Genomic DNA, 223,254 nt, shown 5'->3' with positions numbered 1-223,254 from the left:
TCTGCCGGGATAACCTCCAGGCGGTTGCTCAGCGTGGTGCCTTCCCCCGGACTGCCGTGCTGCGCCTGCGGCTGCCGGCCCTCCAGGAGACTGCCGGTGACCTGCCATTCCCGGTTCAGGGGAGAAGACGGGTGACCGGTCAGGGTGAACCGTCTGCCGGGCCACAGTACCGGGGAGTTACTTCTGCAGGTGGCGGTCTCTGCATCCTGGCGGTATCCCTCCGCCTGATAACGGGCAAAATCCCGCCCGTGCTGTTCGTCCTTGAAGCGCCCGGGGTAGTCAAAGATTTCGTAGTACGCGCGCTGGCCGTTGAGTTCACGGGGATGATGGCTGAAGGTGCCCTGCCAACTGGGGGCTTTGAAAGTGTAATCCTGCGTCTGCACCGAGGAGGGGCGTATCTGCGCCCGGTAACGGAATTCGCTGATGCAGTCCGTCAGGACCCCGGTGCGGGTGTTGGGGTTAAAGGGCAGGTCACCCACGGTGGCGACCCCCGCGACATCATCGGTGAGCACCAGTTTCTGCTCCGCGCCCCCGGAGGCGCAGCTGTCATAGAAGAAGATACCCTCTTCGGCCCACAGGCGGCTCAGAAAACCGAGGTCGGTCTCGCCGTACTGGACGCAGAATTCGCGGGCCGGATGGGCCTCATAAAAGCGGGACACCCGGCCGGTGACGCCGTGTTCCGTGAGCAGGGTGGCGGTGATGTCCGCAATGTTCTGCTGCTGGAAGAGGCGGAAATTCTGTCGCAGACCGCAGCGCCAGAGGGGAGGCGAGAGCGTCAGGGCATAGCCCATCTGACCGTGCGCGTTCTGCGCGAGGTCGAAGCCGGTCACGATGCCGGTGAGGACGCGCCGGGGAGTGTCGCCCTGCCAGACGGTGAAGGTGGCGTTTTTTTCGAGGAAATGGGCCGGGGTATAGCCGGACAGCCTGCTGGTGACCTCTGCGTGGAGGCAAAAGGGGGTGGAGAGGGACTGGAGAAGGGAAAAGGTGACAACGGCGGTGGCACGCGGGGGAAGCCCCTCCACGTCAAGCGTAAAACGCAGGCCTTCTTGTGACATAACCTTCTCCCGAAACAGATAGTAAATTATGGAACCACGACTACTCGCGGTTGTGCTTATAGAGGTAACGGAGGTTTCAGGCACGCTACCGCCGGAGTCTCCGGCGTCTGCCATCTCCCGTATGTTAAATATAATGCTGAGGCGGTATGGCCTGGGCATTCCGTCTCTGGTACAAAAAATGCCACTCTGCCTGCAGTCGGAGTGGCATGGATGGAAACTTAAGCTTCCAGCGGTGCGCGCCAGTCGTCAGCCCCTGAGGTACCCGCGGAGACGTGTTCCCACTCGATCTTACGGTAAGCCAGTGAGACCTTAACCAGTTGAGTGAATTCACGTTTTTCCGCATCCTGGCAGTGCGGCATATGGCAGTCGATATCCACGATCGTCGAGTCGGTAAGGCGAGTCGTGAAGAAATGTTCCTGTTTACCTTCTACAGAGGTGCGATACCAGTGCAGTTCGGTGGTCGGTAGCATTTCGCCTGAGGCCAGCGCGTTATACAGCAGCGGAACGGCTTTGTTCAGGGCAACAGTGAAGATGAAAGGCTTATGCGCGCGTTGCCCCGCGGGTTGACCTGATTGAGGATCGGTGGGGACCGTGACGTTATGACTGAATTCCTGTACCAGCATTTCGTCTTCATGGCCCTGAACATAAATGTTGCCGACAGACTCCGCCGTAAAAGCACGATCGGTGATCAGCCCTTGGGTTTGCCCTTTAATTGAGATGTAACACGGTGTTGGCATGGGTAGTAACTCCTTTTAGGTCATCGTAGTGATTCAGTTGCGTTCCCTTATCATCATCGGAATAATGACTTGAGCTGATGGTTTATTTATGACGCCCCGGGTTACGTTGGTTTTGCTTTTATTTTTGCAATCCATGGGCTAGTCAAGAATAATATTATTTATTCCGTTTTATGCTATTTCATGTAAATTCCAGGTTGGTGGTATCTTAGTGGATATTAATGGCGTTCATTTATTCATCCTTTGAATAACTAGCGTTTGTATTATGCGACATTATTTGTTTATACAGTTTCAGATTTAGTTATGATTATTGTTGATGAAATAGTAATAGCATGTGTTTTTACATGATTTATGTGCGGATTGCCACAATTTAATACGTTTGTTGTTTTTTTTCAAAAAATGGTTTTAAAAGTGAGATGATTAGAGGTATATGTAATAGCGTCATTTTTGTGTTCGGTTTTATATCATCGCGGCGGCTTTGTGAGTATTTTCTTAATAATTAAGGAAAGCCTTCTCCATGCCGTGATTAATAAGAGTTATATAATCTGACGGAATATCTCCATGAGCAATAATAAAGACGGCAGTATAGCTCCTAAAGAGCGCATCAATATCCGCTACGTTCCCAAGACTGATGGGCAGATGGCTGAGGTCGAACTGCCTCTCAATCTTTTGGTTACTGGCGATTTAGCGGGAAAACCAGACCAAACGCCGCTGGATGAACGCCAGCCCGTTGCCATCGACAAAAATAATTTTAATGCGGTTATCGCTCAATCAGATGTGGGGCGTCATTTCACTGTCTCATCCGCCCTGGGAGGAAACGATGGTGCACGGCTGGATATCAACCTGAAAGTGAACTCGATGGCCGATCTCTCTCCCGACAGCATCGCCAGCCAGGTGCCAGAATTGAAAAAGTTGCTGGAGTTAAGGGAAGCACTTGTTGCTCTGAAAGGTCCGATGGGAAATATCCCCGCGTTTCGCGCCCAATTGCAGGCGCTGATGGATAACGAAGATACCCGCGAACAACTGATTCAGGAACTCGGACTCGACAGCCAGAAATAACTGAGTAAAAGGATTTCATTATGTCTTTACAGGAAGAAATTGTGCCCGTCAGTGCCACCATTGAAGCACCATCTTCATTGCTCGATAATATTATGGCGCAAAGCCGTTTTCAGCCCGACTCTGAAAGCTATGATATTGCGCGTCAAGGGGTAACCGCCTTTATTGCCGCACTATTACAGAATGAAGCAGACTCCGTCGATATTCTCGCGGTGAATGCGATGATCGCAGATATAGATGCACGTACTGGTCAACAGATGGATCTTATTCTTCATGCACCGGAGTTTCAGGAAATTGAAGCACTGCTTCGTTCACTCAAATTGCTGGTCGATCGTACTGACCCACGTGAAAATATTAAAATTCATCTGTTACATGTCACGAAAGAGGAAATGCTTGACGATTTTGAGTTTGCACCAGAAATCACCCAGTCGGGCTATTACAAACACGTTTACTCCAGCGGATATGGTCAATTTGGCGGCGAGCCCGTCGCTGCCGTAATCGGAAATTACGCCTTTAAAAACACCGCTGCTGATTTGAAGTTGCTGAAGTATGTCAGTGCGGCCAGCGCGATGGCCCATGCGCCTTTCCTGTCTTCCGTTGCGCCAGAGTTCCTCGGTCTGACTTCCTGGACGGAATTGCCCGGTATCAAGGATATAGCGGCAATTTTTGAAGGTCCGGCCTATACCAAGTGGCGATCGCTGCGTGAATCAGAAGATGCTCGCTATCTGGGGCTCACCGCACCACGCTTTCTGCTGCGTCAGCCGTATGCACCTGGCGAGAATCCAGTAAAAAGTTTTAACTACCGAGAGAATGTTAGCCGCAGCCATGACGATTATTTATGGGGGAATACGGCATTCCTGCTGGCCTCAAATATGGCGGAAAGCTTTGCGAAGTATCGTTGGTGCCCGAATATCATTGGTCCACAAAACGGCGGGGCGGTAAAAGATCTCCCGGTCCATCTCTATGAGGCGATGGGGCAGTTGCAAGCCAAAATCCCAACCGAAGTGCTGATAACCGATCGTCGCGAATTTGAACTCGCGGAGGAAGGTTTTATCACCCTGACCATGAGAAAAGGGAGCGATAACGCAGCGTTCTTTTCCGCAAACTCTGTCCAGAAACCCAAAGTCTTCCCCAGCACGCCCGAAGGAAAAGAAGCAGAGACCAATTATAAGTTGGGGACACAATTGCCTTATCTCTTTGTCATCAGTCGACTGGCACATTACATCAAGGTGTTGCAGCGCGAACAGATCGGCTCATGGAAAGAGCGGGGTGACCTGGAACGTGAGCTCAACAACTGGATCCGCCAGTATGTTGCCGATCAGGAAAACCCACCTGCTGAAGTGCGCAGCCGTAAACCGCTACGTCAGGCCAAAATTGAGGTGCTCGATGTTGCAGGTGAACCTGGCTGGTATCAGGTCTCGCTTTCAGTGCGTCCACATTTCAAATACATGGGAGCGAGTTTCGATCTTTCCCTGGTCGGGCGTCTGGATAAAGATTGATCATGATGACGGAGCGGGAGATTGGGGTGAAGGGTAGTTTATTTGAGCGTGTCAGTGATGCGGCAATGCCGTTACGTTATTCTTGTTCGCACAGTCAATTATTACAATCCATTAACCGTAATCTGGAAAATATTCTCAATACCCGTTCCGGTAGTTGCTTCGGCTCGCCGGCATTAGGCATACCAGATTTAAATGATGATGTGTTGATTTCAAGTGATTTTCGCGAAGAGATTTGCCGTGGGATTAAGGATTGTATTTTACATTATGAACCCCGGCTTTGTGAGATTGTGGTAACTGCCGGCTTTCCAGAGGAAACTGCTCGCCTCGAATTAGGGTTTCATATTGTTGCGCAAATGAATATTTACAATATAAACGATTTCCTTGAGTTTGATATTCTGCTGGATAACCGCCAGCGCTATCGGGTGAGATGAACAATATGGCTTTTGAAGAGCGTTATTATCGGGAGGAACTGGATTACCTGCGTCAGCTAGGGAAATTATTGGCTAAGGAGAAACCCTATTTAGCCCGCTTTCTTAGTGAAAAGCAGGGAGACCCGGATGTAGAGCGCTTGATGGAATCTTTTGCTTTCTTATCGGGTGGGCTTAGACAAAAGCTGGAAGATGAGTTTCCTGAGTTTACACATGGCATCATCCGTATGCTGTGGCCTAATTACCTGCGTCCGGTTCCGGCTATGACAATAATTAAATACGAACCAGAAAATACGCTAAAAGTACCCGTGCAGGTTTTACGTAACGAATTGGTGAGCACAGGTAATTTGCAGTTTAATATTTCGGAAGGGAACGTTCTGGGAAACGATACGACGAAATCCCCACCGGCTTGTAATTTTACGCTGGCACGCAATGTCTGGCTGCAACCTTTAAAAATAAAAGATGTTCGAAACGCAAGTACTCTTGATGAAGGTATTATTGATATTGAATTTTATACTGAAAAAGGTGTGTCTGCCGACTCGCTGGATTTAAATAAAATCAGTTTCTGGTTGGCTAATCACGATGATTACACCCGCTATCAGCTCTATTTATGGTTTAGTGAACGTTTGATGAATGCAGAGCTCATTCTGGAAGAGGGCCACATACCTTTGCCAACTCTGTGGCTCGATTCCGCAGGATTTGAACGAGATGATGCATTACTGCCATGGCCTAAAAATGTGCACAATGGTTACCGGGTACTGCAAGAATATTTTTGCTACCCCGAAAGTTTCTTCTTCTTTAATCTGCGGGATGCCGCGTCGTTAACAGATGATTTTCGTGGCGGCGTGTTCACCCTACGTCTACGTTTTAATCAACCTCTGCCTGAAGATATAAAGTTGCGTCAGGATTCATTACAACTGTGTTGTACACCCGCGGTGAACCTTTTTTTACACCACGCTGAGCCAATTAGTCCGGATGGTCATCTGCCGCAATATCCGTTACGGGCCAGCCATCATCACCCGGATGCTTACGATATTTTCTGTGTGGAGTCCGTCACTAATAAAGACATGACTGTGCATGATGGGTCTGAAAAGCGATCCCGCTCAGTCTGTAACTGGCCTGAATTCGAAAGTTTTAATCATCAACTTGAATACACGGGCCAACGTGAGGTGATTTACTGGCACCATCGTACTAAAACATCGTTATTCCATCGCGGCCTTGATCACAGTATTGCGCTTGTGCATGCCGATGGGGATGTACCGAATCCCGCGCGACTAAAGGGGGAAGTGATTACCCCCTTGCTGGTTTGCACAAACCGGATGCTTCCTGGTGAGCTTCATACCAGAGATATCAATGTTGCGGTTGGCAAAAATCCAGCTGTTGCCTCATTCAGCAATATTACGCGCCCGACTCGTCCGCTCTATCCGGTGATGGATGGGGATATGCACTGGTCGCTTATTTCTAGTATGAATTTGAATTATCTCTCTTTATTAGATCGGGACGCGTTGGTGCAGATTCTGCGCACATTTGATATTCCCGGTATCCACCATCCTCAACAGGCTCGCTTATCACAGCAAAAACTGGATGCGATGGAGAAGATGGAAACTCGCCCAGTGGATCGGCTTTTTAAGGGGGTGCCGGTAAGAGGACTTGCCACGACGTTGTGGATCAATCCCACCCCCTTTATCTGTGAGGGAGAAATTTATCTGTTGGGTACGGTGCTGTCTCATTTTTTTGCGTTGTACGCCAGTATCAATTCTTTCCACCGACTGAAAATTATCAACACGGAAAGCCAGGAGGTCTGGGAATGGAAGAGTTCCGGCCAGCACGCGCTGATGTGACCTTTTCGCAAGATGTCAGTGATATCAATTTTTATGTGCTACTGGAGTCGCTATATCGCCGTTACGGTGAAGCTAACCGTGAGCCTTCGCTACGCACTGAGCCTGAAGATGAAGTGCTGCTGTTTAAATCTGACGCCAGCATCGCTTTTCCCACAAGTGATCTGACATCGCTCATGCGCAGTCAGAGCGGCCAGTTTACGTTGACCGCCAGATTTATTGGTTTCTCGGGCAGTCAGTCGCCGTTACCGGGCTATTACCTGGACAGGATGGCACTGGAGTCAGCACAAAATGAAGAGGGGCTGAAAGCGTTCCTCGACTTATTTAGTCACCGCTGGACACAGTTTGCTTATCACGCCTGGCGTAAGTATCGCTACTACATCTGTTTTCGCAACGGTGGAACGGACCGATTCTCACAGCGCATGTATTCGCTAGTTGGGCTGGGTAATCAGAGCGTGCGCGACAAGCTCTGTATCAACCACAGCAAGATGCTGGCTTATGCAGGGGTACTGGCTACGCCTGGCCGCTCGCCGGATGTAGTAAGCAATTTGGTTTCACACTGTTTTGCATTGCCTGACGTCACTATCGAAAACTGGCAATTGCGCAGAGTTGTGATCGAAGAGGCTGAACGAAATTCACTGGGCGAGCGTTACCCAAAAACTCGAACCGCCGGGCACGTTGTTGGTCGTTCCGTTCTGGGCGTCAATTTTACCCTTGGCGCGCGGATACCCGATCGCAGCGGTAAATTTCTGCTGCGGATAGGCAGCCTTTCAATGGAGCGATATTTGTCTTTTTTGCCACAGGGTGAGTACCACGAGGCATTACAGATGTTTGTCTCATTTCTGCTGCGTGACCAGTTAGCCTGGGATTTGCAGTTATGCCTGGCACCTGAGCAGGCGAAGGGAATGCGCTTAAGGGAAATGTCCAGTAGCTGTCTTGGACGCACTGCTTTTATTGGCTCACCGAAAGTACCGCCTTACGTCACTCTCCACATCAGGGAGTAATTTTATGGAGAAAAATGTGGTTGAGGAAAAACAACATAGCGGATTATCACTGACGTTACAGGTGATGAACGGCAATGAGCTGGAAAGCGGCCGTGCAGCGAAATGCCTGTTTTCTGTGGACGGTGGCGAGATAGGTCACGGCGAAGGATGTCACTGGTCAGTGCAGGACAGGGCCGGTTCGATTGCAGGGCGTGCCTGTGTCATTGTGCAACACGATGGCGCTTTTTGCTTACGTAGCCTGATACAGGGTCTGATGATCAATCTGGCACCGATCTCGACGGCAACGGGTTTGGTTCAGTTGCGCCAGGGCGATGAAATTAGTCTGGGGGCACTTACACTCAAAGCTTATCTCCACGAAGGCCAACGTATCAGTTATGACCAGCAAATGGCGACGCCGGAAAGCATTGTAAGTCAACGTGCGGGGCGGGTTGACCCGTTGCTTTCGACCGACGGACAACCGGAGTACCCAGGAATGCCTCTGCGCCAGGCGCTCTCATCCACCGTAGTGAACAGCTTTTCCTCGGATCCCTTACAAGTGCTACAGAGTGAAAGCCTGACTACGGTACAGCAAAGGGTTTTGTACGGTCAGCAACCTGTGCCAGTTCCTGAAAGTCAGCTTAGTGATGGAATTGACACCGCTTTTATGGATTTACCGCCTGTCTATACCGAGCTCCGGGATGAAGATGATTTCACTCAGGCTGAGATGGCACAGAAACATCTGGCGGTCACACCGCTGATGCGAGGATTGGGAAGTTCGCTCCATATCACTAATTCGCAAGACGCAGATGCTTTCCTTGAGGAGACGGGGCGAGCTCTTCAGGCGGCCATTAAGGGATTGCTGGATTTACAACACAGCCAGAATAGCCTCTCTGACAAGCATCTTCGTCCGCTGGAAGACAATCCCCTACGTCTGAATCTGGACTACACCTCTGCGCTGGAGGTTATGTTTGCTGAAGGCAAAAGCCCGGTGCATCTTGCAGCACCTGCCGCCATAGGCGAAAGCTTGCGCAATGTCTGCCACCACGAAGAGGCCAACCGGGCAGCTATCGCCGAAGCACTCAGGGTGATGCTTGAGGCATTCTCACCGCAGAGTCTACTCCGCCGATTCGTGCAGTATCGCCGGAGCCATGAACTACGCCGGGATCTGGACGATGCGGGCGCATGGGCTATGTACCGACACTATTACGCTGAACTTGCGTCGGATCGTCAGCAAGGTTTTGCCATGCTTTTTAACGAAGTCTATGCCCAGGTCTACGATCGTGTGCTACGTGAAAAACAGCGGGAATGCGAAGCATGAGGTTCGCTTTCGTGGTGGTGTTGCTGATGTTGAGTGGATGCACCCTGACCAAAAAGATCGGCCGGGTGATTGCCGACCCTGGTATCCAGGTTGGTGAGCTAAAGCAGCAACCTTCCGAGGTGACGATTACGTTCTTGACCGAGCCGGATTCTAACTTAAATAGCGAGGATGAACCTGCTCCGGTTGACGTACAGATGGTGTGGCTGAGTGACGACTCAAAATTTCTGGCAGCGGATTACGACCTGTTGGCTACCACTCCGCTGCCTGATGCGCTGGGTAAAAACTATCTCGACCACCAGGATTTCACCTTGCTGCCGGACATACTTAAAACCTCGCCTGCCATAAAACTTGAGGCGCAGACCAACTTTATCGGCATTGTTGTCTACTTCTCAGACGACCAGACCAGTGAATGGAAGCAGATTGTACCTGTCGTGGATACCGGTCATCGCTACCGTCTCCTGGTACATGTGCGTCGAAACAGTATCGAAATAAAGACAGAGGACTACTAACGATGGCCACGATGAGAAACCGGGTGCTCTGGCGTGAAGGAATGTTTGTTCTGCCACAGCATTTCCAGCAACAGCAGCGCCATAACGATGCAATGTTGCGCGAGCGACTGGACGCGCTCGGCGACTTCGCCTGGGGATTTACGCAGCTTTCTCTCAACATTGAATTGCTGGTGCAGGGCAAGGTTATGATCGACAGGGCTGCAGGTTGTTTGCCGGATGGCACGGTATTTCGTATTCCTGATGAAGACAGGTTGCCACTGCCGTTTCAGCCGCAGGATCTTAGCACGCCGGAGAGTCGCACTATTTATATGGCGATGCCGGTTATTGGCCACAATATTGGTGAAGTTCAGGGGGCGCGCAGTGGAGGACAAAGTTCGGAGCGCTATCACGAAACCCACACTGACGTGCGCGATGTGCATAGCGAGGAGGGTGATGTACAGTCTCTCACGCTCGGCCAACTGGCACCGAAAATTGTCAGTGGTGCGGAGGATCTTAGCGCGATGGTCGTACTTCCTCTCTGCCGTATCCGCAGTCATCAGCCGGGCGGAGCCCTGGTGCTTGATGAGGATTTTATCCCCACTTGCCAGACGTTGCGGGTCAGTATGGTACTGAATCGGTTTGCCGGTGATGTACAAGGATTAATTGCCACCCGAGCAACAGATTTGGCCAGGCGCATTGGTTCGCCGGAGCAAAGCGGCATTGCTGATGTGGCGGAATTTATGATGCTACAGATGCTAAACCGTTGGCAGATGCACTTCTCGCATCGTACACGTTTGCACACGTTGCATCCTGAAAGCTTTTATCTGGATTTGGTCAGCCTGCTGGGGGAGTTGACGACCTTTACTGAGAACAGCCGTCTGCCCGGTGTCATTGAACCTTACGATCATCGGGATCTCACAAAATCCTTTAACACGGTAATCCCTGAACTGCGTCGGGCACTGAATATCGTGCTGCAGCCACGTGCGCAAAATCTGCCGCTGATATTTACCGAAGGTGTCTATCTGACGACAGTCAACGATCCGGGGTTGTTGCAGTCCGGCGTTTTTGTCCTCGCTGTCCGCGCACGGATGCCGCATAACCAACTTATTCTTCAGTTTACCCAACAGTCGAAAATTGCCTCCACGGACAAAATTCGCAATATGGTCAGCGTGCAGGTCCCAGGTATTCCCATTCGTCCTCTTCCTGCCGCCCCGCGTCAGCTTCCGTACCATGATGGTTATGTCTACTTTGAACTTGAAAAAGGTAGCTCGGCATGGCAGGACGTGGTGAAGGCAGGGGCGCTTGCCTTGCATATTTCGGGCAATTTTCTCGATCTGGATATGCAATTGTGGGCGATAAGGGGCTAAGGCAATGAGTGAGCTAAGTCTCCATTCAGAAGCAGAGACTGGTCGTCAGTATCGCCTGGCGCTGCGCGGCAAGAGCCTTAACCCCATGATAGATGCTGCAACACCGCTGCTGGGGATGGTGATGCGTTTGTCAGGTATGCAAAATCAGAGCATGCCTGATCATCTGTTTGCCCTGGTGGTAACGGATGTACAAGCGGTTGAACAGTTACTGCAGGAGCGTGGCTATGAACCGGGTGTCATCGTGTCGTTTCGCTACATACTCTGCACCTTTATTGATGAAGCCGCGCTGGGTAACGGCTGGTCAAATAAAAACGAGTGGATAAAACAGTCTCTGCTGGTGCGCTTCCACAGTGAAGCATGGGGTGGCGAGAAGGTTTTTATTTTGTTGGAACGTCTGATGCGCGAGCCCGGACGGTATCAGGATCTGCTGGAATTTTTGTTTATTTGTTTTTCTCTGGGATTCCGCGGCCGTTATAAGGTCGCGCAACAGGGCCGGGACGAATTTGAACAGATATACCAGCGGTTGTATCACCTGTTGCACAGCCTACGTGGTGACGCGCCGCTTCCCCTGTTACATCAGAATCAGGAGATGAAAAGAGGGCGCTATCAACTGATAAAACGAGTGACCATCGGGCATCTTTTGACAGGAGGTCTGCTCACACTCTCTCTGGTGTACTTGTGTTATCTCCTGCGCCTGGACGGTCAGACCCAGGACATTCTCCATCAATTAAATCGTCTGCTTGCAAGGTAAGGATACCGCATGATTCAAATTGACATCTCTACGCTGGTAAAGCGACTGAACCCTTTTTCACGACAGGCTTTGGAGATGGCCGCGACGGCCTGTATGAGCTTGCACGCGACTGAAATTACCGTAGGCCATGTGCTGATACAGATGCTGGCCATCCCGTGCAATGATCTGCGCATTATTTTGGAAAAGGCGGAGATAGACGTAGAGGAAGTGGGGCAGGCGCTGGCTGTAGAGCACTACGCCACCCTGAGTCATACGGAGAGTTATCCGGCCTTTTCTCCTTTATTGGTGGAATGGTTACGCGATGGCTGGTTGTTAGCCTCGGCAGAAATGCAGTCAAGGGAGCTGCGCGGCGGTGTGTTGCTGCTGGCGCTGCTGCATTCAGCATCGCGCTACGTGACGCCCGCCGCCGCAAGACTACTGACGGGTATCAACCGTGACAGGTTACAGCAGGATTTTGATGACTGGGTTAAGGCGTCGGCGGAGTCGGTCAATTTGAATGGCAGCAAGGATGACTCTGTCAGGGTGAGGGCAGGCGAGGGTCTTCTTGCACGCTATGCCAAAAACATGACCGAAGACGCCCGAAGCGGCAGACTCGATCCGGTACTGTGCCGGGATAATGAAATTGACCTGATGATCGATATTCTCTGCCGTCGTCGCAAGAACAATCCGGTGATCGTGGGCGAGGCTGGGGTTGGTAAAAGTGCGTTGGTTGAGGGGTTGGCGCTGCGTATTATTGCCGGGCAGGTACCGGACAAGCTGAAAAATACTGACATCATGACGCTGGATATCGGCGCTTTACAGGCCGGCGCGTCGGTCAAGGGCGAGTTCGAAAAGCGCTTCAAAGGCGTAATGGCGGAAGTTAACCAGTCGCCGGTGCCGGTTATCCTGTTTATCGATGAAGCGCATACGTTGATAGGCGCGGGGAACCAGCAGGGGGGGCTTGATATTTCGAACCTGCTGAAACCAGCGCTGGCGCGTGGCGAGCTAAAAACTATCGCGGCAACCACCTGGAGTGAATATAAAAAATATTTCGAAAAAGATGCCGCACTGGCGCGTCGCTTCCAGATAGTCAAAGTGAATGAACCCACGGCAGCAGAGGCGACGGTGATATTGCGTGGTCTGGCGGCGGTGTATGAACTGACGCACGGTGTGCTGATTGATGATGATGCGTTGCAAGCCGCTGCAATCATGAGCGAACGCTATCTCTCTGGTCGCCAGTTGCCGGATAAAGCCATTGATGTGTTGGATACCGCCTGCGCCCGTGTGGCGATTAACCTCTCCTCTCCACCGAGACAGATTTCGGCACTTACTACCCATTGTCATCAATACAGTGCGGAGATCCGTCAACTTGAGCGACAAATGCGTATTGGCCTGCGTGTCGAAAGCGGGCGGCTTGAGGCACTTAATGAGCACTATGCCTCGACACAAGTGGAGCTTCATACCCTTAATGCCGCCTGGCATCAGCAGCGGGCATTGGTAAATGAGATTATTTCCTTGCGTCAGGCGTTGCTGGCACCTGATGGCGAGTCGGGTGAAGACGTTAACGATGCGGCAAATGACAGTATGCTGCCGCCCGATGCTTTGTCGGAAGAGAAAAAGGCTGTTGAGCGGCTTGCCGTGCTCAGCACCCAACTTGAGACTCTTCACTCTGAGCAGAGATTAGTTTCTCCCCATGTGGACAAATCGCAGATTGCTGCGGTGATCGCAGAATGGACCGGCGTGCCGCTCAATCGCTTGTCAGTGAGTGAGATGTCCGTGATTACCAACCTACCTCAGTGGCTGGGTGACGCCATTAAGGGCCAACAACTGGCAATTGAGCACCTTCATAAACATCTGCTCACCGCGCGAGCCGATTTGCGCCGTTCTGGTCGCCCGCTCGGTGCATTTTTGCTGGTGGGACCAAGTGGGGTGGGTAAAACGGAAACGGTTCTGCAACTGGCAGAACTGCTCTACGGTGGTCGACAATATCTGACCACCATTAATATGTCGGAGTTTCAGGAAAAGCATACCCTTTCACGCCTGATTGGTTCTCCGCCGGGCTACGTAGGTTATGGCGAAGGCGGTGTACTGACCGAAGCCATTCGTCAGAAACCTTATTCTGTCGTGTTGCTGGATGAAGTGGAAAAAGCCCATCCTGATGTGCTCAATCTTTTCTATCAGGCCTTCGACAAAGGCGAAATGGCGGATGGAGAAGGTCGGCTAATTGACTGCAAAAATATCCTTTTTTTCCTGACGTCGAACCTCGGTTATCAGGTAATTGTTAAGCAAGCGGACAAACCGGAAGCGATGCAGGATGCACTCTACCCGGTGCTGGCCGACTTCTTCAAACCCGCACTGTTGGCACGCATGGAAGTGATACCGTACCTGCCGCTGTCACGGGCTACGCTGGCAATGATTATTTCAAGCAAGCTCAGCCATCTTGAGAATGTCCTGCATGCCCGGTTTAGTGCGGAGGTGGTGATCACATCTGAGGTCAACGATGAAATCATGCGCCGTGTTACGCGTGCGGACAATGGCGCAAGGATGCTCGAGTCTGTGATCGATGGCGATATGCTGCCGCCGCTCTCGCTGTTGCTGTTGCAGAAAATGGCCGCAAATACTCTTATCGCCCGCATTACGCTTGATGTGCAGGAGTGTGCGTTTACTGCTGTGGTTGAAGACGTGATGACCACGGAAGAAGGTGCGATATGAGCGCTTCCGTCCGCTGGATAGTGTTTCTGATAGTGACGGTTTCGCCGGTGTTCGCCAGCGAGACGAAGGATATGCAGGCCATGATTGGTGCGATGTCGGCCTGTCGAAAAGAGCCTGCCGCGCTGGAACGTCTTACCTGCTATGACCGCATTCTGACACCTGAACCCGACGCCGGTTTTGCCGGAGCACTGGTGAAAGCAAAGTATGCAGGCGAGGCACACGGGCGGGCCTTTGAGCAGGAGAAACAGCGGCGCAGTGACTCTACACAATTACTGATTAACCACAACGACGGTGAGCACCCCACAGTTATCATCACTACGCCCGCCATCGGTAGTCTGCCACCGCGCCCGGTACTAATGCTTAGCTGTGTTGACAATATCACCCGGATGCAGGTGGCGTTAACGCATTCAATACAGGAGAGCGATATAGCGGTCACTCTGAGAACTGAAAAAGGGCAGTTCCGTTCACACTGGTTCGTGCGTGAAAACGGGTTGTTGCTGGAGACCAGTCGTGGGCTTGCAGGCATTGAAGATATTAAACAACTGTTTGGTGCAAAAACGCTGAAGTTGGATACCGATCTGGCGAGCGGGACCGGGGCGCTAACTTTTAATATTGAAGGGCTCGAGCAGGTCATCATGCCGCTGCGTGAAGTCTGCCACTGGGCTGGGGAATAGCACAATGGACAGACACAACCCGGAAGCCTGGTTCGCACAGTTATTGCAAGTGCTATCGGAGGAGAAGCAGGCCAGTAAGCTAAGCGATGATAACCCGCGGTGGGAATATATCGATGGCGAAATTGTCAAGCTGGGATCATTGAACCATGCCCAACTTGATATTGCCGAGCTTCAGCGTCAGGGGTTAACGCTGCTTGCTTCTGAGAGCAAAGATTTCCGGCTGGTATCACATTTGTTGCGCACGCTACAACATGAGGGAAATCTTTTACTCGCTATCAGAATACTCACACAATATGTGGCGCATTACTGGACCATTGCCTGGCCGCAGGCTATGGCAAACAAACAGCGCTTCGCCGACCAGGTTCTCAAACGTTTCGAACCTGGGATTATCAGTTTTGCCGCTGCCTCAACGCTGGAGCAGCGCGATCTTATGCTTGATGAACTGACTGTACTGGCGCAGTACTGGCGAACACACGACATGCCAGCACTGGCTTCTGCCACGGATGGTTTATTTACCCTTTTTCAACGCGCATTCGGAGATTATCCCCTTTCGGAACCTTCGCCCGGGCAGTCTAAGAAAGACGTTGTCATCCCCCCAGTCGTAGTGGCCGCAGGCACAAAGGCTGGTGTCATCGGCACGCCAGGGATGAATATCGACGCTTCCGATGATAAGAGCTGGCGCGACACGTTACTGAGGGTCGCTTCTCTTCTCTGTGAACAGCAACCAGCATCTCCACAGGGTTATCGCCTGCGTCGTCATGCCCTTTGGCACAGCATCACAATTGCGCCACCGGCCGAAAATGACGGGCGTACGCCGCTGGCCGCTGTCTCCGCAGACAGGGTGGCCGATTATCAGACTCGACTTTCCCACGTCGATATGACGCTCTGGCAGCAGGTAGAACAAAGTTTGTTATTAGCCCCTTACTGGCTGGATGGCCACCACCTTTCAGCCGTTATCGCGCGACAATTGGGGCATGATGAGGTCGCACAGGCAATACGCGATGAGGTGCGTCGTTTTGTGGCCCGACTCCCCCAACTGACCATGTTTAGTTTTAACGACCGTTCACCGTTTATCAGTAACGACACTGCCCGTTGGCTGGCAGATGAACCACAAAAAGCCGTTGTCTCGCTGGATAGCAGCAATGAAATGATACAGCAGGTATGGCAGTGCAATAAGGAGCATGGGCTGGAAGCAGCGCTTGTGCTTCTTGAACAGCAACCTGCCGAAATGCCACGCGCGCATTTTTACCGACAGTACCTTATGGCTCAACTGTTGGAAGCATCAGGCCTTAAGCAGCTTGCTCATCATCACTATCAAACACTATATGAAACCGGTATGCGAATGTCGCTCCTCGACTGGGAGCCCGTGTTGTTGCAACAACTGAAAGAGAAACTCACGGTGGAGCTGTGAGCGATAAAAACAGGAGTGTTTTGTGTTGAAAATACCCACCCCTCGCATGTTAAGCCGACTGGCTTCTGTACTCAGGCCCGCCATGCCCCGTTTTAACGTGTCAGTCATCTGGTTACTGGCGCTGGCGTGGATAGTGCTGCTGGTATGGATCTGGTGGAAGGGTCCCTCGTGGAGGTTAAACGACACCTATTGGCTCAAACCACTGGCAAACCGCTGGCTGGTCACTGCTGTCTGGGGAATGTTAGCGCTTTTATGGCTCATTGTCAGAGTGATGAAACGTTTGCAACTGATGGAAAAGCAGCAAAGGCAGCAGCGTCAGGAAGAGCAAGACCCTCTCTCTCTCGCTATTAATCAACAGCAGCGTTATCTCGACCACTGGCTGCTGCGGTTGCAGCGTCATCTGGCCAGCCGTCGATACCTGTGGCAATTGCCCTGGTATGTGATGACAGGACCGAGTGAAAGCGGTAAGACAGCGCTGTTAAGGGAAGGATACCCTGCAGACATTATCTATGCCCCTGATTCCAGACGGCTAAGCCATCAGCAGTTATCAGTTACACCTTGGGTCGGCAAACAGGCGGTGATTTTCGATACGCACCGCATGTTGAATGAACCTGATGACGGTAACGTATTACATCGTCGCCTCCGGGAGCATTGGTTAGGGTGGTTACTGCAAAAGCGCTCCCGCCAGCCGCTTAATGGCCTGATCTTGACGCTTGATCTCCCCGATTTGTTGACCGCGGACAAACGACGCCAGGAACACCTTATCCGAACTCTGCGCGACCAGTTGCAGGCCTTTCGCCAGTCTTTGCATGCCCGTCTGCCGGTCTATGTCGTGTTGACGAAGCTGGATTTGCTAACTGGGTTTGCCGCCTGGTTTACGACGGTGGAAAGAAATGTGCGTGACCGTGTTTTGGGGGTGACCTTCTCGCATCATGCGCATCAAAGTGAAACCTGGCGTAATGAACTGCGTGCATTCTGGGATAACTGGGGAACGCAGATGAACCATGCCCTGATAAGCCAGATGATAACGCAGTCCACGCCAGCAGCTCGCAGCGCAGTTTTCAGTTTCTATCGCCAGATGCAAGGGGTGGGGGAGTGTGTGACAAGCATGTTGGATGCACTGCTGGATGGAGTGGAGCAGGATATCCTGCTGCGTGGCGTTTATCTCACTTCCTCGCTGCAACGTGGTCAGGTGGATGACATCTTTACACAATCCGCCGCCCGTCAGTACGGGATGGAATTTGCTTCCCTGTCAGCCTGGCCGCTGGTGGAGAGCGCACCCTATTTTACCCGCACGCTTTTTACGGAAGTGCTCCTGGCAGAACCCAACATAGCAGGGGAAAATCGCCAGTGGCTCGCCCGGTCTCGTCATCGGATGATGCTTTTCGCGGGATGTGCGGCAATCACAGGGCTGCTGCTTATTACCGGCTGGCATCATTGGTACAACCAAAACTACCGTGCCGGGCTGAAGGTACTTGCGCAAGCGAAATCTTTTATGGCGGTGCCACCGCCCCAAGGCATTGATGAGTCTGGTCGGCTGCAGTTGCCGCTGTTGAATCCTGTGCGTGATGCGACTCTGGCTTACGGTGACTGGGGCGGCAGAAGCTGGCTCGCAGAGATGGGTCTTTATCAGGGGACGAGGGTGGGGCCGTATGTCGAACGGACTTACCTCCATCTTCTTGAACAGCGTTATCTTCCCGCTCTGCTGAACGGATTGATAAAACAGATGAAAAGCATGCCGCCTGGCTCTGAAGAAAAACTGGCAGTACTGCGCGTCATTCGAATGCTAGATGACAAGAGTGGACGCAATGATAAGGTTGTTAAACAGTTTATGGCCCGCCGCTGGAGCGAACAGTTCCACGGTCAGCGCGACATTCAAGCGCAATTGATGTCTCACCTTGACTATGCGCTGGCGCATACTGACTGGCGTGGAGAGCGACAACAAGGTGATGCTGATGCTATTAGCCTTTGGACGCCTTATGCCCAGACCGTTACGGCGGCGCAAAAAGAGTTGAGTAAACTGCCGGTTTATCAACGCGTTTACCAGAGCCTAAAAACACGCGGGCTGGGGGTATTGCCCGCCGATCTCAACCTGCGTGATTATACTGGCCCTTCCTTCAATCAGGTCTTCACCGCTGCCGATGATAAACGGCTGATCATTCCCCAGTTTCTGACTCGATATGGTCTTCAGAGCTATTTCGTAAAACAACATGACGAACTGGTGACACTCACCGCGATGGACTCATGGGTGTTGGCTCTGATGCGTAACGTTACCTATAGCGATGCCGATCGAACGGAGATCCAGCGCCAACTGACTGAGCAGTATCTCAATGACTACACTGCTACCTGGCGTGCTGCTATGGATAATTTGACCATTCGCGACTATGACTCGTTGACGCTGCTTAACAGCGCACTGGAACAAATAATCAGTGGCGATCAACCCTTCCAGAGAGTGTTGACTGCTCTACGAGACAATACCCGACCTTCTCTCCTTTCTGAAAAGCTTGACGATAAGGCCCGATATGCAGCGCAAGCGGAGCCACAATGGCGGCTGCTAAACCGACTGGGGCATGAGTTTGAGCTGGAGGACCGCGTGCTGGAAGAGCAGAAGGATAAGGGTAGTGTGCTTCAGGCCGTCTATTCACAGCTGACAGAACTGCATCGTTACTTGCTGGCCATTCAAAATGCGCCTTCACCTGGAAAATCGGCGTTAAAAGCCGTCCAGCTTCGGTTAGATCATAACAGCACCGATCCGATTTTTGCCACTCGACAAATGGCAAAAACGTTGCCATCGCCACTCAATCGCTGGGTTGATAAATTGGCGGATCAGGCCTGGCATGTGGTGATGATCGAGGCGGTTCACTATATGGAACTGGACTGGCGCGACACTATCGTAAACACCTTTAACAGCCAGTTGGCAAACAAATACCCGTTTAATCCACGTTCAAAAGAGGATGTCTCGCTGGATGCATTTGAACGCTTCTTCAAAACGGGCGGTTTACTGGATACGTTTTATCAGCAGAACCTGAAACTGTTTGTGGATAATAGCCAGGGATTGAATGAAGAGGGTAATGTAATTATCCGCGAAGATGTCCTCATTCAGCTCCATAGTGCGCAAAAAATCCGCGACATTTTCTTTAGTTCGCAAAATGGAATGGGAACGCAGTTTGCCGTAGAGACGGTGGGATTGTCAGGCAATAAACGGCGCAGCGTGCTGAACCTTGATGGGCAACTGGTCGATTACGCACAGGGGCGCAACTATACCGCACACCTGGTCTGGCCAAACAATATGCGTGAAGGTAATGAGAGCAAGTTGACGTTGGTTGGTATAAACAGTACCTCGCGCAGTATTACTTTCAGCGGCCCGTGGGCACAATTTCGTCTTTTTGACGCAGGCCAGCTGACCAACGTTCAGGATGGTTCTTTTACCGCTCGCTTCACCGTGGATGGTGGCACGATGACCTACCGTATCTATACCGATACGCTGGATAACCCGTTCGCGGGTGGGCTGTTCAGCCATTTCAGGCTACCGGATACCCTGTATTAAGGAGACACAAATGAGTATGGAGACTCAAACAATAATGACCGGTCGTGACCCGCGTGACCTGCCTGAGTACATCGCTCTGCGAGAGGAGATCAATAAAGCCAGCCATCCCGCTCAGCCGGAAATGAACTGGAAGCTTGTGGAATCACTGGCGCTGACGGTCCTCAAATCAAATGGTGTGGATCTGCACACCGCAAGTTACTACACGCTGGCTCGTACACGTACTCAAGGGCTGGCAGGGTTCTGCGAGGGTGTAGAACTGATAGCGGCACTGATAAGTCGTGAGTGGGATAAATTCTGGCCGCAGAATGGTACCGCAAGAGTGGAAATGTTGGACTGGTTCAATGCCCGAACCGGCAATATACTGCGTCAGCAGATAGCCTTTACTGATGACGATCTGCCGCTTCTCTATAGGGTAGAGTGCGCGCTGCAGATTATTTGCGCTACCCTTGAGCAGGTGAGTCTGGGACGTATTCCCAGGGTGGAAAATCTGCTCTATTTTGTGCAGAACACACGCAGGCGACTTGAACCTAAAAACGATCCCGCAGGCGTTAAAACGGCTGTCTGCACACTCGTCTATATGCCTGAAAGTACGGAAAGGTTAACAGCGGCAATTCCGACTCAACCCGATTCAACGGAGATGAAAGTAGCGGTTCATGCGACAACAGAACCTCCGTCGCGGAGTAAAAAAGCGAATCATAAAAATGGTGTGAAAGGTTTTATGGCTGGTGTGCTTTTTAGCATCGTCGTAGCAGCCGCGCTTTGGGGATGGAAGGTTTATCCTTTGCAACAAAATGTCATGGCAGCACGTGATACGGCACAGGGCGCTGCTGCGGTTTGGTTGGCATCACCTCAGTTGAGCGATTATCCGCAACGGCTACAGCAACTGAGCGCTTATTCTCCATTGCTAATGCTTGAAACCGGTCAGCAGATGACCCGAATGGCTGATATGCGCTGGCCTGCAAGTTTGCTACAGCAGCAAGCCACTTCTCGCTGGAACTCGACGTTAAAAAACCAGGCCGCGAGTAGCCCGCAAATGTTGGGGTGGCAGAAGACGCGAATCGAATTACGGTCATTTGCCGAACTGCTGGTTCGGCGAGAGCAGGCAAAGGAAGGCTTAACGCTCTCTTCTATTAAAACCATTGTTTACCAGGCAGAGCGTGAACTTAGCCTTGAGACGCCGCTGGAATATTTGTTAACGGAATTCCAGCAGGCGAGATCTGAGGGAAAGAACATCGATATGCTGCAAAAGCAAATCAATGAACGGCTTCACGGAGTGTTAAGCCGCTGGCTATTGTTATCGCAGAGTGGGGCGCTGGAAACGCTGACCAGGAATCCAGATAAATAATTTTTATTTTAAAGGAGTATCATCATGGCAAATCTCGTCTATTTGAAACTACAGGGACAATTACAAGGATTAATTTCGGCAGGGTGTTCTTCACTGGATTCAATCGGGAATAGAGCCCAGATTGCGCATCTGGATCAAATTATGGTAACAGAACTCAATCACGGTATGAGTCGGGTGCAGAACGTAAATCATCAGGAATTGACCATCCAGAAACCGATAGACAAATCTTCACCTTTATTAAGTAAGGCCATAAACGAAAATGAATGCCTGACATGCGATTTTGAGTATTATCGGACTAATCGTTTTGGTATTAATGAATTGTACTACCGGGTAAAACTGATCAAGGCAAGGATATCAAGTATACATATTTGCGTTCCACATGCTATCACTGAGAGTTCTGCTCAGCCTGAAGAGTCAGTATCGTTCACCTATGAAAGTATTAACTGGGAACACTGTATTGCCGGAACCAGTGCTTATAGTCTGTGGGAAGAGCGCGTGTTCTGACGGCGGTGCGATAATAATCCAAAAGAGTTGAATAGTATTGACGACGCCTGTGCAAATATCATTAATTTAACCTCATATAATATGGGATGAATTTGCTGATAAACAGAGATATTGTTGAACACGTCTGCGCCTGTTTCTCATCGCTGGCTGCCGCCACTGATTATTGGCGGCAGGCGAATAGACAGTAATAATCATTTGTTACTGATATCGACTGTTCAAGTCTTTAACCACTGCGGCGATAGTTCTTTGTTTTAGTTGACTGATTTTTGGCTGGGGAATCGGCTCCTTTTCGTTGAATTGTGAAGAGATATTATCCTCGTAGTTAATCGGAGACCAGGTCGCCCATGCGCCTGTTGCCACATCTACCAGAGCAAAACGTATCAGATAACGTAGCGAACCGGGACTGGGTACTGATTCATTTTGATAATCTGTCCATAAGGTTGTTTTTGTGACATTATCGTATTTCCCTGTTTGCAGCGTATCCCAATAAACTATCACCGTTTTTTGCTGTCCTTTTGCTGCGATGTAGCGCAGTGACTGCATATAATTCATATTTTCGCTGATGACGGTTTGCCCTTCTTCATCCTTCACTTTATTGCAGGACAGTTTTTTTTGTCTGTCCGGGACGCCCGAGAATGTTGTTACTTTGTAATATTTACTCAGTTCCTGCTGCATAACCGTATCTGGAGCCTGGTTCCCTGATTGAATAAGAATAACTGCGGAATCTGATGGGACACTGAGTTTATCGCTCTCAAGCGCGGCCTGAATATCTTCTTCTGAAACTGACAGGGTCGTCTCATTCCCAAAGATATCTTTATCTGTAAGTTGAGGCAGGGTATTTTTATTACTCCTGGATGGTGATTCAGATACCAATTTTTTTCTGGCGTCAATTGAAGATTGAGTGCAGCCATTCAACAAAAAAGCTGCGGCGGATAAGACTATCAATAAGCGTGTTCTCATGAGCGTTCTCTTGCAAGGAGGGATGAGTTATTTTACACAGGGAAGGGGAGGTGTCTTTGTTTTATTTTGGCTTTCTTAACGTTTTATTTTTATATTTTTTGCGTCAATGAATAAGATGATTCAATAATTTTCAGGGTTGTAAATTGATTGCGATTAAAAAATTGAGCAGCGCATGATGTATCAGATAAAAATAATGCGAAAAAGTCTGGGCTTTCGTACAGTCTCTTATCTGAAATAAGAGCGGTTAGGGGGATTGACTCGCTTCGCTCGCCGTTACTCGGCCCATCCCTGGGCCTCGCCCCTCCGGGGCCAGCGAAAATGCTGTTCAAAATTGCTCCTGGCAATTTTGTGCGGGCAGCTTCCTCGCAGGCTCGTCATCTGTCCACCCGGCTGACGCCGGTTGTCGACCCCCGGTCGGGGCTTCTCATCCCCCCGGTTGAAATGCAATATGCGAAAAAAAAGCCCGCATTTGCATGCGAGCTCTTTTTAAAATAATGGCGGTGAGGGGGGGATTCGAACCCCCGATACGTTGCCGTATACACACTTTCCAGGCGTGCTCCTTCAGCCACTCGGACACCTCACCACATTTTTTACCGTCACTCCACTGGGGGGCAACGGGGCGCTACTATAGGGAGTTGCGCGAAAACGGTCAAGCATATTTTCGGGAATGATGATTGTTCGCTTAAGCTGTGACCAGAGGGCGTTATATAGAGGAAATTAATACCGTGAAGCGTAAACGTCACAAACTTTCTTTTTTATGTCTATTAAAGAAGGAAGGCAAAATCCGCGCTTTGCAGAGACGAAAAAAAAGCCCGCATTTGCATGCGAGCTCTTCTTAAAATATGGCGGTGAGAGAGGGGTTCGAACCCTCGATACGTTGCCGTATACACACTTTCCAGGCGTGCTCCTTCAGCCACTCGGACACCTCACCGTATTGTCATCCCGATGCTGCCAGGACGGGCGCTAATGTAGGGAAAACTGGCACTTCCGTCAATCATCTTTTTCAATTAATTAGCGTATTTAGCCAAACTTCAAACAACCTGCTTCTTAATCACTCTGAAATTGATTTTTTTCTCAGCAACGCCGTTTTTTCGCGGTGATATCAATGATATTTGCTATGTTGTTGAGCTAACTGATGGCCCTTTCACGCCCGCAACCCATCGGTAAAAATATCGGAAACAACAATGCATAACGGGAGCAGCGATGGACATTATCTTTTACCACCCCTCATTTGACGGCGAGTTCTGGATGCGCGAACTCGGTAAAGCACTACCGGAGGCAAAGGTTCGGGCCTGGACTCCGGGTGATGAAGCATCCGCTGATTATGCTCTGGTGTGGCACCCGCCTATTGAAATGCTCCGCGGACGTGAATTAAAAGGCGTCTTCAGCCTCGGTGCAGGCGTCGACGCCATTCTTACGAAGCTAAAAGCGCACCCTGAGATGCTGGCGGCGCACATCCCGCTGTTTCGTCTTGAAGATACGGGGATGGCGATGCAAATGCAGGAGTATGCCGTCAGCCAGGTGCTGCACTGGTTCCGCCGTTTTGACGACTATCAGTTGCTAAAGCGACAGGCCACGTGGCAGGAGCTGGACGAATATCGTCGCGAGGACTTTACTATCGGTATTCTGGGGGCTGGCGTCCTTGGCTCGCAGGTTGCCCAAAGCTTGAGGGGCTGGGGGTTCCCGCTGCGCTGCTGGAGCCGTTCACGTAAAGAGATACCGGGTGTGACAAGTTATGCTGGTGATCAGGAGATGCGCGATTTTTTACAGGGCACCCGTGTGCTGATCAATCTGCTGCCTAACACGCCGGAGACAGCGGGCATCATTAACCAGTCATTGCTGGCTCAGCTTGCTGATAACAGCTACGTCATGAACATCGCGCGTGGGGCGCATGTGGTAGAAGCCGATTTGCTGGCCGCGCTGGATAGCGGCAAAGTCAAAGCGGCGATGCTGGATGTCTTCCATCAGGAGCCACTTCCCGCTGACAACCCGCTCTGGGCACATCTGCGCGTGGCAATCACTCCGCATGTGGCTGCTGTCACTCGCCCGGAGGAAGCCATTGCTTACATTGCCAAAACCATTGGCCAGGTGGAGCGGGGCGAAAGGGCTAACGGGCTGGTTGACAGAGCAAGAGGCTACTGATGACACCCAAAGGTTCACGGGGTTTTCATTAAAAATGGCGGCGATAACTGCTATCCTTGCAAAAACAACTACAGGAGAGTTTCATGTATCCCGTTGACCTGCATATGCATACCGTCGCCAGTACCCACGCCTATAGCACCCTCCAGGACTATATTGCTGAAGCAAAGCGTAAAGGAATCAAGCTTTTTGCGATTACCGATCACGGCCCCGATATGGCGGATGCACCGCACTACTGGCATTTTGTGAATATGCGTATCTGGCCCCGTCTGGTTGATGGCGTAGGTATTTTGCGTGGTATTGAAGCGAATATTAAAAATACCGACGGCGAGATTGATTGCAGTGGGCCGATGCTGCCGTCGCTTGACCTGATCATTGCGGGTTTCCATGAGCCGGTGTTTGCGCCGCAGGACGAAGCGACCAACACTCAGGCGATGATTGCTACCATTGCGGGCGGCATCGCCCATATTATCAGCCACCCCGGCAATCCTAAATATCCCATCAATATCAAGGCGGTTGCTGAAGCCGCCGCAAAATATGATGTGGCGCTGGAAATTAATAACTCCTCTTTCCTGCATTCCCGTAAAGGTAGCGAAGCCAATTGCCGTGCCATTGCGGCTGCCGTGCGTGATGCAGGAGGGTGGGTAGCGCTGGGATCCGACTCCCATACCGCTTTTACCCTCGGCGATTTTGACGAATGCCGTAAAGTCCTTGATGATGTGGGCTTCCCGGAAGAAAAGATTCTTAATGTCTCACCACGTCGGTTACTCTCTTTCCTTGAATCCCGCGGGATGGAACCCATTAGCGAATTCGCTGAACTTTAATCTGTCATTTACTGGAACCTTGCATGAACGAATTTTCCATCCTCTGCCGCGTACTCGGCTCACTTTTTTATCGCCAGCCGCAGGACCCGCTACTGGTACCGCTCTACACGCTGATTCGCGAGGGCAAACTGGCACAAAACTGGCCGCTTGAGCAGGATGAGTTGCTCACACGATTGCAGAAAAATTGCGATGCCCAAAGCCTGGCGGCAGATTACAACGCGTTGTTTGTCGGCGATGAGTGCCGGGTCTCGCCGTACCGTAGCGCATGGGTGGAAGAGGGGACGGAAGCGGAAGTGCACGCGTTTCTTGCCTCGCGCGGGATGCCGTTAACCCAGACGCCGGCAGATCATTTTGGCACCTTATTACTGGCTGCCTCCTGGCTGGAAGATCAGTCAGCAGAAGACGAAAGCGAGGCGCTGGAAACCCTGTTTTCTGACTATCTCCTGCCGTGGTGTGGCACCTTCCTCGGAAAAGTAGAAGCCCATGCGACCACCCCGTTCTGGCGTACGCTGGCGCTGCTGACCCGCGAAGCGCTCTCCGCCATGTGGGACGAGTTGCAGGAGACGGAAGAGGAATAAATGTGACGGTAATCACATTTGAAATGTAACGGTTGTTTTTGCGTTGCATTATTTGTGGTGTAAATCACATCTGATAGGTGCGTATCTGGTAAGATGCGCACCATGAACTTACTTCTCTCTCTCGCATTAACAACAGGGCTGCTGTCCGGTCTTTGGGGCTGGGTTGCTGTCTCACTTGGCCTTATCAGCTGGGCGGGTTTTCTCGGTTGTACCGCTTATTTCGCCTGCCCACAGGGTGGCGTAAAAGGGCTGCTCATTTCGCTGTGTACGTTACTGAGCGGCGCGGCATGGGCGCAGGTGATCATTCACGGCAGCGCGCTGGCCCCTCATCTGGAAATAGTGGGCTATGTGGTCACCGGGCTGGTGGCATTTTTGATGTGCGTACAGGCAAAAAGTTTGCTGCTTTCATTTGTGCCAGGCACCTTTATTGGCGCCTGCGCCACCTTTGCCGGACAGGGCGACTGGCGACTGGTCGTGCCCTCGCTGGTGGTGGGGTTACTGTTTGGTTTTGCAATGAAAAACAGCGGCATCTGGCTTGCCTCCCGACGCACCACATCCCTGTCTGAACAACAAAAAAAAGCGTGACGGTGTAAGCCGACACGCTTTTACTTTTCATCGCCATCAGGATTCAGGTGGTACAGCCATTTCCCTGTATTTCACCAGCACCTCGTTTTTATTCTCTGCTTTATTTTGCAGATCCCACAATCCGCGATCGATGCCGTCGTTAATCAGCAAAATAACCCCGGTTTCAATGGCTGACATTAAACAGAGCATAACCGGTTCATTGGCGGTGTAACCTACTTCCGCCTCAAGCAGCCGTTGGTAATCAATAAAGCGGAACACCCCGGCCTGCACTTCATAAGACAGAATCGTTTTGCTGGTATTCACCGAGGAGAGAATTTCCCCTGTACTCACATTGACCACGCGTAGATTGACGGCGATCTGGTCGAGCTGATATTGCGTATCCGCCCCAATACCAAAGTATCGTGCACCCGCACCGCCCGATTTCACATTGCTTTCATAGCCAATGATCGACCCCTCCACCATGACATTCGCCGCCGTTAAGGACTGTAACGGGAAGCGATTGTTGACCGCTACCGTGCCATTTTCCTGGGCTGCACGGATGATCTTGCGTTCGTTAAGCAGGTTTTGCAGCCCCTGACGTTCCAGGGGGACAAACCAACGTGAGTCTTTTAGCGCAGTAACCAGCATGGCCGTCGCACTTTGCGGCACCGCCGTTGAGAAGTTACTGGCTGGATAGGGTTTAAACTGCCCGGTTTCATCCTGAATGTTATATACCGACACGAAAATCTTACCTGTCGGTAGCGGCAGGTGGGTTAAATCCTGATAACTCTGAGCCCGAGGTAATAAAGTAGGTTTAGCGGCCTGTTTCGGCGGCGCGGTTAAGCATCCGCTTAATAAACACACGGCCAGAATAAGTAATAAGCGCTGCATGATTGTCGTCCTGTAAAGGCGATGCCTTAGAAATCAGTTGAACCGCTTTGCAGACCTGAAACTTCGATGGTTGAGGTTCTGCCTGTCTTTCTGTCAGTTACATTTAATTGCAGTTGCCCATCCCGGTTGGCGATATCGACGATATAGTCACTGGTCACCATTCTTCCCGGTTTGCCACTATTAATATTGGTCAACAATCCACCCAATATTTGTGACTGAATGGATTGGGTAAAATTATCTAATGCTGACGGCGTTTCTATTCCGTAGTCGTCCTTATAGCTTGGATCTTTATAGGAGTTTTGCGCCTGGGCGCTGTTTAATAAAAATGCCCCATTATTTGGGTTACCGCCAAAATTGGGATTACGGAATTGGAACGTCATATTACCGGCCCAGCTTAGCGGTGCTACAAGCATGAACAAGGTTAGGGCAGATGCGATACGCATGTTTGCCTCCGGAAAGAGTAATCGTGTTTTAGAACTCGTCTTTCGCCAAATCACCCGTGCTGAGTAATGCCTGGTTAATTTGAAGATGATCAAGTGCTTCCTGTGTTTGTGCTAACGCGGAATCGATGTTTTTTTCGAAGTCACGTTTCGTGGGAAAGAGAAATGTCTGATAAACGACATTCTGGTTAACCGCAATGGTTATCCAGCTTCCCCAGCGCGCACTGGGCCGTTCATTAATGGTTAAATTCCCTGTCCAGGTACTTTCCCATTTATCACTAAATGCACGATAAAAATCATGACCGATTGAAGAGACCGTATGATCGGTTAACAAACCGGGTATCTCCACTTCGACAGCGCGAAGATCCCCCGCAGCAAAGAAAAAGCCGGCTGCCGCAAGATAATTCAGATAGCGTTTCATGGCGTTAACGCCTGAGGTTGTCGTTAGCCCAGGAGACAGCCTGAGTACGATTTTTAACGGATATCTTCTTGAAAAGATTATAAAGATGCGTTTTAACCGTATTTTCGCTGATGAATAGCGAACGGGCGATTTCAATGTTCGATGCGCCAATGCGCAGCTTATTTAAAATCTCTTTTTCCCGATGCGTCAGCAACGCCGATTCAGAACTGCTGTAACGATAATTACCCGAATGAGTAATCAAATAGCTGGCCAGTTTTTGTGAGAAGTAACACTCACCGCGCTGGATTCCTTGTAACCCTTCCACCATGCAGGATTCGTCTTCCGACACGTAAAATACGCCGTTGATATGTGGCCAGTTTTCAATTTCGCGGAAGGGATATTCATCTGGCGTATTCATCAACAATAATTTTAAATTATTGTTTCTGCGGGATAAAATATCCTGCCAATAATGAATCATTTTCTTATCAGCCTCCATCATATCAAACAACACTACGCTGCCACTTGAAATATCATCCAGCGAGCGTTGAATATTATGGAGTTTTCCCGTCAATGACAAAGACTGCTTAAGATGTTGCAACAAAGCTGTTGCCTGTAAAGAAGGTTTGGTAATTAACAATAACGCTTGATTTTGAACACCTTGGACTTCACTAAACATGATGAAACCCCGCTTTAAGCACATCCGCAGCTTTCCCCGCACAAAGCGGGGAAACCAGAAGTACTGACAGATGCTGTTTGCTGTGTGTAGTAATAAACGCTCAACCCACTAAGGGGAAATTAATAAAATTACATGAGTGCTGCTGATTTCAATCTAGCTTCAGCCAACCTTAAATCAAGTGTTAAACATGTAACCGAATGTAAAAATCAATATTAATTTGTTAATTAATCTTTTTGAAAGGTTTTTGATTGATACATAAGTTGTACATCTAACGAAAGTTGCATAAATTTTAAAAATCATACAAACATATTTAATATATTGAAATATAAATAAAATTTAAAAATCTAAAAGTTGTACCTTCTCTACATTATAGAAAATACCCGGTGGTGGAATGCGGTTTAATTCTGACTGAAAAAAAGTCGCGTGGTGACGACAGATTGGCGGAAATTTGCAAACGCGCTCTCATAAGTCGTTCCTGGATAACCTGAAGTGCGCTATTTGTTATAAGTAAATGCGTAACACCGGAATGCTAAAGTTCCTTCTTTATATGTTTTTAAAAAAATCTGCTTTTATCATACTTTGGTGTGAATATTATTTTTCAAAATACAACTCGTGGATTAGATATTAAAGTTATTTGTCTGCGCATACTGACTTTCGTAACGCAGCGTTAACAAATATTTCGAGAGTTAACTACTGCGCAGCAGGCGAAACAATTTAATAAAAGAATTGTTTCGTGAAGCACCTAACCAGGCCAGGGTGACAACATGAAAAACAAGTTGTTATTTATGATGTTAGCAATGCTGGGTACGCCTGGGTTTGCAACCGCAGCAAGTTATGATTTGGCAAGTTCAGAATATAACCTGGCGGTAAATGAATTAAGCGCAGCCTCTTATAACAAGGCCGCAATTATCGGTCAAACCGGTTCTAATAATAATGCACAGATTAACCAGGGTGGTTCTAAGTTATTGTCGGCGATTTCCCAGGACGGTGCCCGGAATTCCGCAAGAATAGACCAGTCAGGTTCATACAACCTTGCTTATATCGATCAGTCGGGAAACTCGAATGATGCGAGCATTACGCAAGGGGCATATGGCAATACTGCGATGATTATCCAGAAAGGGTCGGGTAACAAAGCGAGCATTGCGCAGTACGGTACACAGAAGACAGCAGTTGTAGTGCAAAGACAGTCGCAAATGTCGATTCGCGTTATACAACGTTGAACGCAGAGTGACGTTTATTCAATCCGATGGGGGTTTACCATGAAACTTTTCAAAGTGGCAGTTGTAGCAGCTCTCGTAGTTTCAGCCAGTGCTTTTGCAGGCGTTGTTCCTCAGTATGGTCATGGCGGTAATGGTGGCAACAGCGGTCCTAATTCAGAGCTGAACATCTACCAGAGCGGTGCAAGTAACTCTGCCCTCGCACTGCAATCTGATGCGCGCAATTCTGAAACCACAATTAGCCAGCATGGCTCCAGTAACGGTGCCGATGTAGGTCAGGGTTCTGATAACAGCGAAATCAGCCTGTCACAAAGCGGTTCTCGTAACAGTGCAACTATCGACCAGTGGAACAGCCGTAACTCTGACATTACCGTCAGCCAGTTCGGTAGCCGCAACGGTGCGCTGGTTAACCAGACGGCTTCTGATTCCAGTGTTGTTGTTCGTCAGGTTGGTTTTGGCAACAACGCCACGGCTAATCAGTACTAAGCAACGCGTTGTAAAAAGAGACAGGGCTCAGGCCCTGTTTCTTTTTATGGAGGTTCCATGCATACCTTATTGCTGCTTGCCGCACTGTCTAATCAGATAACGTTTGACGCCGTTCAACAGGGGGAGGTTTACACCATCACGCCGCAGGTGGTGCTGAGTGAGGACTGCCTTTGTCAGGTGCAAATTCTGGCAACCCGGCAGGGCGAAGCCGGTGAAAGCAGAACACAACAGCGAAAAACCCTCTCGTTGCGGGCGAATCAACCTACCGCTTTAATGAGAATGAGCATGACTATTTCGCCACAGGACCATGTCAGTATTACGGTCACGGTCACGGACGGAAATAATCTGCATCTCTCGCAGCAATGGTCTCCGCAAAAACAAAGCTAAGTCATTCATTTAATGAATGAATGGCGCTAAATAAGTGCGGTTAATATTCTGTTAAATTTGTTGAAATGATGTATATATAAAGCTGACACTCTGATTACCAGAGGTCGGGAGAAAGACTGACCGTCTTACCTCCCTAACAACATATTCCTGAGGTCAATATGTCAGCTTCACGAAAACGTTTTATCTCCAGTATGTTGCTACTGGTCGGGAGTATCAGTAGTGTTGCCGGAGCGGCAACGGGGGGAGTTATTCATTTCGAAGGAATGATTGTTGAATCACCTTGTGAAGTAAACGTTAAAGCACGCAATGTGCAAATGGCCTGTGACAGGGATGGGCAAGTAAAAACACGCACGATTTCGTTTAATCAACTGTCGCAGGCACCGCAGGGCGTGCAGAACGTAGCGACAATGAAAATGAATTACATCAATCCGGAACGGACGCTCGCTATTCTCGATATCGTTTACAACTGATCTTTGCCGGGCGGTGTGCGCATCGGGCACCGCTTCATTTTTCATACTCCCGCCTCTTGCCTGCGATACACTGTTTAAAGATAAGTTTGAAAAGAGGTATCAATATGCAACCACGATTACAGGTTTGGCAGGGGGACATCACCACGCTGCAGGTTGATGTCATAGTGAATGCCGCGAATACATCTTTACTGGGTGGCGGCGGTGTGGACGGCGCAATCCACCGTGCGGCAGGTCCTGCACTATTGGAAGCCTGTAAAAAAGTACGGCAGCAGCAGGGGGAGTGTTCTCCAGGACATGCTGTCATTACCACCGCAGGCGATTTACCCATTAAAGCCGTGATCCATGCCGTGGGGCCCGTGTGGCGTGGCGGCGACGATCACGAAGCGCGGGTGCTGGAAGACGCTTACCGCAACAGCCTTAAACTTGCAGAAGCGAATGGTTATGAAACCATTGCTTTTCCTGCGATAAGTACGGGCATTTATGGTTATCCCAAGCCTGCCGCTGCCGAGATCGCTGTCAATAGCGTGTGGGGTTATCTGGCAACCCACTCCCACATCAAACAGGCGATTTTCGTCTGCTTTGATGACGAAAATACAGCGCTGTATCAGCGTCTGCTAATGCAACATGGTTTTTTGCCTGAGGCGTGATGCTAAAACGTCGCCTGTGGGCATCTCCTCAGGCGATGCGTTGTCCCTGGTTTGCTTTCTCGTCGCCTGCGATGACTGTTTCGGATTAACACACCAACCTAACGGTGGAAGGGCAGATATACTTTGCTCTTATGAGACGAAACATACCCGGAAACGCTCCCTTGCTTCCTGAAACCACCCCTGCCCAGCCTGACACCCGGCTGGGGCGAGCTGTCATACCCCTTTGCGCAAAACACGAAGGGTTATGTGGTCTGGTCGCGCTGGACGACAGCATGGATGCCTTTGTGGCTCGTCATCGCCTGGCGGAGATGGCGCAGTCCAGACTGGATGTGCAGTATTACATTTGGGATGACGACATGTCCGGGCGCCTGCTGTTTCTGGCCCTGCTGGCGGCGGCGGACAGGGGGGTAACGGTGCGCATTCTGCTCGACGATAACAACACCTCTGGCATGGATGATGCGCTGCGCCAGCTTAATGCACACCCGCGCATTGAGGTTCGTCTTTTCAATCCTTTCTCATTTCGCACCCTCAGAGCGCTGGGGTATCTCACCGACTTTGCCCGGCTCAATCGGCGGATGCATAACAAGGGCTTTACGGCTGACGGCGTGGTCACCATTGTCGGCGGGCGCAACATTGGTGATGCCTATTTTGGCGTAGGCGAAGAGCCGCTTTTTACCGATTTAGATGTGATGGCCATTGGCCCGGTGGTTTCAGACGTTGAACGGGATTTCGAGCGTTACTGGCGTTCAGCCTGCGTCTCGCCGTTACAGCATGTGCTGGATATTGAGACAGAGGCTATCGGCGAGCAAATTCGCATGCCAGATGCATGGTATCAGGATCCTACCGCGGCCCGTTATCTTCGCACTCTGGAGAAGACACATTTTGCCAGCCAGCTGGAACAGGGGGAGTTGCCGCTGATTTGGGCGAAAACGCGCCTGCTCAGTGACGATCCGCGAAAAGGCGAGGGCAAAGCCCATCTGCGCACGCTGTTACCGCAACGTTTGCTCAATGTTATGGGCAAGCCGGAAAGACAAATCGATATCATCTCCGCCTATTTTGTACCGGGCCGAGCCGGCGTGGCGCAGCTTTTACAAATGGTCCGTAAAGGCGTCCGCGTCGCTATTCTGACGAACTCACTGGCCGCGAATGATGTTAGCGTGGTACATGCGGGGTATGCGCGCTGGCGTAAGAAATTATTGCGTCATGGGATTGAGCTTTATGAACTCAAGCCGACCCATGATGGTCCACACCCGCTGCACGACCGCGGTATTACAGGCAACTCTGGCTCCAGCCTGCACGCCAAAACCTTCAGTGTTGATGGCAAGAAAGTCTTTATTGGTTCCTTCAATTTCGATCCGCGTTCGGCGATGCTTAATACCGAAATGGGGTTTGTCATTGAGAGCGAGACGCTGGCACAGCAAATTCACCATCGATTTATTCGTAGCCAAAAAGCGGCCGCCTGGCAGTTACGGCTCGATAAGTGGGGCAGGATTAACTGGCTGGAAGAGCGAGAGGGTAAAGAGGTTCTTCTGACTAAGGAGCCGCAAACCCGTTTCTGGCAGCGCGTACTGGTAAAACTGGCGTACTGGCTGCCGGTGGAGTGGCTGCTCTGAGGAAATGAGCAGCCCTCATGGCGTTAGCGTGCTGCTGTCGGTGCATGACTCTCTTTACGCTGCGGTTTACCGGAGAACAGGAATTTGAGTACCGGAATACGTAAGTGGGCTTCATAAAGCAGCAACGCGCAGCCGTTCACGAACACCAGCCCGGTTAAAAATCCCAGCAGATTGGAATGAATCATTGGCGTTATCCAGGCACCAAAGAACAGCGTCAGCGGATGGTGCACAAGATAGATAAACAACGAAGCATTCACGAAATAGCTCACGCGAGCCGACTGGAAATTGAGCAGACGGTAGCCCAGTGAGAAGACCACATTCACCATCCACACCCCTAAAAGCATGGTAATCACTGACTCCGTTTCGTACATCCAGGCGTCGCCGCTGCCGTATTTTTGATTCAGCAGGTAGGCGGCAAACGCCACTATCGAGCCTAAAATGCAGGCAGGGGAGGGCGTGAGGAACAGTGATTTCAGCCGTGGATTGATAAAGGCCAGTGCCCCGAGCAGGAAGAAGGGGATGTAGAACAGCGATTGCATAACGGTAAAGTTAAACAGGCCGTCTCGCAAAATATCGGGATAGACCATAAAAATCAGTCGACGCAGTGCGGCATAAAGCACGCCAAAAATCAAAAAGGCAACCGAGATTTTTGCCCAGTTAATGTCATTCAGGAAGCGGTCGGCGTTATTTTTTATCTTTCTGAATAGCCACATACTGATTGTAGTCAGGACCACCAGCACCAGCAGGAACCACAAATGTGAGATCAGCTCCCACACAAGCGTATTGAATTTGTCATACGTTGACAGAGTGTGCCAGGTGTCAGTGCGCGCATTGACATACTGCAGCATAAGGAATTGCGGTAGCGTCAAAAGCGGAATAGCGGTGAGCATAGGGATCCCGACGCGTTCTACACGCACAGTCCACCAGCGCTTGACGGGATAACGCAGATAAAGCATGTAAGAGAAGTAACCCGAGATGACGAAAAATACCTGCATGCGAAAAGCATGAATCGCATCATTAAACAGCGTTAACCACCAGGAAGGATGGGCACTGTTAACATGCCACATATGGCTGGAGTAAATGAGTGAAATGTGAAAGGGGATCCCCAGCAACATGAGCCATGCGCGGATGGAATCAAGAAAATATTCACGTTGTACAGGTACATTGCTCACATATAACTCCATTGATTCTCAGACTTTTCGTCTTATCCATAAGACAAATAATGATTACATTCGCAAGTAACCCTACACTATGTCCCGCAGACAGTCTCCAGGATAAGCACCTAAATCCCTAAAGGGTTAGTTTTAATTGTTTATTGACTGAGCCGGCATAGAGAACAAAGAGGGGATTCAGTTGTCGGATTGCTTGTATTTCCATTAAAATGGATCGGATCGATTTAAGCACACAAAGGGGGAAGTGCTTAGTTATTATGAAACCTAAATTACGAATGATGAAAATGCGTTGGCTGGGTGCCGCGGTTCTGCTGTCTCTTTATACGTCATCAGGCTGGGCTTTTTCTATTGACGATGTCGCAAAACAGGCACAATCCCTGGCAGGCAAAGGCTATGAAGCGCCTAAGAGCAACCTGCCTTCCGCGTTCCGTGATATGAAATACGCGGATTATCAACAAATTCAGTTCAACCACGATAAGGCCTGGTGGAACGCCACAAAAACCCCATTCAAGCTTGAATTTTATCATCAGGGCATGTACTTCGACACGCCAGTGACCCTCAACGAAGTGACCGCCACTGCTGTTCGCAAAATTAAATACAATCCGGATTATTTCAACTTTGGTAACGTGCAGCACGACAAAGACACGGTGAAAGATCTTGGATACGCCGGTTTCAAAGTCCTTTACCCCATTAATAATAAAGATAAAAACGACGAAATCGTCAGCATGCTGGGTGCCAGCTACTTCCGCGTGATTGGTGCCGGTCAGGTTTACGGCCTCTCTGCACGTGGTCTGGCTATCGATACCGCACTGCCGTCCGGCGAAGAGTTCCCGCACTTTAAAGAGTTCTGGATTGAACGTCCGAAGCCGACCGACAAGCGCCTGACGATTTACGCACTGCTGGACTCGCCACGTGCGACTGGCGCTTACCGTTTTGTGATCATTCCTGGTCGCGATACGGTTATCGACGTGCAGTCGAAAGTCTATTTGCGTGACAAAGTCGGCAAGCTTGGCGTTGCGCCTCTGACCAGTATGTTCCTGTTTGGCCCTTCTCAGCCGTCACCGGCCACCAACTACCGCCCTGAATTGCATGACTCTAACGGTCTGTCGATGCATGCCGGTAACGGAGAGTGGATCTGGCGTCCGCTGAATAACCCGAAACATCTCGCCGTTAGCAGCTACGCAATGGAAAACCCGCAGGGCTTTGGCTTGCTCCAGCGTGGCCGTGAGTTCTCTCGCTTTGAGGATATTGACGATCGTTATGATCTGCGACCGAGCGCCTGGGTGACTCCGCAAGGCGAGTGGGGCAAAGGTAAAATCGAGTTGGTAGAAATCCCGACGAACGATGAAACTAACGATAACATCGTGGCGTACTGGACACCGGATCAGCTGCCGGAAGCCGGTAAAGAGATGAACTTCAAGTACACCATCACCTTTAGCCGTGACGAAGATAAGCTGCACGCGCCGGACAACGCCTGGGTTACGCAGACCCGTCGTTCTACGGGCGATGTGAAGCAGTCGAACCTTATCCGTCAACCGGATGGCACCCTCGCTTTCGTGGTCGACTTTACGGGTCAGGACATGAAACAGCTGCCGCAGGATACCCCGGTCACCGCCCAGGCGAGCATTGGTGACAACGGCGAAATTGTGGAAAACAGCGTTCGCTATAATCCTGTGACGCAAGGTTGGCGTTTGATGCTGCGCGTTAAGGTGAAAGATCCGAAGAAAACCACGGATATGCGTGCCGCGCTCGTCAATGCCGATCAGACCCTGAGTGAAACCTGGAGCTATCAGCTACCTGCCAATGAATAAGATAACTGAGTATATCGACGCGCTGCCGCTATCCACGACGGAGAAGGCAGTGTTGCCGACAGACAGTCTGGCTGACGTGCATAACGCGCTGAATGGTGGACGTTCAGCGTGGGCGCGCGAAGACGACACGCCGCTGGGTTCCGTGAAAGCGCGTCTTGAACACAGCTGGCCGGATTCGCTTGCTGAAGGTCAGTTGATCAAAGATGATGAAGGCCGCGATCAGCTACAGGCCATGCCGAAGGCTACGCGCTCTTCCATGTTCCCCGATCCCTGGCGTACCAATCCCATTGGTCGCTTCTGGGACAGATTGCGTGGTCGCAATGTGCAGCCACGTTATATGTCGCGCTTGACCAAAGATCAGCAGGCCAGTGAGCAGAAGTGGCGTATGGTCGGTTCGATCCGCCGCTATATTTTGCTGCTCCTGACGTTGGCACAAACCGTTGTCGCAACCTGGTACATGAAGACCATCCTCCCTTACCAGGGGTGGGCACTGATTAATCCAACCGATATGGCGGGGCAGGATCTTTGGGTCTCCTTTATGCAACTCCTGCCTTATGTGTTGCAAACGGGCATTCTCATTCTGTTTGCGATTCTGTTTTGTTGGGTGTCTGCCGGGTTCTGGACCGCGTTGATGGGCTTCCTGCAGCTACTGATTGGGCGAGATAAGTACAGTATCTCTGCCTCAACGGTGGGTGACGAGCCGCTCAACCCTGAGCACCGTACTGCGCTGATCATGCCTATCTGTAACGAAGACGTGGATCGTGTCTTCGCCGGGCTGCGGGCGACCTGGGAATCGGTCAAAGCCACTGGAAACGGAGCGCACTTTGACGTTTACATTCTCAGTGACAGCTACAACCCGGATATCTGCGTTGCGGAACAGAAAGCGTGGATGGAGCTGATTGCCGAGGTGCAAGGTGAAGGACAGATCTTCTATCGTCGCCGTCGCCGCCGCGTAAAACGCAAAAGCGGTAACATTGATGACTTCTGCCGTCGCTGGGGTAACCAGTACAGCTATATGGTGGTTCTGGATGCTGACTCCGTGATGACAGGCGAGTGTCTCTCAGGGCTGGTGCGTCTGATGGAAGCCAACCCGAACGCCGGTATCATCCAGTCTTCGCCAAAAGCCTCCGGCATGGACACGCTGTATGCGCGTTGCCAGCAGTTCGCGACCCGTGTTTACGGTCCACTCTTTACTGCCGGGCTCCATTTCTGGCAGTTGGGGGAATCCCACTACTGGGGCCATAACGCGATTATCCGTGTTCAGCCCTTTATTGAGCACTGCGCGTTAGCGCCGCTGCCGGGTGAAGGGTCGTTCGCTGGTTCAATCCTCTCGCACGACTTTGTCGAAGCGGCCTTGATGCGCCGTGCGGGTTGGGGCGTGTGGATTGCTTACGATCTGCCAGGCTCTTATGAAGAACTGCCGCCAAACTTGCTGGATGAACTGAAACGCGACCGTCGCTGGTGTCACGGTAACCTGATGAACTTCCGTCTGTTCCTGGTTAAAGGGATGCATCCGGTTCACCGCGCCGTCTTCCTGACAGGGGTCATGTCGTATCTGTCAGCGCCGCTGTGGTTTATGTTCCTGGTCCTGTCGACGGCGCTGCAGGTCGTGCATGCGCTTACTGAACCGCAGTACTTCCTGCAACCGCGCCAGCTCTTCCCGGTGTGGCCACAGTGGCGTCCGGAACTGGCCATTGCGCTCTTTGCCTCGACGATGGTGCTGCTGTTCCTGCCGAAACTGCTGAGTATTATCCTGGTCTGGTGTAAAGGGCCCAAAGAGTACGGCGGTTTCTTCCGGGTAACGGCTTCTCTGTTGCTTGAAGTGCTGTTCTCTGTACTGCTGGCGCCGGTCCGTATGCTGTTCCACACCGTATTCGTGGTCAGTGCGTTCCTGGGTTGGGAGGTGGTCTGGAATTCGCCGCAGCGTGATGATGACTCCACGCCATGGGGAGAAGCCTTTATGCGCCACGGCTCGCAGCTATTGCTGGGGCTGGTCTGGGCGGTTGGGATGGCCTGGCTGGACTTACGTTTCCTGTTCTGGCTGGCGCCGATTGTCTTCTCGCTTATCCTCTCGCCGTTCGTGTCGGTCATCTCCAGCCGCTCGACGATGGGGATGCGTACCAAGCGCTGGAAACTGTTCCTGATCCCGGAAGAGTATTCTCCGCCACAGGTCCTGGTCGATACCGACAGGTATCTGGAGCTGAACCGTAGCCGTTCTCTGGAGCAGGGCTTCATGCACGCGGTGTTCAATCCGTCGTTTAATGCGCTGGCAACCGCCATGGCAACGGCGCGCCACCGTGCAAGTGATATCCTGGAAATCGCCCGCGATCGACATGTTGAACAGGCGCTCAATGAGACACCTGACAAACTGAATCGCGATCGTCGACTGGTATTGCTTAGCGACCCTGTTACGCTGTCGCGCCTGCATTATCGCGTCTGGGCAGCACCGGAGAAGTATCTTTCCTGGGTGAATTACTATCAGGATTTGAAACTCAATCCGCAGGCACTCAAGGCGAAGTAAGCCGCCATAATGGAAAATACCGGCCAGTGTGCCGGTATTTTTTTATCACGAAAAGTGAGGTCTTAGTGAGAATACTTGTTGTGGCACTGGTAGCGTGCCTGCTTAGCGGATGCGGCAGTATTATCAGCCGGACGATTCCAGGCCAGGGGCACGGTAATCAGTACTACCCTGGCGTAAAATGGGATGTCCGTGATTCTGCGTGGCGCTACGTGACGGTGCTGGATTTGCCCTTCTCGCTGGTGTTCGACACGCTACTGTTACCCATTGATGCCAATCATGGGCCCTACGAGTAATTAGCGCTCGTCCCACTCGTCAGCGGCGGCGCGGCCTTCTTCGGTGTCGAGGGGCGGCTCAAGTTGAAATTCACCTTCGTCCCACTCGTGCAGCGTATTCTCTTCCAGCCACTCCTGACGTATCTCGATTTCATCGAAATTGTCGTCAAACACGCTCTGCGCTGCTTCACCACTCAACATAGGCAGGCATTCACCGTCATCCCCTTCATCGGCGAAGAATTCAGCCTGCCACATGATGTCGCCATCCTGCAGTACGTATTTCTGAATATTGAACTGCTGTACGTTTGCCTCTTCTTCGCTAACTCCTGGATTGTTAGCCAGAAATTCTTCGCGCGCGGCATCAATGGCTTCTTCAAGCGTGGCGTACATGGTCATAGGTTTCTCCCTGTAATTTGACGAAGTGTTCAGGGAAAGAATAGTTGATTATGGGATTTTGCAAATCAGCAGGGTAAAAAATCAGTCATCAGTGTTAAGTGACCGCTGCGGATTAACCGCGGAGGCAGTGACAGCCACCCGCGCGGGTTTATTTTGCCAGCTCAGCCACGAATAAATGGCGTTGAAGAGAACCACCCCGGCGGTGACCAGAAAGACGGTACGAAAACCGTAGCTGGCGGAGACGGCCGCGCCCAGTAAAGGGCCGGTGACGTTACCTATATCGCGGAAAGACTGGTTATAACTGAATATACGGCCAGCGACCTGGTTGGTGGAGTTATACACCAGCAGCGTTTGCACTGCCGGCAGCAGTGCGCCGTCCGCAGCACCCAGCAAAAAGCGCAGTAAGCCGAGCTGCCAGGGCGCCTGAACCCAGGCCATGGGTATCAGCAGCAGGACAGAGATAACCAGTGCAACAACCAGAATTTTCTCGGGGCCGATTCGATCGCCAAGCCGGCCCAGCCGCGGTGCGCTCATTAACGCTGCGACACCCGGCACCGAGGCGATCATGCCGCTGATAAAGGCAATATTGCCGACATTGCCCGCCAGCTCGCGAACATACAGCGTGAGGATGGGCGCAATGGAACCGGTGGCGACCTGGATAATCATGGTGGTAATAAACAGACCCAGTACCAGACGCGGATTTTTCAGCGAGGCAAAAACCTCCCTGGCGTGGAGCATCTCTTTCTTTGGCACCGGGACAAAATTTTCTCTGATACAGACCAGCGTCAGTAAAAAGCAGAGGAACAGGACAATAGCGGTAATGAAAAAGACCATCCGTAAGCCGTAGGTATCGGCAAGCAGTCCGCCTGCAAGAGGGCCAAGCAGCGCCCCTGCCACGCCGCCCGTTGACAGCGTACCCATGGCCCAGCCACTGCGATTACGCGGCATCTGGGTAGCAATCAAGGCGTTCGCATTGGGAATAAATCCCCCCAGCAGACCGAGCAGGGCTCGCAGAACCAGCAACTGCCAGATGTTTTGCGCAAAGCCCATCAATGCCATCACGCAAGCCATGCCCAGCGCTGAGCGTAAGAGCATAATTTTACGCCCTTTACGGTCGGCAAGCCCACCCCAGAAGGGCGAAGCCATCGCGGAAAACAAAAACGTAATGCTGAAGACCAGGCCAGACCACATGTTGAGGGCGCCATGGCCGGTTACGCCGAGTTGTTCGACGTAGAGGGGCAGAAAAGGCATCACCAGGCTAAAGGCAGCACCGGTTAAGAAACAGCCTATCCAGGCAACGGTGAGATTACGTTTCCAGTTTATGGGAGCAGAAGATGACATGACGTTTCGCATTAAGCGCCCGAGCGCGAATTATTGGCAATTGGAATTGATAAGCAGGCTAATTATGCGCCAGCGTGATGATCCCTGCAACGTATATGGGTTTTAAACATGGACAAAAAGGGCGATCCTTTGGGATCGCCCGTAAATTAATAGCGAGAAGGGACGCCCTCAGGGCGCGTTTTGAAGCGACGGTGCATCCACATATACTGTTCGGGCGCCATCAGGATGCAGCGCTCAATCACCTTATTCATCCATGCCGCCGTCTCTTCCGCGCTGTCCAGCGGCGGAGACGTTTCGCCTTCGAGCATGATCAGTTCGTAACCTTTACCGTCAGGCTTACGTCGTGGCACAAAAGGGACCAGGCACGCTTTAGACATACGTGCCAGCATCCAGGTACCGGTTGTAGTGGCGGCCTGCTCAACAGCAAAGAGAGGGACAAAGGCGCTGGCGCGAGGGCCATAATCATGGTCGGGTGCATACCAGACGACATCGCCATTTTTTAACGCCCGTACCATGCCTTTCAGATCTTTGCGATCGATCATGGTTTTATTGGAGCGTAAACGTCCCCAAGTCTGCAACCAGTCGAGAACGGGGTTATCGTTAGGACGGTAGACGCCAATGCCGGGGATGTTCATACCGAATACGCGCGCGCCTAACTCCAGCGTCAGAAAATGGATACCAATGAGCAAAATGCCTTTGCCCTGCTGAAAGTGCATCCGCGTATTGTCCATACCGGTCACCTCCACCCAACGCTGTATCCTTTTGTCTGACCAGAACCAGGCCATGCCGGTTTCCATTACGCCCATGCCGACTGACTCGAAGTTCTTATCAACCATCTGCTGGCGTTCAGCATCGCTCATCTGCGGAAAGCAGAGTTCGAGATTGCGCTGCGCAATGTGAACGCGGCGCTTCATCACCTTTTGTCCCAGATGGCCCAGCGCACAACCCAGGCGGTAAATAACCGGGTAGGGGAGTTGAACGACTAACCATAACAACCCAATACCAGCCCAGAGAAACCAAAAACGTGGGTGCAGTAATGAAGCGGAAAATTTGGGTAAATGCGTCATGTCTATCCTGTATTACGTAACTATTCCCTAAAGTGTCGCATTTTTTGGTCCTTAACCAAAATAAACGACGCATTGCTCTCTCTTTGAACTATTTATATCCCTGATAAGTGCGATGCTAAAATGTAGCGCAAATTGTGTGGATGTAAATTGTCAGTAATTGCTTTATGATGCGCCGGTTTTTTATTCACTACTGTTTCGCAGGAAAACGTACACCATGCCAGTGTTACACAACCGCATCTCTAACGATGAACTCAAAGCCCGCATGCTTGCAGAAACGGAGCCACGTACCACGGTCTCTTTCTACAAGTACTTCACCATTGTGAACCCGCAAAGCACCCGCGATGCACTCTACCAGGCATTCACCAAACTGAATGTCTTTGGACGCGTGTATTTAGCACACGAAGGTATCAATGCGCAAATCAGCGTACCTGAAAGCCAGTTGTCCGCTCTGCGTGACTGTTTAGATGCCTTCGATCCTGCCTTAAGGGGTTTACGACTTAACATCGCGATTGACGATGATGGTAAATCATTCTGGGTACTGCGCATGAAAGTGCGCGATCGTATCGTGGCCGATGGTATTAAGGATGAAACCTTTGACGCCAGCAATGTTGGTGATTATCTGCAGGCCGCAGACGTCAATGCGATGCTGGATGATCCCGATGCCGTGTTTATCGACATGCGTAACCACTATGAATATGAAGTGGGCCACTTCGAAGGCGCGCTGGAAATTCCTGCGGACACCTTCCGCGAGCAATTGCCGAAAGCCGTCGAAATGATGCAGGAGCATAAAGACAAAAACATTGTCATGTACTGCACCGGGGGTATTCGCTGCGAGAAGGCCAGCGCATGGATGAAGCACAACGGTTTTAACAAAGTCTCGCACATTGAGGGCGGTATTATTGAGTATGCTCGCCGCGCCCGCGAACAGGGCCTGCCGGTGAGGTTTGTGGGCAAAAACTTTGTCTTCGACGAGCGTATGGGTGAGCGTATTTCCGATGATGTTATCGCGCACTGTCACCAGTGTGGTGCATCCTGTGACAGTCATACCAACTGCCGTAACGATGGCTGTCATCTGCTGTTTATTCAATGTCCGGCCTGCGCTGAAAAATATCACGGTTGCTGCAGTGAGCAGTGTTGTGAAGAGAGTCAGTTACCGGAAGATGAACAGCGTCGCCGCCGCGCCGGGCGGGAGAATGGCAATAAAATCTTTAATAAATCCCGGGGTCGCCTGAATACGAAACTGGGTATTCCTGACCTGGATTAAGTTTGAGAACTGGCCCGCAAGCGGGCCAGTTTGCACTTATTTTTGCTGTACGCCTTCAACCGAGATAATCAGTTCAACATCTTGTGATGCCGGGCCGAGATCGGTGGTGATACCAAAATCTTTAAGCTTGATCTTGCCACTGGCTTCAAAGCCCGCGCGTTTTCCACCCCATGGGTCGTCTCCCTGACCAATCAGTTTCGCGTCCAGGGTGACCGGTTTGGTCACGCCATTCAGCGTCAGATTGCCGGTAATATCCAGTCCATCTCCGTCTTTCTTCACTTCCGTTGAGGTAAATGTCGCCTGCGGGAATTTCGCCACATTCAGGAATTCGCCACTACGCAGATGTTTATCACGCTCAGCATGGTTGGTGTCCAGGCTATTGGTGTTAATGGTGACATTGACTTTGTCGGATGCCGGATTTGCTTCATCGAAGCTAAAGGTACCGTCGAAATCTTTGAAGGTACCGTACAGCCAGCTGTAACCGAGATGCTGGATACGGAAATTAACGAAGGCGTGTTGCCCCTCTTTATCAATTTTGTAGTCCGCAGCGACCGCGGAACCGGTGGTGAACAGTAATGCAGAGAGGGTCAATCCCAGCAGGCTTTTCTTCATTTTACGCTCCAGAGTCAGGCGACGATTTTCCCAGCATGCGCTTGAGTGTGTCGTCTTTATCGATGAAATGGTGTTTAAACGCGGCAAGGCCATGTAGCACCGACAGAATGACGACGCTCCAGGCCAACCAAAGATGAATATCGCCCGCGAGATCCGCCTGTGCCCCGGCGTCCGCAAGCGTCGCGGGAACCTCAAACAGACCAAAGACGCTGATGGGTTTTCCATCCGCCGTGGAAATCAGATAGCCGCTAAAAAGAATGCCGAACAGCAGCAAATAGAGGGCGATATGCGCAACGACGGCGCTGATACGGGTTAGCCGTGAGTAGCTTTTTAAGGCGCCTGGCGGCGGAGAGAGGCGACGCCAGACGAGGCGTATTACCAGCCCCAGCATAAGCAGAATGCCAATGCTCTTGTGTATTTCAGGTGCCTGATGGTACCAGCCATCATAATAACTGAGTGTGACCATCCACAGGCCCAGCGCAAACATACCGTATACCGTCAGGGCCACCAGCCAGTGCAGGGCAACAGAAATAGCGCCATAACGAGATGGAGAATTACGCAATTGCATTTTGCTAACCACGAGAAGAGTAATTGTTAATTCAAAATGGCGTGAGGGAATCAATAAATCAACTTAAAAATAACATTCAATGATAATATTTATCATTGGTCATTTTTTTTGAATTAGAATTGGAAGATATGTTCAGATGATTCGAGTGTATAGGGTGCTAATTGTCTCATAACGCATTGTTTATGGTGGTTTTCTGCGGGTTGACTTGTTCAAAAAATCTGTGTCTAAATTAACCTTCTTTAAAGTAGTGTCAGTAATTGTCAATATTTCATTCTGCCCAAATCACATATATTAAGTCAATTACCGCAATAACAGACCACAGGACGATATACACCATCAGGTGCTCTCGCACGTTATTTACCACAAACTGCAATAATCGACGCATCGCTTCTCCGGCCCCAGAAAAAATAAAGGCGACCATCAGGCCGCCTCGGGATTATCCAGCAAAACGCGCAAGCGAGAAGGGCGTCAAATCAAAATTACTGCGTTCACCCTGGGCAAACTGCGAAGCAATTTCGCCGAGCACGGGCGCAAATTTGAAGCCATGACCGCTCAGACCGGTGACCACCAACATGTCAGGCTGGCCTGGTACGGTGTCGATGATAAAATCCTCATCCGGGGAGTTGTCGTAAGTGCAGGCTGCGCCGTACAGGCAGCCGCCAACACCCGGTAAAAACTGGCGTAAAAAGCCAAAGCACTCCGAACCGTCCGAGGCAATCTTGCCAAAGGGCACGCGTTCGCTGGCATCGGTTATCAACTGCCCGCCGTTGTGCTTACCAATCTTGAGCTCATTCTCGTCAGCAGGAAATCCATAATATTGCGATCCGTCAGGCATTTCGCCGGTGAACGCCGGGAAGTTGTTTTTCTTACTGTAACGACCATCGGCCTGGAACCAGGCAAAGACTTTACGTACCGGCTGAATCGGCAGGCCTGGCACCAGTGTTGATACCCAGGTGCCAGCGCTTACCAATAATTTGCTGCCGCTGAAGGTGCCTTCCGGTGTCTCAACGGTAACGCCATCATCGACTGAGTGGATGGCCGTGACCGGGCAGTTAAACAGTTGCGCGCAACCTGCTTCCTGTGCCAGACGGATCCAGGTTTTGATGGCCAGTTCACTGCGCACAAAACCGGAGTCCGCTTCAAACAAGCCAATGTAATCATCCGGAACCGTAATTTCAGGCCAGCGTGCCATCAGTGAGGCGGCATCAAGTTTCTCGACCGCGAGGTTCCACTGTTGTGCGCTCTTTGCAACGTTGTTCAGAAATTCGGAGTGGGCGGGGCCAAGATTGATAACCCCGGAGCGCTCAAAAACCGGTTCGCCGCTTTCTGTCGCTAATTGATCCCAGAGTGCCTGTGCGCGAAGCACCAGCGGCACGTAGCGTTCACCTTCACCGTAAGCGTGGCGGATCAATCGTGTATCGCCGTGGTGGCTTCCTTCCTGATGAGGCGGTAAATGCGCATCGGTCATCAGCACCTTTAGCCCGGCGCGCGTCGCATAATAACCGGCAGCAGCCCCAACGGAACCGCTCCCGACGATAATCAGATCGTATTTCATGTTGTTCTCCAGCGAATGCGTAATCAGGAGGGTAAATAACCGGGAGGCGTTATACAAGGCGAGAAATAAATAAGGCACCCGGAGGGTGCCTTTGAGTGAATATTGCGCACTATCGCTAATGCCTGCGATACTCATTTTCCTGGTACTCGCCAGATTCTATTTTGGCGATGCCCGCTTCTAATATAGAGATGAACTGACGGGCAACATCAGTCGTTAACCACAACGTCTGCCCAACTTCAGCGTCCTCGGAAGCGGGTCTGTTTGGGGTCTGGTAATGCAAGCGCAGCATCAGTGCGTCATAGCTGTCCACTGTGCTGATATCCCATCCTACTAAGGGATGGGTCTGGATGACTTCATTATTCTTTTCCATCATAACCCCCGCATGGCGTGTTTAATGACAACGACTTCTGAGGTTCAATGCATGTTTTGTGAAGCCTTTTTAGTATACCTATATTTAACCTGTTAGATCGAATAAATAACACTCTGCAACATTATTTTCAGTAACGTGGATTTTTTTGAATGAAAAGGCGGGGAGTTAACCGTGATTTTTAAGCAGGATACGAAAACAGTAAGAATTTAGCGCAAAAAGAAAACAAAAAAAGCCGGGGCGACCCGGCAAACACAACACAATGAGAATCATTTAATCGCGAATGAACCAGTCATCCGCACTCTCCCAGGTTTCCTGCAAGATTTCACTGATACGATCTTTATCGTCTTTTGCGCCACCCAAAACGGAGAGATTATTAGCGGCGGCATAACGCACCGTAATGGTATTGTCGGTTTCGGGGAAATGGGTATTTAAACGGCGAGATAACTCCCCGGCTAAGGCATCGATAGCGCCTGGCGGAAGTGGTGATGTTTTAGCGATAGTGACTTCAATGCGCATGGCAGCCCCCTGTTGCGATGACTGTATATATATACAGTTAACTTTATCTTTTTACAACAGGGAGCAATAAAAAATTACTGTTTAACCGTCCAGTGTACGGTTTCACCGGCAAGGAAAGGAATCAGCGTATCATCAGTAAGGGTGATGGATTCCATTACCGTCGACGCCTCACGCACCAGCTCAACGTAGCCTTCGTTCACCGGCAGGCCATAGAATCGCGGGCCGTTCAGGGAACAGAAACCTTCAAAATGCTCAAGGGCATTCATCTCATCAAAGACGGTGGCGTAGCTGGCAAGCGCCGTCGGTGCGTTAAAGCAGCCTGCACAACCGCAGCTCGTCTCTTTGCGGTGGCGGGCGTGAGGCGCTGAGTCCGTTCCAAGGAATGCCCGCTCAAAACCACTGGCGACCAGTTCTCGCAGCGCTTGCTGATGAATGTTGCGCTTAAGAATGGGCAGGCAGTAGAGGTGCGGGCGCACGCCGCCAACCAGCATATGGTTGCGGTTAAACATCAGATGCTGAGGCGTGATGGTCGCAGCCAGCAGCGCGTTGCCTTCACGCACGTAATCGGCCGCATCTTTGGTGGTGATATGCTCAAACACCACTTTCAGTCCCTGCAAGCGCTGACGCAGCGGCTCCATGACGGTTTCAATAAAGCGGGCTTCGCGATCGAAGATATCGATGTCAGCGTGAGTGACTTCACCGTGAACGAGCAGGGGCATCCCCAGCTTTTCCATACGCTCCAGTACCGGCATGATCGCATCAATGCTGGTAACGCCGTGGCTGGAGTTGGTGGTCGCATTTGCCGGGTACAGTTTTGCTGCCGTGAAGACGTTTTCACGATAACCGCGCTCAATTTCATCGGCGTTCAGGGTATCGGTCAAATAGCAGGTCATCAGAGGGGTGAAATCATGCCCGGCGGGGACGGCGTCCAGAATGCGCTGACGATAGGCGATAGCCGCATCGACGGTAGTCACCGGCGGCGCAAGGTTGGGCATCACAATGGCGCGGGCATAGGTTTCGCTGGTCCAGGGCACCACGGTTTTTAGCATATCGCCGTCGCGTAAATGGACGTGCCAGTCATCTGGTCGGCGGATTTTCAAAACCTGGGTCTGTGCTGTCATGATAGTGCTCCGGCTGGGTGAGAATCAGTCATTATTGGCTGGTTTTTGCCGGGCACTAAGCATAAGCGTAATCGTTTCCGTTTGCATCCTTTTCCTGAAGAAGGATCGCACGTCAGTCGGTGAGAGGAATAACGATTTCACCAGGTTTGACTTCAATACCTTTGGCATATTTCTTCGCCAGCGCTTCCCCTTTGCTGCTGTCTTCACGCAGCACATAGGCCGGGCGTTGGTTAAAATAGTTACTCAGGGACTGATTCAGGTAAGGCATTAACGTTTGCAGCACGGTCTGCATTTTTTGCGGTTCGACCGTGGCATCGACCACTTCCATCTCATGAAGATAAATGGCACCTTTCTCTTTATCAAAGACGGGCAGGGCTTTCATTTTCAGTTTCATGGTCGCTTTTTGATTGCCGAAGAGTGACGTCATATCGAGATTCGCATCACCGGTCAGCGTAATTTTATTCGGCTCTTCCCGACCAATTGCGCTGGCGAGATTGCGCAGAACGATATGGGCATCGGCAACGCCGGGCAGGCCGATATCTTTAGAAAAGTCATTACGCTTCTGTAGCGCCTGATTAATCTCCTGCTCGCTGATGCTGTACTGTGTAAGTTGATTACATCCCACCAGAACGCCGCTCAAAATGAGTGCTGCGGCAAAAATAACTTTCTTCATTGTGATCCTCAAAAGATACCGGGCTGCTGTCCCTGACTGTAGCATCGGCGCATCACCCGGCCGACTCCAGCAGATAAAACTGAAAGCGGAAGCCGCAGCTTCCGCGAAAGGGCATTATATCGCCATTGATGAGAGCAGGTTGATTTGCGTTTGTTTCGCCATATTATCGCGATAATCGGCCACGCGGGTTGGCCAGACGACGCCTGCCACCAGCGTCAGATTACGCAGCAGTGGGAAAAGATGAATATCATCTTCCGACAGTTCGCCATTGAGCGCATTGGGTTGCACGATAAGTTTATCCAGTGCGCGTAAGTCATCGCTGATGTTTTTAATCAGACCCGGCGAGTGTGCAAGATGGTCGGCAAAATCCCCCAACGCTGCCTCTTTCTTGTTGACGAAGTAAGCCCGCGCCTCAGGGGTCGCAAATTCATCAAACCGGGACCTGGCAAAACGTGGAATAAGCAAGCGGTTCACATAGCCGTTCACCTTGCGTAGCCAGGTTTCCAGCGCAGGGTTGGGCTTCCCGGTGAGCAGCGGTTTCCCGTCGAGGTTATCGACATAATGCACAATGTCCATGCTTTCTGGCAGATAGCGGCTGTCATCTTTTTGCAGAATCGGCGCCATTTTCTGACCAATCATCCGGGTGGGTGTGGCTTCGTCATCGCTCAGGAGGACATTGAGCTCAACAGGGATGTTTTTGAGACCGAAAATCATGCGGGCTTTAACGCAATACGGGCAGTGATCGTAAATATAAAGTTTCACGCTTCTCCTCCATAGTGGTGGGTCATCACCAAAAAGTATGGAGGAGAATAAAAGTGCTGGCAAATCAGGCCTCGGGTTCGAGGAGTGCCGGGTGTGCGCGCCGATAGCCAAATTGCCAGAGCAGGGCAAAGAAAGTGATAAGCCCGATAAGTGCGAGCATCATCCACGGCAGCTCGGGTTGATTAAAGGCTTTTCCTGCGTCAAACAGCCAGCCACCGCCGGCATAGCCGAGGGCTCCGCCCAGCGCGAGACCTAAACGACTAAAGCCCATATAGCTGCCTCGTGCCCGGGCATCTGCGAGGGCGGCGCTCAGGGTTTCACGTGCAGGTTCCGCAATGATCGACCCGATATAAAACGTGCAGATTAGAGTAAAGATTTGTTGCAGGTTACTGACCAACCCCATCGGCAACAGGCTGAACGTCATAAACAGTAATCCGGCCATGAGCCGATGCTCAAGGCGAAAACGTTTTTCACTCCAGCGTGCGATGGGATAAAGCAGCGTCAACGATAAACAGGCCTCAATGGCGTACATCCATTTCACCGGCGCCGGGGAACCGGCGATATCATTGACCATAATCGGCAGCATTAACATCACCTGCACCGCCAGCATGTAATAGCCGGTCAGCGTTAATACATAGGTGACGAACTTTTTATCACGCCATACGCGGTTTAACCCTTCACGCATCGGGGTTTTTACCGTCGACAGCTTCCATGCAGGAAGTAACCAGGCGTTAAAAGCGGCACAGAGCACAAAGACAGCGGCACCGACTGCGCACACCAGACGAAAATCATATTGCAGCAACCAACTGCCAATCAGCGCACCGATAACGGCTCCCGCGCTGTCCTGCATCATCAAAAGCGAGAAAAACCGCCCGCGTTGAGAAGGGCGAATCAGTTTCACCACCAGCGCGGAGCGGGGAGGATCGAACAGGGTGCCCCCCAGGCCGGAGAGAATACAGGAGCACCATAAAACCCAGGGCTCATGAGCGACACCCATAGTGGCAAACCCGGCGGCTCGCATGAGCATCCCGGTAACAATCAGCGGCTTGGCACCAAAGCGGTCAGCAATGGCACCGCCAAATACCCCCAGGCCTTGCTGAATGAACTGGCGCAGGCCAAGGGCAATGCCCACCATCAAAGCGGCCCAGCCAAGTTGATCGACAAAGCGAATGGAAATCAGCGGGAAAACGACGAAAAAGCCCAGTACAACCAGCATATTATCGACAAGCAGGAAATATTTACCCAGGCTCCTGGCCTGTGAGACGCGCGCCATTTCCCCTCCCGGGAAATTAACCGATAAATTCCCTTCCATTCTGCCGCTGCGCCGAGCCTTTTCCCATCGCAAAGATGACAATATTTTTTTATCAAAATCGGGCTTTCATTCAGACTTCTCATCGAAAACAACTATGACGCGTGAAAATGCAGGTTGTTGTTTTCACAGAGTCTCTGCGCAAAGGTATAGTAATGGGAAAGGGTATAGAGACGTAAACCAAAAGAGAGGGAATACATGTTTGGCTATCGCAGTAATGTGCCCAAAGTACGGCTGGTGACAGACCGGATGGTCGTTCGGCTGGTTCACGAACGTGATGCCTGGCGGCTGGCGGATTATTACGCGGAAAATCGCCAGTTTTTAAAACCCTGGGAACCGGTTCGCGACGAAAGCCATTGTTACCCTTCAGGCTGGCAAGCTCGCCTCGGAATGATCAACGAATTTCATAAGCAGGGGACCGCATTTTACTTTGCGTTGCTTGACCCCGAAGAAAAAGAAATCATCGGCGTGGCGAACTTCTCTAACGTGGTCCGTGGGTCTTTTCATGCCTGCTATCTCGGCTATTCGATTGGGCAAAAATGGCAGGGGCAAGGGCTGATGTTCGAAGCCCTGACCAGCGCGATCCGCTATATGCAACGTACGCAACACATACACCGTATTATGGCCAACTATATGCCGCACAATAAACGTAGCGGGGGGCTTTTGGCGCGCCTGGGATTTGAAAAAGAGGGCTATGCGAAAGCGTATTTGCTGATTGATGGGCAGTGGCGTGACCATGTGTTAACGGCGCTGACGACGGAAAACTGGACCGCAGGTCGTTAAGGAGAAACCATGAAATATCAACTCAGTGCGCCGGAAGCGCGCGTGATCGGCTGTTTGTTGGAAAAACAGGTGACGACGCCAGAGCAGTACCCGCTGTCGGTGAATGCGGTCGTGACCGCCTGCAACCAAAAAACCAACCGTGAACCGGTGATGAACCTCAGCGAACACGAGGTGCAGGATCTGCTCGATACCCTCGTCAAACGTCATTATTTACGCACCGTTAGCGGATTTGGCAATCGGGTGACCAAATATGAGCAGCGTTTTTGTAATTCCGAATTTGGCGACCTCAAACTGACATCGGCCGAAGTGGCGCTGGTAACGACGCTGTTGCTACGTGGTCCACAAACGCCGGGTGAATTGCGCGGGCGTGCGGAGCGGATGCACAAGTTCACTGATATGGCTGAAGTCGAAAGCGCCCTGGAAAACCTTGCACAACGTGAAGACGGTCCCTACGTGGTGCGTTTGCCACGCGAAGCGGGCAAGCGTGAGAGCCGCTATATGCACCGCTTCAGCGGTGATGTCGAAACACTTATCAACGTAGTGGAGGCCGTCAGCCCCTCTTCTGAGGATCTCGGTGCGCGCGTTGAGGCACTGGAAATGGAAGTGGCGGAGCTGAAGCAGCGTTTAAACTCACTGCTCGAACATTTGGGAGAGTAAGCGTGACAAAATTACGAATTGGGGTGGTTGGATTAGGTGGCATTGCACAAAAGGCGTGGCTGCCGGTGCTTGGCGCGGCCAGTGACTGGACGCTGACCGGAGCCTGGTCGCCGACGCGTGAGAAAGCGCAACCGGTATGTGACACCTGGCGTATTCCTTATGCCGGATCATTAACGGAGTTGGCGGCACAGTGTGATGCGGTTTTCGTTCACACCTCTACGGCCTCGCATTATGCCGTCGTCAGCGAACTGTTAAACGCAGGGGTGAACGTCTGTGTGGATAAACCGCTGGCTGACAACCTCGCTGATGCTGAAAAACTGGTCGAACTCGCCGCGAAGAAAAAACGGACGTTGATGGTGGGCTTTAACCGCCGTTTTGCCCCCCTGTATCAGGATCTTAAATCCCGTTTAACGACGGCGGCGTCGGTGCGTATGGATAAGCATCGCACAAACAGCGTGGGTCCTCATGATTTGCGCTTCACGCTGCTGGACGATTACCTGCATGTCGTGGATACCGCGCTCTGGCTGGGCGGCGGCAACGCGCAGCTGACCAGCGGCACCCTGCTGACCAATGACGATGGCGAGATGGTGTATGCCGAGCACCACTTTACAGCTTCAGGTTTGCAGATAACGACCAGCATGCATCGCCGTGCGGGAAGCCAGCGCGAGTGGGTACAGGCCGTGACCGACGGCGCGTTGTACGATGTGACGGATATGCGTCAATGGCGAGAAGAGGCCGGGCAGGGAGTGATTGAGCGGCCGGTTGCCGGCTGGCAGACCACGCTTGAGCAGCGGGGCTTTGCGGGATGCGCCCGCCATTTCATTGAATGCGTGCAAAATCAGACAGTTCCGGAAACCGCCGGAGAGCAGGCGATTCTCGCGCAACGAGTGATAGACAAGCTTTGGCGCGATGCCATACGTGAATAATTCCCGGTAACATATGCCGGTAGTAATTCGTGCTATTCCCGGTAGACTAAGCGCTTCGCTATACCAACGCCTGCTTTGCAGGCGTTGTGCCTTATGGAATCCTAAATGAACTTATTAAAATCACTGGCTGCGGTCAGTTCAATGACCATGTTTTCTCGCGTGCTCGGCTTTGCGCGTGACGCCATTGTGGCGAGGGTGTTTGGTGCGGGTGTGGCGACCGATGCCTTTTTTGTGGCCTTCAAATTGCCTAACCTGTTGCGCCGTATTTTTGCCGAAGGCGCGTTTTCCCAGGCTTTTGTACCCATTCTTGCTGAATACAAAAGCAAGCAGGGCGAAGATGCCACACGCGTCTTTGTCTCGTATGTTTCGGGATTACTGACCCTGGCGCTGGCGGTGGTGACCGTCGTCGGGATGCTGGCTGCCCCGTGGGTGATTCTGGTCACCGCACCCGGCTTTGCCAATACGGCGGATAAGTTCGCGCTGACTTCTCAACTGCTGCAAATCACCTTTCCTTATATTTTGCTGATTTCGCTCGCCTCGCTGGCCGGCGCTATTCTCAATACCTGGAATCGGTTCTCCGTACCGGCATTTGCCCCAACGTTCCTTAACATCAGCATGATCGGGTTCGCCCTTTTCGGCGCACCCTATTTTAATCCACCGGTGCTGGCACTGGCCTGGGCGGTAACCGTTGGCGGCGTATTACAGCTGGTGTATCAACTGCCGCACCTGAAAAAAATTGGCATGCTGGTCCTGCCGAGGGTTAATTTTCGCGACGCGGGTGCTATGCGGGTGGTGAAACAGATGGGGCCGGCCATTTTAGGCGTGTCGGTTAGCCAGATTTCACTCATCATTAATACCATTTTTGCCTCTTTCCTGGTCTCCGGTTCAGTCTCGTGGATGTACTACGCCGATCGTCTGATGGAGTTTCCTTCAGGCGTGCTGGGCGTGGCGTTAGGGACTATTTTGCTGCCGTCGTTGTCGCGCAGCTTTGCCAGCGGAAATCACGACGAGTATTGCCGCCTGATGGACTGGGGGTTACGCCTCTGCTTCCTGCTGGCGCTACCGAGTGCCGTGGCATTAGGCATTCTTGCCAAACCGCTAACCGTATCCCTTTTCCAGTACGGCAAGTTCTCTGCCTTTGACGCCCAAATGACCCAGCAAGCATTAGTGGCGTATTCGGTCGGGTTAATGGGCATTATTGTGGTGAAGGTCCTGGCACCGGGGTTTTACTCTCGTCAGGACATCAAAACGCCGGTGAAGATTGCCATTGTCACCCTAATTATGACGCAGCTTATGAACTTGGCATTTATCGGACCGCTTAAGCATGCCGGGCTGTCACTATCGATAGGTCTTGCTGCCTGCCTGAACGCCGGTCTGCTTTACTGGCAGTTACGCAAACAGGATATCTTTACGCCGCAAGCCGGATGGGCCAGCTTCCTGATACGCCTGCTTGTGGCGGTGTGTGTGATGTCGGCAGCGTTGGTGGGGATGATGTATATCATGCCTGAATGGGCGGACGGGAACATGGCGCATCGCCTGATGCGTTTATTTGCCGTGGTGATCGTGGGTGTAGTGGCCTACTTCGCAACGCTGGCTCTGCTCGGGTTCAGACTCAAAGAGTTTGCCCGCCGGGTAGCGTAAACACAAAAGGGAGTCAGCCATGTTGGCGACTCCCGCTATGTGTGCTGAAGGTGTGATTAGATGGAAATCTTTTTGCCGCCACGGCTGCCGGAGAAGGTCTGGCCATTTGCTCCGTAAAGACCCGGCTCCTGATGCGGCTTCAGCACCTCAAGCGCTTTCTGATTCAGCGCTATTTGCCCTTCAAGCAACCACCCATTGTGTTGATTCAGATCGCGTAAGTGCTGTGTTTTTTTTGTAATAAGTTCCCAGCGACCTGCAACATCATCGTTCGCGCTGTTCTGCGGATTTTGGGCGGCACGGCGTTGCTGCTCAAGATAATCCAGGGTGGCGAGCAAAGAGCTTTTCTCTTCCGTAATACGCTGTAACGTACTGCCATTCACATGGCCTACGGAAAGCTGTTTTTGCTCAGCATCCATCACGTCTTTCAACGCATTCAGGATAACTGTCATTTGATCAAGGATTTCTGACAGTCCATTCATACTGTTATTTACTCTGTAAGTAGCTCTGTGCGTCGCTGATCAGGGCATCGGCAATTTTGCCGGTATCCATTTTCAGTTCGCCATTACGGATCGCGGTTTTGAGTTTTTCAACGCGTTCCATATTGATATCGTTTGTACCCGGCTTCATCAGTTTTGCCTGCGCGTCACTGAGAGTGACATTGGTGCTGTTAGCCGTCGCTGATTTTTCCTGACGTACTTTTTGTGCCTGCGTTTCGCTGGCTTCACGCGGTTGGACAGTGCTAACCGGCTTTAAGGGCGATGTACGATCAATGCTCATAGTGTTTCCTCATTGAGGTTCCCGGCGTTTGGGATCTGCCAATCTTCAGTCGTTGCTTAATTATCGGCAGTGGCCGCAAATTCTTTAAAAAGATTATAGATTAATAAGAATATTCCCATCAGACCCCACCGTACCGCTGACAATCTGACCTGATGCCATCCTGACCCGGGCATTCTGCGCGACCGCTGCATTGTTCAAAGCCTGACCTTCACCATTTACACTAAAGCCATCACCGTTGGCAATCACCTGAACGCGTTGCCCGGCTTTGATTCGCCAGGCCTGACGGAGTAAAGAGAGCTGCACGGGCTGGCCTGGCGCCAAATCGCGCAGGCTGATGGCGTCCTGCGCCTGGGCGATATCCAGCATGGTTTTAGGCGGTAATTGATCGAGTCGCCCTCGGGCGAGCTTGACGCTACCGGGCTCAAGCGCACTGCCACGGGTTATGGCCTGCGCGGCGACAACGTAGTTCCCCGTCGCCTGGACGTTGACCTGTAAATAGCGTTTTTCATTACCGCATATTGCCAATACGTTGACGTTCCCCCACAGCTTTGCATTCCCCGTCACGCTTAGTGCCGGTTGTTCACATGCCGGGAGAAGGTTATTCGGCGTACGCACCTTGACCACCACGTCATCACTAAAACCCGCCAGGCGGGTGGCAAAGAATGAGGTCAACTGCGCGTTAAGATCCTGCGCCAACCCATTCTGGCTTAAAAACAGTAAGACTGCGGCTAAACCGATTTTCAGAAAATTCATCGCAGACTCCTGCCTGTAGAAGGGATGACAGAATTCTAACCGGGGAGCAAATCTATCAACGCAATAAATAGCGACGCATTTTGCTCTTATTCTGACGATAACGCGCCCGTAATGAGATTTAAGCTATTGACTAAATAATTCTCATCAGCGGGGACGTCATGCTCGACAAACTTGATGCCGCGTTACGGTTTCAGCAAGAAGCGCTGAATCTGAGCGCAAAGCGCCAGGAAATCCTGGCCGCGAACATCGCCAACGCCGATACCCCAGGGTATCAGGCACGCGATCTGGACTTTTCCAGTGAGCTGAAAAAAGTCATGGAGCGTGGCCGTCCTGAGACCAACGGCGTCGCGCTGGCATTGACTTCAAGCCGCCACATTCCGGCGCAGGCTATCGCACCTGCGTCTACCGAATTGTTATATCGCATCCCCGACCAGCCTTCACTGGATGGCAATACCGTCGATATGGACCGCGAGCGTACGCAGTTTGCCGACAATGGCGTGAAGTATCAGACGGGTCTGACCGTGTTGGGCGGACAGATTAAGAGCATGCAAAGCGTGCTACAGGGGAATTAACAGATGGCTTTACTGAATATCTTTGATGTCGCCGGATCGGCACTGACGGCGCAGTCTAAGCGCCTGAACGTGGCGGCCAGTAATCTGGCAAACGCCGACAGCGTCACCGGGCCTGATGGCCAACCCTACCGTGCCAAGCAGGTCGTTTTTCAGGTTGATGCGGCACCGGGTCAGGCAACAGGCGGCGTCAAAGTGGCCGACGTGGTGGAAAGCCAGGCCCCTGATAAATTGGTTTACCAGCCGGGTAACCCGCTGGCGGACAACAATGGCTACGTCAAAATGCCTAACGTGGATGTGGTCGGGGAGATGGTCAACACCATGTCCGCTTCGCGCAGCTACCAGGCAAACGTAGAAGTGCTTAATACCGTTAAGAGCATGATGCTCAAGACGCTCACTCTCGGCCAGTAAAGGAGACGCTTATGTCTATCGCCGTAAATGTGAATGACACAACGAACAGCGGTGTCAGTTCCACCAGTAGCAGTAGCGGCTCTTCTTCGCTGACGACGAGCAGCGCGTCGGATCTGCAAAGCAGCTTCCTGACCCTGTTAGTTGCCCAGTTGAAAAACCAGGATCCGACTAACCCGCTGGAAAACAATGAACTGACGTCGCAGCTGGCGCAGATCAGCACCCTGAACGGTATTGAAAAACTGAATACCACCCTGGGTTCCATTTCCGGGCAGATCAACAACAACGAATCCGTTCAGGCCAGTACGCTGATTGGTCATGGTGTAATGATTCCGGGCACCACCGTGCTGGCGGGTAATTCCACTACCACGCCGTTTGGTGTTGAGCTGGAACAGCCGGCCGATAAAGTCACTGCCACTATCACCAATAAAGATGGCACCGTGGTGCAAACCATCGAACTGGGTGCCCTGAAAGCGGGCGTACACACCTTCAGTTGGGACGGTAAGCTGACTGACGGGACCACGGCGACCGATGGTTCATACAAAGTTTCTATTGCCGCAAGCTCTGGCGCAACGCAACTGGTGGCACAACCGTTGCAGTACGCGCTGGTGCAGGCGGTAACGCGTACATCTGATGGCAGTACCCTGGATCTGGGTACTTACGGTAATACCACGCTCGACGAAGTTCGGCAGATTATTTAAGCCTTAACACTTATCAGGAGTAAGTCATGGCCTTTTCACAAGCGGTCAGCGGTTTGAATGCTGCGGCCACTAACCTCGATCTTATTGGTAACAACATCGCCAACTCCGCCACGTATGGCTTTAAATCCAGTACTGCATCCTTCGCCGACATGTTCGCGGGATCGAAAGTCGGTCTGGGTGTTAAAGTTGCGGGTATTACTCAGGACTTCAACGATGGCACCACCACCAACACCGGTCGTGGCCTGGACGTCGCAATCAGCCAGAACGGTTTCTTCCGCCTGACCGATACTAATGGTTCTGTTTACTACAGCCGTAATGGTCAGTTCACCCTCGATGCCAACCGTAACCTGGTGAACATGCAGGGTCTGGCTGTCACAGGCTATGCTGCTGTCGGTTCTCCGCCGGAGATTCAGACCGGGGGCAACCCGACCGGAATCAATATTCCGAACGATCTGATGTCCGCGAAAACCACCACCACCGCTGCGATGCAGATGAACCTGAACTCCACGGACGCCGTACCGACGGTGGCCGTTTTCGATCCATCGAACGCCAGCAGCTACAACAAAAAAGGCCCGGTCACCGTTTATGACACCCAGGGTAACGCTCATGACATGAACGTGTACTACGTCAAAACGGCAGACAACAAGTGGGATATCTACACCCAGGATACCAGCGTAGCCGGTTCTACCGCGACCAAATCTGCGCAAATGAACTTTGATGCTAACGGTAATCTGGCCGGTGTTTACAACTACACCCTGAATACCGCGACCAATACCTATACCCTGGCGACCACCCCGAATGCCACGCCATCCATCAACGTGACTACCGGTGCGTTGAGCGGGGCGACGCCGTCCTCCTTCTCACTGAGCTTCCAGGGCTCCATGCAGCAGAACGTGGGCACCAGCGCCATTGTTTCTACGTCGCAGAACGGCTATAAGCCGGGCAGCATGGTGAGCTACACCATCAATGATGACGGTACCGTGGTCGGGACTTACTCCAACGAACAGACGCAGCTGCTGGGTCAAATCGTGCTGGCAAACTTTGCCAACAACGAAGGGCTGAAATCTGAAGGTGATAACGTCTGGTCTGCAACCAACGCCTCTGGTGTTGCGCTGCTGGGCACCGCAGGTACCGGTAACTTCGGTACCCTGACCAACGGTGCGCTGGAAGCTTCCAACGTCGATCTGAGTAAAGAACTGGTGAATATGATTGTCGCACAGCGTAACTATCAGTCGAACGCGCAGACCATCAAAACCCAGGACCAGATCCTTAACACGCTGGTTAACCTGCGTTAATCGCCTGACGGGATGGCCTAATGGATCACGCAATATATACCGCGATGGGTGCCGCCAGCCAGACGCTGAACCAGCAGGCTGTCACTGCCAGCAACCTCGCAAACGCATCAACACCCGGGTTCCGCGCTCAGCTCAACGCGCTGCGTGCGGTACCGGTACAAGGGATGTCCGTGCCGACCCGTACGCTGGTGGTCGAATCGACGCCGGGCGCCGATATGACGCCCGGTCAGATGGACTACACCTCACGCCCGCTGGACGTAGCATTGCAGCAGGACGGTTGGCTTGTCGTACAGAGTAAAGATGGCAGTGAAGGATATACCCGTAACGGTAACATCCAGGTAAGTCCTACCGGACAGTTGACCATCGGTGGTCAGCCGGTCATCGGTGAAGCGGGCCCCATTGCGGTGCCGGAAGGTTCTCAGGTGACCATTGCGGCTGACGGTACGATTTCTGCACTGACCGCGGGTGATGCGCCGAACACGGTCTCACCGGTCGGAAAGTTGAAACTGGTGAAAGCGCAGGGAAATGAAGTGGTGCGTGGGGATGACGGTCTCTTCCGTCTGAGCCAGGCGGCACAAGCGACCCGAGGCCCGGTTTTACAAGCAGATCCGACAATTACTGTCATGTCGGGCGTGCTTGAAGGCAGTAACGTTAAAGCGGTGGAGGCGATGACCGATATGATAGCCAGCGCACGCCGATTTGAGATGCAGATGAAAGTGATTGGCAGCGTTGATGAAAATGCGCAGCGCGCCAACCAGTTGCTGTCTCTGAGCTAATAAACAGGATTTCCTATGATCAGTTCATTATGGATCGCTAAAACCGGCCTTGATGCACAGCAAACCAATATGGACGTTATTGCCAACAACCTGGCAAACGTCAGCACCAACGGTTTCAAACGTCAACGCGCGGTATTTGAAGATTTGCTTTACCAGACCATTCGTCAACCCGGTGCGCAGTCTTCTGAACAGACCACGCTGCCTTCCGGTCTGCAAATTGGTACGGGTGTGCGCCCGGTTGCGACCGAGCGTCTGCATAGCCAGGGTAACCTGTCGCAGACCAATAACAGCAAAGATGTCGCCATCAAAGGCCAGGGCTTCTTCCAGGTCCTTTTGCCGGATGGCACCTCGGCTTATACCCGTGACGGTTCATTCCAGGTCGATCAGAATGGTCAACTGGTGACCGCCGGCGGTTTCCAGGTTCAGCCTGCCATCACGATTCCGGCAAATACCCTGAGCATTACCATCGGTCGTGATGGCGTGGTCAGTGCGACACAGCAGGGGGCCGCAGCACCGGTACAGGTAGGCCAGTTAAACCTGACGACCTTTATGAACGATACCGGTCTCGAAAGTATTGGTGAAAACCTGTACATCGAAACCCAATCTTCAGGTGCGCCGAACGATACGACGCCGGGCCTTAACGGTGCGGGTCTGTTGTATCAAGGCTATGTGGAAACCTCGAACGTCAACGTTGCTGAAGAGCTGGTCAATATGATCCAGGTTCAGCGCGCGTATGAAATCAACAGCAAAGCGGTCTCCACAACCGATCAGATGCTGCAGAAACTGTCGCAACTCTAAGGCGTATTCCGGTGTGGTCATAACAGGCCACACCGGAACCCTGATTTTGAAGATGAATGTAATGCAAAAAATCACCACCGGCCGTTACCCTGTTTTGGCTTTACTGGCTGTAACCCTTAGCGGGTGTGCATGGGTTCCTTCAACTCCGCTGGTGCAGGGCGCCACCACCGCCCAACCAATGCCAGGCCCCGTTCCTGTGGTCAATGGTTCTATTTATCAAACTGCGCAGCCGATCAACTATGGTTATCAGCCGCTGTTTGAAGACAGACGTCCGCGTAATGTGGGCGACACGCTGACGTTAGTTTTGACTGAAAACGTTAGCGCCAGTAAAAGCTCATCCGCCAACGCCAGCCGTGAAGGCAAAAGCAGTTTCGGCATGGATACCACCCCTCGCTACCTTGAGGGACTGTTTGGTAATGCCCGCGCGGATCTCTCGAGCTCTGGTAGCAACTCCTTTAATGGTAAAGGCGGCGCAAATGCCAGCAATACCTTTAGCGGCACCTTGACCGTCACCGTCGATCAGGTACTGATCAATGGCAACTTACATGTCGTGGGTGAAAAACAGATTGCCATCAACCAGGGCACTGAATTCATCCGCTTCTCGGGTGTCGTGAATCCACGCACCATTAGCGGCAGCAACACGGTTCCGTCCACCCAGGTGGCGGATGCGCGTATCGAATATGTGGGCAATGGCTACATCAACGAAGCGCAGAACATGGGCTGGCTGCAACGTTTCTTCCTCAACTTATCGCCGATGTAACCGGGGTGAATTATGTTTAGATATCTGACTGGACTGGCGTTAATCCTGCTGGCGACTGTTGCCCAGGCTGAGCGTATCCGGGACCTCACCAGTGTACAGGGCGTACGTGAAAACTCACTGATTGGCTATGGCCTGGTGGTTGGCCTGGATGGGACCGGTGACCAGACGACCCAGACGCCGTTTACCACCCAAAGTATTAACAACATGCTCTCGCAGATGGGCATCACCGTGCCTGCCGGCACCAACATGCAGTTAAAGAACGTGGCCTCGGTCATGGTGACCGCGCAGTTGCCTGCATTTGGCCGTCAGGGGCAGACGATCGATGTTGTCGTCTCCTCGATGGGTAACGCCAAAAGCCTTCGCGGCGGTACGTTGCTGATGACGCCGCTGAAAGGGGTCGATAGTCAGGTGTACGCGCTGGCGCAGGGTAACATCCTGGTCGGCGGCGCAGGCGCTTCCGCAGGCGGTAGCAGCGTGGCGGTGAACCAGCTCAACGGGGGGCGTATCACCGGCGGTGCCGTGATCGAACGTGAGTTGCCTTCGCAGTTCGGCAATGGCAATACCCTCAACCTGCAGCTTAATCAGGACGATTTCACCATGGCGCAGCAAATTGCTGACACCATTAACCGTCGTGGCATGGGCGGCGCAACCGCATTAGATGCGCGTACCGTTCAGGTGCGTGTGCCTCAGGGCGGCAGCTCTCAGGTGCGCATGCTGGCTGATATCCAGAACCTCGAAGTTGGGGCCGCGCCGCAGGATGCCAAAATTGTGATTAACTCCCGTACCGGCTCGGTGGTCATGAACCGCGAAGTCACGCTGGATAATTGTGCGGTTGCGCAGGGTAATCTCTCGGTGACGGTGAACCAGTCTGCAAACGTGAGCCAACCGAACACGCCATTCGGTGGTGGTCAGACGGTGGTCACCCCACAAACGCAGATCGATCTGCGTCAGAGCGGCGGGTCGCTGCAAAGCATTCGTTCCAGCGCCAACCTGAACAACGTCGTGCGTGCGCTTAATGCGCTGGGTGCAACACCGATTGATCTGATGTCTATTCTGCAGTCGATGCAAACGGCAGGCTGCCTGCGTGCCAAGCTGGAGATCATCTGATGCTGACTGACAGCCGTCTGAATGCAAGTGCTGCATGGGATGCACAATCCCTGAATGAACTGAAGGTGAAAGCCGGACAGGATCCGCAGGCCAACATCCGGCCTGTTGCCCGTCAGGTTGAAGGGATGTTCGTGCAAATGATGCTGAAAAGCATGCGTGAAGCCTTGCCGAAAGACGGTTTGTTCAGCAGTGATTCAACGCGGCTGTATACCAGCATGTATGACCAACAAATTGCTCAGCAGATGACGGCCGGGAAAGGGCTGGGACTGGCTGAAATGATGGTCAAACAGATGACGGGCGGCCAGGCACCCGTTGAAGCGGGTGACCAGATGCAGCAGGTACCGATGAAGTTCGACCTGGAAACCGTCAATACCTGGCAAAATCAGACCATCGCGCAGATGGTGCGTAAGGCGCTGCCAAAAGCGCCGGAAAACAGTGATGAGCCAATGAGCGGCGACAGCAAAGACTTCCTCGCTCAGCTTTCCCTGCCGGCCCGTCTGGCGAGCCAGCAGAGCGGGGTACCGCACCACCTGATCCTGGCCCAGGCGGCACTGGAGTCGGGTTGGGGCCAACGGCAGATTAAACGCGAGAACGGCGAACCGAGCTTTAACCTGTTTGGCGTGAAAGCGACCTCAAGCTGGAAGGGGCCGGTCACTGAGATTACGACTACGGAATTCGAAAACGGCGAAGCGAAGAAAGTGAAAGCGAAATTCCGTGTGTACAGCTCCTATCTTGAAGCCTTGTCCGATTATGTCGGCATGCTGACCCGTAATCCACGTTATGCCGCCGTGACCACCGCAGCCACCGCTGAGCAGGGCGCTCAGGCCCTGCAGAGCGCCGGATATGCTACCGATCCTAAGTATGCGCAGAAATTAACCTCCATGATTCAGCAGCTTAAATCCATGGGGGAGAAGGTCAGCAAAGCGTACAGCAATGATATTGAAAATCTGTTCTGAAACGGCTCAAGTTCAGCTCAAGGTTGCCGATAATCGTTAACAGGACTTATGTCTTAAAAGTTAATAAGGAATCTTCATGTCCAGCTTGATTAACAGCGCCATGAGCGGCCTGAGTGCGGCCCAGGCAGCACTCAGTACCACCAGTAATAACATCGCCAGTTATAACGTGGCGGGTTATACCCGTCAGACGACCATTATTTCTGCTGCCAACAGTACCCTTGGCGCAGGGGGTTGGGTGGGTAATGGTGCCTTTATCTCCGGCGTGCAGCGCGAATATGATTCGTTTATCACCAACCAGCTTCGCGGTGCCGAAACGCAGAGCAGCGGTCTGACGGCTCGCTATCAGCAGATGTCTAAAATCAACGACATGGTTTCAAGTACTACCAACTCGTTGTCGACGTCCCTGCAGGGCTTCTTCTCCAGCCTGCAAACGCTGGTGAGTAATGCCGAGGATCCGGCTTCTCGTCAAAGCTTACTCGGCAAAGCCGATGCGTTAGTCAACCAGTTCCAGGTGACCGACCAGTACCTGCGCGATCAGGACAAACAGATCAATATTTCGGTCTCGTCGAGCGTCGACCAGATCAACAGCTACACCAAGCAGATCGCCAACTTAAACGACCAGATTTCTCGCCTGACCGGCGTAGGCGCGGGTGCGTCTCCAAACAATCTGCTCGATCAGCGCGACCAGTTGGTCAGTGAGCTGAACAAAATTGTCGGCGTCGAAGTCAGCGTTCAGGACAGCAATACCTTTAACGTGACCATGGCCAATGGCTACACGCTGGTGCAGGGGAGTACCGCACGTCAACTGGCGGCCGTTGCCTCCAGTGACGATCCGTCCCGTACCACCGTGGCCTATGTGGACAATACTGCGGGCAATGTTGAAATCCCGGAAAAACTGCTCACCACGGGTTCACTCGGTGGTCTGTTAACGTTCCGCTCGCAGGATTTGGATCAGACACGTAATACTCTCGGGCAGTTGGCGCTCTCATTTGCTGATGCGTTTAACACCCAGCACAAGGCTGGTTATGACGTTGATGGCACGAAAGGGACCGATTTCTTCAACATTGGTAGCCCGAGCACGCTAAGTAATGCAAATAACACGGGCACGGCGATATTGTCAGCCGAAGTGACCAACAGCGCGAGCGTAAAAGCCACTGATTATAAATTGACCAAAACGGATGCTGGCTGGAGCGTTACGCGTCTTGCTGATAACACGACCTTTGCCGCGACGCCAGGCTCCGATGGAAAGCTGGCCTTTGATGGCCTGAAAGTTTCGGTTTCCGGCACCGCCGCGAAGAACGACAGTTTTACTGTTAAGCCGGTTGCTAACGCCATCATCAATATGGATGTGGCGATTACCGATGAGTCAAAAATTGCCATGGCCGCTGATGCGGACTCTGGCGTGAGTGACAATAAAAACGGGCAGAAGATGCTCGATCTGCAAAAAGAGAAAGTTGTAGGAGGCGCAAAAACCTTCAACGACGCTTATGCCTCACTCATCAGCACCATCGGTACAACGACGTCAACGCTCAAAACCAGCAGTTCAACGCAGGAGAATGTGGTGACGCAGCTGAGTAATCAGCAGCAGTCTATCTCCGGCGTTAACCTGGATGAAGAGTACGGTAATCTGCAACGCTACCAGCAGTATTATCTCGCCAACGCACAAGTTCTGCAGACGGCAAACAGTCTGTTTGATGCGTTACTGAACATACGCTAAGTAAGAGGTGAATGATGCGTATCAGTACACAGATGATGTATGAACAAAACATGCGTGGTATCACCAACTCACAAAGTAAGTGGTTGGCATACGGCGAGCAAATGTCTACCGGGCTGCGCGTAAACCGCCCTTCAGACGATCCGATTGCCGCTTCTCAGGCGGTCGTGGTCTCTCAGGCGCAGGAGCAGAACGCACAATTTAAAACAGCGCGTACCTTCGCTAATCAGAAGATCTCGCTGGAAGAAAACGTATTAAGTCAGGTGACCACCACGGTGACCGCTGCCCAGACCAGCATCGTTAAAGCTGGAAATGGCTCAATGAGCGACGATGACCGTGCGTCCATGGCCACTGAGCTGCAGGGGATCCGCGATCAGCTGATGAACCTGGCCAACAGTACTGACGGTAACGGCCGGTATATCTTTGGCGGTTACAAAACCAGCGAGCCGCCCTTTGATAAGACAACGGGTGCCTACAGCGGCGGGTCTGAAGCCATTACTCAGCAGGTTGATTCCGCGCGCACCATGGTGATTGCCCATACCGGTACGCAGGTTTTCGACAGCATCAGCAGTAATGCGGTGAAAGAGCCTAACAACGGTACATCACAGACTAACGTCTTTGAGATGCTCGACGACGCCATTGCCGCGCTGAAAGTTCCGGTCGGTGATGACGAAACGGCGAAAGAGACCTCCCAGGCTGCGCTGGACAAAGCGAACCGTGGTTTACGCAACTCGCTGAACAATGTATTGACCGTCCGTGCAGAGTTGGGGACCCAACTCGATGAACTGGATAAACTTGACGCGTTGGGAGATGACCGTTCACTGGGGCTGACGCAGCAAATGAGTGATTTGGTGAACGTGGACTGGAGCTCTGCCATTTCTTCATACACCATGCAGCAGGCTGCGTTACAGGCTTCCTATAAAGCATTTAGCGACATGCAGGGCATGTCGCTGTTCCAGCTTAATAAGTGATTTTGCTTTGACCCTGTCTTGAAACTGAACAGGGTCTGTATGCCCGCCCCGGCTCCGGTGCGGGCTTTTTTTTATCCCACATTCCTTGCCGCAGCCTGCATACGGCGATTGTCGATGAGGCGAATCACCAGGGCGATAACACCCGTCACCGTCGCCAGCGCCACAACCCCTGACCAGCCCGCAACCATATAGAGTTTACTGCCCAGCACCGAGCCCAGCGCCATACCGATAAACACAACGGTGAACAATAAGGCGTTCAGTCTGCCGCGCGCCTGAGGCTCCAGGCCGTAAACCAGGTTCTGGTGAGCCACCAGACTGGACTGCAGGCCCAGGTCAAAACCAATCGCCGCCAGGGCAATGATCACCAGTTGAGTGTGTGCAGAGACCAGCGGCAGGACAAACATCATCGCAAACGAGAGCGAGACAAGCGCGGCCCCGAGTTGAGTAACCTTTTCTGCGCCGACTTTATCGGCAAGGCCGCCTGCCAACGGCGCGGCAAGTGCACCGGCGGCACCGGCGATACCAAAGGTGCCCGCGACTGCGCTGCCTAACTGATATTTTTCCAGCAGCATGACCGCCAGGGTTGACCAGAAGGCGCTAAAAGCGATGGATAAAAAGCCCTGCGCAAACGCAGCACGGCGTAGGGCAGGGTAGCGCTGCCACAGGTGCGCCATCGATTTCATCAACTGAGGGTAACTCAGGGTAGAATGGATAGCGAAACGCGGCAGCACAAACCACATCAGCGTGCCGATGAACGCGATGCTCACCGCCGCTAACTGAAACATCACGCGCCAGCCAAAGGCGGCACCAACAAAACCACTCACGGTACGTGAGAGCAGGATCCCCAGTAACAAACCGGTCATCACGGTACCAACCGTTTTACCCTGTTTCCCTTCAGTCGCCAGGATGGCTGCGGCAGGCACAATATCCTGCGCCATGGTGGCCGCCATTCCGAGCAGCAGACTCACTACCAGCAACGTTGACAGCGTCGTGGTAAAGCTACAGGCCAGCAGCAGGAGAGCGAGAGCGGCACATTTTGCCAGAATTAACCGACGGCGATCGTAGCGGTCGCCCAGCGGCAATAAAAAGAGAATGCCCAGTGCATAGCCTGCCTGAGTGAGCGTGGGCACCAGCCCCATCCCGTCGATGGTTAAATGCAAGTCACTGCCCATCAGGGGCAACAGCGGCTGGGCATAATAGATGGCTGCCACACTAAACCCTGCTCCCATTGCCAGCACGAAGATTATCCAGCGTGCGGCATTTAACGGCTGAGAATGACGGTTCATAAGGTTTTCCTCAAAATTGGTGTGTGGGCATTTTTAATGATTTTGGGATGGCGCGGTAGACGGCGTGATGATAAAACGGTTATACGTCAAACGTATTACCATGGTGAATGAATTGCGAGCAGAGCGTATAGATAGAGTGGACTTGATGCGCACCCTTGTGCGCATCGTAGAAACAGGGTCGCTTTCCGCAGCGGCACGGCAACTCGATACCACACAGGCAACCATCAGCCGCCGCCTGCAATCACTGGAGACCCTGCTGGGGGTAAAGCTGCTGTTGCGCACCACGCATGCGATGAAACTCACCGATGACGGTGAACGCTGTTATCAACATGCAAAGCGGGTTATCGATGCCTGGATAACGCTGGAAGATGAATTACGTCAGACGGAGGATGAACCCGTCGGCATGCTGCGGGTCCGGGCGCCTCACGCCTTTGGGCAGGAACAGCTGTTAACACCCCTCACGCAGTTCCTGACGCGCTACCCGCAGCTCAGCGTAGAGTGGATGCTTAATGATAAAACCGTAAATTTTCTCAGCGACAACATTGACTGCGCGATTCGCGTCGGGGCAGAAGTGGACCCTTCTACCGTGTCCGTTCTGCTGGCGGAGGTTCCTCGTTGCCTGGTGGCCTCACCCGATCTGTTGGCGCATTTTGCGCCGCTGACGATCCCCTCACAGCTTGCTGATTTACCCTGGGTAGCGCTGAACACGTTCTATCAGCATGACATTATCCTCACGCATGCCGTAAGCGGAGAAAGGGAAAGGATCGCGCTGGCGCCGCGTTTGTACACCGACAGCCTGTATGTGGCGCGTAATACGGCGCTGGCAGGACTCGGGGTGGCTGCTGTTTCCAGCTGGACGGTAGAGCAGGAGATTCGTGACGGAAAACTGATAGCCGTGTTGCCGGAATGGCAGCCCGCACCGTTACCGGTGCATCTGGTTTACCCCTGGGCGCGCTATTACCCGGCAAGATTGCGAATGTTTTTACAGCTCATGCGGGAAGTCATGCCAGGACTCAGTGGTATGCGCCAGCCTGTCGGGCAGGCATAAAAAAGCCGACCCGAAGGTCGGCTTTTACGGCAGCGGGAAGTTACTCCGAAGCCTGCGGGCGTGTAGCCGGTGCCGTCGCCGTGTGCGTGGCGCTGTGACCACCGGCGGAACCTTTACCTTCAAAGTCGAACTGCGGACGTACCCAGTCACTTTGACGCGGCGCTTCCGGCACATAGGCAGGTGCTGGTGCTTTGGTCATTGGCGCAGTCGCATGGCTCACGACGCTATCAGCAGCAGCCAGCGGCGCGGCAGCCGGTTCGTCGGCAACAACAGGCGCAGCCACAACGGCAGCCGGGGCTTCAGTCAGCGGAGCGTTCTGGGCTGGCTCAACAGACACCGGCTCTTCTGCAACAGTGGATTCGGCAACAATCTCTGCAACCGGTGCCTCTGTTTCGCTTTCAGTTACCGCAGTTTCTGCGGCAGGCGTCGCTTCTTTCGCGATGGTTTCGGCAACAACCACATCGTCTTCAGCAATGATTTGCGGCTGCTCAACAACCGGCGCTTCAATCACTTCAGGATGCGTTGTCTCAACGGCGACGGGCTGAGGTTCAACAACGGATGCTTCGGGTTCAACCACAATCGGTGCCGGCGCTTCAACAACCTCAACAGGTTGTTGTGCGGCTTCGGCGGTAACCAGTGCCGCTTCTGCCACCAGCGGGGAAACGTCCTGGGTAGCGCGCACGTCAGTATCAGCGTGTTGCTCAACCACTTGTGTCTCCGCTACTTCTTCCTGCGCACGGGCTACCGGGTAGCTAATCCACACTTTACCAGAGGCCATTTCCGGTGATGCACAGGCGGTCGCCAGTGGCATTGCGGATTGGACCGGGTAACGCTCATCACGGTAACGACGACGACGTTGACCGCTGACACGCAGATGACGCGGAGAGCGGCGTGAACGGCGCGGCATACCGGCGTTGTCACGTGCTTCGGTAGGCTCTTCCTGTTCAGTAACATTGTCGACCACGGCAGGCAGATCGCGCTTAGCGAGGTCAGTACGTTGCGCTGGCGCTTCTTCAGCCACCACCGATTCAACAATCGGTTCGCTTGTCTGCGTTTCGCCGACGCGCACTTTCTGCGCTAACTGGCGTTGCTTACGACGCGGCATGACCTGAACGCGTTCTTCCTGGGCTGCTTCCTGCTCAGGTTGCTCTTCGCGTTCCTGAACTTTAACGTCCTGTGGTGCCTGGCGTTTGTCTTCATTGTTACGACGACGGTTGCGGTCACGACGTGGCTGCTGCTCATCACGCGATTTCGATTTTTCGCCTTCTTCAGCCGCAACGGGCTGGCGAATTTCGCGATCTTCGCTATGTTGCTGCGGTTTCTCACGACGATTGCGACGGTTATCCTCACGCCCTTCACGCGCTTCATTACCTTCAGCACGATTATCACGACGTTCGTTACGCTCGCCACGCTCATTACGATCGCCACGTTCATTGCGATCGCCACGATCGTTGCGGTCACGACGATTGTTTTGACGAGGCTTACGGCGTTCCTGAGAACGCTCCTGTTTCTCTTCCTTCTTCTCTTCTTTCACTTCAGCAGGGGCAGCAGGCTCGTTGCCTGCGAACAAGCTCTTCAGTGCTGAGAAAAGACGGCTCAGGAAACCAGGGGCAGCGGGTGCCGCTGCTTTTTGCGGCGCGGCAGTTTGCTGCGGTTGGACCGCTGGCGCTGCAGGAGCCTGAGGTGCTGGCGGAATTTCCGGCATCACGAAGGCGGCGAGCGCAGGTTGTTCAGGACGTTTACGTTCAGCGGCTTCTTCTTCAGACGGCAGGGCCATCTCTTCTTCATGCAGCTTAGGCAGCATGTAGCTGAGGGTTGGCGTCTCTTCGCCTTTGCGCACACGCAGTACGGAGTAGTGCGGTGTCTCCATCTGATCGTTTGGCACAATCACACAACGCACACCGTTCTGGCGGGTTTCAATTGCGCTCACCGCAGAACGTTTTTCGTTCAGCAGGTAAGAGGCAATGGGTACCGGCACAATGGCATGCACTTCCTGAGTATTCTCTTTCAGCGCTTCTTCTTCAATGAGACGCAGAATGGAGAGTGACAGCGATTCATTATCACGAATCGTACCGGTCCCCGTACAGCGTGGGCAGACGTGGTGGCTGGATTCGCCCAATGACGGACTCAGGCGCTGGCGAGACATCTCCAGCAGGCCGAAACGAGAGATATGGCTGATTTGAATACGCGCTCTGTCCTGACGGACGGCTTCACGCAGACGGTTTTCCACCGCACGCTGGTGGCGCACAGGCGTCATATCGATAAAGTCGATAACGATCAAGCCACCCAGGTCACGCAGACGAAGCTGGCGGGCAATTTCATCGGCGGCTTCAAGGTTGGTGTTGAAGGCGGTCTCTTCGATATCGCCACCACGGGTTGCACGCGCGGAGTTGATGTCGATAGCGGTCAGCGCTTCGGTACTGTCGATAACGATGGAGCCGCCGGAAGGCAGACGCACTTCACGCTGGAAAGCGGATTCAATTTGCGACTCAATCTGATAATGGCTGAACAGCGGAATTTCACCGGTGTACAGTTTAATTTTGCTGCTGAAATCAGGACGACCCAGTGCGGCGATGTGCTGGCGAGCCAGCTCAAGCACTTTCGGGTTATCAATCAGAATTTCGCCAATGTCCTGACGCAGGTAATCGCGGAAGGCACGCACGATGACGTTGCTTTCCTGATGGATCAGGAACGGAGCAGGGCGACTGTCGGCAGCTTTCTGGATAGCTTCCCAGTGCTTAAGACGGAAACTCAGGTCCCATTGCAGGGCTTCAGCAGATTTGCCAACGCCTGCGGTACGCACGATTAAGCCCATGCCGTCCGGGAGTTCCAGACTGGCCAGCGCTTCTTTTAACTCGGTACGGTCATCGCCTTCAATGCGGCGAGAGATACCACCCGCACGCGGGTTGTTCGGCATCAGCACCAGGTAACTGCCGGCGAGGCTGATAAAGGTTGTCAGCGCCGCACCTTTGTTACCACGCTCTTCTTTATCAATTTGAACAATCACTTCCTGGCCTTCGCGCAGCACATCTTTGATGTTCGGGCGGCCATGAGAATTGTAATTGGCAGGGAAGTATTCGCGGGCGATTTCTTTGAGGGGCAGGAAACCGTGTCGTTCAGCGCCGTAATCAACAAATGCGGCTTCCAGACTCGGTTCAATACGGGTGATTTTACCTTTGTAGATGTTTGCTTTTTTCTGCTCGTGTCCAGGACTTTCGATATCCAGATCGTACAGACGCTGCCCATCCACAAGGGCAACACGCAACTCTTCTTGCTGAGTTGCGTTGATTAACATTCTTTTCATCGTAACTTACTCATTATTCTTACATTGACGACTAAGCTGCGGGCATAGTAACGCCTTTCCGGGGGAGAACCGATGGCCTCGTGTCTGTTCACGTCGCCAACCTCACGGTTGTCGCTCGCTTAAGAGGCGCAGTGTGTCGGTTGCCTGTATTTCCTGTGGAAAACACAGCGCAATTATCAGGGGAACAGCCTGGGAAAAACTCTCCAGAGAAGATTCCATCTACCGGTAAGGACTGCAACCCGCAGCCCGCTAAGTGCCTGAAAGTCCAATACGTCTTACGCCATTGCTGCGTGTATGGTCGGACAGGCAAAACTGGTCATTCCGCACAATTGCTTGTATTCACAAGATTCAACGCGGAAAACTGCAACATTATTCCTTGCGAACCCTGTTATAGCAAGCTGACTTTTACCATTTATCACCCGGTTACTCACAGTTTTTTCACTTTTGACTGACGATTGATTTAATAACCGTCAAATCATCTGTGTAGAACGTAGTCTTCCAGGATCAAGAGTAAATATAAGCATAGAAAAATGAGTGGCGCTAATCATCTGCGATAATTAGAATCGCCTCCCATGAAAACTGAGAACCCATCCGTAAAATTTGTTGTTATCGCTGATGACGAAGCGGGGCAACGTATCGATAATTTTTTGCGCACCCAGCTCAAAGGTGTGCCGAAAAGCATGATTTACCGCATCATTCGTAAGGGTGAAGTGCGGGTAAATAAAGGTCGCACCAAACCTGAATATAAGCTGGAAGCCGGGGATGAAATCCGTATCCCGCCGGTGCGCGTCTCTGAAAAAGAAGAGGAAGCGGTTTCTCCGCACTTGCAGAAAGTGGCTGCCCTCAACGACGTTATTCTCTATGAGGATGACCACATTCTGGTGCTCAACAAACCGTCCGGTACCGCCGTGCATGGTGGCAGTGGTTTGAGCTTCGGGGTTATTGAAGGTTTGCGCGCATTACGCCCTGAGGCGCGTTTTCTCGAACTGGTACACCGTCTGGATCGCGATACGTCTGGGGTGCTGCTGGTGGCGAAAAAGCGTTCTGCGCTGCGTTCACTGCATGAGCAGTTACGTGATAAAGGCATGCAGAAGGATTACCTCGCGCTGGTGCGCGGCCAGTGGCAGTCTCACGTCAAAGTGGTGCAGGCACCGCTGCTGAAAAACATTCTGCAAAGCGGTGAGCGCATTGTGCGTGTCAATCAGGAAGGGAAGCCGTCTGAAACCCGCTTCAAAGTGGAAGAACGCTATGAGGTCGCCACCCTGATGCGTTGCAGCCCGGTCACCGGCCGCACTCACCAGATCCGCGTACACACTCTGCACGCCGGTCATCCGATTGCGTTTGACGACCGTTATGGCGATAGAGAGTTTGACCGTCAGCTTGCGGGCACGGGGTTATCTCGCCTGTTCCTTCATGCGGCGGCACTGAAGTTTACCCATCCGAACACTGGCGAGACGATCCGCATCGAAGCGCCGCTCGACAATGCGCTGAAGCACTGCCTCCAGGTTTTACGTCAGCAGAAGTAATAAAAAGGGTAGTCGTGATGACTACCCTTTTTTATGCATTACCGGCGGGTTAATCATTTTTCAGCTGAGTAATGGGTTGCGATGCTCCCGACGCAGCATCTGGCACAGTGCAATAAGTGGCAACCCTACAAGCGTATTAGGATCGCGCCCCTCGAGGCGGTCGAACAAGGTAATGCCTAACCCCTCGCTCTTAAAACTCCCCGCGCACTGTAATGGATGTTCTTTGCGAATGTAGTCGTCAATTTCCTGATCGCTTAAATGACGAAAATGGACGTCAAAAGGTTCGCATTCGGTCTGTAGGTGACCCGTTGCTGAATTAAACAGCGCCAGTCCGGTATAGAAGGTCACAATATTGCCACTGGCTTTACGCAGCTGCGCGCGCGCATTTTCTTCGGTATGCGGCTTACCGGTGATTTCTCCTTCAAGGACACAAACCTGATCGGAGCCGATAATAAGATGTTGTGGGTAAAGATGGGCGAGCGACTGGGCTTTATTTTGTGCCAGACGCAGGACCAGATGGCGAGGTGATTCGCCCGCCAGCGGGGTTTCATCGGTGATGGGGGCGGCACACTCAAAACGCATGCCCAGCTTTTCCAGCAGCGCACGCCGCCAGGGTGATGTTGAGGCAAGAATAATATCTGACATATTTTTTTCACCAAATATGGCTTAACCATGACAGGCATTTTAAACTGTAGGCCGCAATGTGTGCGAATTATTGGCAAAAGGCAACCTGAGGCTGCCTTTTTCTTTGACTCTATGACGTTACAAAGTTAATATGCGCGCCCTATGCAAAAGGTAAAATTACCCCTGACTCTCGACCCGGTCCGCACGGCTCAAAAGCGCCTTGATTACCAGGGTGTCTATCTGCCCGATCAGGTCAGCCGTGTCGTCGAGTCTGTAGTCAGTGTGGACAGTGATGTGGAATGCTCCATCTCCTTTGCCATCGATAACCAACGCCTTGCGGTCATTACCGGCGATGCGAAGGTCACGGTGTCTCTGGAATGCCAGCGTTGCGGTAAGCCGTTTACCCATCAGGTTCACACAACATATTGTTTCAGCCCTGTCCGTTCTGACGAGCAGGCCGAAGCACTGCCGGAAGCGTATGAACCGATTGAGGTTGACGAATTCGGTGAAATCGATCTGCGGGCATTAGTCGAGGATGAAATCATTCTCTCTTTGCCTGTAGTTCCGGTGCATGATTCTGAACACTGTGAAGTGTCCGAGGCGGACATGGTCTTTGGTGAATTGCCTGATGAAGCGCAAAAGCCAAACCCATTTGCCGTATTAGCCAGCTTAAAGCGTAAGTAATAGGTTTTCCCCGCTCAAACGGGGTTAATCGTAATTGAGGAGTAAGGTCCATGGCCGTACAACAGAATAAACCAACCCGTTCCAAACGTGGCATGCGTCGTTCCCATGACGCGCTGACCGCAGTCACCAGCCTGTCTGTAGACAAAACTTCTGGTGAAAAACACCTGCGTCACCACATCACTGCCGACGGTTTCTACCGTGGCCGCAAGGTAATCACTAAGTAATCACGCGCAAGCGTGATCAAACTTAGTGAGGATTTCCCCGTGAAAGCGGGGATATACCGATACCTTGACACGTCTAACCCTGGCGTTAGATGTCATGGGAGGGGATTTTGGTCCTTCCGTGACAGTGCCTGCAGCATTGCAGGCACTGGATTCTAATTCGCACCTCAATCTCCTTTTAGTCGGCGATCCCGACACAATCACACCATTGCTCGCAAAAGCTGATTTTGAGCAACGCTCACGCCTGCTTATTGTCCCGGCGCAGTCAGTTATTGCCAGTGATGCTCGCCCGTCGCACGCTATCCGCAACAGTCGGGGTAGTTCAATGCGTATGGCGTTGGAATTGGTAAAGGAAGGGCGGGCCGAGGCGTGTGTCAGTGCCGGTAACACCGGTGCACTGATGGGGCTGGCGAAAATGCTGCTTAAACCGATACAAGGGATTGAGCGACCTGCGCTGGTCACCGTGTTACCCCATCAGCAAAAAGGCAAGACGGTGGTGCTGGATCTCGGGGCCAACGTCGATTGTGATGGCAAAATGCTCGCCCAATTTGCGGTTATGGGCGCTGTGATGGCAGAAGAAGTCATAGGGGTTACCAACCCTCGCGTGGCATTACTGAATATTGGTGAAGAAGAAACCAAAGGTCACGAGAGCATTCATGACGCTGCTGCCATACTAAAAGCGGTTCCGACAATTAACTATATTGGTTATCTGGAAGCGAACGAATTACTCACCGGCAAGACGGATGTGCTGGTTTGTGACGGTTTTACAGGAAACGTCACATTAAAAACCATGGAAGGTGTTGTCAGAATGTTCCTTTCACTGCTGAAATCTCAGGGTGAAGGTAAAAAACGGTCGTGGTGGCTGATTTTATTAAAGCGTTGGTTACAAAAAAGCCTGACAAGGCGATTCAGTCACCTCAACCCCGACCAGTATAATGGCGCCTGTCTGTTAGGATTGCGCGGCACGGTGATTAAGAGTCATGGTGCGGCCAATCAGCGAGCCTTCAGTGTCGCCATTGAACAGGCAGTGCAGGCGGTGCAGCGGCAGGTTCCTCAGCGAATTGCCGCTCGCCTGGAATCTGTGTTACCGGAAAAAGACTGAGCGTACATGTATACGAAGATTATGGGTACCGGCAGCTATCTGCCTGAACAAGTGCGAACGAATGCCGATCTGGAAAAAATGGTGGATACGTCTGACGAGTGGATTGTCACCCGCACAGGTATCCGTGAACGCCGTATCGCCGCGCCTGAAGAAACCGTTTCAACCATGGGCTTCGAAGCGGCCAAACGTGCAATGGACATGGCAGGCGTTAGCGCTGAAGAGATTGGTCTGATCATCGTTGCGACCACCTCAGCTACGCATGCTTTCCCAAGCGCCGCGTGCCAGGTTCAAAGCATGCTGGGCGTTAAAGGTTGCCCGGCGTTTGATGTTGCAGCGGCATGTGCAGGTTTCACTTATGCATTAAGCATTGCCGATCAGTATGTGAAATCCGGTGCGGTCAAAAATGCATTGGTTATCGGTTCTGACGTCCTTGCCCGTACCTGTAATCCGGAAGATCGCGGCACGATCATCATCTTTGGTGATGGCGCGGGCGCGGTAGTGCTGGGTGCATCTGAAGAGCCAGGTATCATTTCTACACATCTGCATGCTGATGGCAGCTATGGCGAGCTATTGACGTTGCCTAATGCAGATCGTGTACACCCGGACAGTCCTATTTTCCTGACTATGGCCGGGAATGAAGTCTTCAAAGTGGCGGTGACTGAGCTCTCTCGCATCGTCGACGAAACCCTGGAAGCGAATAATCTTGAGCGCAGCGAACTGGACTGGCTGGTGCCGCATCAGGCGAACCTGCGCATTATCAGCGCAACGGCGAAAAAGCTGGGCATGTCGATGGATAACGTTGTGGTGACCCTTGATCGTCACGGCAATACTTCCGCAGCATCTGTCCCCTGTGCGCTTGATGAAGCCGTTCGTGATGGGCGAATTCAGCGTGGGCAGTTAGTTCTGCTGGAAGCGTTTGGCGGTGGTTTCACCTGGGGTTCTGCGCTGGTCCGTTTCTAGTATTAAGGATAAAAAACATGACGCAATTTGCTTTTGTGTTCCCGGGACAAGGTTCCCAGACCGTGGGCATGCTATCTGAGATGGCAGCCGCTCATCCGGTGGTTGAAGAGACGTTTCATGAAGCGTCTGCTGCACTGGGTTATGATCTGTGGGCATTGGTTCAACAAGGTCCGGCAGAAGAATTAAACAAAACCTGGCAGACCCAGCCGGCATTACTGACGGCTTCCGTTGCGCTTTATCGTGTCTGGCAACAGCAGGGCGGAAAAGCGCCTGCGCTGATGGCCGGTCATAGCCTGGGTGAATATTCTGCACTGGTTTGTGCTGGCGTGATTCCTTTTGCGGACGCCGTGCGTCTGGTTGAGCTGCGTGGCAAGTTCATGCAGGAAGCGGTCCCGGAAGGAACGGGCGCGATGTCTGCCATTATCGGTCTTGATGATGCATCTATCGCCAAAGCGTGCGAAGAAGCGGCTGAAGGGCAGGTTGTTTCTCCGGTGAACTACAATTCTCCGGGCCAGGTGGTGATTGCCGGTCATAAAGAAGCCGTTGAACGTGCAGGTGCCGCCTGTAAAGCCGCGGGCGCGAAACGCGCACTGCCTCTGCCGGTCAGCGTTCCGTCACACTGTGCATTGATGAAGCCCGCTGCCGAGAAACTGGCTGCAGAACTTGAGAAAATCGTCTTTAGCGCGCCACAAATTCCGGTTGTTAACAATGTCGACGTGCAGTGTGAAACCTCTCCTGAGGCTATTCGTCATGCGCTTGTTCGCCAGCTGTTTAGCCCGGTACAATGGACCAAAAGCGTTGAGTTCATTGCATCGCAGGGCGTTGAGCACCTGTATGAAGTGGGCCCGGGTAAAGTATTGACCGGTCTGACTAAACGCATTGTAGATACCCTGACGGCATCGGCGCTGAATGAGCCGGTTGCCCTGTCAGAGGCACTGGCGCAATAAAAGAGGAACACCATGAGTTTTGAAGGAAAAATCGCACTGGTTACCGGTGCGAGCCGTGGCATTGGCCGCGCAATTGCGGAGACCCTTGTCGCTCGTGGGGCGAAAGTGATTGGTACGGCGACCAGCGAAAGCGGGGCGCAAGCCATTAGCGATTATTTGGGTGCGAACGGTAAAGGTCTGATGTTGAACGTGACCGACCCGGCATCTATTGAATCTGTTCTGGAAAACATTCGCACTGAGTTTGGCGAAGTCGATATTCTGGTGAATAATGCCGGTATCACACGCGACAATCTGCTGATGCGTATGAAAGATGATGAGTGGAACGATATTCTCGAAACCAACTTATCATCTGTTTTCCGTCTGTCAAAAGCGGTGATGCGCGCTATGATGAAAAAGCGTCATGGGCGTATCATCACTATCGGTTCTGTGGTTGGTACCATGGGAAATGCTGGTCAGGCCAACTACGCTGCGGCGAAAGCCGGTCTGATTGGTTTCAGTAAATCACTGGCACGAGAAATCGCGTCACGTGGGATTACTGTAAACGTTGTTGCTCCGGGCTTTATTGAAACGGACATGACGCGTGCGCTGTCTGATGATCAGCGTGCGGGTATTCTGGCGCAGGTCCCGGCTGGGCGTCTTGGCGGTGCTGAAGAAATCGCCAGTGCGGTTGCATTTTTAGCCTCTGACGAGGCGGGTTACATCACTGGTGAGACCCTGCACGTCAATGGCGGAATGTACATGGTTTAATCACGATTAAAATTATTTGCGTTATTAGGGTGAAAGGCCTCAAAATAGCGTAAAATCGTGGTACGAACTGCCGGGATTTAGTTGCAAATTTTTCAACATTTTATACACTACGAAAACCATCGCGAAAGCGAGTTTTGATAGGAAATTTAAGAGTATGAGCACTATCGAAGAACGCGTTAAGAAAATTATCGGCGAACAGCTGGGCGTTAAGCAGGAAGAAGTTACCAACAATGCTTCCTTCGTTGAAGACCTGGGCGCTGATTCTCTTGACACCGTTGAGCTGGTAATGGCTCTGGAAGAAGAGTTTGATACTGAGATTCCGGACGAAGAAGCTGAGAAAATCACCACCGTTCAGGCTGCCATTGATTACATCAACGGTCACCAGGCGTAAGTGAACATCTCCAGGCGGTCATTCGACCGCCTGAGTTTTATCTTTTATCCCACGAATCCCAATTTATCCCTCCCTGGAGGACCAACTTGTCTAAGCGTCGTGTAGTTGTGACCGGACTGGGCATGTTGTCTCCTGTCGGCAATACCGTAGAGTCTACATGGACCTCTCTCCTTGCCGGTCAGAGTGGCATCAGCCTGATCGACCATTTCGATACTAGCGCCTACGCAACGAAATTTGCTGGCTTAGTAAAGGATTTTAACTGTGATGACATCATCTCGCGCAAAGAACAGCGCAAGATGGATGACTTCATTCAATATGGAATTGTCGCTGGCGCACAGGCCATGCTTGATTCTGGCCTGGAAGTGACGGAAGAAAACGCAACCCGCATCGGTGCCGCTATTGGCTCTGGTATTGGCGGTTTGGGTTTGATCGAAGACAACCACACGTCGTTAGTGAACGGTGGTCCGCGCAAAATTAGCCCGTTCTTCGTACCGTCGACAATTGTTAATATGGTGGCCGGTCACCTGACCATCATGTTTGGCCTTCAGGGGCCAAGTATCTCAATCGCAACAGCCTGTACCTCAGGCGTACACAACATTGGCCATGCAGCGCGTATTATCGCGTATGGCGATGCTGATGCGATGCTTGCGGGCGGCGCAGAAAAAGCCAGCACCCCTCTGGGTGTGGGTGGTTTTGGTGCCGCACGTGCGCTTTCGACCCGTAATGAAAACCCGCAGGCCGCAAGCCGCCCCTGGGATAAAGACCGTGATGGTTTTGTTCTGGGCGATGGCGCAGGCATTATCATGCTCGAAGAGTATGAACACGCGAAGAAACGCGGTGCGAAAATTTATGCTGAAATCATCGGTTTTGGTATGAGTAGCGACGCCTACCACATGACCTCTCCGCCTGAAAATGGTGCGGGTGCAGCAGCAGCAATGGCAAACGCTTTGCGTGATGCAGGTCTTGAGGCGAGCAAGATTGGCTATATCAACGCGCATGGCACCTCGACGCCAGCAGGCGATAAAGCTGAAACACAGGCCGTTAAATCGATCTTCGGTGATGCCGCAAGCCGTGTGCTGGTCAGCTCCACCAAGTCTATGACCGGTCACTTACTGGGTGCTGCCGGCGCGGTAGAGTCCATCTTCTCTATCCTGGCGCTGCGCGATCAGGTCGTTCCGCCAACCATCAACCTGGACAACCCGGATGAAGGTTGTGACCTCGACTTTGTACCGCATGAAGCGCGTCAGGTCAGTGGACTGGAGTACGCTCTGTGTAACTCCTTCGGTTTCGGCGGGACTAACGGCTCTTTGATCTTTAAAAAGGTCTGAGCCGCGGTAATCGCGCTGTCACGTAATGAAAGGCCCGCATGTCGGGCCTTTTTTAATTCGGCTTTCTCCCCTTGTCGTGCACATTGTCTCCTGCGAAACTACCTGCCCATGCAAAAGGAGCCGCTATGTTCTTGATTAATGGCCTCGAACAGAATTTTCTTCCGGCAAACGATCGGGCGGTACAGTTTGGCGATGGCTGCTTTACCACGGCCCGTATCCTGAACGGTAATATTCATTTCATGCCCCAGCATCTCACCCGGTTGAAGCGAGCCTGTGAAGCCCTTTTCATTCCGTTTACCCAATGGTCCGCGCTGGAAACGGAGATGCGTCAACTGGCAGAACACCAGACGACTGGAGTGTTGAAGGTCATTATCAGCCGTGGAGCAGGCGGGCGGGGTTATTCGGGTGCGACCTGTCAGGCGCCTGCCCGTATCGTGAGCATTTCGCCTTATCCGGCCCATTACGCCCAATGGCGGGAAGAGGGCATTACGCTCGCGTTAAGCCCGGTTCGGTTGGGAAGGAATCCGTTGCTGGCAGGCATTAAGCATTTGAATCGTCTGGAGCAGGTGATGATCCGTCGCTATCTTGAGCAAACTGACGCTGACGAGGCGCTGGTTCTTGACAGTGAAGGGTGGGTTACGGAATGCTGTGCCGCTAATATTTTCTGGCGTCAGGGCCGCGATGTCTTTACCCCGCGGGTTGACCAGGCAGGGGTGAACGGCATCATGCGTCAGTTTTGTCTGGATCGGCTGGCTGCATCTGAGTACCGCGTTATCGAAGTGAATGCCATGGCGCAGGCACTGCACGCCGCAGATGAAGTTGTCGTCTGTAACGCCCTGATGCCCCTAATCCCGGTCCGTCAATGGGATGATAAGCACTGGTCATCCCGCGAGATGTACCACTATTTAGCCCCTCTTTGTGAGCATCCGATATCGTCATGAAAAAAATGCTACGCGTTATATTCATTCTGCTGCTGGTGATGGGCATCGCCGCAGGAGCAGGACTCTGGAAGGTCCGCCAGTTAGCAAACAGTCAACTCTTGATTAAAGAAGAGACGATTTTTGCACTGGAAGCTGGCACCGGGCGCACTGCCTTAGGCGAACAGCTTTACAGTGAAAAAATTATCAATCGGCCACGTGTATTCCAGTGGTTGTTACGTGTTGAGCCGAATTTGTCCCATTTTAAAGCGGGCACCTATCGATTGACGCCGGACATGACCGTGCGCGAGATGCTTGAATTGCTGGAAAGTGGCAAAGAAGCCCAATTCCCGCTGCGTTTTGTTGAAGGTATGCGTCTAAGCGATTATCTGACACAGCTACGTACTGCCCCCTGGATCAAACATACGCTTAAAGACGACGACTACGCCACCGTTGCCGCCGCACTCAATTTCGAACACCCCGACTGGGTTGAAGGCTGGTTCTGGCCTGACACCTGGATGTATACCGCCAATACCACGGATATTGCTCTGCTCAAGCGTGCCCATCAGAAAATGGTACGGGCCGTTGATCGGGCATGGGAAGGGCGGATTGACGGATTGCCCTATAAAGATAAAAACCAGATGCTCACCATGGCCTCAATCATTGAAAAAGAGACCGCCGTCGCCAGCGAACGCGATCAGGTTGCCTCGGTATTTATCAACCGTCTGCGTATTGGCATGCGCCTGCAAACGGATCCTACGGTGATCTACGGCATGGGGTCGCGTTATAATGGAAAGCTGACGCGTAATGACCTCGAAAGTCCGACAGACTACAACACCTATGTGATTAGCGGATTACCGCCGGGTCCTATTGCCACGCCCGGCGAGGCGTCGCTTAATGCGGCTGCACACCCGGCGAAGACACCGTATCTCTATTTCGTGGCAGATGGTAAAGGAGGACACACCTTCAATACCAATCTCACCAGCCATAACAAATCAGTACAGGACTACCTGAAAGTGCTTAAGGAAAAAAATGGGCAGTAAATACATTGTCATTGAAGGTCTGGAAGGTGCAGGCAAAACGACCGCGCGTGATGTGGTGGTTGAAACACTGCGCGAGCTCGGCGTAGAGGATATTGCCTTCACCCGTGAACCGGGTGGCACGCAACTGGCCGAGAAACTCCGCAGCCTGGTACTGGATATTCGCGCCGTTGGCGATGAAATTATTACCGATAAAGCCGAAGTGCTGATGTTTTATGCGGCACGTGTTCAACTGGTGGAGACCGTTATTAAACCAGCGCTGGCTCGCGGTTGCTGGGTGATTGGCGATCGACACGATCTTTCAACGCAGGCTTATCAGGGTGGGGGACGTGGTATTGATAAAACGATGCTTGCTACCCTACGTGATGCCGTATTGGGCGACTTCCGACCGGATTTAACCCTCTACCTGGACGTGACGCCGGAAGTGGGCCTGAAGCGCGCGCGTGCCCGCGGCGAGCTCGATCGTATTGAGCAGGAGTCCCTCGACTTCTTCAACCGCACGCGTGCCCGCTACCGCGAACTGGCCTCCCAGGACGCGCGCATTCGCACCATTGATGCGACGCAATCGCTGGACGATGTTATCGCGTCAATTCGCCAGACGGTCACGACATGGGTGCAGGAGCAGGGCGCATGAAATGGTATCCATGGTTGCGCCCTGACTATGAACAACTGGTTGCCAGTTATCAGGTTGGACGTGGGCACCATGCGTTACTGGTCCATGCTTTAGCGGGGATGGGCGATGATGCGCTCATCTATGCACTCTGCCGTTTCCTGCTATGCCAGCAGCCGGAACAGCAAAAAAGCTGCGGTCACTGTAAAGGCTGCCAGTTGATGCAGGCGGGCACTCATCCGGATTATTACCTCCTCTCCCCGGAAAAAGGCAAAGCTACGCTGGGTATTGATGCGGTACGTGAAGTCAGTGAAAAGCTCTATGAGCGCTCCCGACTGGGGGGCGCGAAGGTTGTGTGGATCCCGGATGCCACCTTGCTGACGGATGCGGCAGCCAATGCGCTCCTTAAAACGCTGGAAGAGCCGCCCGTGGAGACCTGGTTTTTCCTCGGCTGCCGTGAACCCGCGCGCCTGCTGGCGACATTACGCAGTCGATGCCGTTTGCATCATCTGTCGCCGCCTGCTGAGAATTATGCCAGCGCATGGTTGGGGCGAGAGGTGTCAGCCTCCCACGACAGTATCATCACGGCACTGCGCCTTTGTGGCGGAGCCCCTGGCGCTGCGCTGGCGCTACTGCAGTCAGAACATCAGACCTATCGCCAGACGCTTTGCCAGGCATTTGAGCAGAGCCTGAAAAGCGGTGACTGGCTTTCACTGCTTGCGGTGCTGAATCACGAGCAGGTTGCCGAACGTCTACACTGGTTGGGATCATTGCTGCTTGATGCATTAAAAGTGCAGCAGCGGACGACGCTGTTGACCAACATGGATGCAACGGGTCTCGTTCACCAACTGGCGAATCAGCTGTCCTCAGGCCGTCTGCATGCCTTATTGAACGCACTGGTGGCCTGCCGCGAGCAGTTGCTCACGGTTGTAGGGGTTAACCGTGAACTGCTTTTGACGGATCTGTTACTGCGCGTTGAGCGTTACCTGCAACCTGGTGCCACGCTACCTTCATCGCATCTTTAAGAAAGAGAGATTATGTTTTTAGTTGATTCACACTGCCATCTTGATGGGCTTGATTATCAGACCTTGCACACTGATGTTAACGACGCGCTGAGTAAAGCGGCTGCCCGCGATGTAAAATTTTTCCTCGCCGTGGCAACGACGCTGCCGGGTTATCGTGGCATGCGCGAGCTGGTGGGCGAGCGTAACGATGTGGTTTTTTCCTGCGGTGTGCATCCGCTTAATCAGGATGAAACATATGATGTAGAAGATTTACGGCGTATGGCTGCTGAACCCGGTGTCGTTGCGATGGGCGAAACCGGTCTGGATTACTTCTACACACCGGAAACCAAAGTCCGTCAGCAGGACTCTTTTCGCCACCACATTCGTATTGGTCGCGAATTAAGTAAGCCAGTGATCGTGCATACCCGTGATGCGCGTGTTGATACGCTCGCGATATTACGTGAGGAGAAGGTCTCAGAATGCGGTGGCGTACTACACTGTTTTACTGAGGACAGAGAAACGGCAAAAGCGCTGCTCGATATGGGCTTCTATATCTCCTTTTCGGGCATCGTCACGTTTCGTAATGCGGAACAGCTGCGCGATGCTGCGCGCTATGTTCCTCTGGATCGTCTGTTAGTGGAAACGGATTCGCCCTATCTGGCTCCGGTTCCTCATCGTGGAAAAGAGAACCAGCCCGCTTACGTCAGAGATGTGGCTGAATACATGGCGGTTTTAAAAGGCGTTTCGGTCGAACAACTGGCGCAACAAACCACTGAAAACTTTGCGACCTTGTTCCATATCGACCCCATCCGCCTGCAATCTGCCTGAATTCCCAGCTTATTTTAGTCCTCGTAATTAATAGACATTCAGAGTAAAGTTCACCGCCATAAAAAGGGCGGTGAATGCTCTTATTGACATATTCAGTAATGATTTTTGTAAATCTATGAAAGTTTTAAGACGGACGCTAGCTGAAACGTGATACCCGTCAAACAAACAAAAGCTTATTTATTTTACTCTGTGTAATAAATAAAGGGCACTTAGATGTCCTGTCCACGGCACGGTTCTCCCCCCGTGCCAATGCGCAAAAAGCGTAAAAAAAGCACAAATACTCAGGAGCACTCTCAATTATGTTTAAGAATGCATTTGCTAACCTGCAGAAGGTCGGTAAATCGCTGATGCTGCCAGTATCCGTACTCCCGATCGCAGGTATCCTGCTGGGCGTCGGTTCTGCAAACTTCAGCTGGCTGCCAGAAGTGGTTTCTCATGTTATGGCCGAAGCGGGCGGTTCCGTTTTTGCCAACATGCCACTGATTTTCGCTATCGGTGTTGCACTGGGCTTCACCAATAACGACGGCGTTTCCGGTCTTGCTGCTGTCGTAGCCTACGGCATCATGGTGAAAACCATGGCTGTGGTTGCACCGCTGGTGCTGCATTTACCTGCTGAAGAAATCGCGGCGAAACACCTGGCGGATACCGGTGTTCTCGGCGGTATCATCGCGGGTGCGATTGCAGCCTACATGTTCAACCGTTTCTACCGTATTAAGCTGCCTGAGTATCTGGGCTTCTTCGCTGGCAAGCGCTTCGTACCGATCATTTCCGGTATGACGGCTATCATCTTCGGCGTGGTTCTGTCCTTTATCTGGCCTCCAATCGGTACGGCTATCCAGACCTTCTCTCAGTGGGCTGCATACCAGAACCCGGTTGTCGCGTTCGGTATCTATGGCTTCATTGAACGCTGCCTGGTACCGTTCGGTCTGCACCATATCTGGAACGTTCCTTTCCAGATGCAGATTGGTGAATTCACCAACGCAGCAGGTCAGGTCTTCCACGGCGATATCCCACGTTATATGGCGGGTGACCCGACTGCAGGCAAATTGTCTGGTGGCTTCCTGTTCAAAATGTACGGCCTGCCGGCTGCAGCGATTGCAATCTGGCACTCTGCTAAACCAGAGAACCGTGCGAAAGTGGGCGGCATCATGATCTCCGCAGCGTTGACCTCGTTCCTGACCGGTATTACCGAGCCGATCGAGTTCTCCTTCATGTTCGTTGCGCCGATTCTGTATGCAATCCATGCGGTACTGGCTGGTCTGGCCTTCCCGATCTGTATCCTGCTGGGTATGCGTGACGGTACGTCCTTCTCTCACGGTCTGATCGACTTTGTGGTCCTGAGCGGTAACGCCAGCAAAATCTGGCTGTTCCCGATTGTCGGTCTGTGCTACGCCGCGGTCTACTACACCGTGTTCCGTGTGCTGATTAAAGCGCTGGATCTGAAAACACCGGGTCGTGAAGACGCGTCAGAAGATGCGAAAGCAACGGCAACAAGCGAAATGGCACCGGCTCTGGTTGCTGCTTTCGGTGGCAAAGAGAACATCACCAACCTCGATGCTTGTATCACTCGTCTGCGTGTGAGCGTGGCCGATGTGGCTAAAGTAGACCAGCCGGGCCTGAAAAAATTGGGCGCGGCAGGGGTGGTGGTTGCTGGTTCTGGTGTTCAGGCAATCTTCGGTACCAAATCCGATAACCTGAAAACCGAAATGGATGACTACATCCGTAGCCACTAAGCCATAAAGTCTGGGGAGACTGAGGCAGCCGCAAGGCTGCCTTTTTTATTGCCTGTACCTGACGAGAAGGGGCTACCGTTGCCGTATGGATACCTGCTTGAGACAAGGTCAAGCATGGGCAGTGCGGAGAACATACCCAAACCCGGATTAGCGGCCATAAAAAAAGGGAGCCCTCTGGCTCCCTTCGCGATCGCTTATACTTAGAAACTGTAGTTGGCGCTGATAGAGAAGTTACGCGGCGCGCCGTAGACGCCGTAGCTGCCGAGGTAATCGTAGTACTCTTTATCGAACAGGTTATTGATATTGCCCTGCACCGAGAACGTTTTGGTGACCTGATAGCGAGTGAAGAGGTCAACCACGGTGTAGCCATCTTGACTGATGCGCGAAACGCCGTTCGGGCCGTTATCGAGATCCTGCCAGGTTTTATTCTGCCAGCGCACACCTCCACCGACCGCCAGTTCAGGCAGCATTGGCAGCTGGTAGCGGGTGAACAGTTTAGCGGTGGTTCGCGGTTGATCCGGGTTCACCGCGACGCCGTCGCCATCTTCAGCGATATAACGGCTGGCGCCAAAGGTCAGTTGCCAGTTATCGGTGAGCGCGCCGTTCAGTTCAAATTCAATCCCTTTACTTACGGTACCGTCTACAGATTTATAAGCGGTTTGTCCGCCAGAGTTCGGTATCGCGACACCGGTATTGACCGCCACATTATCCTGCTCGGTACGGAATACGGCCAGGCTTGCGGTCAGGCGAGTATTGAACCAGTCAGCTTTCACCCCGGCTTCGTAGCTCTTACCGGTGGTCGGATCGAGGAATTCGCTGTTAGCGTCGCGCTGCCCGCTTGGCTGGAAGATGGAGGTATAGCTGGCGTATGCAGACCAGGTATCATCAATGTCATACACAAGGCCAGCATAGGGGGTGACTTTATCCGCTTTGGCGTTACGAATTTCGTCCGGTTTACGCTCGAGATTGTACTTCGCGCTCCATTCGGTCCAGCGCGCGCCGAGGATCAGGTGCAGCGGATCCGCCAGTGACAGGCGGGTGGCAGTGTAAAGTGATTTCTGACGAATAATATCGCGCTGGTATAGCGCCCAGTCAGACCACTGCGGATCGGCCAGCGTATTACCGTTGTACTGATGAATATTACCCACGTCCATCAGCCCGTAGTTATCGTTCACCGGGTAAGAATTGTCATAGTTGTTACGCTGACGGCTATAGCTGCCGCCAAACATAATCTCATGCTGTCGACCTAACAGATCGTAACCACCGCGCACGAAAGCATCCACCGAGTCCTGCTTACGCTCACCCCGGTTCCATCCGCCCCAGGCCCCCTGGAATGCCGCAGAATCGTACAGACCGGTGGTCTTGTCCGGATAGCCGTCGATGTACATCAGTTTGCTATCGAAGTTGGTTTCTGCATGCATCGCGTTGACTTTAGCTTCCCAGCCGTTATCAAAGCGCTGCGTCAGGTTAGCGAAGATTTTCGTTGAATCGGTGTTGGAATAAGCCCAGTCTGCCGCGGTGTTGAAGCCGCGACGGAAATGGGTTTTGCTGCCATCGCTATAGAGAGAAGGGAAACCACCCCAGGTCGGGCTGTCGTCTTCACTTTCCTGGTAGTCATAGCCCAGAGACAGGGTCGTTGAGTCAGTGATATCCGTATCAATGATGCCAGAGACAAATTTCTTGCGATAATGGTTACGTTCAAGCCAGGAGTCATTGTCCTGATAGCCTGCAATGACACGGCCACGTACGGCGCCGGATTCGGTCAACGGGGCCTGAAGATCAAGAACGTAACGCTGCTTATCCCAGCTACCATAGGTGGCAGAAACGTTGCCTTTAAATTCTTTGCTGTCAGCGTGTTTACGCACCATATTGACGTAAGCAGAGGGGTTACCGGTGCCGCTCATCAGACCCGCCGCACCCCGCACCACTTCAATCTTATCGAAAATCGCCGTATCACCCGCGGTATCGTTAAAGTTCCAGCGGTTATCCAGGAAGGTAGGCATATCTTCGTAGGCGAAATTGCTAATGAAGAAGCCACGCGCATAGAAGTTAGTACGTGAGCTGTCGATACGCGCCGCGCTAACGCCTGTCGTATTCGCCAGAACATCTTCTATCGTATTCAGTTCCTGATCCTGCATACGTTGCTGGCTGATAACGCTCACCGACTGTGGGATATCACGCGGGACCAAAAGCAGTTTAGTCCCCGTTGTCGTGGTTTTAACACTGTAATCCTGATCCTGGCTGGTATCGGTTTGCAGCCCGCTCCCGTCAACAACAACGGTATCTTCAGCCCCGGTAGCCGCGAAGCTCGTCGCCGGGACTAAGGCGAATGCAATGGACATCGCCAGCAGAGAAGGTGCGCACGCAAATTTACGCTGCTCTTCCTGGGCGTGAGTAGTGAAAGACATTATTAACCCTTAATGGTGTGTTAGCGGAGGTGTCCTGACTGCGATACGTTGTCGCCGCCGGGTCTGTCGTCTCTTTTTAGGGAATAAACGCGCATGAAAATGCAAATGCGAAATATACGCATTCGAAATGACGATGTAAACAGATGTAAGATTGGTGACTGAAATAGTGTTTTAGTATAGGGAAACGGAGGTATCGGGCATTCCGTCACCAGCGCTCAGGAAATAATGAAGAAAAAGAGCGTTATAGTTGAAAGAGTTGAAGAATCTCGCTCATACTTACGTCTGCGTCGTCGGGTGCTGAAGGCATACACAGCAAAGAGGCATAACCCTCGCGAATAAAAAGGAAACCATCATGGCCGAAGAAACCATTTTCAGTAAAATTATCCGTCGCGAAATTCCGTCGGATATCGTCTATCAGGATGAACTTGTCACGGCATTTCGTGATATCTCGCCGCAGGCACCGACACATGTACTGATTGTGCCTAATATTCTTATTCCTACGGCGAATGATGTGACTGAGGCGCACGAGCAGGCGCTGGGTCGCATGATGACCGTGGCGGCTAAAATTGCGCGTGAGGAAGGTATTGCTGAAGACGGCTACCGTTTAATCATGAACTGTAACCGCCATGGCGGCCAGGAAGTCTGGCATATCCACATGCATCTGGTCGGTGGTCGTCCACTGGGGCCAATGCTGGCACATAAAGGCCCATAATATGCTAAATGGACGCGTGGTGGTGTTGCTGCTGGCAATGTCGGCAGTGGGGTGTTCCTCGCGCCCGGCGATTCCGGTGGCAAACGATCAGACCCTGGTCATGGAATCAACCGTGCTGGCTGCAGGCATTACCGCTGAAGAACCTAAACTGAATACGCAAGATATTCAGCCTTCTGCCTCATCCCGTCTTTTCAACGAGCGCGGGCAGCCGGTGACGATTAACTATCGTTTCTACTGGTATGACGTCCGTGGCCTTGAAATGCATCCACTGGAAACACCACGCCGTGTCACTATTCCGGCACATTCTTCAGTCACGCTTTACGGCAGCGCTAATTTTCTTGGCGCGCATAAGGTCAGACTTTATCTCTATTTGTAAGGGGTGAACATTGATTAAATCATTAGGACGTTACGCGCTGCTTACAACGGTAGCCCTTATTCTCTCAGGCTGTATCATGCGCGGCGAGCAGGAGCCCGCACCGGTGGATCAAGCGAATCCGCAGCCGCAGCAGCCGGTACCAGAGCAGCCACAGCAGCCGGTAACCCCGGTCCCTACGGTGCCAACCTTCCCGCAGCAGCCAGGCCCGATTGAGCATCCGGACGAGACGACTGCGCCCGCGCCACGCGAACGTCATTATGACTGGAGTAGCGCGGTTCAACCGATGGTGGGGAAAATGTTGCAGGCCAGCGGGGCAGGAGCGGGTAGCGTATTGCTGGTAGACAGTGTGAACAACCGTACCAACGGATCGATCAACACCGGTGAAGCAACGGAAGTCTTACGTAATGCGCTGGCGAACAATGGTAAATTCACCCTGGTGACCCCGCAACAGCTCAGTGTCGCTAAACAGCAGCTGGGACTGTCACCGCAGGACAGCCTGGGAACGCGCAGCAAAGCCATTGGGATCGCCCGTAATGTTGGCGCTCAGTACGTGCTCTACTCCAGTGCCAACGGCAGCGCCACGGCACCGGGTCTGCAAATGCAACTGATGCTGGTGCAAACCGGTGAAATCATCTGGTCGGGTAAAGGTGCAGTTCAACAGCAATAAACTGACGCGTGACGAAATATTGTCACGCTATTTCCCCCATTATGCGCCTGCTGCGGCCCAGTTAACGGGTCTGAGCGGCGGGAGCTGTCTTATTAGTGACGGTCGTCATTCCCTGGTGCTGCGTCAGCGGCATCAGGCTACCTCTTCTCCCTTTCTACGCCAGTATCGGGCCCTGAAAAGCGTGCCTGATGACCTTGGGCCCAGGCCGTCACACTGGCTTGGCGACTGGATGGCGGTCGAGTTTATTACCGGAGAAGTAAAAGAGACCTTACCTGATATCATCCCGCTTGTGGACTTATTAAACAGGTTGCACCATCAGCCCCTGTTCGGCTGGCGTATTTCACTGCTTCCTTTACTTGAGCGGTACTGGCTGGAATGTTCCCCCTCCCGACGTACGGTGTTGTGGCTCAGACAGCTACAAGCGCTGCGGCGACAGGGAGAGCCGCGACCGCTGCGCATGGCACCTTTGCATATGGACATCCATGCTGGCAATCTGGTGCACGGTGCGAATGGGCTTCGGCTGATTGACTGGGAATATGCCGGCGATGGCGACGTTGCAATGGAACTGGCAAGCGTCTGGACGGAAACAGAGGCTCAGCGCGACAGGCTGGTGGCGGCCTATGCAACGCGGGCGGCAATCGATCCTGAGACCTTACGTCGTCAGGTCAGGCGCTGGAAACCGTGGATAGCGATGCTGATGGTGGGCTGGTACGAATCTCGCTGGCAGCAGACTGGCGATCGTCAATTTATTACCTTAGCGGACGCGATATGGCGGCAGCTAAGTTTCAAAGGAAAAGAGAGGTCAGTGTGGGTCCGGTGATGTTAGATGTGCAGGGTTTTGAACTGGATGCGGAAGAGCGCGAAATTCTGGCGCATCCGCTGGTCGGGGGATTGATTCTGTTTACCCGCAATTATCACGATCCTGAGCAATTACGGGAATTGGTGCGTCAGATCCGCGCCGCCTCTCATCATCGTCTGGTGGTGGCGGTCGATCAGGAAGGCGGGCGCGTGCAGCGATTTCGTGAAGGATTCACCCGACTGCCTGCGGCACAATCTTTTGCTGCACTTTTGGGTCAGGAAGAAGGTGGACGGGTAGCAAAAGAGGCGGGCTGGTTAATGGCCAGTGAGATGATTGCCATGGATATTGATATCAGCTTCGCGCCCGTACTCGATGTCGGACACATCAGCGCCGCGATTGGAGAGCGTGCTTATCATGAGGATCCGGTAAAAGCGTTAGAGATGGCTACCCATTTTATTGATGGCATGCACCAGGCGGGTATGAAAACCACGGGCAAACACTTCCCGGGGCACGGCGCCGTCACCGCGGATTCTCATAAAGAGACGCCACAGGACTTACGCTCGCTGGCTGAGATTCGTCACAAAGACATGGCGGTATTCCGTACGTTGATTGAGCAGGGCAAACTCGATGCCGTGATGCCTGCCCACGTGATATACAGCGATGCAGATCCCCGTCCGGCCAGCGGTTCGCCTTACTGGTTAAAGACCGTATTACGCGGCGAACTGGGCTTTGATGGCGTGATTTTCTCTGATGATTTGTCGATGGAGGGGGCGGCCATTATGGGCAGTTATGCCGAACGTGGACAAGCCTCGCTGGATGCGGGTTGCGATATGATCCTGGTCTGCAATAATCGAAAAGGTGCCGTCAGTGTGTTAGATAACCTGTCGCCGATCAAAGCAGAGCGTGTTACGAATTTGTATCATAAAGGTTCTTTTTCTCGTCAGGAATTGTTGAGTTCATCACGCTGGAAAGCCGCCAACCGTGAACTGGAAGACCTTCACGCGCGCTGGCAGGCCTTCAGGGCGGCTCAATAACCTTTAACGGATGGGGCGTTGGCCCAGAGGTGAGGTACAGTGATCATCTATTTGCACGGTTTTGACTCTAACAGTCCCGGTAATCACGAAAAAGTGCTGCAACTGCAGTTCATTGATCCGGACGTTCGGCTAATCAGCTACAGCACACGGCATCCCAAACATGACATGCAGCATCTGCTGAAAGAAGTCGACAAGATGTTGCAACTGAATGTGGACGACCGGCCATTGATATGCGGTGTGGGTTTGGGCGGTTTTTGGGCAGAGCGTATTGGCTTCTTATGTGATATTCGCCAGGTGATGTTCAACCCGAACCTGTTCCCCTTTGAAAACATGGAAGGGAAGATCGACAGGCCGGAAGAGTACGTGGATATCGCGACCAAGTGCGTGACCAATTTTCGTGAAAAAAATCGCGACCGGTGCCTGGCCATTCTCTCCCGTAATGATGAAGCGCTGGATAGCCAGCGTTCATCGGATGTGCTGCACCACTACTACGAAGTGGTATGGGACGAAACGCAGTCGCATAAATTCAAAAGCATCTCACCGCATTTACAACGTATTAAAGCGTTTAAAGCGCTCGGTTAAGCTCTGCGCCCGGTCATGCCGGGCTTTTCTTTATCTCTTATTATCCTAATCTCTTCATTTCTTCCGCGTTTTATCCTCATCTTTCAAGCCCACCAACTACACTTGTTCATCTTTTATGCATGAAAACTTGATGTATATCAATTTTGGTATGACCAATGCACCGAACATGGTATTCTCATTGCAACAACCGGGATTTGAGCTTGTAACTTGTTGTTAATTAAGTGTTATTTATATAACTTTTAATTAACAATTGGTTAATAATTTGAGGGGGTCAAGTTGACTACACCATTAAAAAAGATTGTGATTGTTGGCGGTGGTGCTGGCGGGCTTGAACTGGCAACCCAGCTTGGCAAGAAACTGGGCCGGGGCAAGAAAGCAAAGATTACGCTGGTCGATCGAAATCATAGTCATTTATGGAAACCGTTACTGCATGAAGTGGCGACGGGGTCCCTCGACGAAGGCGTCGATGCGCTGAGCTATCTGGCACACGCGCGCAATCATCACTTCCAGTTCCAGTTAGGGTCAGTGGTTGATATCAATCGTGAAACCAGGACGCTCACGCTGGCGGAACTGCGTGACGAGAAGGGTGAACTTCTGGTCCCGGAGCGCAAACTGGCCTATGACACCCTGGTCATGGCGCTGGGCAGTACCTCCAATGACTTCAATACGCCTGGCGTGAAAGAGCACTGTATTTTCCTCGATAACCCGCATCAGGCGCGTCGTTTCCACCAGGAAATGTTGAACCTGTTCCTGAAATACTCTGCGAACCTTGGCGCGAATGGCAAGGTGAACATTGCGATTGTCGGCGGCGGGGCAACCGGTGTTGAACTCTCTGCAGAGTTGCATAACGCCGTTAAGCAGCTGCACAGCTATGGCTACAAAGGGTTAACCAACGAAGCGCTGAACGTGACGTTGGTCGAAGCCGGTGAACGTATTCTGCCAGCGTTGCCGCCGCGTATTTCCGGGGCTGCGCACAATGAGCTGACCAAAATGGGCGTGCGTGTTCTGACGCAAACAATGGTCACCAGTGCCGACGAAGGCGGTTTGCATACTAAAGACGGCGAGTACATCAAAGCTGACCTGATGGTATGGGCGGCGGGTATTAAAGCGCCAGACTTTATGAAAGAGATTGGCGGGCTCGAAACCAACCGTATCAATCAGTTGGTGGTTGAACCCACGTTACAAACAACCCGCGATCCGGACATTTACGCCATTGGTGACTGTGCGTCCTGCGCGCGTCCGGAAGGCGGCTTTGTCCCTCCGCGTGCTCAGGCTGCTCACCAGATGGCAAGCCTTGCGCTGCACAATATACTGGCGCAGAGCAAAGGCAAGCCACTCAAGGCCTATGTGTATAAAGATCACGGCTCACTGGTTTCACTGTCGAACTTCTCGACCGTGGGGAGCTTGATGGGTAACCTGATGCGCGGTTCGATGATGGTGGAAGGGCGCATTGCGCGCTTTGTCTATATCTCGCTGTACCGTATGCACCAGGTCGCTCTGCACGGCTATTTCAAAACCGGCCTGATGATGGTCGTGGGTAGCATTAACCGTGTTATCCGCCCGCGTTTGAAACTGCACTAAACCTCATCACTGCTCTCTCGCTCCGTTTGCGGGAGAGCAGTGATTCTTCACTCCCGCAAGGTCACTTGTGCTCGGATAACTCCGAATCCCGGTTGTTTCCTCTACAATCCTCCCTTTTTCCGCCCTTTCCGATTGGCTTCGCCCTGACGTGGTTGCAGAATTGTTACTAATAGCAAACCAGGGGAGGAAATCCTGTGAATAAATCAATGTTAGCGGGTATCGGTATTGGCGTGGCCGCTGCGCTGGGTGTCGCTGCGGTAGCAAGTATGAATGTGTTTGACCGTGGGCCTCAGTATGCGCAGGTCATTTCCGCCACGCCAATTAAAGAATCGATTAAGACCCCACGTAAGGAATGCCGTAACGTCACAGTGACCCATCGCCGTCCGGTGCAGGATGAAAATCGTCTAACCGGTTCAGTTCTCGGCGCGGTAGCCGGCGGGGTGATTGGTCATCAGTTTGGTGGTGGCCGCGGTAAAGATGTCGCAACCGTCGTCGGTGCGTTAGGCGGGGGCTATGCAGGTAACCAGGTTCAGGGCGAAATGCAGGCGCGTGATACCTATACCACCACCCAGCAGCGCTGTAGCACCGTCTATGATAAGTCAGAGAAAATGCTGGGGTATGACGTCACCTATAAAATTGGCGATCAGCAGGGCAAAATTCGGATGAATAATGACCCAGGCACCCAGATCCCGCTTGATGGAAACGGCCAGCTTGTTTTGAATAACAAAGCCTAAAATAGCAGTACTGTACCTATTGGCTCCTCAATTGCTCAGGCTGAGGGGCCTTTTTTATGGAAAAGGCCTTACCAGGTAAGGCCTTGTGGGCATTAAATTAAATCCTGCTGACGTATTAACAAGACGCCGGTGATGATAATGGAGAGAAAAGCGAAGAGTAACGAACCGCCCCATAAGACCCACAGACCAAATAATAATGTAATTACTATTAGCACTTTGAGGAATGGTAATAGCAAAATCATCGTCGTATTTCCTTCTGCATGTGTCCAGTCAGTGAATGCGCTCAACGCCTTCGATAAAGTTGAAGCAATCGGGTCCATTTTAAATGTCGTCATGACAATAATCGTTTTAGTTGCCCAGAAAATCGTTAGCAATGCAATAATCACATTAATCTTAGCAGGGTGGGAAAGCGGGCATGATGTTTTCACCTATTAATGTAATAGGTGAAAACGATAACGGATGGGAATGTAAAGTGAGGGTTATCCGGTTATCAACGTCGGCCACAAGCGCAGCGTGGTGCGCACCACCTGTAGCAATTTGTCGCAACCCGCCCCTTCCCGGGCGCTGATGGACATTCCCTGAAGAACGCAGCTTAGAAATTCAGCGACATCCTGGGTGTTGATTGCGCGCGGAATTTCGCCGCGTTGCTGGCGGAGCTCAAGAAACTGCTGTAACAGGCGTTCCTGCTGGGCATGGCGCGTTTTAAGGGTCTCGGCTATCGCGTGAGAGGAAGCGGCGAGGGTGGCTGAGGTATTAATTAAAAAACAGCCTCCCGGCGTCTCTTTACTGGTGAAGCAGGTCGCAACAGCCGTAAAGTAGTCTTCCAGCGCCTGGGCCACCGGCTTGTCCTCACAGAGCAACTGCGCCTCGTGCTGTGCGGCAAAGCGGGCGATGTAACGATCAAGCACCGCGCGAAACAATCCTTCTTTATTGGTGAACTCCGCATAAAGCGTAGGGGCTTTCGCGCCTGTCGCTTCGACGAGGTCGGATAATGATGTGGCTTCATAGCCATGCTGCCAGAATAGCGTCATGGCTTTATCGAGCGCCGCTTCCCTGTCGAACACTTTCGGTCGGCCACGGCTTTTTTTTACACAACTGCTGACTTCACTGGTCATAGGCCGTTCAACCTTGTTGGTTTGTTGAACAGTCATTATAAAAATAATCACCTCAAGACGCCAGCGACAAATAGCACAAATTAATAAATCCTATCTTTATGATATTTATAGTTTTATCTATTTAAATAACATTCATTATAAAAATACGTTGACGAGTGACATGGATCACACTTATCATTTGATTATCGATCGTTAACTAATTAAACGTTAACGACCTCCTTAATCATCTGCTAAGAGACCTCTATCATGAAAAACGTAAAAACACTGTTTGCTGCCGCTATCCTGAGTTCACTTTCATTTGCCAGCTTTGCCGCCGTTCAGGTGCAGGCTTCTCCGGCAGGCCAGCAGGAAATCGGTACCGTTGCTGCCACCGCAGGGTCTAACCTCTCTTCGCTGGAAAACCAACTGGCGCAAAAAGCTGAAGCTTCCGGTGCCAGTTCATACCGTATTACCTCTGTTACCGGTTCAGACAAACTGCACGGTACAGCAGTGCTTTACAAATAATCGCAGCGAGTTAACTCTCTCTTTATTGCCCCTGAAAGCCCCGTCTCTGACGGGGCTTTTTTTTTTGGCTCAAAGCGAGTGGGGGACCAGGGCTTCATGCCGGGTGATATCGACCGGCATGCCCGAGCGAATTTCGATGGCGTGATCAAACACATCGGCTTCAGCGTTGGGTGAATCCCGGAACGTTTGCATGGCGGAATTCAGAATAATAGGCAGACGTTTAGGATCGTCATCAATGGATTTTGATAAAGGCTGATGGACTTCCACCAGGCGCCGCCCATCAGGCTCGACAGACGCTTTAATCGGCGTATTGATGATGTTAACCCGGGTGCCCGGCGTAATCACATTGAACAACGCCTGAATGTCATTATCACGCAGGCGGATACAGCCAGAGCTAACGCGCATACCAATACCGAAGTCCGCGTTGGTGCCGTGAATCAAATAGACTCCGCCGTAAGCGGCAAGCCGAATGGCATGGTGACCCATAGGGTTGTCCGGCCCTGCTGGCACCACGGCAGGCAAATCGATGCCCTGCGCTTTATAGCGGGCGCGAATGTTGGCAGTCGGTGTCCAGGTCGGATTGGCACGTTTGTCAGATACGGTGGTGACCATGGTGGGCGTAAGAGTGTCGCTATCCAGTTGACCGATGCCAATAGGATAGACGGTGACTTCGTTCTTTCCTGGGGGATAGTAGTAAAGGCGCAGTTCCGCCAGATTAATCACGATGCCCTGCCGGGGCGCATCGGGTAATAACGTCTGGAGTGGGATGGTCAGTACGCTTCCGGCACGCGGAACGTAGGCGTCAACGCCAGGGTTAGCCTGCAGTAACGCCAGAAAACCGACATTATATTTTTTGGCAATAGCCTCAAGCGACCCGCCGTCGTTCTCGACCACGTGATAACGATTTTCGCCAACGACCCGGCTACCAGAAGGGGGGAGGGGCCAGGTATTGGCTCGGGCGGGAAGCACCAGCAGCGCAGAAATCAGCATCGCCCAGAGCAAAAAACGCGAATTGTGTCTCATAATTATAATCCATGCTAATCATAAGGTTATATTGATAGATCTGTGTAATGGAATTATGGTCGGGGGAAGTGTCGGGAAGTACCGGATGTGTGCAAAGTGTTTGTAAATATTTCAGGGGATGAAGATCGGGTCGGCCTGTTTCCGACCCGAGCGGGAGTTATGCCACCGCGTTCTGCTCCAGTTGCAGCATAAAGTTGCGCACCCAGTCCATCCGGGTTTTGCGATCGGTGAGTTCCTGGAAGAACTTCAGACGGGTCGGCCCATCCAGGCGGAAATGCTGCGGCTGCTTCTGTAGCAGACCAATCAGCCACGCCGGATTGACATGGTTCTTCTCGTTAAATTCGATGCTACCGCCTTTTTCATTGCCTTCCAGCTTACGAATACCCAGCTTTTGCGCCTGTTGACGTAAGCGGGCCACGTCCAGTAACGTCCGGGCCGCGTCGGGAAGCAGACCAAAACGGTCAATCAGTTCCACTTTGATCTCGTCGAGCTCATTTTCGGATTTGGCACTGGCGATGCGCTTGTAGAAGGAGAGGCGAGTGTTCACATCCGGGATAAAATCATCCGGCAACAGCGAAGGCATACGCAGTTCGACTTCCGTCTGCTGACTGGTGAGATCTTCCAGTGACGGCTCGCGCCCCGCTTTCAGCGCATCGACAGCGCTTTCCAGCAGTTCCATATAAAGCGAGAAGCCGATGGTTTCCATCGAACCGCTCTGATCTTCCCCAAGGAGTTCGCCGGCACCACGAATCTCCAGATCGTGCGTGGCGAGTGCAAAACCGGCACCGAGATCTTCCAGCGAGGCGATAGCCTCCAGACGTTTTTGTGCATCGGTGGACATGGCTTTCGGGTGCGGGGTCAGCAGCCAGGCATAGGCCTGATGGTGCGAGCGCCCTACGCGTCCGCGTAACTGATGTAGCTGCGCGAGACCGAAGTGATCCGCCCGCTCGATAATGATGGTGTTGGCCGTCGGGATATCAATACCGGTTTCGATAATGGTGGTGCACACCAGCACGTTAAAGCGCTGATGGTGGAAGTCATTCATTACCCGTTCCAGTTCGCGTTCGCGCATCTGCCCGTGCCCGATTGCGATGCGCGCTTCCGGCACCAGCTCCGCCAGTCTGTCGGCGGCTTTCTGAATATTTTCCACGTCGTTATACAGGTAATAGACCTGACCGCCACGTAACACTTCACGCAGAATCGCCTCGCGCACCACCAGGTTGTCATACTGGCGAACGAAGGTTTTTACCGCCAGACGTCGGGCAGGCGGGGTGGCGATAATTGATAGATCACGCATGCCGCTCATCGCCATGTTCAGCGTGCGCGGAATCGGTGTTGCGGTGAGCGTCAGAATATCGACATCCGCACGCATCGCTTTGATCCGTTCTTTATGACGCACGCCGAAACGGTGCTCTTCATCGACCACCAGAAGGCCTAAATCTTTGAGCTTCACATCGCTTTGCAATAGCTTATGGGTGCCAATCAGAATGTCGATCTTCCCTTCGGCCGCCTGTTCGAGAATAAGCGCCTGCTCTTTGGCGCTACGGAAGCGGGAGAGCATTTCAATGCGCACCGGCCAGTTAGCAAAGCGATCGCGGAAGTTCTCAAAATGCTGTTGTGCCAGCAGCGTCGTTGGCACCAGCACGGCAACCTGCTTGTTGTTTTCAACCGCCAGGAAAGCCGCACGCATGGCCACTTCGGTTTTACCAAAGCCAACGTCGCCACATACCAGTCGGTCCATCGCCAGTGGCTGACACATATCGCTCAGCACGGCATTGATCGCCTGCGCCTGGTCGACGGTGGTTTCGAACGGGAAGCTGTCGCAGAAAAGCTGGTACTGCTCACGGTCGTGTTTGAAAGCGAAGCCCGCTTTTGCCGCACGCTGGGCGTAGATATCGAGCAGTTCCGCCGCCACATCACGCACTTTTTCTGCCGCTTTCTGCCGCGCACGCGACCAGGCATCACTGCCCAGTTTATGCAGCGGGGCGTTCTCTTCAGCACCGCCCGCGTAACGACTAATAAGGTGCAACGACGAGACCGGTACGTATAATTTGGCGTCGCCGGCGTAGGTCAGCATCAGGTACTCGCCTTTGATGCCGCCCGCTTCCAGTGTGGTCATCCCGGCATAGCGTCCCACGCCGTGCTCCAGATGCACCACCGGCTGGCCTGGATGCAGCTCCGCCAGGTTACGAATCAGAGTATCCGGGTTGATGGTGCGGCGGCTGTCCTGGCGGCGGCGGGCAACGCGTTCTCCGAGCAAATCGCTTTCGCAAATCAGCGCCCGGTTGCGTAGCGTATCGACAAAGCCATGCTCCGCCGCGCCTATCATCAGGTAGCGCCCCGCATCCTGGGCGTCATCGAGCTGCAGGATGGGTTTCGGCGAGACTTTAATACGCGCCAGCAGTTCTCCCAGCGCTTCCCGCCGCCCCTCACTCTCGACCGAGAAAATCACCGGCCCGGTAAAGGATTCAAGGAATTTGCGCAGGTTATCCAGCGGTGATTTATTCTGCGCCTGCACGGCAAGGTCCGGCAGCGTCTGATAACCAAGATTGGTATGCGCGGCTTTCTCTGCCAGATGTTCCGTTTTTAACTGCACGCGCGGCCAACGCTTCAGTTCGGAAAACAGCGCCTCTGCACGTAGCCACAGTTGTTCCGGGGGCAGCAGGGGGCGCATTGGGTCAACGCCACGGTTTTCGAAGCGGGCCTGAATTTCCTGGCTAAAGCGTTCGGCGCTGGCTTCAAGGTTGCCGGTGTTAACCAGCAGCGTATTGGCCGGGAAATAGCTAAACAGGGCGGGCAGCGGTTCACTAAAGAACAGCGGCTGCCAGTACTCTATGCCGGTGGGTAACGTCCCTTTGCTGACCTGCTGATAGATATGTTCAGCGTCACGTTTAACATCGAACTTATCGCGCCACTGGCTTCTGAAAAGCTCAATGGCGGTTTTATCCGTCGGAAATTCGTGCGCGGGCAGCAGATTAATGGCCTCTACTTCCTCCAGCGTCCGCTGGGTGTCGGCATCAAACAGGCGCAGGCTGTCGATTTCATCGTCAAAGAAATCGAGACGATAAGGCTGAGCGCTGCCCATCGGGAAGAGATCCAGCAGTGCGCCACGGGTTGCATATTCACCGTGTTCCATCACCTGATCAACATGACGATAGCCTGCGCTGTCGAGCTGGGTGCGTAGCGCATCCCGTGACAGGCGTTGCCCTTTTTTCATGATCAGCGCATGGCCATGCAAATAGCTGTGCGGACAGACGCGTTGCATCAGGGTATTCACCGAGACAATCAGCACACCCTGTTGCAGCGTGGGCAACTGATAGAGGGTGGAGAGGCGCGATGAAATGATTTCCTGGTGGGGGGAGAAACTGTCGTAGGGCAGCGTTTCCCAGTCAGCAAGGTTGATGACCCTGTTCTGAGTGAACTGGGCGACTTCATCCTGAAGGCGCAGGGCATTTTGCATATCCGGGGCAATCAGTACCACCGGGCCATGATGGCGCGCGACAATTTCAGCGACCTCTGTTGCACAAGCGGAGCCAGTCAGTTCGCCAAGCTGACGGTGGTCGCCAGCCTTCACGGGCAGGGAATAACGATATTGTTCAGGCATAGATAGTGTCAGGATCTCTTAAAAGTATGCCCCTGTTATGGGGGCATATCACTGATACGCAATCCCTTTATTATCCGCGATTGTGCTTTATTCGCCAACCTTAACGCATTGCCTTAACGGATTGATGCCGCGGGGCGCAGTTTTGCGGGCGGGGTGAAAAACAGATCGGCAAACAGCAGCGCAGACAGTTTACGCACCCCGAGCCCTGCCAGTATGCAGACCACCAGGCTCAGGAAGGGGTAGGTCAGCAGCAGTGCCAGTTCTGCCATCGGCGGCAAGCGCCCTGCGTTAAGCGGAGCGAGCAGCGACAGACTGAACGCCTCAATCAGAATGCGGTGCGTCGTGTAGATGGCGAGGGTATTCGTGCCGACAATATTAAACAGCGAGGTTTCACTGGCACCAAAGCGGGCCTCAATGGCGTAAAACAGGCGCAGGATACCCACGATTGAAAACAGGCTCAGCAACAGAGGAATATTCAGGAACCATAAGACGATGGCAGTCATCAATGCCGGAACGATAATCAGCAGATAACGGCGCCAGGCCAGGGTTTTCACCCCTTCCATGAGGGTCGCGCCATACCAGGCGCCCAGGCTGTAATAAATCATATTGCGTAATACGCTGTTCATTCCCCACCACGGCAGCGGCAGGAAGTTAATCGCAATGCTCATGAGCGCCATGACCGCCAATGCGGCGTGAGACCAGCGTTTTGTGAATTTACAGACGATGAAATAAACCACCAGCGCATACAGATACCAGAGACTGGTGCTGGCGGTGAGCATGCCGTGCAAGAATGCACTAAAACTATCGGCATAAGCCGCGTTAGCGGCATGACTCAGGTCGCGCTCGGGCGCGAGCCAGGCGTTAATCTGACTCAATGCCAGCCATTGCAGAATGCCCCACAGTGCCAGCACATAAAATATCTGCCAGATACGTTTATCCAGCGTCTCTCGCCAGGGCACATCAGCGATATAACGACGGATTAAGAAGCCGGAGATGAAAAAGAATACCGGCATGCGAAACGGTGCGAGGTAGAGATTGAAGTAAATCCAGCACTTTGAGAGCGTTTGCGACCAGGGTGTCGCAAAGGTGTCCAGGTGGGGATAAAAGGTGATAACCGAGTGGTAAATGACCACCAGACAGATGCATAACCCCTTAATTTGATTAATCCACAATGTCTTTTTTTTCATCATTACTTGCCATTTCGTTGCCACATTTAAGGCCGTTAATCCTGGTGGGCAAGCGGTAAGCTGTAATGGGAAACAGTCTGCATTTCATTTTTTTCGGATTAAGATCAGGTTATGAAACGCGCAACTGCGAACGACTTTGCCGTCGAGGCGGTGCCAGTCAACCACTAGTAAATTGATTTCTCGGATTTTTTCCCGCTGTTTGAGAAGTTCGCTTACGGTTTCACTCATTTACGCTCTCTGCTTTCGCTTATATACTCCTCAGTCTGCCACCAGCAACCAGACGGATTTCATGTACCAGCCTGTCACTCTCTTTATCGGCCTGCGTTATATGCGCGGGCGAGCAGCAGACCGCTTCGGTCGCTTCGTTTCCTGGCTGTCGACTATCGGCATTACGCTTGGCGTGATGGCGCTGGTGACCGTGCTGTCAGTCATGAATGGCTTTGAACGCGAGCTGCAAAATAACATTCTTGGGCTGATGCCTCAGGCCGTAATCTCTGCGCAAAATGGCTCTATTAACCCTCAACAGCTTCCCGCCAGCGCCCTGAAATTACAGGGCGTCAACCGCGTTGCGCCGCTGAGCACGGGGGATGTGGTCTTGCAAAGCGCGCGCAGTGTTGCAGTGGGCGTTATGCTTGGCATCGATCCCGCGCAAAAAGATCCCCTGACGCCTTTCCTGGTCAATGTGCAGCAGTCGGCGCTTGAAGCGGGTCAGTACAACGTCATCATTGGCGAGGGGCTTGCCGGGCAGCTTGGCGTCAACCGTGGCGATCAAATTCGCGTTATGGTGCCCTCCGCCAGTCAGTTCACGCCGATGGGCCGTTTGCCAAGTCAGCGTCTGTTTAACGTAGTGGGCACTTTTGCGGCCAGCAGCGAAGTGGATGACTACCAGATGCTGGTCAATATTCAGGATGCGTCACGCCTGCTGCGCTACCCGGCGGGGAACATTACCGGCTGGCGTCTGTGGCTGGATGCGCCTTTAAAGGTTGATGTGCTGAGCCAACAGTCTCTGCCGCAGGGCACCAAGTGGCAGGACTGGCGTGAACGTAAAGGTGAGCTTTTCCAGGCGGTACGCATGGAGAAGAACATGATGGGCCTGCTGTTGAGCCTGATTGTGGCGGTCGCGGCGTTTAACATCATTACTTCACTTGGCCTGATGGTCATGGAGAAGCAGGGCGAAGTCGCTATTCTGCAAACCCAGGGGCTGACGCCGCGTCAGATCATGGCGGTCTTTATGGTGCAGGGGGCCAGCGCGGGCATTATTGGTGCGCTACTCGGCGCCGTGCTGGGCGCACTTCTGGCAAGCCAACTGAATAATTTAATGCCGATCATCGGCGCGCTGCTCGACGGCGCGGCGTTACCGGTAGCCATTGACCCGGTCCAGGTCGTGGTGATTGCGCTGGTGGCGATGGCCATTGCGCTGCTTTCTACGCTTTATCCTTCCTGGCGCGCTGCCGCCACCCAACCCGCTGAGGCATTACGTTATGAATAAGATCCTGTTGCAATGCGACAACCTGTGCAAACGCTATCAGGAAGGCAATGTGCATACTGACGTGCTGCACGATGTCACTTTCAGCGTAGGGCAGGGCGAGATGCTGGCGATTGTCGGCACCTCCGGCTCCGGGAAAAGCACGCTGCTGCATCTGCTGGGCGGTCTGGATACGCCAACCTCGGGCGATGTGGTGTTTGACAACCAGTCGATGAGCAAGCTCTCCTCCTCCGCCAAGGCGGATCTGCGTAACAGAGAGCTGGGTTTTATCTATCAGTTTCACCATTTGCTTCCTGATTTCACCGCGCTGGAAAACGTCGCCATGCCGTTGTTGATTGGCAAGCATAAACCGGCGGAAATCGATGCGCGCGCCCGTGAAATGCTGCGCTCAGTGGGGCTTGAGCATCGTGCAAGTCACCGCCCGTCTGAACTCTCCGGTGGGGAGCGCCAGCGTGTGGCGATTGCCCGCGCGTTGGTGAATAATCCGCGACTGGTACTGGCCGATGAACCGACCGGTAACCTGGACGCCCGTAACGCTGACAGTATTTTCCAGTTGCTTGGCGATCTGAACCAGTCGCAGGGCACCGCCTTTTTGGTTGTGACGCACGATCTGCAACTGGCCAAACGCATGAATCGTCAGCTTGAAATGCGTGACGGACGCCTGACGGCCGACTTGACCCTGATGGGGGCGGAGTAATGGCCTCATCGCTCTCCTTATTGATTGCCCTGCGCTTTAGCCGGGGCCGTCGCCGCAGTGGCATGGTCTCCCTGATTTCGATTATTTCGACGGTGGGAATCGCCCTTGGCGTGGCGGTATTGATCATGGGTCTCAGTGCAATGAACGGCTTCGAACGCGAATTAAACAATCGTATTCTGGCGGTGGTCCCCCATGGTGAAATTGAGCCGGTCAATCAGCCGTGGGATCACTGGAATGACGTGCTCACGAAAGTGGAAAAAGTGCCCGGTATCGTCGCTGCGGCGCCCTATATTAATTTCACCGGGCTTGTGGAGAGCGGCAGTAATCTGCGTGCAATCCAGGTGAAAGGGGTCAATCCTGAGCAGGAATCCCGTCTTAGCGCGCTGCCCAGTTTCATAGAGGCCGACGCCTGGCGCGCCTTTAAAGCGGGCGAGCAGCAAATCATCCTCGGTAAAGGGGTGGCCGATGCGCTGAACGTGAAACAGGGGGATTGGGTATCTATCATGATCCCTAACTCCGACACCGATCATAAATTACTGCAACCCAAACGTGTCAGACTGCACGTGACCGGCGTGCTGAAGCTAAGCGGCCAGCTCGATCATGCCTTTGCCATGGTTCCTATGGCAGATGCCCAGAACTATCTGGACATGGGGAGCAGCGTGACCGGCATCGCCATCAAAGTGAAGGACGTGTTTAACGCCAATCAGCTGGTGCGTAACGCGGGCGAAGTCACCAACAGCTATGTCTACATCAAGAGCTGGATTGGCAAATACGGTTACATGTACCGCGATATCCAGATGATTCGCGCCATTATGTATCTCGCTATGGTGCTGGTGATTGGCGTGGCCTGTTTCAATATTGTCTCCACGCTGGTCATGGCGGTCAAAGACAAGAGCAGCGATATTGCCGTACTGCGCACGCTGGGAGCGAAGGACAGTTTAATCCGCGCCATTTTTGTCTGGTACGGGCTGCTGGCGGGACTGCTGGGCAGCGTGATTGGTGTGGTGATTGGGGTGGTTGCAGCACTGCAATTAACCTCCATTATCACGCTGATTGAAAAGATTATCGGGCATCAGTTCTTGTCCGGTGATATCTACTTTATCGATTTTCTGCCATCGGAACTGCATGTGCTGGACGTCGTCTATGTGTTGGTTACCGCGCTGCTGCTGAGTTTGCTGGCGAGCTGGTACCCGGCACGGCGCGCAAGCAACATCGATCCGGCGAGGGTGCTGAGCGGGCAGTAATCAGAACAACAAGGAGAGGCGATGTATTACGGATTTGATATTGGCGGCAGCAAAATCGCGCTGGGCGTGTTTGATGAGTCCCGGCGTTTGCAATGGGAAACGCGCGTCGCCACACCTAAGGACAGCTACGAGACCTTTCTGAATACTCTTGCACAACTGGTCGCCGAAGCGGATACGCGCTTCGGCAATCACGGTAGCGTTGGGATTGGCATCCCCGGTATGCCGGAAACGGCCGATGGCACCTTGTATGCCGCCAATGTCCCGGCCGCCAGCGGCAAACCGCTGCGCCGCGACCTCTCGGTGTTACTTGAACGCGATGTACGCCTCGACAACGATGCGAACTGTTTCGCGCTTTCTGAAGCCTGGGATGATGAATTCCGGCAGTACCCTCTGGTGATGGGGCTGATTCTGGGCACTGGCGTAGGCGGCGGCCTGGTGGTAAACGGCAAATCCATTACCGGGAAGAGTTTTATTACCGGCGAGTTTGGCCACATTCGTTTGCCGGTGGATGCCCTGACCCTGATGGGATTGGACTTCCCGTTAACGCGCTGTGGTTGCGGCAAGTTGGGTTGCATTGAGAATTACCTTTCCGGTCGCGGTTTTGCCTGGCTTTACCAGCACTTTTACGGCGAATCCCTCTCGGCACCGGAAATTATCTCACGCTGGGAACAGAACGATGCCCATGCGCAAGCTCATGTCGATCGCTATGCCGATCTGCTGGCGGTGTGTCTTGGCAATATACTGACTATAGTGGATCCGGATTTAATGGTTATCGGTGGCGGTTTGTCGAATTTCTCGGCATTGACTACCCTGTTAGCACAGCGGCTCCCGCAACATTTGTTGCCTGTTGCCCGCGTTCCACGCATCGAGTCTGCGCGCCATGGCGACGCGGGCGGTATGCGCGGTGCGGCGTTTCTTCATTTAACTGATTAGTCCTGAGAGGATGATATGCAGTCTCGTCGGTCACATCGTCTCAGCTGTTTTCGCCGTAATAAACGCCGCCTGCGCGAGCGCTTGCGCCAGCGGATCTTTTTTCGAGACATTGTGGTGCCCCAGGTGATGGACAAACCAAGAGTTGTGGTACTGACCGGCGCGGGAATTTCTGCGGAATCCGGGATTCGAACCTTTCGCGCGGCTGATGGCCTGTGGGAAGAGCATCATGTGGAAGATGTGGCCACGCCGGAAGGCTTTGCCCGCAATCCGCAGTTGGTGCAGTCTTTTTATAACGCCCGCCGACATCAGCTACAGCAGCCAGAAATAGCGCCTAATGCTGCGCATCTGGCATTGGCAAAACTGGAAGAGGCGCTGGGCGATCGCTTTTTACTGGTGACGCAAAACATCGACAATCTGCATGAGCGAGCAGGCAATAAACAGATCATCCATATGCATGGTGAATTGCTCAAGGTGCGCTGCTCGCAAAGCGGGCAGGTGCTGGCGTGGACGCAGGACGTAACGCCAGAGGATAAGTGCCACTGTTGCCAGTTCCCGGCACCTTTACGCCCGCACGTGGTCTGGTTTGGTGAGATGCCGCTCGGGATGGATGACATTTATCATGCGCTTTCAATGGCGGATGTGTTCATTGCCATTGGGACTTCCGGGCACGTCTATCCTGCCGCCGGTTTTGTGCATGAGGCGAAACTGCATGGCGCGCATACCGTCGAGTTGAATCTGGAACCAAGCCAGGTAGGCAGTGAGTTTGAAGAAAAGCACTACGGGCTTGCGAGTGTGGTCGTGCCAGAATTTGTCGATAAGCTACTGAAAGGTCTTTGAAGAAACGACTCTCCTCCCGAGGGGGAGAGTCGCTGACAGTTCACGGTTTAACGGCCTGCTTTGAGCTTCTGGTAATACTCTTCGTAAATCACACTGGCGTTACCCACATCGTTCTGCCATTCGCCTTTGCTGATGGTCTCAGCGTCCGGGTAGAGCGACTTGTCGTTAGCAACCTCCGGGCTGAGTAATTTACGCGCGGCGAGGTTAGGCGTCGGGTAACCGATGGTTTCTGCCACCTGTTTTGCCACATCCGGGCGCAGCAGGAAGTTAATCAGCTTCAGTGCACCCTCTTTGTTTTTGGCATTAGACGGAATAGACAAGCTGTCCATCCAGAAGATGCCGCCTTCTTTTGGCCAGACGACCTCAAGCGGGGTACCGTTCTGCCGCGCGACCCAGGCGGAGCCGTTCCACACCATACCCAGATTCACTTCACCTTCCATATACGGGTTTGCCGGGTTATCAGAGTTAAAGGCCGCCACGTTCGGCATCAGTTTTTTCAGCTCGTTGTAAGCAGCTTCAATTTCCTTCGGATCGGTGGTATTGCCGGAGAGGCCCAGCTTACGCAGAGCCATCTGGAACACTTCACGCGCATCATCGGTTAAAAGCAGGCTGTTTTTATACTCAGGTTTCCATAAATCTGCCCACTGGGTCACCGATTTTGGGTCGACTTCATCGCTATTGATGCCAATGGCAGTGGCACCCCAGATATACGGGATCGAATAATCATTATTCGGGTCAAAGGGCTTGTTAAGCATCTCTGGATCGAGATTCTGGAAGTTGGTGAGTGCTGTTTTGTCGATCTTTTGGATCATGCCCTCTTTGCGCATTTTATCCACGAAGTAGGTGGACGGGACGACCAGATCGTAAGCGCCATCTTTATAGGTTTTGAGCTTGGCATACATCGTTTCATTCGACTCGTAGGTCGAGTAAATGACCTTGATGCCTGTCTCTTTGGTGAACTGCTCCAGCAGACCGGGCGGCACATATTCCGTCCAGTTGTAGAAGTAGAGTGTTTTGCTGTCGTCCGCGTGGGCAGCGCCCATTCCTAATGCCAGAGCGCCTGCAGCGAGCAGGTGGCGTGACCATTTTTTCATCTAATTCGTCCCCATGCTTTTCGTTTTATCACGCGCTATCAACTGACTGGCAATCACCAGAACCAGCGACAGCATTAACAGAATGGTCGCCAGCGCGTTCACCTCAGGTGACACACCGACTTTGACCATGGAATAAATCTTCAACGGCAAAATTTCATACCCCGGCCCCGTCACGAACGAAGAGACGACAACGTCATCCATCGACAGGGTAAAGCTGAGCAGCCAGCCTGCAGCGACGGCAGGCATCGCCAGCGGCAAAATAATTTTGCGCAGGATGATCGTTTCGCTGGCGCCGAGATCCTTCGCCGCTTCCAGCATCCGCACATCGAAGCCTTTCAGTCGCGAATACACGGTAACCACCACAAAGGGCAGGCAGAAGGTAATGTGCGAGAAGAGTAACGACCAGAAGCCCAATTTAACGCCGAGCAACATAAACAGAACCAGCAGTGAAATGGCCATCACGATGTCCGGTGACATCATCACCACAAACAGCATACCGCTGACAAACGGCTTGCCGCGAAACCGGTAGCGGTAAAGCGCCACTGCGGTCAATGCGCCAATCAGCGTGGCAAAGGTGGCCGAGAGTACCGCCATGGTCAGCGAGTGCTGGGCGGCCTGTACCAGACTGTCATTGTTCATCAGCAGGCTGTACCAGTCGGTGGTAAAACCTTGCCAGTTAATGCCAAACCGCGAACGGTTAAATGAATTGACGATCAGAATGATGATCGGGATATACAGGTAAGCATAAACGGCGGCCATAAAACCGCCTTTGAGCAGTCGACCGATCATTCCAGCTCCACCTTTTTGTTCAGTAAGCGCGATGCGCGCCAGTAAACCAGCAGCAGTAATCCCATAATCACCGTCAGCATAATGCTGGTGGCGGCGCCGAACGGCCAGTCTCGAATATTGAGGAACTGACTTTTAATGACGTTGCCGATTAACAGGTTTTTCGCGCCGCCCATCAGGTCTGAAACGTAGAACAACCCCATTGCCGGCAGCAACACCAATAAACACCCGGCGATAATGCCCGGCATGGTCAGTGGAATAATGATGCGGGTAAAGGTCTGCAACTTGCCCGCGCCCAGATCTTTAGCGGCTTCCAGCAGTGACTTATCCAGTTTTTCGATACTGGAATAGAGCGGCATCACCATAAAGGGCAGCAGGATGTAGACCAGACCGATAATCACTGCTGCGGGGGTAAACATCACGCGTATCGGCTCATCAATGATTCCTGACCACAGCAAAAAGGTATTCAGATACCCTTTAGTACTGAGGAAAATTTTCAAACCGTAGATGCGAATCAGCGAATTGGTCCAAAAGGGGACGATCAGCAGGAAAAGCAGCAGTGGGCGCACTTTTGCCGGCAGCTTCGCCAGAAACCAGGCAAACGGATAACCCAGCGCCAGGCAGGCAAGGGTGGCCAGCACGGCCATGTTCAGCGAATGCAACAGCACGTCAAAATAGAGCGGGTCCAGCAGGCGCGCGTAATTATCCAGCGAGAATACCATCGCCACGAAATGGGCGTCATCACGGGTCAAAAAGCTGGTGACGATAATCATCAGGTTGGGCAGGAAAACGAACAGCACAAGCCAACCGACGACAGTGGCAATCACCACATTCTGGAATTTACTTGTGCTCTTCATCAGCCAGTACGACCTCCCAGCTTTCCACCCAGGTGACGGCCATTTTCTGGTCCAGCGAGTGGTCAAAGTCCGGGTCATCTTCGTTGAAGAATTCACTGACCAACACTATTTTGCCGTTTTCCAGCTCCACCACGGATTCGAGCGTCATGCCTTTGTAGTTACGCTCGCGCACATAGCCAATGAGTCCTTCCACCTCGCTGGTATCGTTAATCTCTTCTACGCGGAGATCTTCCGGGCGCAGCAGAACGTGAAGCTGCTGGCCCGCTTCGACGGCGAAGTTAACGTAGATATTGCATTCCCGACCCTCAACGCTTGCCCGGACCCGGTGCGCATCAAGACGGTCAATCACGGTGGCATCAAAATTGTTGATTTCACCAATAAAGCTGGCGACAAAAAGGTTTTTGGGTTCTTCGTAAATTTCGCGCGGCGTGCCGTCCTGCTCGATTTTACCGTCACGCATAACCACGATCCGGTCCGACATGGTCAGCGCCTCTTCCTGGTCATGGGTAACAAAGACAAAGGTAATACCAAGCTTGCGTTGCAGCGCTTTGAGTTCGTTCTGCATCTGCTTGCGCAGCTTGTAATCAAGCGCCGAGAGCGATTCATCAAGGAGAAGAAGACGGGGTTTATTCACCACGGCGCGAGCGATCGCCACTCGTTGTTGCTGACCACCGGAGAGTTGATGGGGTAAGCGCTGGGCGAAGGTGTCAAGCTGCACCATTTTCAGTGCCTCGCTGACGCGTGGCCCAATCTCAGCAGCAGGTGTTTTTTGCATCCGTAGCCCAAAGGCCACATTTTCAAACACGGTCATGTGCGGGAAGAGGGCGTAACTCTGAAAAACGGTGTTGACGTGGCGATGCTCGGCGGGCACATCAGTGATATCGCGATCGTCGAGACGGATGTGCCCCGTGTCGACGTTTTCCAGCCCGGCTATGAGACGTAAAACCGTGGTTTTACCGCAGCCGGAAGGACCCAGCAGCGTAATAAATTCGCCGTTATTAATGGTGAGATTGAAATCAGAAATGACATTTTTGCCATCAAAGCCTTTGCTTATCCCGGCCAGTTGTACCAGCGGAGAAGGCGAACGCGAGTGTGTAGTCAATTTTTTACGCTGTCCCATATAAACGCATCGGATACCGCTCCGAAGCGGGGTTTGTGATTAACCACCTTGGGGTCTGACACATGAATAGAGGCCTGGCATTCTACGGCAAACCATTGAAATCGCCAATTGTTGTTGCATTTTTGCTGCGCAAAAGCCGTGTTATTCACTACCTTTACTGAACAGGACAAAGTGAAAATAATCTCGTTTACGGGATAAAAGTGACCTGACGCAATATTTGTGTTTTTGTGCTTACTGATAATGTTGGCACATTAAGTGAGGGTGGCTGCATGGAAAAGTTATTAGAGCGTTTTTTACAGTACGTCGCACTGGATACGCAATCGAAGCCCGGTGTCCGGCAGGTTCCCAGCACCGACGGGCAATGGAAGCTCCTGAATTTGCTCCAGCAACAGCTTGAAGAGATGGGGCTGGAAAACGTCACGCTGAGCGACAAAGGCACGGTGATGGCAAAACTTCCGTCTAACGTGTCGACGCCCGTTCCGGCGATTGGCTTTATTTCTCACGTTGACACCTCGCCAGACTGCAGCGGGAAGAACGTGAATCCCCAGATTCTGGAAAACTATCGCGGTGGTGACATAGCGCTGGGCGTGGGGGACGAAATCCTCTCGCCGGTGATGTTCCCGGTGCTGCATCAGTTACTCGGTCAGACGCTGATTACCACCGATGGTAAAACGCTGCTTGGGGCGGACGATAAAGCCGGTGTTGCGGAAATCATGACCGCGCTTGCCGTAATGATCAAAAACAACATCCCGCACGGTGACATCTGTGTGGCGTTTACCCCGGATGAAGAAGTGGGAAAAGGGGCGAAATTCTTTGACGTCCCGGCATTTGGCGCACAGTGGGCCTATACCGTTGACGGCGGAGGCGTGGGTGAACTGGAGTTCGAAAACTTCAACGCCGCCTCATTGACCATCAAAATTGTCGGTAACAATGTGCACCCCGGCACTGCCAAAGGCGTAATGGTGAACGCCCTGACGCTGGCGAGCCGCATTCATGCGCTGGTGCCCGAGGAAGAGAGCCCCGAGCAGACCGAAGGGTATGAAGGGTTCTATCATCTCACCAGCATTAAAGGCACCGTTGAGCGTGCGGAGATGCATTACATCATTCGTGACTTCGACCGCAAAGCCTTTGAAGCCCGTAAGCGCAAAATGATGGAGATTGCTAAAAAGGTGGGCAAAGGGTTGCACCCGGATTGCTACATTGAGCTCATCATGGAAGACAGCTACTACAATATGCGCGAGAAGATTGTGGAATATCCCCATATTCTTGAGATAGCGCAGCAGGCCATGCGTGATTGCGACATTGAACCAAAAATGAAAGCGATTCGCGGCGGCACTGATGGCGCGCAGCTCTCGTTTATGGGATTACCCTGCCCGAATATCTTCACCGGCGGTTATAACTACCACGGCAAGCACGAGTTCGTGACCCTCGACGGCATGGAAAAAGCCGTGCAGGTAATTGTACGTATCGCCGAGTTGACCGCGAAAGAACAGTAACACCGTTTAATGGGTTTTAGTAAACAGCAACCCGGCACAAATGCCGGATGGCGACGTCAACGTCTTATCCGGCCTACAGCGTGCCTCTGACTTTGTAGGCCGGATAAGCGAAGCGCCATCCGGCATTGTCATAAATGAGGAGGGAACCTCATATGTCTAGCTACCGCCGTTACTACGTGCCTGGAGGTACCTGGTTTTTTACTGTCAACCTCCGCGACCGGCAAAGCGATCTTTTAACTTGCCACATTGATCTATTGCGTAAAGCGGTGTCTTATGTGCAACGAAAACAAACCTTCGAGATTCGTGCATGGGTGATTCTACCGGAACATATGCACTGCATCTGGACGCTACCTGAAAACGACAGTGATTATTCCGGTCGCTGGCGAGAAATAAAAAAGGTGTTTACCAAATCCGTTGGATTACAGGACGTTTGGCAGCCGCGCTTTTGGGAACATACCATTCGTGATGATGAAGATCTTCGTCATCATATTGATTATATCTATGTTAATCCGCTGAAACATGGTTGGGTGAAGCGGGTGCAGGATTGGCCCTGGTCGACGTTCCACCGGGATGTGTGTGCTGGTTTATATCCTGAGGACTGGGCCGGAGAGTGCGAGACATTAAACACTGGTGAGCGGCGGTAGAATGCCGGATGGCGACGTCAACGTCTTATCCGGCCTACAGAGGGCCTTTGATTTTGTAGGCCGGATGTCAACGTCTAATCTGGCCTACAGGGTGCCTTTGACTTTGTAGGCAGGACGTCAATGTCTTATCCGGCCTACAGCATGCCTCTGAATTTGTAGGCCGGATAAGCGAAGCGCCATCCGGCAACAAACAATTAATCCTCGAAGAACCAGTAACCGCTGTTTACCAGCGCCGCGAGCATCGCGAGGAAGGAGGGATCTTCCAGCGCTTCACCCAAAGCCTCATCGTTTAACACGATATGGTTCGCCAGTGCGTCAAGCGCCGGGCGGTGCGGTGAGTGAATGCGTTCACCGTTAACAAACACCTCTCCCCCGATGCGCAACACGCGCAGGCCGCCTAAGCGAACCAGCTTATCCCCTTGTTTGAGGGCATCATAAATTTCATCGGGTTGATAGGGCGGTTCCGGCGGAGTGATGTCCAGCTCATGCCGCGTCTGGGTAATAAACTCGCCGATCCACTCATTGAAATGCTCAGGCTGATTAATCAGATCCAGCATCATCTGACGCAGGCCGTCCAGCTCTTCCGGCAGGACATCGGCAGGGTGCTCACGGGGCGAGAGCGTCGGATCGGTGTAGCGCAAGCTGCCCAATTCGCGCTGCAGAACATAATCGGCAAAACCACTGATCAGCTCCCGGCCGCTTGGCGCGCGGTAGCCCACCGAGTAATTCATTGAGTTCTCCAGCGAGTAGCCTTCATGCGGGAATCCTGGCGGAATGTAGAGAATATCGCCGGGTTCCATCTCTTCATCGATGATGGCCTCAAAAGGATCAACCTGCAGCAGATCCGGATGCGGGCAGTGCTGTTTCATGGGCGTCTTTTCGCCCACACGCCAGCGACGGCGACCGGTGCCCTGAATGATAAACACATCATACTGATCGAGATGCGGACCGACACCGCCGCCCGGCACCGAGAAGGAGATCATCAGATCGTCGGTGCGCCAGTCGGGCAGGGCGCGGAAAGGGCGCATCAGCGCCGCGGTAGGTTCATGCCAGTGGTTCACCGCCTGAACCAACAGCGACCAGTTGCTTTCACCTAAATGATCGTAGCTTTCAAACGGACCGTGACCCACCTGCCATTTGCCATCGAGATGGCTGACCAGGCGGCTGTCCACTTCATCTTCCATGGCCAGCCCGGCCAGTTCGTCAGGGGAAATGGGATCGATAAATTGCGTAAAGCCGCGTTTGAGCAGTACCGGGCGTTTCTGCCAGTAGCGTTCGATAAAGTCCGGCCAGTTAAGATTAACGTGATAGTCCATGTTTGTTCCCCAAACGTTTGTTTGAGTCGGAGTATAACGGATGCATAACAGCCTGCGTGCGCTACGTAACCTAATTTTAACTGAATGCCTTAATTATCACCGTTCAGAGACTGCTGGCGGCCAAACACGGCTTCCATCTTTGCCCCGCCAAGCAAACTTTCAAGCGTGATGATTTGCCCTTCGTACTGCTCGACAATTTCCCGGGCGACGGTCAACCCAACGCCCTGACCCGGGCGCAGGGTATCGGCGCGTTGACCGCGGTCGAAAACCGCTTCGCGCAGACTATGCGGAATGCCGGGGCCATCATCTTCAATAATAATGTGCAGCGTGTCTTCCGTCTGTCGGGCCGAGACTTCAACAAACTCCAGGCAGTATTTACAGGCGTTATCGAGCAGGTTGCCCACTACTTCCATAAAATCGTTCTTCTCGCCAACAAAACTGATTTCAGGCGAGATATCAAGGCTGATATCAACCCCTTTGCGCTGATAAACCTTATTCAGCGCCGACGTCAGGCTGTCCAACAGCGGGGCGACGGGGTGCAATTCCCGGCTAAGCAGCCCGCTGCTGCCGCGCATGCTGGCCCGATGGAGATAGTAACCAATTTGCTGCGAGATACGGCTAATCTGCTCCAGCATCACCGGTTCGGCGTCACTGACGCTCAGTTTCTCACTGCGCAAAGAACGTAACGTACTCTGTAAGACTGCCAACGGCGTTTTCAGGCTGTGGGTGAGGTCAGTCAACGTGGTGCGGTATTTATCATAGCGTTCGCGCTCGCTTTTCAGCAGGCGATTGAGGTTTCGTACCAGGCTTGTTAACTCACGGGTCGTCGCCGGATTGAGATTCTCGCGGTGGTGCTCTTCGAGTTCGCGCACCTCTTTTGCCAGCGCTTCTATGGGGCGCAGGCTCCAGCGCGCCGCCAGCCAGAGAAGCGGGATAACCAGCAGCAGGTTGGCAGCCAGGACGTAGATAAACCAGCTCCACACCATCCAGGAACGCTTAAGTTCGATGGGGATGGTATCAATCACGACGATGGTTAACTGCGGCATCCGTGCGGTGGCAGGGTAGAGGTTGACCGCCACCGAGTGGGTCATTTCAGAGTTGTCGTCATCTTCACGAATGGCGTTAAATTTTTCCCTGACCGATTCATCGTTATGCACCAGCGTGCTGGAGTCATCGACATCCGCCTCGATCTCCTGGAAACCGTCCGCTTTCAGCCACGAGGGATCAACCCGTTTCGCCAGCCAGGGCACATCGCGTTGCGCCCAGAGCAAGTTGCCGTCTTTATCGTAAATGAGGGTAATGGTCGGGCTTTGCAGATCCAGATTTTCCGGCAGATCGACGCTAAGTTTATTGTTGTCCCACTTTGCCAGGGTATAGAAGAGATTGCTTTCACCGCGCAGCAGCCTGAACGTGGTTTTGTCGAAGCTGACGCTATAGCCCACCAGCGCAACCATACCGTAAGCCAGGGAGAGCACCAGCACCACCGCAGCCGTTGCCAGCAGAAAGCGAACGCGCAATGAGAGGGGAAAAAAATGGCGCAGAAAACGCTTCGTTTTTCTCATTTTGGCAATTCGAACAGATAGCCCTGCCCACGCACGGTGGTGATCACTTCACTCGGGTATTGCGCCTGGATTTTTTTACGCAAACGACCCATCAGCACATCGATGGTGTGGCTTTCACGCAGTTCAGCGTCGGGATAGAGCTGGAGCATCAGCGAATCTTTGCTCACCACTTTACCGTTATTACGGATAAGCGTTTCCATAATGGTGTATTCAAAGGCCGTCAGCTTTACCGCTTCGTCGTTAATCGACATCTCACGACGGGAGAGATCAACCTGGAAGGGGGGCATGGAGATGACCTGAGAAGCCAGACCGCTGTTACGGCGCATCAGCGCCTGCATTCGGGCAACAACTTCTTCGATATGAAAAGGTTTCGTCACATAGTCATCGGCGCCGGCGCTCAGGACTTCAACTTTATCCTGCCACCCCTCACGGGCCGTCAGCACCAGCACGGGCAGAGAGACGTCATGATTACGCCAGCGGCGAATAAGCGAGAGTCCGTCTTCATCCGGCAGACCGAGATCGACCAGGGCAATATCGGGCAGGTGTTCATTGAGAAAATAATCGGCTTCCTTTGCATCTTCCGCCGCATCCACCTGATGGCCCAGATCCTGTAACTGGACTTTTAAATGGTGACGTAAGAGAGCATTGTCCTCCACAACGAGTACGCGCATCGTATGAATTCTCCTGACATTTTTCGATACATTGAGTGTAACGCTGATTGTCTTGCGTCAGGGATAAACATTTATTAAACCGGGGGAAATGAAACCCTCTTTTCGGGCGAAAAGAGGGTAAAAGCAGAAAGGGTTACTTCAATTCATCAACCATGGTGATGGCGCGGCCAATATAGTTGGCGGGCGTCATCGCTTTCAGGCGGACTTTTTCCTCTTCCGGCAGGGCCAGACTGTCAATGAACTGCTTCATCCCTTCAGCGTCCACGCGCTTGCCGCGGGTTAGCTCTTTGAGTTTCTCGTACGGCTTTTCAATGCCATAACGGCGCATGACGGTCTGGATAGGTTCAGCCAGCACTTCCCAGTTGTTGTCCAGTTCGTCCAGCAGACGATCGCGGTTCACTTCCAGTTTGCTCACGCCTTTCAACGTGGACTGATAGGCAATCAGCGCATAGCCCACACCGACACCCAGGTTACGCAGGACGGTGGAGTCAGTCAGGTCGCGCTGCCAGCGGGAGACCGGCAGCTTGCTCGCCAGGTGCTGCAACACCGCATTAGACAGACCCAGGTTGCCTTCAGAGTTCTCGAAGTCAATCGGGTTAACTTTATGCGGCATAGTGGAAGAGCCGATTTCGCCAGCAATGGTCTTCTGTTTGAAGTGGTTCAGAGCAACGTAGCCCCACACATCGCGGTCAAAATCGATCAGGATGGTGTTAAAGCGCGCCATGCAGTCAAACAGCTCTGCGATATAGTCGTGCGGTTCAATCTGAGTGGTGTAGGGGTTCCACTGAATACCCAGCGAGGTCACAAACTCTTCGCTGAACTGATGCCAGTCCACTTCCGGGTAGGCGGCGATGTGGGCGTTATAGTTACCCACCGCACCGTTGATTTTACCGAGAATTTCAACCTGGTTCAGTTGGCGATACTGACGCTCCATACGGTAGGCGACGTTCGCCATCTCTTTACCCATGGTCGACGGCGTAGCCGGCTGGCCGTGGGTGCGGGAGAGCAGGGGAATATCGCGGTACTGAACGGCGAGGTCTTTCACCGCGTCAATCAGCTGACGCCAGTACGGCAGAATCACTTCATCACGGGCGGTTTTCAGCATCAACGCGTGAGAAAGGTTATTGATATCTTCTGAGGTGCAGGCGAAGTGGATAAATTCCGAGACGGCATGTAATTCCGCCACATCCGCCACTTTCTCTTTCAGAAAATACTCCACCGCTTTCACGTCATGATTGGTGGTGCGCTCGATCGTTTTGATGCGCGCGGCGTCTTGTTCGTTAAAATCAGCGACGATTTTATCAAGGTAACCGTTTGCGTGATCGGCAAAAGCAGGAACTTCCTTGATCGCTACATGCGCAGCCAGTTTTTGTAACCAGCGTACTTCGACGTGTACGCGAAATTTCAGCAAACCGAATTCGCTGAAAATCCCGCGCAGCGCGCTGACTTTATCGCCGTAGCGTCCATCGACAGGGGAAACGGCGGTCAGTGAGGATAATTCCATAGTTCAGAACTCCGGGAGGTTAACAATGAGCAAGAATTTGCTTGGCCTGAGTGGTCAGGCGACTACGAGAAAACATTAACTGCAATCGACCACCGCCCACCTGGTGCCACAATACTGCGGCACGAATACCGGCCAGCAGTGAGGCGCGGACCTTGGCCTGAACCTGCGAGCTTTGCAGGACGGCAGGCGAGCCGGTGACCTGAATACGGGGTCCCAGCGGGCTAATCACGTCGACATAAATGGCGGCCATCGCGCTCAGCAGCGTTTCAGACTGCAGGTCAAAATGGTCGAGCTGGCGTTGCAGCCCTGAAATGCGATCGCCCAGTGTGCCCATCGCGCCCTTTTGAGCGGCGAGTTTGCGTTCCAGCACCATCAGGCTGAGCGTATAGCGAGTCAATTCAGCGTTAAGTCCCTGACGGCTGCTGGCATTCAGGACACCGAGCAGCGTTTCCAGCCCAAGGCGCAGGTTGGCTTCGCTGCCACCAAACACGCTGAGGGTAGAATCAGGATTCAGGTCGATAACACTGTTTAGCGAAACATGGAGTGCATCGGCATCGCAATGTCCCTGATGCGCCAGTTGCTGCACCAGACGGGCTGACTGGCAAATACCGGCCAGTGCCAGGGTGATGTCATAGTAATTCTTAGCCACACTCGCTCCTTGATTCGCTGCTCTTATGAATGATTAAACCGGCAGCGGTAAACGCTGTTCGATAATGCCGCCGCCAAGGCAAACGTCGCCGCTGTAGAAGACGGCGGATTGGCCAGGGGTGACTGCGGCGACCGGCTCATCAAAATGGACCTCAATACGGTCTGCATCCAGGGCGGTCACGGTGCACGGAATGTCGGTCTGACGATAACGGGTTTTAACCGTACAACGCAGTGTGCCAACCAGGGGCTCGCGGTCAACCCAGTGCAACTGCTGGGCAATCAGCCCGACGGACATCAGACGCGGGTGCTCATGACCCTGCGCGACAATCAGAATATTTTTTTCAACGTCTTTATCGACGACGTACCACGGATCTTCGGAACCCTCTTTGGTGCCGCCGATGCCTAATCCTTTACGTTGCCCCAGGGTGTGATACATCAACCCCTGATGCTGGCCAATCTCTTCACCGTCAACGGTGAGAATTTTCCCCGGCTGTGCCGGAAGATAGCGGCCCAGGAATTCGCGGAATTTGCGCTCGCCGATAAAACAGATACCGGTGGAGTCTTTTTTCTTGGCGGTGATGAGATCAAGCTCTTCGGCAATCTTACGCACTTCGGGTTTTTCCAGTTCGCCAACCGGGAACAGGCTTTGTGCGATTTGATCCGAGCTCAGGGTATAGAGGAAGTAACTTTGGTCTTTGTTACCGTCCAGCCCACGCAGCAGCTGGCTTTTACCGTCGACGTCGGCACGGCGCACGTAATGACCGGTCGCAATGAAGTCGGCACCCAGATCTTCAGCGGCAAATTCGAGGAAGGCTTTAAATTTGATCTCTTTGTTGCACAGAATATCCGGGTTCGGCGTACGCCCGGCTTTGTACTCCTCCAGGAAGAGTTCAAAGACGTTGTCCCAGTATTCTGCCGCAAAGTTTACGGTGTGCAGCTCAATGCCAAGCTTGTCACAGACGGCTTGCGCATCGGCAAGATCGGCGGCAGCGGTGCAGTATTCCTCGCCATCGTCTTCTTCCCAGTTCTTCATGAACAGGCCTTCCACCTTATAACCCTGTTGCAGCAACAGCCAGGCAGAAACGGAAGAATCGACACCGCCGGACATGCCGACGATCACTTTTTTTGGGCTATCAGACATAGAATACTCACGACATTGAACTTCAAGGCGGCGTATTCTATCACGCACTTGTCGCTCAGGCACCCCCCAGGCGATTCCCCATCAAAAAGCGGGAGTCCGACGCGCAGACTCCCGACCTTTCACCTTACGCGGCTCTGTCTTCGAGGCTGAACTGTTCCACGCTCTGGGCGAGCTGCTGGGCCTGTTCTTCAAGTGAGCTGGCTGCGGCAGCCATCTCCTGAACCAGCGAGGCGTTCTGCTGGGTCACACCGTCCATCTCATTGACGGCAATGGTCACCTGACCGATGCCTTTGGCTTGTTCATCAGACGCACTGACAATTTCATTGATGATGGTCTGCACTGAATTCACCGCCTGGGTCATCTCCTGCATCGTCTTCCCGGCGTCATTCACTAGTTGTACACCGCTCTCAACGCGCTGGCTGGACTCTTCAATCAGTGCGGCAATCTCTTTCACCGCGTTGGCGCTGCGCTGAGCCAGATTACGCACTTCGGATGCGACCACCGCAAAGCCCCGGCCTTGTTCCCCGGCACGGGCCGCTTCTACCGCAGCGTTAAGCGCGAGGATGTTAGTCTGGAAGGCGATGCTATTGATCATGGTCGTGATGTCGCTGATCTTCTTCGAACTGTCATCAATCTGCGACATGGTTTTGACCACCTGACTGACCAGGGCCTCACCACGGCTGGCGATTTGCGTCGCATTGGCGGTGAGTTCGGTCGCATGGTGCGCGTTGCTGGCGTTGTGTTTCACCGTTGCACTGAACTGCTCCATGCTGGCGGCTGTCTGCTCAAGCGCAGCAGCCTGCTGCTCGGTACGTGAAGAGAGGTTAATGTTACCGCTGACAATTTCCCCCGCGCCCTGACGGACAGAATCGCTGGCGTCTTTGATTTGACCGACAATCTGCCGTAATTGCGACTGCATGGTATGCAGGGCATAGAACAGGCTTTTGCTGTCGCCGGATTTCACCGCAATGACGTTGTCCAGTTTGCCATCGGCAACGGCCAGCGCAATGGTCGCTGCTTCAAGCGGCTCACCGCCAATCGGTTTCAGTACTTTGCGGCTGAAGACGATACCTAACAGGGCGCTCACCAGCAGGATGCTGATAACCATCAGAATAATGGCGTTCATAAGTTGGCGGTTCGCCGCGGCCATCACCTTGCTGACCGGTGCAACCACGCCCAGATACCATTTGTCGGGGCTATTGCCGATAGACACGGGTTGCCAGGTGATTAAAGCATCTTCACCCAGCAGGCTATCCGGCTGCTCGAAGACGCTGGTGCTGTAGTTATGCGTTTCGCCTGGGTAAGGTTTGCTGGTGAGATTTTTATCCGGGTAGGAGATGACCTTTCCGCCGGAGGAGATCAGCATCGCGTAGCCTACGCCTTCCCAGGGTTTAATCTGGTTGACCCTGGATTGCAACGAGGCAAGTGAAATGTCTGACGTCACCACGGCATGCAATTTGCCATTGCTCACAATGGGGGCGGCAACAGAGGTCAGAAGGGTCGGCACGCCGTTGTACGCGTAGGTGTAAGGTTCGATGAGCGTATCTTTCTGCGACTTTTGCGGCACCAGATAGTAATCACCCTGGCCCGGCGTCAGGAAAGACGTTAAGGGATGAAGGTTGAAATTGCCTGATTGATCTTTATCGACAAAAAAGGCGTAGCGACCCGTCGGTGCCTGATCCGGTTTATCGGCAAAATCGGCATCGCGGCCGTCAAAGGCGTTCTCTTCGAAAATCACCGACATCGAGAGATACTCTGGATTATCGCGCAGAGCGTACTCAAGCATTTTGTCGGCGACTTTGCGATCGGTCACACCCGCAGTCGGTAAAGAGATCAGACTATGCCCAAGGTTATGCGCCACATCGCGGGCGTAGTTCAGTTCTTGTTGGACTTTTAACGCCTCTGACTGGGCGATTTGCTGCAGGTAATTTTCGGCCAACGCTTTTTGTTCATTGCTGGACTGCCAGCTCAGAACACCGATCGTCACCACAAACCCGAGCGTGATGGTCAATGCACCCGTTAACAACATTTGCGCGCGGGTACTCATTTTCTTTTGAACGAATTGTCTGGCCATGCCGGCTCCTGTGCTCTCAACCTGAAACGTCATTCAGCCGTCCCTGCAGTTAATGCCTCCATCATCAGTGACTATCGGCGTATAAAAATTGATCTTTAATGACCACGGGCAGACGTAGGTGGCGGAATAATGTCCGGTTGAGACCTTCTCATAAGCGGTAATATTCATGAAACACAGGATGGCGAGATAAACTGCTGGTGCAGGCGCGAGGATTTAGCATGTTAAGCTCCTGTTAACTATTTTTAACGGGTGCTTAAAATGTGAGGCGTTGCAATGGAGAAGCTGTAAGACAAAGAAGGGAGCGGCCGTCTGAAAACGGCCAGGGAAGTGTAATTACTGAAACGGCCAGTTAAAAGCGCCAATCATGGATAACGGATAGCGCTCACCGCTTTGCCAACTGCGAATACTCTCTGCGACCAACGGGGAACGCAGGTGAGGGGCGTTGAGGATCTCCTCGGCACTGACCCACAGGCAGCGGTCAATGTCGCTGTCGTGTGGCTCTGTTGCACAGATCGCATCGAGTTCGATCGAGAACAAAAAGCGCAGGAAAGGGGTTTTGTCCGGGGCTATCCACTGATGCATACGAACAAAAGCATCCGGCGTGGCGCGAATTCCTGTCTCTTCCCACAGCTCTCTTTGCGCGGCTTCAAGCAGCGTTTCATCCGCTTCAAGGTGACCGGCTGGCTGATTCCACAGCGCTTTTCCACCGATGGTCTCTTCCACGACCAAAAATTTATCCTCAGCATGCACAATGCACGCGACAGTCACATGGGGCTTAAACATGGGTGATTCTCCTTGAATCAAAGGGCATCTCGCCATTCACCGCTAGCCAGCGAGTCGAGGGTGTAATGTCCCATAGCGTAGCGGATCAAACGCAATGTCGGAAAGCCAACGTGCGCGGTCATACGGCGGACCTGACGGTTCCGACCCTCATACAGTGTGATTTTCAGCCAACGGGTGGGAATCGATTTACGCTCACGAATGGGGGGATTGCGCGGCCAGAGCCACTCGGGTTCCGCAACGAGTTCAACTTCTGCCGGAAGCGTAGGGCCATCATTGAGCGTGACACCCTCACGCAGGGCTTTTATCGCCTCTTCGCCGGGGGCGCCTTCCACCTGCACAAAGTAGATTTTTCCGGTGCGTTTACCCGGTTGCGTCAGCTTCGCCTGCAACACGCCATCGTTGGTCAACACCAGCAGCCCTTCGCTGTCACGGTCAAGACGCCCGGCCGCGTATACATTCTGTACAGTTATATAATCTTTAAGGGTGCTGCGGCCCGCTTCGTCAGTAAACTGCGGCAAAACATCGTAGGGTTTATTGAACAAAATCACCCGTTTTGGCCCGCTATCACGTTCAGGCTTAGTAGCATGTCGTGAGCTGAATCGCTTAAGGTGGTGATTTCTATCAGAAGTTTTCTTCATGGTATTTTCAGTAGTTATCATTTGCCGCATTATAACTGAATCATGATGGTCTTTCATGGCACCCAACTATCGGGTAGTATTGATGGGCTAATTACAATTCATTAACAAAAATCAGTAACAACCAGAAGCGCTCGAAGGAGAGGTGAATGGAAAGCAAAGTAGTTGTTCCGGCGGAAGGTAAGAAGATCACCCTGCAAAACGGCAAGCTGAACGTTCCGAATAACCCGATTATCCCGTTCATTGAAGGCGACGGAATCGGTATCGACGTGACCCCTGCGATGCTGAAAGTGGTCGATGCCGCTGTGGAAAAAGCCTATAAAGGCGAGCGTAAAATTTCCTGGATGGAAATTTACACCGGTGAAAAATCTACCCAAGTTTACGGCCAGGATGTCTGGCTGCCTGCCGAAACCCTCGATCTTATCCGTGAATACCGTGTTGCCATTAAAGGGCCTCTGACCACGCCAGTGGGCGGCGGCATTCGTTCTCTGAACGTTGCCCTGCGTCAGGAGCTGGACCTTTACGTATGCCTGCGTCCGGTACGTTACTACCAGGGCACGCCAAGCCCGGTTAAACACCCGGAACTGACCGACATGGTTATTTTCCGTGAAAACTCTGAAGATATTTATGCCGGTATCGAGTGGAAAGCGGACTCTGCTGAAGCAGAAAAAGTGATCAAATTCCTGCGCGAAGAGATGGGCGTGAAGAAAATTCGCTTCCCTGAACATTGCGGTATCGGTATTAAGCCGTGTTCTGAAGAAGGGACCAAACGTCTGGTGCGCGCAGCGATTGAGTATGCAATCACCAACGACCGTGACTCCCTGACCCTGGTGCACAAAGGCAACATCATGAAGTTCACCGAAGGCGCGTTTAAAGACTGGGGTTACCAGCTGATTCGCGAAGAGTTCGGCGGTGAGCTGATCGACGGCGGCCCATGGCAGAAGATCAAAAACCCGAACACCGGCAAAGAAATCATCATCAAAGATGTGATCGCTGATGCGTTCCTGCAACAGATCCTGCTGCGTCCGGCTGAATACGATGTGATCGCGTGTATGAACCTGAACGGTGACTACATTTCTGACGCCCTGGCAGCCCAGGTTGGCGGTATCGGTATTGCCCCAGGCGCGAACATCGGTGACGAATGTGCACTGTTTGAAGCGACCCACGGTACGGCACCGAAATATGCCGGTCAGGACAAAGTGAACCCAGGTTCCGTCATCCTGTCTGCTGAAATGATGCTGCGTCACCTGCAATGGTTCGAAGCGGCTGACCTGATCGTGAAAGGTGTTGAAGGCGCAATCGCGGCTAAAACCGTGACCTACGATTTCGAACGTCTGATGGAAGGCGCTAAACTGCTGAAATGTTCAGAGTTTGGTGACGCGATCATCGCTAATATGTAATCCGGTTTTTCTGGTTTACAACAACGGGAGCCTGCGGGTTCCCGTTGTTTTATCCCTAAAAAGCAAAATCCCGCTGCAACCTGAGGGTGCAGCGGGAGGGTGAAACCATTCCTGGAAAAAAAGAAAAACTCAATAGTCGTTATCAATATCCTGGATAGAAGAACGGGAAACGAGAAACGCAACAGCGTTCACGGCAAAGATGCCAGCTACAGTCAGTGTAATCATAGACTTATCCCCACCAGTAGGGCGTGTTATCACGCCTGTTATGATTATCGACCGCGTTGTAACAAACTCCAGAATTACTTTTCACTCTTGCCGCGAGATTATCCAAAAATGCATGTAGCCTCTCAAAATGTAAATATTATTTGAGAGGTTTCTTATTTTGAATTGTAAGAGGAAACCTTAAGCAAAAACTAATGTCCATCTTTCATACTGCTGCATTACAGAGAAATCCGCAGGCCAAACTTGCTGAAGTGAATAATGCTTATGTCATAGAGTGTGGTTAGATTTGCCTGATAGACAAGATTTTAGCGTTTTACAAAATAACGTTGATTGATGATGGCAGGATAAATGATGAGTCACATACCAAAAAAAATTCATCAGATTTACACCAAAGGGGCTGATGCACTCCCCAGTGAAATTCATGCATCTATCGCCGAGCTTAGAAACAGAAACCCGGACTGGGAATATCATTTCTACGATAATGATTGCATCGTTAATTATATTAGCGAGAATTATGATCGAGATATTCTTCATCTCTATAACCAAATTAATCCTCGCTACGGGGCAGCGCGTGCGGATTTCTTTCGCTATCTCCTGATGTATAAAGAGGGCGGCGTCTATCTGGATATTAAAAGTTCATGCAGTGTTCCGCTTGATGCTGTTATTCCAGAGCAATGCGAAATCATTGTGTGTAACTGGGACAATAGACCTGGCGGAAATGACAATGAGATGGGCAAACATGAGGCGCTGAGTTTTCTCAAAAATGGCGAGTATCAGCAATGGAACATCATTGCTGCGCCTCACTCACCTTATCTTAAAGCCGTTCTGGATGAAGTCATTCTGCGTTTAAAAAACTATAAGCCCTGGCGGTATGGGGTAGGGATGCATGGCGTGCTGCACACCACCGGCCCTGTCCCCTTTTCATTGGGTATAGAGAAAGTCGAGAAATGCTGTGGATTTCGCCACCAGGAAAATCATCGCAACCTTGGGTTGATCTACCGTAATGTGAATTCAAAAGTGATGAAGTTGATAAGCCATGATCACTACAGTCGCTTGCGGGATTCGCTGGTGCTACTGCAGGGGGCGGACAAAATTTATTATAAATTATGGCTCTACTGCGTATTTCCATTCTGGCGTCTACGCAAAAATACGGTCAATGAAACGCGGAAAGTATTCAGAAGAATGAAAGCCTGGACGGCATGAGGAGCAGAGAAATAAAAACTGGCAGCTTCGACACCAAAACTGCCCGAAAGTCAGTAAAAAATGTTAAATCGTATCTCCATCACTTGTGCACTTTATATCCGTGAACCGCGACAAGCGCCAATTGAATTTTTATATGCCTGGGATTGATTAAATTGATGAGCAGGGTAGTAATACGTGCTGACATCACTTTATGTAAACTTACGCATGAAAAAGCCGCCAGTAATGTGACTGGCGGCTTTTTTAATGCGCAATGGTTCAGGAACCGTATTGTGGCTGGTCGACGCTGATGCGCGACAACACGCGATAGGGCTTGCTGTCAGCCAGCCAGCCCGGAATGTCATCCGGCGGGATAGGGCGAGAGAAATAGTAGCCCTGGGCTTCATCACAACCATATTCATTGAGCATGTAGGCCGTTTCCTGATCTTCCACACCTTCCGCCAGGACGACATAATGCAGTTCTTTAAGCATCATAATGACGTTGCGGGCAATAATCCGGCTGCCTGTATCCGTGGTTATTTGACTAATAAGAGAGCGATCCAACTTGATCACGTCAATTGGGATCCGGCGCAAATAGCTGATATTGCTATAACCCGCGCCAAAATCGTCAAGCAGGATCTGAAAACCTAACAGTTTCAGTCGATCGAGTTCTTCGAGAGCCAGGTCGCTTTCGAGCACTTTTTCTGTTTCCAGGCACTCAATGCGCACGTCGGTGGGGTGCAAACCCGCACTGCGAACATTGTGTTCCAGTTCATCAGCAAAGCCAGAACGGGAAAAATCACTGACGGTCACGTTGATGGAAACAGGAATCATAATGCCTGCTGCGCGCCACACTTTAAGTTGTGAAATAACCGTTTTAATGACCCACTGCGTTATCTCAGGCATCAAGCTGGTTTTCTCGGCCAGTGTCACGATGGTAGTAGGCGAAATATTTCCCAGCTGCGGATGTCGCCAGCGTAATAATGCTTCGACACCCTCGGTTTTTCCTGACCGGAGAGACACCTTAGGTTGATAAACTAAATACAGCTGGCTTTTCGCCTTAATCGCCTCACTTAAGTCATAAAGCAATTTAAAGTCTTTGTTTCTTTTATGATCCAGGATGGGATTAAACTGTAAGACAGGAATATTCTGGCGAATAGATTCATGTAATGCGCTAATAGCCTGACGCACGATTTCGTGAGCATCATCATCCTGCGGCGAGAATTTCACATAGCCGGTATGGATCGTTAATGTGATATCGATATCATGCGCCATTTTTGCTTGCGTGCCCGGTAGCGTTTCCGCCCGTTTTACCAGCGTCAGGGCTTCCTCAATATCTACCAGCACTGCAAAACGGGCAGGGGCGAAAGAGTAAAGCGGAATGCCGTCTTTCAGGCGCAGACGCAGGCGCAGCAGCGGTATAAAGCTGCGCAACATATTATCTACCGCAGGCAATCCCAGATAACGCGTAAGTTCATAGGCTCTTGGCATATCGATGCAGTCAAAAATCACCAGGCCGTAGGTTTTACGATCCTTATTCAGCGTTTTCTGTTCCATTTCCCGAATCAGGAACTGGCGGTTAGGTAAACCGGTTAAGGTATCTACGCGGCCTATGGAATAGCGCGCCTCAAGGTAGACTGCCGAGAGTTCTGCCACGCGATTGAAACTCTCAATTTGCTGTTCGGTAGGGCTGAAAATGGAGGCGCTGCTTACACACAGCGTGCCCAGAACCATCCCTTCTTTGGTCATCATAGGGGCTGAAGCATAAAACAGAATGTCGCCATTTTTCACCAGTGGCTGGTGGGAAAAACGATTATCCAGCCGCGTGTCAGGGCACACGACGGTCTGGCCGCTGTCGCGGGAGTATTGGCACATCGTTTTCTCAATGGGGACTTTAAAATGCTCGAGCGGGACGTTTTTCACATATTTGATATATTGGTAATCGTCATCAAATACCGTGATGAAACATCCTTCGACACCCATCACCTCACAGGCGAGGCAGGCATAGTCAGTGAGGGCTGCGTCACGGGCCTTATCCTCTTTACGCAATAATTCCAGCGCTGCCAGCCGTTTACTTTCGCTTTTTTTAAGTCCGGTGAACATTGAGAGCTCCTGCTCAGAAAAATGAGTCTAATGGGAACTGCTACACCGACAACATCATGGGACCGGATGAATCTGCTAAAAAAAGCTAATTTAGCCCATCGATTACCACCAGCCGAGTTGTGTACCCGCAACAGCAACAATTGCCACGATAAGCATTATGATGGTCGTTTTTTTCACAAAGATGCTCCTCAGCCGACGCCGTTAAACAGCGCCGCGCTTACATAAATTAAATAGAAGAAGATGAGATAATTCTCAAGCCAAAAATTATGTTTTCGCGTGATTAATTAAGACGGAGAAACGGTTGTTTCACTTTTCCGTTTTTATCCTGATACATAGCTTGATCGGCGATACGCAGCGCACTGTCAGCATCAATATCCTCAGGATTAATTTCTACTACACCTATACTTGCGCCCGGGTAAAATATCTTAACGGCGCCTAACTGATATTCTCCAGTAAGGCACTTCTGCAAATTTTGCTTAAGGGAAGTTAATTGTTCAATTTGAGTCTGACCTATTGGCCCACCCGGACAGGCGATTAAAAATTCATCGCCCCCCAGCCGTCCGACCACATCTTGCCGGTCGCAGCCTTCCAACAGACGATGACCAATTTGAATAAGAAATTGATCGCCAGACTCATGCCCAAGTTCATCATTAATTTTCTTAAAATTATCAAGATCGATAAACCCAATAATAATCTGGATATTAAGATGGCGAGCGAGGGAAAACAAGGTCATCAGATTATCGAAAATGGCGCGGCGATTGGGCAAACCGGTCAGCGCGTCGGTATAGGAATGCGCAATCAATGCCGCGTTCGCTTCACGAAGTTGATTGACGAGGTGATCTTTTTCGATTGAGCGGGCAATCAGGCCAGCAAACAGATTCAGGACTTGCTCACCGCGAACACTTAATGAATGTCTGTCAGAACTGGCCGCACACAGCGTACCGTAAAGCGAACCATCTGCTAAATGTACAGGTGTGCTTAAATAACTGGTGATGCCCAATGCCGTAGCCGCTTCACAATCTGCCCAGTGTGTCGCCACTTCATTACTGAAGAAGCAACCGTCATCAAGGGCGCGTTTGCACAGACTGTCACCCCATGGCAGAGAAAAACCTTCAGGAATATCAAGCTGTTTGCTATTGCGCGCATACTGGATATGTTGATAACGGCCATCGTTATCAATTTTTGTAAGGTACGTCGATTCCATTTCGGTGACCATCTCCAGCATTTCAAGGAGTTGCCGTACCAGGCTTTCAAGGGATTGATCTTGTGAGAGAGTTTCGGAAACTCTGGCCAAAATGAAATCGGACATGACGCTCGTGTACCTCTATAGACTGCGCGCTTTGCTGCACTTGATGCTGAAAATGTAGACTTGCCATATTAAAGCATGGCTAAACTACATTTCATATATCGGCATCGGTGATTGGGAGTTTATGGGGTAACGAAAAAAAGCCCCGTTGATGAAACGGGGCAAAAAACTCATTGATTACGGAATGATGTTCTCTGGTCATGGGTGAGAACGCGGTAAATATATCGGCAAAAAGTGATGTAAAAATGGAGAAACGATGGAGATGTCAGTGATAACGCATTAAGCTAAATTTCTGGTTTATTATTTCAAAATGGATAATTTGATGCATAAAACATTATTAGTTCTTATTTTCACCCTCACTGCCTGCGCATCAGAAAGGGACGCCCCGCGACCGCCTCAAACGAAGATGGCTAATCCCGCCGCCGTATATTGCCTGCAGAAAGGAGGCGAACGCGTGCCTGTTCAAAGTCCTCAGGGGGTGCGAACAGAATGCAAACTGCCATCAGGCGAGGTGGTGGATGAATGGGAGCTGTGGCGCCACGACCATCCTCAATCGGGATCGTGACATCCGCGTCAGGGCCAGGGTACACTAGCGATTAAGAATTATCCTAGTGTTCCTTGTGTTTTCATGCGTGAGAAGAATATGTTTCAGTTACGTCCGGGCAGTCTGGCTATGGTTATCGGTGCTCAAACTCCTGCCGGGAGAGGCAACATTGGCAAATCCGTTGAGCTTTTTGGCTTGTTCCAGCCCGGTGAGACGTTCCTCAACCCCGTTAATGGTGTGATGACGCGCATGCCGCTGACTATGCCACAGCCGCTGTGGCTGGTAATCGGTGATGTGGTGGCCTTTGACGGACAGTCGGGCTTTGCATTTGTTCGCGCCGGGCACTTAATGCCCCTTCAGCCAGACAGCCTGCCGGAAGAGATGCACTGCCGGGAAGCCTGCTAAGTCACAAACTCTCAAGCCAGTCTGCCAGCACCCTGGCATGATTTTGCTGTTCATTCTTCGCGGCGTAAAGCAGAGTGAGGGGGCGCTGATTCTTGCGGGCAGCCAGTTTTTTCCCCTCTGCCGTCTGCTCTGCCAGCTCCTCCAGATAAGCTTGACGAAACGCGGCGAAGTCCAGGGTTTCAGCATGGAATGCTTTGCGCAGCGCGGTTGAAGGCGCGAGGGTTTTGCACCACTCATCAAACGCAAGGTCGGCTTTTTTGATTCCTCTTGGCCACAGTCTGTCGACCAGTACCCGATAGCCATCATTGGGTGATGCGGTGTCATAGACGCGTTTACACTGAATCTTCATCACGATCCCTCGCTTCGATCCATGCGATTAACTGCGGGATCTGCTGATGTGAAAAAACCTTTATGCCATGTGCTTCGAGCAGGGCCGCGGCCACGCCTTTGCCGTTTATTTGCCTACCCGTGAAGGTGCCATCATAAATCAGCTGGCTGCCACAGGTTGGGCTGCCATCGGTCAACAGTGCGGCGCAACATTTTTCCTTTTGTGCGGCTGCTAAGGCCAGCCAGGCCGCCAGTTGATACTGGGCGGTCACATCCTGGCCGGTGTTTTCAACGATCCGCGCCTTATCCTGCATCACATCGTTTCCATTGCCGGCAATAATTTCTGCCGGAGGGCGCGGTGTGACCAGCCCGGCTGCCAGTTCAGGGCAGTGGACAACCAGACGTTTCTCTTGCTCCCAGCGGGCCAGCGTTTCTTGCAGGGCAGCCTTTTCGCTTCCGTTGTAGCGAACTTTGAAGCCCATCAGGCAGGCACTCACCAGAATTTTGCTTTGCATAATTTCCTTGTGGTAATGCATTCGCTGAGGGGGGAGACAATTTTCATCGATTTACGATACAGGGTGAACTACCTGCTTTAAGAGATTGTGATAAAGGCAAAAGATCGCTAAGGTTAGGTTCCTTATGTTGTCCGTTATCTGCCTGTACATAAGGAACTCTCCATGACCCACATTCCCGTTAAAGATACGCTGCGTATTGCCCTTGTCGGCGATTATAACCATGACGTCGTCGCCCATCAGGCAATCCCTTTGGCTATCGATGACGCTGCCGCAGTCCTTGAGATTACCGCAGATTACGACTGGCTGGCGACCTCTGAGATCACCAGCGGCGACGACCTTGTCGGCTACGATGCTATCTGGGTGGTTCCGGCGAGCCCGTACAAAAATCCTGAAGGGGCGTTTATCGCGATTCAGTATGCACGGGAAAATGCGATTCCCTTCCTCGGCACCTGCGGCGGTTTCCAGCACGCCATTATTGAATATGCCCGTCATGTCCTGGGCTATGAGAATGCTGCTCATCAGGAAACGGACAGCGAAGGCAAAATGGTGATTGTGCCGCTGACCTGTTCCCTGGTGGAACAGACCGCGTCCATCGAATTGCGCCCTAATACCCTGATTGCTAAGGCCTATGGTCAGCCGGAGATTTCTGAAGGTTATCACTGCAATTATGGTATTGCGGAGGATTTTGCAGCCGAGCTGGAGAAAGGGGATCTGCGCGTGACCGGCTGGGATGAAGAGGGCGAAATCCGAGCGGTTGAGCTGGTCAGTCATCCGTTCTTTGTGGCAACGCTGTTCCAGCATGAGCGTAACGCGCTGGCGGGTCGCCCGGTGCCGCTGGTGCAGGCGCTGCTGCGGGCGGCTTATGATTAATCGAAATCAGGCCCCGAGGGGCCTGCCTTTTTTAATGCTTCTTCTCTCTGTCCCGTGCGGCGAACGCCCCCGATAGCGCCATCACCACCGATAACCCTGCACAGGCGAAAAGCGGACTGTGCCAGGTCCCGGTTACATCATGAATTTTGCCCATCAACGGCGGGCCGCAGGCAGCCAGCAGATAGCCCACTGACTGCGCCATACCCGATAACGCCGCCGCCTGGTGGGCCGAGCGTGCACGTAGGCCAATAAACGTCAGCCCGAGGATCATGGTTCCCCCCGAACCGAAGCCAAACATCAAGGTCCATAACACCGCTTGCTCAGGCCAGAGAACAAAACCCGCCGCACTCATCGCGCACAGCAGGGCGATGATGACCGCAATGCCCCGATGGTCGCGCAGGCGATGCAAGATAAGAGGAACAAGAATGCCTGGTGATGCCGTTGCCAGTTGCAGCAGCCCGTGCAGCGAACCTGCGCCTGCCTCGCTGTAGCCATAGCTGATTAAGATGGCGGGGAGCCAGCCGATCACCACGTAATAAATTAAAGAGTTGATACCCAGAAATAGTGTGAGTTGCCAGGCGAGCGCCGAGCGCCAAATCCCGCGACCGTGCGTGACAGGCGACGCGGTCAGATTGGCGACCTCCTGATGCTTAAGCTGGGGCAACCAAAGTAGCACCGCAAGCAAGGGAAATACCATCAACGTCAGCAACGCCCCGTGCCAGCCGGCCCCCATGGTCGCTACAGGCACCACAAGCGCTGAGCCCAATGCTGCTGCGGCCCCCATGGTCAGCGAATAGGCGCCGGTTAACTTCGCCACCTGCCCTGGAAAATCACGCTTAAGTATGCCGGGTAACAGCACGTTACCTAATGCAATACCGCAGCCGATAATCGCCGTGCCGATAAACAGCCAGGCAGGTGAGGGCAGAGAGCGAACGGCAACCCCCAGGCAGATCAGCAGCATGGCGGCAAACAGGCTGCGCTCCATACCCACACGTCGGGCTACGCCCGCCGCCAACGGAGAGACAAGGGCAAAGGCCAGTAGAGGAAGCGTGGTGAGCATCCCGGTCTGCGCGGTGGATAAACCATAATCGGCACGAATGGCATCAAGCAGGGGGGCCGCACCGGTAAAGGTCACGCGCAAGGTCGTGGCGATAGTCAGAATGCCTGCAATCAGCAGAGCACCTTGTTTGCCACGCGGAGTGATAATAGGGAACATTGTTTTCTCAGGAAAAAGAGCAGAACCCCACCTTACCTCTTTTTGCCGTTGTTTGAATCAAGCTAAAATGACAGTTTATCGCTAAAATCGGACAATCCTATGCAACATGGTCTTGGCCTGGATGGCTTTAATCCAGACAGTCAACAGGAAGCGGCACTGGCCTTCGGCATACAGGTCAATACCGACGAACAGCGGATCCCTACCCATCGCCATCGCAAAGGGCAACTGATCCTTGCGCTAAAGGGGGCAATCACCAGCGAAGTAGAACATGCACGCTGGATGGTGCCGCCACACCATGCTGTCTGGCTACCGGGAGAGGTCGCCCACAGCAATCATGCCACCGCCGGTGCCCAGCTCTATTTCCTCTTTATAGAACCGGGTAGGGTCGAGATGCCAGCGACCTGCTGCACGCTAAAAATCTCTCCCCTGGTGCGCGAGCTGATCATGACGCTGGCAACGCGCAGTCATCGGGAGCGACAGGAACCGGCGACTCAGCGCCTGGTGCAGGTCCTTTTTGACGAACTCCCGCGCCAGCCACAAATGCAGCTGCATTTGCCCGTGTCACCGCACCCAAAAATCCGCCAGATGGTTGAGAGCATGGAACAGCGGCCCGAACAGCGACAAACCCTAAGCGAATGGGCGCAGATCTTTGCCATGAGCGAACGCAATCTGGCACGGTTGGTGGTCAAAGAGACAGGCTTAAGTTTTCGCCGCTGGCGGCAGCAGTTGCAGCTCATTCTGGCTGTCAGGATGCTGATAAGCGGTCTACCGGTGCAGCAGGTTGGGCAGATGCTCGGTTACGAATCCATCACGGCCTTTATCACCATGTTTAAAAAAGGGTTGGGTCAGACGCCGGGGCGCTATCTGGCGGCCCTCGGGGCAGGATGATTATTTTATGCTGCAAAATCCGCTTTTTAAGTAGGGTTATGACGGGTTTTGCCTGGTTGCTGCCTCAGGATAAGCGATTCATATGCCTGCTACCTTTTTAATAACTTTTTTAGCTAATAAATGCACTTTTTGATATTTGTCTGATGATTAGCGTTATGTGAATTTAACGCTGAATTCCGACTCAAACAGGGCATAAGGATTAGCATGGCAACCACAGCACAAAATAAAAAAATCGGTGCACTGACCGCACTGGCACTGCTTTCAACGTTCTCTTTCGCCGCTCATGCGGACAAACTGGCCGATATCAAAGCCGCTGGCGTCGTAAAAGTCGCGACCTTTGATGCCAACCCGCCATTTGGTGCAATCGATCCACAAAGCCATGAAATCGTTGGCTATGACGTCGATTTTGCTAAAGCGCTGGCCAAAAGCCTGGGCGTGAAGCTGGAACTGGTGGCAACCAACCCGGCAAACCGTATTCCATTGCTGCAATCCGGCAAAGTGGACCTGATTGTTGCTGACATTACTATCACCCCGGAACGTGCGCAGGTGATTGATTTCTCCACCCCGTACTTCGTCACCGGTCAGCAGTTCCTGGTCGCTGCAAGCGGTTCCGACAAACTCGACAGCTACAGTAAAGCCCGCATCGGCGCGGTGAAAGGCACCACCGGCGAGCAGGCGCTGCATCAGCGTTTCCCGCAGTCCCGCGTGCTGGCCTATGACGACATCCCCCTGGCACTGACCGCACTGCGTAACGGCAACGTGCAGGCGATCACTCAGGACAGCACGATTCTGGCGGGGTTGCTGGCAGAAGCGCCGGACAAAGCCAAATTCAAAATCCTGCCTGATTTGCTCTCCAAAGAAGAGATTGGCGTGGGTGTGACCAAAGGCGAAACGGCGCTGTTGAAAGCGGTTAACGACGAGCTTGTGAAGCTTGAGCAGAACGGCGAAGCGGCAAAAATTTACGATGTCTGGTTTGGTCCGCAAACCAAAGCCCCGGCTCCGCGCAGCTTTAAAATAGAAGCGAAGTAACTATGTTGGCAGGTCTCTTTTCTACCTCCGTGGCGCAAGCCCCGGAGGCTTTTCCCGTGCAAAAAGGCACGGTGGCGTTTCGCCAGGCGAGCAAAAGCTACGGCGATCATCGGGTATTAAATAACATCGATCTCCAGGTCGCCGCAGGCGAAGTGGTGGCGGTCTGTGGGCCATCGGGCTCCGGTAAATCCACGCTGATTCGCCTGATCAACCAGCTTGAGACCCTCACCGACGGCGAGATTCTGGTGGATGGCAAACCGACCCGGCATCTTAAGGGCCGTGAACTGCGCAACCTGCGCCGCCATGTGGGGTTCGTCTTTCAGCAATTTAATCTCTATGCCCATCTCACCGCGCTGGACAACATCACCCTGGCGTTGACCAAAATCCATGGCAAATCGGCGGCAGAAGCTAAAGCGAAGGCGCTGAGCCTGCTGGAACGGGTCGGGCTGCAAGATAAGGCCGGTCACTATCCGTCCCAGCTTTCCGGCGGACAGCAGCAGCGTGTGGCGATTGCCCGCACGCTGGCGGCCGACCCGCATATCATTCTGTTTGATGAGCCAACCTCGGCGCTGGATCCAGAGATGATCGGCGAGGTGCTACAGGTAATGAAATCGCTCGCCCATAGTGGGATCACACTGATTGTTGTGACCCATGAGATGCAGTTTGCCAGGGAAATTGCCGACCGGGTGGTGTTTATCGATGGTGGGGAAATCCTTGAGCAGGCCGCGCCTGAGGTGTTCTTCACCGCGCCCAGCCATCCGCGCGCGCAGCGATTCCTGCAAAAAGTCCTCAATCCACTGCATGCTGATAGCAAGGAGTTGTAATGGGGATCCATCTCGACTGGGCAGGCGTTTTTACCGGCCAGCCGGCGCAGTGGTTGCTCTCCGGTTTCCTGACCACTATCTGGGTGACCATTGTCGGTGTCCTGCTGGCAACGTTGCTCACGGTACTCTTGCTTGCGCTGCGTCTGGCGGGTGGCGGCGTGGGGCGAGCGATGGTTGCCTGCTGGGTTTCACTGTTTCGTAATACGCCGCTGCTGGTGCAGATCCTCTTCTGGTATTTCGCTGCCTGGAATGTGTTACCCGAAGGATTTCGCCAGTATGTGAATGACGACCATGCGTTCAGCATTTTACCCGGCGACGTCTGGTGGTTTACGCCGGAGTTTCTCTCCTCCGCCTGGGCGCTGGGATTATTTACGGCGGCATTTTTGGTTGAAGAGATTCAGACCGGACTGCTCGCGGTACCGAAAGGGCAAATTGAAGCCGCGAAATCGCAAGGGTTTAGCGACCTGTCGCTCTTTCGCTGGGTTTTATTGCCGCAGGGGTTGAATAACGCATGGCAACCGGTGGTCGGGCAGTATCTCAATCTGATGAAACTCTCTTCGCTGGCGACAGGTATTGGGTTTGCGGAGCTGACCTACCAGACCCGGCAAATTGAAAGTTATAACGCTCATGCGCTGGAAGCATTTACCGTGGGTAGCGTGCTCTATCTGGCGCTGGGACTGGTCATGAGCCTGCTATTCAACCTGCCACGAAGTTGGCGCGCAATGACCCGCAAGGAGGCTTACCGTGATCGCTAATATCACCGTGATTACCGATAACCTCAGTTATCTACTGCTGGGGCGTACGCTGCAGGGTGAACCCGGCGGGGTGCTACTGTCGGTGCTGATGACCCTGGGCGCAGGCGTACTGGCGTTTCCAGGGGGGATTTTGCTGGCCTGTCTGGCGTGGCGATTTCCCGGCTGGCCGCGCAAAGTGCTGTTTGCCTGGGCGGAACTGATTCGCGGCATCCCGCTGATTTTTGTCATCTTCTGGATGTGGTTTTTGCTGCCATGGATAACCGGTGCAGATTTACCGGGTGCGGTGACCGTCACGCTGGCGCTGGCGTGGTTTACCTCGGCGTCGGTGATGTACTCCACGCTGGCGGCGTTAAATGCGTTACCCAAGGGGCAATATGAGGCCGCAGTGAGTAGCGGATTTGGCTCCGGGCACATTCTGCAACTGGTCCTGCTGCCGCAGGCGCTGCGTAATGCGATTCCGTCGTTTATCGGTTTGCTGATCGCCTTGCTGAAAGACACCTCGCTGGCATTTATCGTCAACGTGCCGGAGCTGACCACCGTGGCCGGGCAGGTGAATAACCGGGTACAGGTCTACCCGGCAGCCTTATTTATCTTTACCGGTCTGGTTTACTACCTGCTTTGCAGCCTGCTCGAACAGGGTGTTAAGCGCTGGCAGCGTCGGCATTTACTGCCGGCCAATTAACAACGACACCAGACCTGCCGCAATCAGTGGCCCGACCGGTACGCCCCGGAACAGGGCCACACCCAGCACGGTTCCCACCAGTAGTCCGGCCACCAGAGAGGGCTGTGAACTCATCAGGGTGACCCCACGTCCACCGAGCCAGGAGACAAAAACCCCGACCGCAATCGCAATCAGCGATTTCCAGTTCAGGAAGGAGCTGATGAGGGTTGAGGGGGGCAGGGTGCCGCTGGCTATCGGTGCCATAACCCCAATGGTCAGAATGACGATCCCGACGGTGAGTCCCTGTTTTTCGACCCACGGGAAATATGTATTTAATGGGGTGATGCGTACGATGATCAGCACCATGACGGCGACGGCGACGGTGGTGTTGTGACTGAAAAAACTCAGTGCCACCAGCCCAAGAAGGATAAAGAGAGTGGTATCAAACATGGAGAGTGTTTCGTTCCTTTCCAGAATAACAAAAGCCTGCTTACAGTACTTTACGCGTAAGCGCGTTGATAAGCAGGCTTTTTATCGCGAAACACCTAATTTCGGGCAAATGCATTAGCCATTAATTAATAGATCCACCAGCGGACTGCCTTCACGAATAAAGACCGGGATGGTATCGAGTGCGGCAGAAACCCGCACGCGCTGCTGGCCCTGATAGCGTTCGCCGTTCAGCGCAATCCAGCCATGCGTACCCGGCAGCCAGACCTCGCGTTCACGTTCACCGGCATGTAAAACCGGGGCCACCAGCAGATCGTCACCAAACAGATACTGATCTTCCACCTGCCAGCTTTGCGTTTCGTCAGGATAGTGCCAGAACAGCGGGCGCATTAAGGGGTCACCGTGCTGGTGGGCATTATCAAACAGGGCATCGACGTAAGGGCGCAGCTTCTCGCGCACGCTCAGCCAGTGTTGCATGATGGCGTAATTTTCCTCGCCATAGCTCCACAGTTCGTTCGGCGAGCCGCTGTTGCACTGCGGAATGCCGTTACGGTAGCTCTCCGGCGGTTGGATCTGCGGTTCGCGATAACCGTGCATGCGCAGCACCGGGCAGAATACCGCCCACTGGAACCAACGGATCAGCAGTTCATGGAATGCCGGGTCGTTGACATTGCCGCCCTGGAAACCGCCAATGTCAGTGGTCCACCAGGGGATACCCGCCAGCCCCATATTGAGACCGGCCGCGAGCTGGTTACGGAACGCATGGAAGGAGGAGTGCACGTCGCCCGACCAGGCCAACACGCCAAACCGCTGACTTCCGGCCCAGGAGCAGCGCACCAGGTTAACAATGTCCTTCTCGCCATTGGCGACAAGCCCATCGTAAAAGCCCTGCGCAAAGTCACGCGGATACTGATTACCGACCTCCAGCACTGGCCCGGCATGGTAGCGATAGTTATCAAAATCGTACGCCCGGTATTCCGGTTCGGCTTCATCCAGCCAGAACAGTTTAATGCCCAGATCGTAGTAATTTTTCTTCACCGTCTCCCACACGAACTCACGCGCTTGCGGGTGCGTTGCATCAAAGAAGGTGGTGTTACCCATAAAGTCGAGGTTCACCTGCACACCCCGGTCGCTGGTGACCAAATAGCCTTTGGCTTTCATCACCGGGAACAGTGGGCTGCGGGCTTCCACCGTCGGCCAGACGGAGACCATCAGCTCTATGCCGAGGGATTTCAGCTCATCTACCATCGCTTTGGGATCCGGCCAGTCCAGCGGATCGAAGCACCAGGTGCCCTGGTTCGGCCAGTGGAAGAAATCAATAACCATCACCGAGAGCGGCAGGTGGCGACGGCGATACTCGCGCGCCACTTCCAGTACTTCCTGCTGCGTGCGATAGCGCAGCTTGCACTGCCATAGCCCGCTGGTGAAGCCGGGGGCAGGCGGCGGCGTGCCGGTGGCTTTGGCATACTGGCGGGTGATGGCCTGAATGCTGTCGGCGGCGGTGACCCAGTAATCCATCTCCTGGGTGACTTTTGCCTGCCATTCGGTCTGATTTTTAGCAAAGCTGGCTTCACCGATGGCCGGGTTGTTCCACAGCAGGCCGTAGCCGAGACTGGACTGCATAAAGGGCACACTGGCCTGCGAATTGCGCTGGGCCAGTTCCAGCACGCAGCCTTTGAGATCCAGCCACGGCTGCTGGTACTGACCCATGCCGTAAATGCGTTCATCGGACCGGGACTCAAAGCGCACGGTCAGTTGATATTTGCCACCGGGCAGCGGCTTGAATTCTCGCCCGTCGAGCTTCAGGGCGCTGATGTATTTATCCTGGCTCTTTTCGCTGGCGCCGATGCCAACCGTGGAACGTTGACGCCACATCTCTTCCAACAGGAGTTCACCGCGCTGGTTATAAAAGGCCAGTTGCCCTTTCAGATTCAGTACGGCGGTGATATTACCGTTACGCAGGGTCAGTTGCTCCGGCTGCGCACTCACCTCGGCCTGGCTTGCCTGCGGGGCTAATAGTGCATGCAGGCTGTCAGTGAATTGGGGCGCACAGGTGGCACGCACGCGCAGGCTGTTTTCGCCCCAAGGCTCGATGCGCAGGATCTGACGCTCAAAACGCCATTCAATGCTGTCAGGGTGTTGGATCAGTTCGCTCATGAATAATTCGTCCTTTTTACGAGAGACTATGACGGGCAAGGTTGATGGATTTCATGGTGTTGTCGTCGAGTTTATACCAGCGCAACGTGGCGAAGGCGGCCAGCGAAAGTACGCCAGGTACGACGGTAAATAGGGCCACGATGCAATACATTGCCGTCGACGTTTGCACGGGGGCATTGGCGACATAGCCGCTGAGGCTCAGCGTCCAGCCGACGATCGCGCCGCTGATCGCCATACCCAGTTTCAGTACCGCGAGGAAGGTGGAGAAAATCACCCCGTCCATGCGCTTTTTCTGCAGCCATTCACCGTAATCGGCAACGTCTGCCATCATCACCCACATCAGCGTGGTGGTGGACTGGTACAGAGTCGAGACGATAAAGGTCATGGGAACCAGTACGAAAATCGATTTTGGCGCAAAGAACAGTGCAATGCTGAGGACGCCAGCCAGCACGGCGCAGTATCCAAACATCTGCACCTTACTGAAGTTTCGAGTCAGGCGTTTAGCCAACGCACTCCCGGCTGCTTTACCCAGAATATGCGCCCCGAGCATCCACATAAAATAGCTGGCGCTGCCAAGATAATAGGTGACGAAATACATCATCGCGCCAAGGCGAATGACCCCAAAACCAATATTGGTTATCACCAGGACGGAAACCACGCGCCATTGATCGTTACGTAACAAATCACGCAGCTCGGCGAAGTAATTATTATGCGTGGCGGGTGCTTTAATTCGCTCGCGGGTGTTGGCAAAACAGATCCAGAACATAATCACTGCCGCACTGGCCATTATTGCCATCGCCCAACGGTAGCCGAGTAATTTATCTTCACCGCCCAGATATTGCGCCAGAGGCATCATGAAGAAGGTCGACATCGCCCCGCCGAGGGTGGCTAAAAAGAAGCGGTAAGATTGCAGGGAAATACGATCTTCGTTATTCGGCGTGATGACCGCCCCCATGGAACAGTAGGGAATATTAATCGCGGTGTACATCAGCATCATCAGGGTGTAGCTGACTGAGGCAAAAATCATTTTACCGGATAGGGTCAGAGATTCAGGCACGGCGTAGGTCAGCAGGCAGCTGGCACCGAAGGGCAGGGCCAGCCAGAGCATCCAGGGGCGGAATTTGCCCCAGCGCGTTTTGGTGCGGTCAGCCAGGTAGCCCATAGCCGGGTCGATAATGGCATCGGCGGTGCGCGCCAGTAAAAACATGGTACCGACGAACGCGGCCGGTAATCCCACCACATCGGTGTAATAAAACGTCAGAAAAATAATCACGTTATCCAGCCCGACATGGCTTGCCATGTCGCCCAATCCATAACTGATTTTTTCTTTCCGGGTGATCGTTAAATTCATTGTATTCACCAGACTCTGTAAGGTTATTTCAGTGAGGTTTAAAATCTATGTTGTTGCATTAACCCTTACTTAACAATTACGAGATTTGCCTTCGGAATTACGGAAACTGATTTTCGTGATACCGGTAACAAATTAATTATTGTGTCGTGTGAATGTTTAAAAATGGCTTTCAAAAGCGCGGGATACGAGCTATTAGCGCTGGAATCGTTTCAGCGAAAACGTTGTCATCTGATAAAGCCGTAAATGTCATCCGACTGTCACGCACGGTGATTATTAATAATCTGAGCGAACAAAAAACAGGCGGCTGAAAATGAACGATCCCATGCTGAACGAGGTACTTATCATTACCTCATCGTTTATTGCGATGATGGTGGTGCTGGTGGTGTCGGTACTGGCGCTCGAAAAAGCGGGCTGGCCCTAAACGCCACACCCGGTTTTTGCATCAGGCTGCGCGGTGGAAACGGATCTGTTGCGGGCGCGCAATGCGCAGATAATCTTCCGTGTTGAGGATGACTGATTTTTCCAGCAAGCCTGCGTTAAACGCGATTTCATCGAAACGTTCAAAGAGTAGGGGATCGGCGACTAACCTCAGCTCGGGATGGAAACTGAACGGTGGAATGGCGCCGAAGACGCAGGCGGTTAAGGTCTCCACTTCGGCTGGACTTGCCAGCGAGGCCTTGCTGCCGCCAAAGTGAGACGCCAGTTGCGATAAATCGGCCTGGAGGTCGGCGGCGAGGATCGCCAGCACGTGCAGTTTCACGCCGTTGCCTTTGATTTTACAAACCAATGCTTTCGCCCCCTGACCCAGAGCCGTACCGCGAATTTCACTGACCGCTTCACACTTCCCCGATGCTTGATGTTCAACAACGCGGTAGCGAGCCTGGTGATTATTAAGCGTTTCAAGCAGATGCTGATGGATATTCTGACTGGCAATTACTGACATCATCACTCCCGGATGAAAAACGTAAAGGCTAAGAGTAATCGAGTCTTCGGAGGATGAAAATAAAAAAGCCGCCCTGACCAGAGGGGCGGCTTTACGCGTACTCACTGCAATAATGCTGTTATGTGTACTGTTCTGAAAGCTCCAGACGCGAAAAGGGCGAATGGAAAATTGAGTTTGTCTGGAAGGTAATATGCCACAACGCTGAGAGAACAAGGGGCGAAATAGGTGCATTTTTGTACCGCAATTTGCGGCTTAGCGGAAAACAAGGGAAAACAGCCAGCGAGGGGATCGCTGGCTGCGGGTTTAATTAGCCGCCACTGTTGGCGGTCTGTTTGTGAAAGAGTTCACGGAAGACCGGATAGATATCTTCCTGATCGCGGATATGCTGGATCGCGAAATTATCGAACATCGTTTGCAGGTGTTCATACTCCCGCCAGAGCGTCTGGTGCGCGCGACGGGTAATTTCGATATAGCTGTAATACCGCACCACCGGCAGGATTTTTTTCGCCAGAATATCGTGGCAAAGCGGCGAATCATCTGCCCAGTTGTCACCGTCCGAGGCCTGGGCCGCGTAGATGTTCCATTGGCTTGGGTCGTAGCGCTCTTTCACCACTTCATCCATCAGTTTCAGCGCACTCGACACAATGGTGCCGCCCGTCTCCTGCGAATAGAAGAACTCATGCTCATCCACCTCTTTAGCCTGGGTATGATGGCGAATGTAAACCACCTCAACGTTTTTATAGGTCCGGCTCAGGAACAGGTAGAGCAGAATATAAAAGCGCTTGGCCATATCTTTGGTGGCCTGGTCCATGGAACCGGAAACGTCCATCAAACAGAACATCACGGCCTGGCTCGACGGCTCAGGGCGTTTTTCGTAATTCTTGTAACGTAAATCAAAGGTGTCGATAAACGGCACTCGTTCGATTTTTGCGCGCAGTTCGGCAATCTCTTTGCGCAGCCGCTCCTCTTCAAGTAGCTGCGCCGGTTCGCTTTTGGCGACCGTATCCAGATCTTCTTCCAGCGCGCGCAACTCACGCCGTTTGCCCGCCGTCATCGCCGTGCGGCGGGCCAGCGAGTTTTGCAGCGAGCGCACGACGCTAATATTGGCCGGTACGCCGTTTGCTGTGTATCCCGCGCGGTGAGTTTTATACTCGTTGAGCTGTCGATGCTGGTTTTTCTTCAGGTTGGGCAGTGCCAGATCTTCAAAAAGCAGATCGAGGTACTCATCCTTAGAAATCTGGAAGACAAATTCATCCTGGCCTTCACCGTCGGCGCTGGCCTCACCCTGACCGCTTCCGCCACCACCACCACCGCCCTGTGGACGTTCAACCCGATCGTTCTGCACAAAGTGATCGTTGCCGGGATGGACGCGGTGGCGCAGGCCGCCACGTCCCTGATGAAACATCGGTTCGTTAATATCATCAATCGGAATGGAGACGGATTCGCCGGTCTCCACATCTGTTACCGAGCGCTTATTGATTGCCTCGGAAATAGACTGTTTAATTTGTGCTTTGTAGCGGCGTAAAAATCGCTGACGGTTAACCGTGCTTTTATTTTTGCCGTTGAGTCTTCGGTCGATGAACCAGGTCATAGGCCCCTCCGAAACTTTGCCTTTTTCATTCAAGTGACAGGTTCGTTGGCTTTCCTCACTCACTCCAGTCACTTACCTGAGTAAGCTCCTGGAGATTCGCTGCGTTGCCGCCTTCCTGTCACTCGAATGACGTCGGCAAATATTTTTATCATGACGATTTGCGTACGCGCAGATACCATTCGCAAAGCAGACGCACCTGTTTGCGGGTGTATCCTTTCTCCATCATACGGTCGACAAAGTCGTCGTGTTTTTTCTGCTCATCGGTTGAGGTTTTGGCGTTAAACGAGATAACCGGCAGCAGCTCTTCGGTGTTCGAGAACATTTTCTTCTCAATAACCGTGCGCAGTTTCTCGTAGCTGGTCCAGTTCGGGTTGCGGCCGCTGTTATTGGCACGAGCACGCAGCACGAAATTGACGATTTCATTGCGGAAATCTTTTGGATTACTGATCCCCGCTGGTTTCTCAATTTTCTCCAGCTCCGCATTCAGTGATTCACGATCAAAGAGCTGGCCGGTGTCCGGGTCGCGATATTCCTGATCCTGAATCCAGAAATCCGCATAGGTCACATAGCGGTCGAAAATATTCTGACCATATTCGGAATAGGACTCCAGATAGGCCGTCTGGATCTCTTTGCCAATAAATTCAGCATATTTCGGGATCAGATAACCTTTGAGGAATTCGAGATAACGTTCCGCCAGCTCCTGCGGGAACTGCTCACGCTCAATCTGCTGTTCGAGAACGTAGAAGAGGTGCACCGGGTTGGCCGCCACTTCGACGTGATCAAAGTTAAACACGCGTGAGAGGATCTTAAAGGCGAAGCGGGTCGATAGACCGTTCATCCCTTCGTCCACGCCGGCATAGTCACGGTACTCCTGATAGGACTTGGCTTTCGGATCCGTATCTTTCAGGCTCTCACCGTCATACACGCGCATTTTCGAGTAGATGCTGGAGTTTTCTGGTTCTTTCAGGCGCGACAGAATGGAGAAGCGCGCAAGCGTTTCCAACGTTCCCGGCGCGCAGGGCGCATGGGTCAGCTCACTATGGTTAAGCAGTTTTTCGTAAATCTTCATCTCTTCCGAGATACGCAGGCAGTAAGGCACTTTGACGATATAAACACGGTCAAGGAAGGCCTCGTTATTCTTGTTATTGCGGAAGGTGACCCACTCGGATTCGTTTGAGTGCGCAAGAATAATGCCGTTAAAGGGCAGGGCGGAAATACCTTCTGTCCCGTTATAGTTCCCTTCCTGGGTAGCTGTCAGCAGCGGGTGCAGCACCTTAATCGGCGCTTTAAACATTTCGACGAATTCCATGACCCCCTGGTTTGCCCGGCACAGTGCCCCGGAGTAGCCATAGGCATCGGGATCGTTTTGGGCATGATTTTCCAGTTTACGGATGTCGACTTTACCCACCAACGCCGAGATGTCCTGGTTGTTTTCATCTCCGGGTTCCGTTTTGGCAATCGCAATCTGTTCGAGGATGGATGGCCAGACCTTCACGACGCGGAACTTAGAGATATCGCCGCCAAAATCATGCAGGCGTTTTGCGGCCCATGGCGACATGATGGTGCCGAGGTAGCGGCGTGGAACACCGTACTCTTTCTCAAGGATTTGCGCATCTTCCTGCGGATTAAACAGGCACAGCGGATGGTCGTTAACCGGGCTGCGCTCGCCGTTGGCGCTAAGTACATAAATAGGAACACGCTGCATTAAGGCTTTCAGCCGTTCTGCCAGCGAAGATTTCCCCCCGCCTACCGGACCAAGCAGATACAAAATTTGTTTCTTCTCTTCCAGCCCCTGGGCGGCGTGTTTGAGATAGGAGACGATCTGCTCGATAGCCTCTTCCATACCATAGAACTCTTCAAACGCCGGGTAACGACCGATGACCCGGTTAGAAAAGAGACGGGAAAGCCGTGGCTCTAAAGCAGTGTCCACCATCACTGGCTCACCAATGGCCATCAATAGTCTTTCAGCTGCGTTAGCATAGGCACTGCGATCTTGCTTACAGATGGCAAGAAACTCCTGCAGTGTGAACTCTTCGTCCTTGGCAGCTTCATAGCGCTGGCGATAGTGATCGAATATATTCATGGCATGCCGTCCTTTCGTTTTTTAGCACAGGATAAGAGCCGTTCATATGAGTAGTAGAGAGGCTCCCGGAAGCGTTAACTGAACGACGCTAACAGTCTCACAGCAACCCTTATGCCAGGCCCTGTGTTAATAACAAAAAGCGGGTTCGTTAAATCGTCTTCTTAAAATTAAGCGTAGATGGCATTTGCAAAACTTGCATGATGCAAAAAACTAATTTCAATGACATATCAATAACTCATCAATAAATACTTTCTTTTGTGATAAGCCTTTCAGCACGAAATCACAGCCGCTTCACAAATTTGCAAGCCCCCTGTCATATAAAGACAGCAGGCTACAGAGTTTAGTTTTGTAATGCATAAGTAAAAAAATTTGGGATGATTGAGGTGGGCGGTTACACTTCCTTCGCCGATTATTGACTACAGGAAAGAAAGGACTGTGACCAAATTCAAACTCCTGGCACTGGGTGTGCTAATCGCGACTTCTGCCTTTGCTGCCAACGCCGAAAGTAACTTCTCTCTCGGTGCGGGCGTGGGCGTGGTGGAGTCTCCGTATAAACAGTACGACAACAAAGTCTACCCGGTTCCGGTTATCACCTATGAGAGTGATGACTTCTGGTTCCGTGGTTTAGGCGGCGGCTACTACCTGTGGAATGACGCGGCTGACCAACTCTCCGTGTTTGCTGCATACTCTCCGTGGAGCTTTAAGCCTGGCGATAGCGATAACAATCAGCTGCGTCAGTTGAATAAGCGTAAATCGACGGCGGTGGCGGGCCTTTCTTATATTCACAACACGGAATACGGTTTCCTGCGTACTGCGCTTGCGGGCGACGTACTGGACAACAGTAATGGTGTGACATGGGATTTGGCGTGGCTTTATCGCTATACCAACGGCGGTTTAACCCTGACGCCAGGCATCGGTGTTGAATGGAGCAGCGATAATCAGAACGAGTACTACTATGGTGTTTCTCGTGCTGAGTCTCGTCGTAGCGGCCTCGATAGCTACGATCCGGACAACGGCTGGAGCCCGTATCTGGAACTTACCGCCAGCTATCGTCTGAATGACAACTGGAGCGTTTACGGCACTGGCCGTTACACCCACCTGTCTGATGAGATCAAAGACAGCCCGATGGTTGATAAGTCCTGGGCCGGATTGTTATCTGCGGGTGTGACCTATCGCTTCTGATTGTGCGCTTTTATAGTGCAATTTGTGCATTAAAACAGGGCCATTGGCCCTGTTTTGTTTTACGGTGGTGCGTGACGTTCAGGAGGATAACATGACAGAGAAGAATGTACTTTTCGCAGGCGATATCTCACTGCCTGCCATCGGTCAGGGAACCTGGTACATGGGTGAAAATGACCGACACCGTCAAAAAGAGGTCGATGCACTGCGCGCGGGCATCGACCTTGGACTCGGATTGATCGACACCGCAGAAATGTATGCCGACGGGGGAGCCGAAGAGGTCGTGGGCGAGGCACTGCGCGGAGGGCTGCGCGATAAAGTCTACCTCGTGTCTAAGGTCTACCCGTGGAATGCCGGCGGCAAGAAAGCGATCGCCGCTTGCGAAGCCAGTTTACGGCGCCTCAATACCGATTATCTCGATTTATACCTTTTGCACTGGCGCGGAAATTTCTCGCTTGCTGAGACGGTTGAGGTGATGGAAACCCTGATTCAGCAGGGCAAAATCCGCCGCTGGGGCGTCTCGAACCTGGATTACAGCGACATGCAGGAGCTATGGCGAGTGCAAGGCGGTGATGCCTGTGTGACTGACCAGGTGCTGTACCATCTCGGATCGCGAGGTATCGAGTATGATTTGCTGCCCTGGTGCCAACAGCAGCAGATGCCGGTCATGGCCTATTGTCCGTTAGCTCAGGCCGGACGGCTGCGTGACGGATTAATGCATAATGCAGTGGTGGAGTATATCGCCCTGGCGCATAACGCCTCAGCGGCGCAAATCTTGCTGGCCTGGGTTATCAGCCATAAAGGGGTGATGGCCATTCCTAAGGCAGCAAGTGTGGCTCATGTTGAAGAAAACGCCGCTGCGTTGAAGATAACACTGAGTGGGGAAGAGTTAGCTCTGCTTGATAACGCCTTCCCGGCGCCGGGGCGGAAAACGCCGCTGGATGTGGTCTGAATCTGCGGTCAAACCCTCTCCCGTGCGGGCTGAGGAATCCCCAGAAAAAGTGAAAGGCACGATGAAGTGTGATCTACTGGTTGCGCTAACAAATCAGAAGAGACCTCATCGTGCCTTTAAAAACAGTGTGCCAGAAATTCTTTTCCTCGTCTTTACGCGGGATTCATTCTTTCCGCATTAATGTCCTCACTTCCATGGCTGTTGCGCTCTGCAACGGCGCTGAACTCACCCTGACCAGTCTCGGACGCTCCCTTCCCGGTTCCGCTCACGTCAAAAATAAAATCAAACGGGTCGACCGCGCCCTCGGTAACCCGGCCCTTCACCACGACCTTCCCCGTATCCAGCAACAACTGACTCATGCCATTATTTCCCTTATGCCGTTCTGCGTTATTGCTGTCGACTGGACCGGATGGCCTGATAAAAACTGGCATCTGCTGCGCGCCAGTCTGGTCTGTAACGGCCGCTCACTTCCCCTGATGAGTGAAGTTGTTCCGGCTGAACTCGCCCAGAACAGCGGGATACAGTGCGCCTTCCTCGACCGCCTCCATGCTGCTGTTCCGGCAGGAAAAACAGTCACGATTATTACCGATGCTGGCTTCCGGACCGACTGGTTCCGTCACATCAGTCTGCTGGGCTGGTCCTTCATTGGCCGGGTCAGAGGGCTCGTGTGCTTCCGGATGGAAGGCGATACGCGCTGGATGAAAATCAGCGACCTTCATGCCGGCGAATACCCGGTAAGAGTGGGTTATGGTGTTCTGGCCCGGAAACCCCGGACGCCCTGTTACGGTCACTTTTATCTGCAAAAACGCCCGGGCGCAGGCCGTCACGGCAAAGGGAGACTGCCAAAAACGCAGAGGGAGCACCGTCGCAGCGCACAGGAGCCGTGGCTGCTGTTCAGTAATGTGACGGGTATGGAGCCAGCACAGATAATGACGCTGTACAGTCGCCGGATGCAGATAGAGCAGAACTTCCGGGATGAAAAAAGCCCGCGCTTCGGGTTCGGGCTGAGGCTGAGCCGCAGCCAGGGCAAGGGACGTCTGGCTGTACTGAGCGTCGTGGCGGCCATGGCAAGTCTGGTGATGTGGCTGGCAGGATATCTGGCGGAGAAAAAACAGCGCCACCTGCGCTACCAGGCAAACAGTCTGAAAGACAAAAGGATCCTGTCTTATGTGAGGCTGGCGGTTGAAGTTCTGCGGCATGAGCCCGGAATACTGAGGCGGATGAATATCGTTAATGCACTGAAAACGTTAGGTAAAGAGTACAGTAATATGGTCATGGGGACCTGACCATATTACTGGGGATCTCTCAGCCCGTGCGGGAGAGGGCTCAGATGTGATTAACGCTTCACAACCTTGATCGTCTGCGCGAGGCGAGACGGATTTTCTTCCGTCGTTTTCTGCGCTTTAGTTGCGCACGCGGATTCCACACACACGAAGGTTTTGTAACCGTCGTCAGGCATATCCGCCATGCTGGCAGACAGTGCCGGACCCGGGTTCCAGCCGACCACATTGAAGTGATGATGATGAATCACTTCAATGGCGCGGTTCAGGGCACCATCATGAATGACGCTGCAGGCTTCCGGGTTGAGATAAACACGATCGGTACGGTCCGGGAAGGTTTGTACACCGTCGGTCAATGCGTCTTCTTTCGCATCGTTCACTTTATCAATAAAACGATCGCCCAGTCCGCTGACTTTCACTGCCTGAATATCACCAACATTGAAGTAGGTGTGCAGAGCCGAATGAGTCTCAAATTCCCCATGCGCTTCGAGTTCGATTTCGCAGGTTTTTCCCAGCTTAAAGCGAGCTAAAAGGGTGAAGTCGTGGGCCCAGAACTTGCGTGACTCATCGCTGCTGTGCAGTTCGAAGGTCAGGACAACGCCGTTATCATCTTCATTATGCGCTTTTAACGTCCACGGCAGGTTGCGGGCGAAACCGTGGGCGGGCAAACCTTGTTGTGCTGCCGGGCCAAACCAGGGCCAGCAAATCGGTACGCCACCACGCAGAGCGACGCCGTGCTTGAACGGCGTATTACCGCTTAACCACAGGACGTCTTCCTCGCCCTGGGGTTTCCAGGAGAGCAGATGTGCGCCCTGCAGGGCGACAGAGGCTTTAACAACGGGATGATCGACGACAATAACGTCCAGTTCATCATTGATACGGCGGGACAGAGTAGGAGTAATTTGTTCTACAACCGGGAGAGCAAAAATTGTGTTTATCATGGTGCAATCCTTCGTTAGCGTGACACTAAAAACAAAAAAGGCGACCGAGGTCGCCTTTATAGATCAGAGTCTCATCTCAACTTATTTGGAGATGTGAGCGATCAGGTCCAGAACTTTGTTGGAGTAGCCGGTTTCGTTGTCGTACCAGGATACCAGTTTCACGAAGTTGTCATTCAGTGCGATACCCGCTTTAGCATCGAACACGGAAGTGCACACTTCGCCGTTGAAATCGGTAGATACAACGTCGTCTTCGGTGTAACCCAGAACGCCTTTCATTGCGCCTTCAGAAGCCGCTTTGATTGCTTTCTTGATTTCTTCGTAAGACGCTGCTTTTTCCAGACGAACGGTCAGGTCAACAACAGAGACGTTAGGAGTAGGAACGCGGAACGCCATACCAGTCAGTTTACCGTTCAGTTCTGGCAGAACTTTACCTACTGCTTTAGCAGCACCGGTAGAAGATGGGATGATGTTCTGGGATGCGCCACGACCGCCACGCCAGTCTTTATGAGACGGGCCATCAACGGTTTTCTGCGTTGCGGTGGTCGCGTGAACAGTGGTCATCAGACCTTCGATGATGCCGAAGTTGTCGTTGATAACTTTTGCCAGCGGTGCCAGGCAGTTGGTGGTGCAGGATGCGTTAGAAACGATGTCCTGGCCTTCGTATTTGTCAAAGTTAGCGCCTTTAACAAACATCGGGGTGTTGTCTTTGGAAGGACCAGTCAGAACAACTTTTTTCGCGCCAGCAGTGATGTGCTTACGAGCAGTTTCGTCGGTCAGGAAGATACCGGTAGCTTCAGCAACAACGTCAACGCCGATTTCGTTCCACTTCAGGTTAGCCGGATCTTTTTCAGCAGTCACACGGATGGTTTTGCCGTTAACAACCAGGTGGCCGTCTTTGACTTCTACGGTGCCGTTGAAGCGGCCGTGGGTAGAGTCATATTTCAGCATGTACGCCATGTACTCTGCGTCTAACAGATCGTTGATGCCAACGATTTCGATGTCAGAACGTTCCTGAGCAGCACGGAAAACAATGCGACCGATACGGCCAAAACCGTTGATACCTACTTTGATAGTCATATATTCCACCAGCTATTTGTTAGTGAATAAAAGGTTGGCTGTAAAATTACAAAAACCTTACGCAGCGTCAAGCGGAATCGTGTCAATCATTGCGACAAATCATATTCCGCCTAACCTTTGTTCGACTGATTCGTCTCACTCTTCCCATGAGCATTCTTTCCTAATGGGGACGCCGTCCCGAATTTTAAAGGGCATGCAGGATAAAAATGTGAACAAGGTCACAATTACCCCTGCGCATTTTCGGCGCGATTAAGTTTAGAACAAAAGTGAGGGCTTCATTGTTAATGTTTTGTTAGAATCACTGATGTGTTGTACGAGTTCTTATTGCGGGATGTGAGCATATGACGACAAAATCTTCTCAGGACGATCTGAAAAAAAATCTTACAGAAATGCAGTTCTATGTGACGCAAAATCACGGCACAGAACCGCCTTTTACAGGTCGCTTATTGCATAACAAGCGTGAAGGCGTTTATCACTGTCTGGTGTGTGATGCCGCGCTGTTTCAGTCACAGACGAAATTTGACTCCGGCTGCGGTTGGCCAAGCTTTTTTGAGCCCGTCAGCGACGAGGCAATTCGCTATATCAATGATTACTCTCATGGGATGCAACGCGTGGAAATCCGTTGCGGGAAATGTGATGCGCATCTGGGCCACGTCTTCCCGGATGGTCCACAGCCCACCGGAGAGCGTTATTGTGTGAACTCCGCCTCACTCAGTTTCTCCGATGATGAAAACGGTGAGCAAATTAAAGGGTAGCGAATCGATTCAGCAATTATTCCACTGGAGCTAATTTACCATGGATCTTGATCAAGTCATTAACAGCATGACGCCAGAAATCTATCAGCGGCTTGTGACAGCGGTAGAATTAGGCAAATGGCCCGATGGCGTAGCGCTGACGCCTGAGCAAAAAGAGAACAGTTTGCAACTGGTGATGCTCTGGCAGGCAAAAAACAATACCCAAGCGCAGCACATGACCATTGATACGCAGGGTCAGATGGTGATGAAGACGAAACAGCAGCTCAAAGAAGAGTTTGGTATTGGCGCGAAGCCGATTACCACGATAAAGATCGAGTAGACCAATATTCATATCGGGCCGGAGAGCAATAGGATCTTGCTTCCGACCCGCCTTATATTTACGGTTTAATGTTTAGTGACTCGGCCAGCTGTTTTGCCAGCTCATTTTTATTATCGGCGCCATATTCCCAGAACATGGCTCCGCCAAGCCCTTTTTCTTTGATGTATTCAGCCTTGATGGCGACCGAACGTGGATTCTCGTAAGACAATGCAAAAACCGATTTTCCCTCTGTAGTGGCAATGGAAAGCCAGGGGACTTTTGCTCCATCGTCCCATTGTTCAGTAAACCGTTTCTTAGGGTCATTGAGCAATACGTTAACGATGTCGTTGTATTTGAGATAAGTATCTTTGCTAAGATCAAAACCCAGTGTTTCGAAAAGCGCCACGGTTTCTTTATCAAAATAGGGGTGGGTGACGGGATGTTTTTCAGCTTCAGTCAGACTCCAGTCAATACCTGGCTCAATAGCGCGTTTGGGTACCCGCCCATAGAAACCAATGCCGAGATTCATTTGTTCAGGCTTCACTCCCGCAGCCAGATAGTTACTCACCACATAATCAACGCTGTATTTATCGGCCTGTACAACCGTAGGCCATGCGCGTGAATCATAAAGATTCGCGTTGAAATATTGTGTTCCGTAGGCCATGTCGTAAGTCATCAGGTTGATGTAATTCAACAATGGAGCAATTGCTTTAACGTCAACCCACGTTTTCGGACTTTCGGCATTTGCGCCGACAGCAATGGTAACCAACTTATTTTGACCTAATGCCTCACGCATTTCTTTAAGCAACAATGTAAAGTTGTCGCGGTCCTCCGGTTGGCTGTCGACGGCTCCCCAGGCTCCGTTGACCGGATATTCCCAGTCCAGATCAATGCCATCAAGCCCGTATTTTTCCACGATACTCTGAGCGGAACGGATAAATATTGTCCGGCTCTCTTTTGTCGCTGCTGCTCCAGAAAACCCGCGCGCCCCCCATCCTCCGACTGAAAGCAGGACTTTCAACGTTGGGTTTTGTTTACGCAACTCAGGAAGTAAAGCGAGATCGGCATCGACTTTTGGCGATAACCAGATCTGATGCAGCTTTGCGGTATTTTTTAGTGCGCTTTGCACTTCGTCCTTTTCATCGTTGTAAATTAAGCCAAACGAGTAATTTAGATGGGTGATAAGACTAACATCCAGTTTGCGAATATCACTATCCGCACCGCCTGTTGTATCCCCTCCATTAAAATATCCGACCGACATCATGGTGGTGGCGCTCGCCATAATAGAAGTACAAAGTAGTGGCAATGCTGCCAATCTAAACATCCTTTTCATAAAAATCCTCTTTGACAATCAATTGATTAATAAAACCACGTTCGCTCCGTGGAAAAGAAAAGCTTTTGCACGCTAACACTTCCGGCATGCGAAAACCGGGAAGGTGCTCACGTCCGTCTGCTTAAAAAAATAAATTTTTCACACATGAAACTCATTCAAGAGCGCTTATGTAAATAATAAATTAAAGGAGAGGGGGGGTTATGTTTGCTCACATATTCATGCGGTGAATAATATTTATTTTATAATAAAAAAATAATTAAAGGGGGCGTCGCACAACATCCATTATTGCCTGCGATAATCGTCACATTCTGTGAACAAATATTATTTGTGTTATGCAGTAAAAATAAATTTCAGCGTGAATCATATTACATGAGGCGTTATTTATTAGACCAGGTGCCGCTTGTCTGGTCAGATTCTTAAAATTCTTTAAGCGCTGGCGTCAGGCAGTCGTCCTGAAAGCGGTCCGGCCAGCAGGCCGGACACGAAGATTACGCCTGGGTTTCCACCCAGTCCGCCAGGGTGTATAAGGTCGCGCCTTCGGCAGCCATATCCATAAACGCCTGCGCACTGTCATGGGCATTAAGATTCACGCCACGGCAGCCATCAGTAATCACGTTGACCTGATAACCGAGCTTTAACGCATCCAGCACGGTGAATTTCACGCAATAATCGGTCGCGAGACCCAGTACGGTGAGTTCAGCGATCTCGCGCTCGCGTAACCAGCCATCCAGGGCAGTTTTTTGGCGGTGTTCGTTGTCAAAAAAAGCACTGTAGCTGTCGATTTCAGGGTTTTCACCTTTACGCACAACCTCATCAATACTCTTATGATTGAGCAGGGGGTGCAGCTGTGCCCCTTCCGTGTGCTGGACGCAGTGATCGGGCCAAAAGGTTTGCGGTAAACCGTCCAGCTCACCCTGAGTAAAAGGTTCAACTCCGTGCTGGCTGGCAAAACTTCCATGGTTTGCAGGATGCCAGTCCTGGCTTGCGACGACCGGCTCGTTTCTCGCTTTGCTCCAGTCAATCAGCGCATTCGCGACATCAACAGTGCTGTCGCCTTCAGCCACGGCCAGCGCGCCCCCGGCGCAAAAATCGTTTTGCAGGTCAACGAGCAATAACGCACGCTGTTTCATATTGCTGCCCTCATTCATCCGGGGTGAGTTCACCACGCAGATTCTGCCCCATTGCTTCGCGGATGGCCGCAGCATCGAGATTCTGGCTTAACAGATAATGAAGTTTCGTCAGCGTCGCTTCGACCGTCATATCCGCACCGCCTATCACCCCGGCATGCGCCAGCGCGTTACCCGTGGCATAGCCGCCCATGTTTACCTTACCGGACATGCATTGTGTGAGATTCACCACCACGATGCCGCGATTGCTGGCTTCCTGCAACTCTTTCAGGAAATGGCCGTTCTGCGGGGCATTACCCACGCCATAGGAGCGTAAAATCAGTGCTTTTACCGGCTGTTGTAAGAAGTTACGTACCACGTCAGCGGAAATACCAGGATAAATCGTCACCACCCCAATCGGCTGCGGGGTGATCGGATGAACGGTGAGCGCACCTTTGCCCTGCGGGGCGGGTGGCGTATTCAGTCGACGAATATGAATCCCCGCCTCAAGCAGAGGGGCAAGATTCGGCGATGCAAACGCATCGAAACCATCCGCATGCGCTTTAGTGGTCCGGTTGCCACGATAAAGTCGATTATTGAAGAACAGCGTCACTTCGTTGATAGGGAAGTTAGCCGCCACATACAACGCATTCAGCAAGTTGATTTGACCATCTGAACGCAGCTCTGCCAGTGGAATTTGCGATCCGGTTACGATGACGGGCTTGCTGAGGTTCTCCAGCATAAACGACAGCGCAGAGGCGGTATACGCCATGGTGTCGGTACCGTGCAGGATCACAAAACCATCGTATTCGTCATAGTGAGCGTGGATATCGTCAGCAATGTGCTGCCAGTCCTCCGGCGTCATATCCGACGAATCCATCAGCGGATCGTATTCGTGAATAGTGAAATCTGGCATCTCCGGGCGATGGAACTCAGGCATCAGCGCCAGCTGACGTTGTAAATGGCCCGAGACCGGAACATAGCCGTGTTCAGAACGCTGCATACCGATGGTACCGCCGGTGTAAGCAACATAAATCGATTTTTTTTGCATGGTGAAAGGAACGCGTTGTCACAAAGTGGGGGGAGTATATACGCAGTGAATGATTGATGCAGCGAAAGGCAAAAGAAAAGGCGGAAGCTTTTGCCTCCGCCTTTACAGATTTTACCCAGTTCGCGTTATTTTATATTGGCGCAGGTCAGGCAAAAGGCATAGCGATTCTGTGGGTCGTTAAACGCTGCCAGTTTATCGGTTTCTGCTTTCACCTGTACTGCTGCAGTGGCAAGCGGTGCAGGAAGATAAGCCTGCAATGCCTGCGGCAACATGGCACGCACGGAACCGGACATGCCATCCATGACCTTATCAAGGAATGATGGCTCATCTTCGTACCAGTCCACGTGCCACTGTTTCAGTTTCGCCAGCTCAGCGGCCTTGGTCAGGGCGTCATCAAAATCGCCCAATCCATCGACCAGACCATTGGCTTTTGCATCCTGACCGGTCCAGACATGGCCCTGCGCGATTTTATCGATCTGCTCCGGCGTGCTGTTACGTGATTTTGCGACCAGCGTGATAAAGCGCTTGTAACCATTGTCGATACTGAGCTGCATCATCTGCTGGACTTCCGTCGGCAGCGCTTTGGTGATGCTCATATCCGCGAGCGGCGAGGTTGCCACGCCGTCGGTATGCACCCCAATCGAGTCCAGACTGTTTTCCAGCGTATTGATTACCCCAAAGATACCAATAGAACCGGTCAGCGTACTGGCGTTGGCCACAATGTAGTTGGCAGGGGTGGAAATCCAGTAACCCCCGGACGCCGCCATCCCACCCATCGACACGACAACGGGTTTGTTTGCCGCTCTCGCTGCCGCCAGCTCCGAACGAATCACTTCTGAGGCGCTGACGCTACCACCAGGGCTGTTCACTCGCAGCACAATGGCTTTCACTTTCGGATCGAGACGGGCGTCGCGGATCTGTGAGGCCGTGGTATCGCCACCCACATTGCCCGGGGTTTCCTGACCGTCCATGATAGCCCCGTTAGCGAAGATAACCGCTACGGTATCGCCAACATCACTCGCGGCTTTGAGCTGATAATCGTAGTAGCTGATGGCGCGGAAATGTTTGTCTTTATCATCCCAGCCGAACTGTTTGCTCAGCGCTTTCTCAGCGTCAGCGCTGGACCCTAACTCATCGACCAGTTTGTTATTCAACGCGTACTGACCGGTATCGCCATCTACCTTGCGCAGGCCGTCCAGAACGCCCTGAGCGCCCGGGAAGATCTGTTGCGCGGTGACCTGACGGTTAGCGGCAACCGTGTTGAGATAATTTTGCCAGAGTTCGCCAATCCAACGACTGTCAGCCTCGCGCGCCGCCGGAGACATATCATCACGAATAAATGGCTCAACCGCCGATTTATAGGTGCCGACACGGAAGACGTGTGTGGTGACTTTTAACTTCTCCAGCAGCGACTTGTAGTAAAGGCCGTTGGTGGCAAAGCCGTGAAGATCGACCACCCCTTGCGGAGAGAGCCAGATCTTATTGGCGAAGCTCGCCAGGTAATATTGCCCCTGGCTGTAGTTATCGCCCACGGCATAGACCGGTTTACCGCTGTCGCGGAATTCACGCAGTGCTTTACCGATGTACTGCATTGAGGGTTGATCCGCGCCGGCAAAGTTTTTCAGATCCAGCACAATACCCGTGATATTGCGGTCGGCCTGCGCCTGGCGGATGGTGTCGACGATGTCGAACAGTGAGTTTTCCTGTAAACGGTCAGAGCTGGCCCCAAAGAACTGTCGTCCCAGCGCGCCCAGACGGTTGCTGGTCGTCGGTTTATCGACCACCACACCGGTGATGTCCATCAGCAGCGCACCTCGGCTGCTGTGTTCGGCCTTGCTATCGCTGAACTGCATCCATACGCCAGCAACCACCAGCACCAGTAAAACAAAGAATAAGTTGAGTACCAGATTGCGGATAAAATTCAGCAATCGCCAGGTCCACTTAAAAAAACCGGCAATAATGCGCCAAAGGGTTCGCATGCATTCTCCCTGATAAGTAATGTCTCCCGCTGCCCTGAGCGGGGAGTGTGGTTATCCTAATTACCCTGCGGCCTAAAGTCAGCAGGAATCGCCGTCGGTGCTGTAACAAATTCTGTGCTCGTGTTAATTTTAGGAACAAATTTCAATACAGGAGTTTAACTAATGGATGCACTTGAACTGCTCGTCAACCGTCGCAGTGCTTCCCGGTTGGCTGAACCGGCCCCGGCAGGCGAACAACTGGAAAATATTCTGCGTGCGGGTATGCGCGCGCCGGATCACGGCACCCTACAGCCCTGGCAGTTTTTCCTGATTGAAGGGGAAGGGCGCGACCGCTTCAGCCAGACGCTGGAAACCGCCGCCGTGGACGCCGGGCTTGATGAAAAAGCCCAGGAAAAATCCCGCACTTCACCGTTCCGTGCGCCGCTGATCATCGCCGTGGTGGCGAAATGCGTAGAAAACCACAAAGTGCCGGAATGGGAGCAACTGCTCTCCGCAGGATGTGCGGTGATGGCAATGCAAATGGCTGCGCTGGCGCAGGGCTTTAACGGTATCTGGCGAACCGGTCCGCTCACCGACAGTCCGATTGTGCGCAAAGCCTTCGACTGCCGTGCGCAGGATCAAATCGTCGGCTTCCTGTACATGGGGACGCCGCAGTTGAAAGCCTCCACCACGGTCAGCGTACCCGATACCACGCCGTTCGTGCGTCATTTCTGACCCCCGCCTGATAAACTGTCTGGATTGTGAGCGAACTGCCGCAATTCGGACAGTCTCGCTTATCACATCGAACTTTGAGCGTTACCATAGCCGGATTGTCCTGACAGGAGATGTCCATGAACGAAAACGGTATTCGTCTGACCCAATACAGCCACGGAGCAGGTTGTGGTTGTAAAATTTCCCCCAAAGTGCTCGATACTATTCTGCACAGCGAACAGGCGAAGTTTCTCGACCCGAACCTGCTTGTGGGTAACGAAACCCGCGATGATGCTGCGGTCTACGATTTAGGCAACGGGACCTGTGTTATCAGCACCACCGACTTCTTTATGCCCATTGTGGATAACCCATTCGATTTCGGCCGCATTGCGGCGACAAACGCCATCAGCGATATCTTCGCTATGGGCGGCAAACCCATCATGGCGATAGCAATCCTGGGCTGGCCTGTTAATACCCTGGCCCCGGAAATTGCCCGTGAAGTGATTGAAGGTGGTCGTCATGCCTGCCAACTGGCAGGCATTGCGCTGGCTGGCGGTCACTCCATCGATGCCCCGGAACCCATTTTTGGCCTCGCGGTGACCGGCGTCGTGCCCACCGAGCGGGTGAAGAAAAACAGTACCGCGCAGGCGGGGTGCAGACTGTTCCTGACCAAGCCGTTGGGCATTGGCGTGCTCACCACGGCGGAGAAAAAATCGCTGCTTAAGCCAGAACACCAGGGACTCGCAACCGAAGTGATGTGTCAGATGAACCTTGCGGGCGCGGCATTTGCCGGTATCAACGGCGTGAAGGCGATGACCGACGTCACCGGTTTTGGTCTGTTAGGCCACCTGAGTGAAATGTGCCAGGGGGCGGGCGTTCAGGCGCAGGTCTGGTATCAGGACGTCCCCAAACTGCCGGCGGTGGAAGAGTACATCGCGCTTGGCGCAGTGCCGGGCGGCACCCAGCGTAACTTTGCCAGCTATGGTCATCTGATGGGCGACATGCCTGCTGCGGTGCGCGATCTGTTGTGCGATCCGCAAACCTCCGGCGGTTTACTGCTTGCGGTTGCCCCGGAAGCCGAAAGTGATGTCTATGCCACTGCCGCAGAATTTGGCATTACCCTCGCCCCAGTGGGCGAACTGGTTACGGCTCGTGCCGGTCGTCCGATGATTGAGATCCGTTAAGTCGATGCGGTTGTTTATTGCGGAAAAACCCAGTCTTGGCCGCGCCATTGCCGATGTGCTGCCTAAGCCACATCGCAAAGGCGACGGCTATATTGAGTGCGGAAACGGACAGGTAGTGACCTGGTGTATTGGCCATTTACTCGAGCAGGCGCAGCCGGATGTGTATGACAGCCGCTATGCCCGCTGGAATCTAGCCGACTTGCCGATCGTGCCGGAAAAATGGCGACTTCAGCCACGGCCTTCTGTGACCAAGCAGATTAATGTCATCAAGCGCCTGCTGGCTGAGGCCACGGAGGTGGTCCACGCAGGCGACCCGGACAGGGAAGGCCAGTTGCTGGTGGACGAGGTGATTGATTATCTCGAACTGCCCGCCGATAAACGCCAACAGGTGCAACGCTGCCTGATAAACGATCTCAACCCGCAGGCCGTTGAACGGGCGATTTCGCGCTTACGTTCCAACAGTGAGTTCGTGCCGCTGTGCGTGTCTGCCCTTGCGCGTGCCCGCGCTGACTGGTTGTACGGCATCAACATGACCCGCGCTTACACGCTGCTGGGGCGTAATGCCGGTTACCAGGGCGTCTTGTCCGTTGGGCGGGTGCAGACGCCGCTGCTGGGACTGGTGGTGCGTCGTGACGAAGAGATTGAAAACTTCGTGGCGAAAGACTTCTTTGAAGTTAAGGCGCATATCATTACCCCGGCGGGAGAGCGTTTTACCGCTCTCTGGCAGCCGAGTGAGGCCTGTGAGCCTTATCAGGACGAAGAGGGGCGGCTGCTGCACCGTCCGCTCGCCGATCACGTGGTCACCCGCATCGCCGGGCAGCCTGCGAACGTCACGGGGTATAATGATAAACGGGAATCAGAACCGGCGCCGCTGCCTTTCTCACTCTCAGCGTTACAGATTGAAGCCGCCAAACGCTATGGACTAAGTGCGCAGAACGTGCTGGATATCTGCCAGAAGTTATATGAAACCCACAAGCTGATTACCTATCCACGTTCCGACTGCCGCTACCTGCCGGAAGAGCATTACGCCGGGCGGCACGCCGTCATGAACGCGATAGGCGCACATACAGGTTTGCTGCCGCAGCCGGTAGTGAACCCCGATTTGCGCAACCGAAGCTGGGATGACAAAAAAGTCGATGCCCATCATGCGATTATCCCGACAGCACGTGCCTCAAAGGTCAATCTGACCCACAGCGAAGCCGACGTTTACGCGCTCATCGCGCGTCAGTATTTGCTGCAATTCTGCCCCGACGCGGTGTTCCGTAAATGCCAGATCGACCTGGACATCGCCAACGGCAAATTTGTGGCCAAAGCGCGCTTTCTCGCTGAAGCGGGCTGGCGGACGCTGCTTGGGGGGAAAGAGCGTGATGAAGAGAACGATGGCACGCCGCTGCCGGTAGTTGCCAAAGGCGATGAACTGCTCTGCGAGAAGGGGGAGGTGGTTGAGCGGCAAACGCAGCCGCCACGCCATTTTACCGATGCGACCTTGCTCTCAGCGATGACAGGTATTGCGCGTTTTGTGCAGGATAAAGATCTGAAGAAAATCCTCCGTGCAACCGACGGTCTTGGAACCGAGGCAACCCGTGCGGGCATTATTGAACTGCTGTTTAAGCGCGGTTTCCTGAATAAAAAGGGGCGTTATATTCTGTCGACTGACGCCGGACGGGCATTGATTCACTCTTTGCCGGAAATGGCGGGCAGACCGGACATGACCGCCCATTGGGAGTCGGTGTTGACGCAAATCAGCGAAAAGCAGTGTCGTTATCAGGACTTTATGCAGCCGCTGGTTGGCACATTGCACGAGTTGATCCAACAAGCGCGTAATACGCCGGTACAACGTTTCCGTGGCATTGTTGCGCCTGGCGGAGGGAAGAAAAAGGCCGCAGGTAAGCGTACCGGGCGTAAACCGCGCGCAAATGATGCCTCCACTCCACCGGCTGCGGGCTGAGGATTTTGTTGCGCACGCATCCGTGAAATTGCCCAAAAATGGCGTAAAATTGCCCAATTCGCAGGAAGACGTGATCCTGTCGTCTTCCTGTCACAGACAAACAGGATTATGATGCGCGCGAACACAGACCATTTAGTAGCAGGACTGGAAAATGAGCGAGCAAAAATCCGTAGAAAATAGTGTTGTAAAAATCCCCACCCCGTTGCGCAACGCGCGAGCCGAAAGCCACGACAAACTGTTTAACGAGCTCACCGCAGATGAGCAAATCGCTATCATTCTTAAACGCCATCGGGAAATCGTCTCCTCGCTGGTTTCACGAGCATGAAATAAAAAGGCCCGGTGCGCAATGCACACCAGGCCTGATAATGTCTGGCCGGGGAGCGTTGAGCCACCCGGCTTTAATTTTTAAATAAGCCCCTGACCAATCATCGCATCGGCCACTTTCACGAAGCCCGCAATGTTTGCGCCCTGAACATAGTTCGTCTGCTTCGCTTCGCCACCGTACTCCACGCACGAATGATGAATATCCAGCATGATGTGGTGCAGACGCGCATCCACTTTTTCTGCTTTCCAGCCAAAACGGGCGGCGTTTTGCGCCATTTCCAGACCGGACGTGGCGACACCGCCGGCGTTTGCGGCTTTACCCGGCGCAAACAAGACGCCCGCTTCCAGGAACAGATCCGTTGCGGCAATAGTGGTAGGCATGTTTGCCCCTTCGGCTACGGCTTTTACGCCGTTGGCAATAAGCTGACGCGCGGCTTCCACATCCAGTTCGTTCTGGGTAGCGCACGGCAAGGCGACGTCAACCGGCACCGACCACGGTTGCTGACCTTCGAGATACTGCAGGCCAAACTCGCGCGCATAATCCGCCACACGGCCGTGCTGCTGCTCTTTAATTTCAATCAGACGCGCCAGCTTCTCTGGAGTGAAACCGGCTTCATCAACCACCGTACCGCTGGAGTCAGAGGCGGTAATGACACGTGCACCTAATTCCATCGCTTTTTCGATAGCGTACTGGGCCACGTTGCCGGAACCGGAGACCGAGACGCGCAGCCCTTCAAAGCTCAGACCATGGCGTTTTAGCATCGCCTGGGTGAAGTAGACCAGACCGTAACCGGTTGCTTCCGGGCGAATCAGACTGCCGCCAAAAGAGAGACCTTTACCGGTGAACACGCAGGCATTATTGTTCGAGAGCTTTTTCATCATCCCGGCCATAAAGCCCACTTCACGTGCGCCAACACCCATGTCACCCGCAGGCACGTCGGTATCAGGACCCAAATGACGATACAGCTCGGTCATCAAAGACTGGCAGAAACGCATCACTTCGGCGTCACTTTTCCCTTTCGGATCGAAATCGCTACCGCCTTTACCACCGCCCATTGGCAGCGTGGTCAGGGCATTTTTGAACGTCTGCTCAAAGCCAAGGAATTTCAGAATCGACAGGTTAACGGAAGGGTGGAAGCGCATGCCGCCTTTATAAGGACCGATGGCGGAGCTGAACTGTACGCGCCATGCACGGTTAACCTGCACCTGGTTTTTATCGTCGACCCACACCACACGGAACTGAATCACACGCTCGGGCTCGACCAGTCTTTCCAGAAGAGAGAGCTTTCGATAACGCGGGTTTTGTTCAAGGAAAGGCCACAGAGTGGTCATGACTTCACGGACGGCTTGAGCGAATTCGGTCTGGTGCGGATCGCGCTTTTGAACGTGGGAAAGGAACGATTCAAGAGTGCATGTCTGTTCCATAGATATAAGGGCCTCTTATGCTAGATGTTGGATGTTATGTTTTTATGGCAGCCAAAATTTCAGCGGTTTTCGACTATAACATCCGCAATATGACGTTAAGCAAGAAAAAATCGCGCGGGCGTATGAAATTAATAATTCCCGTTTCGTCATAATAAAAAACGATGACGTAAGAAACTGCTGCTGAGAAATAGAGATCCGTTATAGTAGTTAAAGGATTAATTCAGGAAGAAAATGTCATGAAGCGTGTGCAATGGGTGTTGGTCGGTTTATTCATGGTGGCATCGGCAGGCGTGCAGGCTGACAGGCGGATTTCGCCTGATGTGCAGGTCAATGTGCCGTCTGAAGTGTTTACCTCTGGCGGGCAGCAAAATTCACAGCCCTGCAATCAGTGTTGTATTTATGAAGGGCAAACGTATTCAGAAGGTGCGGTCATCAAAACTGAAGGCGTATTACTGCAATGCCAGCGTGACGAGCGCACCCTTTCCACCAATCCACTTATCTGGCGGCGCGTAAAACCTTAAATGCTTCCAGTAGAGGGATGTCGGCCGGGGCGAGGGGCCAGTTCAGCGCCTCGTCGGGCAGACACCAGACCAGCGCAGTGTGATGGTGGCGGGTAAGCGTACCGGTGAACGCAGGCACATGCCAGGCGTGCAGATGTATGATGCGCCCGGCCACGTCGCGCTGGTGACTGGCAACGTATTCTCCCGGTGTCGCCTCAATACCTAACTCTTCGCGCAATTCCCGAATCAGGGCCTGCGGTTGCGTTTCACCGGGCTCAACTTTCCCTCCGGCAAACTCCCATAAGCCCGGCTGATCTCCCTGTTCAGGACGTTGTGCCAGCAGAATTTTGCCGTCGCGTTCAATGATGGCCGCGACGACGTCAATCATCTTTTGCATGTTTCTCCTTATTTATAAAACTGGCTCCACTCGAACCAACCGCCATCATAGACGGCGATGCGCGGCCAGCCCATTGCCCGGGCGCACATAAAGGCCAGAGACGCGCGCCAGCCGGTGCCGCAATAAAAGGCGACGTCCTGTTCCAGCGTAATGTTTTGTGCCTGCCACATTGCGGTTATCTCTTCTGCACTGCGCAGCGTCCCGTCGGGGTTAAGAAAATCCTGCATGCCGTTCTTGCCTTGACCGGCATGACCCCAGCGGGCACCGGGAATGTCGCCTTTTGCGGAAATATACGCGTAACCACTCACCTGCCCGCTGTGTTCCTGCCAGCTGCGAATACTCACCAGGGCAGCATCTTCACGTTGCAGCATGCCTTGCGCCTGGACTCTGTTGATCAACAATTTCGGCTGAGCGGGAACAGGCATGCCAAAGTCTGCTGGCGAGGAGGTGGCAGGCGCCCCGGCGTGTTGCCAGCAAAATGCATCCACACGTGGGTTGCCGTCGAGCAGACGCACATCCTCTACCCCCGCATAAAGCAGAATGTGGGCCGCGCGGGCTGTAGCCAGCAGGTTATGACCATACAGGATCACGGGGGTATCAGAACGAATAGCTTGCGCCTCCAGAACTGACCGCAGCTGTAAGGGCGGCACAACATTCCACAATGGACCGGACTCCAGTTGACGGATATCCAGGTAAGCGGTCCCCGGAATATGAACGCAGGCGTTTATCTCCCCCGTGATGACCTCTATGACGTGCCATTCACCGGCGGGTTTTGCCGCGACGGGTTTGCCGTGCATAAGCTGGTGCAGCCACTGCAAAGGGACCCGTTGCCGGAAGCCGGGCAGTGATACCAGACGAGAGGGTTCAGTCAGGGCGTCGCTGAGGATAAATGCAGCATTGAGGCCTGACTGTCTGAGGCGCTCTGCCACGCGCTCACACCCCTCGCCATAAAACGCAATAACGCTGTTCGGTGTCAGGCCCCGGGAAGCGGACCAGGCCAGTAACGCCTCATCATCCATTTTATCCAGCCAGTCGCTCGCAAGATGCCAGGCTCCGGGTTCGTGACCAGACGTTCCCGTGAGGCCCATAGGCCAGCCGTTAAAAAGCGCGCTGTTGCGGGTGTCGATGAGAACGCCTTGTTGCTGTTGAACCTGACGTAAGGTGAGGGGCAGGGCCATTGTGGCGCCTCATTGAGACGCGGCAATCGAATGACTGCCGCGAGGTGAGAGGGATATTAGTCGACCTTGAAGGTTGCCCATACCGGGGCATGGTCGGATGGTTTTTCCATCCCGCGAATCTCATAATCGATGCCGGTTGCGATGCAGCGCTCTGCCAGCGGTGCGCTTGCCAGCAGCAGGTCTATGCGCAGTCCACGGTTATCGTCAAAACCTTTTGAGCGGTAATCAAACCAGGAGAAGCGTTCATTGTTGTCCGGGTTGGCAGCGCGCCAGGTGTCCACCAGCCCCCAGTTGATCAGACGGTCCATCCATTCACGTTCTTCCGGCAGGAATGAGCATTTACCGGTACGCAACCAGCGCTTACGGTTATCTTCACCAATGCCGATATCCAGATCGGTGGGGCTGATGTTGACATCTCCCATGATCAGCACTGGGTTATCTTTCTTCAGTTCGGTTTCAACGTAGTTTTGCAGGTCCTGGTAAAACTTCTCTTTAGCCGGGAACTTCGTCGGGTGGTCGCGGCTCTCGCCCTGTGGGAAGTAACCATTGATGACAGTGATATTTCCCAGCGGGGAGGGGATCTCCGCCATGATGATGCGACGCTGCGCTTCTTCACCGTCGTCCGGGAAACCACGGCGAACGGAAATTGGCGTGGCTTTGGTCAACAGCGCAACACCGTAATGACCTTTTTGCCCGTGATAGAAGACGTTGTAACCCAGTTTGGCAACGTCTTCGAGCGGGAACATGTCGTCATGGACTTTCGTCTCCTGCAGGCCAATGACGTCAGGCTGATGCTGTTCGACAATCGCTTCCAGTTGATGAGGACGTGCTCGCAGGCCGTTGATATTAAAAGAGACAAATTTCATGGTCGCCGCCAGATTGCTGAGGGAATGTGGCGGGAATGTTAGCAGAAAAGGGTGGGTCGGGCCACGGATCTATAGCCAGTCATCTGAGGCTGTTAAATCCTTACCGCGGCAACGGTCGTTACCCTGCCGTCAAAAAAGAATTTCAGTTTGCCCTCACCAGTGATGTATCAACGGCGGTGTCTGTCACTTTTGAAGGCGATTCGCTTAGCGGTACCGATAACGTTCTCAATAATGCCTACTCTGGTAACGACAATATCTGCGTACAAATGCTTTTTAATGACAATACACCAGTAAAACTGGAGATCAAAAACCCGGTGATATCCAGCGCCCAGGAACATGTAATACTCAAATTCAACGCATGTTAGTCAACGTTGTAATACAGTTGGGTAACGTCATTGAGCGGAAACATCTCGTCATGGATATTCGTCTCCCGCAGGCTGATGCTACCCGGCAATGGCTTCAAGCTGATGATGTTTTGCTTATAGGTCGTTAATATTATTAATTTTCGCCGTCAGATTGCTGAGGAAAGGTAGCGGAAGTTTTAGTAGAAGGGGGGCGGCTATGTATTTTGTTGCTAATAACGCGTTTGCAAATCTAAAAGTTATCAAGGTTGAAGTGTTGCCGATATATTTTTTTGAGTGCCGCAGTTTAATAAATTAAACTCATGTGGTGTTAATTGCTCCATGAGTGGAAATATATTTTGTTTTTCTTTTTAGTTAGTCTTTTTCTGGTGGATGAAATTCATTGTGACTGTGTTACTTGTTGATTTTACTATTAAAACACAATCGATAATAATCGGTAATTTGATTTTTATATTTATTTCATTCAGTCTACACGTCTGCCCATGATCTAATATCATTTATTAGCCTCGTTATTGTATTAAACTCTTGCCATAAACTTTGCAGGCGATAATAAGTTTTGTCGGGATTTGATATTTGGCGAGGGGTTGTGTGATGAAAGGGATATTCATTTTTTTAAAAGTACTACTAATTACTTTTTTACTTACGCCAGTAAGCGCCTTGGCCCTGGATTGTGATCCTACCCCCGGTAGTAGTTTTACTTTGAATAACGCCCCTCAGTATGTAATCAATCAGCAGGTTTCAATTGGCCCAATTGACAAAAATACCCTACAAATAGAAGTTGCGGATCTGAATAAAATAATAAAATGCACTGGTGGTGCAGGTAATTTTTACCGCAATGCGTTCAAGGTCGATGGTAGTGGGTTAACATTGTCATCTACACGTGTAGAGCAACTGGGTTTTGGATTATATTTAAACGACGAAAATGGAGTGACTCATACAGCACCAGCAAATAATGTCTGCGTGGCGCCAGATGTAAACTGTAATTATAATTATGCTGATACTAATAATAACCCCATTCCATTTTATGGTAAAGTCCTGTTAAAGAGAGCATCTGGCGCTGGTAACTGGAGCTCAGATGATAAAATACCAGCTGGGACTGAAATTGCGCGATTACAAACCTATTATAGATCTCAGACAGTTTGGTATCCTAGTCTCACATGGATATTCATCCTTAAAGATGATCTTGTTCCTCCCGATTATACCTGCAATATCACCCAATACGATAAAAGCGTCACATTACCAAATGTCAGCCGTACTGCTTTACAGAGCCACGGCAACGGTCGTTACCCCGATGTTAAAAAGGAGTTTCAGTTTGCGCTTAACTGTGACGCCTCAACGGCGGTGTCTGTCACTTTTGAAGGCGATGTGCTGAGCGGCACCGATAATGTTCTCAAAAATGCCTACTCTGGTAACGACAATATCGGCGTACAAATGCTTTTTAGTGACAATACGCCGGTGAAACTGGAGACCAAATACCCGGTGATATCCAGCGCCCAGGAAAATGAAATACTCAAACTTAACGCTTATTACTATTACAAAGGGGGTGATGTTGGCGCTGGACCCATCAAAGCCAACACCACGTTTATGTTTGATTATCAGTAAACCTCCCCCTCGCTTTTATTGGTAGCTGATTCACCGTGGCCAGCACTACTCACCTTTTCTGGAGCACGTCTCTGCCCCAGAAAAGGGCATTTCGCCCCAAAATGCAGCGCTCATCATCGATAAATTTCGCAGACGATCACAGATCCAGAATTATATTTCCCTTGTGCATAATATTTCTTTTTTATCCCGCCATTAATCACTCGCTTGCTAAAATTATTCACTTTTTATGCATTATATGTGAATAGCGACAGGTTTTAAGTTATTGATATTTCGTGTTCACCTTCGATTTATGCATTTTCAAGGCTGGCTGGCATGCCTTGTGCAATATACATTTACAGCGTGAATACTCATATTTATTAACAAATAAACAACCAATCATTTACCGGAAGAGGTCGCTATGTCTCACTCAATTACGCGTGAAAATTTTGATGAATGGATGATGCCCGTTTACGCGCCAGCGCCTTTTATTCCGGTTCGCGGCGAAGGCTCGCGGTTATGGGATCAGCAGGGCAAAGAGTATATCGACTTTGCCGGCGGAATTGCGGTGAATGCCTTGGGGCATGCACACCCGACCTTGTGCAAGGTGCTGAACGAGCAGGCTTCACGCTTCTGGCATACCGGTAACGGTTATACCAATGAACCGGCTCTGCGTCTGGCAAAACGCCTGGTTGATGCCACCTTCGCCGATCGCGTCTTTTTCTGTAATTCTGGCGCAGAGGCCAACGAAGCCGCCCTCAAGCTGGCGCGTAAATATGCTCATGACCACGCGGGCCCGCAAAAGAGCGGCATTGTCGCGTTCAAAAATGCGTTTCATGGCCGCACGCTTTTCACCGTCAGTGCGGGCGGGCAACCGGCATACTCAAAAGATTTCGCCCCATTACCTCCTGAGATTCAGCACGCCCAGTACAACGATCTTGCTTCTGCCAGCGCGCTGATTAATGACAACACCTGTGCGGTGATCGTTGAGCCCATGCAGGGAGAAGGGGGCGTGGTTCCCGCGCACAAAGCGTTCCTGCAGGGGCTGCGAGAATTATGCGACAGGCACAATGCGCTGTTGATTTTTGATGAGGTGCAGACCGGGGTCGGGCGTACCGGTGAGCTTTATGCCTATATGCACTATGGCGTGACGCCAGATGTTCTGAGTACCGCGAAGGCACTCGGCGGCGGCTTCCCTGTCGCTGCCATGTTAGCGACAGAAAAATGTGCCAGCGTGATGACGGTTGGCACGCACGGCACCACCTACGGCGGGAACCCGCTGGCGTCTGCAGTAGCGGGTGCGGTACTGGATATGGTTAACACTCCAGACATGCTGAATGGCGTGAAGCAGCGTCATGCATGGTTTACCGAACAACTGCAGGCCATAAATAGCCGTTTAAACCTGTTTCAGGAAATTCGTGGTTTGGGTTTGCTGATCGGCTGTGAGCTTAAAGCGGAATATGCTGGTAAAGCGAAACAGATTTCTCAGCTCGCGGCGACGGAAGGGGTCATGGTGCTGATTGCCGGGGGCAATGTCATGCGCTTTGCGCCTGCGCTCAACATTACCCAGGATGAGGTCTCGCGTGGTCTGGCACGTTTCGCCACCGCCTGCGATAAATTCCTTGCGGGGTGCCCATCATGATGGTCATCCGTCCTGTCGAACGCACGGATTTGCCCGCACTGATGGCGCTGGCCGGGAAAACCGGCGGTGGCCTGACGTCACTCCCGGTGGATGAAGCCACGCTTTCAGAGCGCATCGAACGGGCCCTGAAAACCTGGCAGGGCGAATTGCCGAAAAGTGAACAGGGTTACGTTTTTGTGCTGGAGTCCGTTGAGCGCGGTGAGGTTGCCGGTATCTGTGCGATAGAGGTGGCCGTGGGGCTTAACGATCCCTGGTATAACTACCGGGTCGGTACGCTGGTGCACGCGTCGAAAGAGCTGAATGTCTATAATGCCTTACCCACGCTGTTTCTCAGTAACGATCATACCGGCAGCAGTGAACTTTGTACGCTGTTCCTCGACCCGGCGTGGCGTAAAGAGGGGAATGGCTACCTGCTGTCTAAGTCGCGTTTTCTGTTTATGGCTGCCTTTCGCGACCGCTTTAATGAAAAAGTGGTCGCAGAAATGCGCGGTGTTATTGATGAAACCGGCTATTCCCCCTTCTGGGACAGCCTGGGCAAGCGTTTTTTCTCCATGGAATTCAGTCGTGCCGATTACCTGTGCGGCACCGGGCAAAAGGCATTTATCGCTGAGCTGATGCCTAAGCACCCCATCTATACCGATTTTCTCTCCCCTGAGGCACAAGCGGCCATTGGCGAAGTGCATCCGCAAACGGCACCTGCCCGGGCGGTGCTGGAAAAAGAGGGGTTTCGCTATCGTAACTATGTCGACATTTTCGATGGCGGCCCAACGCTGGAATGCGACATAGATCATGTCAGGGCGATCCGCAAAAGCCGACTGGTGGAGGTCGTTGAGGGGCAAAGCGCGCCCGGAGAATGGCCTGCCTGTATTGTGGCTAACGAGCAGTATCACCAGTTCAGAGCCATGCTTATCAATGTGGACCCGAATATCGAGCGGCTGGTGCTGAGCGCCGCACAACTTGATGCACTGAAATGCAAAGCCGGTGATCCCGTACGTCTGGTTCGCCTGTGCGCAGAGGAGAAAAAATCATGAACCAATGGATAAATGGCGAGTGGGTTGCGGGTCAGGGCGCGCGTCGAATCAAAACCAATCCGGTCACGCATGAAGCGTTATGGCACGGGTATGATGCCAGTGCCGCTCAGGTTGATGCAGCGTATCAGGCCGCGCGCGCGGCATTCCCGGCGTGGGCAAAGTACGGCTTTACTCAGCGCCAAAGTATTGTCGAAAAATTTGCCGCCTTGCTGGAGGCCAACAGAACTGCGCTGACGGAAGTGATTGCGCGTGAAACCGGCAAGCCGCGCTGGGAAGCGACCACCGAAGTCACCGCGATGATGAATAAGGCCACCATTTCAGTCAAAGCGTATCACGCGCGCACGGGGGTTCATCATACCGATATGCCGGATGGCGCGGCGACGCTTCGCCACCGCCCGCATGGCGTACTGGCCGTATTTGGCCCTTATAACTTCCCCGGTCACTTGCCCAATGGGCACATTATTCCGGCGCTATTGGCGGGGAACACCCTGATATTCAAACCCAGCGAGTTGACGCCGTGGACAGGTGAAACGGTGATGAAATTATGGGAGCAGGCCGGGTTACCGCCGGGTGTGCTTAATCTGGTGCAGGGCGGACGGGAAACCGGTCAGGCGCTGAGTGCGCTGCCCGGCATCGACGGTCTCCTGTTTACCGGCAGCGTGGGCACGGGGTATCAGCTTCATCGTCAACTCGCCGGGCAGCCGGAGAAAATTCTGGCACTGGAAATGGGCGGCAATAATCCGTTAATTGTGGACGATCCGGCGGATATTGATGCAGCCGTCCATCTGACAATTCAGTCTGCCTTTATCACAGCGGGGCAGCGCTGTACCTGCGCCAGACGTCTGTTGGTCAAACGTGGCGAGGCGGGAGATGCGTTTCTTGCGAGACTCACCGAGGTGTCGGCAACACTGATACCTGGCAGTTGGGATGCGGAGCCGCAGCCGTTTTTCGGGGGGCTTACCTCGGTACAGGCCGCACTGCAGGTCTATGAGGCATGGCAGGCCCACGTTGAGCGTGGTGGGAAAACGTTACTTGAACCACGGCTGCTGCAGGCGGGCACTTCGCTGCTCAGCCCCGGTATTGTCGACATGACCGGGGTGCAAAGCGTGCCAGATGAAGAGGTGTTTGGCCCGCTGTTGTGCGTCTGGCGTTATGACGAATTTGATGAAGCCGTCATGCTTGCCAATAGCACGCGTTATGGTCTGGCCTGCGGATTAATCTCGCCTGAGCGAGACCGTTTCGACCAGCTCCTTCTCGAAGCCCGCGCTGGCATTGTGAACTGGAATAAACCGCTGACTGGGGCTGCCAGTACCGCGCCGTTTGGCGGCATCGGTGCCTCTGGTAATCATCGACCCAGCGCCTGGTATGCGGCCGATTACTGCGCCTGGCCGATGGCCAGTCTCGAAACCCCTGAACTGGTCTTACCGGCCACGCTCAGTCCGGGTCTGGACTTCAGCCGGGAGAATACTCTATGAAAGCGCGGGAGGTGAATTTTGATGGTCTGGTCGGCCCAACTCACCACTACGCCGGGCTGTCATTTGGTAATGAAGCGTCGACAAAACACCGCGATAACCTTTCTAACCCTCGTCTGGCGGCAAAACAGGGTTTGCTGAAAATGAAGGCGCTTTCCGACGCCGGTTTCCCCCAGGCGGTGATCCCGCCGCAGGAACGCCCCCACGTGAATGTGCTGCGTCAGCTCGGTTTTAGCGGCAGTGATGAGCACGTTGTAGAAAAAGCGGCCACCCAGGCACCGCAATTGCTTTCAGCCGTGAGTTCGGCTTCACCGATGTGGGTCGCCAATGCGGCGACGGTGTGCCCCTCTGCGGATGCGCTGGACGGTAAAGTGCATCTGACCGTCGCCAACCTGAATAATAAGTTTCATCGTTCGATTGAAGCCCCCACCACCGAAGCGGTGCTGCGGGCCATTTTTAGTGATAGCCGGACGTTTTCTGTGCATTCCGCGTTGCCTCAGGTGGCGATGCTGGGCGACGAAGGTGCGGCGAACCATAACCGATTGGGTGGTGAGTACGGCGACCCTGGGGTGCAGATGTTTGTTTACGGGCGCGAAGAGGGGGGCAGTGCGGCGCCGGGGCGGTATCCGGCGAGACAAACTCTGGAGGCCAGTCAGGCCATCGCAAGACTTAATCAGGTCAATCCACGGCAGGTGGTATTCGCGCAGCAAAACCCTGCGGTGATCGATCAGGGTGTTTTCCATAATGACGTTATCGCCGTTTCAAACCGGCAGGTGCTTTTCTGCCATGAACTGGCGTTCGTGCAACAGCAAAGTTTACTGGCGAACCTGCGTGCGCGCGTCCCCGGTTTTATGGCGCTGGAAGTGCCTGATGCGGAGGTATCCGTCGCGGATGCGGTTGAAACCTACCTTTTCAACAGCCAACTGCTGAGCCGTGAAGATGGCAGCATGATGCTGGTGTTGCCACAGGAGTCGCGCGAACATCCCGGCGTCTGGCGCTACCTGAATAGCCTGCTTGCCCAGGATAATCCCATCAGCGAACTCAACGTGTTCGATTTACGTGAAAGCATGTCCAATGGAGGCGGCCCGGCCTGCTTACGCCTGCGCGTGGTGCTCACCGAGGCGGAGCAGCGAGCCGTGAATCCGGCGGTCATGATGAACGACGCGTTATTTCATGCCCTTGACGCCTGGGTTGACCGTTACTATCGCGATAGATTGCAGCAAAGCGATCTGGCCGACCCGCTGTTACTACGGGAAAGCCGGGAAGCACTCGATAGCCTTACGCAGCTTTTGCGGCTGGGGTCCGTTTACCCCTTCCAGTTGTAACAGGAGGTTGTATGGATAATTTTCTCGCGATGACATTATCGGGTGAGATGCCGCACAAGCCGGTAGGGGAAGCGGGAGGGATCCATTGGCACTGGCATGAGCAGGGCATACTGGAACTCATTCCTGCAAAACCGTTAAAACGGGCATTGGTCATATCCTGTGCGGTTCACGGTAATGAAACGGCCCCGGTAGAAATGGTGGATACGTTGCTGGAAAACCTGCTCGATGGGACGCTCAGGCTAAGCTGGCGCTTGCTGATCATTATCGGCAATCCACAGGCGCTGGCGCAAAATAAACGTTACCTGCACAGCGACCTCAATCGTATGTTTGGTGGGCGCTGGCGGCAGTTCGCCGCCAGCGACGAAACCGTCCGTGCGGCGCAGCTGGAGCGTGCCGTTACGCACTTTTTTAACGATGATGATGAACAACGCTGGCACCTGGATATGCATACGGCCATTCGCGGCTCGCACCATGTGCGGTTTGGCGTGCTGCCCGCACGCAGTGAACTCTGGGATGAAATGTATCTGAAATGGTTAGGCGATGCGGGGCTGGAGGCGCTGGTGTTTCATCAGACGCCTGCGGGCACATTCAGCCATTACACCAGCGAGGAGTTCGACGCGCTGGCCTGCACCCTTGAGCTGGGCAAAGCACTGGCTTTTGGTGCCAATGATTTAAGCCAGTTTTCCCGAACCGCCTGGGCACTGGCGGCATTGCTGGCCGGGGATACCGTGCCGGATAATGAGACAGTGCCGGTACGCTATCGCGTGGTTCAGCAGTTAACGCGCCATAGCGAGGCATTTGTACTTCATCTCTCGCCGGAGACGCTGAACTTCACTCCTTTTTCTCAAGGGACATTACTGGCTGAGGATCGTGGCGAGCGTTATGTGGTTCAGCGCGAACAGGAATATATTCTTTTTCCTAATCCGAATGTCGCCGTTGGACTCAGAGCCGGATTATTACTCGAGCGCATAAATTAAATTCAGGCCCCGTTAGCGCGGGGCTTGAATATTTTTTCTGCGTATTACCAGAATATTCCTGGTGAAAGCGTTTATAATTGCGCTGCAATGTTTTAGAATCTCCACATTGCTATAAAAATCAGCTTATTGAATATTCTATTATCCACTCTCCATGTTTTATTCATATTTCCTCCACAATTGCTGGAAAACTGTTTTTTACACTTTCATTGTTTTACCGATGCTCTGATTAATTGACGATAAAGCCGCTAAAGTGAATATCGTCAACACGGCAATTGCCGCAAGAAAACATGAAAGTAAGGAATTAAATTATGCGTAAACTGACTGCCCTGTTTGTTGCCTCTACCCTGGCGCTTGGCGCCGCTAACCTGGCCCATGCTGCTGATACCACTGCCACACCAGCTGATGGCAAACCCATGATGCACCATAAAGGCCCGAAAGGTCCTCATCATGACATGATGTTCAAAGGCCTCAACCTGACTGACGCACAGAAAGAGCAAATCCGTGACATCCGAAAAGGTGAGCGTGATCAGATGCAGCAAGAGCGTCGCAGTATGCATGAGCTGATTGCCAGCGATACCTTCGATAAAGCCAAAGCTGAAGCGCAAATCGCCAAAATGGACGAGCAGCGTAAAGCCCATATGCTGGCGCATCTGGAAACCCAGAACAAGATTTACAACGTTTTAACACCGGAACAGAAAAAGCAGTTTAATGCCAATTTTGAGAAGCGTCTGACAGAACGTGCGGCGCCAGAAGGTAAAATGCCAGAACCTGCTGAGTAATCGAGCAACCCCTATCAAGACCGCCGGACTTGTCCATAGCACGTGTTAACGTTGTGGGCAGGTCCGGCGGTTTTTTCTTTCTTGCCCTCTTGTCAGCCGCCTCCAGCGCGGTATTCTCCTCTTGCCAGCCTTCAGCAAATTTTTCCATAAATCGATACGTTAATATTTTTTTACATGTCGCTTCACGGCATGATTAAGGCTCCCCCTTTTCCCTGCCGATAACATGCTTATGGCAGAGTGGGTAATAACACACAGCAAAGCACGCTGCCCAAGAAGCAGCGGCGCAGGCGGTCAACTGCGCTTTTCAGGAGTGATAATGGAATTCTTTGATATCCGCAAAATGCCGGTCAATCTTTGGCGCAATGGAGCAGGTGAAACCCGGGAAATTTGTTGTTTCCCCGAAGCAACGCGGGATTTTAGCTGGCGTGCAAGCATCGCTTCGTTGGCCAGCAACGGTGACTTTCCGCAATTCCCCGGTGTCGATCGTGTCATGACGCTGCTTGAAGGGGGAGAAATCACCCTGGATGCCGGCAGCGCGTTTTGCCATACGTTAAAGCGTTTTCAGCCCTTCACCTTTGCGGGCGAACAGCATGTGAAAGCGCAATTGCATGAAGGTCAGATGTCGATGGACTTTAATATCATGACCCGGCGCGATCATTGTCAGGCCAGGGTGCGTATTGCTGACAGAACCTTTACGACGTTTGGTTCACGTGGGGGCGTTGTTTTCGTGCTCAGCGGGGCATGGCAACTGGGCGATAAATTACTCACGGCAGATCAGGGAGCCTGTTGGGATGAGGGGCGCCATACGTTGCGCTTGCTGAAATCAGAAGGCCAACTGCTGTTTAGTGAAATCAGCTGGCTTCCCGGTCACTGATTGAGCTCGATGATGTCGTACAGCCCCGACATCATCGGCTTACAGAGTATTTTATACCCGTCATGATCGAACCCTGCTGGCGTGCGGAGCAACTCCGCCGCTTCTGAGAGCGTATTCACCGCGCCCAACCACAGCCAGTTATTGATGATGTGGTATTGCGTCATCTCGCTGCCTTTTTCGCGCAGACCCACGGCGCCCTTCCAGGGCCAACAGACCAGTTGCAGGCGCGACATCGCGGCCTGAAAGCGGGCATGATGCGCCTCAGGGGGCTCTTTACCGCAGCATGCACCTGCGCAGCGATGCAAGGCAGAGCGAAAGCAGCCGCGACCCCGGGTCAATGATTCCAGCCCCAACAGTCCATAACAGAGTTTTTCTTCATCCGCGATCGATTGCAGCGCCTGTAATGCCGCACGACGGTTGGCAAACAAACCATAGAGCCCGGGCTGAGCGGAAAAATCCACCTCACGGGCGTACACCACCTGCGGTTTGCCCCCTTGTAAAAGCAGCGAGCAGAGCTGGCGGTTACGCCGCAGCCGTTTGTTGAACAACGGTTGCTGTTCTTTGATCAGTCGCGCTTCAAGCAGTAGCGCACCCAATTCTCCGGCCGTACAAATCCAGGTTATCCGCCGGGACTGGCGAAGCATGGCGGCTTCATCCGGCGTGCGCAAATGCGACAAGACGCGACTGCGAATATTGACGCTTTTGCCGATGTACAGCGGCATAGCATCGCTATCGCCATGGAAAAAATAGACGCCGGGGAGTTTGGGTAATGCCTCAAGCCACGGGCGAAGATGTTCGGGATATTCATAGATAGCCGCCGCTTCAAATTCAAGTCGCGGGGCGGATTGGCGCCTGCTCAATGCTTACTCCTGATACTGGTTACCTATCCAGTGTAGCAGAATGCTTTTGCTTAAAAAAGAGGCGGCTTTACCCGTGAAAGATGCCTCTGTTTTCTGCCTGGGTAGTGTACCTCAGCACTAAATACGTTAAAGTCAGCACCGGCGTAAATACTCGATTCGTTATGACTTACCGCCTGGCCTGGGTCAGCCGGATACCATCGCGATAAAATACAAGGAGGCCTGCATGCCCGCTATTTTGCGTACCCCAGACGGGAAAAAATTTCTCATCGCCGTCGCCATCGTTTTTTTGACAGTAATTACGGTGATTTCCAGCGTCACGTTTCAGGGAGTAGAGGATCAATATAACCTCCCGATGGAACAGTGGAGCGTATCCCTGTTTATCATCCAGGGCGCCTGGGTGGCTATCTACAGCGTCATGTTTACCATTGTGGGCTCGTTGCCCTTTGGTTTTTATTTTCTGGGTCCGAAAGACGATCGGGGCTGATTGTGGCGGGGCAGGGGTGTTCGTGACGCCTGTCTTGAGCAATAAAAAGGCGGCCTGGGCCGCCTTACAGAGCAAGTGACTTACTGTTTTTTCCAGAAATCGTCAAAAACAGTGATAGGTGGGCGACGTTTATGTTCCGTCTTCACATACCAGCCTTCGATAATGTGTGAGGTGCTGGCATCCAGCGTCTTACCTTCAAGATAATCATCAATGTTTTCGTAGGTTACGCCCAGCGCCGCTTCGTCCGGCAGGGAAGGGCGATCGTCTTCCAGATCTGCGGTCGGCGCTTTCTTGTACAAATGCTCCGGGCAGCCTAAGAAGGCCAGACATTGTTTACCCTGGCGTTTGTTCAGGCGGAATAGCGGATTGATATCCGTACCCCCATCGCCATACTTAGTGAAGAATCCGGTGACGGCTTCTGCTGCATGATCGGTCCCCACAACGACGCCTTTGGTCATACCCGCAATGCTGTACTGGGCTTTCATACGCTCACGCGCTTTTTCATTCCCGCGTACGAAATCGCTCAGCTCAATCCCGGCATCGCGTAACGCCTGTTCACTGGCGAGCACGGCGGCTTTGATATTCACGGTGAGCACCCGATCGGGCTGGATAAACGTAATGGCATCCTGACAATCCTGTTCATCAGCCTGCACGCCATGAGGGAGGCGAACGGCAATGAACTGGTATCCGTTATCGCCGGTTTCCTGGCGCAGTTCCGAAATGGCCAGTTGGCTGATTTTACCCGCCAGGGTGGAGTCCTGCCCCCCGCTGATGCCCAGCACCAGAGTGCGTAAAAATGGATACGTTTGCAGATAGGTTTTCAGAAAATCGATGCTGCGACGAACCTCTTCTTCCGCATGGATTGTCGGTTTGACGCCCAGCGCCTGGATAATCTCTTGTTGCAGAGTCATTGAACCCTCCGTAAGTGAACCTGCTTAGCAGATGCAATATAGTCGATAAGGTCAAATTAACCCCTAACCCGCAAAACGACAAGGTGCAGGGTTTCGAGTGGTGCAATTTACGTCATATTAGAAACTTATCAGTGGTTTGTTAGAATTTTCCGAAAGTCCTTTCTGTCGGGAACGATAGTTGAAAAATGTAATTTTATATTCCAGGCTTAGATAACGCGCTGATACAACAGCGGATAACAAGAGGAAGGATTATGAAAAAGAATATTGCAGGAATCTTAGGTGCAGCGGCGGTTCTGGCGATGCTGGCAGGTTGTACTGCTTACGATCGTACAAAAGATCAATTCACTACCCCGGTGGTTAAAGACATTAAAAAAGGGATGACACGTGAGCAGGTCAACCAACTTGCGGGCCGTCCATCTTCTGAAGTCACTATGATTCACGCCCGTGGTACCTGTCAGACCTATGTGTTGGGTCAGCGCGAAGGTAAAACGGAGACCTATTTCGTGGCGCTGGATGAAACTGGCCACGTGATGAACTCTGGCTATCAGACCTGTGCAGAATACGATACTGACCCGCAGGCGCCTAAGAAGTAATTTTTGATTTATTTTGCCTGAGCAAACGAAGCCGCCTGATGGCGGCTTTTCTGTGCCTGATACTTTTTTATCGTCGCGAATTATTTAACCGGAATGTGAAGAAAGTCATCATGTCAGGTCAATGAGAGACAATTCTGGTTTGTGTCGAATTATCCCGCAGCAAGCCGACCACGTATACTGAGAACCACTGAATGATATCAACCATCAGATATCAATTTCTGCTACCTGCTGACGTTTATCGCGCTGGCGAAGGCTTACTGGAGAGGTTTCTCATGGATAAAAAGCACATCTACCTGTTCTGCTCTGCGGGAATGTCGACATCGTTACTGGTGACAAAAATGCGTGCGCAGGCTGATAAATATAATGTTCCGGTCATTATTGATGCATTCCCGGAAACACTGGCAGCAGAAAAAGGGCCGCAGGCGGATGTCGTCTTATTAGGGCCGCAGATTGCCTATATGCTGCCAGAGATTCAACGTCTTCTTCCCACAAAACCTGTGGAAGTCATTGATTCGGTGCTTTACGGAAAGATCGATGGTCTTGCCGTACTTAAAAGTGCTGTTGCTGCAATTAAAAAAGCGGCCATTTAGTCGTTATATTTCCCGTCAAAGAGTTATTTCACACAAGACTGCCGCAATTTTTATTGCGGCCCTCAAGGGCATACTCGTATGAATAGCGTTATTGGATCTCTGGAAAAGGTACTGCTGCCTTTTGCGGTCAAGATTGGCAAGCAACCTCACGTTAATGCAATTAAAAATGGCTTTATTAAATTGATGCCTTTGACCCTCGCCGGGGCAATGTTTGTATTAATTAATAATGTCTTTCTGAGTTTTGGCGAAGGTTCATTTTTTTACTCCCTGGGTATTCGCTTAGACGCGTCTACTATTGCAAGTCTGAACGGCCTTAAGGCCATTGGCGGTAATGTCTATAACGGTACGCTAGGCATTATGTCGCTGGTGGCCCCCCTTTTTATTGGGATGGCATTAGCAGAGGAGCGTAAAGTTGATTCACTGGCAGCAGGGTTATTATCTGTTGCCGCATTTATGACCCTTACCCCGTTTAGTGTGGGCGAGGCGTATGCCGTTGATGCAACCTGGTTGGGTGGCTCTAATATTATTTCCGGCATGCTGGTGGGCTTAATCGTCGCGGAAATGTTTGCTTTTGTTGTCCGCCGTAATTGGGTCATCAAATTACCAGATAGCGTGCCGGCCTCGGTGTCACGTTCTTTTTCCGCATTGATCCCCGGCTTTCTGATTCTGTCAGTCATGGGCATTGTGGCCTGGGGACTGGCTGGCGCTGGAACGACCTTCCATCAGATCATCATGGACTCTATCTCTAAACCCCTGGCCGCGATGGGCAGCGTGGTGGGTTGGGCCTACGTTATCTTTACCTCGTTGCTGTGGTTCTTTGGCGTCCACGGGTCATTGGCGCTGGCGGCCCTCGACAGTGGCATCATGACCCCCTGGGCGCTGGAAAACGTGGCACTTTACACGGAATACGGCTCCGTTGACGCGGCGCTGGCGGCAGGAAAAACCTTCCACGTCTGGGCCAAGCCGATGCTGGATTCCTATATCTTCCTCGGTGGTACCGGTGCGACCCTGGGGCTGATTATCGCCATCTTTATTGCTTCGCGTCGCGCGGATCATCGTCAGGTGGCAAAACTGGCGCTGCCGTCCGGGATCTTCCAGATTAACGAACCGATCCTGTTTGGTTTGCCGATCATCATGAACCCGGTGATGTTTATTCCGTTTATCCTGGTTCAACCGGTGCTGGCGGCTATCACGCTGGCCGCCTATTACACGGGGATTATCCCCCCGATCACCAACATTGCACCCTGGACAATGCCGACCGGTCTTGGCGCGTTCTTCAACACCAACGGAAGCATTGCTGCACTGCTGGTGGCGCTGTTCAACCTGGGTGTCGCCACGCTGATTTATATGCCATTCGTCATCATCTCGAACAAAGCGCAAAGCGCTATTGATGAAGAAGAAAGCGAAGAAGAGATTGCTGAAGTCCTGAAGTTTTAACCCAAAAATGTAGCGGTGAAAGCACTCGCCGCTACGCCAGCACTGGAGAAAAAGATGTTTGATTTAGAGGATATTGTCGAGACGCAAGACAGCAATGATGCGCTCGAAGAAGTGGTGATGGGGTTGATTATTAATGCGGGGCAGGCGCGTAGCCTGGCGTATTCCGCGCTGAAGCAAGCGAAAGGCGGTGATTTTGACGCTGCCAGAGCGCTGATGGCGGAGTCACATGCTGCATTGAACAGCGCGCATCGTGTGCAGACCCAACTGATTGAAAGTGACGCCGGTGAAGGTAAGATGAAAGTCAGCCTGGTCCTGGTGCATGCGCAGGATCATTTGATGACCGCGATGCTGGCCCGTGAACTGATTGCTGAACTTATTGAACTGCATGAGAAACGCTAAAGACTGAAGAGAGGCCCGATATGCTGCCAGTGGTAAACAACACGGAAGTCAGGCTGGTGAGAGAACAGCAACTTTTTAATGGCAGACCCTTCCATGTGTTTATTTATAACAAAGTGGAAAGTATTAGCGGGCTTCATCAGCACGACTATCATGAATTCACGCTGGTATTGACCGGGCGCTATTACCAGGTCATTAACGGTAAAAGGGTATTGCTGGAGCGCGGGGATTTCGTTTTCATTCCCGTCGGATCTTCACACCAGAGTTTTTATGATTTCGGGGCGACGCGTATTCTCAATGTGGGCATCAGTAAGCAGTTTTTTGACGAGCATTACGTATCCCTGGTGCCGTATTGCTACGTAGCGTCGCAGGTGCATACCGTGCAACCGGCATTTCTGACCTATATCGAGTCAATTATTGCATCTCTGAATTTCCGCGATAGCGAATTTGACGAGTTTATTGAGCATGTGAGTTTTTATGTTATCAACAGGCTTCGTCATTTTCGCGAGCAGCAAACGGAAGATGTCATTCCCCAGTGGTTGAAGTTTACCGTTGAAAGTATGCATGACAAAAGTCAGTTCTCGGAAAATGCACTGGAGAATATGGTTGCGTTATCGGGTAAGTCGCAAGAGTATTTAACGCGTGCGACGCAACGTTATTATCAAAAAACCCCTGTGCAGATTATTAATGAAATTCGCATTAATTTTGCCTGCAAACAGTTGGAGATTACAAATTTCTCAATAACCGATATTGCCTGGGAAGCGGGTTATAGCAGTTCCAGTTTATTCATCAAGACGTTTAAAAAACTCACGTCTTTCACTCCCGGTAATTATCGAAAGCAGTTAACCAGTATTTCCTGATTTGCGGGGCAGGTCCCCGTAGTAAACATTCATCATTCTATACTTATCGTACATTGCGGTAACGGCCTGGCTTGTCTTCAAAAAAGCCTGAAGGAAGCGAAAATGACCCATAAATTGAAAGTTGTGACTATTGGTGGCGGCAGCAGTTATACCCCGGAATTACTTGAGGGATTTATTCTGCGTTATCACGAATTACCGGTCAGCGAATTGTGGCTGGTAGATGTTGAAGAGGGGCAACACAAGCTCGACATTATCTACGACCTGTGTTGTCGAATGGTGAAAAAAGCCGGTGTGCCGCTCAAGATTGTAAAAACGCTGGATCGCCGCGAGGCGCTACGCGATGCCGACTTTGTTACCACGCAGTTTCGTATTGGGCAGCTTAAAGCTCGGGAACAGGATGAACGTATTCCATTAAGCCACGGTTATCTGGGGCAGGAGACCAACGGGGCCGGGGGGCTTTTCAAAGGATTGCGTACCATTCCGGTTATTTTCGACATTATCAAAGATGTCGAAGAGCTTTGCCCGCAGGCATGGGTCATCAATTTTACCAATCCAGCGGGTATGGTCACGGAGGCTGTCTATCGCCACACGGGATTCCGTCGCTTTATTGGTGTCTGTAACGTCCCTATTGGCATGAAAATGTTTGTTCGTAGTGTCCTGCAATTAGAGGCGTCGGATGACCTCTCTATTGACCTGTTTGGACTTAACCATCTGGTGTTTATCCGCGATGTGCGGGTCAACGGTGATTCCCGCTTTGCCGAGCTGATGGACGGGGTCGCTTCCGGGCGCTTCGCAAAATCATCAGTAAAAAACATTTTCGACTTACCGTTTTCTGAAGGGCTGCTGCGCTCACTGAATCTGTTGCCTTGCTCTTATTTGCAGTATTACTTCAAATCGAAAGAGATGTTGGGCATTGAGTTAGGGGAGTTTTATAAAGGGGGCACCCGTGCGCAGGTGGTGCAGGGCGTGGAGAAAAATCTCTTTGAAATGTACAAAAATCCTGACCTCGATGTGAAACCCAAAGAGCTGGAGCTACGTGGCGGGGCCTACTATTCCGACGCGGCCTGCGAAGTGATCAATGCGATTTATAACGATAAACAGACCGAACATTACGTCAACGTGCCGCACATTGGCAGTGTCGACAATATCCCCGCCGACTGGGCGGTGGAAATGACCTGTCTGCTGGGCAAAAACGGCGCTATTCCGCATCCGCGTATCACCCATTTCAATGAGAACGTTCTCGGGTTGATTTACACCATCAAAGGCTTCGAGATTGCGGCAAGCAAGGCGGCGTTAAGTGGCGAGATGAATGATGTCCTGTTGGCGCTGAATCTGAACCCGCTTATCCATTCCGATAAAGATGCGGAAAAGCTGGCCCGCGAGATGATCCTTGCTAACAGGCAGTGGTTGCCCCGTTTCGCCGATACGGTAGCTGAAATCAATCAGTGAGGATCTATGCGCAAGTTGTTGATTGTAAACGCGGACGATTTTGGTCTCAGCCGTGGCCAGAACTACGGGATTATGGAGTCCTGTCGCCATGGCGTGGTGACTTCAGCGACGGCGTTGGTGAACGGTACGGCGATTGAACATGCAGTGGGTCTGCGCCGGTCAGTGCCAGAATTGGGGGTGGGGCTTCATTTCACCCTCACGTTAGGTCAGCCGGTGGGGCGATGCCCATCGTTGACGCGCAACGGTATGTTGGGTAAATGGCTCTGGGAAATGGCGGAAGCCGGTACGCTGCCTTTGGATGAGATAGCTGCGGAGCTTCAGTGCCAGTACGCCCGGTTCATTGCGCTCTTTGGCGAGCCCCCTACGCATATTGATAGCCATCACCATGTGCATATGATCCCGGCTATTTTTCCGCTGGTGGCGGAGTGTGCAAAAATACATGGGATCCCATTGCGGATTGATCGTGACGAGGTTCAACGCCATGCGCTTGACGTCGATGGCGTGCGCAGCAGCACCGGATTCTCCAGTGCGTTCTATGGCGAGGCCATCTCCGCGACGTTGTTCACGACCCTGCTTGATGAAGCCCTGTCTCGCGAGGAGGATTCGCTGGAAGTCATGTGTCACCCGGCGTTTGTTGATAAGGAACTGATGAGCAGTAAGTACTGTTACCCACGGCTTGATGAAGTGGAGGTATTAACCCAACCCGCGCTCAAATGGGCAATTGCTGAACGAAACTTCCGTCTGGGCACCTTTCGCGCACTGTAAAATGGACCGCAGCAGTCTGGCTGCTGCGGTTTTCCTGATTAAGCCGGGATAGCGTCAATTTTCGCTATACGCGACCAGACACGGTGCGCCGCCAGTAGCGCAATAAGCGTATCCGTTACGCTGTCTGATGCGTCATCAGCCACCACTACGCCTTCCTCTCCCTGTGCGTCGACCTGCAGATCCCCCGCAAGCTGTTGCGCATCGCCCAACAATACAATCGGTTTGAGATGCTTATAGGCTTCCAGCAGGTAATAACGCGCATCGCCATTTTTAAGCAGCTTAGCAACATCGCCGCCAGGCACGATAACCCCATCAACGGTCAATGACGGCGCGCCAGCAAAGGTTCCTGCCACTGTCAGGTTTGAACCATCGTCAGCCGCTACTTCACCCATACGGGAATAGAGCAGTTTGGCGTGAACACCGTTAGCTTTCAGCTTTTGCAAAACAGACAGCAGGTCGCTGGCACGGGTTCTATCATTCAGCAATATGGCGACGACGCGTCCTTTTACCTTTCCGTCCGGTACGGCGTACAGGCTGAGTGTCGGATCGCTGCTAACGCCACTCACCGGCGGTGGCGGGGTCAGATTCCGTTGCTCATCCGTCAGCGTGATACCCAGGTTATCTGCGACGGCATCCGCTAACTGCGCATCAATATGTGCCAGTTGGTCGACCACGCGTTCGCGAATATAAGTGCGTACCACTTTGCTAAGTTCAAAACTGAAGGCATCAATGATGTGACGCTGTTCAAAAGCGGTCTGACTTAGCCAGAACAAACGTGGATGGGAATAGTACTCGCCGAATGAGGGGCTACGTTCGCGCACTTTTTGGCCGTCCACGCGCTCCTGGTAAGATTCAAAACCGCCGCGTTTGGGGCCGGGAGGGGTTTCCCGCGGCCAGTTATCATTGATAGAGTTAGGCTCATAGTTAGCGGGATTGGTGTCGATATCCATGCGATGCATGCCATCACGCTGGAAATTATGGTACGGGCAGGTAGGACGGTTAATGGGAATTTCATGGAAGTTCGGCCCGCCCAGACGGCTAATCTGCGTATCGGTATAAGAGAACAAGCGCCCCTGAAGTAACGGGTCGTTGGTAAAATCAAGGCCAGGGACAATATGACCGGGATGGAACGCGACCTGCTCATTTTCGGCAAAGAAATTATCCGGGTTACGATTCAGGACCATTTTACCGACCCGCTTCACCGGGACCAGCTCTTCAGGGATCAGTTTGGTGGGGTCGAGGAGATCAAAATCGAATTTGAACTCATCCTCCTCCGGGATCAGTTGCAGCCCCAGTTCATACTCCGGGTAATCACCCGCTTCAATCGCTTCCCATAGCTCGCGACGATGGAAGTCCGGGTCGCGACCGGTCAATTTTTGCGATTCATCCCACACCAGTGAGGCTTTGCCCGCCACGGGTTTCCAGTGGAAGCGTACAAAGGTCGCTTTCCCGTCAGCATTGATAAAACGGAAAGTATGAATACCGAATCCTTCCATGGTCCGATAACTGCGGGGAATACCGCGGTCGGACATGGCCCACATCACGTTGTGCAACGTTTCTGGCTGTAGTGAAACGTAATCCCAGAAGGTGTCATGAGCGCTCTGACCCTGAGGAATAGCCCAGTGTGGTTCGGGTTTCACCGCATGAACGAAATCGGGAAACTTATGCGCATCCTGGATGAAAAATACCGGGGTATTGTTGCCGACTAAATCAAAAATACCTTCATCGGTGTAAAATTTGGTGGCAAAACCGCGGATATCACGCACGGTATCTGCCGATCCTGCTCCACCCTGAACGGTGGAAAAACGCACAAACACCGGAGTGATTTTATCCGGGTCTGAAAGAAAATCGGCCCTGGTGAGTTCTGACAAATTCTCATAAGGCTGGAAATAGCCGTGAGCGGCTGAACCACGCGCATGAACGATACGCTCGGGGATGCGTTCATGATCAAAATGAGTGATTTTTTCGCGCAGAATGAAATCTTCCAGTAGCGTCGGCCCGCGCTGCCCTGCCCGTAAAGAGTTTTGATCATCGGCGATACGCACGCCCTGATTAGTGGTCAGCGGAACCTCTTCACTTCCCTTACGGAAGGCTTCCAGCGCAGTGAGCTTTTGATTCGCCGTATCGGGCGCTTTCAGGCTGCCTGGTGCGGTAGGCTGTTCGCCCGGGGCCGTCGGGCGTGGGGAAGGTTTATGTGAGTTATCTTCCGGGGCCAGTGAATCAAGTCCGGGTCGGGCTTCATTTGCATCATGTACGGGAGAGTGATGGGGGTGAGGACATTTTTCGTTAGGCGACATTGAACCTGGCTCCTGTTTTTATTACTGAAAAGGGTCGTAGTTGGTCAACGTAATAGAGAAAGTTATATAAAACCCTTCTAACTATAGAACAACTCACCAGGTCCGCTGACGCAGGGAGGGAAATGGGGCGTTTGGATGGGCAAAAGCGAGAGGGAAATGCAGGCCGGGCGCGACGCGCGGGGTTACTTTCGGCTATCATAGCCATTTCGTGTTAGTGAAATTCGTCTTAGTGAACTCTTCGCCTATGAAACCTATGCGTCAGCAAAACCGCCGCGTTATCAGCTATGTTCCTCGCATCGAACCCGCGCCTCCTGAGCATGCTTTAAAAATGGATGGCTATCGGGATGTCTGGATCTTGCGGGGGAAGTATGTGGCTTTTGTGCTGATGGGAGAGCGTTTTACCCGATCTCCTGTCTTTAACGTGCCCGAGGCCGCTCAGCGTTGGGCAAATCAGATTCGTCAGGAAGGCGAAATAGAAGAGTAACAGACATAAAAAAACCGCCTGGCGTAGCAGGCGGTTTCAGTGAGTTGAGCTTAACGGTGCGCCAGTTCGGCGTCGTCTTCACTCTCCATAATGGTTTTATCGGTCTGCTTCAACCACTGGCTGGCGAGCGTGCCGGCGGTCATTGAACCGTTGACGTTAAGCGCGGTACGACCCATATCGATCAGCGGCTCAACGGAAATCAGCAGCGCGACCAGCGTGACCGGCAGGCCCATGGCGGGCAGGACGATCAGCGCAGCGAAGGTTGCGCCTCCGCCCACGCCGGCGACACCTGCAGAGCTCACGGTAACAATCCCTACCAGTGTGGCAATCCAGACGGGATCTAACGGGTTAATCCCGACGGTCGGTGCCACCATGACGGCAAGCATGGCCGGGTACAGGCCCGCACAACCGTTCTGACCAATGGTCGCACCAAAAGACGCCGCAAAGCTGGCGATGGACTCCGGCACGCCCAGACGACGGGTTTGCGCTTCCACATTCAGGGGAATAGAGGCGGCGCTGGAGCGGCTGGTGAAGGCAAAGGTCAGTACCGGCCACACTTTACGGAAGAACTTCAGCGGGCTGACGCCGTTCACGCCTAGCAGAATGCCGTGAACCACAAACATTATCCCCAGACCCAGATAAGAGGCGATGACAAAACTGCCCAGCTTAATGATGTCCTGAACGTTGGAACCTGCAACCACCTTGGTCATCAGCGCCAGTACACCATACGGGGTCAACTGCATAACCAGACGAACCAGTTTCATCACCCAGCTTTGCAGGGTATCGATAGCGATGAGCACACGTTCGCCTTTAGGCGCGTCCTCTTTCAGCAGCTTAAGCGCAGCCACGCCCAGGAAGGCCGCAAAAATTACCACGCTGATAATCGAGGTCGGGCTGGCCCCGGTCAGATCGGCAAACGGATTTTTCGGTACGAAAGAGAGCAGCAGTTGCGGCACGCTAAGATCGGCAACTTTTCCGGCATAGTTCGTTTGAATAGCAGTCAGACGTGCGGTTTCGGCCGTACCCTGAACCAGCCCTTCGGCAGTCAGGCCAAACAGGTTGGTGACCAGCACACCGACCAGCGCGGAAATCAGAGTAGTGAACAGCAGCGTGCCGATGGTCAGGACGCTGATTTTACCCAACTGAGAAGCGTTGTGCAGACGCGCAACGGCACTCAAAATCGAGGCAAAGACCAGTGGCATGACAATCATTTGCAACAGTTGCACATAGCCGTTACCGACCACGTTAAACCATTGAATAGAGTCTTTCAGTACCGGGTTATCGGAACCATAGATAGCCTGTAGCGCAAGGCCAAAGACCACGCCAATACCTAAACCGGCCAGTACTTTTTTCGCCAGGCTCCACTGTTTATGGCGAGTTTGCGCCAGCAGCAATAGCAGTGCGACGAACACCACAACGTTCGCGATTAAAGGAAAATTCATCCCCGTTCTCCTGATGTAATAATGTGATCGGCATCCGAATACCGACCTTTGGCGGAAGGTTAGCAGAAGTGATGAATCTGTCTTATATCCAAATGGAATGAATTATGCCGGAATGGCTGATTTCGTGGTTTTAATGACCAGTTTGCTGATGAATGAAGCGATTGAACTGACTTTGCAGCGTATTGATCACTTCTGAGGACCAGCGGATTGCACTGTTATCGGGCAAACTTTGCGGCATCCATAGCGCCCAGGTGAACAACGCCATACACAGTACGCGCTCCAGTTGATTCCCTTTTTGTGGCGCCAGTAGCGGCAGACGGAAACGCCAGCGACAGGGCCAGAGCAGAGGCACGCCGGCGGGGGTAATCATGTCGGCGAGAATATGACTCAGATAGCCAAGAACCATCCCTTGCAGCGCATCGGTGGGAATGATCCAGCTTTCTGGTACTTTTAAATAGAACAGCGTGAGCGCTATGAAGACCGCGAGAAAGCTATGCGTAAACCCCCGGTGCCCGAACATTCGCGCCACCGGCTTTGAGATCCACTTCAGGCGTTGCCCCAGGAAGGATTTAGGGTGATCGATGTCGGGTAACAGGCAGGTCAGGATCGCAGACGGCACAATATGCCACCAGTCACCTTGTGCCAGCACAGGCGTTAATTCGGCATTTTTTGCAAACACCGCGCAGGCAATAGAAAAAAGCAGGTGTCCTTCCGCCGTCATGATAAAACTCACCCAACTGTCGATGTATACAGTATAGGGTTTTTATACAGTAGGCGGAAGAGGTGACGGTGTAACTCTTTGTCACAAAGTTAACATTTATCGCGCCAGCCAGCCGCCATCCACCGCCAGGGTATAGCCATTAATGTAATCAGCAGCAGAGGAGGCGAGGAACACGGCCGGGCCTTTAAGGTCAACAGGGTCACCCCAGCGGCCAGCAGGAATGCGATCAAGAATGGCTTTGTTGCGTTCCTCGTCTTCCCGTAATGCCTGTGTGTTATTGGTCGCCATATAACCGGGGGCAATGGCATTAACGTTAATATTGTGCACCGCCCACTCGTTAGCCATCGCCCGGGTCAGGCCCATCAGACCACTTTTTGAGGCGGTATAAGAGGGGACGCGGATTCCGCCCTGGAAGGAGAGCATAGAGGCAATGTTGATGATTTTTCCGCCCTCAGCCTGCGCAATAAATTGCCGGGCAACGGCCTGAGACAGGAAAAAGACCGTTTTCAGGTTAAGATCCATCACCTCATCCCAGTCTTTTTCGCTGAAATCAATGGCATCGCATCGACGGATCGTTCCGGCATTATTAAGCAGAATATCAATGCGGCCCATTTTTGAAACAGTCTGGCTAACAATGTCATCTATGGCATTTTGTTTGCTCAGATCGGCCTGAATAGCCAGAAAACGTCGTCCGAGCCGGGTAATCTTCTCGGCAGTTTCATGCGGCGTTTTACGACCGACGCCAACGATATCGCACCCCGCCTCAGCCAGGCCAAGCGCCATACCCTGTCCCAGCCCGGTATCACAGCCGGTGACAATGGCAACTTTGTGGGTCAGTTGAAAAGCATCCAGAATCATTGTTCCCCCGTTATGGTGTTCTCGCATTGCATGAGAAGAGGATAGGGGGAGAATGGCAGAAACACAAACAAAATGAAATCATGTTTCAAAAAATATAAACAGGAGGTGAGCTACGTCACCTCCGGCGGATAATTAACCCAGAAGATGTGTGACAGTCAGCGCATTCAGGCTGGTCAGCTTCACATCAGCGAGTGCATAGCGTGGATCCTCACGGTTTTCTTCCGCAGGGACCACAATAGAACGCATGCGCGCGGCCTTACTGGCAATCATGCCATTGGTGGAGTCTTCCAGCGCAACGCAGGTGAGGGGATCCACGCCCAGTTTGGCCGCGCAGTCCAGGTAAACCTGCGGGTGCGGTTTGCTATAAGGCAGTTTTTCTGCCGACGCCAGGGCATCAAACTGGTCGCGCAAGTCAAACATGGTCAGGACCTTTTCCAGCATATGCAGCGGTGACGCAGAGGCCAGCCCCACCAGCAAGCCGTTTGCTTTGCACAACGCAACGGCTTCACGCGCGCCTGGCAGCAAGGGACGCTCTTCTTCAACCAGCGAAATAGCACGGCTGATGATACGTGCCGTGACCTCTTCGCAACTCGGGCCGTTCCAGGGCTGTTGGGCAAACCACAGGCCGACCACGACATCAATACGCAGACCCAACAGATCCGGCAGTTCATCGCGGCGGGTGATATCTACCCCCAGGCTTGCCATGACATCCAGTTCAGCACGATCCCAGAGCGGTTCTGAGTCCATAATTAATCCATCCATATCGAAAATGGCAGCAAGAATTTGTCGTTGGGCAGACATAACACCTCTCTTTGACGTTGAATCGGGGGGAAAATGTTCATAATGGTTAAGATGCCATCATACCGTCTTTAAAGATCAGGCGAAAATGAATCTGAGCAGGTAGACTTAGGCGCAACGCAGAACGTCTGAAAAGGGGAATCCATGACGTATCAACAAGCTGGACGCATTGCCGTACTAAAACGCGTTCTGGGATGGGTTATTTTTATTCCGTCCGTTATTTCTACAATTATTTCCGTATTGAAGTTTATGTACGACCACAGTGAAAAACAGGCGGGCATCAATGCGGTAATGCTGGATTTCGCGCATGTCATTATTGAGATGGTCCGATTTAACACGCCGTTTCTTAATCTTTTCTGGTTTAATTCACCGACACCCAACTTCCACCAACAGCTGAATATTGGTTTCTGGGTGATCTTTGCGCTGATATTTGTCGGTCTTGCCTTGCAGGCTTCCGGGGCGCGAATGAGTCGACAGACCCGCTTCCTGCGTGAAGGTATTGAGGATCAATTGATTCTTGAAAAGGCGAAGGGGCCAGAAGGATTGTCCCGTGCGCAAATTGAAGAACGGATTGTCGTTCCGCGTCACACTCTCTTCCTGCAAATTTTTCCGCTCTATGTCCTGCCAGTCATTATTATTGTTGCGGGTTACTTCTTCTTTTCACTGCTCGGTTTTCTGTAAAGAGAGAGGCCACCGCAGCGGTGGCCCCTCTCTTTATCTCATCAGGCGTATTATGCGGCAAGCACCCGTTCGAGGGCTTTTTGCGCTGTGACCAGATGGTGTCCACCAAACAAAATCGCCCGGTTAAACAGCGTATAAAGCTGGTAAACGGGCTGTCTGTCGAGAAAATCTCCCGGTAACGGGCACACTGACTGATAACCATCATAAATCTGCGGCGGTTGATCGGGGTGCAGCGGCAGCATCGCCAGATCACACTCTCTGTCTCCCCAGTAACAGGCAGGATCGTAGATGTAGGGACCATCCGGACCCAGCGCGCAGTTTGCTGACCATAAATCGCCGTGGAGCAGGGAGGGTTGGGGTTGATGCGTGGACAGACGCTGCTGAATATGCTCAACGATGGCATCGATGTTGCCAAATTCCAGCCCTTTTTCGGCGGCCAGTTCAAGCTGCCAGCCAATGCGTTGTTCAGCGAAGAAGGTTGACCAACGGCGCTGCCAGGCATTGGGCTGTGGCGTGGTTGAGAGATCGTTGTCAAAATCGAGACCAAACTGCGGCTGATCGCTCCATTCATGTAAGCGAGCAAGCTGCTGGCCGAGCAAAAAAGCACTGTGTGCATCCAGAGGCCGAGCCGGCAAATATTCCATTACCAGAAAGCAGTAGTCACGATCGCTGCCAACCGCCCAGACTTTCGGCACGCGGACCGTATTACTCCGGGAGAGGAGTTCAAGTTGATCGGCTTCCGCTGTAAAAATGGGCAGAAGTTCGCGTTCATCGCATTTCACGAAGAGTTCACGGCCACCATAACGCAGGTGCCATGCGGCATGGATTTCTCCACCCGGCAACTCGTCACGCTGTTCGATCACCCCTTCGCCTAGTTGTTCGCTTAACAGACGACTAATTGCTTGCCACATCATGTGTCTCCCATGTTGTCAGCCAGATCATTAGGTTAGCGCACTACTGCTATGAAAAAACTCGAACTAACGCACACCTGTGGGCGGGAAATGCGTGAGAGGGCACTTATTGTTGATGATCCTGATGCCAGATTTCCCAGGTAGAGACCGTTACCTCGGGGGTTTCGTTGATGGCACCCTCTGCCAGACCCTGTGCGAGTGCCTGAACGTCCTGCTCGCTGAGCGGACTAATGAGGCCGAAGGTGTTTGTGCCCAGATCGTGCACTTTGCCCTCATCGTCGGTCAAGGTCAGCAGGAATCCTGCACGGGTGAACTGGTTATTCAGCTCATTAATTTCGGTCAGGCTCTGTTCGTGAAAAGAGACTGTGACAACATAGCGCGTAATCTCACCGCTGCTCATAATTCACCTCATTGTTATGCCAAGTTTTTTTAGCATAGTCTGCGAGGGGAATTTGTCGACTCTTGTCGAAGGAGGAGAGCCCTTCACCGTTATGGTGAAGGGCGGAGATCAGCGTTGTGAAAGGTAAGCGTAAATTTTTTGCGTATCGTCGCGCGCGCACAGTCGCGTGCCTTGATTAATGGTCGCCGCACTCCCGGCGGCCACCCCGTAGCGGACCATGTCCTCCAGGGGGGCACCTTCTGCCAGCTTTAAGGTCATCGCACCGACCATGCTGTCACCGGCACCTACCGTACTCTGGCTTTTCATTGGCGGCGGCACCACCTGGACGCACTGCTGCGCATCAACGGCGAGCGCGCCTTGTGGCCCCAGGGAGACGACAACTCGCAAGGCTTTTCCGGCGTGGACAATCTCCTGCGCGGCTTTACGCACATCATCCGGCTGCGTCAATTCACGCCCTACCAGCGCGCTGAGCTCTTTCTGGTTTGGCTTCACCAGTTCGATGTTGCCAAGTTCGAGCGCCGCTGCCAGAGCGTCGCCGGAGCTGTCAACGATACAGCGGATGCCCTTGTCTTGAGCCGCAGCCAGCAGTTGCGTCAATTTAGCTAATTCAACACCTGGCGGCAGGCTGCCGCTGGTAACTAACAGCGAGCCACTCTCAATCGCCAGCACCTTCTCTTCCAGCCTGCGGAATTCATCAGCACTCAGCGAGGCGCCCGGCATAACGAACCGATACTGTTCACCACTCGCTTCAACATGCACATGCAGGTTTTGCCGGGTCCAGTCATGGCTTTCTACGCTTTGAGTGGCGACCTGCTCATCGGCCAGCAGGGCCACAAGGTGCTCGCCCGTGGCGCCGCCAGCAGGAAAAATTGCCGTTGCTTTTCCGCCAAGATGGGTAATCGCCCGCGCAACATTAATGCCGCCTCCGCCGGGTTCAAAGACCGGGGCGGTGCAGCGTAACTTACCTTCGGGGTAGATATGCGGCGTCAGGGTGGCGCTATCCAGGGAGGGGGCGAGCGTCAGGGTATAGATATTGACCATGCTAATCTCCTTTTATTGTGGATGGCTTAAGCCTGGCATCCCTGACGCAGATGGCAACAGACTCAACGACCCATAACGGGATTTCGGCATCGCCAGAGGGAATGCAGCAGTGCTGCGGTTAATCCGAAATGGCACGGGGCAGTCGTCTTACTCACTGGTTTAAACGTCGGCCGGCGCGTCATTTATCGCAAACTTTTTCGCCCGTGCCATGACTTGCCTGTCGAGTGCATCGACACTCTCTTTGGTCATTCCCGCTTCATATAAGCTGATACGTTGCCCCCGTCGGGTGTAATCCGCCCAAAGAAGCGAATAACGGTCGTGCAGTTCAGCATTCAGTTTTTTTAACGATTGCTGAGTTTTTATCATCATCAGTGCGAAAACACCGAACGTAATAAGCATTAACACCATGATAATAATGAGAATTAACATTCAAACGAGACCTCAAATAAAAAAAAGATAGCCAGTCCTATGGGTGGGTGCAGTAAAGGTTAAGTCTATTTAAGTCTCAATTCAATGACTAATGTCAGTGTTAAATTTAATCATTGCTTAATCTTTATTAAGTCATCTGGGTTTGATTTTGTTTACTCTTATGACTTTTGTTAGTCTTTTATGCGAAGGGCAAAGAAAGCAGCTATTCAACGGGGAGAAGCGACCTGACGACAGGCTTCAGACAGACATAAAGGTGGCCCGAAATGCGGTCAGCAAAGTGGATAAATACAGCGAAATTTCATCGTCTTTATCAACGGATAGTATTAACATTGGCGCGCGCAAAATTAGCGCATAACCTTGTTATGTATTTTTAGAGACACCAAATGAAGCTTTTAAAGACAGTACCCGCGCTGGTTCTTCTTGCGGGAGGCGTGCTTGCGTCCATGAATGCTGCCGCTGATGACACCGTATTTACTGTCATGGATGACCCATCAACTGCTAAAAAACCGTTTGAAGGTAATTTGAACGGGGGCTATCTGGCCCAGTCAGGAAATACCACAAGTTCTTCTTTAACTGCCGACTCTACGTTGACCTGGTACGGTTCCGCGACTGCATGGTCTCTGTGGGGAACCGCCAGTAACACCTCTGCCAACGATGAACGCTCCTCCGAGAAATACTCAGTGGGTGGTCGTAGCCGTTACAACTTGACCGATTATGACTATCTGTTTGGTCAGGCGAGCTGGTTGACCGATCGCTACAACGGTTACCGTCAACGCGACGTGGTCACTGCGGGTTACGGTCGACAGTTCCTTAACGGTCCGGTGCATAGCTTCCGTTTTGAATTCGGTCCGGGTGTACGTTATGACGAATTCACCGATGGTGATAGCGAAACGCAGGGTCTGGGTTATGCGTCTGGTACCTATGCATGGCAGATGACCGACACCACCAAATTCACGCAGGGTGTTTCGGTGTTTGGCTCCGAAGACACCACCATTAACTCTGAGACCGCCCTGAATGTGGCCATTAACTCACATTTCGGTCTGAAGGTGGCTTACAACCTGACCTGGAACTCTCAGCCGCCGTCAACGGCGCCAGAGCATACCGATCGTCGTACGACGGTTACGCTGGGTTATAAGATGTAATGCCTTTGGGCCGGGTTCGCCGGCCCTTATTACCTGAAACTACCCTCATTCCTGCTGAGATTGCGCAAGGGCGATCACGTTCTGAATGGCAGCTTTCGCCTGTGGGCTGTTTTTCCAGCACGTTGAACCGACCAGGGCGGCCCCCTGCGCAACAATCTCCTCAACACTCGCTTCGCGTAGCTGTTGCAATGAACTGAATCCCATCTGTTCGAGTCTTTCTACCACTTTCGCGCCGACGCCTGTGCAAGCGAGAAGGGCATCACGTTCTTTTGGTGTAAATGACATGGCGATTTCCTTATAGTAAATAACGTCTTCGTCCGTTCACTCTGCATTATTGAAGAGGCACGCCAGAACGGCAATCTATTAAAAAAGGGGTCCACCCGCAGGAGGAACGAATGGGAAAAGCCAAAGATGCCGAGTTATATGAAGAAATGTGCCGGGTTGTTGGCAAAATCGTGCTCGAAATGCGCGACCTTGGGCAGGAGCCCAAACACATTGTGATTGCCGGCATGGTGCGCACGATGTTGGCGAATCAGAAAGTGCAGCGTACTGAATTAACGCGGCAGGCGATGGCCGAAGTGATCAAAGCATTGGGCTACGAAACCTAATGTTTTTTCCACCCACTTGAAAAAATCTGAATTGAACCAATATCTCACTCACAGGTGCATTCCCGCTTTTAATAGTGTTACCATCCCTCTACCAAATGTAAAAAACGCCCGCAGGGCAGGCATTTGCGTAAACCATTACGCACCAATTTAGCAATTGTTGGTTAGATGGCGGCGTAATTGATTGTTAACACCTAAATATTTACTTCGTATGTGATCTTACGTGTAAGACACATACGATGTTTCTCCTGATTTCACCCCGTTTCAAATTCTCCTCTCTAGGCCTCATCATCTTTGACTTTTAACCGCTTGGGTGTTTCACTTCGTTTCTGTCCGTGCGTCTTTGTGCCACGTATTTTTTGTACATAGTGATGTACACATTCAGGAACGAATATGCTTACCGATGCGAAGCTGAGAAAAATAAAAGGGAAGCCCTGCGAGAAGCGTTATGAACTGTCAGACGCTAATGGCTTGTCTGTTCGTGTGACACCAGCCGGCATGATCGTCTTTCAGTTTCGCTATCAGTTTAATGGCAAGCCAAGGCGCATGACGCTGGGTCAATATGATGACCTGTCATTGAAGGAGGCTAGGGAAGCGGCAGCAGAAGCAAGGAAGATTCTCGGTACCGGGAAAGATCCAATCACTTTCCGTGAAATGCACCTCGACCAGCAGAGAACTTCTCCAACCGTAGAGGCATGTGTCAATGCCTGGCTTGATAGTGCACCTGCAAAAAGGCTCGTTAAACACGATCACTGGAAGCGCGCACTTGAAAGGCACGTGGTGAGCCAGGTTGGCTCAATGGTCGTTGAGGATATGGTCGTATCCCACTGGCAGCCCGTATTCGCTCGCATGCGTGAGAATGGCGCAGAGACTTTTGCTGGTGAAGTTCTTTCTCGGATGAAAACCATTTTCTCTTACTGCATCCGAGCCGGGCTGATTCGTTCAAACCCCGTTGCCGATCTTCGTGTGATGGATGTTGGTAAACCGGTTAAGACCGGGAAGAGAGTTTTCAATGACAAGGAAATTGGGGCGTTCTGGTTAGCGGTAGAAGCATCGACCATCACGGAGCAAAATAAGCTGATGCTAAAACTCCTCCTGCTTACAGCGTGCCGTGGAGTTGAAATGCGCCTGGCGAAAAAAGATGAGTTCGATCTTGATAGCGGTGTCTGGAATGTGCCGGAAACGAGTTCAAAAACGCGTGAACCTTTCGTGAGAGGACTGTCTCAGGAAGCTGTTGAGTTACTGAAGAAGGCATTTGCGCTTTATCCTGATTTTCGTCAGGTCTTCCCACCTGCCGCGAAGAAAGAGGACCGGCCAATGGCAGCAGGAGTGCTGCTTAACCTAGCTGCTCAATTGCGCGAAGACCTGGACATTCCGCATTGGTCTATTCATGACCTCCGTCGCACCGCTAAAACCAAAATGAGTGAGCTGAGGATCCTTCCCCATGTCTCTGAAAAGGTGCTGGGTCACAAACTTGCGGGTGTCCTCGCCGTCTATGACCAGCATGATTACTTGAGAGAGCAGCAGGAGGCAGTTGAAAAACTGGCTGCGCATATTCACTCCTGCGTAGGTTCAATCAGTCCCTGATCGGCAAAAAATCGCATCACATCGCAATAGCGGTACTGCTCTCCACCTTTACCAGGGTTCGTTCCCGGTGCTGGTGTAGGGAAGGGTGTGCCGCTTCTCTCCCATGCCTGACGTTTTCTCCAGAACGTTGTGCGTGAAATCCCACCCAGCATCGCCTGAACGTTTTCCCGGTTCACCAGAACCGGTTGAATTGCTAATTTGTTCATACCGCTCTCCTGGCCCCTGCCGGGGCCGTTTGATAATTCTTTATCAGGACACCTGGCCGGGAAGGGCACGCAGGCGGCGCATGCCAGTCATTGCCGTGGCCACATAGCTCGCCTTGCGGTTCACCACCTCCACCCAAACCTTCACGCCTTCAACCCTCACCGTATAAGTCTCTTTCATCTTGCTGCGTCCATAGTCGCCGTATCTTTGCTGGTGGGCGGCCAGCGCGATGTCGCATGCCTGGCGCGCGATCGGGGACTGCTGATTGCCGCGGTTAATCAGTTTCATGCTCCACCGCCTTTGCGTCTGATAGCCATCCTCTCCCTGTTTTTAGCCAGTCTGGCTTTGCGCTGCGTCGGTGTTTCACGTTCCCGAGCGCGCGTATTTGATTCGCGGTTGCGCCGACGTCGGGCATTGATTGCCTCGTCTTCTCCACGAACATGCAGTCGTGGCTCCCCCTCCTTTGGCGCGGGCCATTGACGCAGTTTGTTTATCGCCAGTTTCTCGATGCAGGCTGCGGTGATCTGCTCGTCGGTGATGCCGGCACGACGTTGAGCGTCCCAGAGCAGGAACTGCATATCAGCCCATTCGCTGAGGTCGCCAGGTTCTGCTGCTGCCTCCAGTGCTTCTTTCGACAGATGCTTCAACGGACCGATGGGGCCAACACTGCCGAATGTAGCTTGTGACCATTCAGCGTGTTCACGGCGAACCTGCTCGCGTTCCTGTACCGGTTCATTCGTCAGCTCTGCCAGTGCAATTTCAAATATCGCCTTTTCTTTGTCGGCTATTTCGACTCCCGGAAACCGCTCGGCGTGCTCGATACATCCCTTTACGTAATTAACCAGCTGCTCTTTGGTGAATTTATTCATGCTTTTACCGGGAGGCCTAAGCCTCCCGCCTCCCTTAGCCCACGTATTCCGGTTTCAGATCTAGGAGATTGACGCTGTATTTTTCGTACAGCTCATCGCCCAGGTGACGTTTGGCTGATGCCAGAATTTTCTCGGCTACGGCAAATTGCTCGGTGGCGCCCGGTTCGCCAGGGTTCGGAAGGGAGTTGATAGCCGCCTCAACTTTATTGCGAGAGTCCACCAGGTAGTAACGTTTTACGGCTTTGTTCTTCAGCTCGGTAAACAGCGCGGTGCCGAGTATGGATTTTTTCGATTCGATATCAGCACGCACCGCTTTGGCGTTATCCACATCTTCCGCAGCCTCGATACGGTCGCGGAAGTCGTCGGCCATCACATCGATGTTGGTTGCGGATTCCTGCGCGCTGTTGGTGGTGGATACCTCAGCGGTAATCTCTTGGACTGACAAGCGCTGGGTTGCCTCAGGGTTAACCTCACGCTCAGTGCGCTCCTCCAGTTCATCTGGGGTGTACACGCCGAGAATTACGTCCGGGCAGTAAAGGCGCGACCAGCGCTTAACTGCGAGATAAGCGAGCTGCTGGCGCGGGTCGTCCGCCCACAGGGTGGAGTTTCGCACGCGCGCCTGCGCCAGCAATAAATCCAGCTCGCGTGGTTGAGCTTCGCCCTGCAGTCGGGCGCGAATAATGATCCCGATTCCTTCTTCATCAGCAAGCGTCCAGCCGGGAATGCGGTATTCACCTTTGTCGCCTTTGCGGATCTGAAATTTGCCGATCACCTTTTCCCACGGTCCGTACCACTCATATTCAAAGCGCGAGGCCAGCGCTCCGCTACGCGATATGACTGCGTTAATGAGCTGCGCCTCGTAGCCCAGGACGCCGTTAATCAGATGGGTTTTCTGGGCGACGGCGAACGGGTGCATCTTCCACTGCGCTGCCTGCATCGCGACGGCCATACAGTCGGCGGCGTTCCCTTGCAGGTGTTTTGGTACTGTCGCTACGCCCTGGGACATCATCTGAGCGAAAGCGCTGATGGCATTCAGGTACTGTGGGTCAAACAGCGCGATGTTCGAGTTAACTACTGCATTCTGGTCAGCTACTACTACGTTTGTATTTTCCATCGTCATTCCCCTTATGCCACACGCAGCGCTTCAAGTCGGCGCAGGTCGTAATCAGTAAGCTCATCGGCGTAGTCGTCGACAATCGGTGCTGGCCATTCGCCAGTGTCAAATGCGTTAGCGATTGAGCGCATGGTGGCCTGGTACTCCAGTGCGCCCAGTTCAATCAGTTCCGGGCTGGCCTCGACGATGGCTATCCAGTGGTAACCCTCGTCTTTGTTGACGAAAATCCAGAAGAACTGGTCAAGCGCCGCGGTGTTCATGTACATGGATGCGCTCAGGTGGTAATCGCGGTCGATAATCTCGCGGTGCAGCTTCGCCCGCAGGCCAGACTGCTTGACGTTCCACATGCTGATGGTTTTGAGGTCAACGCCGATGCGTACACCGCTCATGTCAATTTCAAGGTCAGGGCGCACACGGATTTCCAGACCGGTTTCATCGTCGATACCGAAATAGCTCGTCTCAACAGCGCGGTTAGGATGAGTTAAGAACTTACCGGCAGTTGGGTGTGACAGCAGGGCATCCTGAATGGCCTGGGCCGTCGCCAGATGCGCGCGGGTCACCAGAATCTTGTCATCCGGGTTGTCGCGCCAAGCATCCAGCAGTTCGTCAGCGAATACCGCATCCGGCTTCACGGACTTCACCGCCTGAATCAGGTCAGCTTTGGTACCGGACACTTTAAGCGGTGCCGGTTTCTGGGCTTCCTGCGCCACCAGGTCAGGGTTGATAATCGCCAGTTGCTCGAGCAGCGCGTCACGGCTGCCACTGGTTTTCACCGGAGCGGCCAGGGTGGCGTTGTATTCCTTGATGCAGGCTTTCATGGCTGCAGCCGTTTGCTTCTGATCTGCCTCGATGCGCTGGAACTCCGCTGGCAGGGACATGTAGCTTTGGCCGGTCTCTTCAATGGATGCACCCATCGGTACCGGGGCGGGCAGGGTGGCGTTGTGGGCTTCCAGCAGCGCTTTGATATCGTCACCGCTTAGCTGCGGCGCCAGGGTGGCGTTATGAGCATCAATGAACTCGCGCAACGTAGCCGTGGTGGTGAATGCACCTTCCGGGATAATTGGCTCAACGCTGAATTCAGCATCCAAGTTTTCCGGTTGCAGCGCCAGCGCGTGCACCAGGTTGCCCATATCGAGCACTTTGGACTGTTCGCGAGCGATCGTCTTGGAGACGTGGCGCGCGTTGAAGTACATCAGTGAGACGCGCGCGTCTTTCACCTGCGTGCTGCTGATACCGTTAGCGCCGTGGTAGACGTTGTTCGGCAGACCCTCATAGCGGCCAGGTTCGAAATAGGCCGGGTATTCGAGTCCTGGTACCGGTTCGGCGACAATCTCATCAGCCACTTCGTTTTCGGCAAATTTAGCCATTGCAGTTGCGAGAACTTCGCCGACCGGAGCCAGAATCTCTTTGGCCGTCAGGGGAGCTGTTTCTGTACCAGACTCATCAACGATCTGGCCTGCTGGTACCGCGCTACCAACTTCGCTTTCGACCTGGACAGTCGTTTCCATCTGCACATCGGCAGCCTCTTTGGTTGTGCTTGTGGTGGATTGCTGACCCATCAGGCCATCAATGGAGAAAATGCCGTTGCCGAGGTTGGCAACGTCAGATTTTGTTGTGGTAGACGTCTCTGCCTTATTCGCGGCCTCTGCCGCCAGTTTCCCCACTACAGCAAGTTCAGGGGCCAGCTTATCGAGGCTCTCAACCGGTTCGGTACCCTGAATGACTCCGGCAATGACAGACGCGCTGTCCAACTGACGTGCTGCTGCGAGTGTGTCAGTGGTGGGATTTGCGTGATCGGTTTCGGTGAGGTTTGAACTCACCCAAGCATTTAGCGAAGCAGAATTCATGTACAAATGAGGTTCGGCTGAGCGAACCAACGCAAAAATTGCTGCGCGCGAATAATCAAGAATGCCTGGTGTCCTGCGAAGAACAGCCGACCATTCTTTCCACGGGCTATCTTTACTGGATACGATTTCTTTTGCCCGACGATAGATCCCGCCAGGAATGTTGTAGATGTCGAAGTCCATCGGCAGAGTTGCCGCAGCAATTTCGACATCCAGCGTGTCCAGCGTGTGGATGTAATCAGGGTTACGGTCGGTTGGGATGCCGCCGCCAGCAGTTGTGCCAGCAGCGGTGCGTTGAATAGCGGAGAGACGTTTACCGGCGGCCCACTCTTTAACGAGCAACCCGCGGTCTATATGGTGAGTGCCCACCCAGGCCTTGGTGAATGCAACCACCGCCCCCAGTTCATGGCGTTTATCCCGAGAGAAGACGGTCTTAACTGCCTGGGTGAATTTCCACACGTCGTTAGTGGAAAGGCTTTTCATGCCGTCGGCATTCTCTGCGGCCAGCAGTATGTTCTGGACGTAACTGTTGTCAGTGTCCATTTCCAGCGCGGAGATTTCATTACGCTGTTCGGCCGTAACGTGGTGGGTAAATTCATCAACGATGAACTGAGAAAGCAGCAGCTTGCGCAGCGGCATTTGAGCGACCGGCCACTGCATAGCCTCTTCAACGTCGCTGCTAAGCTCTTCCGAAGTACCGTCCTCAGACTTTGCACTTAGCCAGCTTTCTACCAATTGGCTACGGGAATCCGGTTCAGCAGCGATCCAGTCAGTTACAAACTCGACCAGCATCGTCTGGTCATGCACTTCATCCTGAGGAAATACTGATTTAACTGCCTGGACAAGCTTCCATTCGACGTGCAGAGACAGATCGGCAAACTCAGCAACATCGCTGATGGCCTGGAATAAGTTCCGCATGTACAAATTGCCTTCATCCATCGACAATTCGCTGGCGGCAATCTGCTGATCTTTTGTTACGTGGGTCAGGTATTTGTCATTCAGCATGTAGATGGCAAGGCGAACGGCCAGCCCGCGCTTCTCAACCGGTACAGTTGCTACAGCGTCAGGTGCTGCATTTTCTTCGGCAGTTTCCAGCTTATCTGGCAGTTCAGCACCAGTATCAACAACTGCTGCGCTCGGTGCCGGGTGGAACTCATCTGCCGGCGCCTTGCTGGCTTTCAGTTGCCATGTACGGCCATCGTCAGCCAGTTCATAGCGTTCACACCAGGTGTAATCCACTGCGCCTTCTTCAGGCAGGTCGTTAACCACCGGAAAATCCGTGCGGATCGGTTTTGCGTAATCTTTACCGCGGCCAGTTTCTTCAATGCCTGCTTCTTCAAGCGCCACATCGAGCTGGAGATTGGCGCGCGCTGCACTTTTCGCAGTGAACCAAATCACTGCATCCTTCTTGCCCGACTTCTGACTGGCTTTAAGTAGATGGAAAAATTCCATGTCAGATCCTCATTTTTGGATGTAAGATCCCCGAGCCATTGATAGCGCCCATTGGGTATTCATTGGTTTTGGTAAATTCCGGTGTACTTTGGTCGGTGGCACCGGACGTACAGGCCCGCTTCGGCGGGTTTTACGTTATGGCTCGTTTGCCATCTGGTGATGCATCCGGATTTCCCTTCTGCACCAGCAGGTAACAAATGCGGCGGATAGTGACTTCAAACCAGTTCAACCGAACTGCCTGCTGCCTGGTGGGTTCTCTGGCAAAATCAATCATATTGATCTCCTTGTTATGCCTGTCTTTTATCCACTTCAGGCTCGGTGGTATGCTGGTAGTTCTCACACAGCCAGCAAGGAATAACTATGAAATCAGTAACTAAGCCATGTCCTATTTGCGGTGAAGACACTTTGTCTTTTAATCAGACAAATCAGTTGGTTAACATCAAAGCAAAACCACCAACTATTCGTGAAGTTCCATCAGTGGTTTATGTTTGCGATACACACGGATGGTTTTCACTTTCAGAACAGATAAACAGCCTCGTTACATCAAATGACGACCCTGCGGCCAAACAAAAATTGGCAGTTATCGTCAAAGAGCGTTATGTGCCGGAACAGGATCAGCCGTTAGCACTGAAACCTATTGAGTCGCTCGCATAAGGTCTTTTCGGCTCTCACTGCGATATCCCAGGCGGTACATTTTCACGTAGGCTTTGCCGCGAGGAATGCCGCCTGTTTTGTTGAATCTCTGCTGGGCGCGGCGATGGTGTTTTGCTTCAGGGCTGTTTGAACCTTTCCCGCCATCCGACCGAGAACTTGGGAGTTGTATTGGCTTTTGGCGTGAATCGAATTTACGTGCCCAACACGCTCCAAAGCCGATCATTCCTGTTTTCTTCGTATTACCTTTCATCTCTAACTCCTCTGCCCTTGTCGCCAGGCTGGCGGAACGTTTCTTTAACCTGACAACGATGCGCTTGTTGTCGATGGGCTAACAATACAACCAAAAGTTCGATATGTAAAGTTAAATGGAGCCACTGGTTCTATTAAAGGGCGAAAAAAAACACCATTGCAGGTGTCTTTAGGTTTGAGTCATCGAGGGAAGGGTTATTTCTTCATGTCGTTAATGATATCAAACACGTCATTCTGGAGGAGATCCATCTCTCTGACCACTCCTCTGGTATGAATAATCAGACGCAACTTCTCTGCATCAGGGAGTTGATTAAATAGTGAAAGCAACGTTTCTTCTCTTTCATCAAGAACGCGAGGTTGTGATGGCAGCTCCTCGCCGTTTTCACCTTCTTTTCCCTGTTCCATAAAAAACCAATACTCAGGTCTTCCGGTTACAGCCGCCAGCCTTTTAAGGCGCTCACCGCTCGCTGCCGATGCACCATTTGCCCATTTTCTCACAGACGTGTGGGAGAGCATTACGCGCCTCGCAAGGTCCGCCATGCTCCAGCCATTTTCCTCCATCACTTGATGGATTCTCTTAGCAAATACAGGGTGAGTATTTTTATTCATTTTTTCATTTTACAACCATTGGTTTTATAGTTCATCAGAACTATTGGTTTGATTTTTGTTGGAACCAAAAGTTTTAAGTGCTATTCTCCGATCACCTAAAGCAACGAAGTAGGGCTACAAATGGACAATCAACTCAAAGAAAAAATCAGCAGTCATATGACGCAAGTGGGTATCGGTGAATGCTTTGGTATTTCATCCCAGGCCGTTGGTAAATGGTTGAGAAAAGGCAAAATTCCCCATGGTCGTATTTTGCCACTGTGCCGGATTCTAGATTGGCAGGTAACACCCCATGAAATCGATCCGAGCGCATATCCAAATCCAACCGACGGCCTACCACGTCAGGACGCTTAACAATGCAATCACTTACATATCAACAGAGTAATGGGTTCGCTCCAACAGCGTTGATAAATCGGACTCAACAGAAGCAGGTCGTCAGTTGTGGCGCAATCCGTGATGCCGTTCGCAGCTGGGCTGGCAGTGCAGGGCAGGATGTAGTTGCTGCACTCATCGTTGAGGAGTGGCGACAGCGCGGCGGGGAGGGAATCGACTTTCCGCCGGAAATATCACGTCAACGGCAGAAATTGTTTCGCTTCCTAGATAACCGTTTTGACTCCAAGCAGTACAGCGAGAACGTTCGACTGCTGACGCCGGCGATCCTGGCTGTTCTGCCACTGGAATTTCGCGGACGCCTGGTACCTGAGGACGACAAGATGGCACGCATTGCGGCAGCAATGAAGGAATGCGCGGAAGCAAAACAGGCCGTGCTGCTGGGCGCGCCAGAACATCAAAAACTGAAGGAGGTGAGTGAGGGGATAGCAAGCCTGTTTCGGCTGATGCCGGATCAGGTTGGCCCACTGATGACAATCGTAACGTCGATGCTGGGGGCAGTATGACGGGTTCAAAAATGGCGAAAGCCGCGGTGCTCGAACACCAACGGCTTTCAGGTGCAAAAACAGTGCGTAATTGCGGAGAACAGTATGTCAAACACCGCTGAAATTTTCAATTTCCCTATCAAAACCGAGCAAACAGGAGGTCTTATGGCCGACCTGTCCAACGGGTACACCAGGATCGCAAACGAGATTCAGAAGCTGAAGCCGCGCCTGCGCATGTCAGGACGTGAATGGCAATGCCTGGAAGCGGTTATCTGGCTGACCTACGGATGGAACAAAAAACAGGACCGGGTTACGAATACTGTCATTTCCGGGCTTACAGGGCTTGCCGATTCGCATGTTTCTGATGCGATAAGCGCCTTGGCTGAGCGTGGAATTATTTTCAGTCACAAGCAGGGCGTGATGAAAATAGTTGGTATAAATACTGACCTATCAGCCTGGATTTTAGACAAACCGAAAACGGGAAAACTCTTCCCGAAAACGGGAAAATCCTTCCCGAAATCGGGAAAAACCTTCCCGGAAACGGTAGACACCCAAGACTATAACAAGAACAGTATTAAAAGATCTTCGTCTGAGAATTCTGACAAATCCTCCGACGACCCTACCGAGAAGTTTCTCTCTCGTCACCCACAAGCGATCGGCGGTATTTACACACCAGCTGGTAAATCCTGGGGAACCGCCGAAGACCTCCGCGCTGCCAAGTGGATTTATGACCAGGCGCTGGTGGTGAATGCCAGTCTGTCAGAGCCCAAGTGGGTCGAATGGGCAAATACTATCCGACTGATGCGCGTGCAGGACTTTCGCTCTCATCACGACATCTGCTCACTGTTCAAATGGGCCAGCCAGGACGTTTTCTGGAAAGACAATATCCTCAGCCCTTCCAGCCTTCGCAAACAGTGGGACAAGCTCACCACGAAGCGCCAGAGCCAGAGTAGCGGTGTTACTCGTGGCGGTACCGCTATCGACTTCAACAACACCGACTGGATCAACGAGGTGCTGAAATGAAAAATCTCTCTGAGCAACTTCACAACTTCGACCGTGAAAACTTCCGACGTGCCGCCAACGGAATGCCTGAAGTGCAGGATGCAAGAGCACCTGTTCGTCAGGCGGAGCAGCTAGCGGAGATTTTTAACTCGCTGTTCGCACGTTTGCGTGCTGCGTTCCCGGCTGCCGTGTCTGCCCTTCGCACCCAGAGCGAGTACGACGAGATTCGTCGTCAGTGGCTTCTGGCTCTTGGGGAAGCTGGGATCACCAGCATGGAACAAGTCGATGCCGGCATGCGCGTTGCACGTCGTCAGGAGAAACCGTTCCTGCCGTCGCCCGGCCAGTTCGTCGCCTGGTGCCGCGCTGAGGAAAGCGCCGCTGTAGGTCTGCCTGACCAGAACGAACTGGTTGCCCTGGTCTACCAGTACTGCCGCACTCGCGGTAGCTACCCGGACGCCGAGTCTTATCCGTGGCCCGGTAAAACCGCAGACAAACAGCACACCACCAAATCCAAAGCCTGTTACTGGATGGTCACCACCCTAAGCCAGCAGATGCGACTGCAGGGTCTTACCGACAGTGAGCTGAACCGCAAGGCCGGGGAAGAACTGGTGAAGATGGTTAAGCGGGTCCGTAGCGGCGAGGTGTTACCTGAGCCCGTTGTGCGACTGCCGGTGATGGGGAAAAAGCCATTAAGCCGCGAAGAGAGTATGTCCAGGGTTCAGGAAATCAGGGCGAAGTTTGGATTCAAAGGCGGGAGGGCGTGATGATTGAGTTGCCTGATTTGCCGAAGCACCTGCCGAAGGTTGAAATCCCTGACGATCGCTTCTCAAAGCCAAAGAACAAAATCACCAAAACCCAGCGTGCAGAATTGCGCATGAAGTTCGGCGGACGTTGCGCGTATTGCGGATGCCAGTTACCGGAAAAGGGCTGGCACGCCGACCATGTTGAACCGGTTCGCCGTGACTTCGACATCGTCCGCGCCCCAGCCGGGAGCCGCGTTTCTCATGTTACGCGCAGCAATGGTCGAGTCATGAACCCGGAACTGCATGCTATCGAGAACCTGTTCCCTGCATGCGCTCCATGCAACCTATTCAAAGCCACTATGAGCATTGAGGGTATGCGCAAGGAAATCAGTTATCAGATTGAGCGTGCACGTGCTTACAGCGTCAATTTCCGCACCGCTGAGCGATTTAGCCTGATTGAAATCGTCGATAAGCCGGTTTTGTTCTGGTTCGAGCAATACCAAGTGGGAGGGGAGTGAAGATGGTCACATTGCATAACGCCGATTGCTTCGACGTCTTCCCGGCATTAGCCACTAACTCGGTTGACCTGGTATGTGCCGATATTCCCTACGGCACCACGCAATGCCGCTGGGATTCTGTTCTCGATCTGCAGGTGATGTGGGAGGAGCTCTATCGCATCGCCAAACCGTCAGCCGCAATCGTACTGTTTTCCGCGCAGCCGTTTACCAGCGTGCTGGTCAACAGCAACCTGCGCCACTGGCGTACTGAATGGATTTGGGAGAAAGGCAACGCTACTGGCTTTCTCAATGCCAAAAAGCAGCCGCTGCGTGCTCACGAAAACATCCAGGTGTTTTACCGACGCCAGCCAACGTATAACCCGCAGTTCACTCACGGTCACGAACGCAAGACCAGTAAGCGGAAAACTGTCAATTCTGAGTGTTACGGGAAAGCGCTGGAGTTGACGGAATACGATTCAACCAGCCGGTACCCGCGAGACGTTCAGTTTTGCTCGAGCGACAAACAGACCGGAAATTTCCACCCGACGCAAAAGCCGTTGTCGCTGGTGAAATACCTCATCAAAACCTACAGCAACCCTGGCGATGTAGTGCTGGATTTTACGATGGGTAGCGGTACCTGTGGCGTTGCCTGCCAGGAGACTGGACGCCCTTTCATTGGCATCGAAAAAGAAACCCCAATTTACCTTACCGCCTGCCAACGCATGGGGATTGACCAGTATCAGGAGGCCGTATGAAACACGAACTGAGCAAAGAGCTACTTGAGCGCACCATTGCTGACTGGGAAGCTGCTCGCAACGAAATACCGTTTGGGCTGGGCGAGGAAGGCGAAAACACCCTGGCGGCGTTGAAGTTCACACTGGCGGCGCATGAGCAAGAGCCGATTGGTGCGTTTCACATTTCAGGTGGAACTGTCGAGGCAACAACGGATTATTGCAAGGATGGGGAATGGCCCGTTCATGATGGAATTGTCGAAGTGTACACCCACCCCGCACCATCAATCCCGACAGTCTCGTTTTACCGTGATGGTATAGAAGCAGCCGCAAAATGGGTTGACGCTCAACGCGAGGCTTACGATAACGAACACGGAACGACTGATCCTGAAACCGGCACGTTTGAATTCGGCAATGATGCTCAACTGGAATACTCTGCCACGCTGGCGGAAATAGCCGATGGAATCCGCGCATTGCACCCGAATGCCTCCAGTGCGCCATCAATCCCGGCAGCGGTGCCGGAAGGTTATGCGCTGGTACCGGTTGACGCTAGCCGCGCAATGATTGATGCGGAAAGACGCGTAGAGGAGGACGGCTACGATGCAATGCACAAGGCCATGATGGCCGCAGCGCCGAAGGGGGTGTGATGTGAGTGATGCATTACTCGAGTACGCGTACCGCCGGATCGTTGAGCTGGAAAGCCTGCTGCTGGTGGATGTAGCCGAAACGGTGTGGCCTGCTGAGGTTGTGCTGGACCAGACGTTGAAAACTAAGGGAGATTGCACGTACCAGTTTTATGAAATTTTACCAGCCTTATAAAAATGATATTCAAGAAACATAATATTTGATCCGCAACAGATTTTGTTAGTTGACAAATTAAGAGATATGCACCAACATCTTGGTTGACAAAAGTCACTTTTTGCACGAAAGAATGCGGAGATCTGTTAATGCGAACCCATCCCTGTCCTTGGGCGTTTTTTCCTGAACTTACTGAAGAGCGCTTAACTATTATCGCTGAGGAATTACTCCGGGTTCAGGATATTACCCATGAGCTATTGTCCTCCTCCCTTGATGATAATTATACCCGTGGAGGCTGCACGTTTGGGCGCCAGAGGCAATCTCTTCTCCAAATGTGTGTTCGCAAAACTCATGATTGGATGAGATTGCTGAACCCAGGAATGGATCTTACTTTCTCCATTGGTAAAGTCCCCGTCCGTTTTTTTACGGATGATGCTGATAATCCTAAAAAACGAGGTTTCTTTAAAAGAAACATGGCCGATCAACTTTTCGAGGCAGAAGTTACGATCCCAACAATGCATAGGTTCATTGTTGAAAAGCCTGAATTTGAGGGCGAAGGAGGTAAAGTTATCTTTAATGGTTATAACGTCTTCGGTGAGATTGTATCTTCCTGGACATACGGCGAAGGTCGTGTTGTTATGCTGAACTCTGTCGATGATGTACCACCAGCACCGGTTCCTATCGAACTAGAACCTATCAGTGCATCTAAGGCTGAGAAGGAAAAGAAACAGCAGAATAAATAGTGGGTGAAATGTGTTCAACGGTTCTAATTTAAGGCTTGCTCGTCTGTATCACGAGCTATCTCTGGAACAGGTTGCTGATAAAGTGGATAAAACGCGGCAGTATGTTCAGCGACTGGAATCAGGCTCAGCCTATCCATCCTCAGATCTTATTAATAAATTAGCCGAGGTTTTAAGAGTGAAGCCTGTCTTTTTCGAAGGACAGGAACACTCCCCAGTTAATGAAGAAATCGTTCATTTTCGTAAACGTACCTCAACAAGAATGTCGACGAAACTCTCTACTCTTGCCAAAGCTGAGTTTTATCGCCGATTTATTGCTGTGTTTGAAGAGAACTTGGAACTGTCCCCCGTTAAATTTCCGGAACTGCGGGTTCAGACTCAAGAGGATATAGAACGCGCAGCTGAAAAATGCCGTATTGACTGGGGATTAGGATTTGGCCCCATTGAAAATATGACTCGTCTGGCGGAGAAGCTTGGGGCGTTTGTAACATCCTTTAATTCTGTCTCTGATGAAGTGGATGCGTTGTCTGTACCTTTGAGCAGGCCTTTCATTGTTCGTAATACGGCCAAAACTTCCCCGTGCCGGCAACGATTTGATATTGCGCATGAGGTTGCTCATCTAATACTACATGAAGGGATCTCAACTGGTGATAGATTAACCGAATCTCAGGCTAACCGTTTTGCTTCCGCTCTTTTGCTTCCAAGGACTGCAATGGCTAAATATTTTCCAAGGCCAGTTGGTGGGAGAATAAATTGGAGTGGACTTAGTCAGTTCAAACTGACATGGAAGGTAAGTAAAGCAGCTATTGTATATCGGGCGCACCAATTGGGCCTCTTAACTGATGAGCAATACAAAACAGCATTTGTTGGTTTGAAGCGTAAGGGGGAAGCCATCGATGAAAAAGAAGATTACTTAATACCTAATGAACAACCCGAATTGTTCCGTCGAGCTTTGATGTTTTTGATCGAGGAGCTTGGTTACGATGTGAAACGCATTGCTGAGGAAATGGATATTGAAGTAGATATCCTATATGAATTAGTTGGAGATGCACTTCCTCATGCGCGGTTGCAGTCGATAGAAAACAATGTTGTTTCGTTACAGTCCTACCGAATGATAAGAGAGTAGAAGCATAGTGGCATTGGGCCTGCTTCGGCAGGTTCTTATTTAGATGAACATTATTTATCTACCCGGACTATCGAGGCTCGAGAGATAAATAGGTATCCTGATTCAGTAAAATTGTTTGTTATACAATCTTCGCCGAAACTTTGTATAGCAATCTGCTAGAAATATATTAAATTAAAGTGATGGCGTGGCATTCTGGATTTCTATGTACAATGCTTCTACCAAGGCTACCAATCTTGCTAACCATTTGCCCGAGTTAATTATTATTTTGTGATGGGTCCATATGATTTTGACTATCTCCAGTTTGTGTGGATTCGGTTGTTTGTGTTTTAGCTGGAGCGATTAAATCAACCATTTTTGTTAGTCCTGTTCTTACCAAATTATTCGCATCACCACTTGCAAATGTTACAACTGCTACTAAAAATCCCATGGATACAGTTGTGGCAACAAATTTTGGTAAGCCAGAAAAAAGAAATTTAATAAATATCCAAGCTTTATCTTTCCACCACTCCACACCTTTAGGCTCTTCTACTTTCTTTGCATGCCTTTTTGCACCCTCTGTAAAGCTTTTAAAGGCTGTCCTTTCGGCTGCTTTTATGTCGCCTTGTAACTTATTGATAATTTTCTTGTTTTCTTCATCTTGTTTGGCTAGTTCTGCCGATAAACTGGTTCGGAGTTGAGAAATAACGTCATTGACGTATCCTTCAAGTGTTGCACTTGCCTTTTCGCGAAATGTGTTCAGCGTTTGTGGTGAATTCAGACATTGTTCATGGTAATTATTTAGATCCTTTTCAATATCTTCTTCACTTTTACCGCCATTGCGCGAGGTTCTGGCTATTTCATCCTTGAATCTTTTATAAATTGCATAAGATAAAAGTTGCTGCAAATTATCAGGGTTTTTTACTAACTCGGTAAATACCCATTTTTTCTCTTGAGACATGATTCACCAGAATGAAAAAGTTCAGTCGCGGGATGCTTCCATTAAAATGGAATTATTTTTTGTTATCTTTAATTGCTTTATTGAAAGACTTTTGCAAAATTTCATTACTTTTGCTCTCTGACATTGCTGATTCAAGGATGGAACGAGCACGTTGAGAAAGTTTATTTCCGGCCTGCACTAGGTAAGTACGAGAAGAGTTATCTAAACGTCTGGCAAGCGCACCCTGACTTAGACCACTTTGATATGCCTTAGAACTTGAGGATTTAGAGCTGACCTCGCCTTTAAGGGAAGCATTAACGAATGATGTTTTTGTGACAATTTTTTGAGCCGCAACTGTATCGACGGCTTTTTCAGAAATTTTGCGAATTTCTTCTGGGCTCAGTTCCAGCATTCGACGAGGTGTGGTCATCTATTGGCTCCTCATAATCTATAAAATAGTGTAACATCTCAAGCATGAATTTCTCCACTATTTGTGAAGTTTTACCTGATGCGTAACTTATTTAAAAGGTGAAAAGTTATGTCTCATCTGAACTTAGTTGCAAAAATTGCAGGAAGAGCGCGACAAGATTAACGTTGATTTGGCTGCTAGCGCTGTCGCTTACAAAGAGCGGATGAACATGCCGGTAATCGCTGAACAGGTTGCCCGCGAACAGCCAGAGCACCTGCGCGATTACTTTATGGATCGCGTGCGCTTCTACCGAGAAAAGAGCTTGCAGCTACCGCGAGCCAGTGACCCTCGCTACATTGAAATGGCTGAGGCCAATAAAAAGTAGCCATCGCCATCCACAATCAAGCCTCGCTCTCGCGGGGCTTTTCCTTATCCGCGACCTGCTGTGAATGAAACGCACGATCGATAATACCGAACGATTTTTTTTTAATTAATCATGCATCCGATTAATGAATTGGCGCAGGGTGGCTATAAATCACCTCTATGACAGACTGTGTCAGTTTTAAATAATAATTTTTAGGATCGTGCAGGTGCCTTCTTGGTACATGGCAGACTCCTAATCCGATATTTACTCAACCGCAAATTAGTTGTTCATTACTGTTAAAACTGCGTGATGAATTATAAAATAATCATAAAAATCATGTACATAATTGTAATTTTTATCCTCGGCTAAGTACGTGCACTCTCAATCAAAATAGATAATTACTGTTTATACATACAGTGATTTGATGTATGGTTTAAACGCTACAGTAGAAAAATGAATTTTTCTTCCGGCGAACCTATTAGGAAAATTGCGGCATTTGTTATTTTGGTTGTGCCGAGGTGGCTTCACTCCACCGGAAGAGTGTATTTGTGGATAGCAAAGAAGGGGGTTTACGTGGCTGAGGTGTGTTCTGATGGGGGAATGTGTGTCGACGTCGTATGGAGTTCAGGTGGCACTATCGAGCACTCGTTTAAGCTCAGACCAGGTGATCGCGTTCTCCTTAGCAGTGATGGTATGGAGGTCACTCACAAACACCTTCAAGCAGATGAACGTGTCATAGCGCATGACACCCTCGTCGAGATCGTCAGGGAGTTTTCCGCCAAAGATTGACCTTTGTAATATCCAAATAGCATAATATTTCTATCGGCCTGAACACCCGATAACCTGACTACTATGCGCCACGGAGAAACCCATGGCGCAGTTACAACTCATCCAGCAGTCCTCAGGAATCCTGATCCCCGCTACACCGGAGACCAGCGATTTTCTGTATTTAAAATGTAAGCTCGGTGCCGTGCTTGAAGGCGAATTCCGCCAGGTACGTAACGCCGCTCTTCATCGCAAGTACTTCTCTCTCCTGAACCTGGGCTTCGAATACTGGGAGCCGAACGGCGGAGCAATAACATCCTCTGAAAAATCCATCGTTAATCGCTATGCGGGGTATCTCGCCCTTCGGGTGGGCAATGGTGACGTCCTGACTTCGTATGCCGAAGAGTTTTTTGCTGACGTGGCTGAGCGACGTTCATCAAATATCACTGCCACTAAATCGTTCGATGCCTATCGGGAATGGGTAATCGTCAGTGCCGGTTATTATGAAATCGTAAACCTGCCGGATGGCACCCAGCGCAAGCGGGCAAAGAGCATCTCTTTTGCAAACATGGATGACACCACGTTTGCCCCTCTCTACAACGAATCTCTCAATGTGTTATGGCGTTTCATCCTCTCCCGCGCATTCACCAGCAAAGTGGAAGCAGAGAACGCTGCGGCGCAGTTGATGAGTTATGCGGGGTGATCATGGCTAAAAAGGAAAAATGCCTTTTCTGCGGTGAGCCCGCAACGCTCTATTGCGATGGGATCATCGGCTGGGATGCAGACGAGGATGAAAATCATCACCTCTGCAACGCTCGGGGAATGTTCACGTGTGATGCGCCCACGTGCTCGATGTGTGGGACCTGGCACGGAAACATCTTCTTTTCAGGTAAAGCCGGGGGAATGGAAACCCGCGATTATTGCCCGCTTTGTCAGGCGCTTTATCTGAAAGGTGAAGTGATTCGGGAGGACCATCACCGAAAAGGGAAGGCAATACGTGAGCCGGTCCTGGCTGAAGAACAGGCATCAATAATTCGGCAGGCACACTGGAACAGCTATCTGAATGCGCATCGCCACGAAGTGCACATCATCCAGGGAGGTGGACAACAATGCCTGCCATTCTGAAAAAGAAACCACGCCGTAAATGCACTGTATGCCGTGAGTGGTTCCACCCGGTACGGCCTGAGCAATACGTCTGTTCTTATGAGTGCGCCTGTCAGCACGGCAAAGCAGCGAACGACGCCGCAAAAGCAGAAAAGCAGAGGAAAGATAAAGCCAGGCTGGTGGCGGAAGAAAAAGCTGATCGCCAGCGCCAGGCCGAACGCCGCATGGCAGTGAAACCGCTCAGCTACTTCATTAAGCAGGCGCAGAAAGCCTTTAACGACTTTATCCGGTACCGGGATCGGAACCTTGCGTGCATCAGTTGCGACCGTCATCACGAAGGCCAGTATCACGCCGGGCACTTCCGCACGACCGGAGCCAACCCGGAGCTGCGCTTTAATGAGGATAATTGCCACAAACAGTGTTCAGTCTGCAATAACCACCTTTCTGGAAACCTCATTGCGTACGGCCACGCGCTTATCGCCAAAATCGGTCAGGCGCGCTTTGACGTTTTGATGGGACCACACGCGCTGCCGAAATGGACTCGCGATGACTATATCCGGATCCGGGACGAATACCGCTCGAAACTGAAAGCGCTCAAACAGCAGGAGGCCGCATGACCTTCTCCGAATTCAACCGGTACCAGGCCGAAAGCGTTGCGCGGGCATGCCTCAAGGCGATCGTGCGCCACACAAGTAAATCCCAACAGCAAGGAAAAAAACAATGACTCCACGTCAACGCCGACAGCACTTCGCAGGGTTGGGAACTATAGCTACTGCTCCCCGTAAGAGCTATCTCGGTAAATTCACACCTTTAACAGTCATCCAGTCTGGCTGGATAAAGTCGCTGCTGACAGTCTGGGGGGAGGGTGTAAGGGGAGACCTTGCTCCAAAAATGCCAAGAAATCATAGCTGTTGGAATGCGCTAAGGGGAAACCGCTGGTCGGATAAAGCGCTTGAACGTTTTACGGCAGCATTGGTTCAGGCTCGCAGTGAGGGGTACAAAGGGCAGCACATTATGAAGCGCGCCCATGCCATTCTCTGGCCAAAGGAGTCCATGAACGTAATTGAACAGGCTCTTCGCAATGATGATATCGATTTTGTGGAGCAAAGTGTTTTGCTGGCGCTGGACGCAAACGACCCGGTCTATATGGTTGGCGTTCAGTTCTACACGACACGAAAAAAAATTTCAGACATCACTCGTGAATTACAGAATATCGCTCCCTGGTTGACTGACAGTGAAGCCAGAAGACGCGTCAGGTGGTGCCTGGAGATTTTCAGGGCAAAGGTTTTTCTGTCATCACGAAAGCTACTGGCTGAGGAGTAATAACCCCCTTTTTGATTAATCGTGCTTTTTTATGATTTTAATGTTGAAAACGAGCCAGTAAATTGTTTAATGTATTCATGCTTGGCAGAGCTACGACATGATAACAACGCTGTTAAGCCACAATCTGACAGATTCGAAAACCTCGCCCCGGCGGGGTTTTTGCTTTCCGGCGATACGACAGGGGTATTCGCGAGGTGCATTGCACCAGTACCCCTGTCATAGCGCCGTTTTGCAAACAGAAAAACTCACTGAAGCCTCGCATATTGCGGGGCTTTTTCGTATCTGGCTCACCGCGTGACAGACTCATTCCCTAATCCACACGGGGCGTTGCTAAGACCAGCGCCAGAGACACCTTCTTTGGTCGCTGGCCCGTTCCCTCAACTGGTCTTGTCGTGAATGCGCCGGCGGTCAAAACAATGGAGTCGACGCGGTTGATGTGACGTGGGTTAATTGCATTTACCACTTGGTTTTTTCAGGGGCCCGCATGTACCAAAATCCAGCATTGTATAACCTTTTGCCTTCATACAATTTTCAATTTTGTATATGCGTTCATCATGCTGTTCCAGTCTCTCTCCGTTAACGAGGCTATTTCGTCGGAATGTTTCATCCCATGAATGAAGAGGATGAGAGCTGGGCACACCGCAGGCATACAGATCTTTCCTCCGTTGCTGGACATCTGTACGCCCCATCGTCTGTGGTTTTTGAAACGTCTGGATGTAAGGAACGGATGTGTAATTACTTGAGTCCATATCTGCGACCACGCAGCCATAGAGCGAAAAGCTTAAAATCAGACTCAAACTTTTTAGTCTTTTCACAGAATACTTCCATGTTCCTGAACTGAAATTTGGATGAAAGATAGAGAGAATCTCTCGCAGGCCTGTTCATTTATTATTTTTCAGGGTCTTGCAAGTCGACAGATGCGGGCTGGTTGATGAGTAGCCACAACACTGATTCGTATATTAAAAAATCGTTTGTTAGTGTTCTGGTTTCATAGAGCTTAAGGTACTCTCTGGTGAGTTCTTCAATCAGTCGTTTGCGACTAATTCCTGCAGAAGGATTGGATTCGAGAATTCTTCGAGTTGTTGCCCCAATGATCTCAGCCTCTGTCTTCATGAGAGAACCTCCTGTCCAAAACTCAATACTGGCATGATTTAATCGAACGTGAAAGATACGATAATCAATTTCCTGACCCTGATACAAAACTGGTATTTAGAGCTAAACGTGTACTATCATTTCAGTGCATTCTTAAAAGTCATAATTAAAACACTCAGCAAATGGTGAATCCCCCTGTGCGGAGGGGCGTAACTGGCGGTCCTTTTGTAGTAGATGCATGCGTAACGTTGAAGCCAGTCGACGTTACACCGGGAGGCACCCGGCACCATCCAGAGATGCTTTACCTGATATGGCCTGTTCGTCCGAGCAGGCCATTTTTTTTAGCTTTTAAAAAACGATACATTGTTGGTTCACTTATGTATCTGCAGCCCTGTTAGCGTTGCGGTCAGATTAGCCGGGTGATTTGCTTAAAATTTTTATTGCAGATTCGTAATGAAGAGATTCTTCTACTGAAGAGCTGGTCTCATAGATATAGACGTACTTACGGGTGAGGTGTTGAATCAGCATTTTTTTACTTATGTGATTTACGACCCCTGCCTGGAGAATGTCAAAGACAGCGCTCCCGATAATTCTGTCTTCATGTTTCATGTCTTAGCCAGCGGATGAAAAATGAAGCATGGCACCTAATCCCCACAAATGACAGGATTGTTTCGTAAAGCTGTTCATCCATAACCCGCCTTGTGCGGGTTTTTTATTACCAGGTTCCGGGCAATCAAAACCAGATGGCCTGTCGTTAGCTGCAGCCCGAGAACCTGACCCTTTCACACAGCACCCGCTCAACAGCGAGGTGAGAGATATGTCCCATATGAGCAAACTCGTAACCGGTGTCGCGCTCGGCACTTCCGGCGGCACCATCCTGAACGGTGTTCTGACAAAACTGAGCCCTGATGAATGGAGTGCCGTCGGCGTGCTGGCTGGTATTGCGGGAATTGTCATCACCGGGCTTATTAACTGGTACTTCAAACGCAAGGTCGCCAACGCCCAGGTGAGGGCTCTGGAGAAATACGGCCCGGCGGTAAATGTTGGAGATGAGTGATATGTCGATGACCATCAGCCTGCGTAAAAAACTTATTGCCGCCGCTGGTGGCGGTGCGATGCTGATCGCCTCGTTGTTCCTCGGTGGTCAGGATGGCGTTGAAGGGCGGAAATATGAAGCCTACAAAGATGTCGCCGGAGTCTGGACGGTTTGTGATGGTCACACTGGCGCTGACATAGTACGTTCCAAAACCTACACCGATCAGGAATGTGACCGCTTCCTCTGGAAAGACCTTCAACCAGCAAAGCGTACCGTAGACAGCCTGGTAAAAGTACCTCTCGGTGAATACCAGCGTGCGGCGCTCTATAGCTTCGTTTTTAATGTTGGTTCTGACGCTTTTTCAAAGTCCACGCTGTTGAAGAAAATTAACAGAGGGGATCAGGTTGGTGCATGTGAAGAGATGCGCCGCTGGGTTTACGCTGGTGGCATGAAGTGGAAGGGGTTGCAGAACCGCCGGGAGATGGAACGATCGTTATGCCTGGCGGAGAGTAAAAATGACTTCTAAGGCCTGGCTGTTAATCGGCATTGAGCTTCTTTTATCGGCCCTTATTATTTATGCCCTGCTCGGTCGGATAAGCGAAGAGTCCCGGCGAGCGGATAACGCCGAATCACTGGCTAAGCAGCGGCAGGAAACCATTAACGATATGACAGTGCGGCAGCGCGACGTTGCTGCGCTGGATGCCAAATACACCGGAGAACTGGCAGATGCCAAAGCCAATATTGATCAGCTTGAACGTGATGTTGCTGCTGGTAAGCGTCGGCTGCAAGTCAGCGCCAGATGTCCAGCGAACGGAACGGCCAGCGCCCCCGGCGTGGATGATGCAACCAGCCCCCGACTTACTGACGCCGCTGAACGGGATTATTTCACCCTCAGAGAGCGAATCGAAACCGTCACCAAACAACTGACGGCCCTGCAGGTGTATGTGCGTGAGCAGTGCCTGAAATAAAAAAAGCCCTCTCGTGGGAGGGCAATATATGCAGAGTACTTCTTATGGGATTGAGACACCTCACAGCGCTGACTTGAGGAGTGAAATCTCATCCCTGAGCTCAACCTTGGTAAGGCGCTCTTTCCTTATGACTCGGACTTAGTTTTATGGAAGAATCATTTTTAACAAGCGTAAGCATGGAAGAAAACCATATGCAAGCGCGGGATTGAGAATGTTCTTAGGCGATGATTGCAGGTGCATTCACTCGCCGACACCGATAAATGAAATTAAGTTATTGATTAATTATTTCGATTAGTTCGATAAATAAATTTGCTATTTTCTTCGAATGCCATAGTCTCAACTGTGGTTCTGTCGGCTACGCCAACACCAGATGACAGAGCCTGTCACCCCGGCCACATTTCCTGATGACTTCTGGGGAACTCCAGGGAAACAGGATACATCTTACTGGGATAACATTAGCCAAGGCCGCTCTAATCTTATGCTGCCTTTTATGATGATATTTGTCAGATGCTAAATTAAACGCAGCAGGCCTTTGAAAGGTTCAAAATGAAAAAAGTACTCGTGTTTTTCAATGCACAACCGGTTGAGGTAATACAAACAACCAAAATCGTTACGACTATTTTGCGTAGTTACCCAAATGGTGAAGAAATCCATCTTCAGATTATGCGAGTGGGAATTCACTCGATTACGGGCGATCATAACGAAATTTATGTTGCTTCGGACAGAGAACTCTCCTCAGAAGAGATAATCAGTGCAGTAAAAAGGTTTCTTTAGGAAATATCCGGGATGATGATTCCTGAACGCCTTCTGGGAAATAATCTATGATTTATATAAGCTTGGGTATGTTAAAGGAGTATGTGCATGAAACACGAAGAACTGGAGCGTAAAGCTGAGGAAGAAATTTCTGCCCTTATTACTAAAAAAATTACTGAACTCCGCAAAAAAACAGGCAAAGAGGTTTCTGAGATTGAGTTTATACCGAATGAGACCATGTCTGGTCTTGAAGGGTACTCAGTAAAAATAAAGCTTATGTAAAGTGAAAAGGGCTGCTTAGGCGGCCTTTTTTATTGGCATTACAGGAGACGTTCACTGAGTGCCTGCGATAATGCTAAATTACCCCTAAACGAAGGGGAGAAGCATGAAAATCGACCAAGATTATCTCAAAGGACTACTTATCGCATTTGAGGATTCGAACGAACCTCATACCAGTATTACCAAGCTTATGGTATTGGGATTTGATCACCAGACTAACGAATTCCGTTTTCATATTCGTTTATTACAAGACCGAGGGTTAATAGGTCGCGTCGATGGTCTACGTGGAATTGGATACTTCAGCCCTGAAAGTGATGATCGAGATGATGAAGGCTTTTTTGATGAAGTTCCGTTGAGACTAACGGCGCCTGGGCATGATTTCCTTGAAGCCATTAGAAACAAGGAAGTATGGGCTACGGTCAAAACAGGCTTTAAGGATGCAAGTCTTGGGACGCTGATTGAGGTATCCAGAAAACTTCTCGAGGGATTCATACAGAGAAAAATAGACGGAATCCTCAATTAATAGACGTCCTCCAAAATTTCTTTTCGAGTCTTATTATATGAAGCCACTGGCATCCGCTGGTGGCTTTTTTATTGGAGTAACTTATGGCAAAACCGGACTGG

The 223,254-nt window shown here is 52.2% G+C and carries 233 protein-coding genes, 2 tRNA genes and 1 pseudogene (2 of these 236 cut by a window edge); 142 read left to right on the top strand and 94 right to left on the bottom strand.

The window, feature by feature from the left end; all coding sequences use genetic code 11:
- On the bottom strand, positions 1-1,055 hold the beginning of the coding sequence (locus ACUY4Q_RS15135; protein WP_458047357.1) for a type VI secretion system Vgr family protein. Its footprint begins 1,279 nt before the window's first position; the window shows 1,055 of its 2,334 coding nt (coding positions 1-1,055); its start codon is at positions 1,053-1,055; the stop codon falls past the left edge of the window.
- A 218-nt stretch (positions 1,056-1,273) separates the two neighbouring features.
- Positions 1,274-1,792: an Hcp family type VI secretion system effector gene (locus ACUY4Q_RS15130; protein WP_458043559.1), complete on the bottom strand. Its 519-nt coding sequence runs from the start codon at positions 1,790-1,792 to the stop codon at positions 1,274-1,276.
- Between the two features lie 558 nt (positions 1,793-2,350).
- On the opposite strand from ACUY4Q_RS15130, the gene tssB reads away from it, so the two are divergent.
- From tssB to ACUY4Q_RS15055, 15 genes are read left to right on the top strand one after another with little or no spacing between them, the layout of a single operon-like run.
- Positions 2,351-2,848: a type VI secretion system contractile sheath small subunit gene (gene tssB, locus ACUY4Q_RS15125; RefSeq protein WP_458043558.1), complete on the top strand. Its 498-nt coding sequence runs from the start codon at positions 2,351-2,353 to the stop codon at positions 2,846-2,848.
- Between the two features lie 20 nt (positions 2,849-2,868).
- Entirely contained in the window at positions 2,869-4,344 is a 1,476-nt protein-coding gene (gene tssC / locus ACUY4Q_RS15120; protein ID WP_458043557.1) for a type VI secretion system contractile sheath large subunit, read from the top strand.
- A gap of 2 nt (positions 4,345-4,346) precedes the next feature.
- Positions 4,347-4,775, top strand: a complete 429-nt coding sequence (tssE, locus tag ACUY4Q_RS15115) for a type VI secretion system baseplate subunit TssE (protein WP_458047356.1) — start codon at positions 4,347-4,349, stop codon at positions 4,773-4,775.
- Positions 4,776-4,780: 5 nt separating this feature from the next.
- A complete protein-coding gene (tssF, locus tag ACUY4Q_RS15110) occupies positions 4,781-6,613 on the top strand; it encodes a type VI secretion system baseplate subunit TssF (protein WP_458043556.1) in 1,833 nt (610 codons plus the stop codon).
- Positions 6,580-7,614, top strand: a complete 1,035-nt coding sequence (gene tssG, locus ACUY4Q_RS15105) for a type VI secretion system baseplate subunit TssG (protein WP_458043555.1) — start codon at positions 6,580-6,582, stop codon at positions 7,612-7,614. Before tssF ends, tssG begins: the two co-directional genes overlap by 34 nt.
- Before the next feature lie 16 nt (positions 7,615-7,630).
- Entirely contained in the window at positions 7,631-8,911 is a 1,281-nt protein-coding gene (gene tagH, locus ACUY4Q_RS15100) for a type VI secretion system-associated FHA domain protein TagH (protein WP_458047355.1), read from the top strand.
- Positions 8,899-9,420, top strand: a complete 522-nt coding sequence (gene tssJ / locus ACUY4Q_RS15095) for a type VI secretion system lipoprotein TssJ (protein WP_458043554.1) — start codon at positions 8,899-8,901, stop codon at positions 9,418-9,420. Before tagH ends, tssJ begins: the two co-directional genes overlap by 13 nt.
- A 2-nt stretch (positions 9,421-9,422) precedes the next feature.
- On the top strand, positions 9,423-10,766 hold the full coding sequence (tssK, locus tag ACUY4Q_RS15090; protein ID WP_458043553.1) for a type VI secretion system baseplate subunit TssK: 1,344 nt from the start codon (positions 9,423-9,425) through the stop codon (positions 10,764-10,766).
- Between the two features lie 4 nt (positions 10,767-10,770).
- Positions 10,771-11,517: a type IVB secretion system protein IcmH/DotU gene (gene icmH / locus ACUY4Q_RS15085; RefSeq protein ID WP_458043552.1), complete on the top strand. Its 747-nt coding sequence runs from the start codon at positions 10,771-10,773 to the stop codon at positions 11,515-11,517.
- Positions 11,518-11,526: 9 nt separating this feature from the next.
- Complete coding sequence (tssH, locus tag ACUY4Q_RS15080) at positions 11,527-14,208, top strand: type VI secretion system ATPase TssH (RefSeq protein ID WP_458043551.1); 2,682 nt, start codon at positions 11,527-11,529, stop codon at positions 14,206-14,208.
- On the top strand, positions 14,205-14,882 hold the full coding sequence (vasI, locus tag ACUY4Q_RS15075; RefSeq protein WP_458043550.1) for a type VI secretion system-associated protein VasI: 678 nt from the start codon (positions 14,205-14,207) through the stop codon (positions 14,880-14,882). The genes tssH and vasI overlap by 4 nt, the downstream gene beginning before the upstream one ends.
- Before the next feature lie 4 nt (positions 14,883-14,886).
- Complete coding sequence (gene tssA / locus ACUY4Q_RS15070) at positions 14,887-16,293, top strand: type VI secretion system protein TssA (RefSeq protein ID WP_458043549.1); 1,407 nt, start codon at positions 14,887-14,889, stop codon at positions 16,291-16,293.
- Between the two features lie 22 nt (positions 16,294-16,315).
- Positions 16,316-19,840 (top strand): type VI secretion system membrane subunit TssM, encoded by a 3,525-nt coding sequence (tssM, locus tag ACUY4Q_RS15065; protein WP_458043548.1) that lies wholly within the window; start codon positions 16,316-16,318, stop codon positions 19,838-19,840.
- A gap of 10 nt (positions 19,841-19,850) precedes the next feature.
- Positions 19,851-21,185: a VasL domain-containing protein gene (locus tag ACUY4Q_RS15060; RefSeq protein WP_458043547.1), complete on the top strand. Its 1,335-nt coding sequence runs from the start codon at positions 19,851-19,853 to the stop codon at positions 21,183-21,185.
- A 24-nt stretch (positions 21,186-21,209) separates the two neighbouring features.
- Positions 21,210-21,689, top strand: coding sequence for an Hcp family type VI secretion system effector (locus ACUY4Q_RS15055; RefSeq protein WP_458043546.1), 480 nt, complete (start codon positions 21,210-21,212; stop codon positions 21,687-21,689).
- A 198-nt stretch (positions 21,690-21,887) separates the two neighbouring features.
- Here the strand turns inward: ACUY4Q_RS15055 and ACUY4Q_RS15050 are convergent, their stop codons facing one another.
- The 3 genes from ACUY4Q_RS15050 to ACUY4Q_RS15040 form a co-directional block, all read right to left on the bottom strand.
- On the bottom strand, positions 21,888-22,649 hold the full coding sequence (locus ACUY4Q_RS15050) for a lipoprotein YafT (protein ID WP_458043545.1): 762 nt from the start codon (positions 22,647-22,649) through the stop codon (positions 21,888-21,890).
- A 495-nt stretch (positions 22,650-23,144) separates the two neighbouring features.
- Positions 23,145-23,232, bottom strand: a tRNA-Ser gene (locus ACUY4Q_RS15045).
- A gap of 260 nt (positions 23,233-23,492) precedes the next feature.
- A tRNA-Ser gene (locus ACUY4Q_RS15040) sits at positions 23,493-23,580 on the bottom strand.
- A 272-nt stretch (positions 23,581-23,852) separates the two neighbouring features.
- Here ACUY4Q_RS15040 and ghrA point away from each other — a divergent pair.
- The 4 genes from ghrA (at position 23,853) to ACUY4Q_RS15020 (ending at position 26,775) form a co-directional block, all read left to right on the top strand.
- Complete coding sequence (gene ghrA, locus ACUY4Q_RS15035) at positions 23,853-24,791, top strand: glyoxylate/hydroxypyruvate reductase GhrA (protein WP_458043544.1); 939 nt, start codon at positions 23,853-23,855, stop codon at positions 24,789-24,791.
- Positions 24,792-24,874: 83 nt separating this feature from the next.
- The gene (locus ACUY4Q_RS15030) at positions 24,875-25,612 is read left to right on the top strand and encodes a phosphatase (RefSeq protein WP_458043543.1); all 738 of its coding nucleotides are present in this window, start codon (positions 24,875-24,877) and stop codon (positions 25,610-25,612) included.
- A 23-nt stretch (positions 25,613-25,635) separates the two neighbouring features.
- Positions 25,636-26,190, top strand: coding sequence for a TorD/DmsD family molecular chaperone (locus ACUY4Q_RS15025; RefSeq protein ID WP_458043542.1), 555 nt, complete (start codon positions 25,636-25,638; stop codon positions 26,188-26,190).
- A 102-nt stretch (positions 26,191-26,292) separates the two neighbouring features.
- Complete coding sequence (locus ACUY4Q_RS15020; protein ID WP_458043541.1) at positions 26,293-26,775, top strand: DUF1097 domain-containing protein; 483 nt, start codon at positions 26,293-26,295, stop codon at positions 26,773-26,775.
- 36 nt (positions 26,776-26,811) lie between these two features.
- Here ACUY4Q_RS15020 and csgG read toward each other — a convergent pair whose 3' ends face one another.
- From csgG to csgD, 4 genes are read right to left on the bottom strand one after another with little or no spacing between them, the layout of a single operon-like run.
- Entirely contained in the window at positions 26,812-27,645 is an 834-nt protein-coding gene (csgG, locus tag ACUY4Q_RS15015; protein WP_458043540.1) for a curli production assembly/transport protein CsgG, read from the bottom strand.
- Positions 27,646-27,671: 26 nt separating this feature from the next.
- A complete protein-coding gene (csgF, locus tag ACUY4Q_RS15010) occupies positions 27,672-28,088 on the bottom strand; it encodes a curli production assembly/transport protein CsgF (protein ID WP_458043539.1) in 417 nt (138 codons plus the stop codon).
- Between the two features lie 28 nt (positions 28,089-28,116).
- Positions 28,117-28,506, bottom strand: coding sequence for a curli production assembly/transport protein CsgE (csgE, locus tag ACUY4Q_RS15005; RefSeq protein ID WP_458043538.1), 390 nt, complete (start codon positions 28,504-28,506; stop codon positions 28,117-28,119).
- A gap of 4 nt (positions 28,507-28,510) precedes the next feature.
- Complete coding sequence (gene csgD, locus ACUY4Q_RS15000; RefSeq protein WP_458043537.1) at positions 28,511-29,161, bottom strand: biofilm master transcriptional regulator CsgD; 651 nt, start codon at positions 29,159-29,161, stop codon at positions 28,511-28,513.
- Between the two features lie 764 nt (positions 29,162-29,925).
- On the opposite strand from csgD, the gene csgB reads away from it, so the two are divergent.
- The 6 genes from csgB (at position 29,926) to ACUY4Q_RS14970 (ending at position 33,981) form a co-directional block, all read left to right on the top strand.
- Positions 29,926-30,381: a curli minor subunit CsgB gene (gene csgB, locus ACUY4Q_RS14995; protein ID WP_458043536.1), complete on the top strand. Its 456-nt coding sequence runs from the start codon at positions 29,926-29,928 to the stop codon at positions 30,379-30,381.
- Between the two features lie 39 nt (positions 30,382-30,420).
- Entirely contained in the window at positions 30,421-30,864 is a 444-nt protein-coding gene (gene csgA, locus ACUY4Q_RS14990) for a curli major subunit CsgA (RefSeq protein WP_458043535.1), read from the top strand.
- A gap of 57 nt (positions 30,865-30,921) precedes the next feature.
- The gene (gene csgC, locus ACUY4Q_RS14985) at positions 30,922-31,251 is read left to right on the top strand and encodes a curli assembly chaperone CsgC (RefSeq protein ID WP_458043534.1); all 330 of its coding nucleotides are present in this window, start codon (positions 30,922-30,924) and stop codon (positions 31,249-31,251) included.
- Between the two features lie 158 nt (positions 31,252-31,409).
- On the top strand, positions 31,410-31,721 hold the full coding sequence (locus tag ACUY4Q_RS14980; protein ID WP_458043533.1) for a YmdA family protein: 312 nt from the start codon (positions 31,410-31,412) through the stop codon (positions 31,719-31,721).
- 104 nt (positions 31,722-31,825) lie between these two features.
- Positions 31,826-32,368, top strand: a complete 543-nt coding sequence (ymdB, locus tag ACUY4Q_RS14975) for an O-acetyl-ADP-ribose deacetylase (RefSeq protein WP_458043532.1) — start codon at positions 31,826-31,828, stop codon at positions 32,366-32,368.
- A 161-nt stretch (positions 32,369-32,529) separates the two neighbouring features.
- Complete coding sequence (locus ACUY4Q_RS14970; protein WP_458043531.1) at positions 32,530-33,981, top strand: phospholipase D family protein; 1,452 nt, start codon at positions 32,530-32,532, stop codon at positions 33,979-33,981.
- 23 nt (positions 33,982-34,004) lie between these two features.
- Here ACUY4Q_RS14970 and mdoC read toward each other — a convergent pair whose 3' ends face one another.
- Entirely contained in the window at positions 34,005-35,153 is a 1,149-nt protein-coding gene (gene mdoC / locus ACUY4Q_RS14965; protein ID WP_458043530.1) for a glucans biosynthesis protein MdoC, read from the bottom strand.
- Positions 35,154-35,428: 275 nt separating this feature from the next.
- Here mdoC and mdoG point away from each other — a divergent pair, with 275 nt between their 5' ends.
- The 3 genes from mdoG to ACUY4Q_RS14950 all read left to right on the top strand — a co-directional run bounded on the left by mdoG (position 35,429) and on the right by ACUY4Q_RS14950 (position 39,778).
- A complete protein-coding gene (gene mdoG / locus ACUY4Q_RS14960; protein WP_458047354.1) occupies positions 35,429-36,964 on the top strand; it encodes a glucans biosynthesis protein MdoG in 1,536 nt (511 codons plus the stop codon).
- The gene (gene mdoH, locus ACUY4Q_RS14955) at positions 36,957-39,485 is read left to right on the top strand and encodes a glucans biosynthesis glucosyltransferase MdoH (RefSeq protein WP_458043529.1); all 2,529 of its coding nucleotides are present in this window, start codon (positions 36,957-36,959) and stop codon (positions 39,483-39,485) included. The genes mdoG and mdoH overlap by 8 nt, the downstream gene beginning before the upstream one ends.
- A 65-nt stretch (positions 39,486-39,550) precedes the next feature.
- Complete coding sequence (locus ACUY4Q_RS14950; protein ID WP_458043528.1) at positions 39,551-39,778, top strand: YceK/YidQ family lipoprotein; 228 nt, start codon at positions 39,551-39,553, stop codon at positions 39,776-39,778.
- Here ACUY4Q_RS14950 and ACUY4Q_RS14945 read toward each other — a convergent pair whose 3' ends face one another.
- From ACUY4Q_RS14945 to ACUY4Q_RS14935, 3 genes are all read right to left on the bottom strand, one after another.
- Positions 39,779-40,153 (bottom strand): MysB family protein, encoded by a 375-nt coding sequence (locus ACUY4Q_RS14945; RefSeq protein WP_458043527.1) that lies wholly within the window; start codon positions 40,151-40,153, stop codon positions 39,779-39,781.
- 81 nt (positions 40,154-40,234) lie between these two features.
- Positions 40,235-41,494 carry a multidrug efflux MFS transporter MdtG gene (mdtG, locus tag ACUY4Q_RS14940; RefSeq protein ID WP_458043526.1) on the bottom strand — a complete coding sequence of 420 codons (1,260 nt, stop codon included), beginning with the start codon at positions 41,492-41,494 and terminating at the stop codon, positions 40,235-40,237.
- Between the two features lie 146 nt (positions 41,495-41,640).
- The gene (locus ACUY4Q_RS14935) at positions 41,641-42,561 is read right to left on the bottom strand and encodes a Kdo(2)-lipid IV(A) acyltransferase (protein WP_458043525.1); all 921 of its coding nucleotides are present in this window, start codon (positions 42,559-42,561) and stop codon (positions 41,641-41,643) included.
- Positions 42,562-42,775: 214 nt separating this feature from the next.
- Between ACUY4Q_RS14935 and trhO the strand changes: the two genes are divergently transcribed.
- Entirely contained in the window at positions 42,776-43,825 is a 1,050-nt protein-coding gene (gene trhO / locus ACUY4Q_RS14930; RefSeq protein WP_458043524.1) for an oxygen-dependent tRNA uridine(34) hydroxylase TrhO, read from the top strand.
- Between the two features lie 36 nt (positions 43,826-43,861).
- Here trhO and ACUY4Q_RS14925 read toward each other — a convergent pair whose 3' ends face one another.
- The 10 genes from ACUY4Q_RS14925 to mdtH form a co-directional block, all read right to left on the bottom strand.
- Positions 43,862-44,437, bottom strand: coding sequence for a YceI family protein (locus tag ACUY4Q_RS14925; protein WP_458043523.1), 576 nt, complete (start codon positions 44,435-44,437; stop codon positions 43,862-43,864).
- A 1-nt stretch (position 44,438) separates the two neighbouring features.
- On the bottom strand, positions 44,439-45,005 hold the full coding sequence (locus ACUY4Q_RS14920) for a cytochrome b (RefSeq protein WP_458043522.1): 567 nt from the start codon (positions 45,003-45,005) through the stop codon (positions 44,439-44,441).
- 268 nt (positions 45,006-45,273) lie between these two features.
- Positions 45,274-45,390: a YceO family protein gene (locus ACUY4Q_RS14915; protein ID WP_458047353.1), complete on the bottom strand. Its 117-nt coding sequence runs from the start codon at positions 45,388-45,390 to the stop codon at positions 45,274-45,276.
- A gap of 51 nt (positions 45,391-45,441) precedes the next feature.
- The gene (gene solA / locus ACUY4Q_RS14910) at positions 45,442-46,560 is read right to left on the bottom strand and encodes an N-methyl-L-tryptophan oxidase (protein ID WP_458043521.1); all 1,119 of its coding nucleotides are present in this window, start codon (positions 46,558-46,560) and stop codon (positions 45,442-45,444) included.
- Positions 46,561-46,675: 115 nt separating this feature from the next.
- Positions 46,676-46,930, bottom strand: a complete 255-nt coding sequence (gene bssS / locus ACUY4Q_RS14905) for a biofilm formation regulator BssS (RefSeq protein WP_437430544.1) — start codon at positions 46,928-46,930, stop codon at positions 46,676-46,678.
- A gap of 270 nt (positions 46,931-47,200) precedes the next feature.
- Positions 47,201-47,446, bottom strand: coding sequence for a DNA damage-inducible protein I (gene dinI / locus ACUY4Q_RS14900; RefSeq protein ID WP_458043520.1), 246 nt, complete (start codon positions 47,444-47,446; stop codon positions 47,201-47,203).
- Between the two features lie 74 nt (positions 47,447-47,520).
- On the bottom strand, positions 47,521-48,567 hold the full coding sequence (gene pyrC / locus ACUY4Q_RS14895; protein WP_458043519.1) for a dihydroorotase: 1,047 nt from the start codon (positions 48,565-48,567) through the stop codon (positions 47,521-47,523).
- A gap of 112 nt (positions 48,568-48,679) precedes the next feature.
- Positions 48,680-49,240, bottom strand: a complete 561-nt coding sequence (locus ACUY4Q_RS14890; protein ID WP_458043518.1) for a lipoprotein — start codon at positions 49,238-49,240, stop codon at positions 48,680-48,682.
- Between the two features lie 114 nt (positions 49,241-49,354).
- The gene (gene grxB, locus ACUY4Q_RS14885) at positions 49,355-50,002 is read right to left on the bottom strand and encodes a glutaredoxin 2 (protein WP_458043517.1); all 648 of its coding nucleotides are present in this window, start codon (positions 50,000-50,002) and stop codon (positions 49,355-49,357) included.
- A 64-nt stretch (positions 50,003-50,066) separates the two neighbouring features.
- Complete coding sequence (gene mdtH, locus ACUY4Q_RS14880) at positions 50,067-51,275, bottom strand: multidrug efflux MFS transporter MdtH (RefSeq protein ID WP_458043516.1); 1,209 nt, start codon at positions 51,273-51,275, stop codon at positions 50,067-50,069.
- Positions 51,276-51,509: 234 nt separating this feature from the next.
- Between mdtH and rimJ the strand changes: the two genes are divergently transcribed.
- The 4 genes from rimJ to murJ all read left to right on the top strand — a co-directional run bounded on the left by rimJ (position 51,510) and on the right by murJ (position 55,318).
- Positions 51,510-52,094, top strand: a complete 585-nt coding sequence (gene rimJ / locus ACUY4Q_RS14875) for a ribosomal protein S5-alanine N-acetyltransferase (protein ID WP_458043515.1) — start codon at positions 51,510-51,512, stop codon at positions 52,092-52,094.
- 9 nt (positions 52,095-52,103) lie between these two features.
- Positions 52,104-52,751, top strand: a complete 648-nt coding sequence (locus ACUY4Q_RS14870; RefSeq protein ID WP_458043514.1) for a YceH family protein — start codon at positions 52,104-52,106, stop codon at positions 52,749-52,751.
- 2 nt (positions 52,752-52,753) lie between these two features.
- Positions 52,754-53,677 (top strand): Gfo/Idh/MocA family protein, encoded by a 924-nt coding sequence (locus tag ACUY4Q_RS14865; protein ID WP_458043513.1) that lies wholly within the window; start codon positions 52,754-52,756, stop codon positions 53,675-53,677.
- 105 nt (positions 53,678-53,782) lie between these two features.
- The gene (gene murJ / locus ACUY4Q_RS14860) at positions 53,783-55,318 is read left to right on the top strand and encodes a murein biosynthesis integral membrane protein MurJ (RefSeq protein ID WP_458043512.1); all 1,536 of its coding nucleotides are present in this window, start codon (positions 53,783-53,785) and stop codon (positions 55,316-55,318) included.
- Between the two features lie 56 nt (positions 55,319-55,374).
- Here murJ and flgN read toward each other — a convergent pair whose 3' ends face one another.
- The 3 genes from flgN to flgA form a co-directional block, all read right to left on the bottom strand.
- Complete coding sequence (gene flgN / locus ACUY4Q_RS14855; protein ID WP_458043511.1) at positions 55,375-55,797, bottom strand: flagella biosynthesis chaperone FlgN; 423 nt, start codon at positions 55,795-55,797, stop codon at positions 55,375-55,377.
- 4 nt (positions 55,798-55,801) lie between these two features.
- A complete protein-coding gene (gene flgM / locus ACUY4Q_RS14850; protein WP_458043510.1) occupies positions 55,802-56,095 on the bottom strand; it encodes a flagellar biosynthesis anti-sigma factor FlgM in 294 nt (97 codons plus the stop codon).
- Between the two features lie 93 nt (positions 56,096-56,188).
- Positions 56,189-56,848 carry a flagellar basal body P-ring formation chaperone FlgA gene (gene flgA / locus ACUY4Q_RS14845; protein ID WP_458043509.1) on the bottom strand — a complete coding sequence of 220 codons (660 nt, stop codon included), beginning with the start codon at positions 56,846-56,848 and terminating at the stop codon, positions 56,189-56,191.
- 158 nt (positions 56,849-57,006) lie between these two features.
- Here flgA and flgB point away from each other — a divergent pair, with 158 nt between their 5' ends.
- The 11 genes from flgB (at position 57,007) to flgL (ending at position 66,903) form a co-directional block, all read left to right on the top strand.
- Positions 57,007-57,420 (top strand): flagellar basal body rod protein FlgB, encoded by a 414-nt coding sequence (gene flgB / locus ACUY4Q_RS14840; protein ID WP_458043508.1) that lies wholly within the window; start codon positions 57,007-57,009, stop codon positions 57,418-57,420.
- A gap of 3 nt (positions 57,421-57,423) precedes the next feature.
- Positions 57,424-57,828, top strand: a complete 405-nt coding sequence (gene flgC / locus ACUY4Q_RS14835; protein ID WP_458043507.1) for a flagellar basal body rod protein FlgC — start codon at positions 57,424-57,426, stop codon at positions 57,826-57,828.
- Positions 57,829-57,839: 11 nt separating this feature from the next.
- Positions 57,840-58,526, top strand: coding sequence for a flagellar hook assembly protein FlgD (gene flgD / locus ACUY4Q_RS14830; protein ID WP_458043506.1), 687 nt, complete (start codon positions 57,840-57,842; stop codon positions 58,524-58,526).
- Between the two features lie 26 nt (positions 58,527-58,552).
- Complete coding sequence (flgE, locus tag ACUY4Q_RS14825) at positions 58,553-59,821, top strand: flagellar hook protein FlgE (protein WP_458043505.1); 1,269 nt, start codon at positions 58,553-58,555, stop codon at positions 59,819-59,821.
- Positions 59,822-59,841: 20 nt separating this feature from the next.
- Positions 59,842-60,597, top strand: a complete 756-nt coding sequence (locus ACUY4Q_RS14820; RefSeq protein WP_458043504.1) for a flagellar basal body rod protein FlgF — start codon at positions 59,842-59,844, stop codon at positions 60,595-60,597.
- 15 nt (positions 60,598-60,612) lie between these two features.
- Positions 60,613-61,395: a flagellar basal-body rod protein FlgG gene (gene flgG, locus ACUY4Q_RS14815; protein WP_458043503.1), complete on the top strand. Its 783-nt coding sequence runs from the start codon at positions 60,613-60,615 to the stop codon at positions 61,393-61,395.
- A gap of 61 nt (positions 61,396-61,456) precedes the next feature.
- Complete coding sequence (locus ACUY4Q_RS14810) at positions 61,457-62,155, top strand: flagellar basal body L-ring protein FlgH (RefSeq protein ID WP_458043502.1); 699 nt, start codon at positions 61,457-61,459, stop codon at positions 62,153-62,155.
- A 12-nt stretch (positions 62,156-62,167) separates the two neighbouring features.
- The gene (locus ACUY4Q_RS14805; RefSeq protein WP_458043501.1) at positions 62,168-63,262 is read left to right on the top strand and encodes a flagellar basal body P-ring protein FlgI; all 1,095 of its coding nucleotides are present in this window, start codon (positions 62,168-62,170) and stop codon (positions 63,260-63,262) included.
- Complete coding sequence (gene flgJ / locus ACUY4Q_RS14800) at positions 63,262-64,218, top strand: flagellar assembly peptidoglycan hydrolase FlgJ (protein ID WP_458043500.1); 957 nt, start codon at positions 63,262-63,264, stop codon at positions 64,216-64,218. Before ACUY4Q_RS14805 ends, flgJ begins: the two co-directional genes overlap by 1 nt.
- A gap of 76 nt (positions 64,219-64,294) precedes the next feature.
- Positions 64,295-65,935, top strand: a complete 1,641-nt coding sequence (gene flgK, locus ACUY4Q_RS14795) for a flagellar hook-associated protein FlgK (protein WP_458043499.1) — start codon at positions 64,295-64,297, stop codon at positions 65,933-65,935.
- A gap of 14 nt (positions 65,936-65,949) precedes the next feature.
- The gene (gene flgL / locus ACUY4Q_RS14790; RefSeq protein ID WP_458047352.1) at positions 65,950-66,903 is read left to right on the top strand and encodes a flagellar hook-associated protein FlgL; all 954 of its coding nucleotides are present in this window, start codon (positions 65,950-65,952) and stop codon (positions 66,901-66,903) included.
- A 71-nt stretch (positions 66,904-66,974) separates the two neighbouring features.
- On the opposite strand, the gene ACUY4Q_RS14785 is transcribed toward flgL, so the two are convergent.
- Positions 66,975-68,189 (bottom strand): MFS transporter, encoded by a 1,215-nt coding sequence (locus ACUY4Q_RS14785; RefSeq protein ID WP_458043498.1) that lies wholly within the window; start codon positions 68,187-68,189, stop codon positions 66,975-66,977.
- Positions 68,190-68,256: 67 nt separating this feature from the next.
- Here ACUY4Q_RS14785 and ACUY4Q_RS14780 point away from each other — a divergent pair, with 67 nt between their 5' ends.
- Complete coding sequence (locus ACUY4Q_RS14780; RefSeq protein WP_458043497.1) at positions 68,257-69,237, top strand: LysR family transcriptional regulator; 981 nt, start codon at positions 68,257-68,259, stop codon at positions 69,235-69,237.
- Positions 69,238-69,277: 40 nt separating this feature from the next.
- On the opposite strand, the gene rne is transcribed toward ACUY4Q_RS14780, so the two are convergent.
- Entirely contained in the window at positions 69,278-72,541 is a 3,264-nt protein-coding gene (rne, locus tag ACUY4Q_RS14775; RefSeq protein ID WP_458043496.1) for a ribonuclease E, read from the bottom strand.
- 572 nt (positions 72,542-73,113) lie between these two features.
- Here rne and rluC point away from each other — a divergent pair.
- Complete coding sequence (gene rluC / locus ACUY4Q_RS14770) at positions 73,114-74,067, top strand: 23S rRNA pseudouridine(955/2504/2580) synthase RluC (RefSeq protein WP_458043495.1); 954 nt, start codon at positions 73,114-73,116, stop codon at positions 74,065-74,067.
- A 60-nt stretch (positions 74,068-74,127) separates the two neighbouring features.
- Here the strand turns inward: rluC and ACUY4Q_RS14765 are convergent, their stop codons facing one another.
- Positions 74,128-74,712: a Maf family protein gene (locus ACUY4Q_RS14765; protein WP_458043494.1), complete on the bottom strand. Its 585-nt coding sequence runs from the start codon at positions 74,710-74,712 to the stop codon at positions 74,128-74,130.
- Between the two features lie 141 nt (positions 74,713-74,853).
- Between ACUY4Q_RS14765 and yceD the strand changes: the two genes are divergently transcribed.
- The 14 genes from yceD (at position 74,854) to ptsG (ending at position 87,203) form a co-directional block, all read left to right on the top strand.
- The gene (gene yceD / locus ACUY4Q_RS14760; RefSeq protein ID WP_458043493.1) at positions 74,854-75,375 is read left to right on the top strand and encodes a 23S rRNA accumulation protein YceD; all 522 of its coding nucleotides are present in this window, start codon (positions 74,854-74,856) and stop codon (positions 75,373-75,375) included.
- A gap of 50 nt (positions 75,376-75,425) precedes the next feature.
- Positions 75,426-75,599, top strand: coding sequence for a 50S ribosomal protein L32 (gene rpmF / locus ACUY4Q_RS14755; protein WP_003857964.1), 174 nt, complete (start codon positions 75,426-75,428; stop codon positions 75,597-75,599).
- 64 nt (positions 75,600-75,663) lie between these two features.
- Positions 75,664-76,698 (top strand): phosphate acyltransferase PlsX, encoded by a 1,035-nt coding sequence (gene plsX, locus ACUY4Q_RS14750; RefSeq protein WP_458043492.1) that lies wholly within the window; start codon positions 75,664-75,666, stop codon positions 76,696-76,698.
- Positions 76,699-76,704: 6 nt separating this feature from the next.
- Positions 76,705-77,658: a beta-ketoacyl-ACP synthase III gene (locus ACUY4Q_RS14745; protein ID WP_458043491.1), complete on the top strand. Its 954-nt coding sequence runs from the start codon at positions 76,705-76,707 to the stop codon at positions 77,656-77,658.
- 17 nt (positions 77,659-77,675) lie between these two features.
- A complete protein-coding gene (fabD, locus tag ACUY4Q_RS14740; protein ID WP_458043490.1) occupies positions 77,676-78,605 on the top strand; it encodes an ACP S-malonyltransferase in 930 nt (309 codons plus the stop codon).
- A 12-nt stretch (positions 78,606-78,617) separates the two neighbouring features.
- Positions 78,618-79,352, top strand: coding sequence for a 3-oxoacyl-ACP reductase FabG (gene fabG, locus ACUY4Q_RS14735; RefSeq protein WP_458043489.1), 735 nt, complete (start codon positions 78,618-78,620; stop codon positions 79,350-79,352).
- Between the two features lie 154 nt (positions 79,353-79,506).
- Positions 79,507-79,743: an acyl carrier protein gene (gene acpP, locus ACUY4Q_RS14730; protein ID WP_000103754.1), complete on the top strand. Its 237-nt coding sequence runs from the start codon at positions 79,507-79,509 to the stop codon at positions 79,741-79,743.
- 86 nt (positions 79,744-79,829) lie between these two features.
- Positions 79,830-81,071, top strand: coding sequence for a beta-ketoacyl-ACP synthase II (gene fabF / locus ACUY4Q_RS14725; RefSeq protein ID WP_458043488.1), 1,242 nt, complete (start codon positions 79,830-79,832; stop codon positions 81,069-81,071).
- Positions 81,072-81,196: 125 nt separating this feature from the next.
- A complete protein-coding gene (pabC, locus tag ACUY4Q_RS14720) occupies positions 81,197-82,012 on the top strand; it encodes an aminodeoxychorismate lyase (protein ID WP_458043487.1) in 816 nt (271 codons plus the stop codon).
- Positions 82,009-83,031 carry a cell division protein YceG gene (yceG, locus tag ACUY4Q_RS14715; protein ID WP_458043486.1) on the top strand — a complete coding sequence of 341 codons (1,023 nt, stop codon included), beginning with the start codon at positions 82,009-82,011 and terminating at the stop codon, positions 83,029-83,031. The genes pabC and yceG overlap by 4 nt, the downstream gene beginning before the upstream one ends.
- Positions 83,021-83,662: a dTMP kinase gene (gene tmk, locus ACUY4Q_RS14710; RefSeq protein WP_458043485.1), complete on the top strand. Its 642-nt coding sequence runs from the start codon at positions 83,021-83,023 to the stop codon at positions 83,660-83,662. Before yceG ends, tmk begins: the two co-directional genes overlap by 11 nt.
- Entirely contained in the window at positions 83,659-84,663 is a 1,005-nt protein-coding gene (gene holB / locus ACUY4Q_RS14705) for a DNA polymerase III subunit delta' (protein ID WP_458043484.1), read from the top strand. The genes tmk and holB overlap by 4 nt, the downstream gene beginning before the upstream one ends.
- A gap of 12 nt (positions 84,664-84,675) precedes the next feature.
- A complete protein-coding gene (locus ACUY4Q_RS14700) occupies positions 84,676-85,470 on the top strand; it encodes a metal-dependent hydrolase (RefSeq protein ID WP_458043483.1) in 795 nt (264 codons plus the stop codon).
- Positions 85,471-85,769: 299 nt separating this feature from the next.
- Positions 85,770-87,203 carry a PTS glucose transporter subunit IIBC gene (gene ptsG / locus ACUY4Q_RS14695; protein ID WP_458043482.1) on the top strand — a complete coding sequence of 478 codons (1,434 nt, stop codon included), beginning with the start codon at positions 85,770-85,772 and terminating at the stop codon, positions 87,201-87,203.
- 200 nt (positions 87,204-87,403) lie between these two features.
- Here ptsG and fhuE read toward each other — a convergent pair whose 3' ends face one another.
- Positions 87,404-89,611 carry a ferric-rhodotorulic acid/ferric-coprogen receptor FhuE gene (fhuE, locus tag ACUY4Q_RS14690; protein WP_458043481.1) on the bottom strand — a complete coding sequence of 736 codons (2,208 nt, stop codon included), beginning with the start codon at positions 89,609-89,611 and terminating at the stop codon, positions 87,404-87,406.
- 352 nt (positions 89,612-89,963) lie between these two features.
- Between fhuE and hinT the strand changes: the two genes are divergently transcribed.
- From hinT to ACUY4Q_RS14650, 8 genes are all read left to right on the top strand, one after another.
- Positions 89,964-90,323, top strand: a complete 360-nt coding sequence (gene hinT / locus ACUY4Q_RS14685) for a purine nucleoside phosphoramidase (RefSeq protein ID WP_458043480.1) — start codon at positions 89,964-89,966, stop codon at positions 90,321-90,323.
- Between the two features lies 1 nt (position 90,324).
- Positions 90,325-90,699 (top strand): YcfL family putative periplasmic lipoprotein, encoded by a 375-nt coding sequence (locus ACUY4Q_RS14680; RefSeq protein ID WP_458043479.1) that lies wholly within the window; start codon positions 90,325-90,327, stop codon positions 90,697-90,699.
- 10 nt (positions 90,700-90,709) lie between these two features.
- On the top strand, positions 90,710-91,366 hold the full coding sequence (gene lpoB, locus ACUY4Q_RS14675; RefSeq protein ID WP_458043478.1) for a penicillin-binding protein activator LpoB: 657 nt from the start codon (positions 90,710-90,712) through the stop codon (positions 91,364-91,366).
- On the top strand, positions 91,347-92,186 hold the full coding sequence (thiK, locus tag ACUY4Q_RS14670) for a thiamine kinase (protein ID WP_458047351.1): 840 nt from the start codon (positions 91,347-91,349) through the stop codon (positions 92,184-92,186). Before lpoB ends, thiK begins: the two co-directional genes overlap by 20 nt.
- Entirely contained in the window at positions 92,174-93,199 is a 1,026-nt protein-coding gene (gene nagZ, locus ACUY4Q_RS14665) for a beta-N-acetylhexosaminidase (RefSeq protein ID WP_458047350.1), read from the top strand. Before thiK ends, nagZ begins: the two co-directional genes overlap by 13 nt.
- 39 nt (positions 93,200-93,238) lie before the next feature.
- Positions 93,239-93,781, top strand: coding sequence for an alpha/beta hydrolase YcfP (ycfP, locus tag ACUY4Q_RS14660; RefSeq protein ID WP_458043477.1), 543 nt, complete (start codon positions 93,239-93,241; stop codon positions 93,779-93,781).
- 276 nt (positions 93,782-94,057) lie between these two features.
- The gene (locus tag ACUY4Q_RS14655; protein WP_458043476.1) at positions 94,058-95,362 is read left to right on the top strand and encodes an NAD(P)/FAD-dependent oxidoreductase; all 1,305 of its coding nucleotides are present in this window, start codon (positions 94,058-94,060) and stop codon (positions 95,360-95,362) included.
- 194 nt (positions 95,363-95,556) lie between these two features.
- The gene (locus ACUY4Q_RS14650) at positions 95,557-96,096 is read left to right on the top strand and encodes a glycine zipper 2TM domain-containing protein (protein WP_458043475.1); all 540 of its coding nucleotides are present in this window, start codon (positions 95,557-95,559) and stop codon (positions 96,094-96,096) included.
- A 92-nt stretch (positions 96,097-96,188) separates the two neighbouring features.
- Here ACUY4Q_RS14650 and ACUY4Q_RS14645 read toward each other — a convergent pair whose 3' ends face one another.
- Both ACUY4Q_RS14645 and ACUY4Q_RS14640 read right to left on the bottom strand, forming a co-directional pair.
- Positions 96,189-96,431, bottom strand: a complete 243-nt coding sequence (locus ACUY4Q_RS14645; protein WP_458043474.1) for a hypothetical protein — start codon at positions 96,429-96,431, stop codon at positions 96,189-96,191.
- Positions 96,432-96,575: 144 nt separating this feature from the next.
- Complete coding sequence (locus ACUY4Q_RS14640) at positions 96,576-97,211, bottom strand: TetR/AcrR family transcriptional regulator (protein WP_458047349.1); 636 nt, start codon at positions 97,209-97,211, stop codon at positions 96,576-96,578.
- 246 nt (positions 97,212-97,457) lie between these two features.
- Here ACUY4Q_RS14640 and bhsA point away from each other — a divergent pair, with 246 nt between their 5' ends.
- Positions 97,458-97,715, top strand: coding sequence for a multiple stress resistance protein BhsA (gene bhsA, locus ACUY4Q_RS14635; RefSeq protein ID WP_458043473.1), 258 nt, complete (start codon positions 97,458-97,460; stop codon positions 97,713-97,715).
- 69 nt (positions 97,716-97,784) lie between these two features.
- Here bhsA and ldtC read toward each other — a convergent pair whose 3' ends face one another.
- The 3 genes from ldtC to ACUY4Q_RS14620 form a co-directional block, all read right to left on the bottom strand.
- On the bottom strand, positions 97,785-98,744 hold the full coding sequence (gene ldtC, locus ACUY4Q_RS14630) for a L,D-transpeptidase LdtC (RefSeq protein WP_458047348.1): 960 nt from the start codon (positions 98,742-98,744) through the stop codon (positions 97,785-97,787).
- A 151-nt stretch (positions 98,745-98,895) separates the two neighbouring features.
- On the bottom strand, positions 98,896-102,342 hold the full coding sequence (gene mfd / locus ACUY4Q_RS14625; RefSeq protein ID WP_458043472.1) for a transcription-repair coupling factor: 3,447 nt from the start codon (positions 102,340-102,342) through the stop codon (positions 98,896-98,898).
- A 113-nt stretch (positions 102,343-102,455) separates the two neighbouring features.
- Positions 102,456-103,529 (bottom strand): acyltransferase family protein, encoded by a 1,074-nt coding sequence (locus ACUY4Q_RS14620; protein WP_458047347.1) that lies wholly within the window; start codon positions 103,527-103,529, stop codon positions 102,456-102,458.
- 289 nt (positions 103,530-103,818) lie between these two features.
- Here ACUY4Q_RS14620 and lolC point away from each other — a divergent pair, with 289 nt between their 5' ends.
- Genes lolC through cobB form a run of 5 tightly spaced genes read left to right on the top strand, consistent with a single transcriptional unit; the run spans position 103,819 to position 108,726 of the window.
- Positions 103,819-105,018, top strand: coding sequence for a lipoprotein-releasing ABC transporter permease subunit LolC (gene lolC, locus ACUY4Q_RS14615; protein ID WP_458043471.1), 1,200 nt, complete (start codon positions 103,819-103,821; stop codon positions 105,016-105,018).
- Positions 105,011-105,712, top strand: coding sequence for a lipoprotein-releasing ABC transporter ATP-binding protein LolD (gene lolD / locus ACUY4Q_RS14610; protein WP_458043470.1), 702 nt, complete (start codon positions 105,011-105,013; stop codon positions 105,710-105,712). The genes lolC and lolD overlap by 8 nt, the downstream gene beginning before the upstream one ends.
- Positions 105,712-106,956 carry a lipoprotein-releasing ABC transporter permease subunit LolE gene (gene lolE / locus ACUY4Q_RS14605; RefSeq protein ID WP_458043469.1) on the top strand — a complete coding sequence of 415 codons (1,245 nt, stop codon included), beginning with the start codon at positions 105,712-105,714 and terminating at the stop codon, positions 106,954-106,956. The genes lolD and lolE overlap by 1 nt, the downstream gene beginning before the upstream one ends.
- A gap of 21 nt (positions 106,957-106,977) precedes the next feature.
- Entirely contained in the window at positions 106,978-107,889 is a 912-nt protein-coding gene (gene nagK, locus ACUY4Q_RS14600) for an N-acetylglucosamine kinase (RefSeq protein ID WP_458043468.1), read from the top strand.
- A gap of 15 nt (positions 107,890-107,904) precedes the next feature.
- Entirely contained in the window at positions 107,905-108,726 is an 822-nt protein-coding gene (gene cobB / locus ACUY4Q_RS14595) for a Sir2 family NAD+-dependent deacetylase (protein ID WP_458043467.1), read from the top strand.
- Between the two features lie 47 nt (positions 108,727-108,773).
- On the opposite strand, the gene potD is transcribed toward cobB, so the two are convergent.
- Genes potD through potA form a run of 4 tightly spaced genes read right to left on the bottom strand, consistent with a single transcriptional unit; the run spans position 108,774 to position 112,583 of the window.
- Positions 108,774-109,820, bottom strand: a complete 1,047-nt coding sequence (gene potD, locus ACUY4Q_RS14590) for a spermidine/putrescine ABC transporter substrate-binding protein PotD (RefSeq protein ID WP_458043466.1) — start codon at positions 109,818-109,820, stop codon at positions 108,774-108,776.
- Positions 109,821-110,609 (bottom strand): spermidine/putrescine ABC transporter permease PotC, encoded by a 789-nt coding sequence (gene potC / locus ACUY4Q_RS14585; protein ID WP_458043465.1) that lies wholly within the window; start codon positions 110,607-110,609, stop codon positions 109,821-109,823. It lies immediately after the preceding gene.
- Positions 110,606-111,463, bottom strand: coding sequence for a spermidine/putrescine ABC transporter permease PotB (potB, locus tag ACUY4Q_RS14580; protein ID WP_458043464.1), 858 nt, complete (start codon positions 111,461-111,463; stop codon positions 110,606-110,608). Before potB ends, potC begins: the two co-directional genes overlap by 4 nt.
- Positions 111,447-112,583: a spermidine/putrescine ABC transporter ATP-binding protein PotA gene (potA, locus tag ACUY4Q_RS14575; RefSeq protein ID WP_458043463.1), complete on the bottom strand. Its 1,137-nt coding sequence runs from the start codon at positions 112,581-112,583 to the stop codon at positions 111,447-111,449. The genes potB and potA overlap by 17 nt, the downstream gene beginning before the upstream one ends.
- A gap of 269 nt (positions 112,584-112,852) precedes the next feature.
- On the opposite strand from potA, the gene pepT reads away from it, so the two are divergent.
- Both pepT and ACUY4Q_RS14565 read left to right on the top strand, forming a co-directional pair.
- Positions 112,853-114,079, top strand: a complete 1,227-nt coding sequence (gene pepT / locus ACUY4Q_RS14570; protein WP_458043462.1) for a peptidase T — start codon at positions 112,853-112,855, stop codon at positions 114,077-114,079.
- 152 nt (positions 114,080-114,231) lie between these two features.
- Positions 114,232-114,723, top strand: coding sequence for an REP-associated tyrosine transposase (locus ACUY4Q_RS14565; protein ID WP_458043461.1), 492 nt, complete (start codon positions 114,232-114,234; stop codon positions 114,721-114,723).
- 194 nt (positions 114,724-114,917) lie between these two features.
- Here the strand turns inward: ACUY4Q_RS14565 and ACUY4Q_RS14560 are convergent, their stop codons facing one another.
- The 9 genes from ACUY4Q_RS14560 to rluE all read right to left on the bottom strand — a co-directional run bounded on the left by ACUY4Q_RS14560 (position 114,918) and on the right by rluE (position 125,090).
- The gene (locus ACUY4Q_RS14560) at positions 114,918-116,039 is read right to left on the bottom strand and encodes a ribosomal protein uL16 3-hydroxylase (protein WP_458043460.1); all 1,122 of its coding nucleotides are present in this window, start codon (positions 116,037-116,039) and stop codon (positions 114,918-114,920) included.
- 89 nt (positions 116,040-116,128) lie between these two features.
- Positions 116,129-117,601 (bottom strand): two-component system sensor histidine kinase PhoQ, encoded by a 1,473-nt coding sequence (gene phoQ / locus ACUY4Q_RS14555; RefSeq protein ID WP_458043459.1) that lies wholly within the window; start codon positions 117,599-117,601, stop codon positions 116,129-116,131.
- Positions 117,598-118,272 (bottom strand): two-component system response regulator PhoP, encoded by a 675-nt coding sequence (gene phoP / locus ACUY4Q_RS14550; protein WP_458043458.1) that lies wholly within the window; start codon positions 118,270-118,272, stop codon positions 117,598-117,600. The genes phoQ and phoP overlap by 4 nt, the downstream gene beginning before the upstream one ends.
- Positions 118,273-118,405: 133 nt before the next feature.
- A complete protein-coding gene (purB, locus tag ACUY4Q_RS14545; protein ID WP_458043457.1) occupies positions 118,406-119,776 on the bottom strand; it encodes an adenylosuccinate lyase in 1,371 nt (456 codons plus the stop codon).
- Positions 119,777-119,795: 19 nt separating this feature from the next.
- Positions 119,796-120,425: a high frequency lysogenization protein HflD gene (gene hflD / locus ACUY4Q_RS14540; protein WP_458043456.1), complete on the bottom strand. Its 630-nt coding sequence runs from the start codon at positions 120,423-120,425 to the stop codon at positions 119,796-119,798.
- Positions 120,426-120,458: 33 nt separating this feature from the next.
- Positions 120,459-121,565: a tRNA 2-thiouridine(34) synthase MnmA gene (gene mnmA, locus ACUY4Q_RS14535; RefSeq protein ID WP_458043455.1), complete on the bottom strand. Its 1,107-nt coding sequence runs from the start codon at positions 121,563-121,565 to the stop codon at positions 120,459-120,461.
- 124 nt (positions 121,566-121,689) lie between these two features.
- Positions 121,690-123,639, bottom strand: a complete 1,950-nt coding sequence (locus tag ACUY4Q_RS14530) for a methyl-accepting chemotaxis protein (protein ID WP_458043454.1) — start codon at positions 123,637-123,639, stop codon at positions 121,690-121,692.
- A gap of 333 nt (positions 123,640-123,972) precedes the next feature.
- Positions 123,973-124,422 carry an NUDIX hydrolase gene (locus tag ACUY4Q_RS14525; protein ID WP_458043453.1) on the bottom strand — a complete coding sequence of 150 codons (450 nt, stop codon included), beginning with the start codon at positions 124,420-124,422 and terminating at the stop codon, positions 123,973-123,975.
- Positions 124,423-124,439: 17 nt separating this feature from the next.
- The gene (rluE, locus tag ACUY4Q_RS14520; RefSeq protein WP_458043452.1) at positions 124,440-125,090 is read right to left on the bottom strand and encodes a 23S rRNA pseudouridine(2457) synthase RluE; all 651 of its coding nucleotides are present in this window, start codon (positions 125,088-125,090) and stop codon (positions 124,440-124,442) included.
- Positions 125,091-125,206: 116 nt separating this feature from the next.
- On the opposite strand from rluE, the gene icd reads away from it, so the two are divergent.
- Positions 125,207-126,457 carry an NADP-dependent isocitrate dehydrogenase gene (gene icd / locus ACUY4Q_RS14515; protein ID WP_437430323.1) on the top strand — a complete coding sequence of 417 codons (1,251 nt, stop codon included), beginning with the start codon at positions 125,207-125,209 and terminating at the stop codon, positions 126,455-126,457.
- Between the two features lie 570 nt (positions 126,458-127,027).
- Positions 127,028-127,882, top strand: coding sequence for a glycosyltransferase family 32 protein (locus ACUY4Q_RS14510; RefSeq protein WP_458043451.1), 855 nt, complete (start codon positions 127,028-127,030; stop codon positions 127,880-127,882).
- A 255-nt stretch (positions 127,883-128,137) separates the two neighbouring features.
- Here ACUY4Q_RS14510 and ACUY4Q_RS14505 read toward each other — a convergent pair whose 3' ends face one another.
- The 3 genes from ACUY4Q_RS14505 to ACUY4Q_RS14495 form a co-directional block, all read right to left on the bottom strand.
- On the bottom strand, positions 128,138-129,961 hold the full coding sequence (locus ACUY4Q_RS14505; RefSeq protein ID WP_458043450.1) for a sensor domain-containing phosphodiesterase: 1,824 nt from the start codon (positions 129,959-129,961) through the stop codon (positions 128,138-128,140).
- 102 nt (positions 129,962-130,063) lie between these two features.
- A complete protein-coding gene (locus ACUY4Q_RS14500; protein WP_071532068.1) occupies positions 130,064-130,117 on the bottom strand; it encodes a hypothetical protein in 54 nt (17 codons plus the stop codon).
- 124 nt (positions 130,118-130,241) lie between these two features.
- Entirely contained in the window at positions 130,242-131,270 is a 1,029-nt protein-coding gene (locus ACUY4Q_RS14495; RefSeq protein WP_458043449.1) for a GGDEF domain-containing protein, read from the bottom strand.
- A gap of 319 nt (positions 131,271-131,589) precedes the next feature.
- Between ACUY4Q_RS14495 and ACUY4Q_RS14490 the strand changes: the two genes are divergently transcribed.
- Entirely contained in the window at positions 131,590-131,832 is a 243-nt protein-coding gene (locus tag ACUY4Q_RS14490; protein WP_458043448.1) for a putative hemolysin, read from the top strand.
- Between the two features lie 78 nt (positions 131,833-131,910).
- Positions 131,911-132,216: a hypothetical protein gene (locus ACUY4Q_RS14485; protein ID WP_458043447.1), complete on the top strand. Its 306-nt coding sequence runs from the start codon at positions 131,911-131,913 to the stop codon at positions 132,214-132,216.
- A gap of 1 nt (position 132,217) precedes the next feature.
- Here the strand turns inward: ACUY4Q_RS14485 and ACUY4Q_RS14480 are convergent, their stop codons facing one another.
- Together ACUY4Q_RS14480 and ACUY4Q_RS14475 are read right to left on the bottom strand one after the other, a co-directional pair.
- On the bottom strand, positions 132,218-132,565 hold the full coding sequence (locus ACUY4Q_RS14480; RefSeq protein ID WP_458043446.1) for a DUF488 domain-containing protein: 348 nt from the start codon (positions 132,563-132,565) through the stop codon (positions 132,218-132,220).
- The gene (locus ACUY4Q_RS14475; protein ID WP_458043445.1) at positions 132,549-133,058 is read right to left on the bottom strand and encodes a 2-thiouracil desulfurase family protein; all 510 of its coding nucleotides are present in this window, start codon (positions 133,056-133,058) and stop codon (positions 132,549-132,551) included. The genes ACUY4Q_RS14480 and ACUY4Q_RS14475 overlap by 17 nt, the downstream gene beginning before the upstream one ends.
- A 162-nt stretch (positions 133,059-133,220) precedes the next feature.
- On the opposite strand from ACUY4Q_RS14475, the gene ACUY4Q_RS14470 reads away from it, so the two are divergent.
- The gene (locus ACUY4Q_RS14470) at positions 133,221-133,928 is read left to right on the top strand and encodes a CTP synthase C-terminal region-related (seleno)protein (RefSeq protein WP_458043444.1); all 708 of its coding nucleotides are present in this window, start codon (positions 133,221-133,223) and stop codon (positions 133,926-133,928) included.
- Between the two features lie 31 nt (positions 133,929-133,959).
- Here ACUY4Q_RS14470 and ACUY4Q_RS14465 read toward each other — a convergent pair whose 3' ends face one another.
- Positions 133,960-135,144 carry a CynX/NimT family MFS transporter gene (locus ACUY4Q_RS14465; protein WP_458043443.1) on the bottom strand — a complete coding sequence of 395 codons (1,185 nt, stop codon included), beginning with the start codon at positions 135,142-135,144 and terminating at the stop codon, positions 133,960-133,962.
- 99 nt (positions 135,145-135,243) lie between these two features.
- On the opposite strand from ACUY4Q_RS14465, the gene ACUY4Q_RS14460 reads away from it, so the two are divergent.
- The 5 genes from ACUY4Q_RS14460 (at position 135,244) to ACUY4Q_RS14440 (ending at position 139,322) form a co-directional block, all read left to right on the top strand.
- Positions 135,244-136,032, top strand: a complete 789-nt coding sequence (locus ACUY4Q_RS14460; RefSeq protein WP_458043442.1) for an AraC family transcriptional regulator — start codon at positions 135,244-135,246, stop codon at positions 136,030-136,032.
- 204 nt (positions 136,033-136,236) lie between these two features.
- Entirely contained in the window at positions 136,237-137,061 is an 825-nt protein-coding gene (locus ACUY4Q_RS14455) for an ABC transporter substrate-binding protein (protein WP_458043441.1), read from the top strand.
- Between the two features lie 2 nt (positions 137,062-137,063).
- A complete protein-coding gene (locus ACUY4Q_RS14450; protein ID WP_458043440.1) occupies positions 137,064-137,885 on the top strand; it encodes an amino acid ABC transporter ATP-binding protein in 822 nt (273 codons plus the stop codon).
- The gene (locus ACUY4Q_RS14445; protein WP_458043439.1) at positions 137,885-138,640 is read left to right on the top strand and encodes an amino acid ABC transporter permease; all 756 of its coding nucleotides are present in this window, start codon (positions 137,885-137,887) and stop codon (positions 138,638-138,640) included. The genes ACUY4Q_RS14450 and ACUY4Q_RS14445 overlap by 1 nt, the downstream gene beginning before the upstream one ends.
- On the top strand, positions 138,630-139,322 hold the full coding sequence (locus ACUY4Q_RS14440) for an amino acid ABC transporter permease (RefSeq protein WP_458043438.1): 693 nt from the start codon (positions 138,630-138,632) through the stop codon (positions 139,320-139,322). Before ACUY4Q_RS14445 ends, ACUY4Q_RS14440 begins: the two co-directional genes overlap by 11 nt.
- Here the strand turns inward: ACUY4Q_RS14440 and ACUY4Q_RS14435 are convergent.
- From ACUY4Q_RS14435 to ACUY4Q_RS14425, 3 genes are all read right to left on the bottom strand, one after another.
- Positions 139,305-139,751: a DUF441 domain-containing protein gene (locus tag ACUY4Q_RS14435; RefSeq protein ID WP_458043437.1), complete on the bottom strand. Its 447-nt coding sequence runs from the start codon at positions 139,749-139,751 to the stop codon at positions 139,305-139,307. The two genes, ACUY4Q_RS14440 and ACUY4Q_RS14435, sit on opposite strands and share 18 nt — an antisense overlap.
- A 114-nt stretch (positions 139,752-139,865) precedes the next feature.
- On the bottom strand, positions 139,866-141,905 hold the full coding sequence (locus ACUY4Q_RS14430; RefSeq protein WP_458043436.1) for a glycoside hydrolase family 31 protein: 2,040 nt from the start codon (positions 141,903-141,905) through the stop codon (positions 139,866-139,868).
- Positions 141,906-141,921: 16 nt separating this feature from the next.
- Positions 141,922-143,256 (bottom strand): glycoside-pentoside-hexuronide (GPH):cation symporter, encoded by a 1,335-nt coding sequence (locus tag ACUY4Q_RS14425; protein WP_458043435.1) that lies wholly within the window; start codon positions 143,254-143,256, stop codon positions 141,922-141,924.
- A gap of 310 nt (positions 143,257-143,566) precedes the next feature.
- Between ACUY4Q_RS14425 and yoaI the strand changes: the two genes are divergently transcribed.
- Positions 143,567-143,677: a small membrane protein YoaI gene (gene yoaI, locus ACUY4Q_RS14420; RefSeq protein WP_458043434.1), complete on the top strand. Its 111-nt coding sequence runs from the start codon at positions 143,567-143,569 to the stop codon at positions 143,675-143,677.
- 21 nt (positions 143,678-143,698) lie between these two features.
- Here the strand turns inward: yoaI and ACUY4Q_RS14415 are convergent, their stop codons facing one another.
- From ACUY4Q_RS14415 to yeaG, 3 genes are all read right to left on the bottom strand, one after another.
- The gene (locus tag ACUY4Q_RS14415) at positions 143,699-144,199 is read right to left on the bottom strand and encodes a YbaK/prolyl-tRNA synthetase associated domain-containing protein (RefSeq protein ID WP_458047346.1); all 501 of its coding nucleotides are present in this window, start codon (positions 144,197-144,199) and stop codon (positions 143,699-143,701) included.
- Between the two features lie 307 nt (positions 144,200-144,506).
- The gene (locus ACUY4Q_RS14410) at positions 144,507-145,790 is read right to left on the bottom strand and encodes a YeaH/YhbH family protein (protein ID WP_458043433.1); all 1,284 of its coding nucleotides are present in this window, start codon (positions 145,788-145,790) and stop codon (positions 144,507-144,509) included.
- 148 nt (positions 145,791-145,938) lie between these two features.
- Positions 145,939-147,873, bottom strand: coding sequence for a protein kinase YeaG (gene yeaG, locus ACUY4Q_RS14405; RefSeq protein ID WP_458043432.1), 1,935 nt, complete (start codon positions 147,871-147,873; stop codon positions 145,939-145,941).
- Between the two features lie 435 nt (positions 147,874-148,308).
- On the opposite strand from yeaG, the gene ACUY4Q_RS14400 reads away from it, so the two are divergent.
- The 3 genes from ACUY4Q_RS14400 (at position 148,309) to ACUY4Q_RS14390 (ending at position 151,290) form a co-directional block, all read left to right on the top strand.
- Entirely contained in the window at positions 148,309-149,055 is a 747-nt protein-coding gene (locus ACUY4Q_RS14400) for a MipA/OmpV family protein (RefSeq protein WP_458043431.1), read from the top strand.
- A gap of 91 nt (positions 149,056-149,146) precedes the next feature.
- Positions 149,147-150,004 (top strand): aldo/keto reductase, encoded by an 858-nt coding sequence (locus ACUY4Q_RS14395; protein WP_458043430.1) that lies wholly within the window; start codon positions 149,147-149,149, stop codon positions 150,002-150,004.
- A 110-nt stretch (positions 150,005-150,114) separates the two neighbouring features.
- A complete protein-coding gene (locus ACUY4Q_RS14390; RefSeq protein WP_458043070.1) occupies positions 150,115-151,290 on the top strand; it encodes an IS4 family transposase in 1,176 nt (391 codons plus the stop codon).
- 50 nt (positions 151,291-151,340) lie between these two features.
- Here the strand turns inward: ACUY4Q_RS14390 and ACUY4Q_RS14385 are convergent, their stop codons facing one another.
- Both ACUY4Q_RS14385 and gapA read right to left on the bottom strand, forming a co-directional pair.
- Entirely contained in the window at positions 151,341-152,225 is an 885-nt protein-coding gene (locus ACUY4Q_RS14385) for a D-hexose-6-phosphate mutarotase (RefSeq protein WP_458043429.1), read from the bottom strand.
- 81 nt (positions 152,226-152,306) lie between these two features.
- Positions 152,307-153,302 carry a glyceraldehyde-3-phosphate dehydrogenase gene (gapA, locus tag ACUY4Q_RS14380; protein ID WP_041851661.1) on the bottom strand — a complete coding sequence of 332 codons (996 nt, stop codon included), beginning with the start codon at positions 153,300-153,302 and terminating at the stop codon, positions 152,307-152,309.
- 341 nt (positions 153,303-153,643) lie between these two features.
- Here gapA and msrB point away from each other — a divergent pair, with 341 nt between their 5' ends.
- Both msrB and ACUY4Q_RS14370 read left to right on the top strand, forming a co-directional pair.
- On the top strand, positions 153,644-154,057 hold the full coding sequence (msrB, locus tag ACUY4Q_RS14375) for a peptide-methionine (R)-S-oxide reductase MsrB (protein ID WP_458043428.1): 414 nt from the start codon (positions 153,644-153,646) through the stop codon (positions 154,055-154,057).
- A gap of 40 nt (positions 154,058-154,097) precedes the next feature.
- Positions 154,098-154,376 (top strand): YeaC family protein, encoded by a 279-nt coding sequence (locus ACUY4Q_RS14370; RefSeq protein WP_458043427.1) that lies wholly within the window; start codon positions 154,098-154,100, stop codon positions 154,374-154,376.
- Positions 154,377-154,434: 58 nt separating this feature from the next.
- On the opposite strand, the gene chiD is transcribed toward ACUY4Q_RS14370, so the two are convergent.
- The 4 genes from chiD to sppA all read right to left on the bottom strand — a co-directional run bounded on the left by chiD (position 154,435) and on the right by sppA (position 159,824).
- On the bottom strand, positions 154,435-155,688 hold the full coding sequence (chiD, locus tag ACUY4Q_RS14365; protein ID WP_458043426.1) for a chitinase ChiD: 1,254 nt from the start codon (positions 155,686-155,688) through the stop codon (positions 154,435-154,437).
- Positions 155,689-156,176: 488 nt separating this feature from the next.
- Positions 156,177-156,818: a bifunctional nicotinamidase/pyrazinamidase gene (gene pncA, locus ACUY4Q_RS14360; protein WP_458043425.1), complete on the bottom strand. Its 642-nt coding sequence runs from the start codon at positions 156,816-156,818 to the stop codon at positions 156,177-156,179.
- 10 nt (positions 156,819-156,828) lie between these two features.
- A complete protein-coding gene (gene ansA, locus ACUY4Q_RS14355) occupies positions 156,829-157,845 on the bottom strand; it encodes an asparaginase (RefSeq protein ID WP_458043424.1) in 1,017 nt (338 codons plus the stop codon).
- A gap of 125 nt (positions 157,846-157,970) precedes the next feature.
- Positions 157,971-159,824, bottom strand: coding sequence for a signal peptide peptidase SppA (gene sppA / locus ACUY4Q_RS14350; protein WP_458043423.1), 1,854 nt, complete (start codon positions 159,822-159,824; stop codon positions 157,971-157,973).
- Between the two features lie 162 nt (positions 159,825-159,986).
- On the opposite strand from sppA, the gene ACUY4Q_RS14345 reads away from it, so the two are divergent.
- The 4 genes from ACUY4Q_RS14345 to ACUY4Q_RS14330 all read left to right on the top strand — a co-directional run bounded on the left by ACUY4Q_RS14345 (position 159,987) and on the right by ACUY4Q_RS14330 (position 163,971).
- Positions 159,987-160,538, top strand: a complete 552-nt coding sequence (locus tag ACUY4Q_RS14345) for an NAD(P)H nitroreductase (RefSeq protein WP_458043422.1) — start codon at positions 159,987-159,989, stop codon at positions 160,536-160,538.
- A 116-nt stretch (positions 160,539-160,654) separates the two neighbouring features.
- Entirely contained in the window at positions 160,655-161,698 is a 1,044-nt protein-coding gene (gene selD, locus ACUY4Q_RS14340) for a selenide, water dikinase SelD (RefSeq protein WP_458043421.1), read from the top strand.
- Between the two features lie 4 nt (positions 161,699-161,702).
- Positions 161,703-163,646 carry a DNA topoisomerase III gene (locus ACUY4Q_RS14335; protein WP_458043420.1) on the top strand — a complete coding sequence of 648 codons (1,944 nt, stop codon included), beginning with the start codon at positions 161,703-161,705 and terminating at the stop codon, positions 163,644-163,646.
- A gap of 151 nt (positions 163,647-163,797) precedes the next feature.
- Positions 163,798-163,971 carry a hypothetical protein gene (locus ACUY4Q_RS14330; protein WP_458043419.1) on the top strand — a complete coding sequence of 58 codons (174 nt, stop codon included), beginning with the start codon at positions 163,798-163,800 and terminating at the stop codon, positions 163,969-163,971.
- 80 nt (positions 163,972-164,051) lie between these two features.
- On the opposite strand, the gene gdhA is transcribed toward ACUY4Q_RS14330, so the two are convergent.
- Entirely contained in the window at positions 164,052-165,395 is a 1,344-nt protein-coding gene (gdhA, locus tag ACUY4Q_RS14325; RefSeq protein ID WP_458043418.1) for an NADP-specific glutamate dehydrogenase, read from the bottom strand.
- Positions 165,396-165,667: 272 nt separating this feature from the next.
- On the opposite strand from gdhA, the gene ACUY4Q_RS14320 reads away from it, so the two are divergent.
- Positions 165,668-165,916 carry a DUF1496 domain-containing protein gene (locus ACUY4Q_RS14320; RefSeq protein ID WP_458047345.1) on the top strand — a complete coding sequence of 83 codons (249 nt, stop codon included), beginning with the start codon at positions 165,668-165,670 and terminating at the stop codon, positions 165,914-165,916.
- Here the strand turns inward: ACUY4Q_RS14320 and ACUY4Q_RS14315 are convergent.
- Genes ACUY4Q_RS14315 through xthA form a run of 3 tightly spaced genes read right to left on the bottom strand, consistent with a single transcriptional unit; the run spans position 165,891 to position 168,336 of the window.
- Positions 165,891-166,292 carry a pyrimidine (deoxy)nucleoside triphosphate diphosphatase gene (locus tag ACUY4Q_RS14315; RefSeq protein ID WP_458043417.1) on the bottom strand — a complete coding sequence of 134 codons (402 nt, stop codon included), beginning with the start codon at positions 166,290-166,292 and terminating at the stop codon, positions 165,891-165,893. The genes ACUY4Q_RS14320 and ACUY4Q_RS14315 overlap by 26 nt on opposite strands.
- 8 nt (positions 166,293-166,300) lie before the next feature.
- Complete coding sequence (locus ACUY4Q_RS14310) at positions 166,301-167,470, bottom strand: sulfurtransferase (RefSeq protein ID WP_458043416.1); 1,170 nt, start codon at positions 167,468-167,470, stop codon at positions 166,301-166,303.
- A gap of 56 nt (positions 167,471-167,526) precedes the next feature.
- Positions 167,527-168,336: an exodeoxyribonuclease III gene (gene xthA / locus ACUY4Q_RS14305; protein ID WP_458043415.1), complete on the bottom strand. Its 810-nt coding sequence runs from the start codon at positions 168,334-168,336 to the stop codon at positions 167,527-167,529.
- Between the two features lie 35 nt (positions 168,337-168,371).
- On the opposite strand from xthA, the gene ACUY4Q_RS14300 reads away from it, so the two are divergent.
- From ACUY4Q_RS14300 to ves, 9 genes are all read left to right on the top strand, one after another.
- On the top strand, positions 168,372-168,701 hold the full coding sequence (locus tag ACUY4Q_RS14300; RefSeq protein WP_458043414.1) for a fimbrial protein: 330 nt from the start codon (positions 168,372-168,374) through the stop codon (positions 168,699-168,701).
- A gap of 588 nt (positions 168,702-169,289) precedes the next feature.
- Positions 169,290-170,300, top strand: coding sequence for a fimbrial protein (locus ACUY4Q_RS14295; RefSeq protein WP_458043413.1), 1,011 nt, complete (start codon positions 169,290-169,292; stop codon positions 170,298-170,300).
- 397 nt (positions 170,301-170,697) lie between these two features.
- Positions 170,698-171,918, top strand: a complete 1,221-nt coding sequence (gene astC, locus ACUY4Q_RS14290; protein WP_458043412.1) for a succinylornithine/acetylornithine transaminase — start codon at positions 170,698-170,700, stop codon at positions 171,916-171,918.
- Positions 171,915-172,949 carry an arginine N-succinyltransferase gene (gene astA, locus ACUY4Q_RS14285; protein WP_458043411.1) on the top strand — a complete coding sequence of 345 codons (1,035 nt, stop codon included), beginning with the start codon at positions 171,915-171,917 and terminating at the stop codon, positions 172,947-172,949. Before astC ends, astA begins: the two co-directional genes overlap by 4 nt.
- Positions 172,946-174,424 (top strand): succinylglutamate-semialdehyde dehydrogenase, encoded by a 1,479-nt coding sequence (gene astD, locus ACUY4Q_RS14280; protein ID WP_458043410.1) that lies wholly within the window; start codon positions 172,946-172,948, stop codon positions 174,422-174,424. Before astA ends, astD begins: the two co-directional genes overlap by 4 nt.
- On the top strand, positions 174,421-175,746 hold the full coding sequence (gene astB, locus ACUY4Q_RS14275; RefSeq protein WP_458043409.1) for an N-succinylarginine dihydrolase: 1,326 nt from the start codon (positions 174,421-174,423) through the stop codon (positions 175,744-175,746). The genes astD and astB overlap by 4 nt, the downstream gene beginning before the upstream one ends.
- 11 nt (positions 175,747-175,757) lie before the next feature.
- Positions 175,758-176,723: a succinylglutamate desuccinylase gene (gene astE / locus ACUY4Q_RS14270; RefSeq protein WP_458043408.1), complete on the top strand. Its 966-nt coding sequence runs from the start codon at positions 175,758-175,760 to the stop codon at positions 176,721-176,723.
- A 308-nt stretch (positions 176,724-177,031) separates the two neighbouring features.
- Entirely contained in the window at positions 177,032-177,502 is a 471-nt protein-coding gene (gene spy, locus ACUY4Q_RS14265; RefSeq protein WP_458043407.1) for an ATP-independent periplasmic protein-refolding chaperone Spy, read from the top strand.
- A 316-nt stretch (positions 177,503-177,818) separates the two neighbouring features.
- Entirely contained in the window at positions 177,819-178,376 is a 558-nt protein-coding gene (ves, locus tag ACUY4Q_RS14260) for an environmental stress-induced protein Ves (protein WP_458043406.1), read from the top strand.
- On the opposite strand, the gene cho is transcribed toward ves, so the two are convergent.
- Positions 178,370-179,236 carry an excinuclease Cho gene (gene cho, locus ACUY4Q_RS14255; protein ID WP_458043405.1) on the bottom strand — a complete coding sequence of 289 codons (867 nt, stop codon included), beginning with the start codon at positions 179,234-179,236 and terminating at the stop codon, positions 178,370-178,372. The genes ves and cho overlap by 7 nt on opposite strands.
- 223 nt (positions 179,237-179,459) lie before the next feature.
- Between cho and ACUY4Q_RS14250 the strand changes: the two genes are divergently transcribed.
- The gene (locus tag ACUY4Q_RS14250; RefSeq protein ID WP_458043404.1) at positions 179,460-179,720 is read left to right on the top strand and encodes a DUF2534 family protein; all 261 of its coding nucleotides are present in this window, start codon (positions 179,460-179,462) and stop codon (positions 179,718-179,720) included.
- Positions 179,721-179,800: 80 nt separating this feature from the next.
- Here the strand turns inward: ACUY4Q_RS14250 and nadE are convergent, their stop codons facing one another.
- Positions 179,801-180,631 (bottom strand): NAD(+) synthase, encoded by an 831-nt coding sequence (gene nadE / locus ACUY4Q_RS14245; RefSeq protein WP_458043403.1) that lies wholly within the window; start codon positions 180,629-180,631, stop codon positions 179,801-179,803.
- Between the two features lie 251 nt (positions 180,632-180,882).
- Here nadE and osmE point away from each other — a divergent pair, with 251 nt between their 5' ends.
- From osmE to chbG, 7 genes are all read left to right on the top strand, one after another.
- Positions 180,883-181,224, top strand: a complete 342-nt coding sequence (gene osmE / locus ACUY4Q_RS14240) for an osmotically-inducible lipoprotein OsmE (protein ID WP_458043402.1) — start codon at positions 180,883-180,885, stop codon at positions 181,222-181,224.
- A gap of 272 nt (positions 181,225-181,496) precedes the next feature.
- Positions 181,497-181,814 (top strand): PTS sugar transporter subunit IIB, encoded by a 318-nt coding sequence (locus ACUY4Q_RS14235; RefSeq protein ID WP_458043401.1) that lies wholly within the window; start codon positions 181,497-181,499, stop codon positions 181,812-181,814.
- A gap of 78 nt (positions 181,815-181,892) precedes the next feature.
- Positions 181,893-183,251 (top strand): PTS N,N'-diacetylchitobiose transporter subunit IIC, encoded by a 1,359-nt coding sequence (gene chbC / locus ACUY4Q_RS14230; RefSeq protein ID WP_458043400.1) that lies wholly within the window; start codon positions 181,893-181,895, stop codon positions 183,249-183,251.
- A 54-nt stretch (positions 183,252-183,305) separates the two neighbouring features.
- The gene (chbA, locus tag ACUY4Q_RS14225; RefSeq protein WP_458043399.1) at positions 183,306-183,650 is read left to right on the top strand and encodes a PTS N,N'-diacetylchitobiose transporter subunit IIA; all 345 of its coding nucleotides are present in this window, start codon (positions 183,306-183,308) and stop codon (positions 183,648-183,650) included.
- Between the two features lie 20 nt (positions 183,651-183,670).
- Positions 183,671-184,507 carry a transcriptional regulator ChbR gene (gene chbR, locus ACUY4Q_RS14220; RefSeq protein ID WP_458043398.1) on the top strand — a complete coding sequence of 279 codons (837 nt, stop codon included), beginning with the start codon at positions 183,671-183,673 and terminating at the stop codon, positions 184,505-184,507.
- Positions 184,508-184,609: 102 nt separating this feature from the next.
- Positions 184,610-185,956 carry a 6-phospho-beta-glucosidase gene (locus tag ACUY4Q_RS14215; RefSeq protein ID WP_458043397.1) on the top strand — a complete coding sequence of 449 codons (1,347 nt, stop codon included), beginning with the start codon at positions 184,610-184,612 and terminating at the stop codon, positions 185,954-185,956.
- Positions 185,957-185,962: 6 nt separating this feature from the next.
- Entirely contained in the window at positions 185,963-186,721 is a 759-nt protein-coding gene (gene chbG, locus ACUY4Q_RS14210) for a chitin disaccharide deacetylase (RefSeq protein WP_458043396.1), read from the top strand.
- A gap of 38 nt (positions 186,722-186,759) precedes the next feature.
- Here chbG and katE read toward each other — a convergent pair whose 3' ends face one another.
- Positions 186,760-189,018, bottom strand: a complete 2,259-nt coding sequence (gene katE / locus ACUY4Q_RS14205) for a catalase HPII (RefSeq protein ID WP_458043395.1) — start codon at positions 189,016-189,018, stop codon at positions 186,760-186,762.
- A gap of 244 nt (positions 189,019-189,262) precedes the next feature.
- Here katE and cedA point away from each other — a divergent pair, with 244 nt between their 5' ends.
- The gene (gene cedA, locus ACUY4Q_RS14200; RefSeq protein ID WP_458043394.1) at positions 189,263-189,502 is read left to right on the top strand and encodes a cell division activator CedA; all 240 of its coding nucleotides are present in this window, start codon (positions 189,263-189,265) and stop codon (positions 189,500-189,502) included.
- Between the two features lie 50 nt (positions 189,503-189,552).
- Here cedA and ACUY4Q_RS14195 read toward each other — a convergent pair whose 3' ends face one another.
- The 4 genes from ACUY4Q_RS14195 to hxpB form a co-directional block, all read right to left on the bottom strand.
- Positions 189,553-190,944: an L-cystine transporter gene (locus tag ACUY4Q_RS14195; protein WP_458043393.1), complete on the bottom strand. Its 1,392-nt coding sequence runs from the start codon at positions 190,942-190,944 to the stop codon at positions 189,553-189,555.
- Positions 190,945-191,074: 130 nt separating this feature from the next.
- Complete coding sequence (locus ACUY4Q_RS14190) at positions 191,075-191,665, bottom strand: metal-dependent hydrolase (RefSeq protein ID WP_458043392.1); 591 nt, start codon at positions 191,663-191,665, stop codon at positions 191,075-191,077.
- 96 nt (positions 191,666-191,761) lie between these two features.
- Positions 191,762-192,523: a 2-dehydro-3-deoxy-D-gluconate 5-dehydrogenase KduD gene (gene kduD / locus ACUY4Q_RS14185; RefSeq protein WP_458043391.1), complete on the bottom strand. Its 762-nt coding sequence runs from the start codon at positions 192,521-192,523 to the stop codon at positions 191,762-191,764.
- A gap of 132 nt (positions 192,524-192,655) precedes the next feature.
- Complete coding sequence (hxpB, locus tag ACUY4Q_RS14180; RefSeq protein ID WP_458043390.1) at positions 192,656-193,324, bottom strand: hexitol phosphatase HxpB; 669 nt, start codon at positions 193,322-193,324, stop codon at positions 192,656-192,658.
- A gap of 141 nt (positions 193,325-193,465) precedes the next feature.
- Here hxpB and ACUY4Q_RS14175 point away from each other — a divergent pair, with 141 nt between their 5' ends.
- The gene (locus ACUY4Q_RS14175) at positions 193,466-194,002 is read left to right on the top strand and encodes a YniB family protein (protein WP_458043389.1); all 537 of its coding nucleotides are present in this window, start codon (positions 193,466-193,468) and stop codon (positions 194,000-194,002) included.
- Positions 194,003-194,052: 50 nt separating this feature from the next.
- Here the strand turns inward: ACUY4Q_RS14175 and ACUY4Q_RS14170 are convergent, their stop codons facing one another.
- From ACUY4Q_RS14170 to ACUY4Q_RS14155, 4 genes are all read right to left on the bottom strand, one after another.
- Positions 194,053-194,913 carry a fructosamine kinase family protein gene (locus tag ACUY4Q_RS14170; RefSeq protein WP_458047344.1) on the bottom strand — a complete coding sequence of 287 codons (861 nt, stop codon included), beginning with the start codon at positions 194,911-194,913 and terminating at the stop codon, positions 194,053-194,055.
- A 106-nt stretch (positions 194,914-195,019) separates the two neighbouring features.
- Positions 195,020-195,313 carry a type V toxin-antitoxin system endoribonuclease antitoxin GhoS gene (gene ghoS / locus ACUY4Q_RS14165; RefSeq protein ID WP_458043388.1) on the bottom strand — a complete coding sequence of 98 codons (294 nt, stop codon included), beginning with the start codon at positions 195,311-195,313 and terminating at the stop codon, positions 195,020-195,022.
- A gap of 108 nt (positions 195,314-195,421) precedes the next feature.
- A complete protein-coding gene (pfkB, locus tag ACUY4Q_RS14160) occupies positions 195,422-196,354 on the bottom strand; it encodes a 6-phosphofructokinase II (protein ID WP_458043387.1) in 933 nt (310 codons plus the stop codon).
- A 159-nt stretch (positions 196,355-196,513) separates the two neighbouring features.
- Complete coding sequence (locus ACUY4Q_RS14155; RefSeq protein ID WP_458043386.1) at positions 196,514-196,783, bottom strand: hypothetical protein; 270 nt, start codon at positions 196,781-196,783, stop codon at positions 196,514-196,516.
- 383 nt (positions 196,784-197,166) lie between these two features.
- Between ACUY4Q_RS14155 and ACUY4Q_RS14150 the strand changes: the two genes are divergently transcribed.
- Entirely contained in the window at positions 197,167-197,925 is a 759-nt protein-coding gene (locus ACUY4Q_RS14150) for a DUF481 domain-containing protein (RefSeq protein ID WP_458043385.1), read from the top strand.
- A 45-nt stretch (positions 197,926-197,970) separates the two neighbouring features.
- Here the strand turns inward: ACUY4Q_RS14150 and ACUY4Q_RS14145 are convergent, their stop codons facing one another.
- Positions 197,971-198,210, bottom strand: a complete 240-nt coding sequence (locus ACUY4Q_RS14145) for a helix-hairpin-helix domain-containing protein (RefSeq protein ID WP_458043384.1) — start codon at positions 198,208-198,210, stop codon at positions 197,971-197,973.
- Between the two features lie 110 nt (positions 198,211-198,320).
- On the opposite strand from ACUY4Q_RS14145, the gene fumD reads away from it, so the two are divergent.
- Together fumD and ACUY4Q_RS14135 are read left to right on the top strand one after the other, a co-directional pair.
- Entirely contained in the window at positions 198,321-198,533 is a 213-nt protein-coding gene (fumD, locus tag ACUY4Q_RS14140) for a fumarate hydratase FumD (RefSeq protein ID WP_458043383.1), read from the top strand.
- A 390-nt stretch (positions 198,534-198,923) separates the two neighbouring features.
- A complete protein-coding gene (locus tag ACUY4Q_RS14135; RefSeq protein WP_458043382.1) occupies positions 198,924-200,117 on the top strand; it encodes a tyrosine-type recombinase/integrase in 1,194 nt (397 codons plus the stop codon).
- On the opposite strand, the gene ACUY4Q_RS14130 is transcribed toward ACUY4Q_RS14135, so the two are convergent.
- The 6 genes and pseudogenes from ACUY4Q_RS14130 to ACUY4Q_RS14105 all read right to left on the bottom strand — a co-directional run bounded on the left by ACUY4Q_RS14130 (position 200,087) and on the right by ACUY4Q_RS14105 (position 205,874).
- Positions 200,087-200,323, bottom strand: a complete 237-nt coding sequence (locus ACUY4Q_RS14130) for a hypothetical protein (protein ID WP_458043381.1) — start codon at positions 200,321-200,323, stop codon at positions 200,087-200,089. The two genes, ACUY4Q_RS14135 and ACUY4Q_RS14130, sit on opposite strands and share 31 nt — an antisense overlap.
- A gap of 43 nt (positions 200,324-200,366) precedes the next feature.
- The gene (locus ACUY4Q_RS14125) at positions 200,367-200,609 is read right to left on the bottom strand and encodes a DUF4060 family protein (protein WP_458043380.1); all 243 of its coding nucleotides are present in this window, start codon (positions 200,607-200,609) and stop codon (positions 200,367-200,369) included.
- 146 nt (positions 200,610-200,755) lie between these two features.
- Positions 200,756-201,055 (bottom strand): annotated as a pseudogene (locus ACUY4Q_RS14120) (dATP/dGTP pyrophosphohydrolase domain-containing protein); the annotation flags it as partial.
- Between the two features lie 169 nt (positions 201,056-201,224).
- Complete coding sequence (locus ACUY4Q_RS14115; protein ID WP_458043379.1) at positions 201,225-202,304, bottom strand: RecT family recombinase; 1,080 nt, start codon at positions 202,302-202,304, stop codon at positions 201,225-201,227.
- Positions 202,305-202,315: 11 nt separating this feature from the next.
- The gene (locus ACUY4Q_RS14110; RefSeq protein WP_458043378.1) at positions 202,316-205,600 is read right to left on the bottom strand and encodes a RecE family exodeoxyribonuclease; all 3,285 of its coding nucleotides are present in this window, start codon (positions 205,598-205,600) and stop codon (positions 202,316-202,318) included.
- A 130-nt stretch (positions 205,601-205,730) separates the two neighbouring features.
- Positions 205,731-205,874 carry a hypothetical protein gene (locus ACUY4Q_RS14105; RefSeq protein ID WP_458043377.1) on the bottom strand — a complete coding sequence of 48 codons (144 nt, stop codon included), beginning with the start codon at positions 205,872-205,874 and terminating at the stop codon, positions 205,731-205,733.
- A gap of 86 nt (positions 205,875-205,960) precedes the next feature.
- Between ACUY4Q_RS14105 and ACUY4Q_RS14100 the strand changes: the two genes are divergently transcribed.
- On the top strand, positions 205,961-206,254 hold the full coding sequence (locus ACUY4Q_RS14100; RefSeq protein ID WP_458043376.1) for a hypothetical protein: 294 nt from the start codon (positions 205,961-205,963) through the stop codon (positions 206,252-206,254).
- Here ACUY4Q_RS14100 and ACUY4Q_RS14095 read toward each other — a convergent pair.
- A complete protein-coding gene (locus ACUY4Q_RS14095) occupies positions 206,235-206,504 on the bottom strand; it encodes a hypothetical protein (protein WP_458043375.1) in 270 nt (89 codons plus the stop codon). The genes ACUY4Q_RS14100 and ACUY4Q_RS14095 overlap by 20 nt on opposite strands.
- A gap of 194 nt (positions 206,505-206,698) precedes the next feature.
- Positions 206,699-207,112, bottom strand: a complete 414-nt coding sequence (locus ACUY4Q_RS14090) for a helix-turn-helix domain-containing protein (protein ID WP_458043374.1) — start codon at positions 207,110-207,112, stop codon at positions 206,699-206,701.
- Positions 207,113-207,232: 120 nt separating this feature from the next.
- Between ACUY4Q_RS14090 and ACUY4Q_RS14085 the strand changes: the two genes are divergently transcribed.
- The 10 genes from ACUY4Q_RS14085 to ACUY4Q_RS14040 all read left to right on the top strand — a co-directional run bounded on the left by ACUY4Q_RS14085 (position 207,233) and on the right by ACUY4Q_RS14040 (position 213,621).
- Positions 207,233-207,463, top strand: a complete 231-nt coding sequence (locus ACUY4Q_RS14085; protein WP_458043373.1) for a hypothetical protein — start codon at positions 207,233-207,235, stop codon at positions 207,461-207,463.
- A gap of 2 nt (positions 207,464-207,465) precedes the next feature.
- A complete protein-coding gene (locus ACUY4Q_RS14080; protein ID WP_458043372.1) occupies positions 207,466-208,005 on the top strand; it encodes a toxin YdaT domain-containing protein in 540 nt (179 codons plus the stop codon).
- A gap of 84 nt (positions 208,006-208,089) precedes the next feature.
- Positions 208,090-209,007, top strand: a complete 918-nt coding sequence (locus tag ACUY4Q_RS14075) for a phage replication protein O (protein WP_458043371.1) — start codon at positions 208,090-208,092, stop codon at positions 209,005-209,007.
- Positions 209,004-209,750, top strand: coding sequence for a replication protein P (locus ACUY4Q_RS14070; protein WP_458043370.1), 747 nt, complete (start codon positions 209,004-209,006; stop codon positions 209,748-209,750). Before ACUY4Q_RS14075 ends, ACUY4Q_RS14070 begins: the two co-directional genes overlap by 4 nt.
- On the top strand, positions 209,750-210,247 hold the full coding sequence (locus tag ACUY4Q_RS14065) for an HNH endonuclease (protein ID WP_458043369.1): 498 nt from the start codon (positions 209,750-209,752) through the stop codon (positions 210,245-210,247). Before ACUY4Q_RS14070 ends, ACUY4Q_RS14065 begins: the two co-directional genes overlap by 1 nt.
- A 2-nt stretch (positions 210,248-210,249) precedes the next feature.
- Positions 210,250-210,981: a DNA-methyltransferase gene (locus ACUY4Q_RS14060; protein WP_458043368.1), complete on the top strand. Its 732-nt coding sequence runs from the start codon at positions 210,250-210,252 to the stop codon at positions 210,979-210,981.
- Complete coding sequence (locus ACUY4Q_RS14055; protein ID WP_458043367.1) at positions 210,978-211,604, top strand: hypothetical protein; 627 nt, start codon at positions 210,978-210,980, stop codon at positions 211,602-211,604. Before ACUY4Q_RS14060 ends, ACUY4Q_RS14055 begins: the two co-directional genes overlap by 4 nt.
- A gap of 1 nt (position 211,605) precedes the next feature.
- Complete coding sequence (locus tag ACUY4Q_RS14050; protein WP_458043366.1) at positions 211,606-211,776, top strand: hypothetical protein; 171 nt, start codon at positions 211,606-211,608, stop codon at positions 211,774-211,776.
- A gap of 128 nt (positions 211,777-211,904) precedes the next feature.
- A complete protein-coding gene (locus ACUY4Q_RS14045) occupies positions 211,905-212,498 on the top strand; it encodes a hypothetical protein (protein WP_458043365.1) in 594 nt (197 codons plus the stop codon).
- 10 nt (positions 212,499-212,508) lie between these two features.
- Complete coding sequence (locus tag ACUY4Q_RS14040; RefSeq protein ID WP_458043364.1) at positions 212,509-213,621, top strand: helix-turn-helix domain-containing protein; 1,113 nt, start codon at positions 212,509-212,511, stop codon at positions 213,619-213,621.
- A 253-nt stretch (positions 213,622-213,874) separates the two neighbouring features.
- Here ACUY4Q_RS14040 and ACUY4Q_RS14035 read toward each other — a convergent pair whose 3' ends face one another.
- Both ACUY4Q_RS14035 and ACUY4Q_RS14030 read right to left on the bottom strand, forming a co-directional pair.
- A complete protein-coding gene (locus ACUY4Q_RS14035; RefSeq protein ID WP_458043363.1) occupies positions 213,875-214,558 on the bottom strand; it encodes a hypothetical protein in 684 nt (227 codons plus the stop codon).
- Between the two features lie 52 nt (positions 214,559-214,610).
- Entirely contained in the window at positions 214,611-214,967 is a 357-nt protein-coding gene (locus ACUY4Q_RS14030) for a hypothetical protein (protein ID WP_458043362.1), read from the bottom strand.
- Positions 214,968-215,094: 127 nt separating this feature from the next.
- Here ACUY4Q_RS14030 and ACUY4Q_RS14025 point away from each other — a divergent pair, with 127 nt between their 5' ends.
- The 5 genes from ACUY4Q_RS14025 to ACUY4Q_RS14005 all read left to right on the top strand — a co-directional run bounded on the left by ACUY4Q_RS14025 (position 215,095) and on the right by ACUY4Q_RS14005 (position 218,502).
- Positions 215,095-215,331, top strand: coding sequence for a DNA polymerase III subunit theta (locus tag ACUY4Q_RS14025; protein ID WP_458043361.1), 237 nt, complete (start codon positions 215,095-215,097; stop codon positions 215,329-215,331).
- 850 nt (positions 215,332-216,181) lie between these two features.
- Positions 216,182-216,778, top strand: a complete 597-nt coding sequence (locus ACUY4Q_RS14020) for a DUF1367 family protein (protein ID WP_458043360.1) — start codon at positions 216,182-216,184, stop codon at positions 216,776-216,778.
- A 2-nt stretch (positions 216,779-216,780) separates the two neighbouring features.
- Positions 216,781-217,200 carry a hypothetical protein gene (locus tag ACUY4Q_RS14015; RefSeq protein ID WP_458043359.1) on the top strand — a complete coding sequence of 140 codons (420 nt, stop codon included), beginning with the start codon at positions 216,781-216,783 and terminating at the stop codon, positions 217,198-217,200.
- Positions 217,197-217,796 (top strand): recombination protein NinG, encoded by a 600-nt coding sequence (locus ACUY4Q_RS14010; protein ID WP_458047343.1) that lies wholly within the window; start codon positions 217,197-217,199, stop codon positions 217,794-217,796. The genes ACUY4Q_RS14015 and ACUY4Q_RS14010 overlap by 4 nt, the downstream gene beginning before the upstream one ends.
- Before the next feature lie 103 nt (positions 217,797-217,899).
- Positions 217,900-218,502 (top strand): hypothetical protein, encoded by a 603-nt coding sequence (locus tag ACUY4Q_RS14005; protein WP_458043358.1) that lies wholly within the window; start codon positions 217,900-217,902, stop codon positions 218,500-218,502.
- A gap of 446 nt (positions 218,503-218,948) precedes the next feature.
- Here ACUY4Q_RS14005 and ACUY4Q_RS14000 read toward each other — a convergent pair whose 3' ends face one another.
- Complete coding sequence (locus ACUY4Q_RS14000) at positions 218,949-219,317, bottom strand: hypothetical protein (protein WP_458043357.1); 369 nt, start codon at positions 219,315-219,317, stop codon at positions 218,949-218,951.
- 73 nt (positions 219,318-219,390) lie between these two features.
- On the bottom strand, positions 219,391-219,615 hold the full coding sequence (locus ACUY4Q_RS13995; RefSeq protein WP_458043356.1) for a hypothetical protein: 225 nt from the start codon (positions 219,613-219,615) through the stop codon (positions 219,391-219,393).
- 805 nt (positions 219,616-220,420) lie between these two features.
- Between ACUY4Q_RS13995 and ACUY4Q_RS13990 the strand changes: the two genes are divergently transcribed.
- The 7 genes from ACUY4Q_RS13990 to ACUY4Q_RS13960 form a co-directional block, all read left to right on the top strand.
- A complete protein-coding gene (locus tag ACUY4Q_RS13990) occupies positions 220,421-220,651 on the top strand; it encodes a class II holin family protein (RefSeq protein WP_458043355.1) in 231 nt (76 codons plus the stop codon).
- A gap of 7 nt (positions 220,652-220,658) precedes the next feature.
- Positions 220,659-221,156 (top strand): lysozyme, encoded by a 498-nt coding sequence (locus ACUY4Q_RS13985; protein ID WP_458047342.1) that lies wholly within the window; start codon positions 220,659-220,661, stop codon positions 221,154-221,156.
- Complete coding sequence (locus tag ACUY4Q_RS13980) at positions 221,146-221,598, top strand: lysis protein (protein ID WP_458043354.1); 453 nt, start codon at positions 221,146-221,148, stop codon at positions 221,596-221,598. The genes ACUY4Q_RS13985 and ACUY4Q_RS13980 overlap by 11 nt, the downstream gene beginning before the upstream one ends.
- A gap of 546 nt (positions 221,599-222,144) precedes the next feature.
- Positions 222,145-222,372: a hypothetical protein gene (locus ACUY4Q_RS13975; protein WP_458043353.1), complete on the top strand. Its 228-nt coding sequence runs from the start codon at positions 222,145-222,147 to the stop codon at positions 222,370-222,372.
- Positions 222,373-222,459: 87 nt separating this feature from the next.
- Positions 222,460-222,633: a GnsA/GnsB family addiction module toxin gene (locus tag ACUY4Q_RS13970; RefSeq protein ID WP_458043352.1), complete on the top strand. Its 174-nt coding sequence runs from the start codon at positions 222,460-222,462 to the stop codon at positions 222,631-222,633.
- Between the two features lie 103 nt (positions 222,634-222,736).
- Positions 222,737-223,153, top strand: a complete 417-nt coding sequence (locus ACUY4Q_RS13965; protein WP_458043351.1) for a DUF2513 domain-containing protein — start codon at positions 222,737-222,739, stop codon at positions 223,151-223,153.
- 83 nt (positions 223,154-223,236) lie between these two features.
- On the top strand, positions 223,237-223,254 hold the start of the coding sequence (locus ACUY4Q_RS13960; protein WP_458043350.1) for a terminase small subunit. It continues 978 nt past the right edge of the window; only the first 18 of its 996 coding nucleotides appear in the window; it begins with the start codon at positions 223,237-223,239; the stop codon falls past the right edge of the window.

Source organism: Phytobacter cepae, from assembly GCF_054165735.1.
This window is presented reverse-complemented; position numbering and strand designations above follow the sequence as displayed.

What these genes read in the sequence shown, in the direction of transcription:
- ACUY4Q_RS15130 (WP_458043559.1), bottom strand. Translation starts at nt 1,792, where the DNA reads ATGCCAACACCGTGTTACATCTCAATTAAAGGGCAAACCCAAGGGCTG.
- tssB (WP_458043558.1), top strand. Translation starts at nt 2,351, where the DNA reads ATGAGCAATAATAAAGACGGCAGTATAGCTCCTAAAGAGCGCATCAAT.
- tssC (WP_458043557.1), top strand. Translation starts at nt 2,869, where the DNA reads ATGTCTTTACAGGAAGAAATTGTGCCCGTCAGTGCCACCATTGAAGCA.
- tssE (WP_458047356.1), top strand. Translation starts at nt 4,347, where the DNA reads ATGATGACGGAGCGGGAGATTGGGGTGAAGGGTAGTTTATTTGAGCGT.
- tssF (WP_458043556.1), top strand. Translation starts at nt 4,781, where the DNA reads ATGGCTTTTGAAGAGCGTTATTATCGGGAGGAACTGGATTACCTGCGT.
- tssG (WP_458043555.1), top strand. Translation starts at nt 6,580, where the DNA reads ATGGAAGAGTTCCGGCCAGCACGCGCTGATGTGACCTTTTCGCAAGAT.
- tssJ (WP_458043554.1), top strand. Translation starts at nt 8,899, where the DNA reads ATGCGAAGCATGAGGTTCGCTTTCGTGGTGGTGTTGCTGATGTTGAGT.
- tssK (WP_458043553.1), top strand. Translation starts at nt 9,423, where the DNA reads ATGGCCACGATGAGAAACCGGGTGCTCTGGCGTGAAGGAATGTTTGTT.
- icmH (WP_458043552.1), top strand. Translation starts at nt 10,771, where the DNA reads ATGAGTGAGCTAAGTCTCCATTCAGAAGCAGAGACTGGTCGTCAGTAT.
- tssH (WP_458043551.1), top strand. Translation starts at nt 11,527, where the DNA reads ATGATTCAAATTGACATCTCTACGCTGGTAAAGCGACTGAACCCTTTT.
- vasI (WP_458043550.1), top strand. Translation starts at nt 14,205, where the DNA reads ATGAGCGCTTCCGTCCGCTGGATAGTGTTTCTGATAGTGACGGTTTCG.
- tssA (WP_458043549.1), top strand. Translation starts at nt 14,887, where the DNA reads ATGGACAGACACAACCCGGAAGCCTGGTTCGCACAGTTATTGCAAGTG.
- ACUY4Q_RS15060 (WP_458043547.1), top strand. Translation starts at nt 19,851, where the DNA reads ATGAGTATGGAGACTCAAACAATAATGACCGGTCGTGACCCGCGTGAC.
- ACUY4Q_RS15055 (WP_458043546.1), top strand. Translation starts at nt 21,210, where the DNA reads ATGGCAAATCTCGTCTATTTGAAACTACAGGGACAATTACAAGGATTA.
- ACUY4Q_RS15050 (WP_458043545.1), bottom strand. Translation starts at nt 22,649, where the DNA reads ATGAGAACACGCTTATTGATAGTCTTATCCGCCGCAGCTTTTTTGTTG.
- ghrA (WP_458043544.1), top strand. Translation starts at nt 23,853, where the DNA reads ATGGACATTATCTTTTACCACCCCTCATTTGACGGCGAGTTCTGGATG.
- ACUY4Q_RS15030 (WP_458043543.1), top strand. Translation starts at nt 24,875, where the DNA reads ATGTATCCCGTTGACCTGCATATGCATACCGTCGCCAGTACCCACGCC.
- ACUY4Q_RS15025 (WP_458043542.1), top strand. Translation starts at nt 25,636, where the DNA reads ATGAACGAATTTTCCATCCTCTGCCGCGTACTCGGCTCACTTTTTTAT.
- ACUY4Q_RS15020 (WP_458043541.1), top strand. Translation starts at nt 26,293, where the DNA reads ATGAACTTACTTCTCTCTCTCGCATTAACAACAGGGCTGCTGTCCGGT.
- csgG (WP_458043540.1), bottom strand. Translation starts at nt 27,645, where the DNA reads ATGCAGCGCTTATTACTTATTCTGGCCGTGTGTTTATTAAGCGGATGC.
- csgF (WP_458043539.1), bottom strand. Translation starts at nt 28,088, where the DNA reads ATGCGTATCGCATCTGCCCTAACCTTGTTCATGCTTGTAGCACCGCTA.
- csgE (WP_458043538.1), bottom strand. Translation starts at nt 28,506, where the DNA reads ATGAAACGCTATCTGAATTATCTTGCGGCAGCCGGCTTTTTCTTTGCT.
- csgD (WP_458043537.1), bottom strand. Translation starts at nt 29,161, where the DNA reads ATGTTTAGTGAAGTCCAAGGTGTTCAAAATCAAGCGTTATTGTTAATT.
- csgB (WP_458043536.1), top strand. Translation starts at nt 29,926, where the DNA reads ATGAAAAACAAGTTGTTATTTATGATGTTAGCAATGCTGGGTACGCCT.
- csgA (WP_458043535.1), top strand. Translation starts at nt 30,421, where the DNA reads ATGAAACTTTTCAAAGTGGCAGTTGTAGCAGCTCTCGTAGTTTCAGCC.
- csgC (WP_458043534.1), top strand. Translation starts at nt 30,922, where the DNA reads ATGCATACCTTATTGCTGCTTGCCGCACTGTCTAATCAGATAACGTTT.
- ACUY4Q_RS14980 (WP_458043533.1), top strand. Translation starts at nt 31,410, where the DNA reads ATGTCAGCTTCACGAAAACGTTTTATCTCCAGTATGTTGCTACTGGTC.
- ymdB (WP_458043532.1), top strand. Translation starts at nt 31,826, where the DNA reads ATGCAACCACGATTACAGGTTTGGCAGGGGGACATCACCACGCTGCAG.
- mdoG (WP_458047354.1), top strand. Translation starts at nt 35,429, where the DNA reads ATGATGAAAATGCGTTGGCTGGGTGCCGCGGTTCTGCTGTCTCTTTAT.
- mdoH (WP_458043529.1), top strand. Translation starts at nt 36,957, where the DNA reads ATGAATAAGATAACTGAGTATATCGACGCGCTGCCGCTATCCACGACG.
- ACUY4Q_RS14945 (WP_458043527.1), bottom strand. Translation starts at nt 40,153, where the DNA reads ATGACCATGTACGCCACGCTTGAAGAAGCCATTGATGCCGCGCGCGAA.
- mdtG (WP_458043526.1), bottom strand. Translation starts at nt 41,494, where the DNA reads ATGTCATCTTCTGCTCCCATAAACTGGAAACGTAATCTCACCGTTGCC.
- ACUY4Q_RS14935 (WP_458043525.1), bottom strand. Translation starts at nt 42,561, where the DNA reads ATGACGCATTTACCCAAATTTTCCGCTTCATTACTGCACCCACGTTTT.
- trhO (WP_458043524.1), top strand. Translation starts at nt 42,776, where the DNA reads ATGCCAGTGTTACACAACCGCATCTCTAACGATGAACTCAAAGCCCGC.
- ACUY4Q_RS14925 (WP_458043523.1), bottom strand. Translation starts at nt 44,437, where the DNA reads ATGAAGAAAAGCCTGCTGGGATTGACCCTCTCTGCATTACTGTTCACC.
- ACUY4Q_RS14920 (WP_458043522.1), bottom strand. Translation starts at nt 45,005, where the DNA reads ATGCAATTGCGTAATTCTCCATCTCGTTATGGCGCTATTTCTGTTGCC.
- ACUY4Q_RS14915 (WP_458047353.1), bottom strand. Translation starts at nt 45,390, where the DNA reads ATGCGTCGATTATTGCAGTTTGTGGTAAATAACGTGCGAGAGCACCTG.
- solA (WP_458043521.1), bottom strand. Translation starts at nt 46,560, where the DNA reads ATGAAATACGATCTGATTATCGTCGGGAGCGGTTCCGTTGGGGCTGCT.
- bssS (WP_437430544.1), bottom strand. Translation starts at nt 46,930, where the DNA reads ATGGAAAAGAATAATGAAGTCATCCAGACCCATCCCTTAGTAGGATGG.
- dinI (WP_458043520.1), bottom strand. Translation starts at nt 47,446, where the DNA reads ATGCGCATTGAAGTCACTATCGCTAAAACATCACCACTTCCGCCAGGC.
- pyrC (WP_458043519.1), bottom strand. Translation starts at nt 48,567, where the DNA reads ATGACAGCACAGACCCAGGTTTTGAAAATCCGCCGACCAGATGACTGG.
- ACUY4Q_RS14890 (WP_458043518.1), bottom strand. Translation starts at nt 49,240, where the DNA reads ATGAAGAAAGTTATTTTTGCCGCAGCACTCATTTTGAGCGGCGTTCTG.
- mdtH (WP_458043516.1), bottom strand. Translation starts at nt 51,275, where the DNA reads ATGGCGCGCGTCTCACAGGCCAGGAGCCTGGGTAAATATTTCCTGCTT.
- rimJ (WP_458043515.1), top strand. Translation starts at nt 51,510, where the DNA reads ATGTTTGGCTATCGCAGTAATGTGCCCAAAGTACGGCTGGTGACAGAC.
- ACUY4Q_RS14870 (WP_458043514.1), top strand. Translation starts at nt 52,104, where the DNA reads ATGAAATATCAACTCAGTGCGCCGGAAGCGCGCGTGATCGGCTGTTTG.
- murJ (WP_458043512.1), top strand. Translation starts at nt 53,783, where the DNA reads ATGAACTTATTAAAATCACTGGCTGCGGTCAGTTCAATGACCATGTTT.
- flgN (WP_458043511.1), bottom strand. Translation starts at nt 55,797, where the DNA reads ATGAATGGACTGTCAGAAATCCTTGATCAAATGACAGTTATCCTGAAT.
- flgM (WP_458043510.1), bottom strand. Translation starts at nt 56,095, where the DNA reads ATGAGCATTGATCGTACATCGCCCTTAAAGCCGGTTAGCACTGTCCAA.
- flgA (WP_458043509.1), bottom strand. Translation starts at nt 56,848, where the DNA reads ATGAATTTTCTGAAAATCGGTTTAGCCGCAGTCTTACTGTTTTTAAGC.
- flgB (WP_458043508.1), top strand. Translation starts at nt 57,007, where the DNA reads ATGCTCGACAAACTTGATGCCGCGTTACGGTTTCAGCAAGAAGCGCTG.
- flgC (WP_458043507.1), top strand. Translation starts at nt 57,424, where the DNA reads ATGGCTTTACTGAATATCTTTGATGTCGCCGGATCGGCACTGACGGCG.
- flgD (WP_458043506.1), top strand. Translation starts at nt 57,840, where the DNA reads ATGTCTATCGCCGTAAATGTGAATGACACAACGAACAGCGGTGTCAGT.
- flgE (WP_458043505.1), top strand. Translation starts at nt 58,553, where the DNA reads ATGGCCTTTTCACAAGCGGTCAGCGGTTTGAATGCTGCGGCCACTAAC.
- ACUY4Q_RS14820 (WP_458043504.1), top strand. Translation starts at nt 59,842, where the DNA reads ATGGATCACGCAATATATACCGCGATGGGTGCCGCCAGCCAGACGCTG.
- flgG (WP_458043503.1), top strand. Translation starts at nt 60,613, where the DNA reads ATGATCAGTTCATTATGGATCGCTAAAACCGGCCTTGATGCACAGCAA.
- ACUY4Q_RS14810 (WP_458043502.1), top strand. Translation starts at nt 61,457, where the DNA reads ATGCAAAAAATCACCACCGGCCGTTACCCTGTTTTGGCTTTACTGGCT.
- ACUY4Q_RS14805 (WP_458043501.1), top strand. Translation starts at nt 62,168, where the DNA reads ATGTTTAGATATCTGACTGGACTGGCGTTAATCCTGCTGGCGACTGTT.
- flgJ (WP_458043500.1), top strand. Translation starts at nt 63,262, where the DNA reads ATGCTGACTGACAGCCGTCTGAATGCAAGTGCTGCATGGGATGCACAA.
- flgK (WP_458043499.1), top strand. Translation starts at nt 64,295, where the DNA reads ATGTCCAGCTTGATTAACAGCGCCATGAGCGGCCTGAGTGCGGCCCAG.
- flgL (WP_458047352.1), top strand. Translation starts at nt 65,950, where the DNA reads ATGCGTATCAGTACACAGATGATGTATGAACAAAACATGCGTGGTATC.
- ACUY4Q_RS14785 (WP_458043498.1), bottom strand. Translation starts at nt 68,189, where the DNA reads ATGAACCGTCATTCTCAGCCGTTAAATGCCGCACGCTGGATAATCTTC.
- ACUY4Q_RS14780 (WP_458043497.1), top strand. Translation starts at nt 68,257, where the DNA reads ATGATAAAACGGTTATACGTCAAACGTATTACCATGGTGAATGAATTG.
- rne (WP_458043496.1), bottom strand. Translation starts at nt 72,541, where the DNA reads ATGAAAAGAATGTTAATCAACGCAACTCAGCAAGAAGAGTTGCGTGTT.
- rluC (WP_458043495.1), top strand. Translation starts at nt 73,114, where the DNA reads ATGAAAACTGAGAACCCATCCGTAAAATTTGTTGTTATCGCTGATGAC.
- ACUY4Q_RS14765 (WP_458043494.1), bottom strand. Translation starts at nt 74,712, where the DNA reads ATGTCAGATATTATTCTTGCCTCAACATCACCCTGGCGGCGTGCGCTG.
- yceD (WP_458043493.1), top strand. Translation starts at nt 74,854, where the DNA reads ATGCAAAAGGTAAAATTACCCCTGACTCTCGACCCGGTCCGCACGGCT.
- rpmF (WP_003857964.1), top strand. Translation starts at nt 75,426, where the DNA reads ATGGCCGTACAACAGAATAAACCAACCCGTTCCAAACGTGGCATGCGT.
- ACUY4Q_RS14745 (WP_458043491.1), top strand. Translation starts at nt 76,705, where the DNA reads ATGTATACGAAGATTATGGGTACCGGCAGCTATCTGCCTGAACAAGTG.
- fabD (WP_458043490.1), top strand. Translation starts at nt 77,676, where the DNA reads ATGACGCAATTTGCTTTTGTGTTCCCGGGACAAGGTTCCCAGACCGTG.
- fabG (WP_458043489.1), top strand. Translation starts at nt 78,618, where the DNA reads ATGAGTTTTGAAGGAAAAATCGCACTGGTTACCGGTGCGAGCCGTGGC.
- acpP (WP_000103754.1), top strand. Translation starts at nt 79,507, where the DNA reads ATGAGCACTATCGAAGAACGCGTTAAGAAAATTATCGGCGAACAGCTG.
- pabC (WP_458043487.1), top strand. Translation starts at nt 81,197, where the DNA reads ATGTTCTTGATTAATGGCCTCGAACAGAATTTTCTTCCGGCAAACGAT.
- yceG (WP_458043486.1), top strand. Translation starts at nt 82,009, where the DNA reads ATGAAAAAAATGCTACGCGTTATATTCATTCTGCTGCTGGTGATGGGC.
- tmk (WP_458043485.1), top strand. Translation starts at nt 83,021, where the DNA reads ATGGGCAGTAAATACATTGTCATTGAAGGTCTGGAAGGTGCAGGCAAA.
- holB (WP_458043484.1), top strand. Translation starts at nt 83,659, where the DNA reads ATGAAATGGTATCCATGGTTGCGCCCTGACTATGAACAACTGGTTGCC.
- ACUY4Q_RS14700 (WP_458043483.1), top strand. Translation starts at nt 84,676, where the DNA reads ATGTTTTTAGTTGATTCACACTGCCATCTTGATGGGCTTGATTATCAG.
- ptsG (WP_458043482.1), top strand. Translation starts at nt 85,770, where the DNA reads ATGTTTAAGAATGCATTTGCTAACCTGCAGAAGGTCGGTAAATCGCTG.
- fhuE (WP_458043481.1), bottom strand. Translation starts at nt 89,611, where the DNA reads ATGTCTTTCACTACTCACGCCCAGGAAGAGCAGCGTAAATTTGCGTGC.
- hinT (WP_458043480.1), top strand. Translation starts at nt 89,964, where the DNA reads ATGGCCGAAGAAACCATTTTCAGTAAAATTATCCGTCGCGAAATTCCG.
- ACUY4Q_RS14680 (WP_458043479.1), top strand. Translation starts at nt 90,325, where the DNA reads ATGCTAAATGGACGCGTGGTGGTGTTGCTGCTGGCAATGTCGGCAGTG.
- ACUY4Q_RS14645 (WP_458043474.1), bottom strand. Translation starts at nt 96,431, where the DNA reads ATGACGACATTTAAAATGGACCCGATTGCTTCAACTTTATCGAAGGCG.
- ACUY4Q_RS14640 (WP_458047349.1), bottom strand. Translation starts at nt 97,211, where the DNA reads ATGACCAGTGAAGTCAGCAGTTGTGTAAAAAAAAGCCGTGGCCGACCG.
- bhsA (WP_458043473.1), top strand. Translation starts at nt 97,458, where the DNA reads ATGAAAAACGTAAAAACACTGTTTGCTGCCGCTATCCTGAGTTCACTT.
- mfd (WP_458043472.1), bottom strand. Translation starts at nt 102,342, where the DNA reads ATGCCTGAACAATATCGTTATTCCCTGCCCGTGAAGGCTGGCGACCAC.
- ACUY4Q_RS14620 (WP_458047347.1), bottom strand. Translation starts at nt 103,529, where the DNA reads ATGAAAAAAAAGACATTGTGGATTAATCAAATTAAGGGGTTATGCATC.
- lolC (WP_458043471.1), top strand. Translation starts at nt 103,819, where the DNA reads ATGTACCAGCCTGTCACTCTCTTTATCGGCCTGCGTTATATGCGCGGG.
- lolD (WP_458043470.1), top strand. Translation starts at nt 105,011, where the DNA reads ATGAATAAGATCCTGTTGCAATGCGACAACCTGTGCAAACGCTATCAG.
- lolE (WP_458043469.1), top strand. Translation starts at nt 105,712, where the DNA reads ATGGCCTCATCGCTCTCCTTATTGATTGCCCTGCGCTTTAGCCGGGGC.
- nagK (WP_458043468.1), top strand. Translation starts at nt 106,978, where the DNA reads ATGTATTACGGATTTGATATTGGCGGCAGCAAAATCGCGCTGGGCGTG.
- cobB (WP_458043467.1), top strand. Translation starts at nt 107,905, where the DNA reads ATGCAGTCTCGTCGGTCACATCGTCTCAGCTGTTTTCGCCGTAATAAA.
- potD (WP_458043466.1), bottom strand. Translation starts at nt 109,820, where the DNA reads ATGAAAAAATGGTCACGCCACCTGCTCGCTGCAGGCGCTCTGGCATTA.
- potC (WP_458043465.1), bottom strand. Translation starts at nt 110,609, where the DNA reads ATGATCGGTCGACTGCTCAAAGGCGGTTTTATGGCCGCCGTTTATGCT.
- potB (WP_458043464.1), bottom strand. Translation starts at nt 111,463, where the DNA reads ATGAAGAGCACAAGTAAATTCCAGAATGTGGTGATTGCCACTGTCGTC.
- potA (WP_458043463.1), bottom strand. Translation starts at nt 112,583, where the DNA reads ATGGGACAGCGTAAAAAATTGACTACACACTCGCGTTCGCCTTCTCCG.
- pepT (WP_458043462.1), top strand. Translation starts at nt 112,853, where the DNA reads ATGGAAAAGTTATTAGAGCGTTTTTTACAGTACGTCGCACTGGATACG.
- ACUY4Q_RS14565 (WP_458043461.1), top strand. Translation starts at nt 114,232, where the DNA reads ATGTCTAGCTACCGCCGTTACTACGTGCCTGGAGGTACCTGGTTTTTT.
- ACUY4Q_RS14560 (WP_458043460.1), bottom strand. Translation starts at nt 116,039, where the DNA reads ATGGACTATCACGTTAATCTTAACTGGCCGGACTTTATCGAACGCTAC.
- phoQ (WP_458043459.1), bottom strand. Translation starts at nt 117,601, where the DNA reads ATGAGAAAAACGAAGCGTTTTCTGCGCCATTTTTTTCCCCTCTCATTG.
- phoP (WP_458043458.1), bottom strand. Translation starts at nt 118,272, where the DNA reads ATGCGCGTACTCGTTGTGGAGGACAATGCTCTCTTACGTCACCATTTA.
- purB (WP_458043457.1), bottom strand. Translation starts at nt 119,776, where the DNA reads ATGGAATTATCCTCACTGACCGCCGTTTCCCCTGTCGATGGACGCTAC.
- mnmA (WP_458043455.1), bottom strand. Translation starts at nt 121,565, where the DNA reads ATGTCTGATAGCCCAAAAAAAGTGATCGTCGGCATGTCCGGCGGTGTC.
- ACUY4Q_RS14530 (WP_458043454.1), bottom strand. Translation starts at nt 123,639, where the DNA reads ATGGCCAGACAATTCGTTCAAAAGAAAATGAGTACCCGCGCGCAAATG.
- ACUY4Q_RS14525 (WP_458043453.1), bottom strand. Translation starts at nt 124,422, where the DNA reads ATGTTTAAGCCCCATGTGACTGTCGCGTGCATTGTGCATGCTGAGGAT.
- rluE (WP_458043452.1), bottom strand. Translation starts at nt 125,090, where the DNA reads ATGCGGCAAATGATAACTACTGAAAATACCATGAAGAAAACTTCTGAT.
- icd (WP_437430323.1), top strand. Translation starts at nt 125,207, where the DNA reads ATGGAAAGCAAAGTAGTTGTTCCGGCGGAAGGTAAGAAGATCACCCTG.
- ACUY4Q_RS14510 (WP_458043451.1), top strand. Translation starts at nt 127,028, where the DNA reads ATGATGAGTCACATACCAAAAAAAATTCATCAGATTTACACCAAAGGG.
- ACUY4Q_RS14505 (WP_458043450.1), bottom strand. Translation starts at nt 129,961, where the DNA reads ATGTTCACCGGACTTAAAAAAAGCGAAAGTAAACGGCTGGCAGCGCTG.
- ACUY4Q_RS14495 (WP_458043449.1), bottom strand. Translation starts at nt 131,270, where the DNA reads ATGTCCGATTTCATTTTGGCCAGAGTTTCCGAAACTCTCTCACAAGAT.
- ACUY4Q_RS14490 (WP_458043448.1), top strand. Translation starts at nt 131,590, where the DNA reads ATGCATAAAACATTATTAGTTCTTATTTTCACCCTCACTGCCTGCGCA.
- ACUY4Q_RS14485 (WP_458043447.1), top strand. Translation starts at nt 131,911, where the DNA reads ATGTTTCAGTTACGTCCGGGCAGTCTGGCTATGGTTATCGGTGCTCAA.
- ACUY4Q_RS14480 (WP_458043446.1), bottom strand. Translation starts at nt 132,565, where the DNA reads ATGAAGATTCAGTGTAAACGCGTCTATGACACCGCATCACCCAATGAT.
- ACUY4Q_RS14475 (WP_458043445.1), bottom strand. Translation starts at nt 133,058, where the DNA reads ATGCAAAGCAAAATTCTGGTGAGTGCCTGCCTGATGGGCTTCAAAGTT.
- ACUY4Q_RS14470 (WP_458043444.1), top strand. Translation starts at nt 133,221, where the DNA reads ATGACCCACATTCCCGTTAAAGATACGCTGCGTATTGCCCTTGTCGGC.
- ACUY4Q_RS14465 (WP_458043443.1), bottom strand. Translation starts at nt 135,144, where the DNA reads ATGTTCCCTATTATCACTCCGCGTGGCAAACAAGGTGCTCTGCTGATT.
- ACUY4Q_RS14460 (WP_458043442.1), top strand. Translation starts at nt 135,244, where the DNA reads ATGCAACATGGTCTTGGCCTGGATGGCTTTAATCCAGACAGTCAACAG.
- ACUY4Q_RS14455 (WP_458043441.1), top strand. Translation starts at nt 136,237, where the DNA reads ATGGCAACCACAGCACAAAATAAAAAAATCGGTGCACTGACCGCACTG.
- ACUY4Q_RS14450 (WP_458043440.1), top strand. Translation starts at nt 137,064, where the DNA reads ATGTTGGCAGGTCTCTTTTCTACCTCCGTGGCGCAAGCCCCGGAGGCT.
- ACUY4Q_RS14445 (WP_458043439.1), top strand. Translation starts at nt 137,885, where the DNA reads ATGGGGATCCATCTCGACTGGGCAGGCGTTTTTACCGGCCAGCCGGCG.
- ACUY4Q_RS14435 (WP_458043437.1), bottom strand. Translation starts at nt 139,751, where the DNA reads ATGTTTGATACCACTCTCTTTATCCTTCTTGGGCTGGTGGCACTGAGT.
- ACUY4Q_RS14430 (WP_458043436.1), bottom strand. Translation starts at nt 141,905, where the DNA reads ATGAGCGAACTGATCCAACACCCTGACAGCATTGAATGGCGTTTTGAG.
- ACUY4Q_RS14425 (WP_458043435.1), bottom strand. Translation starts at nt 143,256, where the DNA reads ATGAATTTAACGATCACCCGGAAAGAAAAAATCAGTTATGGATTGGGC.
- yoaI (WP_458043434.1), top strand. Translation starts at nt 143,567, where the DNA reads ATGAACGATCCCATGCTGAACGAGGTACTTATCATTACCTCATCGTTT.
- ACUY4Q_RS14415 (WP_458047346.1), bottom strand. Translation starts at nt 144,199, where the DNA reads ATGTCAGTAATTGCCAGTCAGAATATCCATCAGCATCTGCTTGAAACG.
- ACUY4Q_RS14410 (WP_458043433.1), bottom strand. Translation starts at nt 145,790, where the DNA reads ATGACCTGGTTCATCGACCGAAGACTCAACGGCAAAAATAAAAGCACG.
- yeaG (WP_458043432.1), bottom strand. Translation starts at nt 147,873, where the DNA reads ATGAATATATTCGATCACTATCGCCAGCGCTATGAAGCTGCCAAGGAC.
- ACUY4Q_RS14395 (WP_458043430.1), top strand. Translation starts at nt 149,147, where the DNA reads ATGACAGAGAAGAATGTACTTTTCGCAGGCGATATCTCACTGCCTGCC.
- ACUY4Q_RS14385 (WP_458043429.1), bottom strand. Translation starts at nt 152,225, where the DNA reads ATGATAAACACAATTTTTGCTCTCCCGGTTGTAGAACAAATTACTCCT.
- gapA (WP_041851661.1), bottom strand. Translation starts at nt 153,302, where the DNA reads ATGACTATCAAAGTAGGTATCAACGGTTTTGGCCGTATCGGTCGCATT.
- msrB (WP_458043428.1), top strand. Translation starts at nt 153,644, where the DNA reads ATGACGACAAAATCTTCTCAGGACGATCTGAAAAAAAATCTTACAGAA.
- ACUY4Q_RS14370 (WP_458043427.1), top strand. Translation starts at nt 154,098, where the DNA reads ATGGATCTTGATCAAGTCATTAACAGCATGACGCCAGAAATCTATCAG.
- chiD (WP_458043426.1), bottom strand. Translation starts at nt 155,688, where the DNA reads ATGAAAAGGATGTTTAGATTGGCAGCATTGCCACTACTTTGTACTTCT.
- pncA (WP_458043425.1), bottom strand. Translation starts at nt 156,818, where the DNA reads ATGAAACAGCGTGCGTTATTGCTCGTTGACCTGCAAAACGATTTTTGC.
- ansA (WP_458043424.1), bottom strand. Translation starts at nt 157,845, where the DNA reads ATGCAAAAAAAATCGATTTATGTTGCTTACACCGGCGGTACCATCGGT.
- sppA (WP_458043423.1), bottom strand. Translation starts at nt 159,824, where the DNA reads ATGCGAACCCTTTGGCGCATTATTGCCGGTTTTTTTAAGTGGACCTGG.
- ACUY4Q_RS14345 (WP_458043422.1), top strand. Translation starts at nt 159,987, where the DNA reads ATGGATGCACTTGAACTGCTCGTCAACCGTCGCAGTGCTTCCCGGTTG.
- selD (WP_458043421.1), top strand. Translation starts at nt 160,655, where the DNA reads ATGAACGAAAACGGTATTCGTCTGACCCAATACAGCCACGGAGCAGGT.
- ACUY4Q_RS14335 (WP_458043420.1), top strand. Translation starts at nt 161,703, where the DNA reads ATGCGGTTGTTTATTGCGGAAAAACCCAGTCTTGGCCGCGCCATTGCC.
- ACUY4Q_RS14330 (WP_458043419.1), top strand. Translation starts at nt 163,798, where the DNA reads ATGAGCGAGCAAAAATCCGTAGAAAATAGTGTTGTAAAAATCCCCACC.
- gdhA (WP_458043418.1), bottom strand. Translation starts at nt 165,395, where the DNA reads ATGGAACAGACATGCACTCTTGAATCGTTCCTTTCCCACGTTCAAAAG.
- ACUY4Q_RS14320 (WP_458047345.1), top strand. Translation starts at nt 165,668, where the DNA reads ATGGTGGCATCGGCAGGCGTGCAGGCTGACAGGCGGATTTCGCCTGAT.
- ACUY4Q_RS14315 (WP_458043417.1), bottom strand. Translation starts at nt 166,292, where the DNA reads ATGCAAAAGATGATTGACGTCGTCGCGGCCATCATTGAACGCGACGGC.
- ACUY4Q_RS14310 (WP_458043416.1), bottom strand. Translation starts at nt 167,470, where the DNA reads ATGGCCCTGCCCCTCACCTTACGTCAGGTTCAACAGCAACAAGGCGTT.
- xthA (WP_458043415.1), bottom strand. Translation starts at nt 168,336, where the DNA reads ATGAAATTTGTCTCTTTTAATATCAACGGCCTGCGAGCACGTCCTCAT.
- ACUY4Q_RS14300 (WP_458043414.1), top strand. Translation starts at nt 168,372, where the DNA reads ATGTTAGCAGAAAAGGGTGGGTCGGGCCACGGATCTATAGCCAGTCAT.
- ACUY4Q_RS14295 (WP_458043413.1), top strand. Translation starts at nt 169,290, where the DNA reads ATGAAAGGGATATTCATTTTTTTAAAAGTACTACTAATTACTTTTTTA.
- astC (WP_458043412.1), top strand. Translation starts at nt 170,698, where the DNA reads ATGTCTCACTCAATTACGCGTGAAAATTTTGATGAATGGATGATGCCC.
- astA (WP_458043411.1), top strand. Translation starts at nt 171,915, where the DNA reads ATGATGGTCATCCGTCCTGTCGAACGCACGGATTTGCCCGCACTGATG.
- astD (WP_458043410.1), top strand. Translation starts at nt 172,946, where the DNA reads ATGAACCAATGGATAAATGGCGAGTGGGTTGCGGGTCAGGGCGCGCGT.
- astB (WP_458043409.1), top strand. Translation starts at nt 174,421, where the DNA reads ATGAAAGCGCGGGAGGTGAATTTTGATGGTCTGGTCGGCCCAACTCAC.
- astE (WP_458043408.1), top strand. Translation starts at nt 175,758, where the DNA reads ATGGATAATTTTCTCGCGATGACATTATCGGGTGAGATGCCGCACAAG.
- spy (WP_458043407.1), top strand. Translation starts at nt 177,032, where the DNA reads ATGCGTAAACTGACTGCCCTGTTTGTTGCCTCTACCCTGGCGCTTGGC.
- ves (WP_458043406.1), top strand. Translation starts at nt 177,819, where the DNA reads ATGGAATTCTTTGATATCCGCAAAATGCCGGTCAATCTTTGGCGCAAT.
- ACUY4Q_RS14250 (WP_458043404.1), top strand. Translation starts at nt 179,460, where the DNA reads ATGCCCGCTATTTTGCGTACCCCAGACGGGAAAAAATTTCTCATCGCC.
- nadE (WP_458043403.1), bottom strand. Translation starts at nt 180,631, where the DNA reads ATGACTCTGCAACAAGAGATTATCCAGGCGCTGGGCGTCAAACCGACA.
- osmE (WP_458043402.1), top strand. Translation starts at nt 180,883, where the DNA reads ATGAAAAAGAATATTGCAGGAATCTTAGGTGCAGCGGCGGTTCTGGCG.
- ACUY4Q_RS14235 (WP_458043401.1), top strand. Translation starts at nt 181,497, where the DNA reads ATGGATAAAAAGCACATCTACCTGTTCTGCTCTGCGGGAATGTCGACA.
- chbC (WP_458043400.1), top strand. Translation starts at nt 181,893, where the DNA reads ATGAATAGCGTTATTGGATCTCTGGAAAAGGTACTGCTGCCTTTTGCG.
- chbA (WP_458043399.1), top strand. Translation starts at nt 183,306, where the DNA reads ATGTTTGATTTAGAGGATATTGTCGAGACGCAAGACAGCAATGATGCG.
- chbR (WP_458043398.1), top strand. Translation starts at nt 183,671, where the DNA reads ATGCTGCCAGTGGTAAACAACACGGAAGTCAGGCTGGTGAGAGAACAG.
- ACUY4Q_RS14215 (WP_458043397.1), top strand. Translation starts at nt 184,610, where the DNA reads ATGACCCATAAATTGAAAGTTGTGACTATTGGTGGCGGCAGCAGTTAT.
- chbG (WP_458043396.1), top strand. Translation starts at nt 185,963, where the DNA reads ATGCGCAAGTTGTTGATTGTAAACGCGGACGATTTTGGTCTCAGCCGT.
- katE (WP_458043395.1), bottom strand. Translation starts at nt 189,018, where the DNA reads ATGTCGCCTAACGAAAAATGTCCTCACCCCCATCACTCTCCCGTACAT.
- cedA (WP_458043394.1), top strand. Translation starts at nt 189,263, where the DNA reads ATGAAACCTATGCGTCAGCAAAACCGCCGCGTTATCAGCTATGTTCCT.
- ACUY4Q_RS14195 (WP_458043393.1), bottom strand. Translation starts at nt 190,944, where the DNA reads ATGAATTTTCCTTTAATCGCGAACGTTGTGGTGTTCGTCGCACTGCTA.
- ACUY4Q_RS14190 (WP_458043392.1), bottom strand. Translation starts at nt 191,665, where the DNA reads ATGACGGCGGAAGGACACCTGCTTTTTTCTATTGCCTGCGCGGTGTTT.
- kduD (WP_458043391.1), bottom strand. Translation starts at nt 192,523, where the DNA reads ATGATTCTGGATGCTTTTCAACTGACCCACAAAGTTGCCATTGTCACC.
- hxpB (WP_458043390.1), bottom strand. Translation starts at nt 193,324, where the DNA reads ATGTCTGCCCAACGACAAATTCTTGCTGCCATTTTCGATATGGATGGA.
- ACUY4Q_RS14175 (WP_458043389.1), top strand. Translation starts at nt 193,466, where the DNA reads ATGACGTATCAACAAGCTGGACGCATTGCCGTACTAAAACGCGTTCTG.
- ACUY4Q_RS14170 (WP_458047344.1), bottom strand. Translation starts at nt 194,913, where the DNA reads ATGTGGCAAGCAATTAGTCGTCTGTTAAGCGAACAACTAGGCGAAGGG.
- ghoS (WP_458043388.1), bottom strand. Translation starts at nt 195,313, where the DNA reads ATGAGCAGCGGTGAGATTACGCGCTATGTTGTCACAGTCTCTTTTCAC.
- pfkB (WP_458043387.1), bottom strand. Translation starts at nt 196,354, where the DNA reads ATGGTCAATATCTATACCCTGACGCTCGCCCCCTCCCTGGATAGCGCC.
- ACUY4Q_RS14155 (WP_458043386.1), bottom strand. Translation starts at nt 196,783, where the DNA reads ATGTTAATTCTCATTATTATCATGGTGTTAATGCTTATTACGTTCGGT.
- ACUY4Q_RS14150 (WP_458043385.1), top strand. Translation starts at nt 197,167, where the DNA reads ATGAAGCTTTTAAAGACAGTACCCGCGCTGGTTCTTCTTGCGGGAGGC.
- ACUY4Q_RS14145 (WP_458043384.1), bottom strand. Translation starts at nt 198,210, where the DNA reads ATGTCATTTACACCAAAAGAACGTGATGCCCTTCTCGCTTGCACAGGC.
- fumD (WP_458043383.1), top strand. Translation starts at nt 198,321, where the DNA reads ATGGGAAAAGCCAAAGATGCCGAGTTATATGAAGAAATGTGCCGGGTT.
- ACUY4Q_RS14135 (WP_458043382.1), top strand. Translation starts at nt 198,924, where the DNA reads ATGCTTACCGATGCGAAGCTGAGAAAAATAAAAGGGAAGCCCTGCGAG.
- ACUY4Q_RS14130 (WP_458043381.1), bottom strand. Translation starts at nt 200,323, where the DNA reads ATGAACAAATTAGCAATTCAACCGGTTCTGGTGAACCGGGAAAACGTT.
- ACUY4Q_RS14125 (WP_458043380.1), bottom strand. Translation starts at nt 200,609, where the DNA reads ATGAAACTGATTAACCGCGGCAATCAGCAGTCCCCGATCGCGCGCCAG.
- ACUY4Q_RS14115 (WP_458043379.1), bottom strand. Translation starts at nt 202,304, where the DNA reads ATGGAAAATACAAACGTAGTAGTAGCTGACCAGAATGCAGTAGTTAAC.
- ACUY4Q_RS14110 (WP_458043378.1), bottom strand. Translation starts at nt 205,600, where the DNA reads ATGGAATTTTTCCATCTACTTAAAGCCAGTCAGAAGTCGGGCAAGAAG.
- ACUY4Q_RS14105 (WP_458043377.1), bottom strand. Translation starts at nt 205,874, where the DNA reads ATGATTGATTTTGCCAGAGAACCCACCAGGCAGCAGGCAGTTCGGTTG.
- ACUY4Q_RS14100 (WP_458043376.1), top strand. Translation starts at nt 205,961, where the DNA reads ATGAAATCAGTAACTAAGCCATGTCCTATTTGCGGTGAAGACACTTTG.
- ACUY4Q_RS14095 (WP_458043375.1), bottom strand. Translation starts at nt 206,504, where the DNA reads ATGAAAGGTAATACGAAGAAAACAGGAATGATCGGCTTTGGAGCGTGT.
- ACUY4Q_RS14090 (WP_458043374.1), bottom strand. Translation starts at nt 207,112, where the DNA reads ATGAATAAAAATACTCACCCTGTATTTGCTAAGAGAATCCATCAAGTG.
- ACUY4Q_RS14085 (WP_458043373.1), top strand. Translation starts at nt 207,233, where the DNA reads ATGGACAATCAACTCAAAGAAAAAATCAGCAGTCATATGACGCAAGTG.
- ACUY4Q_RS14080 (WP_458043372.1), top strand. Translation starts at nt 207,466, where the DNA reads ATGCAATCACTTACATATCAACAGAGTAATGGGTTCGCTCCAACAGCG.
- ACUY4Q_RS14075 (WP_458043371.1), top strand. Translation starts at nt 208,090, where the DNA reads ATGTCAAACACCGCTGAAATTTTCAATTTCCCTATCAAAACCGAGCAA.
- ACUY4Q_RS14070 (WP_458043370.1), top strand. Translation starts at nt 209,004, where the DNA reads ATGAAAAATCTCTCTGAGCAACTTCACAACTTCGACCGTGAAAACTTC.
- ACUY4Q_RS14065 (WP_458043369.1), top strand. Translation starts at nt 209,750, where the DNA reads ATGATTGAGTTGCCTGATTTGCCGAAGCACCTGCCGAAGGTTGAAATC.
- ACUY4Q_RS14060 (WP_458043368.1), top strand. Translation starts at nt 210,250, where the DNA reads ATGGTCACATTGCATAACGCCGATTGCTTCGACGTCTTCCCGGCATTA.
- ACUY4Q_RS14055 (WP_458043367.1), top strand. Translation starts at nt 210,978, where the DNA reads ATGAAACACGAACTGAGCAAAGAGCTACTTGAGCGCACCATTGCTGAC.
- ACUY4Q_RS14045 (WP_458043365.1), top strand. Translation starts at nt 211,905, where the DNA reads ATGCGAACCCATCCCTGTCCTTGGGCGTTTTTTCCTGAACTTACTGAA.
- ACUY4Q_RS14035 (WP_458043363.1), bottom strand. Translation starts at nt 214,558, where the DNA reads ATGTCTCAAGAGAAAAAATGGGTATTTACCGAGTTAGTAAAAAACCCT.
- ACUY4Q_RS14030 (WP_458043362.1), bottom strand. Translation starts at nt 214,967, where the DNA reads ATGACCACACCTCGTCGAATGCTGGAACTGAGCCCAGAAGAAATTCGC.
- ACUY4Q_RS14020 (WP_458043360.1), top strand. Translation starts at nt 216,182, where the DNA reads ATGGCGCAGTTACAACTCATCCAGCAGTCCTCAGGAATCCTGATCCCC.
- ACUY4Q_RS14015 (WP_458043359.1), top strand. Translation starts at nt 216,781, where the DNA reads ATGGCTAAAAAGGAAAAATGCCTTTTCTGCGGTGAGCCCGCAACGCTC.
- ACUY4Q_RS14005 (WP_458043358.1), top strand. Translation starts at nt 217,900, where the DNA reads ATGACTCCACGTCAACGCCGACAGCACTTCGCAGGGTTGGGAACTATA.
- ACUY4Q_RS13995 (WP_458043356.1), bottom strand. Translation starts at nt 219,615, where the DNA reads ATGAAGACAGAGGCTGAGATCATTGGGGCAACAACTCGAAGAATTCTC.
- ACUY4Q_RS13990 (WP_458043355.1), top strand. Translation starts at nt 220,421, where the DNA reads ATGAGCAAACTCGTAACCGGTGTCGCGCTCGGCACTTCCGGCGGCACC.
- ACUY4Q_RS13985 (WP_458047342.1), top strand. Translation starts at nt 220,659, where the DNA reads ATGACCATCAGCCTGCGTAAAAAACTTATTGCCGCCGCTGGTGGCGGT.
- ACUY4Q_RS13980 (WP_458043354.1), top strand. Translation starts at nt 221,146, where the DNA reads ATGACTTCTAAGGCCTGGCTGTTAATCGGCATTGAGCTTCTTTTATCG.
- ACUY4Q_RS13975 (WP_458043353.1), top strand. Translation starts at nt 222,145, where the DNA reads ATGAAAAAAGTACTCGTGTTTTTCAATGCACAACCGGTTGAGGTAATA.
- ACUY4Q_RS13970 (WP_458043352.1), top strand. Translation starts at nt 222,460, where the DNA reads ATGAAACACGAAGAACTGGAGCGTAAAGCTGAGGAAGAAATTTCTGCC.
- ACUY4Q_RS13965 (WP_458043351.1), top strand. Translation starts at nt 222,737, where the DNA reads ATGAAAATCGACCAAGATTATCTCAAAGGACTACTTATCGCATTTGAG.